201 protein-coding genes, 2 pseudogenes and 1 riboswitch (1 of these 204 cut by a window edge) are annotated in these 230,686 nt (G+C 50.5%); of the genes and pseudogenes, 145 read left to right on the top strand and 58 right to left on the bottom strand.

What is annotated here, in order from left to right:
• The 24 genes from ACXAFR_RS03250 to ACXAFR_RS03365 all read left to right on the top strand — a co-directional run.
• The coding region (locus tag ACXAFR_RS03250) for a DUF2167 domain-containing protein (RefSeq protein WP_475171897.1) at positions 1-844 on the top strand (844 nt) is incomplete at its 5' end.
• The gene (locus ACXAFR_RS03255) at positions 813-1,331 is read left to right on the top strand and encodes a hypothetical protein (RefSeq protein WP_475171899.1); all 519 of its coding nucleotides are present in this window, start codon (positions 813-815) and stop codon (positions 1,329-1,331) included. The genes ACXAFR_RS03250 and ACXAFR_RS03255, both read left to right, overlap by 32 nt.
• Positions 1,332-1,478: 147 nt before the next feature.
• A complete protein-coding gene (locus ACXAFR_RS03260; protein WP_475171900.1) occupies positions 1,479-1,802 on the top strand; it encodes a hypothetical protein in 324 nt (107 codons plus the stop codon).
• Positions 1,803-1,945: 143 nt separating this feature from the next.
• On the top strand, positions 1,946-2,632 hold the full coding sequence (locus ACXAFR_RS03265) for a glycine-rich domain-containing protein (RefSeq protein WP_475171903.1): 687 nt from the start codon (positions 1,946-1,948) through the stop codon (positions 2,630-2,632).
• 55 nt (positions 2,633-2,687) lie between these two features.
• Positions 2,688-3,284, top strand: coding sequence for a DUF1287 domain-containing protein (locus tag ACXAFR_RS03270; protein WP_475171905.1), 597 nt, complete (start codon positions 2,688-2,690; stop codon positions 3,282-3,284).
• A 58-nt stretch (positions 3,285-3,342) separates the two neighbouring features.
• Positions 3,343-3,801, top strand: coding sequence for a hypothetical protein (locus ACXAFR_RS03275; protein WP_475171908.1), 459 nt, complete (start codon positions 3,343-3,345; stop codon positions 3,799-3,801).
• Between the two features lie 47 nt (positions 3,802-3,848).
• On the top strand, positions 3,849-4,298 hold the full coding sequence (locus ACXAFR_RS03280) for a DUF1294 domain-containing protein (RefSeq protein WP_475171909.1): 450 nt from the start codon (positions 3,849-3,851) through the stop codon (positions 4,296-4,298).
• Positions 4,299-4,350: 52 nt separating this feature from the next.
• A complete protein-coding gene (locus ACXAFR_RS03285) occupies positions 4,351-4,683 on the top strand; it encodes a hypothetical protein (RefSeq protein ID WP_475171910.1) in 333 nt (110 codons plus the stop codon).
• A 69-nt stretch (positions 4,684-4,752) separates the two neighbouring features.
• Positions 4,753-5,265 carry an N-acetyltransferase family protein gene (locus ACXAFR_RS03290; protein WP_475171911.1) on the top strand — a complete coding sequence of 171 codons (513 nt, stop codon included), beginning with the start codon at positions 4,753-4,755 and terminating at the stop codon, positions 5,263-5,265.
• A gap of 60 nt (positions 5,266-5,325) precedes the next feature.
• Entirely contained in the window at positions 5,326-5,952 is a 627-nt protein-coding gene (locus ACXAFR_RS03295; RefSeq protein WP_475171913.1) for a LysE family translocator, read from the top strand.
• 53 nt (positions 5,953-6,005) lie between these two features.
• Positions 6,006-7,061 (top strand): NAD(P)H-dependent flavin oxidoreductase, encoded by a 1,056-nt coding sequence (locus ACXAFR_RS03300; RefSeq protein WP_475171915.1) that lies wholly within the window; start codon positions 6,006-6,008, stop codon positions 7,059-7,061.
• Positions 7,062-7,327: 266 nt separating this feature from the next.
• On the top strand, positions 7,328-7,840 hold the full coding sequence (locus ACXAFR_RS03305) for a hypothetical protein (RefSeq protein WP_475171918.1): 513 nt from the start codon (positions 7,328-7,330) through the stop codon (positions 7,838-7,840).
• 93 nt (positions 7,841-7,933) lie between these two features.
• Positions 7,934-8,557: a Type 1 glutamine amidotransferase-like domain-containing protein gene (locus ACXAFR_RS03310; protein ID WP_475171920.1), complete on the top strand. Its 624-nt coding sequence runs from the start codon at positions 7,934-7,936 to the stop codon at positions 8,555-8,557.
• Positions 8,558-8,802: 245 nt separating this feature from the next.
• Positions 8,803-9,075 carry a DUF4242 domain-containing protein gene (locus ACXAFR_RS03315; RefSeq protein ID WP_475171923.1) on the top strand — a complete coding sequence of 91 codons (273 nt, stop codon included), beginning with the start codon at positions 8,803-8,805 and terminating at the stop codon, positions 9,073-9,075.
• 198 nt (positions 9,076-9,273) lie between these two features.
• Positions 9,274-9,645, top strand: coding sequence for a GtrA family protein (locus ACXAFR_RS03320; protein ID WP_475171925.1), 372 nt, complete (start codon positions 9,274-9,276; stop codon positions 9,643-9,645).
• Complete coding sequence (locus tag ACXAFR_RS03325; protein ID WP_475171926.1) at positions 9,642-10,676, top strand: glycosyltransferase family 2 protein; 1,035 nt, start codon at positions 9,642-9,644, stop codon at positions 10,674-10,676. The genes ACXAFR_RS03320 and ACXAFR_RS03325 overlap by 4 nt, the downstream gene beginning before the upstream one ends.
• A complete protein-coding gene (locus tag ACXAFR_RS03330) occupies positions 10,669-12,189 on the top strand; it encodes an ArnT family glycosyltransferase (RefSeq protein ID WP_475171928.1) in 1,521 nt (506 codons plus the stop codon). The genes ACXAFR_RS03325 and ACXAFR_RS03330 overlap by 8 nt, the downstream gene beginning before the upstream one ends.
• Positions 12,182-12,898 (top strand): response regulator transcription factor, encoded by a 717-nt coding sequence (locus ACXAFR_RS03335; RefSeq protein ID WP_475171930.1) that lies wholly within the window; start codon positions 12,182-12,184, stop codon positions 12,896-12,898. The genes ACXAFR_RS03330 and ACXAFR_RS03335 overlap by 8 nt, the downstream gene beginning before the upstream one ends.
• Positions 12,899-13,014: 116 nt before the next feature.
• Positions 13,015-14,154, top strand: coding sequence for a sensor histidine kinase (locus ACXAFR_RS03340; RefSeq protein WP_475173905.1), 1,140 nt, complete (start codon positions 13,015-13,017; stop codon positions 14,152-14,154).
• Positions 14,155-14,357: 203 nt separating this feature from the next.
• Positions 14,358-15,473 carry a pyridoxal-phosphate-dependent aminotransferase family protein gene (locus ACXAFR_RS03345; protein WP_475171932.1) on the top strand — a complete coding sequence of 372 codons (1,116 nt, stop codon included), beginning with the start codon at positions 14,358-14,360 and terminating at the stop codon, positions 15,471-15,473.
• A gap of 39 nt (positions 15,474-15,512) precedes the next feature.
• The gene (gene ppnP, locus ACXAFR_RS03350; RefSeq protein ID WP_475171933.1) at positions 15,513-15,827 is read left to right on the top strand and encodes a pyrimidine/purine nucleoside phosphorylase; all 315 of its coding nucleotides are present in this window, start codon (positions 15,513-15,515) and stop codon (positions 15,825-15,827) included.
• Between the two features lie 45 nt (positions 15,828-15,872).
• Entirely contained in the window at positions 15,873-16,478 is a 606-nt protein-coding gene (locus tag ACXAFR_RS03355; protein ID WP_475171935.1) for a flavin reductase family protein, read from the top strand.
• A 151-nt stretch (positions 16,479-16,629) separates the two neighbouring features.
• A complete protein-coding gene (locus tag ACXAFR_RS03360; protein WP_475171937.1) occupies positions 16,630-17,616 on the top strand; it encodes a permease in 987 nt (328 codons plus the stop codon).
• A gap of 10 nt (positions 17,617-17,626) precedes the next feature.
• Positions 17,627-17,875 carry a thioredoxin family protein gene (locus tag ACXAFR_RS03365; protein ID WP_475171939.1) on the top strand — a complete coding sequence of 83 codons (249 nt, stop codon included), beginning with the start codon at positions 17,627-17,629 and terminating at the stop codon, positions 17,873-17,875.
• Positions 17,876-17,915: 40 nt separating this feature from the next.
• Here ACXAFR_RS03365 and garD read toward each other — a convergent pair whose 3' ends face one another.
• From garD to ACXAFR_RS03390, 5 genes are all read right to left on the bottom strand, one after another.
• Positions 17,916-19,469: a galactarate dehydratase gene (gene garD, locus ACXAFR_RS03370; RefSeq protein ID WP_475171940.1), complete on the bottom strand. Its 1,554-nt coding sequence runs from the start codon at positions 19,467-19,469 to the stop codon at positions 17,916-17,918.
• Positions 19,456-20,832: an MFS transporter gene (locus ACXAFR_RS03375; protein WP_475171942.1), complete on the bottom strand. Its 1,377-nt coding sequence runs from the start codon at positions 20,830-20,832 to the stop codon at positions 19,456-19,458. The genes garD and ACXAFR_RS03375 overlap by 14 nt, the downstream gene beginning before the upstream one ends.
• A gap of 90 nt (positions 20,833-20,922) precedes the next feature.
• The gene (locus ACXAFR_RS03380; RefSeq protein WP_475171944.1) at positions 20,923-22,362 is read right to left on the bottom strand and encodes an aldehyde dehydrogenase family protein; all 1,440 of its coding nucleotides are present in this window, start codon (positions 22,360-22,362) and stop codon (positions 20,923-20,925) included.
• A 20-nt stretch (positions 22,363-22,382) separates the two neighbouring features.
• Positions 22,383-23,291 (bottom strand): 5-dehydro-4-deoxyglucarate dehydratase, encoded by a 909-nt coding sequence (gene kdgD, locus ACXAFR_RS03385; RefSeq protein ID WP_475171946.1) that lies wholly within the window; start codon positions 23,289-23,291, stop codon positions 22,383-22,385.
• A 241-nt stretch (positions 23,292-23,532) separates the two neighbouring features.
• Positions 23,533-24,273 carry a FadR/GntR family transcriptional regulator gene (locus tag ACXAFR_RS03390; protein WP_475171948.1) on the bottom strand — a complete coding sequence of 247 codons (741 nt, stop codon included), beginning with the start codon at positions 24,271-24,273 and terminating at the stop codon, positions 23,533-23,535.
• A gap of 200 nt (positions 24,274-24,473) precedes the next feature.
• On the opposite strand from ACXAFR_RS03390, the gene ACXAFR_RS03395 reads away from it, so the two are divergent.
• The 3 genes from ACXAFR_RS03395 (at position 24,474) to ACXAFR_RS03405 (ending at position 30,005) form a co-directional block, all read left to right on the top strand.
• On the top strand, positions 24,474-25,847 hold the full coding sequence (locus ACXAFR_RS03395; protein ID WP_475171950.1) for a glycoside hydrolase family 28 protein: 1,374 nt from the start codon (positions 24,474-24,476) through the stop codon (positions 25,845-25,847).
• A gap of 112 nt (positions 25,848-25,959) precedes the next feature.
• Positions 25,960-28,656 carry a TonB-dependent receptor gene (locus ACXAFR_RS03400; RefSeq protein ID WP_475171954.1) on the top strand — a complete coding sequence of 899 codons (2,697 nt, stop codon included), beginning with the start codon at positions 25,960-25,962 and terminating at the stop codon, positions 28,654-28,656.
• Between the two features lie 134 nt (positions 28,657-28,790).
• Complete coding sequence (locus tag ACXAFR_RS03405; RefSeq protein WP_475171956.1) at positions 28,791-30,005, top strand: glycoside hydrolase family 88/105 protein; 1,215 nt, start codon at positions 28,791-28,793, stop codon at positions 30,003-30,005.
• 20 nt (positions 30,006-30,025) lie between these two features.
• Here ACXAFR_RS03405 and ACXAFR_RS03410 read toward each other — a convergent pair whose 3' ends face one another.
• Positions 30,026-30,436: a PaaI family thioesterase gene (locus ACXAFR_RS03410; RefSeq protein ID WP_475171958.1), complete on the bottom strand. Its 411-nt coding sequence runs from the start codon at positions 30,434-30,436 to the stop codon at positions 30,026-30,028.
• An 808-nt stretch (positions 30,437-31,244) separates the two neighbouring features.
• On the opposite strand from ACXAFR_RS03410, the gene ACXAFR_RS03415 reads away from it, so the two are divergent.
• From ACXAFR_RS03415 to ACXAFR_RS03430, 4 genes are all read left to right on the top strand, one after another.
• Positions 31,245-32,519 (top strand): putative DNA modification/repair radical SAM protein, encoded by a 1,275-nt coding sequence (locus tag ACXAFR_RS03415; RefSeq protein ID WP_475171960.1) that lies wholly within the window; start codon positions 31,245-31,247, stop codon positions 32,517-32,519.
• A 2-nt stretch (positions 32,520-32,521) separates the two neighbouring features.
• The gene (locus tag ACXAFR_RS03420; protein ID WP_475171961.1) at positions 32,522-33,379 is read left to right on the top strand and encodes a TIGR03915 family putative DNA repair protein; all 858 of its coding nucleotides are present in this window, start codon (positions 32,522-32,524) and stop codon (positions 33,377-33,379) included.
• Between the two features lie 88 nt (positions 33,380-33,467).
• The gene (locus ACXAFR_RS03425) at positions 33,468-34,049 is read left to right on the top strand and encodes a nucleoside deaminase (protein WP_475171963.1); all 582 of its coding nucleotides are present in this window, start codon (positions 33,468-33,470) and stop codon (positions 34,047-34,049) included.
• Between the two features lie 29 nt (positions 34,050-34,078).
• Positions 34,079-34,471 (top strand): GFA family protein, encoded by a 393-nt coding sequence (locus ACXAFR_RS03430; RefSeq protein WP_475171964.1) that lies wholly within the window; start codon positions 34,079-34,081, stop codon positions 34,469-34,471.
• A 21-nt stretch (positions 34,472-34,492) separates the two neighbouring features.
• Here ACXAFR_RS03430 and ACXAFR_RS03435 read toward each other — a convergent pair whose 3' ends face one another.
• From ACXAFR_RS03435 to ACXAFR_RS03445, 3 genes are read right to left on the bottom strand one after another with little or no spacing between them, the layout of a single operon-like run.
• Positions 34,493-35,203, bottom strand: coding sequence for a putative quinol monooxygenase (locus ACXAFR_RS03435; RefSeq protein ID WP_475171965.1), 711 nt, complete (start codon positions 35,201-35,203; stop codon positions 34,493-34,495).
• 25 nt (positions 35,204-35,228) lie between these two features.
• Positions 35,229-36,335, bottom strand: a complete 1,107-nt coding sequence (locus ACXAFR_RS03440; RefSeq protein WP_475171967.1) for an alkene reductase — start codon at positions 36,333-36,335, stop codon at positions 35,229-35,231.
• Positions 36,336-36,381: 46 nt separating this feature from the next.
• Positions 36,382-37,332 carry an aldo/keto reductase gene (locus tag ACXAFR_RS03445; protein WP_475171968.1) on the bottom strand — a complete coding sequence of 317 codons (951 nt, stop codon included), beginning with the start codon at positions 37,330-37,332 and terminating at the stop codon, positions 36,382-36,384.
• A 103-nt stretch (positions 37,333-37,435) separates the two neighbouring features.
• On the opposite strand from ACXAFR_RS03445, the gene ACXAFR_RS03450 reads away from it, so the two are divergent.
• The 7 genes from ACXAFR_RS03450 to ACXAFR_RS03480 all read left to right on the top strand — a co-directional run bounded on the left by ACXAFR_RS03450 (position 37,436) and on the right by ACXAFR_RS03480 (position 41,631).
• Entirely contained in the window at positions 37,436-38,350 is a 915-nt protein-coding gene (locus tag ACXAFR_RS03450; RefSeq protein WP_475171970.1) for a LysR family transcriptional regulator, read from the top strand.
• A 49-nt stretch (positions 38,351-38,399) separates the two neighbouring features.
• Positions 38,400-38,705, top strand: coding sequence for a GNAT family N-acetyltransferase (locus ACXAFR_RS03455; protein WP_475171973.1), 306 nt, complete (start codon positions 38,400-38,402; stop codon positions 38,703-38,705).
• Positions 38,706-38,989: 284 nt separating this feature from the next.
• Positions 38,990-39,595 carry a sulfotransferase family protein gene (locus tag ACXAFR_RS03460; RefSeq protein WP_475171975.1) on the top strand — a complete coding sequence of 202 codons (606 nt, stop codon included), beginning with the start codon at positions 38,990-38,992 and terminating at the stop codon, positions 39,593-39,595.
• Between the two features lie 59 nt (positions 39,596-39,654).
• A complete protein-coding gene (locus tag ACXAFR_RS03465; RefSeq protein ID WP_475171977.1) occupies positions 39,655-40,140 on the top strand; it encodes a hypothetical protein in 486 nt (161 codons plus the stop codon).
• Between the two features lie 132 nt (positions 40,141-40,272).
• A complete protein-coding gene (locus ACXAFR_RS03470) occupies positions 40,273-40,527 on the top strand; it encodes an FmdB family zinc ribbon protein (protein WP_475171978.1) in 255 nt (84 codons plus the stop codon).
• 49 nt (positions 40,528-40,576) lie between these two features.
• Entirely contained in the window at positions 40,577-40,732 is a 156-nt protein-coding gene (locus ACXAFR_RS03475) for a hypothetical protein (protein WP_475171980.1), read from the top strand.
• Between the two features lie 71 nt (positions 40,733-40,803).
• Entirely contained in the window at positions 40,804-41,631 is an 828-nt protein-coding gene (locus ACXAFR_RS03480) for a hypothetical protein (RefSeq protein ID WP_475171982.1), read from the top strand.
• A gap of 23 nt (positions 41,632-41,654) precedes the next feature.
• On the opposite strand, the gene ACXAFR_RS03485 is transcribed toward ACXAFR_RS03480, so the two are convergent.
• Entirely contained in the window at positions 41,655-42,716 is a 1,062-nt protein-coding gene (locus ACXAFR_RS03485; protein ID WP_475171984.1) for an ELM1/GtrOC1 family putative glycosyltransferase, read from the bottom strand.
• A gap of 179 nt (positions 42,717-42,895) precedes the next feature.
• Here ACXAFR_RS03485 and ACXAFR_RS03490 point away from each other — a divergent pair, with 179 nt between their 5' ends.
• Genes ACXAFR_RS03490 through ACXAFR_RS03500 form a run of 3 tightly spaced genes read left to right on the top strand, consistent with a single transcriptional unit; the run spans position 42,896 to position 44,433 of the window.
• Complete coding sequence (locus ACXAFR_RS03490; protein WP_475171985.1) at positions 42,896-43,585, top strand: SAM-dependent methyltransferase; 690 nt, start codon at positions 42,896-42,898, stop codon at positions 43,583-43,585.
• A gap of 59 nt (positions 43,586-43,644) precedes the next feature.
• Entirely contained in the window at positions 43,645-43,962 is a 318-nt protein-coding gene (locus ACXAFR_RS03495; RefSeq protein ID WP_475171988.1) for a hypothetical protein, read from the top strand.
• A gap of 30 nt (positions 43,963-43,992) precedes the next feature.
• Positions 43,993-44,433, top strand: coding sequence for a YqaA family protein (locus tag ACXAFR_RS03500; RefSeq protein WP_475171989.1), 441 nt, complete (start codon positions 43,993-43,995; stop codon positions 44,431-44,433).
• A gap of 24 nt (positions 44,434-44,457) precedes the next feature.
• On the opposite strand, the gene ACXAFR_RS03505 is transcribed toward ACXAFR_RS03500, so the two are convergent.
• The gene (locus tag ACXAFR_RS03505; RefSeq protein WP_475171992.1) at positions 44,458-44,886 is read right to left on the bottom strand and encodes an RrF2 family transcriptional regulator; all 429 of its coding nucleotides are present in this window, start codon (positions 44,884-44,886) and stop codon (positions 44,458-44,460) included.
• A gap of 111 nt (positions 44,887-44,997) precedes the next feature.
• On the opposite strand from ACXAFR_RS03505, the gene ACXAFR_RS03510 reads away from it, so the two are divergent.
• Positions 44,998-45,894 (top strand): NAD(P)/FAD-dependent oxidoreductase, encoded by an 897-nt coding sequence (locus ACXAFR_RS03510; protein WP_475171993.1) that lies wholly within the window; start codon positions 44,998-45,000, stop codon positions 45,892-45,894.
• Between the two features lie 18 nt (positions 45,895-45,912).
• Here the strand turns inward: ACXAFR_RS03510 and ACXAFR_RS03515 are convergent, their stop codons facing one another.
• Positions 45,913-47,220, bottom strand: a complete 1,308-nt coding sequence (locus ACXAFR_RS03515) for an SO_0444 family Cu/Zn efflux transporter (RefSeq protein WP_475171995.1) — start codon at positions 47,218-47,220, stop codon at positions 45,913-45,915.
• Positions 47,217-47,642 carry a Zn(2+)-responsive transcriptional regulator gene (gene zntR / locus ACXAFR_RS03520; protein WP_475171999.1) on the bottom strand — a complete coding sequence of 142 codons (426 nt, stop codon included), beginning with the start codon at positions 47,640-47,642 and terminating at the stop codon, positions 47,217-47,219. The genes ACXAFR_RS03515 and zntR overlap by 4 nt, the downstream gene beginning before the upstream one ends.
• Before the next feature lie 230 nt (positions 47,643-47,872).
• On the opposite strand from zntR, the gene ACXAFR_RS03525 reads away from it, so the two are divergent.
• From ACXAFR_RS03525 to ACXAFR_RS03565, 9 genes are all read left to right on the top strand, one after another.
• Positions 47,873-49,294, top strand: a complete 1,422-nt coding sequence (locus tag ACXAFR_RS03525; RefSeq protein WP_475172001.1) for an MATE family efflux transporter — start codon at positions 47,873-47,875, stop codon at positions 49,292-49,294.
• 199 nt (positions 49,295-49,493) lie between these two features.
• Positions 49,494-49,952, top strand: a complete 459-nt coding sequence (slyA, locus tag ACXAFR_RS03530) for a transcriptional regulator SlyA (RefSeq protein ID WP_475172003.1) — start codon at positions 49,494-49,496, stop codon at positions 49,950-49,952.
• A gap of 33 nt (positions 49,953-49,985) precedes the next feature.
• Positions 49,986-51,044, top strand: a complete 1,059-nt coding sequence (locus tag ACXAFR_RS03535; RefSeq protein ID WP_475172005.1) for an HlyD family secretion protein — start codon at positions 49,986-49,988, stop codon at positions 51,042-51,044.
• 15 nt (positions 51,045-51,059) lie between these two features.
• Positions 51,060-52,085, top strand: coding sequence for a DUF2955 domain-containing protein (locus ACXAFR_RS03540; protein ID WP_475172009.1), 1,026 nt, complete (start codon positions 51,060-51,062; stop codon positions 52,083-52,085).
• 73 nt (positions 52,086-52,158) lie between these two features.
• Complete coding sequence (locus ACXAFR_RS03545) at positions 52,159-53,076, top strand: LysR family transcriptional regulator (protein WP_475172011.1); 918 nt, start codon at positions 52,159-52,161, stop codon at positions 53,074-53,076.
• A 94-nt stretch (positions 53,077-53,170) separates the two neighbouring features.
• Positions 53,171-54,223 carry a putative urea ABC transporter substrate-binding protein gene (locus ACXAFR_RS03550; RefSeq protein ID WP_475172012.1) on the top strand — a complete coding sequence of 351 codons (1,053 nt, stop codon included), beginning with the start codon at positions 53,171-53,173 and terminating at the stop codon, positions 54,221-54,223.
• Complete coding sequence (locus ACXAFR_RS03555) at positions 54,220-54,939, top strand: cysteine hydrolase family protein (protein ID WP_475172014.1); 720 nt, start codon at positions 54,220-54,222, stop codon at positions 54,937-54,939. Before ACXAFR_RS03550 ends, ACXAFR_RS03555 begins: the two co-directional genes overlap by 4 nt.
• A 55-nt stretch (positions 54,940-54,994) precedes the next feature.
• Complete coding sequence (locus ACXAFR_RS03560) at positions 54,995-55,804, top strand: ABC transporter permease (protein WP_475172017.1); 810 nt, start codon at positions 54,995-54,997, stop codon at positions 55,802-55,804.
• A gap of 9 nt (positions 55,805-55,813) precedes the next feature.
• A complete protein-coding gene (locus tag ACXAFR_RS03565) occupies positions 55,814-56,593 on the top strand; it encodes an ABC transporter ATP-binding protein (RefSeq protein ID WP_475172019.1) in 780 nt (259 codons plus the stop codon).
• Here the strand turns inward: ACXAFR_RS03565 and ACXAFR_RS03570 are convergent.
• The 6 genes from ACXAFR_RS03570 to ACXAFR_RS03595 all read right to left on the bottom strand — a co-directional run bounded on the left by ACXAFR_RS03570 (position 56,580) and on the right by ACXAFR_RS03595 (position 69,279).
• The gene (locus tag ACXAFR_RS03570; RefSeq protein WP_475172021.1) at positions 56,580-58,298 is read right to left on the bottom strand and encodes an SEC-C metal-binding domain-containing protein; all 1,719 of its coding nucleotides are present in this window, start codon (positions 58,296-58,298) and stop codon (positions 56,580-56,582) included. The genes ACXAFR_RS03565 and ACXAFR_RS03570 overlap by 14 nt on opposite strands.
• A 244-nt stretch (positions 58,299-58,542) precedes the next feature.
• Positions 58,543-59,775: a TolC family protein gene (locus ACXAFR_RS03575; protein WP_475172023.1), complete on the bottom strand. Its 1,233-nt coding sequence runs from the start codon at positions 59,773-59,775 to the stop codon at positions 58,543-58,545.
• Positions 59,776-59,962: 187 nt separating this feature from the next.
• The gene (locus ACXAFR_RS03580) at positions 59,963-61,177 is read right to left on the bottom strand and encodes a beta-barrel domain-containing protein (RefSeq protein WP_475172028.1); all 1,215 of its coding nucleotides are present in this window, start codon (positions 61,175-61,177) and stop codon (positions 59,963-59,965) included.
• Positions 61,167-63,317, bottom strand: coding sequence for an ATP-binding cassette domain-containing protein (locus ACXAFR_RS03585; RefSeq protein WP_475172033.1), 2,151 nt, complete (start codon positions 63,315-63,317; stop codon positions 61,167-61,169). Before ACXAFR_RS03585 ends, ACXAFR_RS03580 begins: the two co-directional genes overlap by 11 nt.
• A gap of 81 nt (positions 63,318-63,398) precedes the next feature.
• A complete protein-coding gene (locus tag ACXAFR_RS03590) occupies positions 63,399-66,038 on the bottom strand; it encodes a sulfotransferase (RefSeq protein WP_475172036.1) in 2,640 nt (879 codons plus the stop codon).
• 1 nt (position 66,039) lies between these two features.
• Entirely contained in the window at positions 66,040-69,279 is a 3,240-nt protein-coding gene (locus ACXAFR_RS03595; protein ID WP_475172040.1) for a beta strand repeat-containing protein, read from the bottom strand.
• On the opposite strand from ACXAFR_RS03595, the gene ACXAFR_RS03600 reads away from it, so the two are divergent.
• A complete protein-coding gene (locus ACXAFR_RS03600) occupies positions 69,271-69,582 on the top strand; it encodes a hypothetical protein (RefSeq protein WP_475172043.1) in 312 nt (103 codons plus the stop codon). The genes ACXAFR_RS03595 and ACXAFR_RS03600 overlap by 9 nt on opposite strands.
• A gap of 173 nt (positions 69,583-69,755) precedes the next feature.
• Here the strand turns inward: ACXAFR_RS03600 and ACXAFR_RS03605 are convergent, their stop codons facing one another.
• Both ACXAFR_RS03605 and ACXAFR_RS03610 read right to left on the bottom strand, forming a co-directional pair.
• Positions 69,756-70,787 (bottom strand): helix-turn-helix domain-containing protein, encoded by a 1,032-nt coding sequence (locus ACXAFR_RS03605; protein WP_475172047.1) that lies wholly within the window; start codon positions 70,785-70,787, stop codon positions 69,756-69,758.
• A gap of 1 nt (position 70,788) precedes the next feature.
• Positions 70,789-71,829 carry a diguanylate cyclase domain-containing protein gene (locus tag ACXAFR_RS03610; RefSeq protein ID WP_475172051.1) on the bottom strand — a complete coding sequence of 347 codons (1,041 nt, stop codon included), beginning with the start codon at positions 71,827-71,829 and terminating at the stop codon, positions 70,789-70,791.
• A 4-nt stretch (positions 71,830-71,833) separates the two neighbouring features.
• On the opposite strand from ACXAFR_RS03610, the gene ACXAFR_RS03615 reads away from it, so the two are divergent.
• The 5 genes from ACXAFR_RS03615 (at position 71,834) to ACXAFR_RS03635 (ending at position 78,326) form a co-directional block, all read left to right on the top strand.
• Entirely contained in the window at positions 71,834-72,025 is a 192-nt protein-coding gene (locus tag ACXAFR_RS03615) for a hypothetical protein (RefSeq protein ID WP_475172055.1), read from the top strand.
• Between the two features lie 105 nt (positions 72,026-72,130).
• A complete protein-coding gene (locus tag ACXAFR_RS03620) occupies positions 72,131-74,659 on the top strand; it encodes a TonB-dependent receptor (RefSeq protein WP_475172058.1) in 2,529 nt (842 codons plus the stop codon).
• A 60-nt stretch (positions 74,660-74,719) separates the two neighbouring features.
• Positions 74,720-76,717 (top strand): phytase, encoded by a 1,998-nt coding sequence (locus ACXAFR_RS03625; protein WP_475172060.1) that lies wholly within the window; start codon positions 74,720-74,722, stop codon positions 76,715-76,717.
• A gap of 79 nt (positions 76,718-76,796) precedes the next feature.
• Positions 76,797-77,966, top strand: a complete 1,170-nt coding sequence (locus ACXAFR_RS03630; protein WP_475172062.1) for an alkaline phosphatase PhoX — start codon at positions 76,797-76,799, stop codon at positions 77,964-77,966.
• Between the two features lie 33 nt (positions 77,967-77,999).
• On the top strand, positions 78,000-78,326 hold the full coding sequence (locus ACXAFR_RS03635) for a DUF6482 family protein (RefSeq protein ID WP_475172063.1): 327 nt from the start codon (positions 78,000-78,002) through the stop codon (positions 78,324-78,326).
• 23 nt (positions 78,327-78,349) lie between these two features.
• Here the strand turns inward: ACXAFR_RS03635 and ACXAFR_RS03640 are convergent, their stop codons facing one another.
• Positions 78,350-78,916, bottom strand: coding sequence for a hypothetical protein (locus ACXAFR_RS03640; RefSeq protein ID WP_475172065.1), 567 nt, complete (start codon positions 78,914-78,916; stop codon positions 78,350-78,352).
• A 128-nt stretch (positions 78,917-79,044) separates the two neighbouring features.
• Positions 79,045-79,485, bottom strand: coding sequence for an acyl-CoA thioesterase (locus tag ACXAFR_RS03645; protein ID WP_475172068.1), 441 nt, complete (start codon positions 79,483-79,485; stop codon positions 79,045-79,047).
• A 270-nt stretch (positions 79,486-79,755) separates the two neighbouring features.
• Here ACXAFR_RS03645 and ACXAFR_RS03650 point away from each other — a divergent pair, with 270 nt between their 5' ends.
• Positions 79,756-80,886 carry a S41 family peptidase gene (locus ACXAFR_RS03650; protein WP_475172071.1) on the top strand — a complete coding sequence of 377 codons (1,131 nt, stop codon included), beginning with the start codon at positions 79,756-79,758 and terminating at the stop codon, positions 80,884-80,886.
• A gap of 214 nt (positions 80,887-81,100) precedes the next feature.
• On the opposite strand, the gene ACXAFR_RS03655 is transcribed toward ACXAFR_RS03650, so the two are convergent.
• From ACXAFR_RS03655 to ACXAFR_RS03670, 4 genes are all read right to left on the bottom strand, one after another.
• Complete coding sequence (locus ACXAFR_RS03655) at positions 81,101-82,123, bottom strand: LacI family DNA-binding transcriptional regulator (protein WP_475172072.1); 1,023 nt, start codon at positions 82,121-82,123, stop codon at positions 81,101-81,103.
• 63 nt (positions 82,124-82,186) lie between these two features.
• A complete protein-coding gene (locus ACXAFR_RS03660; RefSeq protein WP_475172074.1) occupies positions 82,187-84,142 on the bottom strand; it encodes an alpha-amylase family glycosyl hydrolase in 1,956 nt (651 codons plus the stop codon).
• Positions 84,143-84,213: 71 nt separating this feature from the next.
• Entirely contained in the window at positions 84,214-86,673 is a 2,460-nt protein-coding gene (locus ACXAFR_RS03665; RefSeq protein ID WP_475172076.1) for a TonB-dependent receptor domain-containing protein, read from the bottom strand.
• Between the two features lie 198 nt (positions 86,674-86,871).
• A complete protein-coding gene (locus ACXAFR_RS03670) occupies positions 86,872-87,801 on the bottom strand; it encodes a carbohydrate kinase family protein (protein ID WP_475172078.1) in 930 nt (309 codons plus the stop codon).
• Between the two features lie 199 nt (positions 87,802-88,000).
• Here ACXAFR_RS03670 and ACXAFR_RS03675 point away from each other — a divergent pair, with 199 nt between their 5' ends.
• Together ACXAFR_RS03675 and ACXAFR_RS03680 are read left to right on the top strand one after the other, a co-directional pair.
• Positions 88,001-90,448, top strand: coding sequence for a M1 family metallopeptidase (locus ACXAFR_RS03675; protein WP_475172079.1), 2,448 nt, complete (start codon positions 88,001-88,003; stop codon positions 90,446-90,448).
• Positions 90,445-90,939 (top strand): DUF6702 family protein, encoded by a 495-nt coding sequence (locus ACXAFR_RS03680; RefSeq protein WP_475172080.1) that lies wholly within the window; start codon positions 90,445-90,447, stop codon positions 90,937-90,939. Before ACXAFR_RS03675 ends, ACXAFR_RS03680 begins: the two co-directional genes overlap by 4 nt.
• A gap of 94 nt (positions 90,940-91,033) precedes the next feature.
• On the opposite strand, the gene ACXAFR_RS03685 is transcribed toward ACXAFR_RS03680, so the two are convergent.
• A complete protein-coding gene (locus ACXAFR_RS03685) occupies positions 91,034-91,909 on the bottom strand; it encodes a fibronectin type III domain-containing protein (protein ID WP_475172082.1) in 876 nt (291 codons plus the stop codon).
• 307 nt (positions 91,910-92,216) lie between these two features.
• Positions 92,217-92,660, bottom strand: coding sequence for a MarR family winged helix-turn-helix transcriptional regulator (locus ACXAFR_RS03690; RefSeq protein ID WP_475172083.1), 444 nt, complete (start codon positions 92,658-92,660; stop codon positions 92,217-92,219).
• A gap of 111 nt (positions 92,661-92,771) precedes the next feature.
• Between ACXAFR_RS03690 and ACXAFR_RS03695 the strand changes: the two genes are divergently transcribed.
• The 6 genes from ACXAFR_RS03695 to ACXAFR_RS03720 all read left to right on the top strand — a co-directional run bounded on the left by ACXAFR_RS03695 (position 92,772) and on the right by ACXAFR_RS03720 (position 100,754).
• A complete protein-coding gene (locus ACXAFR_RS03695; protein ID WP_475172085.1) occupies positions 92,772-93,539 on the top strand; it encodes a siderophore-interacting protein in 768 nt (255 codons plus the stop codon).
• Positions 93,532-94,092, top strand: coding sequence for a GlcG/HbpS family heme-binding protein (locus ACXAFR_RS03700; protein ID WP_475172087.1), 561 nt, complete (start codon positions 93,532-93,534; stop codon positions 94,090-94,092). Before ACXAFR_RS03695 ends, ACXAFR_RS03700 begins: the two co-directional genes overlap by 8 nt.
• 215 nt (positions 94,093-94,307) lie before the next feature.
• Positions 94,308-95,846: an alpha/beta hydrolase gene (locus ACXAFR_RS03705; protein ID WP_475172090.1), complete on the top strand. Its 1,539-nt coding sequence runs from the start codon at positions 94,308-94,310 to the stop codon at positions 95,844-95,846.
• A 19-nt stretch (positions 95,847-95,865) separates the two neighbouring features.
• Positions 95,866-96,618: an ABC transporter ATP-binding protein gene (locus ACXAFR_RS03710; protein ID WP_475172093.1), complete on the top strand. Its 753-nt coding sequence runs from the start codon at positions 95,866-95,868 to the stop codon at positions 96,616-96,618.
• Positions 96,618-97,790, top strand: a complete 1,173-nt coding sequence (locus ACXAFR_RS03715) for an ABC transporter permease (RefSeq protein WP_475172095.1) — start codon at positions 96,618-96,620, stop codon at positions 97,788-97,790. Before ACXAFR_RS03710 ends, ACXAFR_RS03715 begins: the two co-directional genes overlap by 1 nt.
• Before the next feature lie 402 nt (positions 97,791-98,192).
• Positions 98,193-100,754, top strand: a complete 2,562-nt coding sequence (locus ACXAFR_RS03720) for a membrane-bound PQQ-dependent dehydrogenase, glucose/quinate/shikimate family (RefSeq protein ID WP_475172097.1) — start codon at positions 98,193-98,195, stop codon at positions 100,752-100,754.
• 6 nt (positions 100,755-100,760) lie between these two features.
• Here the strand turns inward: ACXAFR_RS03720 and ACXAFR_RS03725 are convergent, their stop codons facing one another.
• Entirely contained in the window at positions 100,761-101,312 is a 552-nt protein-coding gene (locus ACXAFR_RS03725; RefSeq protein ID WP_475172098.1) for a YgjV family protein, read from the bottom strand.
• Positions 101,313-101,454: 142 nt separating this feature from the next.
• Here ACXAFR_RS03725 and ACXAFR_RS03730 point away from each other — a divergent pair, with 142 nt between their 5' ends.
• Both ACXAFR_RS03730 and ACXAFR_RS03735 read left to right on the top strand, forming a co-directional pair.
• Positions 101,455-101,937, top strand: coding sequence for a cupin domain-containing protein (locus ACXAFR_RS03730; RefSeq protein WP_475172100.1), 483 nt, complete (start codon positions 101,455-101,457; stop codon positions 101,935-101,937).
• A gap of 216 nt (positions 101,938-102,153) precedes the next feature.
• Positions 102,154-102,903, top strand: a complete 750-nt coding sequence (locus ACXAFR_RS03735; RefSeq protein WP_475172101.1) for an SDR family NAD(P)-dependent oxidoreductase — start codon at positions 102,154-102,156, stop codon at positions 102,901-102,903.
• 74 nt (positions 102,904-102,977) lie between these two features.
• Here ACXAFR_RS03735 and ACXAFR_RS03740 read toward each other — a convergent pair whose 3' ends face one another.
• The gene (locus tag ACXAFR_RS03740) at positions 102,978-105,329 is read right to left on the bottom strand and encodes a TonB-dependent receptor (protein ID WP_475172102.1); all 2,352 of its coding nucleotides are present in this window, start codon (positions 105,327-105,329) and stop codon (positions 102,978-102,980) included.
• Positions 105,330-105,536: 207 nt separating this feature from the next.
• Positions 105,537-106,553, bottom strand: a complete 1,017-nt coding sequence (locus ACXAFR_RS03745; RefSeq protein ID WP_475172105.1) for a DUF1838 family protein — start codon at positions 106,551-106,553, stop codon at positions 105,537-105,539.
• 307 nt (positions 106,554-106,860) lie between these two features.
• Between ACXAFR_RS03745 and ACXAFR_RS03750 the strand changes: the two genes are divergently transcribed.
• Positions 106,861-108,456, top strand: coding sequence for a carboxylesterase/lipase family protein (locus ACXAFR_RS03750; RefSeq protein WP_475172108.1), 1,596 nt, complete (start codon positions 106,861-106,863; stop codon positions 108,454-108,456).
• A gap of 68 nt (positions 108,457-108,524) precedes the next feature.
• On the opposite strand, the gene ACXAFR_RS03755 is transcribed toward ACXAFR_RS03750, so the two are convergent.
• The 3 genes from ACXAFR_RS03755 to ACXAFR_RS03765 all read right to left on the bottom strand — a co-directional run bounded on the left by ACXAFR_RS03755 (position 108,525) and on the right by ACXAFR_RS03765 (position 114,237).
• Positions 108,525-110,876: a glycoside hydrolase family 3 N-terminal domain-containing protein gene (locus ACXAFR_RS03755; RefSeq protein WP_475172111.1), complete on the bottom strand. Its 2,352-nt coding sequence runs from the start codon at positions 110,874-110,876 to the stop codon at positions 108,525-108,527.
• A gap of 236 nt (positions 110,877-111,112) precedes the next feature.
• Positions 111,113-113,206, bottom strand: a complete 2,094-nt coding sequence (locus ACXAFR_RS03760; protein WP_475172113.1) for a TonB-dependent siderophore receptor — start codon at positions 113,204-113,206, stop codon at positions 111,113-111,115.
• Between the two features lie 134 nt (positions 113,207-113,340).
• Entirely contained in the window at positions 113,341-114,237 is an 897-nt protein-coding gene (locus ACXAFR_RS03765; RefSeq protein WP_475172115.1) for a LysR family transcriptional regulator, read from the bottom strand.
• A gap of 98 nt (positions 114,238-114,335) precedes the next feature.
• On the opposite strand from ACXAFR_RS03765, the gene ACXAFR_RS03770 reads away from it, so the two are divergent.
• The 7 genes and pseudogenes from ACXAFR_RS03770 (at position 114,336) to ACXAFR_RS03800 (ending at position 121,085) form a co-directional block, all read left to right on the top strand.
• Complete coding sequence (locus tag ACXAFR_RS03770; RefSeq protein WP_475172116.1) at positions 114,336-115,301, top strand: NmrA family NAD(P)-binding protein; 966 nt, start codon at positions 114,336-114,338, stop codon at positions 115,299-115,301.
• 824 nt (positions 115,302-116,125) lie between these two features.
• Positions 116,126-116,674 (top strand): GIY-YIG nuclease family protein, encoded by a 549-nt coding sequence (locus tag ACXAFR_RS03775; RefSeq protein ID WP_475172117.1) that lies wholly within the window; start codon positions 116,126-116,128, stop codon positions 116,672-116,674.
• A 140-nt stretch (positions 116,675-116,814) separates the two neighbouring features.
• Entirely contained in the window at positions 116,815-118,638 is a 1,824-nt protein-coding gene (locus ACXAFR_RS03780) for an ATP-binding protein (protein WP_475172120.1), read from the top strand.
• 189 nt (positions 118,639-118,827) lie between these two features.
• Positions 118,828-119,445 (top strand): annotated as a pseudogene (locus ACXAFR_RS03785) (transposase); the annotation flags it as partial.
• Between the two features lie 251 nt (positions 119,446-119,696).
• On the top strand, positions 119,697-120,026 hold the full coding sequence (locus tag ACXAFR_RS03790; protein WP_475172122.1) for a hypothetical protein: 330 nt from the start codon (positions 119,697-119,699) through the stop codon (positions 120,024-120,026).
• 108 nt (positions 120,027-120,134) lie between these two features.
• Positions 120,135-120,284, top strand: a pseudogene (locus tag ACXAFR_RS03795) (helix-turn-helix domain-containing protein); the annotation flags it as partial.
• A gap of 438 nt (positions 120,285-120,722) precedes the next feature.
• Positions 120,723-121,085: a hypothetical protein gene (locus ACXAFR_RS03800; protein ID WP_475172124.1), complete on the top strand. Its 363-nt coding sequence runs from the start codon at positions 120,723-120,725 to the stop codon at positions 121,083-121,085.
• 257 nt (positions 121,086-121,342) lie between these two features.
• Here the strand turns inward: ACXAFR_RS03800 and ACXAFR_RS03805 are convergent, their stop codons facing one another.
• Positions 121,343-122,257, bottom strand: a complete 915-nt coding sequence (locus tag ACXAFR_RS03805) for an alpha/beta fold hydrolase (RefSeq protein ID WP_475172126.1) — start codon at positions 122,255-122,257, stop codon at positions 121,343-121,345.
• Between the two features lie 317 nt (positions 122,258-122,574).
• Between ACXAFR_RS03805 and ACXAFR_RS03810 the strand changes: the two genes are divergently transcribed.
• The 25 genes from ACXAFR_RS03810 (at position 122,575) to ACXAFR_RS03930 (ending at position 142,669) form a co-directional block, all read left to right on the top strand.
• Entirely contained in the window at positions 122,575-123,123 is a 549-nt protein-coding gene (locus tag ACXAFR_RS03810; RefSeq protein WP_475172127.1) for a hypothetical protein, read from the top strand.
• Between the two features lie 344 nt (positions 123,124-123,467).
• Positions 123,468-124,259, top strand: coding sequence for an ATP-grasp domain-containing protein (locus ACXAFR_RS03815; RefSeq protein ID WP_475172129.1), 792 nt, complete (start codon positions 123,468-123,470; stop codon positions 124,257-124,259).
• 52 nt (positions 124,260-124,311) lie between these two features.
• The gene (locus ACXAFR_RS03820) at positions 124,312-124,782 is read left to right on the top strand and encodes a thiol-disulfide oxidoreductase DCC family protein (protein ID WP_475172131.1); all 471 of its coding nucleotides are present in this window, start codon (positions 124,312-124,314) and stop codon (positions 124,780-124,782) included.
• Entirely contained in the window at positions 124,769-125,176 is a 408-nt protein-coding gene (locus ACXAFR_RS03825) for a DoxX-like family protein (RefSeq protein WP_475172134.1), read from the top strand. The genes ACXAFR_RS03820 and ACXAFR_RS03825 overlap by 14 nt, the downstream gene beginning before the upstream one ends.
• Positions 125,176-125,655, top strand: a complete 480-nt coding sequence (locus tag ACXAFR_RS03830; RefSeq protein WP_475172136.1) for a GNAT family N-acetyltransferase — start codon at positions 125,176-125,178, stop codon at positions 125,653-125,655. The genes ACXAFR_RS03825 and ACXAFR_RS03830 overlap by 1 nt, the downstream gene beginning before the upstream one ends.
• A 190-nt stretch (positions 125,656-125,845) precedes the next feature.
• Entirely contained in the window at positions 125,846-126,295 is a 450-nt protein-coding gene (locus ACXAFR_RS03835; protein ID WP_475172137.1) for an SRPBCC domain-containing protein, read from the top strand.
• A gap of 19 nt (positions 126,296-126,314) precedes the next feature.
• A complete protein-coding gene (locus tag ACXAFR_RS03840; RefSeq protein WP_475172139.1) occupies positions 126,315-126,776 on the top strand; it encodes a VOC family protein in 462 nt (153 codons plus the stop codon).
• A 74-nt stretch (positions 126,777-126,850) separates the two neighbouring features.
• Complete coding sequence (locus ACXAFR_RS03845; RefSeq protein ID WP_475172141.1) at positions 126,851-127,234, top strand: VOC family protein; 384 nt, start codon at positions 126,851-126,853, stop codon at positions 127,232-127,234.
• A gap of 113 nt (positions 127,235-127,347) precedes the next feature.
• On the top strand, positions 127,348-128,226 hold the full coding sequence (locus ACXAFR_RS03850; RefSeq protein WP_475172143.1) for an AraC family transcriptional regulator: 879 nt from the start codon (positions 127,348-127,350) through the stop codon (positions 128,224-128,226).
• Between the two features lie 91 nt (positions 128,227-128,317).
• On the top strand, positions 128,318-129,562 hold the full coding sequence (locus ACXAFR_RS03855; protein WP_475172146.1) for an RNA polymerase sigma factor: 1,245 nt from the start codon (positions 128,318-128,320) through the stop codon (positions 129,560-129,562).
• 102 nt (positions 129,563-129,664) lie between these two features.
• Entirely contained in the window at positions 129,665-130,084 is a 420-nt protein-coding gene (locus ACXAFR_RS03860; RefSeq protein ID WP_475172148.1) for a VOC family protein, read from the top strand.
• Positions 130,085-130,168: 84 nt separating this feature from the next.
• Positions 130,169-130,537 (top strand): YciI family protein, encoded by a 369-nt coding sequence (locus ACXAFR_RS03865; protein ID WP_475172150.1) that lies wholly within the window; start codon positions 130,169-130,171, stop codon positions 130,535-130,537.
• A gap of 319 nt (positions 130,538-130,856) precedes the next feature.
• Complete coding sequence (locus ACXAFR_RS03870; protein WP_475172152.1) at positions 130,857-131,324, top strand: SPFH domain-containing protein; 468 nt, start codon at positions 130,857-130,859, stop codon at positions 131,322-131,324.
• Between the two features lie 48 nt (positions 131,325-131,372).
• The gene (locus tag ACXAFR_RS03875; RefSeq protein WP_475172154.1) at positions 131,373-132,542 is read left to right on the top strand and encodes an AAA family ATPase; all 1,170 of its coding nucleotides are present in this window, start codon (positions 131,373-131,375) and stop codon (positions 132,540-132,542) included.
• A gap of 78 nt (positions 132,543-132,620) precedes the next feature.
• Positions 132,621-132,944: a low molecular weight protein tyrosine phosphatase family protein gene (locus ACXAFR_RS03880; RefSeq protein ID WP_475172156.1), complete on the top strand. Its 324-nt coding sequence runs from the start codon at positions 132,621-132,623 to the stop codon at positions 132,942-132,944.
• Between the two features lie 174 nt (positions 132,945-133,118).
• Positions 133,119-133,424 (top strand): NIPSNAP family protein, encoded by a 306-nt coding sequence (locus ACXAFR_RS03885; protein ID WP_475172158.1) that lies wholly within the window; start codon positions 133,119-133,121, stop codon positions 133,422-133,424.
• A gap of 79 nt (positions 133,425-133,503) precedes the next feature.
• Entirely contained in the window at positions 133,504-133,977 is a 474-nt protein-coding gene (locus tag ACXAFR_RS03890) for an N-acetyltransferase family protein (RefSeq protein WP_475172160.1), read from the top strand.
• Positions 133,978-134,047: 70 nt separating this feature from the next.
• Positions 134,048-134,542, top strand: coding sequence for a hypothetical protein (locus ACXAFR_RS03895; RefSeq protein WP_475172164.1), 495 nt, complete (start codon positions 134,048-134,050; stop codon positions 134,540-134,542).
• Between the two features lie 207 nt (positions 134,543-134,749).
• Positions 134,750-135,754 (top strand): TRAP transporter substrate-binding protein, encoded by a 1,005-nt coding sequence (locus tag ACXAFR_RS03900; protein ID WP_475172168.1) that lies wholly within the window; start codon positions 134,750-134,752, stop codon positions 135,752-135,754.
• Positions 135,754-136,269 carry a TRAP transporter small permease gene (locus ACXAFR_RS03905; RefSeq protein WP_475172171.1) on the top strand — a complete coding sequence of 172 codons (516 nt, stop codon included), beginning with the start codon at positions 135,754-135,756 and terminating at the stop codon, positions 136,267-136,269. The genes ACXAFR_RS03900 and ACXAFR_RS03905 overlap by 1 nt, the downstream gene beginning before the upstream one ends.
• The gene (locus ACXAFR_RS03910) at positions 136,266-137,561 is read left to right on the top strand and encodes a TRAP transporter large permease (RefSeq protein ID WP_475172173.1); all 1,296 of its coding nucleotides are present in this window, start codon (positions 136,266-136,268) and stop codon (positions 137,559-137,561) included. Before ACXAFR_RS03905 ends, ACXAFR_RS03910 begins: the two co-directional genes overlap by 4 nt.
• 18 nt (positions 137,562-137,579) lie before the next feature.
• Positions 137,580-138,530, top strand: a complete 951-nt coding sequence (locus ACXAFR_RS03915; protein WP_475172174.1) for a sugar kinase — start codon at positions 137,580-137,582, stop codon at positions 138,528-138,530.
• Entirely contained in the window at positions 138,531-139,994 is a 1,464-nt protein-coding gene (locus ACXAFR_RS03920; protein ID WP_475172177.1) for a glycoside hydrolase family 28 protein, read from the top strand. It abuts the gene before it with no gap.
• Positions 139,995-140,065: 71 nt separating this feature from the next.
• On the top strand, positions 140,066-141,088 hold the full coding sequence (locus tag ACXAFR_RS03925; protein ID WP_475172180.1) for a LacI family DNA-binding transcriptional regulator: 1,023 nt from the start codon (positions 140,066-140,068) through the stop codon (positions 141,086-141,088).
• A 48-nt stretch (positions 141,089-141,136) separates the two neighbouring features.
• Positions 141,137-142,669, top strand: a complete 1,533-nt coding sequence (locus ACXAFR_RS03930; RefSeq protein WP_475172182.1) for a UxaA family hydrolase — start codon at positions 141,137-141,139, stop codon at positions 142,667-142,669.
• Between the two features lie 36 nt (positions 142,670-142,705).
• Here the strand turns inward: ACXAFR_RS03930 and tal are convergent, their stop codons facing one another.
• From tal to xylB, 3 genes are read right to left on the bottom strand one after another with little or no spacing between them, the layout of a single operon-like run.
• Positions 142,706-143,656 carry a transaldolase gene (gene tal / locus ACXAFR_RS03935; protein ID WP_475172183.1) on the bottom strand — a complete coding sequence of 317 codons (951 nt, stop codon included), beginning with the start codon at positions 143,654-143,656 and terminating at the stop codon, positions 142,706-142,708.
• 31 nt (positions 143,657-143,687) lie between these two features.
• A complete protein-coding gene (gene xylA / locus ACXAFR_RS03940; RefSeq protein ID WP_475172185.1) occupies positions 143,688-145,028 on the bottom strand; it encodes a xylose isomerase in 1,341 nt (446 codons plus the stop codon).
• 56 nt (positions 145,029-145,084) lie between these two features.
• Positions 145,085-146,578 carry a xylulokinase gene (xylB, locus tag ACXAFR_RS03945; protein WP_475172187.1) on the bottom strand — a complete coding sequence of 498 codons (1,494 nt, stop codon included), beginning with the start codon at positions 146,576-146,578 and terminating at the stop codon, positions 145,085-145,087.
• 203 nt (positions 146,579-146,781) lie between these two features.
• On the opposite strand from xylB, the gene ACXAFR_RS03950 reads away from it, so the two are divergent.
• From ACXAFR_RS03950 to ACXAFR_RS03965, 4 genes are all read left to right on the top strand, one after another.
• Positions 146,782-147,855, top strand: a complete 1,074-nt coding sequence (locus ACXAFR_RS03950) for a LacI family DNA-binding transcriptional regulator (protein ID WP_475172188.1) — start codon at positions 146,782-146,784, stop codon at positions 147,853-147,855.
• Positions 147,856-148,293: 438 nt separating this feature from the next.
• Positions 148,294-151,107 (top strand): TonB-dependent receptor, encoded by a 2,814-nt coding sequence (locus tag ACXAFR_RS03955; RefSeq protein WP_475172190.1) that lies wholly within the window; start codon positions 148,294-148,296, stop codon positions 151,105-151,107.
• Between the two features lie 75 nt (positions 151,108-151,182).
• A complete protein-coding gene (locus ACXAFR_RS03960) occupies positions 151,183-152,262 on the top strand; it encodes a pectinesterase family protein (RefSeq protein WP_475172191.1) in 1,080 nt (359 codons plus the stop codon).
• Positions 152,263-152,511: 249 nt separating this feature from the next.
• On the top strand, positions 152,512-153,384 hold the full coding sequence (locus ACXAFR_RS03965; RefSeq protein WP_475172193.1) for a dienelactone hydrolase family protein: 873 nt from the start codon (positions 152,512-152,514) through the stop codon (positions 153,382-153,384).
• Here the strand turns inward: ACXAFR_RS03965 and ACXAFR_RS03970 are convergent.
• Entirely contained in the window at positions 153,365-154,474 is a 1,110-nt protein-coding gene (locus ACXAFR_RS03970; protein ID WP_475172197.1) for a sialidase family protein, read from the bottom strand. The two genes, ACXAFR_RS03965 and ACXAFR_RS03970, sit on opposite strands and share 20 nt — an antisense overlap.
• 334 nt (positions 154,475-154,808) lie before the next feature.
• Between ACXAFR_RS03970 and ACXAFR_RS03975 the strand changes: the two genes are divergently transcribed.
• From ACXAFR_RS03975 to ACXAFR_RS04000, 6 genes are all read left to right on the top strand, one after another.
• Positions 154,809-157,559, top strand: coding sequence for a TonB-dependent receptor (locus ACXAFR_RS03975; protein WP_475172199.1), 2,751 nt, complete (start codon positions 154,809-154,811; stop codon positions 157,557-157,559).
• A 78-nt stretch (positions 157,560-157,637) separates the two neighbouring features.
• Positions 157,638-160,133 (top strand): glycoside hydrolase family 88 protein, encoded by a 2,496-nt coding sequence (locus ACXAFR_RS03980; RefSeq protein WP_475172201.1) that lies wholly within the window; start codon positions 157,638-157,640, stop codon positions 160,131-160,133.
• A 12-nt stretch (positions 160,134-160,145) separates the two neighbouring features.
• Positions 160,146-160,988 carry a 5-dehydro-4-deoxy-D-glucuronate isomerase gene (gene kduI / locus ACXAFR_RS03985; protein WP_475172204.1) on the top strand — a complete coding sequence of 281 codons (843 nt, stop codon included), beginning with the start codon at positions 160,146-160,148 and terminating at the stop codon, positions 160,986-160,988.
• Complete coding sequence (locus tag ACXAFR_RS03990) at positions 160,988-161,782, top strand: gluconate 5-dehydrogenase (RefSeq protein WP_475172206.1); 795 nt, start codon at positions 160,988-160,990, stop codon at positions 161,780-161,782. The genes kduI and ACXAFR_RS03990 overlap by 1 nt, the downstream gene beginning before the upstream one ends.
• Positions 161,783-161,889: 107 nt before the next feature.
• Positions 161,890-163,347 carry a tagaturonate reductase gene (locus ACXAFR_RS03995; RefSeq protein WP_475172207.1) on the top strand — a complete coding sequence of 486 codons (1,458 nt, stop codon included), beginning with the start codon at positions 161,890-161,892 and terminating at the stop codon, positions 163,345-163,347.
• Positions 163,348-163,617: 270 nt separating this feature from the next.
• Positions 163,618-165,198 carry a glycoside hydrolase family 43 protein gene (locus ACXAFR_RS04000; RefSeq protein WP_475172210.1) on the top strand — a complete coding sequence of 527 codons (1,581 nt, stop codon included), beginning with the start codon at positions 163,618-163,620 and terminating at the stop codon, positions 165,196-165,198.
• A gap of 28 nt (positions 165,199-165,226) precedes the next feature.
• Here the strand turns inward: ACXAFR_RS04000 and ACXAFR_RS04005 are convergent, their stop codons facing one another.
• On the bottom strand, positions 165,227-166,468 hold the full coding sequence (locus ACXAFR_RS04005; RefSeq protein ID WP_475172212.1) for an AAA family ATPase: 1,242 nt from the start codon (positions 166,466-166,468) through the stop codon (positions 165,227-165,229).
• A gap of 140 nt (positions 166,469-166,608) precedes the next feature.
• On the opposite strand from ACXAFR_RS04005, the gene ACXAFR_RS04010 reads away from it, so the two are divergent.
• The 4 genes from ACXAFR_RS04010 (at position 166,609) to ACXAFR_RS04025 (ending at position 175,485) form a co-directional block, all read left to right on the top strand.
• The gene (locus ACXAFR_RS04010) at positions 166,609-168,747 is read left to right on the top strand and encodes an HDOD domain-containing protein (RefSeq protein WP_475172215.1); all 2,139 of its coding nucleotides are present in this window, start codon (positions 166,609-166,611) and stop codon (positions 168,745-168,747) included.
• A gap of 49 nt (positions 168,748-168,796) precedes the next feature.
• A complete protein-coding gene (locus ACXAFR_RS04015) occupies positions 168,797-170,971 on the top strand; it encodes a putative bifunctional diguanylate cyclase/phosphodiesterase (protein WP_475172218.1) in 2,175 nt (724 codons plus the stop codon).
• 221 nt (positions 170,972-171,192) lie between these two features.
• Positions 171,193-172,869, top strand: coding sequence for a methyl-accepting chemotaxis protein (locus tag ACXAFR_RS04020; RefSeq protein WP_475172221.1), 1,677 nt, complete (start codon positions 171,193-171,195; stop codon positions 172,867-172,869).
• Positions 172,870-173,196: 327 nt separating this feature from the next.
• Entirely contained in the window at positions 173,197-175,485 is a 2,289-nt protein-coding gene (locus ACXAFR_RS04025; RefSeq protein WP_475172223.1) for a TonB-dependent receptor, read from the top strand.
• 63 nt (positions 175,486-175,548) lie between these two features.
• Here ACXAFR_RS04025 and ACXAFR_RS04030 read toward each other — a convergent pair whose 3' ends face one another.
• Positions 175,549-176,313, bottom strand: a complete 765-nt coding sequence (locus ACXAFR_RS04030; RefSeq protein WP_475172224.1) for a rhamnogalacturonan acetylesterase — start codon at positions 176,311-176,313, stop codon at positions 175,549-175,551.
• Entirely contained in the window at positions 176,310-177,095 is a 786-nt protein-coding gene (locus ACXAFR_RS04035) for a rhamnogalacturonan acetylesterase (RefSeq protein WP_475172225.1), read from the bottom strand. The genes ACXAFR_RS04030 and ACXAFR_RS04035 overlap by 4 nt, the downstream gene beginning before the upstream one ends.
• Before the next feature lie 223 nt (positions 177,096-177,318).
• On the opposite strand from ACXAFR_RS04035, the gene xylE reads away from it, so the two are divergent.
• The gene (xylE, locus tag ACXAFR_RS04040; RefSeq protein ID WP_475173910.1) at positions 177,319-178,812 is read left to right on the top strand and encodes a D-xylose transporter XylE; all 1,494 of its coding nucleotides are present in this window, start codon (positions 177,319-177,321) and stop codon (positions 178,810-178,812) included.
• 47 nt (positions 178,813-178,859) lie between these two features.
• On the opposite strand, the gene ACXAFR_RS04045 is transcribed toward xylE, so the two are convergent.
• Entirely contained in the window at positions 178,860-180,536 is a 1,677-nt protein-coding gene (locus ACXAFR_RS04045) for a family 43 glycosylhydrolase (RefSeq protein ID WP_475172226.1), read from the bottom strand.
• Positions 180,537-180,652: 116 nt separating this feature from the next.
• Here ACXAFR_RS04045 and ACXAFR_RS04050 point away from each other — a divergent pair, with 116 nt between their 5' ends.
• The 7 genes from ACXAFR_RS04050 to ACXAFR_RS04080 all read left to right on the top strand — a co-directional run bounded on the left by ACXAFR_RS04050 (position 180,653) and on the right by ACXAFR_RS04080 (position 189,432).
• Positions 180,653-181,102, top strand: coding sequence for a cupin domain-containing protein (locus tag ACXAFR_RS04050; protein ID WP_475172227.1), 450 nt, complete (start codon positions 180,653-180,655; stop codon positions 181,100-181,102).
• Positions 181,103-181,149: 47 nt separating this feature from the next.
• Entirely contained in the window at positions 181,150-182,778 is a 1,629-nt protein-coding gene (locus ACXAFR_RS04055; protein WP_475172229.1) for a carboxylesterase/lipase family protein, read from the top strand.
• Positions 182,778-184,502 carry a pectate lyase gene (locus tag ACXAFR_RS04060; RefSeq protein WP_475172231.1) on the top strand — a complete coding sequence of 575 codons (1,725 nt, stop codon included), beginning with the start codon at positions 182,778-182,780 and terminating at the stop codon, positions 184,500-184,502. The genes ACXAFR_RS04055 and ACXAFR_RS04060 overlap by 1 nt, the downstream gene beginning before the upstream one ends.
• On the top strand, positions 184,503-185,975 hold the full coding sequence (locus tag ACXAFR_RS04065; RefSeq protein WP_475172233.1) for a glycoside hydrolase family 140 protein: 1,473 nt from the start codon (positions 184,503-184,505) through the stop codon (positions 185,973-185,975). It begins immediately after the preceding gene.
• 41 nt (positions 185,976-186,016) lie between these two features.
• Positions 186,017-187,000: a family 43 glycosylhydrolase gene (locus ACXAFR_RS04070; protein WP_475172235.1), complete on the top strand. Its 984-nt coding sequence runs from the start codon at positions 186,017-186,019 to the stop codon at positions 186,998-187,000.
• A 248-nt stretch (positions 187,001-187,248) separates the two neighbouring features.
• Positions 187,249-188,469 (top strand): MFS transporter, encoded by a 1,221-nt coding sequence (locus ACXAFR_RS04075; protein ID WP_475172237.1) that lies wholly within the window; start codon positions 187,249-187,251, stop codon positions 188,467-188,469.
• 114 nt (positions 188,470-188,583) lie between these two features.
• A complete protein-coding gene (locus ACXAFR_RS04080) occupies positions 188,584-189,432 on the top strand; it encodes an alpha/beta hydrolase (protein ID WP_475172240.1) in 849 nt (282 codons plus the stop codon).
• Here the strand turns inward: ACXAFR_RS04080 and ACXAFR_RS04085 are convergent.
• Positions 189,429-190,388 (bottom strand): diguanylate cyclase domain-containing protein, encoded by a 960-nt coding sequence (locus ACXAFR_RS04085; protein ID WP_475172247.1) that lies wholly within the window; start codon positions 190,386-190,388, stop codon positions 189,429-189,431. The two genes, ACXAFR_RS04080 and ACXAFR_RS04085, sit on opposite strands and share 4 nt — an antisense overlap.
• A 451-nt stretch (positions 190,389-190,839) precedes the next feature.
• Here ACXAFR_RS04085 and ACXAFR_RS04090 point away from each other — a divergent pair, with 451 nt between their 5' ends.
• Positions 190,840-192,213, top strand: a complete 1,374-nt coding sequence (locus ACXAFR_RS04090) for an MFS transporter (protein ID WP_475172250.1) — start codon at positions 190,840-190,842, stop codon at positions 192,211-192,213.
• Positions 192,214-192,299: 86 nt separating this feature from the next.
• Complete coding sequence (locus tag ACXAFR_RS04095; protein ID WP_475172253.1) at positions 192,300-193,454, top strand: glycoside hydrolase family 68 protein; 1,155 nt, start codon at positions 192,300-192,302, stop codon at positions 193,452-193,454.
• A gap of 47 nt (positions 193,455-193,501) precedes the next feature.
• On the opposite strand, the gene ACXAFR_RS04100 is transcribed toward ACXAFR_RS04095, so the two are convergent.
• From ACXAFR_RS04100 to ilvG, 3 genes are all read right to left on the bottom strand, one after another.
• Positions 193,502-195,901: a TonB-dependent receptor gene (locus ACXAFR_RS04100; RefSeq protein ID WP_475172256.1), complete on the bottom strand. Its 2,400-nt coding sequence runs from the start codon at positions 195,899-195,901 to the stop codon at positions 193,502-193,504.
• A 276-nt stretch (positions 195,902-196,177) separates the two neighbouring features.
• Positions 196,178-196,504, bottom strand: coding sequence for an ACT domain-containing protein (locus ACXAFR_RS04105; protein ID WP_475172259.1), 327 nt, complete (start codon positions 196,502-196,504; stop codon positions 196,178-196,180).
• A complete protein-coding gene (gene ilvG / locus ACXAFR_RS04110; protein ID WP_475172262.1) occupies positions 196,501-198,189 on the bottom strand; it encodes an acetolactate synthase 2 catalytic subunit in 1,689 nt (562 codons plus the stop codon). Before ilvG ends, ACXAFR_RS04105 begins: the two co-directional genes overlap by 4 nt.
• Before the next feature lie 396 nt (positions 198,190-198,585).
• Between ilvG and ACXAFR_RS04115 the strand changes: the two genes are divergently transcribed.
• From ACXAFR_RS04115 to ACXAFR_RS04145, 7 genes are all read left to right on the top strand, one after another.
• Complete coding sequence (locus ACXAFR_RS04115) at positions 198,586-199,173, top strand: TetR/AcrR family transcriptional regulator (RefSeq protein WP_475172269.1); 588 nt, start codon at positions 198,586-198,588, stop codon at positions 199,171-199,173.
• A 31-nt stretch (positions 199,174-199,204) separates the two neighbouring features.
• A complete protein-coding gene (locus ACXAFR_RS04120) occupies positions 199,205-200,377 on the top strand; it encodes an acetyltransferase domain-containing protein (protein ID WP_475172271.1) in 1,173 nt (390 codons plus the stop codon).
• 115 nt (positions 200,378-200,492) lie between these two features.
• Entirely contained in the window at positions 200,493-200,885 is a 393-nt protein-coding gene (locus tag ACXAFR_RS04125; protein WP_475172274.1) for a DUF805 domain-containing protein, read from the top strand.
• A gap of 125 nt (positions 200,886-201,010) precedes the next feature.
• Positions 201,011-201,152: riboswitch (FMN riboswitch) on the top strand.
• A 107-nt stretch (positions 201,153-201,259) separates the two neighbouring features.
• A complete protein-coding gene (gene ribB / locus ACXAFR_RS04130; protein WP_475172278.1) occupies positions 201,260-201,916 on the top strand; it encodes a 3,4-dihydroxy-2-butanone-4-phosphate synthase in 657 nt (218 codons plus the stop codon).
• A 160-nt stretch (positions 201,917-202,076) separates the two neighbouring features.
• Positions 202,077-202,850, top strand: coding sequence for an EAL domain-containing protein (locus tag ACXAFR_RS04135; RefSeq protein WP_475172284.1), 774 nt, complete (start codon positions 202,077-202,079; stop codon positions 202,848-202,850).
• 91 nt (positions 202,851-202,941) lie between these two features.
• Positions 202,942-203,727, top strand: coding sequence for a CPBP family intramembrane glutamic endopeptidase (locus ACXAFR_RS04140; RefSeq protein WP_475172287.1), 786 nt, complete (start codon positions 202,942-202,944; stop codon positions 203,725-203,727).
• Positions 203,728-203,985: 258 nt separating this feature from the next.
• Positions 203,986-204,549, top strand: coding sequence for a hypothetical protein (locus ACXAFR_RS04145; protein WP_475172290.1), 564 nt, complete (start codon positions 203,986-203,988; stop codon positions 204,547-204,549).
• Positions 204,550-204,574: 25 nt separating this feature from the next.
• On the opposite strand, the gene ACXAFR_RS04150 is transcribed toward ACXAFR_RS04145, so the two are convergent.
• The gene (locus ACXAFR_RS04150; RefSeq protein ID WP_475172292.1) at positions 204,575-205,786 is read right to left on the bottom strand and encodes an MFS transporter; all 1,212 of its coding nucleotides are present in this window, start codon (positions 205,784-205,786) and stop codon (positions 204,575-204,577) included.
• Positions 205,787-205,963: 177 nt separating this feature from the next.
• Here ACXAFR_RS04150 and ACXAFR_RS04155 point away from each other — a divergent pair, with 177 nt between their 5' ends.
• Together ACXAFR_RS04155 and ACXAFR_RS04160 are read left to right on the top strand one after the other, a co-directional pair.
• Positions 205,964-206,323 carry a DMT family protein gene (locus ACXAFR_RS04155; RefSeq protein ID WP_475172298.1) on the top strand — a complete coding sequence of 120 codons (360 nt, stop codon included), beginning with the start codon at positions 205,964-205,966 and terminating at the stop codon, positions 206,321-206,323.
• A 10-nt stretch (positions 206,324-206,333) separates the two neighbouring features.
• A complete protein-coding gene (locus ACXAFR_RS04160; protein ID WP_475172304.1) occupies positions 206,334-206,723 on the top strand; it encodes a YkvA family protein in 390 nt (129 codons plus the stop codon).
• A gap of 75 nt (positions 206,724-206,798) precedes the next feature.
• Here the strand turns inward: ACXAFR_RS04160 and ACXAFR_RS04165 are convergent, their stop codons facing one another.
• On the bottom strand, positions 206,799-208,109 hold the full coding sequence (locus ACXAFR_RS04165; protein ID WP_475172307.1) for a DUF4861 domain-containing protein: 1,311 nt from the start codon (positions 208,107-208,109) through the stop codon (positions 206,799-206,801).
• Between the two features lie 496 nt (positions 208,110-208,605).
• Entirely contained in the window at positions 208,606-209,532 is a 927-nt protein-coding gene (locus ACXAFR_RS04170) for a glutaminase (protein ID WP_475172309.1), read from the bottom strand.
• Between the two features lie 312 nt (positions 209,533-209,844).
• On the opposite strand from ACXAFR_RS04170, the gene ACXAFR_RS04175 reads away from it, so the two are divergent.
• From ACXAFR_RS04175 to ACXAFR_RS04215, 9 genes are all read left to right on the top strand, one after another.
• Complete coding sequence (locus ACXAFR_RS04175) at positions 209,845-210,180, top strand: MmcQ/YjbR family DNA-binding protein (RefSeq protein ID WP_475172314.1); 336 nt, start codon at positions 209,845-209,847, stop codon at positions 210,178-210,180.
• Positions 210,181-210,270: 90 nt separating this feature from the next.
• On the top strand, positions 210,271-211,578 hold the full coding sequence (locus ACXAFR_RS04180) for a PqiA/YebS family transporter subunit (RefSeq protein ID WP_475172320.1): 1,308 nt from the start codon (positions 210,271-210,273) through the stop codon (positions 211,576-211,578).
• Entirely contained in the window at positions 211,575-213,233 is a 1,659-nt protein-coding gene (gene pqiB / locus ACXAFR_RS04185; protein ID WP_475172327.1) for an intermembrane transport protein PqiB, read from the top strand. The genes ACXAFR_RS04180 and pqiB overlap by 4 nt, the downstream gene beginning before the upstream one ends.
• Before the next feature lie 2 nt (positions 213,234-213,235).
• Complete coding sequence (locus ACXAFR_RS04190) at positions 213,236-213,838, top strand: PqiC family protein (protein WP_475172332.1); 603 nt, start codon at positions 213,236-213,238, stop codon at positions 213,836-213,838.
• Positions 213,839-214,016: 178 nt separating this feature from the next.
• Complete coding sequence (locus tag ACXAFR_RS04195) at positions 214,017-214,946, top strand: helix-turn-helix domain-containing protein (RefSeq protein ID WP_475172340.1); 930 nt, start codon at positions 214,017-214,019, stop codon at positions 214,944-214,946.
• A 302-nt stretch (positions 214,947-215,248) separates the two neighbouring features.
• Entirely contained in the window at positions 215,249-217,231 is a 1,983-nt protein-coding gene (locus ACXAFR_RS04200) for a M12 family metallopeptidase (RefSeq protein ID WP_475172343.1), read from the top strand.
• A gap of 479 nt (positions 217,232-217,710) precedes the next feature.
• Positions 217,711-218,883 (top strand): iron-containing alcohol dehydrogenase, encoded by a 1,173-nt coding sequence (locus ACXAFR_RS04205; protein ID WP_475172346.1) that lies wholly within the window; start codon positions 217,711-217,713, stop codon positions 218,881-218,883.
• 11 nt (positions 218,884-218,894) lie between these two features.
• The gene (locus ACXAFR_RS04210; RefSeq protein ID WP_475172348.1) at positions 218,895-220,391 is read left to right on the top strand and encodes a CoA-acylating methylmalonate-semialdehyde dehydrogenase; all 1,497 of its coding nucleotides are present in this window, start codon (positions 218,895-218,897) and stop codon (positions 220,389-220,391) included.
• 63 nt (positions 220,392-220,454) lie between these two features.
• Positions 220,455-221,225, top strand: coding sequence for an IclR family transcriptional regulator (locus ACXAFR_RS04215; RefSeq protein WP_475172354.1), 771 nt, complete (start codon positions 220,455-220,457; stop codon positions 221,223-221,225).
• 82 nt (positions 221,226-221,307) lie between these two features.
• Here ACXAFR_RS04215 and ACXAFR_RS04220 read toward each other — a convergent pair whose 3' ends face one another.
• On the bottom strand, positions 221,308-222,804 hold the full coding sequence (locus ACXAFR_RS04220) for an MFS transporter (RefSeq protein ID WP_475172360.1): 1,497 nt from the start codon (positions 222,802-222,804) through the stop codon (positions 221,308-221,310).
• A 282-nt stretch (positions 222,805-223,086) separates the two neighbouring features.
• Positions 223,087-223,899: a quinoprotein dehydrogenase-associated SoxYZ-like carrier gene (locus ACXAFR_RS04225; RefSeq protein WP_475172367.1), complete on the bottom strand. Its 813-nt coding sequence runs from the start codon at positions 223,897-223,899 to the stop codon at positions 223,087-223,089.
• Positions 223,900-224,198: 299 nt separating this feature from the next.
• On the opposite strand from ACXAFR_RS04225, the gene ACXAFR_RS04230 reads away from it, so the two are divergent.
• A complete protein-coding gene (locus ACXAFR_RS04230; RefSeq protein WP_475172372.1) occupies positions 224,199-226,562 on the top strand; it encodes a pectinesterase in 2,364 nt (787 codons plus the stop codon).
• A gap of 15 nt (positions 226,563-226,577) precedes the next feature.
• Here ACXAFR_RS04230 and ACXAFR_RS04235 read toward each other — a convergent pair whose 3' ends face one another.
• The 4 genes from ACXAFR_RS04235 to ACXAFR_RS04250 form a co-directional block, all read right to left on the bottom strand.
• Positions 226,578-227,471, bottom strand: coding sequence for a quinoprotein relay system zinc metallohydrolase 2 (locus tag ACXAFR_RS04235; protein WP_475172376.1), 894 nt, complete (start codon positions 227,469-227,471; stop codon positions 226,578-226,580).
• Positions 227,468-228,049 (bottom strand): rhodanese-like domain-containing protein, encoded by a 582-nt coding sequence (locus ACXAFR_RS04240; RefSeq protein WP_475172382.1) that lies wholly within the window; start codon positions 228,047-228,049, stop codon positions 227,468-227,470. The genes ACXAFR_RS04235 and ACXAFR_RS04240 overlap by 4 nt, the downstream gene beginning before the upstream one ends.
• 347 nt (positions 228,050-228,396) lie before the next feature.
• Positions 228,397-228,579: a hypothetical protein gene (locus tag ACXAFR_RS04245; protein WP_475172390.1), complete on the bottom strand. Its 183-nt coding sequence runs from the start codon at positions 228,577-228,579 to the stop codon at positions 228,397-228,399.
• On the bottom strand, positions 228,579-228,941 hold the full coding sequence (locus tag ACXAFR_RS04250; RefSeq protein WP_475172395.1) for a response regulator: 363 nt from the start codon (positions 228,939-228,941) through the stop codon (positions 228,579-228,581). The genes ACXAFR_RS04245 and ACXAFR_RS04250 overlap by 1 nt, the downstream gene beginning before the upstream one ends.
• A gap of 387 nt (positions 228,942-229,328) precedes the next feature.
• Here ACXAFR_RS04250 and ACXAFR_RS04255 point away from each other — a divergent pair, with 387 nt between their 5' ends.
• Positions 229,329-229,847, top strand: a complete 519-nt coding sequence (locus tag ACXAFR_RS04255) for a response regulator (RefSeq protein WP_475172398.1) — start codon at positions 229,329-229,331, stop codon at positions 229,845-229,847.
• Here ACXAFR_RS04255 and ACXAFR_RS04260 read toward each other — a convergent pair.
• A protein-coding gene (locus ACXAFR_RS04260) for a TonB-dependent receptor (RefSeq protein ID WP_475172401.1) crosses the window boundary here: on the bottom strand, positions 229,844-230,686 show its end. Its footprint extends 2,163 nt past the window's final position; the window shows 843 of its 3,006 coding nt (coding positions 2,164-3,006); its start codon lies beyond the right edge, outside the window; its stop codon occupies positions 229,844-229,846. The two genes, ACXAFR_RS04255 and ACXAFR_RS04260, sit on opposite strands and share 4 nt — an antisense overlap.

Below are 230,686 nucleotides of genomic sequence, written 5' to 3' on the forward strand. Positions count from 1 at the left end.
TGAGGCTCAAGACGAAGCCTCATTGTCACCCGAAGAGGAACAGTATGTTGCGGCTATGCAGCGTCTCTGGGATTCGCTCGATCGTAAAACCGGTGAAATTGATCTGCAAGGCGGCGTAGCAAAGCTGGTTGTTCCCGAAAGCTTTTATTACCTGTCTCCTGCGGATTCAGAAACCGTTCTCGTTGACGTCTGGGGTAACCCTCCCGGCGCGGGCTCAGAGACGCTGGGCATGCTTTTTCCGGCAGAAGTGACGCCCTTTGATGACGAGTCTTGGGGTGTGACCATCGAGTATGAAGAAGATGGTTATGTTTCAGATGAGGATGCCGATCATATTAATTATTCAGACCTACTGGCTCAAATGAAGGAAGATACGGCGTTATCGAGTCAGGAAAGAGTTCAATTGGGCTACGGGCCTATTGAACTGGTTGGGTGGGCAGAAGAGCCTCATTACGATAAGCAAACGCATAAGATGTATTGGGCGAAGGAGCTCAAATTTGGAGAAAGCGATCTGAACACCCTGAATTACAACATCCGTATTTTGGGGCGTAAGGGTGTCTTGGTGTTGAACTTTATCGCGGGAATGGATCAAAAAGCACTGATCGATACTCAACTGGATAATGTGCTCGCCATGGCAGAGTTCCAGCAGGGCTCTCGTTACGAGAACTTCGATCCCAGTGTCGACAAGGTCGCAGCCTATGGTTTAGGCGCGCTGGTGACCGGTAAGATTATTGCCAAAACCGGTATATTAGCCGCTGCTCTGATCTTTCTTAAAAAGTTCGGTGTTATTATTGTTGTTGCCCTGGGCGGTCTTATTGGCAGGATTTTTAAAAGAAACAAAGCGTAACCTTAAAGGCATTATTAGGAAGATATCGCCTTTGGGTTGTGAGGAGCGGAGTTTGATGTATAGCCTCGAAACCATCAAAGAAAAGGATTTGAATAAAATAGAGAGGGATTTCAAGGGACGTTCTTGGCCGGTCATCAAAGGTGTTGTCGCGCACTTTCCTAAAATGAAAAACCGCCACAAATGGGCGGTTGATCACGATGCGGACAGCTATTTGTTCCTCGTACCTGGCATCACATGTTCTTTTACCTCATCGAAAATCAACTATCTTTTTTTCTGGGAGGGTAGTTGTTTCCATCTTGAACTGAAGAATTGGCTTTCCAATGATATCGTCATGCGTGGCGAGGTGGTTGATACACGTATCGAAGACTTGAAGGCTGCCATCTCTATGGCATTTGAAGTCCATCAGAGATTCGGGTTGGGCGATCAGGGGTTTAGTCGTAAGGATACGGAATTAACGCCAGCATTTGTTAAAATTAGCAACTTCTAATTTGTTGTGCGCCTTGTTGTCATCAGAAAGGCGCTGAATAATAACTTGCGTTGAAGTCGCTTTGTTAATATTGGTGTCAAAGTGCGCTTTACTAAGTCTCGTATTGGGTTGTTTTCTCTGTCTACGAATTGATTTCTCTATTTCGTTATGATCATTCGATTACTTAGAGGGCTCTCTGAACTGAAGTTCAGGCTACTTGGGCGTGCCATTATCAAAGATCTCCCCACCGAACAATTCAACAGCCTGATGGAGGTGCTGGTGTTGGATGGTTGGCGGCAAACTTACGTTTACGAGGGGTTTGATGCATGGATAGATTACGGACGAGTCGTATTAAAAAAGGGCTCATCCAAATTGATCTTCGAATGGGATAATTGGACAGAAGGCAGCATTGAAGGATCTCTTGAAGATATTCAATCACTGGCGGATGCTCATCAGCTAAAGGTCAGCCACCGCTGGCGCTGGGCAGACTAAGAAGGGGGCTGATACCTCTCAAATAGTCATCGTAGAGATCGCTGCAATCGCTCTCAATGAACTTTGTCACAGACTTTGTAGAACCAAAAAAGGAAGATTAAGCCGTACGGTATTTGGTGTTTAGTTAGAGAGAAGGGAACCCCGTGGGCTTTATTGGTATTGTATTCTTAGCACTGGCCATTCTGTTGTTCTATGGTATTCGTCGCATTCGACAGGATGCTCAATTGGCGTTTATCGAGGACTTTAAGTTTCATCCCGCAATTGGGAAGAAAGTTGGTGAGAAGTACCCGCATCTCACGGATGTTCAAATTGGGCAGGTGCTTACGGCGTTAAAAGACTATTTCTATATCTGTAACAAAGCTCGGCAAAAGATGGTGTCAATGCCTTCTCAAGCGGTGGACGTTGCATGGCACGAATTTATCCTGTTCACCAAACCCTATCATGCGTTTTGTGGCAAAGGCTTGGGGCGATATCTGCACCACACGCCGACAGAGGCAATGCGCACACCGACGAAAGCACAGGATGGAATCAAACGAGCCTGGAGACTGGCATGTGCGAAGGAGAATATTAACCCCGCAAGGCCTTCCCGCTTGCCGCTGATTTTTGCGATTGATTCAGAACTTGGAATAGAAGATGGTTATAACTATTCCCTGGATTGCAAGGATAAGTCTTCTCCAAACTATGGCACTGGCTACTGTGCTGGGCATATCGCCTGTGCCTCGGGGTGTTCCGGGGATACGGGGGCGCCATCAAATTCCGGTGGGTTTTTCGACGGTGGCAGCGATTCAAGTGGGTGCGGCGGCGGAGGCTGTGGCGGCGGCGGAGATTAACAAACCATCGATCGATTCTATAAAAACCATTGAAATGGAGGGGCTTGTCTAAGCAATGGTTCGTCGGATACTGGGATTACTTATTGTGCTTTCCCCGAGCTGTTGGGCGGGGAGTTTTGAGCAGGCGCTGGTCGATGCGGCCATTGATCGAACGAAACATAACGTCACCTATGACGGTTCTTATTTTAACTTGGGCTATCCTGGTGGTGATGTGCCTGCTCACCTGGGGGTCTGCACCGATGTCGTTGTTCGGTCTTACCGGGCGCTTGGCACCGATTTACAGGTTGAGGTGCACGAAGATATGTCAGCACATTTCGATGATTACCCCTCGAAGCGAATCTGGGGCCTTACCTCAACCGATAAAAGCATTGATCACCGCAGAGTACCCAATCTTCAAACTTTCTTTGCAAGAAACGGTGACTCACTGTCCGTAACTCAGAAGCCGCAGGATTATCGTCCTGGGGATATTGTGACATGGATGCTTCCGGGCAATTTACCGCATATCGGTATTGTTACCGATCACCGCGCCGAGCGGAGTGGAAACTCTTTGATAGTGCATAATATTGGTGCCGGGCCAAGTCTGGATGATATGCTCTTCTCCTACCCCATCACCGGGCACTATCGATACATTCCCAGAAGCTTCACGGATTAATGTTTGGGCAGTTGTGTGAGTGTTAACTCGCGTCGAACGGAATGCCAGAGGAGCGAGAATGATGAATTACTGCTGTTCTATAGAGGATACGCGCTATTTGCAGGCGTTTATCAAGGCTGACATTTGTGCGGAAGAGTTTCATCATCGGGAGCATTTGCGCTTGGCTTACACGCTTCTAGTTGTGCATGATTTCGATACGGCCTACAGACGATTAAAGTCAGGTATTCTGAATTTATTGGTACATATTGGCGCAGATTGCTCGAAATATCATGAAACCCTTACCCGTGCATGGTTGTTAGCGGTTCATCATTTTATGGTCAAGTCAGAGCGTTCAACCGGCTTTGATGCTTTTATTGATGACAATGCGTTGCTGTTAGATACAAAGATAATGCTTACTCATTACAGTGAGTCGCTTCTTTATTCTGATTCGGCGAGAAAGTCGTATCAGCAGCCAGATATAGATCCGATACCAACCCATAACCACCTTTTGGAGGTGCCTTTTGGGGTAATCAGATAATAGGAGTTGTGTCATTCAGCGGGCTGTTTTCGCTGTTTAATTATTGAATGAATATCCATATTTTTATTGCGCTACTTTTTTTCTTTTTGTTAGCGGTTTCTTATTTTCTGGGATTTACCCCTCTGATTGTGGCAATCGCTTTTCTTCTTTTGAGTCTTATTAGCTATGTTTATTACGCGAAAGACAAGCGTGCAGCCATTGCTGGAACTTGGCGAGTTCAGGAATATAAGCTGCACTTATTGGCGTTAATGTGTGGTTGGCCTGGTGCGATGATTGCGCAGCAGCAGTTGCGCCATAAGACAAAAAAGCGATCATTTCGTGCGGTTTTCTGGTTGACGGTAGTGCTTAATGTCAGTGGATTCGTCTGGCTGCATTCCTCTACAGGCAATTCGTTGTTACGTGGCTCTGTTGGAAGCGTGAGTACCTTTGTTTTGTCAAAGATTCCAAAAAATGATTTCAGTTATGCAGTCCGCTTAATTACCGGTTTTCGGCGCTGAGTGGCGAGTCAGATTTATTCTATATCCGTTGTGGGGGGCTTAGCGTTCAGTGATGAGATATATTTCTTTTTTTCTACTGTTGATCTCTGGATACGCATTCTCTGAAGAAATAACCCTCATGCAGGGGAACGTCTATACGGTACCAGACAGCAAGCTCTGGGAGATTGCAAACGCCCCAGCTGCTGGCTGTGACATCTGCACAGCAGATGTGTATATCGACGGCGATGTGAGTAATGTAGAGATGGGTGGCGTCATTTTTCACGGCAGTTTCGATTTTTCTTTTAAACACCGTGATCATAGCGTCATACGCCTTTACCCTGGTACTCAAATTCGCTTGGGCGATAGTCGTGAAACGCTTATTATTCGGCAGCGACAGCGTCCCTAGCAGGCTGCAAGAAGTGCGGGCCGATTCGTGACGGCGCCGATTTCCGATAACAGGGTAAATGGGGGAGATATGGTTCGGCTACGAAAAGCACAGATATCTGATGCTCGGGCGTTATCTGTATTGGCAGAGAAAATATTCCGTGACACTTTTTCTGAGGTAAACACGCCTGAGGATATGCTGGATCATTGCCAATCAACTTATCATGAGTCGATACAGACGAAAGAGATCTCTGATCCCAACTATGTCATTTATGTTGCAGAGGTCGAGGGTCAGCTTGCAGGCTACATTCAGTTGCGATGGACGGCGTGTCCGTGTAAAGCTGCGGCTTCACCCGGGGAACTACAGCGGTTGTATGTCGATCACCGCTACCATGGAAAAGGCATCGCGCAGCAGTTGATGGAAGCCTGCCTGGCTGAGTTTGCGCTGCGGGAAAATGATCTGATTTGGTTAGGTGTTTGGGAAGATAACCCCAGGGCGATTGCTTTTTATCAGAAGTATGGCTTTAAAGAAGCCGGTGATCATGTATTCATGCTCGGCAGTGATGAGCAGAGAGATATCATTATGGTTCGCAACGCCCGATAAGGGTAGAAACCATCCAGCCATTCGTATGTCAGGTTATTCGAGAAACTTAAAGGTGGCCCAATGTTAGGTATTCAGAACTTTGAAGCGTTTATCATTGCGAGCATCATGCTCAACGTGTTGCCTGGCCCGGATACGTTTTACATTCTCGGGCGTAGCCTTGCGGACGGCCGTCGAGTGGGGTTGGCTTCTGCACTGGGGATTTCCGGTGGTGCGCTCTGTCATACAATCGCGGCGGCGGTCGGCTTGTCAGCGTTGATCGTGGCATCACCGACTGCGTTTTTTGTGCTTAAGTTACTCGGTGCGGCTTACCTCATGTTTCTTGGGTTAAAAATGTTGTTTCGCAAGCCGGTCCAGATTGACGGTGAGGCATCCTACAAAAGAAGCGGTTTCTTCGCCGTCTTTCGACAGGGGTTGCTGACCAATGCCCTTAATCCAAAAGTTGCTCTGTTTTTCCTGGCATTCCTACCTCAGTTTATTGCGGAGGGTGCACAGTCTCATTTTCTCGGGTTTTTCGTGTTAGGTTTAACCTTTGTTGCAACCAGTACTGTTTGGGGATTTATCTTGGCGTACTCGTCCTCAGCCATTAGCGATAAGCTCCGTCAAAGACCGCAATATCTCACGTATTTAAATAAATTCACCGGCACCTTGCTGGTTGGGTTGGGCGTACGTTTGGCGCTAGACCGATAGTCTCGATAGCGTGAGGGCTCGTACCTGTATTATTGGGATTAGAAAGAGAGAGAATGGATATGCCAATTGAGTATTGTGACCTTGCGGATTTTCTGGGTATAAAGCGCTCGATAATTCAGGCGCCGATGGCGGGCGTTCAAGATTCGGAGCTTGCCATTGCTGTCTGTGAGGGTGGGGGGCTCGGCTCTTTACCTTGCGGCATGCTGACCGTTGAACAGGTTCAGGTGGCTATTCAGCGGCTTCATTCCTCTGTGAGTGGGCCATACAACCTCAATTTTTTCTGTCATCAGGTGCCCGATTTTGATGAGTCGGCGCAGTTGCAGTGGCGGAGTCAATTGCAGCCTTTTGCGAAGGAACTGGGTGTGGAATTTGGCGAGATGGACGCGCGCCCCAGCCGAGTTCCATTTAATCATGATGTGGCTGATGTCATTGAGCCTTACCGGCCTGCCGTGGTGAGCTTTCACTTTGGGCTGCCTGACCAGGATTTGCTGGATCGCGTTAAGGGGTGGGGTAGTAAGATATTGTCCTCCGCGACAACACTTGCAGAAGCTTTGTGGCTGGAGGCGAGAGGTGTGGATGGCATTATCGCTCAAGGGTTTGAAGCTGGCGGCCACCGAGGCATGTTTTTAGCGCAGCGCCTCTCTCAGCAATTGGGCACCCTGGCGTTGGTGCCCCAGGTCGCGGCTAAGGTCGGCGTACCTGTTATCGCTGCCGGTGGAATAGTAGACAGTCAAAGTGTGAAAGCTGCGTTGATGTTAGGGGCCTCAGCCGTTCAGGTGGGGACAGCGTACCTGCTCTGTCACGAAGCGAGGACGTCTACGTTGCACCGCCAGGCTTTACAGAGTGAGCGAGCGCAGCATACTGCCGTCACGAGACTATTAACGGGTAAGCCTGCCCGAGGTATTGTAAATCGTCTTATGGACGAACTTGTGAGCGAAGCGGGGCAGATACCTCCCTTCCCTTTTGCCTCTAATGAAATTTCGTTGTTGCGAGCGAAGGCCGAGGCGCAGGGGCGCGATGATTTCACGCCCCTCTGGTCTGGTCAGAATGTTTCCGGTTGTCGTGACATTTCAGCCACAGAGCTGACCCGGTCGCTTTGGCCAGATTAGTCCTGCGAGAGTTCAAATCCTCCCTCGGGCCAGCCGGTAACACCGCTGCGATTGACCTAGGCAATGACCCGGGGCGGTGAACGTACGAAGATGCCCTCGCTAAAAATGGATACGGGTTCACAGTTTCGTTCGTGAGACTGAGCCGACTGCGCGTTCTTTTTATATACTCAGTTCTCCTTTCTTTTGTCCGTCTACTTCAACTTCACTCTTAATTCAACGTAGAGGACACCTAGGATGTTCGCTGATGTAACAATAGGGACGTTAAAATGCACATTATTATTGGTTTGATCACGGCACTGGCTGGATTGCTGTTCGCGCTTTACCGCCTGCAAAACTCTGGCGTTGACTTGAATGCATTTAATCCCTTTTATTGGTTAAGGCGACGCGCTTGGGCGAAAAAGCTTGGTGCTAAACCACTGCACCGTTTGGGCAATCCCATGGAAGCTGCGGCCGTCTTGGTTGTCGCGGTGGCGACTGACGAGGTCGATATCACACGAGATCTGCGTCAGAATGTTGTCGATCTTTTTCGGAAAGAGTTTTCAGTTTCTGATCATAAAGCCAATGAGTTGTTTGCTTTCTCCCGCCATCTGTTGAAAGAGGCTGGAAGTGTTGAGGGCGAGGTTCGTTTGATCCTGGCGCCGACCATCAGTGACATGTCCGAATCCCAGAGAGCATCAATACTCGCAATGGCCCGCCAGGCGCTCGCGTTTGAGTCGCCTGTCTCCGACAATCGCACCAGAATTCTCGCGGCGGTAGAAAAAGAGCTGAACACGCGTTGATTGAGAACCGCTGTTAGTCTTAATCCGTAAACCTTGTCGGACGGGTTGCTGTAGGCAATCCTTGTTTGACTTTACTACTCACAAGGTCTTTTCATGTCGGTTGTTGATAGACGCCTCTTTCTAACGTCTGCGTTCGCTCAGGTTGCAGATATCTTTGTCAAAGTGGTCGATTCTTCGGCAGCAGGTAAACGGGTCGCGTTTATTCCCACCGCTAGCCTAACGGAGGAAGTCACCTTTTATGTTGATAAGGCCGAACAATCACTGATTTCACTGGGGTACGACGTCTGTACTATGGAACTCTCCTCCCTGTCTCAGCAGGAAATTGCTGAGGGGTTGGAGGCTTGCGATGTGATTTATGTCTCAGGCGGCAACACGTTTTTTCTTTCGCATGTTTTAAGTACTAGCGGTGCTGGGTCTTTGTTACTTTCTCAGATTCAACAGGGGAAGCTCTATATCGGAGAATCTGCCGGTTCCATTATCTTGGCGCCTTGTCTTGATTACATCCGTACCATGGATGATCCTGACGTAGTTGCAAATTTGGCTTCATACGAAGGCCTAAATGTTGTCGACTTTTTTCCGTTGCCTCACTTTGGTGATTTTCCGTTTGCCGATGTCACCAAGGCGATATATCAGCAGTATCACCAACAACGGCAGCTGCGGACCTTGTCCAACAGTCAAGCATTATGGATTCAGGGCGATGAGGTTTCTCTGCTCTAAAATGGTCGTCTTTTCTCGAAGTGAATGATGCTTAGCGGTCTAAGGGTAACGTAGATTTCTGTGTGCACTTGCCATTTTCTGTATTTGTCTGTGTCAACGGGGTAGATCTTCATCATAAGGTAGCATTGGTCTTCGTCGGTTAAATACGTACGCTAGTTGTTACCAAAGCGTCGTGCTTCTACCTTCGGTGCTTTGGTCCATTAGGCAAATTAAGTGGTTCCTTACGTAACGACGGAGAATAAAAAATGCCAAAATATGTCATCGAACGAGAAATACCTGGGGCTGGTGATTTAACACAAGCCGAATTGCAAGGAATATCGCAAAAATCCTGTGGTGTGCTGAGGGACCTGGGGCCGCAGGTGCAGTGGGTACAAAGTTTTGTCACAGACAACAAAATCTATTGCGTTTACATCGCCCCGGATGAAGAGTCGGTTCGCAAGCACGCCGATATGGGAGGCTTCCCGGCAAATTCGATTGCAGAGGTGAAGAGTGTGATCGATCCAACCACATCTGAATAACTTTTCTTCTTTACCCGTTGTTAATCTGGTGGTGATTGCCGCCAGATTGGCGCGCCCCAGCCGATACGGTTGAGAAACCACGGTGTCACCAGTACAACTTTCTTGCTCATTTGATGTTTCTTTGAGGTTTGTTTGATCTTTATTTGATTGGAGCCTCGCTATTCTGCAGCTATTCAATAGCCCGTTCAGAAAGCCCCTTTGCAAACTCTCCATAGAATTTTCACATTTCTTTTATCCGGTGGTTTGGCGACCCTTCTGCATTTTGCTGTTATGGCGGCATTGGTTGCCGTCGGTGAAGGTCCTCTGTTGGCAACCCTGGCCGGCTCGCTGAGCGGCGCATTGCTGAATTATCTTCTGCAGTACCACTGGGCCTTTCGGTCCCAGCGTCGTCACCATGATGCAATCATCCGATACGTTGGTTGGGTCGCCCTGGGGTGGGCACTAAACGGCGCTTTTTTCTTCGTTCTTCATTCGACGATGGGGCTCTCTGTCGTCGCGGCGCAACTCTCAACAACCGTGTTACTTACTATGATCAATTATTCCGGTTATCGCAGGCTGGTGTTTGCATGAATTATCAGCACATTTCATTTTCCCATTCCCAGCGCTTGCTGTGTGATCCGGTGTTATCCATCGTGGTACCGTTTTATAACGAAGCGCTGGTGTTGCCACAGTTGTTGGAGCGTCTAACTGCGGTGGGTGAAACCTTGAACCTGCCTTATGAGCTGATCTTTATCGACGACGGAAGTGTTGATGGCGGGGCGGAGTTTTTGGCAAAAGTCGCTCGATTTCAGCGGCGAATTCAATTGATCCAGCTCACGCGAAATTTTGGTAAGGAGGCCGCGTTGACGGCCGGCATTGATCACGCCAGAGGTGCGGCGGTGGTGATCATTGATGCCGATTTACAGGATCCTCCAGAGCTGATCCCGGATATGGTGGCAGCCTGGCGAGGTGGGGCTGATGTCGTGTTGATGCAGAGGCGCACTCGAGCGGGGGAGACATTTTTTAAACGTATGAGTGCCCATTGCTACTATCGTCTATTGAATCGAATGAGTGATTGCCAGATCCCTAAAGATGTCGGCGATTTTCGTTTGTTAAACCGCCGCGCGGTGGACGCGCTCAAGTCGCTGCCGGAGCGCAATCGTTACATGAAAGGCCTTTTTGCGTGGATTGGTATGAATACGCGCACTTTGCCGTACGATCGCGATCCTCGTGCGGCCGGTGCCAGCAAGTGGGATTATCTCAGTCTGTTTAGGTTGGCGTTAGAAGGTATTTCGTCGTTTTCCGTTGCGCCTCTGCATTGGTCTGCTTTCGTCGGTGCGCTGTCAGCCTGTTTGGGTGGGCTGTTCGGAGTCTGGATCGTCTTAAAGGCGATGTTGTTAGGGGAGCCGGTGCAGGGTTACCCATCATTGATTGCGGTGATTACCTTTCTGGGTGGTTGTCAGTTGATGACTATTGGCATTCTGGGGCAATACGTCGGTAAAACCTATCTCGAATCCAAGCAACGGCCAACCTATTTGGTGCAGCGACACCTGGGGAGTCGTCGCAGTGAAGAGTCACCCAGCTGGGCAGATGCATCCCGCGAGGTGGCCGCCCATGACTAAATCATCCATAAAGGTGTTTCTAGGCTTGGTTGGGGCTGTGCTCGTCATTCGGCTAATCGCTATGGCAGCGCTGCCCTTAATTGAAACCACTGAGCCCAGATACGCTGAAATCGCTCGTTTGATGGCCACCTCTGGCGACTGGATTACCCCTTGGTTTGCTGAACAGGTGCCCTTTTGGGGAAAGCCGCCTTTGTCTTTCTGGGCTCAGGCGGCTTCCATGCAATGGTTTGGTATCAATGAGCTGGCGGTGCGTTTGCCATCGCTGGTGGTCACTCTGGCGATTCTGGGATTGATCTATGAGGCTGCGCGGCGGGTATACAGCCCCCAAGTTGGCGTCTACGCAGCGTTGATTTACATGACGTCAGCGGTAGGGTTTGTTTTAGCGGGTGCGGTCTTGACCGACCCCTTTCTGACGTTGGCTGTGACTCTGTCACTTGTTTCCGTACTGATTACGGGGATGGAGGGCGAGAGGGCTGGCTGGTGGCGCTATGGTTTGTTTCTCGGTGCCGCAATCGGGCTGTTAGCCAAAGGCCCGATTGCCGTAGTGCTTATCGGTATGCCGGCATTTTTCTGGATTCTATTTGGCGGTCGCGAGAGATTTAAGGTTTTTCCATGGGTAACAGGCTCTCTTTTAACGCTTGTGTTGGCTGTGCCCTGGTATTTGTTGGCAGAACACAAGACGCCTGGATTTCTCGATTATTTCATTGTTGGTGAGCATATTCGTCGCTTTACGGATCCCGGTTGGGCAGGAGATCTATACGGCAATGGCCATCAGGAGCCGTTAGGTAAAATCTGGCTGCTGGCTATCGTTGGCTTCTTCCCGTGGAGTATCTTGGGGTTGGTGTTGCTGGTAAGAGTTTTATGGCGTCGCGATGGGCGCCCTTGGTCACGCTGGTTTTGTGCTGACTCTCTTGTCAGTGTCCCAAGTTTATTGATGATGTGGATGCTCTGGCCGCTGATCTTTTTTTCCGTCGCTAGCAACATTCTCTGGACCTATGTACAGCCAGCCTTACCGGCCTTCGCATTGCTCCTGGCGCCTGCCTGGGTAGCGATGGGAAACCGCTGGTCCTTGAGGGGTGGTGTTCTGGCGATGGTGTTGCCTGTTGCTGTATTGGGCGTTAGCGTTGTCGCGCTAACTACCAATTGGAGCGACAGTCAGAAGACTGAAAAGAATCTGGTAAACTATGTGGAACATCTTAATTCGCCTAACTCGGTAGCGCTTTACTATTTGGATAAAGCGCCGTATTCCGCACGTTTTTATTCGCGGGGAAACATCGTCGTGATCGACCAACAGCAGCTTAGCGCCATGATCAGTGACGAGTCGCCAAGCCCGCGTTACGTGGTGGTTCCCAAGCGCGAGGTTAACGAGGTCTTTATGGGTATGGCCAAACTTTCCGAAGCTCTGTATGAAAATAAGCGGTATCAACTGTTTGATATCTCTAAGCCATCAGCCGAGACAAATCTGGTGAAGTCGTCACTGTTATCTGAGTCAAGCGGCGAACCAAATGGTTGAGCGTCTTGGCGTTGGTAAACAAAAGCTCCGGGTGTTGATCGTTGAGGATCAGATCGCACTGGCGGAAAATCTGTTTGAATTTCTCGGCGAAGAAAAGTATCAGTTGGATTTCGCCGCTGATGGTCTAACCGGTTTACACTTGGCTGTGACCAACACCTATGACGTGGTTGTACTCGATGTCATGCTGCCAGGAATGAACGGCTTTGAAATTTGCCGTCGACTAAGGAAGGATATGTGCAGTAGCTTGCCAATTATTCTGCTGACGGCGAAAGATTCACTGGAAGACAAAGAAATCGGCTTTGGTGAGGGCGCGGATGACTACTTGACCAAGCCGTTTAATATGCGAGAACTTGAATTGCGTATCCAGGCATTGGGCCGTCGCAGGCAGGCGACATCCTCAGAGCTGCGCGTCGCCGATATCTGTTATTCACCAGGAACTCTTAAAGTCAGTTCCGATAATGGCAGTAGTCTGGCGTTGGTTGGAATTGGTGCGAGCCTTTTTGAAATTTTAATTCGGACCTATCCCAACTATGCCAGTCATACGACTCTGATAGAAGCCGTGTGGGGTGACGAGGATGTTGACCCCCATACGTTGCGCAGTCATATTTCCGCGTTACGGCGCAGTCTTAAAGCCCACTTCGGGCGCAGTATGATTCAATCATTGCGTGGTAAAGGGTATGTGTTTGATGCGTGCAGTGAGAGCGTTTAACGATGGTCTCGCTCGGTTTTCGGATATTTCGGACATTCTTCCTTAACAGTATTATCAGTCTGTTTGTTGTTATTGTCTGTATCTGGTTTGTCTTCGAAAGCATGGAAGATGTTGTGATGAAAAGAGCAGCAAAAGATCACCTGCAATTGCTCCGCCAAGATCATAGCCGTCGTGAGACCAACTTATGGCAAACAAGCAGCTTTACGGTGTTTTTTCGTCCAAAAGATTCCCAATCTCAAGAGCTTCCTGACATCTTTCAAGAAAGCATACGGCGAAACACGGATGAATTTGAATGGCAAGGGAAGATGTTTGATCTGGCGACCTTCCATATGGAAGAAGGTACCTACTATATTGCGGAAGATGTGACCGATTTCGAGAGTCGGGAAAACCTTTTTGGCACAGCCCTGGCCGTTCTCTGTATCATCGTCATGGTTTTGAATTTTCTTCTGGCTGTTTTTGCAAATCGACAGCTTATTGGCCCTCTCAGACATCTGACGTTGCAGATTCGAAAATCTTCTCCGGGAACGCAACTGGAGCCAATTCGTATTGCCTATAAGGATGCTGAGCTAAAAGAAATCGCCGATGCTTTCAATGTGTTTATCGATGAGATCTCCGCATTTATCGAGCGTGAACGTGTCATGATCAGTCTCGCCGGGCACGAGCTAAAAACGCCCATCGCTGTAATATCGGGTGCGATTCAGGTTATTGAAAATCGTAACCAGCTGGGGGACGCCGATCGTAAAACCTTGGCCAGGGCAGACCTGGCGGTGCGCGAAATGCATGAAAATGTACAGGCGTTATTAACCTTGTATCGGCACTCTCGCGTTGAATCTTCCCGGGCGTCCGTCGCTTTGGATGAATTGTTGTTCGACTTGATGGATGAAACCGATTTTCTCGACCCGTCGCAAGCACAACGCATCAAAACAGAAATATCCTGCCCCGATATTGTCATCAATACCGATGCGGTAATGGCAAAACTTTTGTTTCGCAATTTGATTCGCAATGCCCTGCGTCATACTCATGGGCCGGTCTTGATTCGCTTGTTGCCTTCCTATCTCGACGTGCTGGACCAGGGCGCGGGATTGCCGAAGAATGTCACCCAATGGATTAGTGAGCGCAAGCCGGAACGGCCTCCAAGCCATGAGGGATTAGGGTTGTATCTTGTCACCTTGGCCAGCGAGCGGCTGGGGTGGTCTCTTTCTCGCGTTGAAGAATCTGACTGGAAAAACGGCTTGCGGGTGATGTTTCACTCGTAAGTTTCCTAAGACTGTGTCGCAGTCCTCGATTGAGGCTCAATGACGTAATCGAGCCTGTTCTCGGCAATCTCCCTCGAAACTTTGCCTGAATTGAAAAGCCCCGTATGATGTGCGCCGGTACTTTTTAAGTCACTCATCGTGACAAAGTGAACCTTTCAGCTGTTGTGTCTGCTCATTTTTTCGACAGTCGTCAAGGACATCCTATGATTACAAGTTTCAAGCCGCCCCTGCGCACATTGATGGGCCCGGGCCCTTCAGACGTTCACCCGAGAATTCTCGACGCACTCGCGCGACCCACCATCGGTCATTTGGATCCGGCTTTTATCGATTTGATGGACGAGATCAAAGCGCTCCTGCAATTTGCTTTCCAGACAGAAAATGCACTAACGCTGCCGATTTCCGCGCCTGGATCAGCGGGAATGGAAGCCTGTTTCGTCAATTTGGTCGAACCAGGAGACAAAGTCATTGTCTGCGTGAACGGGGTTTTCGGTCAGAGAATGATCGAAAATGTTACCCGCGCTGGTGGCGTGGCGGTGCGCGTTGATGATGCTTGGGGCAAAGCGGTAAGCCTAGATGCCGTGGAAGCTGCATTAAAAGCGAACGGTGATGCAAAGATCCTCGCGTTTGTACACGCTGAAACGTCTACAGGCGTTCAGTCCGATGCTCAGGCGCTTTGCGCGCTGGCCAAGGCGCATGACTGTCTGGTGATCATGGATACCGTTACCGGGTTGGGAGGCGTGCCGGTTCGTGTCGACGAGTGGGGTGCCGATGCCGTGTATTCCGGAACACAAAAATGCTTGTCCTGCCCCCCGGGGTTGTCGCCAGTCACGTTCAGCGAACGGGCTGCCGAGGTCATTCGTAATCGCAAATCGCCAGTGCAGAGCTGGTTTCTGGATATGAATCTGGTGATGGGGTATTGGGGGCCGGGCGCCAAGCGAGCTTACCACCATACCGCACCGGTTAACGCCTTATACGGTCTTCATGAATCATTGGTTATGTTGCAGGAAGAGGGGCTGGGTACGAGTTTCGCTCGTCATCGCGCGATGCATGAATCTCTGAAAGCCGGTTTGAGCAGCTTGGGTATAGAATTTGTCGTTGACGAAGCTGAGCGTCTGCCTCAGTTGAACTCTGTCTGGATTCCTGAGGGTATTGACGACGCGAGTGCGCGGGCGACGTTGCTCGACGAGTTTAATCTGGAAATCGGCGCGGGTCTCGGAGACTTTGCCGGTAAAGTCTGGCGCATTGGTTTGATGGGCTATTCCGCCCGGCAGGAAAACGTCGACTTGTGTGTGAAGGCCTTGGCGTCATTAATGAAATAACAGCGTGTAACGCTGAACGATGTAAAAGAGAGAGAATGTATGTCGCAATTTGAAAATGTCACAGTGATTCGTGAAGCCAATGTTTATTTCGATGGCAAGGTCACCAGTCGCGCGGTCGTTTTTGCCGATGGCACCAAGAAAACCCTGGGGATTATGTTGCCCGGTGACTACGAGTTTAATACGGACGCCAAAGAGCTGATGGAAATTTTGGCGGGTGAATTGGAAATTCAATTGGTGGGCGAAGAGTGGCGTAGTGTCGCCGCTGGTGACTCATTTGAAGTTCCTGCAAACTCCAGTTTCAAATTAAAAATCACCAAGGTGACGGACTACTGCTGCAGCTACCTGGCCAGCTAATTTAGTCGAGCCTTCCATCAGTCGTTGAACCATGAGAGAGAGTTTATGATTTTTGAAACCGATACCTTGAGTGGACAAGAGAATTATCGATTGCTGGTGGGAGGCATCACGCCTCGTCCGATTGCCTGGATCAGCACTCTTTCTGCTACGGGCGTGGCAAACCTGGCGCCATACTCGTTCTTTACTGTGGCCAGTTGTAATCCTCCGGTACTCAGTGTGACACAGGGGACACCGCGCACGGGTGGAGACAAAGACACGCTCACCAATTTGCTCGCGACAAAAGAGTGTGTGGTGCATATTGTGAGTGCGCCGCTGCTTGAGCCGATGAATCAGACCTGTGCTGCTTTACCACCGGATCACAGTGAAATTGATTTCGCCCAGCTCTCAACGCAGCCGAGTATGAGTGTGGCTCCTCCCTCTGTTGCCGATAGCGAAGTGCGCTACGAATGTCGTTTACGGGAAGTGGTTCGGATCAGCTCTCTGCCGGCCGGTGGCAGCCTGGTCTTACTGGATGTCGTTGCAGTTTATGTGTCCGATCGCATTTTTGTAGAGGGACAAATCGATCAAACCTTGCTCGATAGCTTGGGAAAAATGGGTGGCGATTATTACACCCGTACCAATGATCTTTTAGAGAAATCCCGTCCTGAATAGCTTTGTTGCTATTCTTTTGATAGCCGTCAATTCCTCAAGCGTTTCTGATGTCGAATCTGTTAGATAACCAGTACTCTTCTTAAGGAGGAGTGAGTGATTTAATTGATTCGCTCCGCCGTTTTCTCCTTGGATTCTCTTAGGGATTGTTCGCATGTTATCCCTGTTCGGTCAGTTCGCCTCTTGGCTAGTGTATTCCCAGCTTGGTCTAGAACCGGATACACGCTTGGGTTCTGCGCTGCATTTCTTTGTTGAAGACACCACCAAAATCTTTTTCCTGTTGGTGTTGATGATTTATATCATCGCGTTGCTACGAGCATCCTTGAATGTCGTTGCCGTTCGGGATTATTTGGCCGGTAAACCCCGTGCTGTTGGTTATGTCATGGGAAGTGTGCTCGGTGCGGTAACACCCTTTTGCTCCTGTTCCAGTATCCCGGTGTTTCTAGGGTTTACCTCTGCTGGAATTCCCGTGGGTATTACCATGGCGTTTTTGCTAACATCTCCGCTCATCAATGAGGTGGCAGTGATTTTGTTGTTAAGTCTTGTCGGCTGGCAAATTACATTGATCTATATCGCTTTGGGGCTCATCGTCGGGATTATCTGTGGTGCGATATTGGATGCTCTACACGCAGAGAAAAATATGGTGGGATTTGCCCAGAAAGCCTATGCAAAGGGTGCGACTCAACCTGTTGGGTCTCAACAACGTGAGTCTGTACTAACGCTAAGGGATCGCCACGAATTTGCCTGGCAGGAGTTAACGGATATCTTCTCTCGAGTCTGGAAGTGGGTCTTTATTGGGGTGGGCCTGGGAGCGGCATTGCACGGCTTTGTACCGGATCATTGGATTGAATCCTACTTGAGCGGAGGTAATTGGTGGTCCGTTCCCGCAGCCGTACTATTGGGAATCCCTCTCTATTCCAACGCCACCGGTGTGATTCCGGTGATGGAAAGTTTGATCGTAAAAGGTCTGCCGTTAGGTACCACTATCGCCTTTTGTATGAGTACTGTCGCGGCAAGCTTTCCGGAATTTATTCTGTTAAAGCAGGTGATGCATTGGAAATTACTCAGCTTGATTTTCATCATGCTGTTGATTTCCTTCACCGTAATCGGTTGGCTGCTAAACCTCAGTCTGATTTTTTAAGGAATGTACAATGAAAGACATTAAAGTTTTAGGGAGCGGTTGTAAAAAATGTGTCAAAACAGCTGAGCTAATTGAATCTCTGGCTCATCAAAAAGGTGTTGATATAACGGTCACAAAAGTGACCGATCCGGAGGTCATCATGCAATATGGGGTAATGAGCACGCCGGCGGTCGTTGTAGGCGAAAGCGTTGTTCACTCTGGGTCGATACCCACATCCAAAGACGTTCTAACCTGGCTATCGTCAGAATACTTAAGGTAATAACTGTGCAGGTTAAGCGACTGGTCTTTGCGCTAAACTGTTAAGTGATTGGGGCCGGATTAAACAGCGTCAAATCATTGTGCAATTGATGGGTTTCCGCCCACGTCTGTTTACGGCCACTGGCCACATCCAAATAGTAGTGGAAGAGTTCCCAGCCAAACTCTTCCAGCGTCGATTCGCCGCTGGCGATACGCCCGGCATCTACGTCCATTAAGTCCGGCCAGCGTTGTGCCAAATCACTGCGTGTCGCCACTTTAACCACCGGCACCATGGCCAATCCATAAGGGGTTCCGCGCCCTGTGGTAAACACATGTAAATTCATTCCTGCGGCCAATTGCAGGGTGCCGCAGACAAAATCGCTGGCCGGAGTTGCGCAGAATACCAGGCCTTTGGTGTCGGCTCGCTCGCCTGGTCCAAGTACGCCGCTGATGGCGCTGCTGCCGGATTTGACGATGGACCCCAGCGACTTTTCGACAATATTGGACAGGCCGCCAGATTTATTACCCGGAGTCGTATTGGCGCTACGGTCGGCTTGACCCTGTTGCAGGTAGCGATCATACCAATCCATTTCGCGCACAATCGCCTGCGCAATTTCTGGCGTCTTTGCACGGGATGTCAGCATATAAACGGCATCTCTGACTTCGGTCACTTCCGAAAAGAGTACCGTTGCGCCCGCCCTGACCAGCAGGTCCGCGGCGAAGCCGAGTCCGGGGTTGGCAGTAATGCCAGAGAAAGCATCACTGCCCCCACATTGCATGCCGAGGATAAGATCCGCAACCGGGCAGCTTTCTCTTCGTCGTTGATTCAGTAACGTCAGTCGGTCTTTTGCCAGTGACATGATCTGCTCGACCATATCGGTAAAGCCGAGATCCGATTCCTGCAGTCGGTAGAGCCAGCGTTCTTCCTCACCCAGGGCATAGTGTTCTGTATTCATGATCTGTTCCGGCTGCAGCTTTTCGCAGCCCAGCCCGATGACTAAGGCCTGCCCGCCAAAATTGGGATTGCGGGCAATATTTTGGACCGTGCGAATCGGAATATAGGCATCTCTGGCGTTGATGGCGACGCCGCAGCCATAACTGTGGGTGAGAGCGACCACATCATCGACATGGGGATAATCCGGCAGCAGCTCCTGCTTGATGCGTTTTACGGCGTGTTGCAAAACGCCGGCGACACATTGAACCGTCGTGGTAATACCGAGAATGTTACGAGTGCCGACACTGCCATCGGGATTGCGATAGCCTTCGAAGGTGTAGCCTTCCAAGGGGGCTGGATCTGCCGGTATTTGGTCGGCCAATGGCAGGCTATCCAATGCGGGGGCTGCGGGCATGTGCAATTGGTTTTCTTTTACCCAGCAGCCTGCTGGCAGATCCTCTTTGGCAAAGCCGATGGTTTGGCCGTAGCGGATCACTGGCGTGTCGGCAGGAATCATCTGTAGGGCGATTTTATGGCACTGAGGAACGGCTTCCTGTGCAATAAGTTCGTCGTCAAATTGCGCTCCGCTGGCGATGCCACCGCTGTTGACGATGACGCCCACATTGTCTTTCTCATTCAGGCGAATGTAGCGGGGCGATTCCGTATGTTTAATCAATTGCATGGGACGCCTTCAATCGGGTGGGCTGCTGAGTGGGTGTTTTATTATCTGAGCCGTCGTCATGTGGGAGTTCTACCCGGCGAATCTGGCCAACGATAAACAGGTAGGAACAAACGGCGATCACCGCATTGCCTGCAACGTACACCAGCGCCCATTCAAAAGAGCCGGTGGCATTTACGATGTAGCCAATGATGATCGGTGTGGTGATTGCCGCGACATTGCCAAACGCGTTGAAGATACCGCCGGAAAGCCCCGCGATTTGTTTGGAGGAGGTATCTGATACCACGGCCCAACCCAATGCACCGAGCCCTTTGCCGAAAAAGGCCAGCGCCATAAATCCGATAATCAGCCACTGGGTATTGACATAATTACAAGCCAGCATGCTGGTGGAAAGCAGCAGACCGGTCACAATCGGCAGTTTGCGGGCGACGCTCAGTGAATGGCCCCTGCGCAATAATGCATCGGAAATTACGCCACCCAGTATGCCGCCAATAAATCCACAGATCGCGGGCAGAGAGGCGAAGAAGCCAGCTTTCAGTATGGTCATATTGTGTTCTTTGACCAGATACACGGGGAACCAAGTCAAAAAGAAATAGGTGATGGCGTTGATGCAGTATTGTCCCAGGTAAACACCCAGTAGCATCCGATTCGACAGCAGAGTGCCAATGTGTTTCCAGGATGGCCCCTGTCCTTTTGCCGATGGGGTATCCATGTCTACGAGTCCGCCATTGCTTTCGATGTGCTGATACTCGGTCGCATGAATTCGGGGGTGCTCTTTAGGGCTGTAGATGGTGACGAGCCAAATGCCTGAGAAAATAATGCCCAGCAGTCCCATCAGAAAGAACACCGATTGCCAGCCCATGGTGTAAGTGACCCAGCCCATAATGGGGGCGAAGAGTACGGTGGCAAAGTATTGTGCGGAATTGAATATCGCTGACGCCGTGCCCCGTTCGGCCGTGGGAAACCACGCGGAAACAATACGCGCATTCCCAGGGAAAGACGGTGCTTCTGCCAGCCCAACCATCGCTCTTAAGAAAAACAGCAGCACGACCGCGTTGGCTGCACTCACATAACCGACGAACGACTGCAGCAAGGTGAAGAGCGACCAGGTAAAGATGCCGACGGCGTACACGCGTTTGGATCCGTAGCGATCCAGCAACCAGCCGCCGGGAATCTGGCCGATGACGTAAGCCCAGCCGAAAGCAGAAAAAATATAGCCCAGGCTGACGGCACTGATGCCCAGGTCGTCCTGAATGCTGGCCCCGGCGATGGACAGGGTTGCCCGGTCGGCGTAGTTGATGGTGGTAACCAGAAACAGCATAAGCAGGATCTGGTAGCGAACCTTCGTGGTTTTTTGCGTATCCATGATGTTGTCTTTATAGGTATCGATGCATGGCGATGTCTGTCGATCGGCGCGGGGTTACCAATCAAATATTCGGTTGCTGGCGTCTCGCCGTCAGCAGGCGCTGTAACTGGTTTTTACGGTGGTATAAAACTCCTTGGCGTAGCTGCCTTGTTCTCGCGATCCGTAAGATGAACCTTTGCAGCCGCCGAAAGGTACGTGGTAGTCCACTCCGGCCGTCGGCAGGTTCACCATGACCATCCCGGCGCGTGCGTGCTTGCGAAAGTGATTGGCGTATTTCAGCGATTGTGTCGCTATCCCGGCAGAAAGTCCAAACTCGGTATCATTGGCTAACGCGAGCGCTTCGTCATAGTCGGCCGCGCGAATCACGCTGGCCACGGGTCCAAAGACCTCCTCGCGATTGATACGCATATCCGGCGTGGTATCGGTAAAAAGTGCCGGTGCCATAAAAAATCCTTGGGTGTCCCGCTCCAGGTGCTCACCGCCAGTCACCAGCATTGCACCTTCATCGCGAGCGATGTTCAGGTAGGAGAGGTTTTGTTCCAGCTGAGCTTCTGAGGCGACGGGGCCGATATCGGTGGTCTCTGCGAGGGCGTGACCAACACGTATTTTTTGCAGGCGTGCCTGAATACCTTCGATAAACGCGGGATAAATTTTATCCGTCACAATCAAGCGGCTGGAGGCCGTGCAGCGTTGGCCAGTGGAATAAAACGCGCTTTGCACAGACAGCTCAATCGCTTTTTCCAGGTCGGCATCATCGAGAATGACTTGCGGATTTTTGCCGCCCATTTCCAGTTGCACCTTCGCTTGTCGTGCTACACATTGACGGGCGATGGCGCGTCCGGTTTTGACGCTGCCGGTAAAGCTGACACCGGCAACGTCCGAGTGGTTTACAAGGGTGTCGCCAACATCCCGACCTTTACCCATCACCAAATTGAAAACCCCTGCGGGCAATCCTGCCTGGCTGATGATCTCTGCCAGTGCCCAGGCGCAACCGGGGACCAGTTCGGCGGGCTTGATCACGACGCAGTTGCCGTAGGCGAGAGCGGGGGCAATCTTCCAGGCGGGGATGGCGATGGGAAAGTTCCACGGGGTGATTAAGCCCACGACGCCGATAGCTTCACGAGTAATATCGACGTCGACACCCGGCCTTACGGAGGGCAGGGTTTCACCGCTCAGTCTTAAGCATTCGCCTGCGAAAAACTTAAAGATGTTGCCCGCCCGTGCAACTTCGCCGATGGCTTCGCCAAGGGTTTTGCCTTCCTCGCGCGCCAGCAGTTTTCCCAATTCTTGTTTGCGGGCAAGAATGTCCGTACCGATTTTGTCGAGTGCGTCAGAGCGCATTTGTATATTGCTTTGCGACCAGGCGGGAAATGCCGCTTTCGCTGCGGCAACGGCGTCGTTAACCTGTGAGGCGTTTCCACTAGCGTAGTGACCGATGACTTCGCTGGTGTCAGAGGGGTTGATGTTTGCTGTGTAGTCACTGCTTTCGACCCAGCATCCGTTGATAAAGTGTTGGTGTGTTTGCGTCATTTGCCTTCTCCGTATTTGGGTTATTCGTCGAGAGTGCTGATTAACGAGGCGAGCATGTCCATCTCGTCGGCGTGCAAGTCGGTCAGTGGTGCGCGTACGGGGCCGGCATCGTGGCCGACCAGTTTGGCTCCGGCTTTAACAATACTGACGGCGTAGCCAGGGCAGCGATTGCGGATGGCGAGATAGGGTAGAAAAAAATCGTCGATCAAGGCATTAACGGTGTGCTCATCACCTTCGCTCAGTGCGCGGTAAAACGCCATCGCCGTTTTGGGAATAAAGTTAAATACCGCAGAGGAATAGACGGGAACGCCGAGTGCTTTGTAGGCTGCGGCATAAACTTCGGCGGTGGGCAATCCGCCGAGGTATGAAAAGCGATCACCCAGTCTGCGGCGAATGCTAACCATGGTTTCGATTTGGCCAACGCCGTCTTTGAAACCGATTAAATTGGGGCAGCGTTCTGCCAGTATTTCGAGGCTTTCCGCCGTTAGCTGACAGACATTGCGGTTGTAAACGATGACGCCGATGTCGACCGCATGACAGACGCCTGTCACATAGTTGATCAGACCTTCCTGACTGGCTTCGGTCAGATAGTGGGGGAGCAGCAACAAACCCTGTGCTCCAGAGTCTTCTGCCGCCCGCGCCTGCTGTTGTGCCAGGGGCAGTGGTCCGCCTGCACCTGCGATAATCGGCACTTGACCACGACAAGCCTGTACAGCGGTTTCGATAATACGGGGGTATTCTTCCTGGCCGAGGGAAAAGAATTCCCCTGTACCACCAGCCGCAAACAGTGCACTGGCGCCAAAGGGGGCTAGCCATTCCAGGCGTGCAGCATAGCCATCAGGATTGAAGGTGCCGCTGGCGTCAAAGTCTGTGACGGGAAATGAGAGCAGGCCCGAGCCTATGGTTTTTTTGAGTTCTGAAGGTGTCATGTGGTGATCTGTCCTGTCCTGAGGCCGAATAAATGTGCCGGAAACCGCCGATTTACCATGACAGCTTCCTGACGCCGGGCTGCTGACAACGGTTCTCTGTTCACAGGAGCGCCGCGCCTTTGGGAGGGGCGCTAAAGCGAGTATTCAGAGTTCCGCAAGGGATGAGTTATCGTTATCAGTCGTAATACATCGTACAACTGAGTCGATAGGTGGTCAAGTCGTCATGACCTCTTCAGGAATCTTAATGTTGGAGATTTTCTTTGGCGGCGGAATGCAGTGCGCGGTGGCGTTCTTTGCTGTTGGTGAGGTGAATGCGCATCGCTGCGCGAGCTGCGGCAGCGTCCTGGCGGGCGATCGCCATATAGATATCTTCGTGTTCCATGTTGAGTCGCACCAGATAGGCTTGTTGGTCGCCCTGGGGGAGGGTTGCACTTTTTAGGCGGGTGCGGGGAATGATAGATGTGCCCAGATGGTCGAGGATGTCTGTGAAATAACGATTGCCCGCGGCACGGGTGATTTGCTGGTGGAATGCGAAGTCCGAAGAGACGTTGTCATCCTGTTGTGAGTTTTCGCTGTAACGCAGCTGATCTAGCGCACTTTTCAAGTCTTTTAGCTGCTTTTCTGTCCTTCTTTCCGCGGCGAGGGCGGCGCACTCAACTTCCAGGCTGATGCGTAATTCCAGTATGGCGATCACATCTTCCAGGGTGGTGATGGTGGCTGGGTCGATGTTGAATTTTGCCTCTTTGTTGCAGGTGAGAACAAAGGTGCCAATACCGTGGCGAGTCTCAACGATGCCTGCAGCCTGCAGTTGTGAGATGGCCTCTCGAACGACTGTCCGGCTGACATTGTAGTCTTTCATGAGTGCCGATTCTGTCGGCAGTTTTTCGCCCGGTTTTACGCTTTCTGACTGAATAAGGGCGGTGAGTTGAGCGACCAGGTTTTGGGTTAGGTTGGGGGCGCGTTTGCGATTTGGTGGGGCCATTGGGAAAGATTCTTATTGATTAATTGGGAAATACCATTACCATAGTTGTACGATGACGTACGACAAATCTCTCAAGTCATTATATATTTCTGATTGTCGTATGTCCTCCGCAGTTTTTGGAATATCGATTTACCAGAGTCGTATTCGCGAAAACCAGCGACACAGTATTACCCGATAACACAATAATAAGAGTTACCTGCATGGACGTTTCGAAAATCAGTAAAGGCAGTGTTTTTGCGATCTGTTTGGTGTTGGGGCTTTTCTCTGTTGCGAGTGCGGCAGAGGAATCCCCGGTGACAGAAGAAGGCATTGTCGCAGCGATCGAGTTGCCGGAAATTCCTGATCGGGACTTCGCGGTTGCATCCTATGCCGATGAAGAAGCTTTGCGCGCGGATATCCGTCCAGCAATTTTGGCCGCCATTGATGCTGCCGTGGCAGCTGGCGGAGGGCGTGTGGTTATTCCCGCTGGCGAGTGGTTCAGCGGCGGTCCGATTCATCTGCAAAGCAAAATTGATCTACACCTCAGCGCCGGAGCGCATCTCACCTTTAGTCCGCATGTGGCCGACTATCTCCCCGTCGTTAAAACTCGTTGGGAGGGTACAGAGGTCTACGGTTATTCGCCGCTCATTTATGCTACCGGTGTCACTGATGTCGCAATCACCGGCGAAGGCATCATCGACGGCAATGAAAACAGTGAGTTTTTTGATTGGTATCCTAAAGAGAAGCCTGATCAGTTGGCGCTGCGCAAAATGGGCATTGAAGGGGTGCCGGTTGAACATCGTCAGTTTGGCGAGGGACACTTTTTGCGCCCCAGTCTTATCCAGTTTTTTGATGCTGAGCGCGTGCTGTTAGACGGTTATGAAGCTCGACATTCTCCGTTCTGGATAAATCACCTGGTTTATACCCGACATGCGACCGTGCGCAATTTGCGGGTCGACAGTCACCATTCAAATAACGACGGCATCGATGTTGATTCCAGCTCTTATGTGCTGATCGAAAACAATTTCTTTCGTACCGGCGACGACTCTGTTGTGGTGAAATCGGGGCGTGATGCGGATGGTCGAAACGTGGGGATCCCATCGGAATACGTTGTGATTCGCAAAAACGACATGGGCGGTGAAGATGGCATCGCATTGGGGAGTGAGATGTCCGGCGACATTCGCCACGTCTTCTTTACCGACAACATACTGCGAACCGGTGTTTCCGCCGTGCGTTTTAAAGCCAATTTGGACCGGGGCGGCGTGGTGGAGCACATTCGTGTGAAAGGCTTACAGGTTGAGTCTTTTCGGGATTTGTTTTGGTTTCAGTTGGATTATCCCGGTGAATTAGATGGACAGCACCCTTCCATTTATCGCGATATCGTCTTTGAAGATGTGAGGGTTGAAAAAGCGGGCACCTTTCTTGAAATACATGCCTCGGATGTCTATCCGGTGAAAGATCTCACCTTTAAGAATGTGACCGTCGACAGTGCTGAACGCACGTTGATTCTCGACAACGTAGAAAACCTGACATTTGATAATGTGATGATCAACGGTCAAAGCGTGAAGGGCTCTCTGGATTGGAAAACGCCATAAAGCCTCTTATTAAAATAGATATCGAGAAAAGAAATCCCCGTTAAACAGTAATAACTCGCAGCCACGACGCCGTCTTGGTTGCGAACGATAACACCTGTAGAGGATGCGCAAGATGAAAATAACTCTAAAAAGAACGCCCCTTTGGATCGCCGTATCGACAGTCGGTGCACTCGGGTCGCAAAGTGCCTTAGTTCAGGCTCAGGGCGGAGATACAATGGAAGAAGTTGTCGTTGAGGCCAGCTATCGTCAGAGTTTGGCCAAGGCGATTGATGCTAAGCGTGATGCGGCCAACTCCCGTGAAAGCATCATGGCAGAAGATATGGGTAAGATGCCTGATCTAAACCTGGCGGAATCACTCCAGCGTGTGCCAGGTGTGGCGATCTCTCGAGAGGGGGGCGAAGGGCGGCAAATTACCATTCGCGGCTTGGGGCCGGAATTTACCCGAACCACCTTGAACGGTATGGAGGTGCCTGCCAGCACTGATGGCTTGGATTCTTCGGGTGGCTTGAATGGCGGTCGGTCTTTCGACTTTAACGTGTTTGCCTCCGAGTTGTTTAACCGCATTGATATCCACAAAACGCCAACCGCGGCTGTTGAAGAGGGTGGGCTGGCGGGTACAGTCGATCTTTATACGGCCAAGCCTTTTGATGATCCGGGCTTCCATTCCGCCATGTCTGTCCAGGGAGGTTATAACGGCTTGACCGATGAATATGACCCGCGAGTCTCTCTTATGGTCAGTAATACCTTTGCAGACGATACCATCGGAGCCTTGTTTTCTATTGCCTCCACAGAGCGAAGTGTGCGACAGGAGGGATTTGGTACGGTACGTTGGGAGCGAGCCGATGGCTGGGCCGACACCAGCGGTACCAACGTGAATGGTGATTTTGCTGACGGATATACCCTGGATGACGCCTGGACACCAAGGCTGCCCCGTACCGATTATTTTGCCAACGAGCAGGATCGTTTGGGTGCGACAGCGTCCTTTCAAATTCGCCCAACCGATAAGTTAGAGTTCGGTTTGGATTTTGCGCACTCAAAATTTGAAAACACCCGTGAATCCTACAATTTTGATGCTCAATTCCGCAGCAATTATGGATCCATTACCCCGACAGACGTCACGCTAAACGACGCCGGCACAGATATCATCGCCGGTAATTTTAACGATGTTTTTCTGCGTACAGAAAGTCGTTTGACCGAATCGGAAACGGATTTCAACCAATATGTGTTTACGGGAACCTACGATATTACCGATGACGTCACCTTAAGTGGATTGCTGGGCTGGGCTGAGTCTGAATTTCGAGTAGAGCAGTACCGCTTTAATATCATTACCTCTGAAGCACAAACGTTCGGTTATGATTTCCAATCCAATGCCAATATCGCTGAGCTGACGTATGGCTACGACATCATGGATCCCAATTTCTATGAGTTTGCCGGGCCTACAATTCGTGCGAACGATGTTGACCGAGAAAACAAAACCGCAAAGGTTGACCTTGAAGTTCGTGGCGATACGTCGACCTTTCGCACTGGGGTCATTTATAACAATCGTGTTGTGGACTCGCTGGAATCCAATATTGTCGATCGCACCACGCCGGATTCGGTACTCGGCTTGACCCAGGGCGTTCCGGTCGATGATTTTGGTACAGGTCTAGGAGCACCGAACGGTTTTCCTAGGGATTTTCTCGTCAATAATTTTGGTGCGACCATTGATGCCTATCAATTGGGCAGCTGGGTTGAAGATGAAACCGCCGGTAATACTTGGCGTGTTGAAGAAGAAACGCTCGGCGCCTATTTTGAATTCGATGTGGAATCGGAATTGTTCGGTCGTGTTTTGCGGACCAATGCCGGTATCCGTGTGGTTGAGACTCGTGCAACGATGGAAGGGGCTGTTGCCGTAACGGATGGCTTTGTTCCGGTCACGGTTGAAAATTCCTACGTCGATGTTTTACCTTCGGTCAACTTTGTTTGGGAAATGACCGACGAACTGCAGTTGCGAATGAACATTGCCCGTAACATGTCGCGGCCCGGTTTGGGGAGCTTGTCTCCCACCTCATCCTATTCCGGCGTCAATGGAACCTTGTCTGGCGGCAATCCTGACTTGGATCCGATGCGTGCCGAGTCTGTGGATATCGGGGCTGAATGGTATTTCGATGAAGAGTCCCTGTTAGCCGGTACGTTTTTCTATAAAGACATCGAGAGTTTTATTGCCTCTGACACGGTGGAGCGAACACTGGATCCGATCTACGCCAATCTGGTTGTCAATGATGTGGATTACGATCCGAGCACCTGGGTGCCGGTTACCGATCCCTGGACGCACACTCAGCCAATCAACAATGATGGTGCCAAAGTCAAAGGGTTTGAATTGGCCTACCAGCAGCCTTTCCATTTTCTGCCCGCGCCTTTTAATAACATGGGCTTTACCGGTAACTATACCTGGGTGCAATCGGAGTCCGAGTATGGCACCGGTTCTGAAATCGTTACTGCGGATTTGATTGGGTTATCGGAAAACTCCTGGAATTTTACGTTGTATTATGAAACCGATGTGTATGGCGCGCGTTTCTCAATGAATGATCGCGATGACTACAACACCGAAGTGCCAGGGCGTAATGGTAATTCGATTGAGGCAACCTCGGGCACGACCCACATAGACTTCAGCGCGTTTTATAACCTGGACGAACACTTCACGCTGACGTTCGAGGCCATTAACATCACCGATGAAGAGGAGCGCCTGTACGTTGGCTCTGAAAACCGGGTGAGAGAATACAATCACACTGGGGCGCAATATTTCCTGGGCTTGCGAGCTGCGTTTTAGTCCTGGTTTCTAACCGAACTTCTCTCTTGGCACTATCAACGTCATTGCGATAGTGCCTTTTTTGGTTTTTAAGAGCGTTTTAATTAGTGGACGTGCAAGTCACTCATTCCAAGAAAATAACAAGGTTATCGATCATGTTCGAAAGGTTAAACCTATCCCGTTGGTTCTTATCCCTAGTGTTGATTTTGACTGTCTCAGGCGCCCGCGCCGACAGCGAGCTGGAGTGGGTCGAGCGAGTCGCCAATACCTCTATGGCGAGGAGCCCCGAGGCCTGGGCGATGCGTCCCCACAAGGGATTGACCGAACCTCAGTGGTCTTACACCTATGGATTGGTGTTGCTGGGTTTTGAACGGCTTTATCAAAAGACCGGGAATTCTGATTATTTGGATTACGTAAAAACCTACGTGGATGATTTGATTGATAAGGATGGAAACATCAAAGACTATATCATCTACGAATTCAATATCGACGATATTAACGCCGGTAAGCTGTTGTTCCTATTGTATGAAAAGTACGAAGATTCGCGTTATTTGACCGCGATGCAAAGCCTGCGTCGGCAGTTGGATTGGCAGCCGCGTACGCGTGAGGGCGGTTTCTGGCATAAGCGCATTTATCCCTGGCAGATGTGGCTGGATGGTTTGTATATGGGCTCCGCGTACTACGCGCAATACGCGGCAGCTTTTGAAGAGGGCGAACAACAGAGTGCGTCCTTTGATGATATCGCTCACCAATTTGAATTGATCGAAAAGAAAACGCTCGATGATAAGACCGGTTTGCTTTACCACGGTTGGGATGAATCCCGCTTGCAGGCTTGGGCCAATCCAGAATCGGGCTTGTCGCCACATTTTTGGTCAAGGGCAATGGGTTGGTATTTGATGGCATTGGTGGATACGTTGGAGGTCATGCCGAAAGAGCATCCTCGTTATGACAGCTTGCTGACTATATTTAAACGATTGGCAGATTCCGTTGAGGCGTTTCAGCAGCCTTCTGGCCTCTGGTTGCAGGTGACAGATCAAGTGGGGCGTAGCGGAAATTACGAAGAAGCCTCGGGCAGCGCCATGTTCGCCTATGCCTTTGCCAAAGGCGCGCGCCTGGAATATCTCGATGATGCCAAAGCCGAGTCTGCGCGTAAGGCGTTTAACGGACTTCAGCGCGATCTTTTGGAAGTCGATCCAAAAACTCAGCGAGTGCATTTAAATAACATCTGTGGCAGTGCGGGCTTGGGGGGTGATCCCTATCGCTCTGGCAGCTTTGAATACTACATTGGTGAGGCGGTTGTGGTGGATGATGCCCACGGAATCGGCCCCTTTATATTGGCGGGATTAGAAATCGATAAGCTTGGAAAATAGGAGGGAAGGGCGATGGTCTCTTAGCTTCTGTTGGGGGGTATGGAATAGGTGCCCACCACGTGAGCGACGGGCCTGTCGTCACCTTCTGAATACAGATTGACGTCGCCGACCACCAGCGATCTGCCGACCTTCAGCAGTGTGCACTCGCCGATAATGGCCGCTTCTGCTGAGGGTTTGCGAAGAAAATTAATGCTCAAATTGGTTGTCACGGTCAGTGGCTCAATACCAATCTCCCCAAGAATAGCCACATAGAGTGCCACATCGGCAATAGCCATCAATACCGGCCCAGAGACTGTGCCACCGGGTCTTAACTCGGCGTGTCCGATCTCGTGTCGAACTGTTGCTTTTTGCTCACCTACGTGGATGATCGTGCACTTGGTTTGAGGGAACTCCTCTCGTAAAAATTCTGAAAGTTGATCTTTGGTAACCATCGTGGGCACTCCTTGTGGAGGAAGGGTAGGGTTAAAGTCTCGAGGTTGCAGTGGCCTAGAATACTGTTGCGAGTAAACACTGACAAACCAAATAGGAACATTGTTTGATTGTGGATAAGCCCCTCATGGGAACGTTTGGAGGCTAAGATGTGACAGAACGCTGGGCTGCAGCAACATTAATTAAACTTTGTTCATGGCTAAATTCCGGATGCAGCAATTATCGAAAAGCCAAAATACAGTGCTGCGATCGCAAGGAGCCGTAACCACCACCCGTAAAATCGTTTACACACGAGGTTGACGAAGAACAACAGAGAGCTACCCATTCCGGCGAGTAGAAGTAAGCTTATGATAATGGCTCCGGGCTCTCCACCGTAAAAATACTGGTGAACGACACCCGGTATATATTTCCAAAAAAATACTTCTATCAACAATGTTGTTACGCTTAGCAGGCCTAGAATTAATCCTGTAATTTCTATTTTTAGCCACATGCTTTTTGCTTTTCAGTGCCGTTAGTACATATTGAGGGTGGGCGGGTGATAAGGTGTATCGCCGTTTATGGCGTCTGCATCTATTTGTCTTCTAAAGTTTTGAAATTTCAATTTCATGGTCGTTTGAAGTAAGTCTTAAAATCAGGTGGGCTGCTTCTACGGGAGCGTGGCATCTGAGGTGATTTCTCGGAGGCCTTATCATACCTTGTTGGCACTTCGATCTCTCGTTGATATACTGTTTATATTTACAGTATAGTGTTTGGCTGTTCTTGTGCGCCGAGCATTAAACCGTCACCAGCTAGAGGTCTGCTTTGTCGCGTATGATGTCTCCTCTCGACACTCTTCATCGCAAACTCGCCATTCTGGCGGATGCCGCCAAGTATGATGCATCCTGTGCCAGCAGTGGTTCCATCAAGCGCCACTCCAAGGGGGGGCGTGGTGTTGGGTCGACTTCTGGCGGTATGGGAATCTGTCACAGCTATGCCCCGGATGGGCGCTGTATCTCTCTGCTGAAAATACTACTGACCAATTTCTGTGTCTACGATTGCCACTATTGTGTCAATCGCTTGTCTAGCCCGGTTAAGCGCGCCAGGTTCAGTGCAGAGGAAGTCGTTAAGATCACGCTGGATTTCTACCGTCGCAATTATATTGAAGGGCTGTTTTTAAGTTCTGGCATCATACAGTCGTCTGATTACACCATGGAGCAGTTGGTTCGGGTGGCCAAGTCTCTACGGCTGGATCACGATTTCCGCGGATACATTCACTTGAAGACCATTCCCGAAGCCAGTCCGGAACTTTTGCAGGAGGCGGGGCTCTACGCCGATCGCCTCAGTATCAATATTGAGTTGCCCTCGGAGGAGTCACTGGTTCGTCTGGCGCCGGAGAAGACGCGAGGGACCATGTTGCATTCGATGGCAACGCTTAAAGAACACATTGATGAGTCGAAGGAGGCGAGGGCGCAACGGCAGATAGTTTCCAATCAGCGATCCAAATCAAAGCCGCGTATTTATTCTCCTGCGGGGCAAAGTACACAGATGATTGTTGGTGCGGATTCGAGTGATGACGCCAACATACTGACGTTGTCGAATCGGCTCTATAGCACCTATCAAATGCGACGAGTGTATTATTCTGCGTTCAGTCCAATTCCTCATTCGGCGGCACAGTTGCCATCTAAGTCACCGCCGTTGATCCGTGAGCATCGCCTCTATCAGGCGGATTGGTTGCTGCGGTTTTACGGCTTTTCTGTAACTGAGGTGACGCAGGGCGCGACTCAGCGAGGTATGCTGGATTTGTCCATTGATCCCAAGTTGGCCTGGGCGTTGGCGCATCGAGACTGTTTTCCGGTGAATGTCAATCGAGCAAGCCGGGAACAGTTACTGCGGGTGCCAGGTATCGGCACCCGAGGCGCGCAGCGTATCGTGGAAACGCGGCGGTTTCGATCTTTACGCTTGCAGGATTTGAAGTCATTGGGGGCATCGCTAAAGAAAGTTGCTCCATTTGTGGAAACGTCTGATTACAACCCGGCGACTCGACAGCTCGATCAACAAAACTTACGTGATCGATTTTTGGAACCCGTACAAATGGGGCTCTTTTAGCCATGCTACACATTGCCGTGGAGAGCTTTTCTGATTGGCGGCGGCAGGCTCGACAGTTTTTGCAACGCAAGGTTGACCCGGCGTCTGTGAGTTGGACGCCTGCAGGCGAATCGGGCCAGCAGCAGGGGTTGATGTTTGCGGGGGATGAGCTGGAGGCTTTTCCCGTTGTCAATGAGCAACCCTGTATCCCTGTCGAATTTTTAGGGTTGGCCGAGCGAGTCGCCTGTTTTCGATCAGACGATCGCTGGGCCTTGTTGTATCGGTTGGCGTGGCGGTTGGTGTATGAAAATCGACGTTTGTTGAGTGATGAGTTGGACAAAGATACCTCCCTTTGCTTGAGTCGATCTAAAACCATTGCCCGTGATGTCCACAAAATGCACGCGTTCGTCCGTTTTAAAGAGGTCTCGGTTGATGATGGTGAGTCTTTGTTTTTGGCGTGGTTTGAGCCAGCCCACGATATTGTTGAAAGAGCCAGTGATTTTTTTGTAAAGCGATTTCACAATATGCATTGGTCGATTTTAACACCCTCGGTCTGTGTTCATTGGCATCGACAAGAATTGTTGTTTACTCCCGGATGCAGCAGCCCTCCCGAGATTGACGATGAGATAGAGGGTTTGTGGTTAAATTACTATCAGAGCATTTTTAATCCAGCTCGTCTTAAGGTCGACGCCATGTGTGCAGAAATGCCTAAGAAGTATTGGCGAAACCTGCCAGAATCCCGCTTGATTCCCGGATTGATTTCGTCTGCGAGCCGACAGACGAAACAGATGATTGACGCAAAGGTCGTCCAGGAAACCCATAAATTAAAGCTGCAAAAACGCTCGCTTCAGGTACACCGTCCTCCCTCAACGTCTCGGTGAGCTGCAGTACAGCGGTGAATGACGTACTATGGATTTTGGCGCGATAACGCCGGTTGATCAGTGGTTTGAAAGAGGGGGGATTTCGCCGATGGCGGATACAAAGGGTATTTCTCGTCGGGCGCTTTGTCAGCAGTCTTCGTTGGCTTTGACGTTTGGGGCTGTTTTAACAGCGGTTGGCGCTGTGGCGGATAACGCGTCGCCATCTCGAGCTCAGATGATTCTAAATCTTCGTAAAGCTAACGATGTGGCGCGAGACGCTATGGCTGAGGGCCATCATCCTTTTGGTGCTATTCTGGTTGCTTCGGATCACAAAACAATACTGATGGAGCAGGGCAATATCGATAGCGTCAATCACGCAGAGTCTACCCTGGCTCGGCGAGCAGCCGAAAAATACAGCCCGGAAGCATTGTGGAGTATGACGCTCTATTCAACGGCGGAGCCTTGCGCAATGTGCGCGGGTACTCAATACTGGGCGAATATTGGCCGTCTGGTGTATGGTATGTCGGAGCGGCAGTTGCTCGACCTCACTGGCAACAGCCAAGAAAATCCAACCATGGATATACCGAGCCGCTACATTTTTGAACACAGCCAGAAGTCGATATCCGTGGCTGGCCCCTTTCCTGAAGTGGCGGAAGAAATTGCTGCTTTGCACCGAGATTTTTGGCGTTAAAGAACAACAATGTCAGGAGGGAGATTGACATGCTGACAGGACACTGTGGATGCGGACGAGTGGAGTGGCACGTCTCTTCGAAACCGAAAACGGCCACGGCATGCAACTGTTCTATCTGTCGTCGCTATGGCGTTTTGTGGGGGTATGGCTACGAAAATGAAGGCATCACGGTAACAGGCCCAACCAGATCCTACATTCGCGATACCTATATTGAGTTTCACTTCTGTGAGACCTGTGGTTGTGTCGCATACTGGCGAAGCCAGGTGGAAGAGCCTGATGGCCGTCTGCGCATCGCTGTCAATTTGCGATTGGTGCAGGATTACAACGATGTTGCCGATATCCCTATCCAGCATTTTGACGGCCTGGATCGCTTCGAATCTTTACCTCTGGATGGGCGCAAAGTTTCCGATTATTGGTTTTAGTCGCTGCGCAGCCATGTTAGCTCAAGAAGCGTCTACTAAGAGTAATCGGGAAGCTTCAATCGGTTCAGCGAGCGCTGTGTTCAGAACATTTACCAAGGGTTTGTTGTAACTTTGCTCGAGATGTTTTTCATGGTATGCGACAGAGACCCAACGCTCAAACACGACGAACGCATTTGGATTATCTTTGTCTTGGTAGACATCGTAGCGCAGGTTACCTTCCGCGCCGCGAGATGGTGCCACGACGTCGAGCAGTGCTTGTTTGAGTGCTTCTCGTTGTTCTGGTTTCGCATATAGTGTCACGATAACGTTGCGCGTACCGTCAGGGACGCTGTTGGGTTCTTCACCTTCTGTCAGCTTTGTCAGTCGGACACTTTTTTCGGCTGAACCTGGTGTCATTGCGTTGCCTGCGGCGTCAATCACACCTTCAAGGTGTGCGGTTTTCATGTGAGCTTCCAGGGCTGCAGCACTTTGCCATTGTTCGAACAAATATATGGTTGGTTCGCCAGTTTCCTTACGAAAGACATCAAATGAAATATTGCCAGCTTCCTGCCGAGATTCTTGGGCGTTGTGTCGCATTATGGGTAAAAAGCTGGCGAGCGAGCTTTCTTGCACTGGCAGGGTGTTAAACATATAAACATTGTCATCGGCATGGGTCTTTTCACCAATTGCAAACAGTAAACCACCGAGCGCTGCCAGGGTGGTGAATAACGAATTTTGACGTATCTGTAACATTCGAAACTCCATGAATAAGGATAGATTATTGGCCTGTGTCAGCCCGAGGATAATCGGTGTAACCTTCATCACCTCCACCGTATAAGAACTCATCTCGAATGGGGGTGAGCGATAGGCTTTCCAGCAAGCGATAGGGAAGATCTGGATTGGCAATAAACGGTCGGCCGAAAGCAACCAAGTCTGCGTAACCTAAATTGAGAACCCAGTCGGCACGTTCGCGAGTGTAGTTGCCAGCAACGATGATCAGATTGGGGTATATTGTTCTAGCTAGGGCGCGAAACTCTTCAGGAACTTCGGGTTCAGCGTCCCAATCAACCTCGGCAAAATGTACATAGCCGATGTCGAGATCGGCCATTTTTTGTATGGCAAGAAGAACGGTTTCCGGCGTATCCGGGTCATCCATTCCTCGTGCCTGATTATGTGGGGCAAAACGCACGCCGATACGGTGCGGAGAAATTTTTTCTGCGAGACGCTCAAGAATCTCGCTCACGAAACGAACTCGGTTCGCGGGGCTGCCGCCGTACTCATCGTCACGCTGGTTAGAGCTCTTACGCAGAAATTGGTCGATCAGATAACCGTTGCCACCATGTAATTCAACGCCATCAAAACCGGCGTCTATGGCATTGATGGCAGCCTGTACAAAATTATCTTGGACTCGGTGTATTTCCTTGAGCGTCATAGCGCGAGGTGGTGTGCAAGCGTGATTGGCGCCGCCATTGCCGTCTTCATTTGCAATCCATACACCGGTTCCTGCAGGAACGGGAATCGCTGAAGGTGCGATTGGCGCTTTTCCATCGTGAAAGTCTGCGTGAGACATTCTTCCTGTGTGCCAGAGCTGCAAAAAAATCTGGCCTCCGTTTGCATGCACTGACTCAGTGACTTTGCGCCATCCGTCGATTTGAGCTTTTGTGTGGATGCCTGGCGTGAAGGAATATCCTTGAGCATCCGCAGAAACCTGAGTGGCTTCTGCGATCATGAGCCCGGCATCGGTTCGCTGGCCGTAGTATTCCGCCATTTGAGCCGTGGGCACATTGCCTGGTTGAGCAGACCGACAGCGGGTCATGGGTGGTAAGACGACCCGATTTTTAAACTGTAATTCGCCGAATTCAAAGGCTTCAAAAAGAGACTTCATTGAGTGGCTCCAAAATTTATTACAAGGTGTTTCGTGTTGCTAACGCTCATTCGTCACTGGCGTTATCCAGTTCCCTGATATCTTCTGGACTTAATGGCAGTTGTATCGCGGCCACCAGTTGTTCGAGTTGGGCTGTCGACGTTGCACTGGCGATGGGCGCGGTGATGAGTGGTCTTTGGATGATCCAAGCAATGGCTATGGTTGCGGCAGAGACGTTATGGCGCTCGGAAACGTTATTAAGTGCGGCAACAATTTTTTTTCCTCTGGGGGACATATAATCCCGTAGAAAATCTTTACGACCGGATTTTTCGATGTCTTCCTCGGAGCGATATTTCCCTGTAAGAAAGCCACTGGCCAACGAAAAGTAGGTGACGACCCCTAGGCCGAATTCCTGACAAACATCTCGCAAACCGTTTTCGAATTCACTCCGGTCATACAGGTTATAACGCGGTTGATGAGCGATAAATTCCGGCAAACCTTTGTCTCGGGCGTATTGAAGAATGGCGGCGAGACGTTCCGGGCTGTAGTTGGATGAGGCTATATATTTGGCTTTGCCGCTTTCTAGTACTTCCTGGAAGGCTTCGAGAGTTTCGCCGAACGGCGTTTCAGGATCATCTTTGTGCGCGTAAAATACGTCGACATAATCGGTTTGTAGGCGCTCTAAGCTTCCGTCAATGCCTTCAAGAATGTGCTTTTTGGATAGCCCTTTTTGACCGCTCGGTAACGCCATACCCACTTTGGAGGCAAGTATGATCTTGTCCCGTTTTCCGGTCTCTGCCAGCCATTTTCCGATCATTCGTTCAGATTCGCCGCCGGAATTTCCCGGGGCCCAGGCAGAGTAGACGTCGGCGGTATCAATCATGGTGATGCCTTTGTTGATACACGCGTCTAACAGCTCAAACGATTTATCGCGATCGGTGGTCCAGCCGAAGATGTTGCCGCCAAATGCCAGTGGAGCCATGGTGATATCGGAATTTCCCAATGAGACAGTTTTCATTGTCAATCTCCTTAGTCAGTATTGCTTTCTCACTAAGATACGTTGTTAATAGAGAATGTATAATGTGTTTATTTACTAACTCAGTATTTGGTTATGTTTGATAATGATGGAGTATCTATCCGACCTGCGGTTGTTTCGGGAAATCTGCAAAACGTTGAATTTTCGACAAGCAGGAGAAAAGCTGGGCTATTCACCTGCTGTTGTTAGCATGAGAGTCAAGCGACTGGAAACCGTCACAGGTAAAACTCTGTTGCTGCGCTCTACCCGTCAGATAACGGTAACGGAAGAAGGTCGGGAGTTGTTGGCGCTGGCGGAAAAGACCTTAGATCTGGCGGAGCTTATGACTTCTCCGCGTGAGCCAATGCTGGCGCCAGAATCTCTTAAGGGACATGTAAGAATCTGTGCTCCCCATTCTTTTGCGCGGGTGTTTTTGGTTAATCCCATTGCTGAAATCCAGCGTTGTTGCCCTCATTTAACTCTTGAGTTGTTGTTAGAGGACAACATCACGCATCTCGTAGAAGCAGGAATTGATATTTCGTTTCGGGTTGGCGGTGAGGGAGAAGCCGGTACGAACTGCCAGGATTTACTCGATGATAAAAGAATACTTTTGGCGAGCCCCAGTTACTTGGAGAACAATGGCTTGCCTATTGTTCCGGCAGATATTGAACGCCATCAGTGTCTTTCCTACACAGGTATGAAGCAGTGGTCGCTTGAGAGCACAGATGATAAGCAGCGGATAGAATTGACCCAGGTGTTATTTTGCAATACCGGTGATTATCTTACTCAATTGGCGGTTGCCGGTGTGGGAATTACAGCAAAATCAGAATGGTCTGTTGCCGATTCAATTGCCGCTGGAAAGCTACAACGAGTTTTGCCTGCTTATTCCCTCGGGCCAGTGCACAAAGTTTGGGTATTGACGCCAAAACGAGATGTGACACCAGTCCGTGTTCGCTGGGTATTGGACAAATTAAAACAGCATATTGCTCATACTCATGACGTTATGGGGCTGGATTATTAATAGAGGATCACTATGCTTGCCAATCTAAATTGCAATCGGGGGGCGGGGCGTGAGATTAGTAATTCGAGCATTTGCATCGCATGATAAGGCCAGCATTTTACAACTTAATCAGGACGCAGAGAGTGAGCTGCCTATTGTTGTTATTGAAGATTATTTTAATGATTTGGATGATGTCGCTTTATTTTACAGGGATGGTGCATTTTTTGTCGCGGAAGTGGACGCGATGGTCGTCGGTTGTATTGGCTTAACGGCGGAAGGGGAGCTGGTGCGATTGCGGGTTTCTGGTCGTCATCGGCGACAGGGGATTGCGACTGAGTTGGTAAATAGAGTGTTATCTTTCGCGACATCTCAGTGAATGAAAAGTGTTTTTTTTGCATACACTAAAAATACAGTACGCGGCACAACTCTTTTATCTAGCGCTTGGATTCAAGGAAAGTTCACAGAACATTTTAAACGGTTATGAGGTTGTGCAGTTTTGTAAGTCATTGCCCGCTTAAAAAAGATTCACATTTGCTCAATCGTTGGCGAGCAGCTAGGCTTTTTGAAGCAGCCTGCTGCCAGTCGATTAGCGGTTTGCTGTTGTTGTCGCACACGCCTTTCTACAAACGCATATAATAACGCTAACGACAGGGCTAAACCATGCAGAAAGTCTTCGGTATCGGTTGGGCTAAAACCGGTACAACCACTCTTGGTCAGTGTTTTCAGATCTTGGGTTATCAACACCAATCGCAAAATCTCTCTCTGGTCAAAGACATAGCTCGTCAAGATCTCGCCGATATCTTTAACCTCGCCCATCGTAAGGAATCCTTCGAAGATTGGCCGTGGCTACTACTTTATAAAGAATTGGATGCCGCATTCCCTGGCAGCAAATTTGTTCTTACGACTCGAAATCCTATTAAGTGGTTTAAAAGCTACCAAAACATGCTTTTCCAGCAGGGTGACGCCACGCCTGAATTGAATGAGATTCGACGAATTCTGTACGGTTTGCCGTTTCCTGATGTTTCCGGTATGCAGCTGATTGCTCGATATCAACGCCATAATCGAGAGGTATTGGATTACTTTAGAGCGCGTCCAAATGATTTGCTGGTTGTCGATTGGGAAAACGACAGTCGATGGAATTCCCTGTGCCAGTTTCTTGGAAGACCCATTCCTGATGAGCCGTTTCCACACGCCAATAAAGGTCGCTATGGGTCTAGGTCGTTGCTTGATCGACTCTCTGGCGCGATTGGCCGCTTCGTCGGTTAAAGCTCCCGTGTTAGCATTTCCTGATGTTCATGGATGATAACGTGCTCAGGATATAAACTATGCGAATCCTATTGAGTTTACTTCTGTTGGGTATGGCGTATAACCTCGCTCGTGCCGACGAGAGTGAAGCCTATGCCAAGCAGCGTTTTCAAGAGCTCAAAGCCTTAGCGGGTGAATGGAAGCCGCAAGGCGCAGATGGTCAGGCGTTCTATATCTCTTTTACAGAAACCGCTGGTGGCAGTGTGCTGGTGGAAAACTGGATCTATAAGGGAGAATCTCATTCGCTAACGCTCTATCATCTTGATGGTGACACCTTGCTGGCAACCCATTACTGTCCTCAGGGAAATCAACCCCGTCTGCGGTTGCAGCAGAGTGAAAATATTGAATTTGTTTTTCAGGATGCCACAAATCTTCCGACGCCCGCGACTAACCATCAGCACAGTCTCGGTTTTCGCATGGTGGATGATTCTACTCTGGTCAGAGAAGAAACCTACCGGGAGGGCGATAAAGTCGAGCCGTCCAGTCTGGAGCTGGTGAGGCGATAGCTACCTAGTGTGAATGAAATACCGCGGATTGCTTCCTCCTCTCTTTCACGCCGTTCTTGAATCCAGCCTATTGCGGCCATGGTGGGTCTCCCGCTAGAATGCCCTATATCCATACAAAATATAGGGAATAAAGTGCCCACGTACGATTATCGCTGTGAAGCTGATCAGCAGGTTTATGAAGTTAATCACGCTATGTCTGTGCGTCTGCATACTTGGCAAGAGGTCTGCGAGCAGCTTGGAATCAGCGCGGGTGAAATCGCACCGAATACGCCGGTGACTCGACTTATCAGTGGTGGTGGCGTCGTGAAAAGCAGCAGTTTGAAAAACCCGGAAGCGCCTCCGTGTATGTCAGGGGCTGGTTGCTCGGGCGAAAGCTGCGGCATGTAAGGTGTCGTTATCGAGAGATAAGGTGACATTAGAGCGAAGGAGTGTAACGATGTCTGCGCAATTTTTTACGCTGCTGGTTGGTTTGTGTCTATGTGGCATAGGTGTCACAGAGCGAGAGTTATCGTTGCTTTTGCTGGGCGTTCTCGTTGCCGTTGCTATGAGTTTTCGGCTGTGGAGAGAGATCGGCTTTCACCGACGTCATTAATGGTTTTGTAAAATCCTTGTCGTAATTCCCTGTCAGGATGCCAAAAGGAAATGATCCTGATGAGGTAAGTAATGACGTCGCAAAACGTCGAGAGTTTATTGTCTCGGGTTACGGCTGCTGATGTCGTGCAGGAGCCCTATCCCCATATCGTTGTTCGAAACGCTTTGAGCCCCCAATATTACCAAACTTTGGCGGCGGGTTACCCATCGGTTGCTCAATTGCGTCACGTGATTAAAGTCGCGCAGTCAAACCCATCTCAAAAAAAGCGCTTGCAGAGAACCCTGCGACATCTAAAGCGCCCAAACAAGCGCGTCAATATTCCATCCGAGTTATCTATAGCGAGTCCCGACATTGAATCTGTCTGGCGGGATTTTATCGCCTTTCATCGCTCCAACGAATTCTTTCAGGAAATGGTTCACATTTTCCACGACGCCATTCATTCAATGTATCCAGCGTTAAATCTGGATGATGTGGTGTCTGTACCACGAGAGGAATTTTCTGCGTTACAAGCAGGTGCTGGTGTTGGCAATCTGAATTTTGCCTCCGAGGCGATGCTCGCGTTGAATACCCCCACCTGGTGGAAAAGTTCGATCACCGGCCCCCACACAGATCATCCCCGTAAATTGTTTATCGGTCTTTTTTATCTTCGTCATCCAGATGATTGCGGTGGTGGTCATTTGCAATTGCATCGTCGTCTTGGAGACGTTACAGAGGCAAATCTTAAGTGGCCAGATAAGCACACCGTCGAGTTGTGCCATGAAGTCGCCTATGAAGAAAATACCTTCGTTTTGCTGCTTAACAGTGCCAGCTCGGTTCACAGTGTGACAGCGCGGCATCGCTCTCGTTATCCTCGGCGTTTTATGAATGTGATTGCGGAAGGATCAAGTCCGTTATTTTAGAACGTATCAAGGGGCGTGTTGTTTTAAGTCGGATTAATAACGAATGGGGTGGTTAGCTCGCTGGGTTGATCAAATGGCAGCGGTTGCCAATCCAATTTTCTGAGAATATGGGATACCGTTGTTTCAATCTGCGCGTTGTACGAAAGGCCTGGGTTAAATACGGGAATTTCACCGTTAGAAGTGCCAATCGTCTGAGTCGATAAACAGTGGATAAGCCCTGCTTGAGTGAGATTGTTCAGAGTCCGTTGATGGACGCAATCTTGCTGTTCAAGCTCGGGACACGCATTGATAACGTATACCGGCTTGGCAAAGGCGATGGCTTCACTGGTCATGCTTAGGCTATCTGCGGTAATGAAAAGACGTTGAGCCTGTGTGAGAAAAGGGCGAATGCTCCGGGCTTTCTGATGGTACAAAATGACATCGGCGGTAATTTCCCGCATGTCTTCTTCTTGCAGGCGTTTCTCCAGAGTGCATGGGGTACGGCGTGATGTACTTAGCAACCAGCGAATCTTGTGTCGTTGAGCAATGCATTTTAATGTTTGCAGCAGGTCTTCCCAATGGGCCGAATGATATCGGTAACCGGATCCGTCTCCCCCAATCAAACACGCCCAAACAGGCGTATCTAGATCACTGGTCGGCCTATTGCATTGAGTGGGTTCTGCGAAGGAGCGACAGAAGGGCAGCGTGGAGGTCACGTGATTCTTTAGAGCTTGTGGGTTGGCGCCGACCAGCACTTGGAAATGTTGAGGATTGAGGTGATAACGGTTGCCAATAAGAATGTTGGCGCTCTGATGTTTACCGGCCAGCGCGATGTTTAATGGCAGTACTTTGCCGCCGAAAGAAATAATCAGGTCCGGTGGTGTTTTCGGTGGCTTAAAAAAGTAGCAAGCCAGGATACTGCTTGAGGGGGGAACCCGTTGTCGGCACAAAAGCATTGCCAGTTTGTGCAGGATACCCGGCGTTTTTGCTTTCACCGTAGAAATGTTACTCTCGACGCGATCAGCAATTCGCTCGGCCAACCCTAGGGCCTGTGATAGATGCCCTGGTTTGCCATCGTAAACCACCCAGATCGATAACGGATTCATAACTCCCTCCACTCGGTAGCCGCAGTGATTCCGCATAACTTGCGGTAACGCTAAGCGACGAGTGTGACTGCCAGGTTGCTATAATTTTGCGATTAAATGAATCTGATGTGTCAGAGATGTCATGAATCTCAATGATTGGCGGTCACTCATGGAGCAATGTTGTAAACAGCTAGGAATCAATGATGGAGCTACAGAAAGCCGTGCCTTGGGGGCGCTCTTTTACAGAGTACTCTGCGATGTTTGCGCTGAGCGAAGAGGATCTCTCAAAGCGCATCCTGGGCTGTGCGGATGGTCCGGCTAGCTTTAATGCGGAGCTAACGGAAAGAGGCGGCGACATAACATCGGTCGATCCTCTTTACCGATTTACCGCAACAGACATTGAGCGGCGGATTGAGGAGGTCGCCGAGGATGTCATGGGACAGATGGCTGAAACTAAGGACAGATACGTCTGGCGGCAGATTCCCGATTTAACCTCTTTGCGAAAGACTCGGATGGATGCGATGGGGCGTTTTCTCGCGGATTATGACCTCGGTCAACGGAATGGCCGCTACCAGACTGCGTCATTACCGGATTTGCCATTTGATGATCAAGCCTTTGATTTGGCTCTGTGTTCTCACTTTCTGTTTTTGTATTCCGCTCAGGTCGATTTTCAAACCCATTTGAATTCTCTTTTTTCCCTGTTGCGGGTTGCAAGGGAAGTGCGCATATATCCACTGATCGCGCTGGATGGTAGACCATCGCCGCATCTCAAGCCTGCGATGGAAGCGCTGATCGCTCAAAAATATATCTGTGAACGAGTCTCTGTCGGCTATGAATTTCAGCGGGGCGCTACGGAGATGTTGCGTATTCGTCATCCTTTAGGCGCGTAAATTGTCTGATATACTGCTTGAATTGATATCGCCGTGTTAAACGAAGGACGTGGGGAACCATGAAAGTACAGGGACGCATTTGTCGGGGGCTGGTCGCTGCCCTTTTGCTCTTAGCATTTCAAGGCTGTGTTGTGGTGCCGACAGAAAAGGACCATAAGGTCGCCCAGCATTGTGAAATTTCATCCGATCGCAAAACCTTGCGTATTGTCGACCTCGCTAAGGAGACAAACTCTTATTACTCCATCGAAAGCTGGTTGCTGTCTCCCATCCTTATTCCGACAACCGCACTGGTGTCTGGCACCTATGTCGTTGCCAACAACGTGTATTGGTTGGGGAAAGAAAAAATTGTCTGTGGATCCAAGAGCACATCCGCTTAGCCCGCCACATATTTTTCTGACCATCACTTCGTGGAAGCACTCGTAGAGCTCGGTTATCCCGGCCTGTTTGTGGCGGCTTTTCTCTCCGCGACATTATTGCCGATTGGTTCCGAGGTGGTGCTCGTCACCTTGCTGCTGTCGGGCTTGTCGCCACCTTGGCTGGTTTTTGTGGCAAGTGTTGGCAATGTACTCGGCTCTTTCGTCAATTATTGTGTCGGATACTGTATGGGTAAACCTGCGTTGCAACGTTGGTTTAAGTGCTCGGAAGAGGACTTCATCGCAGCGGAAACGCGTTTTTCACGTTACGGTAAGGTATCTCTGTTGCTCGCGTGGGTCCCTCTGATCGGTGATCCGTTGACCTTGGTGGCTGGCGTGTTGCGGGTGCATTGGATGTGGTTTTTGGTGTCGGTGAGCTTGGGGAAGTCCGGGCGTTACGTCATGCTTACGCTGATTACTTTGGGTCTAATGTAAATATCCAGAAAGCATCTGTTAGTTTCAATTTTTCGGATAGTTTTCACTGAATTCAGCGCTCAGTTTTGACAGCGTCACCTCGCCAAAACGGCGCAGTAAAATGGCCTCTGCGTCATTCATTGCCGCTGCAAGCGCTTTGTTTACTGACTTTTCTATCAAACAGTCAGAATGTTCGTCGGTGAGGCCGATAGTGAAAACGTTGTTTTCGCCAAGGCATCTATGGATGTCTAACAACGTGATGCTCGCGAGCGATTTCGTCAGCGTCCAGCCCCCATTATGTCCTTTGACCGATGCCACATAACCATAGTCTCTAAGCGCACCCATGGTTCGTCTCACGACAACAGGGTTTGTTCTAATCATCGCCGCGATGACGTCTGAGGTAATCGGATGATCATATTGGTCGAGGTGGATAAGGACGTGCAGCGTTCGGGATAACCGACTGTCTTTTCTCATAGCGCTAATCGTTTGCTGTTTTAATTGAGTTTATCATGAAACTTTTAATGTTACATGTTGTGTGGTAGCTTATTCGACACTTTAAAAGTTACATGAAAGTTGGTGTCAGTAATGAGATATGACGTTATCGTGATTGGCGGTAGTTTTGCTGGTCTCTCTGCAGCATTGCAGCTCGCAAGAGCCAAAAGAAATGTGTTGGTTATTGATGCCAACAGCCCCAGAAATCGTTTTGCCGATGCTTCTCATGGGATATTTGGGTTGGATGGGAAAAGTCCGGAACGGATACGAGAAATGGCTTTGCACCAGCTTGCGGCTTACCCCTCTTTCACGCTTTTGGAAGATTATGTCGAAAAGATTGAGCAAACCGGAGGTGTTTTTCGGGTCTTTGCCAGTAAGATGCAAGCTGAGTCTCATCGACTTATTTTGGCCATGGGTATTCGGGATGAGTTGCCCGCTGTTGACGGACTGGCCCAATACTGGGGGAAAAATGTCGTTCACTGTCCCTATTGTCACGGCTATGAATTGAGGGATAGGGACTTGGGGGTTCTGGCGACCAGCGAGATGTCATTGCATCAAGCGGCAATGCTTCCTGATTGGGGCGTGACCACCTTGTTTACCCAGAACGAATTCATGCCGAATGGAGATCTCGAGGCATTGCTTCAGCGAAGAGGCGTCCAAATAGAAAATTCACCCGTTGTACGCGTCCAAGGAAATGACCGTGAACTGCGGGCTGTTGTTCTTGCCAGCGGAGAGGTCGTGGCTTTAGGTGGTCTCTACATCGGCCCTAAAATTCAGGTGATGAATTCCATTGTTGAGGGGCTGTCGTTGGTGCTGACAGATTCGCCCTTGGGCAGTATTGTCGACGTTGATGCATTCAAAGAAAGTTCAGTGAAAGGTGTGTTCGTTGCCGGCGATATGTCGAATCCAATGCAAAGTGGATCCTTGGCTATCGCGTCTGGCGCACTGGCTGGGATAGGCGCGCATCGCTCTTTGATCTTTGGGACGTAGGCGCTGTGCGCCTACTGGTCAGTGGCAGCTGCTGCTGGGTTTGGAGTTGTCGATCATCCATTTAGGCAAGTGTGGCTTCATGTTTTGCCACAGGTTTCTAAGGATTAACCCTCCTAGAATCAACGCACAAATCACATAAACCGTCTGCGCTTCTGCACCATGCTGATGGGCCGCTTCGCTGCTGCGAATTAATGACTCCCAGCCGAAGCTGGCCACCGCCCAATTCATTAAATAGCCGAGACCTATACTCGCGGTGAAGATACTGATTAAGTAGAGGACCAGCGAACGTTTGCCCAGTTCTCGACCAATCATCCCCATGGTTGAGATGTTGGTTGCAGGGCCTGCCAGCAGAAACACCAGGATGGCGCCGGGAGAAATACCCGCACTTAAAAAGCCGACGGCGAGCGGTGTCGATGCCGTTGCGCAGATATACATGGGAATGCCGATAACCGCCATCACGGCCATGGCGACGAAGCCATCACCCCATTGGGTGAGAAAGTCTGTAGGAACCCAGGTTTGGATAGCCGCGGCGAGCGCCAGACCAATCAGTAGCCAGAGGGTGATATCCGACAGCAGTTTGCCGCTTGCGAAGCTGAAGACATCGCCAACTTTGCCGAGGAAGGCAACTTCCGGCAGTTTTTTCGATTCGGTTGAGCCGCAACAACTGGATTCTACGACGGGGGCTTCGGTTTTGGTGGAGCCACAGCAGCTGGTTACTGCGGGTTGGCTCGTCGCCGATGTTTTTTCGGTGCTGCAACAGCTTGCGGGCACTGATACGGATTCAACGTTTTGCGTCTTAGCCGAGCTACTGCAGCAGCTCTCCGTGGCTTTGGGGGTTTTCTCACTGGAACAACAGCTTTGTGTGCCTTCCGACACGGGAGTCGCTAGCGCAGGCGTGGACTGCGGAGAGTCGGTTTCACCAAACAGTTTCACCAGCGTGCCAGCGTAGATGGCACTAAAAATCGCGGCGATAGGGCGAACGATGGCGTAAAGCGGACCCAGCAATGCGTAGGATACAGAGACCGAATCAACGCCGGTTTCGGGGGTGGCCACCAGAAAAGAAACGGTTGCTGGGCGAGAGGCGCCGCTGCGCCTGAGACCCAGGGCAGCGGGAATCACGCCACAGGAACACAGTGGTAAAGGGGCACCAATGATGGCCGCCTTGCCAATGGCGCCGAAACTGCGGTCGCCCATGTGCTTTTGCAGCAGGGAGACGGGCACCAGTTCATGCATGATACCGGCGACCAGAAGGCCCATGAGCAACCAGGGGGCCGACTCCATAAATAGAGCGAAGAAGTTGGTAATCAGAAGTGTCACATCATTCATAGGGTGTCTTCCGAGTCGAGAAATTGCAAAATCGTGCAGTGTTCTGCACTTTGTGGGCCACCCTCACAGGCGGCTGACATATTCGCCAGGGATTGACGAATTCGATCCAGTTCGCGAATTTTCAGTTCAACCTGGGCGAGCTTTTGTTCCACGTGGTGTTTAACTTCGCCGCAGGAGTGGGCATCCGGATGCAACCGCAACTCCATGAGTTCGCTGATTTCTTCCAGGGTGAAACCCACTTTTTTTGCCCGCTGAATAAACTCTAGTCGTTCCAGCTCCGCTTTACCGAAGAGTCGATAACCGCCTTCGGTTCGCGCGCTAGCGGCGAGCAGCCCGCGATCTTCATAAAAGCGAATGGTATCCGGGCTGGTGCCTGAGCGCCGGGCGAGTTCGCCGATCCTGAAATGGGTGTCTGTTGTCATGATTGCTATCATAAACCTTGGAGTCCACTCCAGAGTCAAGTGTTGCAGAGTGTGAGCGAGTTGCCAAGCTAACGGCGATGAGAAAAATCATCGCGAAAATCTGGTGAGCCACTATCATGGGTCTCCCTGCAGACCTGACGTCAGTCACAGGTCCTTCCCCGCATCACTTATGACCTAAACCTGTTTGGTTTCACTGAACGAGCGGGACGTTTTTTTAACCAAGGAGCATTATGTCAGACCAACGTCAGGAGCTTTTCCTGCAAGGCTCGATTCCGAGAGCCATCTTTAATTTATCGCTACCGATTATCAGCGCCAACGTGTTACAAGCGGGTTACCAACTTACGGATACCTTTTGGGTCGGACGACTTGGCGCTTCTGCGGTGGCGGCAGTTTCGGTAAGTACACCGGTCACCTTTCTGGTGATCGCCGTGGGCGCAGGTCTTTCCATGGCAGGAGCGACCCTTACCGCGCAATATATGGGGGCGGGCCTGCGAGATCGAGTCAATCACGTCGCCGCGCAGACCTTGCTGATGGTGACGTTGCTGTCGCTGGTGCTGAGTGCCTTGGGAATTTGGCTGTCGCCGCACATTCTGTCTCTGCTTGGGGTCACACCCGAAGTCTACGATGGCGCATTGGGATTTATGCGTGTGTCCTTTGTCGGGGTAATCTTCGTCTTTAATTTCGCCATGTTTCAGTCGTTGCTGAGGGGCGTCGGTGAAACCCGCATACCGTTGATCATTGTCGCCGCAACAGTGGTGTTGAATTTTGGTCTGGATCCGCTGTTTATTTTTGGAATAGGTCCGTTTGAAGGGTTGGGGGTAACGGGAGCGGCTCTGGCGACCCTGACCACCCAGGCGTTGGCGACGGTGCTGGGACTGTGGATTCTGGCGCGGGGTGAGCATGGTATAAAGTTGCATGCCCGCTCCTTTAAATTGGATGTGGCGTACATGCGCCGGGCGTTTGCGCTGGGCTTTCCCGGCTCGGTGGAATTGTCCACCCGCAGCCTTGGGTTGATGATGATGTCATTTTTGGTGGCCACGTTTGGCACCTTGCCCCTGGCCGCGTATGGCATCGGCTCGAACATTCTGCAGGTGGTGATGATTCCGGGATTTGGCTTGTCTATGGCGGTATCGACGCTGGTGGGGCAAAACCTCGGCGCTGGCAATATTCAGCGGGCTTCCCACATCGCGGTGCTGGCGTCAATTTATGGCATGGCGGGAATGACCGCTGTGGGCGTGGGAGCTTGGATCTGGGCGGATGAACTGGTGGCCTTCTTTGTACCTGGCGATTTGGATGTCATTACCGAAGGCGCTCACTTTATTCGCATCATGGCGCTGTCTTGGGGCGGAATCGGCGTGCAGCTCTGTATCCTGTCGGTGTTTCGGGCTTCCGGCAATATGATGGTGGCCATGGTGATCGCGATCGTCTCTCAGTGGATGATTCAATTCCCCTTGGCCTATGTTCTGTCGACCCATACGACTCTCGCCAGTGAGGGCATTTGGTGGTCTTATCCCGCAACGAATGCTCTGGTCGCGTTGATTGCGATCGTCTGGTTTGCACAGGGTAAGTGGAAGGAAACGAAACTTACCGAAGATGATCGTCAAACGGTCAAAGTGATTGATGAAACCCTCTCGGAAGAGGGCTATCGCTGAGTTGATGGCTTAAATGCCGACCTCACTAGGACCAATATTCCGTCGGTTCCTGCTGTCTTAACGGGGTTGAGTCCAACCCCGCTTTTATTTCCCGGTTTACGCTTGTTAACGACACCTGCCACTTCTTTGTGTTCGGGCAATTTACTTAGCGTGCTAAGCAATTGTAAAATGCTTAGCACGCTAAGTAATGGAGAGGCTAATGAGCCGGTCGCTGGAACAATTAAAGGAGTTATCGCTGGCTGAGAATCTGGGACGCTGCTTTCGCCTATGGCGCACGGTCGCCGATATGAAGCTAGCACCGCTCGGATTGACCCAGCCCCGTTGGACAGCCCTATGGAAATTGCGGCGCCTGGGTGATCACGTCAGTCAGAAGTCTCTGGCGGAGGCGCTGGAGATTGAGCTGCCGTCACTGACCCGAACCTTGTCCCACCTGGAAGAGGCGGGGCTGATCAGCCGACGTCCATCAACCCGCGATAAACGCGAACGTTTGGTGGCGCTAACGTCCAGTGGTCGAGAACTGATTGCCTCCATTGAAGACCGGATCGTACGCATTCGTAAAGAGCTGCTGGAAGGCATCTCTGAGTCTGAGTTGGAGCAGTTCGAACAGACGTTAGCGCGAATTACTGACAATGCCTGTCGCAAATTGGCAGAGCGATAAACCCTATTGAGAGTAAAGAGTTAGAAGAACGTTATGACACCGGATCAGCATTTTGCCCGGATTATTCGAATCTCCATCGCGGGATTCCTCCTGGTATTCGTCTATTTTATTTTTGCCGATATGGCAATCCCTGTGACCCCTCAGGCGATGGTGACTCACTTGGTCACGAAAGTGGCGCCTCAGGTGGGCGGGGAAGTGAAACATGTGGCCGTTAAGAATGACCAGACGGTTGCAAAGGGCCAGCTGTTATTTGAATTGGATCCGCGTCCCTACCAGTTGGCGGTAAAGGATGCGGAGCTGGCGGTTGAGCAGGTTCGACAGTCTAATGCCGAGTTAGATGCGTCTATCGATTCGGCCGTGGCTGCGGTTGAATCTGCGCAGGCGCAATTGGTTCAGAGTCAGCGTGAAGCGCAACGTCTGCATGAGTTGTACACCAGCCACAGCACCTCAAAACAATTGAGCGAGGAAGCCGATCTCGCGGTGACCAGCGCGCAAACACAACTGCATGCGGCAAACGCTGAGCTGTCTCGTTTAAAAGTGTCTCGCGGTGCAAAAGGCGATGACAATTTGCAGTTGCGTCAGGCGCAAAATCAATTGGCTCAAGCGCGATTGAATCTGCAATACACTCGAGTCGTTGCTGCTGAATCCGGAATTGTCACCAACCTGCAATTGCAGCAGGGCAATGTCATTTCAGCGGCCTCGCCGGTATTGGCACTGGTGTCGAGAAACAACGATATCGTTGCAGATTTCCGCGAAAAGGCCATTCACAATCTCAAGCCGGGTGTCTTGGCGCTGGCCTCTTTTGATGGACAGCCAGGCCACATTTATTCCGCCAAAGTGGTGAGTGTGGATGCGGGGGTGAGCAATGGACAGTTTGCTGCTGATGGCAGTCTGGCAACGCCGGTAGAAACCGACCGTTGGGTTCGCGATGCCCAACGTTTACGCGTACATTTGAAGCTGACTGACCAAGAGTATCCGTTGTTTGCCTCTGGTGCGAGAGCAACAATTCAGCTGCTGCCAGAAAATCCTGTATTACGATTTATTGGCAAGGTGCAACTGAAATGCATCAGTCTACTGCACTACATCTACTGAGTTGTGGGTGTTTCTGTGTCAAATTCCAATCCGCTATCTGACAATGATGTACGCCAGTGTCTGCGCGTCGCCTGCGGCGCCACGCTGGGGTTTCTTATCGCCAAAATATTCAATTGTTCATTCGGTGTTTTCTATCTGATTATGCCGATATTGCTTTTGGGTGTTGTGCCGACGATCAACGCTCACGTGATTCGCCAAGTACTCGCTGCTGCGGTTGTCTGTGGGATCGAGGTCGGCATTTTAGGCGGCATGTTCGGAACCCATCCGGGGCTGATGATTCCGGTTGTGTTCTTACTTTTTGTCTACCGGTTTATTGGGATGGCCAAGGGCAGCTTGTTCTTGTTCGGTATTGTCAGTGTCATCAATCTCAGTGTGATGCTGCACTTTGCCAGTTATCCGACGACAGACTTAAGCGGTTTGATCATGTCTAATTTCTGGGCGTGTGCGTTGTCAATCCTAATCGCGCTGCTTATGGTTTACATTTTTCCGGACACTGAGCCGCGCCCGTCTCGTCCTGTTGTCGAAAAGCCTGGGCACCGAATTCGCCACGAGGTATTGCTCGGCTCCATTATGGCGACCTTGTCATTTGTGGTCTTTCAAATGTTTGATTTGGAGGATTCACTGTCTGCCCAGTCGACGTCAATTTTGCTGTTGTTTCCCATGCACTGGAACGGCGCCCTGGACTATGCCAAAAAACGTGTCAAAGGCACCATCATCGGCGTGCTTTATGGGGTGAGCGTTCAGTTGATTCTCTATGATTGGTCTGCCACCTTAATTCTGGTGACGCCACTGGTATGGATTGGTTTTTTGATTTTCTCTCGTGCCCATGTGAAAGAGGGGGTGGGTTCTGGCGTCGGCTTCGGTTCCATGACGACGATGGCGGTGCTTTTCGGGCAATACTTGGCGCCGGGGCAGGATTTGCTGTTCAGCTCTCTGTATCGTATCAGTTGCGTTTGTATTGCGGTCTTCCTGACTCTGTGTGTGCTCTATCTGGTGCATCGCCTGTTAAATCAATTTGAAGCGACGCATTTTGGCCAGTGATGATGGGATGCTAAGCCGGTAACCTCGTCCTTTCTGTGCCAGAATACAGAGGTTTTAGCCTTCTGGAAGCCCAGTGAATATTAGCGAACTGAATCTAAAACAGCTGCAGATCTTTATTGCGGTTGTCGAAATGAACGGCATCGCCAACGCTCAGGCGGTGCTCAACAAAGATGCCTCTACCATCAGTCGGGCCATTGCCCGTCTCGAAGAGCAGTTGGGCCTGCGCCTCTGTGAGCGGGGACGGCAGGGCTTCAGTCTGACGGCCGAAGGTGAGCGGGTTTACCGGGAGTCTGTCGATCTGTTTGGCGCATTGCGCAGTTTCTCTCAGAATGTTTCGGCGTTGGGTTCGCCTCGTGGTGGCCAGCTCAATCTGAGCATCATCGATAACATTATCTCCGATCCGTCCTGCCCATTGCCCGACGCGCTGGCAAAGCTCAATCATCGTTATGGTCAGGATTTTGATGCCAATATTTTTGTGAGCACACCGGGCGAGTCGGAGCGCCAGTTGCTGGAGCGTCGCGTCGATGTGGCGATCGGCATTTTTGATTCCCGCCAGGAGTTCTTTAATTACCAGCCGCTCTACAACGAGCGAGACATTCTCTACTGTGCCCCACAATCCGAACTTGGCAGCATGATGACTGCCGGTGCAGCGGATGACGAGATCTATCAGGTGCTGTTGCAGCAGGACTTTGTCACCCGAAAATTTCTGAAAAGCAGTGACCTTTCAACGCTGGCGGCGGAGCATCGGGGTGGGCAGATGTTTTGTTCCAACCTCGAAGGCATCGTTATGTTGATTTTATCCGGGCGTTATGTGGGCTTTATACCCGTGCATTACGTCAAGGCGATAACGGCAGCGGGGCTGTTGTTGCCGGTCCTGCCACATCGTATTGAGCACCACTCACAGCTGCAGGCTGCCTGGCCTGTCGGTTCTGAGTTGCGACCGCTGGTGGCAGAATTTCTCCTGCTGTTGAAATCCGGCGGCAATACCTGACGTGCGATGCAGGTTTACATGCATGGGTGTTCATTTTTCCTCCGTCGAGACTGAGGCAAGCTGGGTCAGTGCCTCATTAGCCGGAGATCCCATTATGAAGATATTTAACACCTTACTCAGAAGTCTGGTGCTGAGCACCGCGCTTGCTGCCGTCAGCATTTCCGCCCAAGCGCGGGACAGCTACCGTATTGCCTGGACGATTTACGCAGGCTCTGTACCCCTCGCGTTTGCTCAGGATAAAGGCATCCTGAAAGAGTGGGGCGATAAATATGGCTTTGATCTGGAAGCGGTACAGCTGAACGATTATATGGAAGCACAGACGCAATTTACCGCAGGCCAGTTTGATGCTGTCATCGCCATTTCTTTGGATGCGTTGACCATCCCGGCCGCATCCGGGGTGGATACAACGGCGATTTCCCTGCTGAGCACCTCACTGGGTAGCGATGGAATTGTCATGCGCGGCAAGGGTAAAACGCTGGCCGATCTGAAGGGCGAAGCGATCAATCTGGTTGAGCTTTCCGGTTCGCACTATATGCTCAGTCGTGCGCTGGATAGCGTCGGTATGAGTGAGCGGGATGTCACCGTTGTGAATACCTCTGATGCGGATATCGGTTCTATTTTTGCGTCGCCAGATGCACAGGCGGTGGCTACCTGGAAGCCGCAGCTATCTGTGATTCTCGATCAGAATCCTGACACCAGTCTGGTGTTCGATTCATCCGATATTCCTGGAGAAATCGTCGATGTGATGGCGGTCCATACAGATACCCTTGCGAAAAACCCTGATCTGGCGAAAGCGATTAATGGCGCCTGGTTTGATGTGGTGGCGATGTTTAATCCTGAGCACCCGCGATATCAGGAGCTGATGGAATACGCCGCGGCAACCTTGCAAACGTCTGCGGATTCGGTCAAAGAGCAGCTGAGTACGTTGCAATTTTACAGCCCACAGTCAGCGGCAGATATGGTTAAGTCGGAAGAGTTTCGTACCATTCAGTCTTCGATTGCTGAGTTTGCCTTTGACCACGGCCTGTTTGGTGAAGGGGCAGCCGATCCGGGGTTTGTGGGAATCGAGCTGGGGAATGGAACTGTTGTTGGCAGTCAGGCGAACGTCAAACTGCGCTTTCCTGCACCGCGGATGGAAGACCAATGAGCGCGACGCTTCACAGCGAAACCGGGGCACTGCCTCAGTGTGGCCAGAGCGTTCCTTACGCCTGGCCCTTAAATGGCCGCTGGAGTCGCGAAGATACGGCGTTGATCGTTATCGATATGCAGAGAGACTTTCTGGATGATGGCGGTTATTTTCATTCGATGGGTGAAGATCTTGCCGGTGTGCGTCGGGCGATTGAACCCGGCAAAATGCTCCTGCAACGGATCCGTCAGCAGGGCATGCTGGTGATTCACACCCGCGAAAGTCACCGCGCAGACCTGAGTGATCTGAATGCAAACAAGCGCATCAAAGGCGAATTGATGGGCGCTTCGCCCGGGGCTGAAGGCCCGATGGGGCGGCTTCTGATCCGCGGGGAATACGGGTGCGATTTCATTGATGATTTCAAACCGATGCCCGGCGAAGTGGTTATCGATAAGCCCGGCAACAGTGCCTTTTACGCGACCGATCTTTTGCAGATTTTGATGGCGCAAGGTATTCGTCATCTGCTGCTTGCCGGGGTCACGACCGATGTCTGTGTTTCTTCGACGATGCGAGATGCCAATGATCGTGGCTTCGATTGCCTGTTGATCGAAGATGCCTGTGGGGCAGGAACGGAAGAGTTGCACCGGTCTGTTCTTAAAAGCATGGAGCGTGAAGGCGGTATTTTTGGGGCTTACACCAACAGCCGGGCGCTGTCCGAACTGTTTGATAGCGTGTGATTGATCGCTGTCGTTGTGAGAGAAACACAGAGCGCATATATGTGATGAAAAATCTATGACTCGTTTGATCAATCGACAGCCCTCTGCGCCGGTTCGTCTGTTTTTATCACTGTTGCCTTTTGTGCTCCTGATCCTTGTTTATCTGATCGCGTCTGACATGCGCCTGGCTGAAAATCCCGCTGATAAATTATTGCCGTCATTTTCGCAGATGAGCGATGCCATGCAGCGCATGGCCTTTGAACCCAGTCGGCGCACTGGCGAATACGTTTTGTGGGCGGATACGTCAAGCAGTCTTATTCGTCTGGCCAGTGGCATGCTGATCGCCGCCTGTATCGGGCTGGTGCTCGGTTTGCTGACCGGCGCCCTGCCGATGTTTAATGCTTCTATGTCCTCGTTGATGACAGTCATTTCTCTGATCCCGCCGCTCGCTCTGTTGCCTATATTATTCATCGTCTTCGGTCTTGGTGAAGTTGCAAAAATTGTTCTTATCGCCATCGGGATAACACCGTTTATTGCACGGGATATCCAGCGTCGTACCGAAGAAATTCCTCAGGAACAGATCATAAAAGCGCAGACGCTGGGAGCGAACACGGCGCAGATTATTTTCCGCATTCTGTTGCCTCAGCTCATGCCGCGCCTTATCGATTCTGTGCGCCTTTCGCTGGGTTCTGGATGGCTGTTTTTAATCGCTGCGGAAGCGATAGCGGCAACCGATGGTCTTGGCTATCGAATTTTTCTGGTGCGTCGATACCTGTCTATGGACGTGATTATTCCCTACGTTATATGGATCACCTTGTTGGCCTTTCTGCTGGATTTCGTTCTTAGCAGAACAAGTCGTCGGCTTTATCCCTGGGATTGGAAGTAGGAGTTTCTGATGAGTCAGCCATCTCTATTACAGGCCCGCCACTTGTGGAAAAGCTACGGTGATAAAACCGTGCTGGAGGATATTTCTCTGTCCGTGGAGGAAGGGGAATTCGTCACTCTCGTTGGCGCATCCGGCTGCGGTAAAAGCACGTTTTTAAAGCTGCTGCTTGGCATGGAAAAACCGAGTAAAGGTCAGCTGTTGTTAGACGGTAGCCCCATCGCCTCGGAGCCGGGGCCGGATCGGGGAATCGTCTTTCAGCAGTATTCTGTCTTTCCTCATCTGACGGTTGAAGAAAATGTGGCCGTGGTGCGCGCATTTCAGCGAAAAGGTTTCAGTGGTCATCTTTGGGGTAAGGCGCGGGTTCAAGCCCGTGACGAAGCCCGGGAATTACTGAGTCAGGTTGGGCTTGCTCATGCGCTGCAACAGTATCCTCATCAGCTATCGGGTGGGATGAAACAGCGTCTGGCCATTGCTCAGGCGTTAATGGCAAAGCCCCGGATTCTATTGCTGGATGAGCCCTTTGGGGCGCTTGATCCGGGTATCCGTGCAGACATGCATGAATTGGTGTTAACGCTCTGGCAGAGTTATCGGTTGACGGTGTTTATGGTGACACACGACTTGCGCGAAGGTTTTTATCTTGGCACCCGTTTGTGGGTTTTTGATAAAACCCGCAAAGACACACAGGCACCTGATGCCTTTGGCGCAAAAATTACCTACGATCTGCCGGTCAATGGCCAGCGCCGACTGGAGCGTCAGGAAAATATCCAGCAGTTGATCAGCGGCGTTTGATTTTCAGGCTCTGGCAGGATTGCTCCAACCATTGCAGAGCCCCGTTTTTTTTCCACACAGGAAGGGCCTTTTCACGATATAGCCAGGCTTCCTCCTTGCTGCCTAATCTGATGCCCTGTCCCGAAAATTTCGGTTTTTTGGGGTCTTTTGCCAGCAGCATTTTAATGACGACTTCATAGTCTTCCTTAATTTCGGTCAGCTTCACTAGCGCATTGCCCTTCTTATTCATCTGATACAGAGCCAAAATGGTGTTTAAAGGCAGGGTACAGAGGGCATCGTCAGGGTATTGATCGTACAGGTTTAGTACTTTCTCTGGCTGGTCGGTGAACAGATAGGCCGTAGACAGATTTTCACGGATTCCGTGATTATCATTGGGATTCAGTTTTTGTAGCTTCTCAGCTAAAATGATAAAGGCCTGCATGTCCTCCGGTGTTCTGTAATAATCAAGCAGTGCTCTATGGGCCAGCAATCTCAAGGCAGGACGATTTTCAACAATTATCCAGGCAAGAGATGTCTCCCCGGGCAGGCGGTTTGAGAGGTTGCAGTCGAGGAGCGCTACACCTCTGTCTAACAGTGGCACGAGCAATGTATCGTTTAGCTCCTCAAGCATAAGGGCATCCACCGCCAGCACAAGGTCGTCTAGAACGTCAAAGCTCTGCCACAATTCGGGGTGTTTCGAGAGCAGCGGCAGCCATTGATCAACGGTTTCCCAGAGACGTCCGTCCCCAGTTTGAGTTTCGGTAAGTGTGGGTTTGGGAGCATCGACCCGTTTTTGCCAAGCCCGCTCCGCTTTTTTGAGTTTCACCGAAGGTTGTAGTTGAGCCATATCGTCAAATATATCCAACGTATAGCAGGGTTCGGGCACTGATGCAGAGGAGAAGAGTTCAATCAGTTCGGCGACTCCGATGGGGGGTGTTTCAGGCTGAGAAGTCTCCAGTAGCGACGCGACCGGATCCACGGTGCAGTCCTGTAGAAGCTCGATTAAGTCCGGGTCGATATCTCTGTCTCTGCGGAATCGGGTCAGCCAGAATGTGGCCCTCGCCTTTGCCTGTTCAGATTCACCTCTAAAGCAGAGAAGAGTGAGTTCTAAAAGAGCGACTGACAATGAGTTTGGCGTAGCTTTCTGTGCTGCGAGCATACTCTGCCATGCGGAGTCAAAATCGCCGTTGTCGGCCTGAATCGTTGCCAGCCGCTGGTAGGCTTCGGAACGCAAAAGCCGGGAATCAGACTCACAGGCACGCCGCAGAAGTTTTTTGCGTTTAACGGTATTTCCCTGATATGAATAGACATCCATCATCAGGTCAAACAGTGGTGCCTGTCGTTCTGTCAGGGTGACGTTGGCTTTGAACCATGGCTCCAGCAAGGCCGCAGTACGACGAACATTGTCTTCTTGTAACCACTGCATCGCCGTATCTGCAATATCTATCGTATCGACCTTGGTAGTAGGCAATTGGGCAAGGTCTTTCAGGGTATGCCCATCCAGAACATGCCGTAACATGTTGTAGCCTGTTACGGGCGGTGCGTCGATCATCAGGCAGCAATGCTTATATTTCCGGCCGGAGCCGCAGATACAGGTTCCGTTGCGGCCGGGCATGGGAAAGGCTTTCAGGGTGTAACTGTGGTCGGGTAAGGGCATGGTGCTGTAGATCTGTGTGCCGAAGAGTCTAAAAAACTGTCCGGGACTACCGGCCTCAGGCTGGATCATTGATGCCATCTCTGTTGCTAGCGCCGGGCCGGCCTGTTCAATCCACTCCAGAAATTCATGCGGATCATCAGATCGGAATAGTCTGTTGGCACAGGCGCCAAACAGTATAAAAAGTTCACGTTCCTGATTGTTCTCAAAGTGCACCGTAAAAGCCTTCCCTTATTTCAGGTGAATCCTGTGTCTTGGTTCCGTCGGATTCTATTTTCGTGAAAACTCATCGGGATATCTACGGCCAGGGATAACTTTATTCAGTGAGGCCCGCTTCTTCGTCAAGGGCGCCGATTACGGCGGCGATTCGCAAGGTTAAGATATTCCACTCGCTGCGAGACGCCTCCAGTTGCAACTGTTGTTCGGTCACTTCGCGATAGGTATTGAGGACCTCCAACCACGTTTTGCGGCCTTTTTCATAGAGCCGTTGGTAGGAATCCCGAGTGTTGGTAATGGCTTTAACTGCCAGTTCGTTGGATTCCATCAATTGCTGTTGAATACCCCGGTCGTTGATCAGTTTTTGCAGGCGACTTTCGACTTCAACAGTTGAGGCGTCCAACTGGTAGCGAGCAGCGCTCAGTTGCGCGGTGGCATTTTTGATGGCAGAACGATTGCCGAAACCCATACCATCAAAGCGGCTGCTGATCACAAAGCCGGTACGGGTGTCGTCTTCGTTGATCAGGCTTTCATCGAGAAAGTCGTGTTCGAGCCGAAAAGAAATGTCCGGCAACAGAGAACGCTTTTCCCCTTTCACATCCAATTCTGATACATGCACCATTTCCCGCTGTTCTCGAATGGTCGCATTCTGTTGCATGGCGATTTCCATCAGTCGAGCGTCATCGGGTAGGGCTAATTGTGCATTCGCGATATCGGCAAGGACGGGAACCGGCGAGTGAGTCAATGCATAGAGATCGGTTTCGGCAGTGGCAAGTTCATTGCGGATTGCCATCAGCTGGGAATTTGCCTGGTGCCAGCGGGAAAACGCGAGCTCCACATCCACGTCCGAGGCCAGTTGGCCCTGTTGGCGGCGCTGTACCTGTTCATAGAGAGATTTGTGAATGTCCGCATTTTGCTGGGCAACGGCTAATCGCTTCTTCGCCCCGAGTACGGTAGCGTAGGCGACGGCAGTCTCTTCAATCAACTGCCTCTGAACGTCGAGAAGTGCCCACTGTTCCGCCTGATACCGTTGTTTTTCTCGATCGATGGCTGTCGAAATCTTGCCGAAGGTGTAAATGGGTTGATCAAGACCAACAGTACCCTGGCTACGGTTGTCATTGAGGTTGTTGGCATCGACGTAGAGTGAGGGAAGGCGTTGAGCTTTCGCTCCGCTGATATTGTGATACTGGGCATCGACCTCGGCACGCTTACCTTTAACCGATGGGTTGTTCGCCATGGTTGCTTGCAGAGCGGTGGTGAGGGATTCGCTATGGCTCAATGCAGTAGCTATTAACAGCGGTGACAATAAGAGTGAATCGCGAAGTAGTTTCATAGGGTTATCATCCGGAATTACAGGCGGAGTCGATCACCTTGTGCAGGTTTGCAGGTCAGACCGTGTGCAGCAGGGATGCTGCACCGAGCCGACAGGGATGTCTTTACGGCGAGTCTGACCTGTGACCTGGACAAGGGCTGTCTGTAAGGACTCCATATTTATTCGTAGTCATTATGGTGCGAGTGAATTATCGTTCTCCCAGGGACTCCGAGAGGGTTTTTCTCAGTGGCTTCAACAGATATTCCATCACCGTGCGTTGGCCGGTCCGAATATCCACCTGTGCGGTCATCCCCGGCATGATCTCCAGCTCTCGCCCTGACGTGGTCGTGACGGGGTTTTTACCGAGCTTGATATGGGCCCGGTAGTAAATTTCTTCACCCTGAGCCGTCTCTTCTTTTAGTGTGTCGGCACTGACGTAAATAACCTCGCCATCGGTGCTGCCAAAGATAGTATAGTCGTAGGGATCGAGCCTAACGGTCGCCGGTAGTCCTTTGGCGACCAGGGCGATATCTACAGGGCTGACTTTAGCTTCGAGTATCAGTTCGTCGTCGGTGGGAATGATCTGCATCAGTTCATCGCCCGCGTGGAGAACGCCGCCCACAGTAGTGACGCGAATGTTTTTGACTATGCCGGGCAGTTTGGCAACAAAGACGCTGTCTTCCAGTTGTTGGCGGCGCTGAGTTAACACCTGAATGTTTTGCGCGATTTCGTCTTCCGCCCGTGTTAGTTCAATACGGGATTCTTCCAGAAATTCATTGCGGAAACTGATCAATTTGGCCTGGGCATCGTTAAGTGCCTGAGCGGCACGCAAGACTTCGGATTGATTGGTATCACCGTTACGTGCAAGATTTTCCACCATGGTATTTTCTTGTTTGGCGAGATTGACTGCCGTTTCCAAAGCTTCCTGGCTTTCTTGCAATCCTCGACGACGCTGGATGAACAAGGCTTGTTCGACCTTGACGATTTCCTCATAGGACAATAGGTCTTCTGGCAGAGACAGCTCGCTGGCATCTGTTACTTCTGCACGTAATCTGGCGGCTTTTATTTGCAAGGACGCCAGTCGTGCCTCGATTTCTGCGACCGAAGCGCCAAAGCGGGTTTGATTGAGTCGCGCCAAAACCTGACCGGGTTCAACCCGATCACCTTCGCGCACGAGCAGTTCAGAAAGAACGCCGCCATCGACCGATTGAATGACCTGTACGCGACTGCTGGAAATAACTTCGCCACGGGCTCTGGCCACTTGATCGACCGTGAAAAAACTCGCCCAGACGACTGTAACAATTAACCCGCAGCCAATGATCGCGATCAGAGTGCTATGACTGCGTTCGTAGGCGTTTTCGAGACGTTTGAATCCCGGCTCGCGGATGCGATCGGCGTCGGCAAAAAAATGATCAAACCACATGGGGTGAAGCGCCTCCTACGGTGTTGGCGGCGGGGGTGAGCAATCGTTTCAGAACGTCATCAGTAGGGCCATCGTCGCGAATACTGGCCTGCTCCATCACGATAACCCGATTCGCCAGTTGTCGCGCTAGCACGGGTTTGTGGGTGGCGATCACCAGAATGTCGTTTGCGCCCACATGCTTCTGAATTGTGGTCAATACCTGCCTTTCGGTATTGGGGTCGAGAGACGCCGTGGGTTCATCCAGCAGCCAGATACGAGGCTGATTCAAAAGTATGCGGGCTACGCCGACCAATTGCTTTTGACCACCTGACAGTCCGCTGCCACCTTCGTTGATTGGCAATGCCATGCCCAGGTGGCTGGATGCTGCGATGCGATCAATACCTAACTCTCGGGAAATTCGCGACAGTTCCGAATCACCGGCGTTGCCGGTTAAACAGAGGTTGGAATAGAGGGTGCCTTTGAAAAGGTCAACGCTCTGCGGCAGATAGCTGACCTGCTCTGCAAGCCAGTTTGGGTCCAGTTCCCAAAGATCGGTATCACCGATGCGCACCCGCCCTGAACTGGGCCGGTAGAGTCCCGCCATGACTTTGAGCAGAGTCGATTTGCCAGAACCGACGGGGCCGAGCAAGACCACGCGATCGCCCGCGTTAAAGTGCAGTCGCGCAACATTGAGTTGCTGAATCATCGTGCCAGGATAGGCAAATGTCAGTTCATCAACTGTTAGGGATGGATGTTCCAATTTGGGAGCTAACAGGACTTGGTCGGGGCGTCGAGCGGCTGGCATTTGTAGTAGGTCATCGACCATTTGCAGGGATTGCACAACGTTTTGCCATTGCACCAAATATTGCACCGCCTGTGTCGCCGGGGCAATGACTCGCCCCCCGAGAATACTGCAGGCAATCAGAGCACCCATGGTGAGAAAGCCCAGCTCAATTTGTTTAACTCCAACCACCAGAGCGCTGACATAAGCGATGGTCGCCAGGCTGGTGGCGGTAATGGTGGCGCGGTTGCTGATAGCTTTTTGCAGCAAGTTGTAGCGAGAGATGGATTGCGAAATCGCTCGCCATTTTTCGGAAAAACGCCAGCCGGCATCGTCGCTTTGAATCGACTCAGTACCTTGGAGTGTTTCTACCAACAGGCCCTGACGCTCGTTGATGCGTTGCAACTGTTCTGTCAGCAGACGGCGCAACCTCAACCTAGTCAGCCAGCCAAGCGCCGCCGCCAGCGGAAACAAAATCACATACACCCAAGCGATATGGCCGCCGATAATGCCGATAAAGGCAATGAACATTACGGCAAACGGGAAATCGATCAGGCTGAAGACGATGGCCGATGTGAAAAACTGACGCACCGCGTCTAAGCCGCCCACTTGGGCGGCCAAGGTGCCGAGGCTGCGAGGGCGGGTATCCAGTTGCAACGACAGTATGTGGTCAAACACTTTTTGTGACACGGCTTGATCAACCGCGCTCGCAAGACTGTCGAGGATTCGCGAGCGCAGGGTTTTCAGCAGCCAGTCGAGCGCGACCACGAGCCCCATGATCGCGACCAGTGTCCACAGAGTAGCGTAGGCGAGTGTGGGCACTACTCGGTCATACACCTGCATCGCGAATAGGGATGTGGCGAGTGCCAGCAGGTTGATGATGACTGTCGCGATCAGCACATCTCTCAACCAGCCGCGAGAGCGGAAAACCTCTTTCAAAACCAGACTGGCGGCGCTGGCTTTCTTCCCCTCGGCGGCGTCGGAACGTTGATTACTATGACGTTGGTTGCGGATGCAGAGGACCGGGCAATCAGCAAGGGCATCCTGAGTCAGGTTGGGGACCTCTTTACCATCGACCAGCAGTTGGTCATCAGCGTTCTTTTCGATCAGTTGCCAATCATCCCCCAGATAAATTAACGCGGGCAAACGGCGTTGATCCAGACGACGCCATCTGACTTGTGCAGATTGCACACCGGTAATATCCAGCGCGCGAATGACCCGGGTGAGTTGGTCTATTGGAGCAGTGGTGGTGGTTGATGTGCCGCCGTACAATCCATCGAACGCCTGGTTGACCGCCGTATGACTGATATCGATGGCGTGGGCGCGAAATAACTGATGGAGGGCATCACCGCTAACGGGTCGCAGTTTTGTTGTGGTCATATCTCGTTGGCTAATGCCTTTATGTCTGGAGTGGTCGCGGGGGCGGATTATGCCCTCTGCCAGTAGGCCGGTAAAATCCGGCTAATGGTTGGATTTTAGCTGTTGGTGCGCGTCGCTCAGGCTTTTTTGCCAGTCTTCTTTCCAGGGACAGATAGCGATCGCGGTCTCAACCCATTGAATTCCTTCCTGGAGATGTCCTTTTCGCAGGTAAATCAACCCGATCAGATAGGTTGCCGCCCCGTGTTGCGGAATATGATGCAACAGTTTTTTGAGCCTATGTTCAGCGCGATCAAGATGCCCGTCATTGAAGGCGGTCACGGCCGCGGCCAGCCAACCGGGTTGTGGCAAGGTGACTATGTCGGTGATGGGATCCGGGCGAATCGGTGCATTGGTGCCTTTAATCAGTGGCTGAAGGTGGGACTCGTACTTCTGCCAGCGCGCCAAAGCATGGCGATATAGCGGCTGTCTTACCTGCAGAACGCTGGCCGTTCGCACCGGTCGCTGCAATTGATGTTGCGTCATGACCTGTGGCTCCCAGTCAACACCAAGATAGTCGAGCAGCTTGCGGGTTTCATTCTCCTGATTCGCAATCAGGGATTCGTAGTGAACCTCGTGTATTTGTCCGGGAAATACCTGCTGCCAGTGGCGCATCATTTGATGGTGATCGGCCAGTTGTTCGCCAATATCGGTGAGATCATAGGCGTAACCCAGACCGGCGTGGCGAGCCTGGAAGTCCGTAAAATAATTGGAAATCGCAATGTCGCGAGGATCGCGGCGCACCGAAATAATTTTGGCCTGGGGAAACAGAAATTTGATCAATCCAATCTGCTCAAAATTGTGCGGTAACTTATCGATGATGTGTTTTGCGGAGGGTGAGAAGGCCTGCAATTCCGACAAAATTCCTGTGGCCAGACCGTTGACCACCTCGGGGGAGAGGTCATCGATGCAGTCAGGATACTGTCGTCCAGAGCCAGTGTGTCTTTCCCAGCGATTCAGACCCTGTATTATTCTGGGAATGATACCGAGTTCCCCTGCGCCAAAGAGGTTGCTATGACTGCTTAATATCTGTTCTACGAGTGTGGTGCCTGAGCGGGGCATCCCCACCACAAAGACGGGCAGTGTTGACGGGTGACCCGTGTCAGGTCTGTGCTCGAACAGGTCGCGATTAAAGGCGTAGCGTATGCGAGCGCATTGATTACGGTGTTGTCTGGGATCGTAATTCTGCAAACGTTTGCGAGCTTCGTTTCCCTCTTTCGCTAGCTGAAACGCTTTGCCAAAGTCGCCGAGCCTTTCGAAGGCTGACGCGAGCTTTAATAACGCACCACCTTGCACTTGGCCTTCGGTTGACGTATTCCTGGCGAGAGTTTCGATCTTTTTTAAGGTCTCGGAATCTTCTGGTAACACATTCAGATCGAGCAGGGCGATTGCGGACTGCTCTGGGTTGATCTCTCTGATTTTCTCGAAAGTGGCTTTTGCTTGGTCCAATTCTCCCAACTGGGTTTGCAGCTGTCCCAGTGTCTTCAGTGCTGAGAGGCTGACAGGGAAGTTTCGTAAGCTATTCTCGAGGCGCTGGCGAGCGGACTCTGTCTCTCCGTCCTGAATTTCGACGCGTGCAAGCATGACGTCGCATTGCTGAGTGAGCACCTCGAAGTCATTTAGACTGACCAAGTGCCTCGGCAAAATCTGTAAGTGTTTGGTCGCTTGTTGGGCGGATTCTCGAGCGAGATCTGTCGCTTGAAACAGGCAGTACTCCGCCAGTTGTAAGGCTAAACGAATATGGGTGGTTACATCGGATGGCGTCGATATCGCGCTTCCTGAGACAGAATGATCATTCTCCAGCGTGACCAAGCGAATGGCCGTTTGCAGGTGGTGGATGGCTGGGAGCAGTTGTCCCTGCAGGTACGCCAATTCTGCCAGTTTTCGATGAAAGGACCAGACGTTGGGATATTCCGCCACGAAAGCGTTGAGATAATCTTGCGCTTGAGCATGCCGGTCAGCTCGGGCAAGAAGGTCCGCATAGTCTATGGAAAGAGAGATCGCAGAATTAAGTTGTTCCGGTGACGGCTGTGTGCGTTCTCGTTCCAGCCAGCTTTCTGCCTGTCCAATATGTTGGCTGCCCACCCAGATGGCCAACTGTTGACGATCGCATTCCTGACGTAGGCGAGCATCTGCAGCGGCATTCTGATTGCTCGGAGATTCAAACCGCTTCAGGACTGCTCTCGCCTTGCCGAGCGTTTGCTGTGCTGAGCCCCAATCGCCTTGTTCACCCTGGCACTGGATCAGTTTCAGGTAGGCGGGAAGGTTGGAGGCGATGGAGCCCTCTGCAGACGCTATCGCTCGAGAAAAATAGTCGATGCTAGACGCCGTCTTTCCCAAGCCTTGACTGGCGATTCCCGCGCGGAAAAGTGCCACGCTGTTATCTGGGTGTTGATCCAGTATCGGCGTTAATAATGCTAGGGCAGAGTCATAATGCCGCAGTGCATTGTGTACCGCCGCCACATCAAGGCGACTGTCTTGATCCAGGCTGCTGGCGTCATCCAATAGTGAATGGATGGATGTCGGAGGCAAGGGGTTGGAAGTAACGTGGATTTGTGCCAGCGTTTTCAGAATTAAAAATGCTGGCTCGTTGGCAAGAGCCCACTCTTCATTGGCCAGCTCCAGAAGTTCATGGAACTGGCCATCAGCAGCTAACTGACGATAATGAGTGAGCTGCGACTGCATGTCATGAGAGAACTTGAGTCGACGCAATGGAGGCGGGCAACTCTTCCAAGACTGCGCCACCGACATTCATTGTGCCAGACCAGCTTCCGCTCCAAAGGTCTGCCGAGTCAGAGCCATTGTTGCTCTGAGTAAACAGACTGCCATCATTACTTAGAGAAACCTGGGCGCTGGTGCTGACCCAGTTTACGCTGACGTCGGAAGCCGATTGCTGAGCAGAAGCGGAAACACTGTTGCTGACCAAGGTGATGGTATCGTCGGCGCCCAAGGCACCAGCGTTTTCCCAAGATGACACCATGCTGGCACCAGCGTCGCTGGTGTCTGCGATGATATAGATGTCGTAGCTGGTGTCGGCATCAAAAGAGCGACCGGAATGGTCGGAAGATTCGCCGGTGGTGGTATCGAAAACGACGATGCTATCGTCTTGGCCTGTGGATGCTGTTGCTTTGCCAAAGATTAGTGAGCTTAATGCAGCCAGACTTTCAGTTACTTCTGAGCCTGAGGCTATGGTAGTGAAGTCTAGTGTAGTTGGGTCACTAATCCCTGCATAAGCATTGCCGGCAGTATCAGTGATCGCTGTTCCTGCAATTTGAATGCTGTAGTTGCTGCTGTTATTCTCTAGATCGGCGGTTGGATTAATCGTCAGCGTTGATCCTGAAACGATTAGCTGCCCAGCATCATTCTCAGCATCAAGGGTGATTGAATTTGTGCCATCGGAAATAACGATACTGCCGGTACCTAACTCAATCGCTTCACTAAAGGTCAGCGTAAAGTCGCTGGTTAGGGCGACATCTGTGGCTCCATCGACTGGATTGCTACTTATCAGAGTCGGCGGTGTCGTATCTTCTGCTACATCATTTATCGCTAGGTTCACAACTTGGCTAGATGCATTATTAGACGTATCTGTAGCAATGACTGTAAACGTGTAGCTGTTTTGTGTTTCAAAGTCCGGATCATTGGTTAATGTAACTACTCCGGTGTCGCTATCAATTGCAAACGCTAAATAATCACCAGATTCTTCCAGACTATAGGTTACCGCGCTAGCATCGGTAGCGATGGCTGTGTAGATGTCTTGATCTGCACCACTGTTTTCATCAATAGAGGTAGCGTTCGGGCCGGAGGTAATGGTCGGTGGTGTCGTATCTTCTACTACATCATTTATCGCCAGGCTTACAGTCTGGCTAGTGGCATTACCAGACGCATCTGTAGCAATGACTGTAAACGTGTAGCTGTTTTGGGTTTCAAAGTCCGGATCGTCGGTTAACGTGACTGCACCAGTGTTGCCATTGATAGTAAACGCTTGATAATCATCAGATGCTTCCAGGCTGTAAGTCACCGTGCTGTTATCGGTGGCTGCAGCGTTGTAGATTACCTGACCTTCACCACTGTTTTCATCGATAGAGGTAGCATTCGTGCCTGAGGTAAAGGTCGGCGAATTCGCGTCGATTGCATCCGCAGTTTGTATAATCGCAGTAGAATAGGCATTGCTGGTATTGTTAGCAGAATCTCTTAAACGAACGCTAACAGGAATGTCCGCTGCCGCTGCGACATCGGTACCACCTTCCGTCACGGTAAATTCCGCCGTATAGGTCGTTGCATCTACTCGATTTAAACCGGAAAGAGCAAAACCTGCGATCGTACTGCCAGCTACCAGACTGTATTCGTCTCCACCATCATTTTCGACAGTAATCGTCGCGTTTACTGTATCGCCAACAGCCATTGCCGCATTGGGAATGGCGACATTGGTGATCATGGGATCAATGGCATCACCAACAGTATTAAAATTTAATGTGGTGGCGTTGTTAATTCCCGCATAGTTATTGCCAGCCGCGTCAGTAATTGCAGTCGCTGCGATCTGAATGTTGTAGCTGCTGCTGTTGTTGGCAAGATCGGTCGTCGGGTTAATCGTTAGTGTCGATCCAGAGACAGATAATTGCCCGTCGGAATTCGCTGCATCAATCGTGATGGTTTGGGTGCCATCAGAAATCACAATATTCCCGGTACCAAGCTGAATGGCTTCGCTGAAAGTCAGTGTAAAATTGCTGGTCAGTCCAACCTCGGAGGCACCATCGATAGGGTTGCTTGACACCAACGTTGGCGCAGTTACGTCCGCTTCGGCAACCGTTGTAAAATCAATGGATGCAGCTGTTCCTGTTCCAGCATAATAATTTCCAGAGGTATCTGTGATGGCTGTGTCTGACACCTGAATGCTGTAGCGACTGCCATTGTTGGCGAGATTTGCGGTGGGATTAATCGTCAGTGTTGCACCATCGACAGTCAGCTGACCGTCTGGCGATGCAGTATCGATGGTAATCGTTTGAGTACCATCGGAAATGGTGATGGTGCCGTCGGCCAGCTGAATTTCTTCACTGAAGGTCAGCGTAATTGAGCTGTCTAACGCAATCTCGCTCGCATTGTCCGCAGGGGATGATGTGGTCAGCGTGGGTGCTGTTGTGTCAGTGATTTCACTGGTGGTAAAGCTTATTGTCGTCGCTGGACTGTTGCCGGAGGCATCGGTGATCACACCGCTGGCGATGTTGACGGTGTAATTGACGTTGTTTTCCAGATTTTCTGCTGGGTTGATTGTCAATGTGCTGCCAGAAATTGAAACCTGATTCGAGTCATTAACATCAATACTGATGTCGCCATTTGAGCCACCAGATATGACAATATTTCCCGTTCCGGCTTGAATAATCTCGTTGTAGATCAACTGAATATTGCTGTTTACAGAGACTTCGCTTGCGTCAGTGGATGGTGATGAAGACGCGAGAGTTGGTGCTTCAGAGTCTACGGGCACTGTCGGCGTATCATCACCGCCGCCTCCACCACCGCCGCCGCCTCCGCCACCGAGGGCGAGACCGAGCACAGCTGCGCCGCCAAGGCCCCACCACAAGGCGTTGGAGCCGCCTTCTTCCTGTTCTGCTTGCCAGGCCGGATCGTCAGGATTGTTTGGGTCTGGTTCCGGTGTGGGGTTGTAGCTTTCGGTAAACGGTGCGACGTCAAACGCGGCGGTTTGGCCGGGGGCGTAGAAGTTGTCGACTTCACTGATCGATTGGCCATCCAATTCGATGACGAGGGAGTCTTCGACGCGCTTTAGATTGAGTTCGTCATTGGAATAGGTTCCGGATTCGTCCACCAGAACATAGGTGGCACCAGTATCAACGGGGATGACTTTGTAGCTGTCGAGTAAAAGCTCCCGGACTTTTTGATCGGGAGTAAAAATACGGAGAATGATTTGAGCCATGTAGAATCTCGTCCATGCCTCGACAGCGTTGGGCAGCGGACGGGGCTGTTCTTGGCGCTTATCGAAGTCCTTGTTGTTCGTTCAGGCGCGTATTCTGTCAAAGTTTTGACGCAAAGTCAGGCTGTGCCTGTCGGCCCGACGCTATCTGTTAAGGGGTTGACACAGGTTCCCTGGTCGCAAGTCAATTTTTGTTGGAAGGGGAAATTGGTGATGCATCCCGAGTGGTGCGGCTTTGGCGTGAAAAACCGTTTAAAAATCGGGGGTTTGGCGTCTATTTATTTGCTGAGAAAGGCGGATATTTGATGGCGCGAAAAAAATTGTAAAGCATACTTTCGTACTATGATAAGACCGGTTTTTCGCCATTTATTGAAGTGAAATCAATCTGTTAGCTCAGGTAAAAAATTGAGAAATGGTCTTTCTAGGGAACCTCTGATTAATGTTGGCGATGGCAACGCAGGTAGTTAATCAGAGCTTCCCTAGTGATTTATGGGCAGTGCAAAAGGTGCGTGGCTTGGTGTTCTGCCCGTCCAGCGTTTGAAGGCGCGACGAAAGCTGGCTGCGTCATGAAAACACAGGCGCTGGGCTACGGATTCTGTGGATTCCTGCGGTTGCCCTAACAGAGCCAGGGCTTTTGCGAGGCGCGCCTGATCGAGCATTTCCTGGAAGTGTGTGTGGTGTTTTTTCAGTTTCCGCTTCAGTGTGGCCGGGCTAATGGATAGGTCGGTAGCCAGGGATTCGAGCCTGGGATTTTGTTCAACATGTTGATTGAGCCAGTCGGTGACTGCGGCGAGAAACGTTCGCGTTCCAGGGAGTTGTTGTAACTGGCGGCGTGCTTGCGTGCGCACGATATCGAGACCGGGTCCGGCTGTCTGTCCCGAGCTGGCACAGGTGCTGCCTGCACGCATGATCATGCGGTTACACGGTTGTTCAAAGTGCACAGCCTCGCCTAAATTGACAAGATATTGCTCAAGCTGTTGCGGGCGCTTTTGTCTGAGAAAAATCTCCCATCCATGCTTCCCCTTGTTCTGGCTGCGGGTATATCCCACCACCGCGGTGATGCTGGCGAGGATGATTTTCTCTCGCAGGTAATCAGTGCCGCAGATATCTTCCCAGACCAATTGCAGCGCTCCGTTTACCCGCGTTGGGACAGGCCGAATCAATGGCAGTAACAGGGTTTGAAACTCGTCGAGAAGATCGATGCTCGTGTTGAGGTCCGCACTCAGTGTTAGGGCGTGACTGGCACTGGCCTCATTACCCGGTAGCAGGCGTCTTCCCAGTTGGAAAAAGGAGTCTTTACCGGGTAAAAGCGAGTCTACATTCGCCAGCAATCTCAGTAGCTGTTCTGGCGACACCTTCTTATCGGGTAGATGCCAGTCTGCCAGAAATAAGCGGGTTCCACTCAGGAGTCGATGAGTGTCGATCCCGCGGCTTGCACACAAATCGAGAACCGTTAGCGGTATGCCGTGTATCGAAATATAGGACGTGTCGTTTTCCAGAAAGCGTTCCATGTCACGCGCCCAGCATTGAGTGAGTTGCTGCAGTCGTCGAAGATGACCTCTGACGAGAGGCTTTAGCCCGTTGCAATGTGGTTTCGATATCCTTCAGTAGGTCATCGTCAATGGGCGATTTAGGAATCACTGCTGTACAGGTGGCCGAAAGGAAAACACGCTCGCCGCAGGTTTGAGTTCGGTGAGCAAAGTGCTTTACGACTGTTTCCAGGTCTCTGGCTAGAGTTTCCGCATCTGCCAGGCTGGTTTCAGGCAGAAGGGCAATGTAGCGATCACCGCTAAAACGAAACAGCAGATCCTGATGGCGTAGGTTAAGCAGCAACAACTGTGTTAACGATACCAGTATTCTGTCGCCTTCCGGATAACCGTAAGCTTGATTAATGGCGTCGAAGTCATTCAGATTGACAGCGACTATGGCGTCCGGCGTCTGGCGTGTCAGCGCCTGCCGCAAAGCCAGTTCCTTAGTGAGCGCTTCGGTTCCTGCCAGCGGCATCAAATAATCGAAGTAGCGGTGTTCCCGGACGGCGCCTTCCCGTTTCCGCAATTGTGCGCTGATCGCGAGTTGTTCGTGGTGCCAGTGAAATAAGCCCCAGGTCAGAACGCCCATGCCTAACGCCATGGGCGCGGATTCCAGAATATGATCCCAGTGAAAATGCTCTGGTAATTCAATAAATTCATCGAGGACGTCGCACCACCAGGACACAATAATCAGGCCCAATCCCAGAGACAGTAAACGTGTGACCTGTCCCGCGGGGCGACTGTTTAGCATCAGGAAGAGCCATGCGATAACCAGCAGGCAAGAGCCTCCTTCCCCGAGAATATCCAATGTTGACCAATGGGATATCGGTTTGATCATCCCCGCCTGCAGGTACACCAGTGACACCCCAACCATTGCGGTAATCAACAGTAGAAATCGATGGGCGTGCAAATGCAGGTAGCGGGATGGCAGCCAGCTTTCAAGGCGCAGACGCAAGCGATGGGAGGCGATAGACATAGAGCTAGGAATCGGTAAAACCGCTAGCTCAGCAGAACTTTGTGACAAAGGAATGACAAACCTGGGAGGTAAATTAGCTCACCGCTTATTTTCCGGATTGGGGGCGATGATCTCCAAATGCTGTTTTGGTAAGGCGATTCGTCGCTGTATCGCCTTCGGAGTGCCTGCAAGCAATGGGGAAGGTGGATCGTTTGAGTCTGTTGATGAGACATTTCAGCTCATCGCCATTGAGATGTCTAAGTAAAATCGATGATATCAAGCACAGGTTATTTTTCTGACATAGAACTGTCATTTTTGGTTTCTAGCATTCTCGCCATGTTTACCGGCAGTTACCGATTGGATGGTTTGTATGTCTGAACCCAGTTTTATTCCCTTTGCACGCAGCATATTGTCACGTGCGTTGGCTCTGGCGATCGCGCCTATGGCTATTGCGTCTCACGTTGTCGCCGAAGAGGCTGAAGACGAAGAGACGCTAGAATACGTGTTGGTGGTTGGGCAGACTGCCCAAATTGAACGAGCGCTTGCCGAACAGCGACGTTCCGATGCCATTAAAAGTGTCGTGAGTTCTGATGCTGTCGCGCAGCTACCCGATGAAAATATCGCAGAAGCCGTACAGCGCCTGCCCGGTGTCTCGATCGAGCGGGATCAGGGTGAGGGGCGTTTTGTCAGTGTGCGTGGTCTCGGGCCAGACCTGAACAGTGTTCACATCAACGGCGCGTTGATTCCCGCCCCTAACAGCGACACGCGTGCCGTAGCGCTCGATGTCGTGCCATCAGAGTTGGTTGAAACTCTGTCTGTGGTTAAGGCGGTTACGCCCGATATGGACGCCAACTCCCTCGGAGGCAGTATCGATGTCGAAAGCCTGACCGCTTTTGATCATGATGGTCGCTTTTACACTGTCTCTGGCGAATCCAGCTATGACGATAATACAGAGCAAACCAGTCCAAAATTGTCCGGTGCCTACAGTGATGTGTTCAGCGTCGGTGGCGGTGAAGAAAACCTGGGTATTGCCTTGGCCGTCAGCTGGCAAGAGCGTGATTTTGGTTCTGATAATGTGGAAACCGGAGGCGCTTGGGATTTTGAAGAGGGCGCTCGTCTGGAAGAGCTGGAAATGCGCGATTACGACATCACCCGCGAGCGCAGCGGTCTCGGCTTAAACATTGATTACAAGGTCGGTGAAAACAGCAACCTCTATTTACGAACCCTCTACAGCGAATTTACCGATACGGAAACTCGCAATGCCGCGGGTATCGAATTTGAAGATCCGCTGAGCACGAACGAGTTGGGATCCGGCGAAGGCTGGCGCGAAGTAAAGGATCGTGAAGAAACTCAGGAGATCCAGTCCTATGTGTTTGGCGGCGATCTGGTCCGTGATCAGTGGACCTTTGCCGGGCAGGTTGGTTACAGCAAGTCTTTGGAAGACACTCCTGCGCACATTGCCGGCGCACTCTTTGAGGGGGTTAACTCCTTTAATGATGTGAGTTACAGCAGTACGCGTACACCGGTTCTCAGTGCGTACGGCGATTATTTTACGCCATCTGCGTTCGCATTAAGCGAAGTCGAGTGGACTGAGCAATACACCACGGACGAGCAGGTCAGTGCCAAATTTGATATCTCCCGCGACTATCAATTGCAGGGGTATGAATCGACCGTGAAGTTCGGTGGAAAATACACTCAGCGCGAAAAAGACAATGATGTTGAATCTTGGGCATACGAAGATTTTGAAGATTATGGCGTGAGTTCTGATCAATTGCTGATGAGCAATTACAGTGGTTCGCCGATTGATTATTCGCTCGGTCGTTTTGGCCCTTCCTTGAACAGCGGCGGCATTAAGCAGCTATTGGCGGGTTTGGACGCAGACGAATTCTATGATGATGAGGAGTCGTCCATCGGAGACTTCACGATGGACGAGGATATCGCCGCGCTCTACCTTATGAACACGGTCGATATTGATCGCTGGCGCATTATTGCCGGTTTGCGTTATGAAGATACCGAATTTAGCGCCGAAGGTACTGGCGTGCGCGATGGCGAGTATGAATCGGTTACGGCTGACAACAGCTATGATCATCTGTTGCCGGGATTGCACGTGCGCTATCACTGGGATGACGACACTCAAATGCGCTTTGCCTGGACCAATACGGTGGTACGGCCTTCCTTTGAGCAGTTGGCGCCCGGTTATGTGATCGACGGAGAGGAAGCCTCCTTTGGTAATCCCGAACTGGATCCACTGGAATCTTCGAATATCGATCTCGGCATTGAACACTATTTCGGCCGTGCCGGATTGCTGTCTGCCTATGTGTTCTACAAAGACATCGAAAACTTTGTCTACGAAAGCGATATTGCCGGGCAGGGCATCTGGGCGGATTTTGACGAAGCGGAAAGTTATACCAACGGTGACAGCGCAGATCTGATCGGTGTCGAGTTGGCCTGGTCGCAGCGACTCGATGCACTGGCAGCCCCCTGGAACAATCTGTTGTTGGGCGCAAACCTGACCTGGAGTCAGTCGGATGCAAGTATTGATACAGAAGAGGGCAGTCGCGATATCGATTTGCCGTATCAATCCGAGAAAGTGGGCAATTTCACCTTTGGATGGGAAGACGAAAAGCTCAGTCTGCGTCTGTCGGTTAACTACAAGTCGGAATATCTTCAGGAAGTCGCAGCGCTGGATGGTGCCGATTGGGATCTCTATGCCGATGAGCAGACATTTGTGGATTTTACCGCCCGCTATTATTTGACCGATCAACTGCAGTTGAGTTTTGAAGCGCAGAACCTGACGGATGAGTCCTACTATGTGTATACCGGTTCGGATGTCTACAACGCTCAATACGAAGAATATGGTCCGTCATTTAAATTTTCTGTGACCTTTACCTCTATGTAATTGCGATGGCGACAGGGGCATGGCCTCTGTCGTTGTGATGGCTCGTCAGTAAGTAAATCTATGTTGAAAAAAAAATTCTCCGGTCTTACCGGTAAATCTTTCTTGTGGGTCTTCGGCAGCAGCCTGCTGCTGGGATGTACCGCGTTTGCGGATAACAGTGACCAAAATCCTGCCTGGCAGCCTGCGCCCTGGTTAACGACCGGCGATGCAGAACTGTTTTCACAGCGACACCTTCCGGGAAGTGAGATGTCGGTAAAGGCCTTAGGGCCCGACGGCTTACAGGTGCAGCAGACTGAAGGCGAGATCAGCGCAGCAATAAGCGGTTATTTTGAGGTGCTTGATGTTCGTCCAAACCGACGTCTGGATCCGTCCTCCTGGTTGGTTGCCGCACCAGATACCTACGCCCAAACAATCACCCTGGCGGAAATTTCCCGTGATGGCAGCATTGAGGAGCGTCAGCTGCCCACACGCGATTTCGCTGTGGCAGGCTCCTGTCTTTATTCGTCGGACACGGGTAAACGCTTTCTTTTCGTCGTTGGTGAAGAGGGGCATGGGGAGCAATGGTATGTGGCTGATGAAGCCGGACTGCTGAGTAAACCCTTGCTGGTTCGCTCGCTGCCGTTACCGCCTCAGGCAGAATACTGTCAGGTAGACGATCGACATCAGGCGCTATTGGTGAATGAAGAAGCCGTCGGTGTTTGGTCCTATCCGGCTGATCCAGAGGCTCTGACTGAGCGGACGCCGGTCGCCATGGTAAAGCCTTTTGGTGATATTGCCGAGACCGCGGGTACTCTGCTATTGGCTGACGGCAGTCTGCTGGTTATTGATCCCGATGCCGGGGAGCTGCATCGCTATACCAATGAAAGTGGTGACTGGCAGGCAGCAGCGGTGGAATCTCTGGCGCCGATGACTGAGGCCGAGCAGGCTATCTTTGTCTCCTACGAGGGCAGCGAGCAGATTGCCGTGCGCGATGACGACAGCGGAGCTTGGTATGCCACGCCTCGAAACGCGATACTTCCTGAGCGTGTAGAAGACACGGGTAATATCGATGTTATCGCTGAGGTTGAGCCCCTGGTGGAAACCCATCCTGTCGGTCGTCACGGGGATGCCGCTGACGATCCTGCAATATGGATCATCGATGCTAATGCAAAGGACGAAAAAAAGAGAGCCGTAATTCTGGGGACCAACAAAAAAGCGGGGCTTCAGGTTTACGACTTAAACGGCCAGCTGCTGCAAAACCTGGAAGTTGGTCGTCTCAACAATGTCGATTTACGTACCGGTATATCGGGATTGGGCAAAGTTACCGCTTTGGCGGCCGCCAGCAACCGCGACCACAACAGTATCAGTCTGTTTCAGTTGGACGAATCCACACGCACCGTGGTACCCGCCGGTGAGATTACTACGGATCTCTCCGACATTTACGGACTCTGCATGTCTGCCAGCAAAGAGGGTGGCGTGTACATATTCGCTAACGATAAAGACGGCCGTCTGCAGCAGTATCGCGTCACCTCGACGGATGACCAGAACAACATGCTGCTCGCGGGTGAACGGGTGAGGGAGGTCAAATTTGATTCCCAACCTGAAGGCTGTGTTGCCGATGACAGCCGTGGACAGCTATTTGTTGGCGAGGAGGATGTTGGTATTTGGACGCTTTCCGCGGATCCGGAATCGACAGCCGAACCGACGATGGTTATGAAAGTTGGGGGTGTTCTGCACGATGATGTTGAAGGCCTGGGCATTTACCGGCGCAATGCAGACTCGAAACCTCTGCTGGTTATTTCGAGCCAAGGTAATAGCAGTTATCTGGTTGCAGATGCCTTTCCACCCTATACCTTGAGAACTCGATTCCGCGTCGGTATCAATTCTGATCTGGCCATTGATGGCGCCGCCGAAACGGATGGTTTGGAAGTCACCGGCATTAATTTGGGCGGGCCGTGGTCAAAAGGGATGCTGGTGGTACAGGACGGACGCAATCGCATGCCTGAAGCCACGCAGAATTTTAAGCTAGTCCCCTGGAGCGCGATCGAGGAGCTTATAAGCGCTTCAGAATCTGAGTGACTGAGAATACCTCCTCAGTCAACGCTGTTTGGATCCCGAATTGGGGTCCTTGAATAAGATGCCCTGAAAAGGAAATTACGTGATTAACCGCCGTCTTTTATTGCGCCAAGCCATGGTGGCTGTCGCCAGTACCCCGGTCTTAACATCTGCGGCTCGAGCGGCTTCTCCGCTGGTGTCGAGCACCTTGCAGCAAACCTGGATTGATAGCGATCATAAGGCTCGTCTACCCGTTGGAGCGACCTTAAGAGTTGTTGCCGAATCCAGTAAGCCCGTCACCGGGACGTCGTATTACTGGCACGGGGCGCCGGATGGCGGAGCCTGCTTTGCTTCAGAAGACGGCGGTTGGATCTATGTGTCCAACAGCGAGATGCCGGACGATAAAGGCGGCGCCAGTGCGTTAAAGTTCGATGCCGAAGGCCAGGTTGTCGACGCTTATCGAATCCTTGGCGGCACCACCAGAAACTGTGCGGGAGGCCGCAGTCTTTGGAGCACCTGGTTGTCCTGTGAGGAAAACGACGATGAAGGCCTGGTACATGAGTGTGATCCCACCGGAGGTCGCGCCGCACAAGTATTGCCGGCGCTCGGTGCCTTTAACCATGAAGCCGTAGTATTTGATCCTGAAACCGGTCGCGCCTACTTGACTGAAGATATGCGGGATGGCTGCCTGTATCGCTTTTCTCCGGCGAAACCAGGGAATTTGACGGCGGGTCTGCTGGAAGTTGCCGTGCTCACTACCTCTGGGGTCGATTGGGCAGAAGTGCCGGATCCCTCCGCCCGGCGACGTTCAACCCGCAAACAAGTTAAAGATGCCGCACATTTTAAAGGCGGAGAAGGGCTAGCCTACGCCGATGGTGTGGTGTATTTCACCACCAAATTGGATAACCGAGTTTGGGCGCTGAGTCTCGGGCGGGGCGACACAGAGCAAGATCAATTGCGGGTGGTTTACGACGCAAAAACTGCGGCCACCCCCATCTTGTCGGGCGTCGATAATCTGGAGATCTGCCCCAGTGGTGAGCTGTTGGTTGCGGAGGATGGCGGAGATATGCAAATCGTCGCACTGGATCTCGATGGCAACCCCGCTCCGTTAGTAACGCTTTTTGATCAGAGGGCGTCGGAAATCACCGGACCGGCGTTCAGCCCGGATGGCACCCGCTTGTATTTCAGTTCTCAGCGCGGTTACAGCGGTGAATCTGAAGACGGAATCACTTATGAGTTAAGCCTTCCCGATCATTTTTTCGTAAACTCTTAATTGAACTCATAACAATTAAGGGGCTTGGATTCGATGACAATCACCATCGCTGAGTTACGTAAGTGGTCGAATATTGAAAAAGTGGTCATTCATTCTCTGGATATGTGTCTTTACCAGGCCTCTATTATGCGAGAGGGGCGGGAAGACTATGTCACCGATGCTAAAGGCAAATTCTTACGCAGTTTTAACCTGCTTGAGATGCAGGCCCTATTCGAAAGTTTGCCCGTCGCAGAAATGGTTTTGCGGCAGCAGAGCCCCTACGATGAGATGGTCGGTCAACCGGTGAGGGACGGGGAAAATGCTCTGGAAGTGCCACTCTTTAAAAGCGATGTGGCACGCGCTGCACCAACGGTTCAGTAGTCATTGCGGTGGTTTGGCGGTATCTACTGAAAGACCTCGCCGCTGCCTTGCTGGGCGATAACCTGGCCAAATTCAACGTTGCCGTTCTTTAGGGTGTAAGGCAATAGCACCACGATTGAAGAGCCGGATTCATGATCGAGATTGAATGCGATGGCGTCGGATGGGTCTCCATCGGGCGAGCGTATATGGGCATCGTACACCAGCGCGGTTGCGCGATACTCGTGGTTATCCGCGGCGCTGCGGAACTGCTCATTGATGATTCCGACGAGGTCTGACGGCGATGGCTGACTAAAATCGTCAGTGGCCGCTAGGCTAATGATATCGCCAGCTGGGGTCATGGCGCCGCCATAGGGAAAAAACTCGCCGTGCTGTGAGAGCATTTCCTCCGCGAAGGGAAGGAAAGCGGCGATCAGGCGTTGGGAGTCTTCTTTTTCCTGTTCTTGGGGAGCATCTTCACAGTATCCGACGGCTGCTGTTGCAAACAGCACTACCGCTATCGCAAATTTCAACATGGTCTGGCCCACACTGCAGCTGGTGAATAATTGATCACAGGTTGCCACAGTTGAACTGGGCTGTGAACTGTTTCTCATTGCAGAATCGTCAATGCCGGAATTTTGGCATCGGATATTTGTCCGCGAACGATTCTAGTGACAATGTTGCTCGATTGACGCGCTGTCGTCGAGCAGCAGTCAGCGAATTATACGTATAGTGAGAAGAATCAGCTTGCTTCAGAGTTATTTTCAGTCTGAAGGTTGGCCAACAGGGCTCGACTATCGCTGCTCCAGGGGCGGGAGCGGCGGCTCGCTGTGTCGAGTTGGACAATGACGGTTTCTGCGGTGGCCATCTGTTTGTTGTCCTGAAAGAGCGCCTGCTCAACAACCACCGATGAGTTGCCAATTCTGGCAATGCGTGAGCCAATGTCCACTCGGCCCGGCCAGGTGATTTCGGCTTCGAGATTAAGCGTCAACGCGACCACGACAAATTCGACCTCATCGTCGGCTATGGGGCGCTCTGGATCATAAAAAATCTCTGCGCGACCGGTTTCAAGGAAGGTGGCAAAAACAGCGTTGTTAACGTGGCCCTGGCGGTCTGTATCGCCATACCGTATTTTATCGTAGCTGATCGCTGGGTACTTATTTTTCCAGGCGTTTTCTGTCATCGATCTCTCTTTGAGTCCAGTGAAAATGTCTATGAATTGATAGCTTTGCTTTATGAATAGGAAAGTGTTGAAAAAAATTTCCTGCGGTAATTGGGTTGTAGATCGTTTGTAAAAGCGTAAGGCAGGGTAAATTTTGACTCTTTATCGGGCGATTCGTGCTAAAAATATAGTAAGTTGCAAATTTCCGGCGTTTTAACTCCCCAAGGATTCCCTCAAGTCACACCTGACAAAGTTTCAGGAGGCTGGCTAGTCTAACAGGTGATGAATGGGTTGAGCGCCCTCCAAACAAACTGGGTTGTCGTGAAGTTATTGAACAATATGTCTGTATCGGTGGTGTGGACAGCGCTATTGAGCAAAAGTAATACATTACGCCAGGGATCGACTGGTTTTTTTCTTCTTCTACTTGTGATGGCCGCTCCTGGGTTGAGAGCCCAGGACAGCTTGTTGGAACCCTCCCAGCAGGGTCGCATTCTCGCCGGGGCTGCAGCCCTGATTCGCGAGCGTTATGTCGATGAGTCCAAAGCTGTAATGATTGCGGAAACCCTGGAAACGCGGGGTACCATCTCAAAGGAGGCGCTTGAGCCGGAGGACTTCGCACAGCGTGCGACTGAGCTGATGCGAGTGCTCTCCGGCGATCCTCATCTGGGCTTGAGTTTCAGCGAAAATGCGCTCGATAATGAGCAGGCAGAGCAGCGCTTCTCCAAGGAAGAGCTGGATAAATTCTGCGGCCCTGAACACAACTACGGTATCGAAAAGATTGAGCGCCTGCCGAGCAATATTCTTCTGCTTGAGTTGCGCGCGTTTCCAGAAAAGCAAGATGGTGGTGAGGTTCTCAGTGCGGCGATGAACGTGGTCGCCGGCGGTGAAGCTCTGATCATTGATCTGCGCAACAACAGCGGCGGCGGCGATACCGACGATTTGTTGATGGGGTATCTGTTGCCGCCTAACAGTCCCGTTAGTGGCAGCTACAATCGTCCAAACGATGCTAAGCTATTACGCCGCACCCCAGCAGAGGTCTCCGGTCAACGCTTTGGCGAAGACAAGCCGCTGTATATTCTGACCTCTCCTAAAACGTTTTCTGCCGCAGAGCGTGTCGCCTACGATCTCCAGGCGCTGAAGCGCGCTGTGATTGTTGGTGAAGCCACAGGTGGTGGTGCTCAACCGTTTGAATACCGCCGGGTTAGCGACCACTTTGCTCTGGAGCTGCCTGAGTCGCGTTCGGTCAATCCCATCACCGGTTCCAACTGGGAGCGTGTTGGTGTAATTCCCGACGTTATTATTCCGTCTGACAAGGCTTTGGATGCTGCCATCAGCTTGGCTGAGGGTGAGATCAATGGTCCGATCGATTCGGTCACTCGCCATCGTCCTGATAACATGCCTGACGGACCTGATCCCCTCTAACCTTCAGATCGGTAATCCACCCCAGCTCCGCTTTCGAGGCCTGGTCTACACTGAAAGTAGTCGTAGGGGGTGGATATGAAAATCCGGTCGTTACCACTGTCTTCAGATTGGCTTACCAGGGTTGGTTACCTGGGGTTAGCATTCTTTGCCTTAAAAGGCTGTCTTTGGCTGTTAATACCCTGGTTGCTGGTACGCTATTTCTAAGCGGTCTTGCTCAACCTTGTCTGCCGCTGCTGTTGCGCACCACAAGAGGGGTCGGCAAAATTTCGGAGTGGGGGTGTTCCCCATGAATTTGTTGCAGCACCTTGTCGACAAGTAGGCGCCCACCGAATTCTGGGTCCTGATGGATGGTGGTAAGAGACGGCGTATAATACTTGGCGAGGGGAATATCGTCATAGCCGACCACGGCAATATCTTTTGGCACTTTCCGGCTTTTTTCATCCAGAGCACTGATGGCTTTCATTGCCAAAGCATCGGTGAGGGTAAAGAGACCATCGAATTCAATGTTTGTCTGGAGTAATTTTAAAACGGCCTGATAGCCTTCATCTTTGTCTGAACCTGTGTGAATCGCCAGGTCGGGGTTTTCTTTTAAGCCCGCTTCAGCCAGAGCTCGTTGATACCCGGCATAGCGGAGCCTACCTTCGGGCACTTCCCAGTCACCAATGACCGCTATGCTTGCACAACCCCGCTCGATCAGATGTCGGGTAGCGAGATAACCGCCTTCTTCATTATTGCCGCCCACGGATACGTAATCCTGCTCATCCATTTTTGCGCCCCAGACCACCATAGGAATGGTGGATTTGGCAAGCGCATTGAGCTGTTCGTGAATGTCGTTCTGCCCGATAACGATGAGGCCGTCACAATTGATACGGTGCAGGAATTGTCCGTCGCGATCCAGTTCCCGCAAGTTAACGGAAGACAGTAAAAGCTGGTGCCCCTGTTCCATTAACGTCATGGAAATAATGCCCAGCATTTCCTGAAAGAAGGGGCCCGCCAGTTGCCAGCGAGCCGTATGAGCGGAGGGAATCACGACCGCTATGGTGAGAATTTCTTTGGTGCGGAAATTCCTTGCACGGGTGTTAAGACGGTAGTTATGTTCGCGGGCAAGATCCTGAATTCTCTGTCGCGTTTCGATATTGATCAGTTCGCTGTTATTTAGCGCACGGGAAACCGTGGCTTTGGAGACGCCTGCCAACTTGGCGAGATCGGACATCTTTAACACAGTTTTTCTGGACATGCTCATGGCGTACTTCGTGTAAATCGACGTTGGCGGAATCCCGTATTCTAATGGATAAACGATTTAGGATGTTGGGTCTCTGGGCATTAGCAGCCAGAGAAATTGCAGGGGGAGTAACTGAATACCTTCTGAGCAGTCGGGTGTCACGGAGACCTGAATGGACGATGCCAGCTCCTGAGCGATGCCGGTTTGGTTGAAATGCTTATACAATTGGGCGTCCAATCGCTGTTCGTGATCGCTAAAATTGCAAACGCAGAGCAATTGATCGCCGTTGTTGTCAGAGCGCAGATACGCGAAACAATGGTCATTGCCTGTCTGCAGGATTTTCGTTGTACCCCGCCCCATAACCGGTGTTTGGCAGCGCGTCTGTAACAGACGTTGTAGCCCTTCAAAGACACGATGTTGAATGGTTTCCGGTGATTGCGCTTGAGCAATGTCTGCGTCGGTGATTGCCGGACGATTCACCCAGCGACTGTCATGGAGCTTCTGCGGGTCTTGCCGATACCCATAATCATTGAGTAGAGCCAATTCATCTCCGGCGTAGATCAGAGGAATGCCGCCGATGCTGAGAATGACGCTGTGCAGTAGTAGGATTCGCCGAACCGCCATATCAATCAGCTTTGGATCATCCCGCTCTAGTGCCTGCTCCAGGCCTGCTAGGGAGGCGAGAGCGCCGCAGACACGACAGTCGCCCGTGGCAGGGTTGAACTGAAAACCTTCGCCTTTGGCGAACGAACCCGGATGTTGGCCGGTGTAAAACTGGTTGAGAAAATGCCGGTGGTCGTAGGCATTAATGCCGAGATTGGCAGCGTCCTGATCATCAAAAGTCCAGCCGATATCGTCGTGGCAGCGCACATAATTTACCCAGGTACAGTCCCTGTGTATGTCAAAACGATGTTGTAATGATTCGGTCAATAGACGAGTTTTACGAGTTGCTAAGCTATTCCACAAAAGCGCCATCAGCAGAGGGTTGTAAGAGAGTTGGCACTCTTCGGGCGAAATATATTGATTCACATGGTCGGGATGCACAATGGCTTCTGATTTAAAGACGACTGAGGGGGCGGCGATCCTCAGGCAGGCATTAAATGCGCGTATGAGTTGATGGGCCTTGCGTTGATTTTCGCAATCGGTGCCCATTTCCTTCCAAATAAACGCCAGAGCATCCAATCGCAGGCAGTCAGCACCGACATTTGCCAGGAACAACATATCGGCGACGATCGCCCGAAAAACCTCGGGATTACTGTAATTTAGATCCCACTGAAAATTATTAAATGTGGTCCATACCCATTGGCCCGACGTTGGAATTTGCGTAAAACAGCCTCGGCGAATTTGAGGGAAAATCTCCCGCAGGGTTTTCTCATAAGCATCGGGAATACTGCGGTCATCGAAGATATAGTAGAAACTCTGATAGGTTGGATTACCGGCCCTGGCGGCTTGTGCCCAGGCGTGATCGTCCGCTGTGTGGTTAAACACAAAATCCAGAACCAAGTGGATGCCTGCTGCGTCGAGCGCAACAGCAAGCTCACGCAGGTCATCCATGGTGCCGAGTTTGGGATTCACTGTGCGGTAATCCGATACGGCGTAACCGCCATCACTGTCTCCCTCCGGTACTTTATAGAGGGGCATCAAATGCAGATAGCGGATACCCAGAGATTTCAAATAGGGTATCTTCTGTTGCAGTCTGGATAAATCGCCTGCAATCAGGTCGACATAACAGGCCATACCGATGATGTCGGAACGCTGATGCCACTCAGGGTCGGCAATGTGCTGTTGATCCTTGGCGTGAAGATGCTGAGGGCGTTGCCGCCATGCGTCGTAGAGCGTTTCTGTCAGAGACTCCAACTGTTGGTCGAGGTCATCGCGAAAATCATAGATGTCGGCCAGTAGTGCGTGCAGCTGCGGCAGGTATTGGCCCAGACGCAGTAAGAATTCACGCTCATGTGGCGGTGTGGTTTGTGCTATACCAAGTTGGTTGATGAGGTTGGTAAGCTTGAGTTGGCTGTATTGGGCGATACTCATTGCATCTCTTCACCCGTAAAAAGTCGCGTTACAAAAACGGCTCGACAGAAAACTGTCGAGCCCAAATCGCATCAAAACCGATAGGTGATAGATGCTGTGGTGGATGTTCCATTCAGGGGGCGGGCACGGATAATATCGCCATTGCTGGCAGAGCCTTCTTCCGATTCGGTAATGACAAATTCATCGAAAAGGTTGTTGACATTTAGGGAGGCTGTCAGATCTTCCGCAAGGTTCCAGCTGGCGAACAAATGAACCAGCGTATAGCCGTCTTGCTTGAGGTCGTTGTTATCTTGAACATAGTATTCGGTAGATCCCTGCAGGGTCGCACCGACAGCAAACTGCTCCACACGGTATTGTGGCGTCAGCGTATAGATGAAATCGGCTTGGCGACGGGGTGTATTCCCAACCACCGATGCATTGGTGCGGTCGGAACTGATTTCTGCGTCCGTCCAGGTTAGGTTCCCGCTAACCATAAATCCGGAATCGTGACTCCAAGTGCCCTCAAGCTCGATACCTGTGGCTTCGTATTCACGCATGAACGTATTGCCGCTGGTGACCTCCGCCTGGGTATCCTGTGTTGTGGTATCGAACAGCGTTGCGTAAACGTCGAAGACATCCCCCTGATATTTGTAGCCCAGTTCCAGCTGTTCAACAGTATCGAAACCATCGGTTGTGGATGCGAGGGCTCCCGCTGCCGTCAAGGCGCCACTGATTTGCAGAAGGCGATCAGCGATAGCGCGTTGACCTTCGCTGTAGCGAGCAAACAGGGTTGAGCTGTCTGTTAACAGGTAAGAGCCGCCGAAAGAATAAGCGACATCGTCCGTGTCATAGTCAACACGTTGTACTGAGGCTCCTCCGCGATTCAGGTTAATGACGCCGCCACCGAAGCCAAAGCCGTTGCTGGACGATGCATCTTCAACATTGAGATCAATAACACCATTGCCGTTGATATCGTAGTCGCTATTACCACCACAACATTGAGAAATCAGCTCGCCGTTGGCTTTGACATTGTTGTATCTCACGCTGGCATCGAAAATCCAGCGATCGCCGACATCGAAACCGATATTCATATATGGTGCGGTCGTTTGATACTGCAGATCCCATTCCCAACTCAGAAAGCTTGGCGTCCACAGGCCGTTGTAAACCAGCGGGTTGCCTGCGGCATCATCAATGTTGACGTATTGGGAATTTTCGCCGTCGACGGTTTGAATAAACGTCTGCCAGCTGCTCCAGCTGGTTTCGATATTCTGTTTCGAGTAGTAGTAACCGACGGTGACGCTGACGCCATTATCGAAATCCTTGGTGAGATTGAAATCATTAATCATGTTGCCAAGATCGTTGATACGCGTATCGAACAAGAGGTTTACATAGGTGAGTCCATCATAGGCGTCTCCACTCTCTGCCAGCGTCACAGAAGTGCTTGAACAGTCAAATGCATTGCCATCACCGTCGAGTGCGGAGCCACAGATTGCTGTCGCCATGCTGTCAGCAGACTGGGGGCCATAGACGCCGAACGTATCGGTAAATGGCGATATAAAACCGCCGCTAATTTTCGATGTTCGAAATTTGTTTGTCAGTGTTATGCCGTTGTCGAGATCTTTGTTTAATTCAAATCCAAACGAGTCGACTTTGGATTCAATACCGTCGGTTAAGTCCCGATTCTGTGGATTCCCATAGGCGTCAAAGGTGGAAATATTCGTCGTGTAAGGGGAGTGTAGCGTCTCGTTGCTCGCATCAAAGTTGGTGACCGGTCCATAAGAACCATTATTTTTGACTCGTACGGGAGCGGGTAAATAGGTCGTCACTCGGTCATCCAGATGCTTGAAGTAAAATCTCAAAAAGCCGTCGTCAAATTCCTGGGTGATGTTGGCTTTTATCTGGCCGCCGTTATCGCCGTTATAGCCGGTATCGCGTACGCCTTCACCATCTCTGAAAAAGCCTGCAACGTGAAACCTCAAGGTGTCATTTAGTGGCGCACCATAGGCAAAGTCTGTGCGGAACTCGTCGTAATCGATACCTGTGGTAAGACCGATACTGCCGCCTTCCTCTTCACCGGTGGCACTGATCAGGTTGATGACTCCGCCGGGAGAATTGCTGGCAAAAGTCGATGCCGAGCCGCCGCGAATAGACTCAACCCGTGCTACAGAGCTGTCGTAGCGTAAAAAGTTATCTGCGTTGCCAAAGTTGATATCACCGAATTCAAGCACGGGTAATCCGTCTTCCTGGATTTGCATAAATTTGGAGCCGCCCGTAGCCAGGGGAATTCCCCTTACCGTGATGTTGGCGTTGCCACCGCCGCCGGAGGATTCGGCGCGAATTCCCGGTAGAGAGCGGAAAATCTCTGCGGTTGAGCGCGGTGCGCTATAGGCAATTTCGTCGGCGTTGAGTCCACTGACAGAAACACTGGCCTCGAGCTGACTGCTACCTGCTGGCACAGCCGTAACCACAACTTCTTCAATGGTTTCAGCGTGACTGATTGTGGCACTGGCCAGGCCTATGGCGAGATAGAGAGGGGAGTGACGATAGCTCATGTGTGTGTCCCTTAGTTTTACGTTATTAGCAAGGGTTTAATGGTGTTTGAAAAGCTGGCCTATCCCCTTAGGGAGTTGGCTCAATTACTCTTGCAACCGGTTGAAATATAGATGGCCCTGCAATCGGTTGCAAGAGTTAGCGGAAAAAAGTCTAACGGGGGGCGTATTACAGCGATTTCTAATAAAAACGTCGTAGAACTACGGCAGTTCGTGGCGCCACGGGGGATTCGCGCCGGCTCGGGCAACGGTTACTGCAGCAACTTTGGCACCGAAAGCAAGAGCCGCACTGGCGATGTTGGCATCAATGGTTTGGAGTCGGGTCTTCTGCAGAGCATTCTGGTCGGTGAGGTAGGCGAGGACTCCGGCGTTAAAAGTATCACCGGCACCTACGGTATCGACGACCTCAGCTTTCTCAGCAGGTACCAAGATCTCATCGCCGGAATGGAGGATTGCGAGAGCGCCTTCGCCGCCTTGGGTGACGATCACCATGCTGGCATTTTCTGGCATCAACAGGCGGGCTTTTTCCGCCAGAGAAATGTTCTCTTCCAATAGCCAGTGCAGATCTTCATCGGAAACCTTAACGATATCGGCAATGGCAAGCAGTTTGCCGAGGCGATCTCGGTAGCGGACTACATCAGCGATAAAGCCTGGCCGTATATTTGGATCCACCATTATGGTGCGTTTTGGGGCTTCCCGTTGTGCCAATGCAAGATAGGCATCGGCGGCAGGTTCCTGGCAAAGGCTAATTCCTCCGAAATAGAGGGCATCAATGGTGTCCGGTAGGGTCGGCAGGTGTTGGGGCGTCAGCAGTCGCCCGGCTGAATTTTCGTCGTAAAAGGTGTATTTGGCTTGGCCGTTTTGTAATTCGACAAATGCCAGTGTTGACGCGTGGTCTAAAACCGCGAGCAGCGAGGTATCGACGTGGCTGGCGGCCAGAGCATCGCTCAGCTGGCGACCAAATAAATCGGACGAGATGCCGCTAAACATAGCGGTTTCTATGCCCAGGCGGCCCAGAGCGATTGCGGTGTTGAAAATGGCTCCGCCGCAATGGGGGCGTAACGCCGGATTACCGTCGGAATCCGTGCAGGGAATCATGTCGATCAGGGCTTCACCATTGCAGAGAATCATATCGGAACCTTATTGCTATTATTGATACGGGATTCTCCTGCAAATCTTACCGGAAATCCATACGAATGCCCTGAGAAAACATGAGGGTTTTACTCGGTTATTCGTTATAGTGCTATTCACCTCAGTGACGACTCGCGGCAGGCTGCTTGCGTTATGAGGTACTTTCGTCAAATTCGCTCCCAGATGTTTGGAAAATTCGATGTTTTCATATTCTCAACGCGCGCTTGCTGCTCTGGCCGTGTGCTGTTCTTTCTCTGTTCAAGGTGCTGTATCCCAAACCAAGGGAGATTTCGAAGATAAATTTCGCCAATTGGACGAAGAGTTACCTACCCCTAACAGTTATCGTAATGCGGCGGGTGAGCCGGGGCATGCCTACTGGCAGCAGCAGGTCGACTACCGTATTGCTGCCACCTTGGATGAAACACAACGGCATTTGAGTGCCAGCCAGACAATCACCTATACCAACAATTCCCCAGATACATTGAAGTATCTCTGGTTGCAGCTGGATCAGAATAAGTTCCGTTTGGATTCCATGGCGGAAAAAACTCTCACATTTGGCGGTATTGGTAATCGCGGTCCCGCTACCAGAGAGGCGATGGATGATGTGCCAGCGGGACTCACTTTTGATGAATTACGGCGCCAACAGTGGTTGGACGACCACGAGGTGGGGTACACCATCAGCCACCTTCAAGATGCTGACGGCAAAGAGCTGCGCGCAACCATCGTGGGTACAAACATGCGCGTGGATCTGAATCAGCCTCTGGCGCCCGGTGAGCAGCTGCAATTCAGCATGGATTTCGAATTTAACATTGTCGAGACAGAAGCGGTTCCCGCGCGTTCTGGTTATGAGCATTTTCCCGACGACGAGCGAAAAGGTGGCAACGATATCTTTCTGTTGGCCCAGTGGTTTCCTCGATTACATGCCTACACAGACTACGAGGCATGGACCAACAAAGAATTCTTAGGGCGGGGCGAGTTCACCCTGGAGTTCGGCAACTATGATGTCAGTCTGACGGTCCCGGCCGATCACATCGTCTCTGCAACGGGCAGTTTACAAAATCCGGATGCGGTTTTGACCGCGACGCAGCGCAAGCGATTGGAACAGGCGCGCGATGCCAAACGGCCGGTCTTTGTAGTGACGCAAGAGGAAGCGTTGGCGAACGAGAAGGACGGTACGGACGAAACCAAAACCTGGAAATTTAAAGCGTCTCAGGTGAGAGATTTTGCCTGGGCATCGTCTCGTAAGTTCATGTGGGATGCCCGCGCCCATCATCAGGGTGGCGATATTCAGCCCGAAGTCATGGCGATGTCTTTCTACCCGAAAGAAGGCGGCGATCTGTGGAAAAAATATTCGACCGAAGCCGTCATTCACACCTTGGAAGTCTATTCACGCTTCGCCTTTGATTACCCCTATCCCGTTGCTCAGAGTGTTAACGGCCCTGTGGGCGGGATGGAATATCCAATGATCACGTTTAACGGTCCGCGGACGACGCTCAATAAAGACGGATCCCGTACCTGGAGTCAGGCGGAAAAGCGCTTTTTGATCGGCGTTGTCATTCACGAAGTGGGGCATATTTACTTCCCGATGTTGGTCAACTCGGATGAGCGCCAGTGGACCTGGATGGACGAGGGGCTGAACAGTTTTCTCGATGGCGTTGCCGGTCGGGAGTGGGATCCGAAAATGCCCTGGGGTGTCGAGCCTCGGGATGTCGTGGACTATATGAAGTCCGATATTCAGGTGCCGATTATGACTCAATCGGATTCGGTGTTGCGTCTTGGTCCCAATGCCTATACCAAGCCTGCCGTTGCCTTGAATATTTTGCGGGAAGTCATTTTGGGCAGAGACCTCTTCGATTTCGCCTTTAAAGAATACGCCACTCGCTGGGAGTACAAGCGCCCAACACCATCTGATTTTTTCCGTACCATGGAAGAGGCCAGCGGCGTGGACCTGGATTGGTTCTGGCGCGGTTGGTTTTATTCCACCGATCATGTTGACATCAGCATTGATAAAGTCTGGCAATTGCGACTCGATACCAAAAACCCCGACATAGATTTTGCCCGTCGCCGTCAGGAAGAGGCGGATAAACCTCAACCGTTATTTGAGAAACGCGAACGCGATGCAGGCAACAAAACCTGGGTTGAGAGAAATCCGGATGTGCAGGATTACTACGATAAAAATGATCGCTTTACCGTGACCAATAAAGAGCGCAACGAATACGCACAATTGCTTGAGGATCTGGAACCTTGGGAGCGTGCGACGCTAGAACGCGCTGTCAAAGAAGACAAGAACTACTATGTGCTGGAATTTTCAAACCTGGGTGGTTTGGTGATGCCGATTCTTCTGGAGCTGACCTATGCCGATGGTTCCGTAGAAGAGCGCTATATTCCTGCTGAGATTTGGCGCCGTTCGCCAAAGTCGGTTGCGAAATTGATCGTGACGGAAAAAGAATTGGCGCAGGTTGTTGTTGATCCTCGCTGGGAAACCGCGGATGTCGACAATGAAAACAACCATTACCCTCGGCGTATTATTAAATCACGATTGGAAGTGTACAAAGAAGAGGAAAGCCTGAATCCCGTCGAGCGTGACATCATGTTTGATTCCACCACGAAAGAAGAAAAGCCAGAGCCGGGTTTCCACCAAAAATGATGGTATTACGCAGTGTTTTACTCGTTTCTTCTCTGATGATGAGCGCGTTTGTTAGCGCTCATCAGATGAAAGCCGCGATCACCAAAGTGTTGTTTAATCAGCGTACGGGCAACGTAGAAATCATGCATCGATTCTACGTTCACGATGCAGAGCATGTGTTGAGTGAGCTGGCAGGAAAACAAATTTATTTGGAAGAAGACGCCCTTGCTCAGCATAAATTTGCCGACTATGTACAAGACCATTTTGCCATCGGTGTGAATCAACCAAAGATGATTTCATTGTCCGATGTTGGTCAGGAAGTGGATGGAAAATTTATCTGGGTTTATCAGGAATTTCCCATTCCCTCATCGGTCAGTAAATTGTGGTTTCGCTTTGATGCCATGCAAGATCATTGGTCCGGTCAAATTAATCAGATCAATGTAGAAGGGCTCGGTAAGGTGAAGTCCTTACAGTTTGAATTGGGCGACGATTGGCAGTCACTGGATCTATAACTTTTTTGTGGCTACTGAACCACAAAAAGCCCGGACAACACTGAGTGCAGTCCGGGAAGATAGAGGTTCTTTGTCGTTGTTGTCAGCGGCGGTGTTACAGAGCCGCCAGCTCTTCGATGTCTGAAAATTCACTGGAAAGCCCGTCAGTATCAATCGCCTTGATACGAACATGGTAAGTGCCTTTCGGCAATTCCAGATTCAATTCTGTCTGCAGGCCGTCGCCAATGGTTACTGAGGTGAAGTCCGCATCATCGGTCAGTTTGTACTGCAACTGATAACCGGCCAGCTCGTAAGGGTAAAGCGTTTCGCCGTTGCTTCTTTCCATTGGGATGTCCCAGCTCACGCTCAAGGTACTCTCGGTTGGCGTTGTTACCGGTGGGGTTGTTGGCTCCTCGGTGCCACCGCCCGTACCTGCAGTATCGTCGGTTAACTGACGAATGTAGCAAGACTTAAAGGTGCCAGGGGCAGGATCCCCAAAGTTGGCGTTGCCACACCAGGCGCCATCGGTAAAGGTGGCAATGTTGTAAGAACCGCTGGCGCCGTAACGTACCTCTGCAGTGCCGTCGAACTCACAGGATGATTTTTCTTTCGAGCAGAACACCCAATCGCTGGGCGGTGTTGTTACCACAATGGGTTCTTCAACGACCGGCTCTTCGACCACGGGTTCTTCAATAACCGGCTCAGCCACAACCAATCGGTATTCACAGCGCTTAAAGGTGCCGGGCAGTGGATCGCCAAAATTGGCGTTGCCACAGTAAACACCGTCTTCAAAGGTGGCGGTGTTCCAGGAATCATTTTTTCCGTAGCGGACTTCCGCTTCGCCGTCAAAGGCACAGGTTTGTTTCTCTTTTGAACAGAAGGTCCAGTCAGACGCGAGGGTTGCCGGCGCGTGAGACAGACCGAGCAGTGCGCCACCGCTAACCAGAGCCAGTGACAGAAGAGATTTGCGAGTGTTGTTCAGTGATTTCATGGTGAGCCTCTATCAATATCAAAAATGTTGTTGTGTTCAGATCACCTCCTGTGAAGACACAGTAAAGATACTGAAAAGGCATATGCGGAGTTAGCTGAAATAACCCGGTGTTATCAAAACTGAGAGAGGCGGCACGGGGAAGGTGTGAAATGGCCAATCTAAGAGGGAGGGAAATAGAGCGAATCGCTATATCACAAGCAATGGCGTGCCAAATGTGAGGTAGATCTCAAGAATTGGCAGCTGAAATCTCCTGCCGAGAATGAAGGCTTCCTTAGGCGCAGACGAATAGGGCGCGAACAGATTCTGCTTAGAGGTTTGAGTCTGTTGGAGAATCCAGATTCGTTTGCAGGCGAGTCAAGAGTGCTGTGCTTGCGGCTATCTCCTCCTCAGTAACGCCTCGGTACATGGCAGCATGAACCCGGCTTTCGGCTTCGCTCATCTGAGTCATCATCTCTGTTCCTTTGTGGGAGACACACAACAGATGACTGCGCTTATCCGATGGGTGAGGGGTTTTTTCCAGTAGATTCTGATTGATCAACTCTTGCAACAGCCGTGTCACCTGTGCCTTGTCCCGTTTTAGGATTTGGGCAATGGACTGACTGGTACAAGGGGACTCCCGTCTGACCAACCGCATGACTTTGAGATGAGTGGGAGCCAGGTCAATACCCGCCTTGCGAAATTCCTTGCCAAGCTGCTGTTTGAAGCTGTGTAAGACGTTGGAGGCGCAATGAATGATGTGGTGATCTTGCACGACGGGAACCTATTTTGAAAATATAGTTGATAGTATCAACAAGTTTCGGTAGTGTAGTTGATAAGGTCAATTATATGTTGGCGAGATGTGATCGCCAAGGAGAACTCTTCTGTGAAAACGTCCCAAATGCAATCCTCTGAAGAGCCGGTGTTGGTTCGGTCGCGTCATCCGCTAAAACTTCGCCAGCTGCTTGTTACACAAAGAACCCAATTGACGCCCAATATGGTTCGAATCGAATTTGAGAGTCCGGATCTTGCCGACTTCGCGTCTCTTTCCCCCGATGATCACGTCAAAGTATTTATTCCTTTGGCAGACGGAGAGTCCGCCAAACGCGACTACACGCCGCGTTACTTTAGCGCCGCAGAGCAGCGCCTGACTCTGGATTTTGCGGTGCATGAGGGTGGCCCAGCCGCCCAGTGGGCTCAGCAGGCGCAGGCGGGGCAAACGCTTCAGGTTGGCGGACCAAAAGGTTCGCAGGTCGTGGAAGGTGATATACGACAATGGTTGTTGATTGGTGATGAAACCGCTCTACCGGCCATTGGGCGCCGTTTGGAGGAGCTGCCAGCAGGCGTTCACGTACAAGTGTTAGTGACGGTGCCTTCTGCAGATGATTGTCAGACATTCGAGACTGCGGCCGATACGCAAATTCATTGGCACTGCCGCTCGAAAACGGAGTTAATTACTGCCGAGCCCCTGCTGCAAGAATTGGACAAGAGGGCCAACCTGCAGCAGACATTTTGTTGGCTGGCGGGGGAATCCGGCATGGTGAAAGCCGTACGCCAATATTTGTTGGAGTCCCGACAGCTGCAGAAACCTTGGTTAAAGGCCGCGGGCTATTGGCGTTATGGCTCTGAAGAAGCGGGTGAGCGTTTTGATTAATTTCTGTGCATTTAGGCTGTTGAATACACTGAGTATTGGGAAGACATCTAAGCCCGGTAGTCGCCTGCAAGACGGTATTCGTTTCGCCTGTATGCTGTTCGCAAGCATGTTGTTATTTTCCGAGGTGACTATGGCACAAGATACGATGACAAAATCACAACGTCATCTAACCCTTATCGCTGCGAATAGGTTTGTGGCTGCCGCCGTGCGGGAAGCCGAGCAGCGGCAGGTCAATATTTGTGTCGCTGTCGTCGATGCCTCTGGGCATATGATTGCATTTCAGCGTATGGATGACGCAGCATTAGTGTCTGTTGATGTTGCCATCGAAAAGGCCAGGACCGCTGCTTACATGAAGACAGATGCGGACTTTTTTGAATCAAAAATCAATGGCGGTGAGACGGCTCTATTATCGGTGCGTGAGCTTATGCCTCTGGCAGGTGGTGTCGTAATTGAGCAAAACGGCGAAATCGTCGGTGCTCTTGGCGTGAGTGGTTCTGCGGGAGAGACTGATCTCGCCATTGCGCAAAAAGCCGCGGGGGTATTGAAAGAGTAGCCGTCTTTAAAGAGGACCTCTGACAATCTGCGTCTTAGGTTTTCAACGTAAGGGAACCTCTGATTTTAAACGACCCGGTTAGCATTAACTCCAGATCGCCCTAAACTTCAACTTCCTTATGCGTCATACTATGTGGACACGAGCGTAGCTCTGTTATTGGGAAACGTCAGTGACCTGCTAAGCTTCATAGGGATCGCATAAAAGGTAGGGTATGGATGCAATTGGGTAGTTGTTTGCGGCTAGGTTGGCTCGCCCTGGTATTCAGTGTGGTGGGCGCCGCGAAGGCGTGGGCGGAAGTCCCGAAACCGGAGGATATTCGTGATCCTTCAGCAGAGGTTCTGGAAAACGTCGGTGAATTAGAATTTCGACAATGCCGGATTCGCGCACAGGGCCGCGAGCGCAAGGTTCAATGTGCCTGGTATCCCGTGCCAGAAAATCCTGCGGATGCTGATGGCAAAACGATCGATCTCTTCGTTGTACGTCTGCCTGCCAAACGCTCATCGACGAAAATTCAGGATCCCGTTCTTTTTATCGCCGGTGGGCCAGGTCAGGCAGCCAGTGAATCCTATCTTTATGCCGATTATCAGTGGCCAGCGCTGGCGGTTAATCGGGATTTCTATCTTATCGATCAGCGCGGCACCGGCTATTCCAATCGCTTGGGATGTGACGAAATCCGAGAGCGCTATGCCGGTCTCGAAACCGAAACCGATTTATCTGTCATCAGACAGGCAGCCAGGGATTGCGTAGCCCTGTTAGATGCGGACGTGCGTTTCTACAACACGGATACCACGGTTCAGGATTTCGAAACCCTGCGTCAGGCCATGGGTATTGAAATCTGGAACCTCCTTGGGGTTTCCTATGGAACTCGTGTGGCTACCCACTATATGCGTCGCAATCCGGAAAGCGTACGCAGTGTGGTTCTGGATTCCGTACTGGCGCCCTCAGAGGTGCTCGGTCTCAACATTGCTCATTTAAGTCAGGCGATGCTCGATGTCTTAATCGAGCGCTGCCAGCAAGATGTCATGTGCCATAAGCGCATGCCTAATTTGAAATTCGAAATTGATCAATTGTTTCAACGGCTCAATGAGAGCCCGGTTAACATCCGGGTCGAAAATTTTACCAGCGGTGATATTGAAGACGTCGAATTTACCAGCGAAATGTTGGCGACGCTGGTGCGAATGTATTTGTATTCAAGTAGCACAGCGGCACTGCTGCCACCTATGCTGCATGAAGCCGCTGTAAAGAATAATTTCTCGCCCCTGGCGCGAGCCGCTCAGGCAGTCAACGATTCCCTGGAGGATGCCATCTCCACCGGGTTACATAATTCGGTGGTTTGTACAGAAGACGCGCCTTATCTTAACGAGTATCCGGATACCCTTTCGAAACTCAATCGAGACAGTTATTTCAGATTCGATTTTGTGGAATTTTTGCAGGCAACCTGTAGCGTGTGGCCGGTTGGTGAAAACAAACTTTCTCGAGAGCCGCTGCAGTCGAACATTCCTACGTTACTGGTCTCAGGTGAGTATGACCCCATTACGCCTCCCGCTTACGCAGAAAAAACCGCGCGTGAATTAAGTCATGCAACGCAGCTCGTCTTGAAGGGACAGGGTCATTTTGTCAGCGTGACAGGGTGTATGCCCGACTTGATTGAAATCTTTATCAACGACAAAAGCACAGAGAATATCGATACCCAATGTTTGGATCGAATCAGTGCAGATCCCGTGTTCATCAACTTTAATACAGCGTCACCTTAAAACCTGTTCGTAGGCATTTATGATTCACGCAGAAGGCTTGGCAAAATCCTTTGCCAAAAAGGGCAGCCGCAAAGAAAAAGTTGCCGCGGTCCAGAGCGTTTCCTTTCGGGCCGAAGACGGCAAGATTACGGGTTTGCTGGGGGCCAATGGTGCAGGTAAGTCGACGACGTTACGGATGCTGGCGGGAATGATCTCGCCGGATTCCGGCAGTGCGCAAATCGACGGTTGGGATATTGTTAAAGACAAACTCGAGGTTCGCAGATCCATTGGCTATATGCCGCATAACTCGGGCATTTACCCAAGATTAACGGCGATCGAAAATATCGAATACTTCGCAGCTCTCGCAGGGGTTGAAAAACCGCTGATCAAGTCACGTGTATTGGAGTTGGTCGATATTTTAGGTATGGAAGCCTTTGCGGATCGTCGTACTGCTGGATTCTCTCAGGGACAGAGAACCAAAGTGGCGCTCGCTAGGGCCTTGGTTCACAACCCGAAAAATCTGATTCTCGATGAGCCCACCAATGGGCTTGATGTCATGGCCACACGGAGCCTGCGAAAAATTTTGGAAAGCTTACGCGAACGCGGCCACTGTGTGCTGATCTCAAGCCACATCATGCAGGAGATTACCCATTTGTGTGACCATGTCGCCATCGTTAATGATGGGCGCGTTGTCATTGAAAACAGTGTTGAGCAGATTCTGCAGCAAACCGGGCAAGACGATTTTGAAGATGCGTTTGTCGTTGCCATTGGCGAATCTCTGGGAGACGCCTGATGTCGCAGATTTTTCTTATTATGTGGAAAGAGATTCGCGATAACCTGCGCGATAAACGTTCTTCGTATTTTGCCATTCTTTATGGCGCACTTATTTTGCCGGCGCTAACTATGGTGCCGCTGATCATTCAGGCCAATAAGCACATTAAGAGCTTTGATGCCGGCACCGAATTTTCTTTTTATGAGATGGAAAAAGCACCGAATCTGGTGAGCTATCTGACGTCCAGAAATTTAGATGCTAAACCCATCGGTGATGATTATGAACAGCAGATCCTCGATGGTGACGTCGATTTGGTTCTGACCCTGGATGAAAGTTACAGCGAAAGCTTGCAAGACGGCAAGCCCGCAAAACTGTTTCTGCACTATCGTAAGGAGCGACAGGATTCTGAGGCACTCTACTGGCATGTGAGATCTGAACTGGATAACTACGCGAGAGTAATTGGCAGTAAGCGTATGACCGTACGGGGATTTACGCCTGAGCTGCTAAAACCTCTTGATGTGATTGATAGAGACTTGTCAGAGCAGAGTAAGACGTCCAGCCAGCTGGCGAACATCGTGACGTTTCTGATTTTCTTCTCTTGCTCTATGGGAATTTTTTATTTAGCGGCCGATTTGACAGCCGGTGAGCGCGAGAGATCATCATTGGAGCCTCTGTTAAGTTTGCCGGTCTCCCGCAATAAAATTGTTCTTGGCAAATACCTGTCGGTTTTGGTGTTTTGCATCGGATCTATGACTCTGTCCCTGGTGTGTTGTGCCTTGTTATCGTCGTTTTTGCCGGAGCGATTTTTTGAATTTGCGGACATTCCTTCTGTCATCACCTGGTTAAAGATTTTCGTCAGTGCTGGGCCAGCGTGCATTTTGATTTCCAGCTTTATCCTGGCCATTGCCACCTTCGCCAAAAGCCAGAAAGAAGCGCAGACACTGATCGGGTTGGCGATGTTTGTTCCATTGGCACCGATGTTAATTAATTTGTTTATGGACGTTAGAGAAACGCCCATTCTCTCGGCAATCCCGATACAGGGAAATTATCTCTACACCGACCGAGTCATGATGGACACCAGTTATTCACTGCTGCATGTGCTGCCCGCCAGCTTGGCGTGTATCGCTGCGGCACTGGCCTTTCTGGCTGTGGCCTTCTACCTCTTTCGTCAGGACAGCATTTTAAGCAGTTAAATATTGGGCGTAGTAGGCACTTCGCCCTTAACCCTTCTTTGTCATTCCTGTGATTCTTTTGTAATCCGTCATAGCAATCCAACGCGTACTTTGACCATGCGCACTTTTCCGGTATGCCGTTCTAATCGGTAATCAATACGGCGATTGCGACGCCTATCCGAAAAGTGCGTAAGGATCTTCTTCCTGTAAAAGGACTTCTTTTCTCATTCGCGTGAATCACTTCATAAGTGAACGTTCACCGCTGATTCACAGAACGCAATGAGATTCTAAGGAAGCTCTGATTAACGCAGCGATGTCAACGCAGGTAATTAATCAGAGGTTTCCTAATTTGGGGTTCGATATCACCAGACACTCCGTCTGCGATGATTATTGGCATATCGGTTTTTCTCTTGGGGTTTAATCATGAGTGAAGTACATGGGGGTGGCGGCCGTTCTGGCTGGCTGCCAAAACTCGTCGGTGCGCTGGTCGCGTTATCCGGTATCGGCTTTATCGTGGGAGGCTTCTGGCTCATTGCCGTTGGTGGCTCCTGGTACTACGGCATTGCCGGTGTTGGTATGCTCGCCGCCGGTGTTCTGCTTATGCAGCAAAAGCGTTCGGGGGCACTGTTATTCGGCGTTGTCTTACTCTTTAGTTTTCTGTGGGCCGCCTGGGAATCCGGCTTGGATTATTGGCGCTGGGTCCCTCGTTTCGATGTGGTTTTGATATTGGGAATCCTGGTTGCGTTCACGTTGACCCGGTTGGATTCGCCATTTAGTAAAAAAACAATGCAGCGTTGTATTGGCGCTGGTATTGCTGCCTTTTTAGTTGCATTTGGGTTTGCCTTTGCGCCTCACGGGGTTACTCCTGCCGTGCCAGATTTTCCCGATGCGGCCACCGCTCAGGTGCAGACGCATATCGATTCAGATCAGGTAACGTCACAGAGTGGGGATGAAGCCAAGGCTGGCGATTGGCCAAACTATGGCAGGGCTGGTGATGCACTGCGTTACTCCCCGCTAACGCAAATCAACAAAGAGAACGTCGGCTCGTTGCAGCGAGCTTGGACATTTCGTACCGGTGACTTACCCGATGAACGTTGGGGGGCTGAGACAACGCCACTGAAGGTGGATAATCGTCTGTATCTCTGCTCTTCACGCAATATGATGATGGCTTTGGATGCCGCAACGGGCAAAGAAATCTGGCGGTACGATCCCAAAGTGTCCGAGTCGACCATTCCCTACACGGCAGCCTGTCGTGGTGTTACCTATGTGGATGTCAGCAAACTGAACTCGGCTGGTCCAGCCCAGGCTGCACCTCAAATGCAGGAGGTCTCAGCCGATCAATCGCAAACAGCCAGTTTGCAACCGGCTGTTTATTCCGAAACTGCTACCGAATCAGAACAGCCTGCTGGCGATGGATTCTGTGAGCAGCGTATTGTCGAAGGGACGCTTGACGGTCGCATCATCGCTGTCGATTCGAAAACCGGCAAACTCTGCACGGACTTTGGTGATAACGGCCAGGTTGATATCACTCAAGGTATGGGGGTGCCTGAAGGTCAAAGCTATATGGTGGCAATCAACTCTGCGCCGGTGGTTGTTGATGGCGTGATTGTGACCGGTCACCAGGTGACGGATGGTCAATATCGCTGGGCACCTTCCGGCGTTATTCAGGGCTTTGATGCTGTCACTGGTGAGTTGCGTTGGGCATGGGACGTTGGTGCCCCGGAGCGCACCGGTAAGCCGCAAGACGGAGAGACCTATACCAAAGGCACACCTAACATGTGGACGACTGCCACGGGTGATGAAGAGTTGGGGCTGGTGTATCTGCCCATGGGTAACTCCGCTGCCGATTACTGGAGCAGTTCTCGTCGCGATTTTGAAACACCCTACACAACGGCTCTGGTTGCGCTAAACGTAAAAACCGGCAAAGAGGTCTGGAAGTTTCAGACCGTGCATATGGATGTTTGGGATTATGATCTGGGGTCTCAGGTCAGTTTAATTGACTACCCAGATAAAACCGGTACGCCTGTGCCTGCCGTGGTTCTTCCCAGCAAACAAGGTGATATCTACATTCTTGATCGTCGCACCGGAAAACCCCTGACCGAGGTGGCTGAAAAACCGGCTCCGCAAGGTGGTTTAGAGCCGGAAATGCGTGCGGCAACGCAACCCCATTCTCTCTATCACACACTGCGCAAGCCAGATCTAACGGAAAAAGATATGTGGGGTCTGACACCCTTCGATCAAATGTACTGTCGCATCAATTTCAATCGTGCGTCTTACAAAGGCTTTTACACGCCGCCAACCACAGAGACCCATTGGATCGAATATCCTGGCTACAACGGTGGATCTGACTGGGGAAGTGTTGCCATTGATCCTGAGCGTGGCGTCATGATTGCCAACTACAACGATATGCCTAATTACAATCAGCTGGTGCCGCGTGAAAAAGCCAATGAATTAGGGTGGTTGCCTCGAGACCAGCAAACTGAGAAGAAAGGCAGCACAGCAGAAGGTGCTGGTGATCCGCAAGAAGGTGTTCCTTACGCCATTGATGTGAACGCTGGCTGGCGGGTGAAGTTTACTGGCATGCTGTGTAAAGAGCCTCCCTACGGTGGTATTCGTGCCATCGAGCTGGCAACCGGACGTACCCTGTGGGATCGCCCAATCGGTACCGCACGCAAGAACGGTCCTTTCGGTATTGCCTCGCACCTGCCCGTGACAATTGGCACACCCAATAACGGTGGCTCTGTCGTTTCCCGAGGTGGTTTGATTTTCATCGCCGCGGCAACCGATGACCTGATTCGTGCCATCGATATCGAGACGGGTGAAACGGTATGGCAGGATGCTCTGCCCGCAGGCGGTCAAGCAAACCCAATGATATACGAGCAAAATGGCAAAGAGTATTTGGTGATTGTGGCCGCGGGTCACCATTTTATGGAAACCAAAGAGGGCGATTACGTTATCGCTTACGCCTTGCCTGATAAAGCCTGATAGGTTTTATTCGGCCCCTTTAGCCCCGCCTTGTGCGGGGCTTTTTTGTGCCTGTGTGGTTTTTCTATCCCTTAACAACCGCCACATGGTGGTGCAGTTTACCGCGATTAAGGTGGCCTCCAGCAGCGTTGGCCCGATGGATCCAACGAGAATATTATTGGTCAGCCAGCAGCAGGCGCCCAATAAAAAACCGCACCGCATGGCGATGCCGCGTAAACAGAATACCGAGAAGGTGCCAATGCAATTGCCAACGACTGGAATCATATCCGTCCAGTCTTCCGCCAGATAGGCGCCCCAGCCAAGGGTGACGCCAATAAAAATAAACGCCACCCAGATTGAAGAGGTTTTTAATGCCACGAGTGCGCGAACGCCTGCCATCAAGGCACTAAAACTCGCCGTAACAGCGCCCAGTAGCGCGAAATGGAGGGCAAGGTTCAGGTTCATGACCACCATAATGACCTTTAACTGGCGATCATCTTTCTGGTAAAAGCAGTAGATCCCGAGAAAAAACGCGAGGTAGCCTAGCCCCTGGGCGAGGTTAAATTCTGGCAGTGACATACAGTAGTTTCAGGCGCGGAAACCCAGGCACGCTATCATGGCATGAGATCGGTAGCAAGGTGGGGCCTCTCCCAATCATGTGTTACTGTCGAAGGGGTAGATCGCAGAATAAAACAACGGACTTTTCAGTGTGAGGCAGGTTATGGATAAGTGTGTATTGACGAAAGCTGAGATAGACGCTTTTGAAGGTGTCGACAAGGTGCATTTTCTCAATGCCAAGGCGCAGCGCAACAACAAATCCTTGGGGGATCTTACCGGGATAACCGGCTTTGGTTTTCATATCATTGAAGTGCCCGCAGGTTGCGACTCGACGGAAGAGCATGTCCACTACTTTGAAGACGAATGCGTTTACATGCTGGAAGGGCAGGCGCAAGCGGTCATCGGCGATGACATTTTCACCGTGTCTCCGGGGGATTTTATCGGTTACCCGGCTGGTGGTGAATCACATCTGTTGCGGAATGTTTCCGATCAGCCGTTCAAATGTATTGTCGTTGGGCAGCGCCTGGATCACGACGTTGCCGATTACCCAAGCCAGAAAAAACGCATTTACCGCAACGCTGGCATGGCTTGGAATTTGGTCGATCACGATGCGATCGATACGCCAAATGCCGGTAAAAAAGTGTAGCTGTGCAGCAGCGAAAGAAAAACGTCATAAGTCTTTTTAACCGTGCGCTATAAGAGCCACGAAAACCTTTCCTATTTCGCAATAGTGACAGTTTTTATTTTTGTCCTTCCGTAGAATTTCTCATCATTCAAGCTTTCTCGCATTCAATAGATGAATGCGAGAAAGCTCTGCGCGTAACACCTCACAATAAAATACCGATAAGAAAAGAGGAAAATCATGCTACTACGTCAAAAGAATGCGTTGGTGACAGGGGCAGGTTTGGGAATAGGTCGTGCCATCGCACTGAATTATGCTCAAGAGGGCGCTGCCGTTATTGTCGCTGATATTGATGCCGCCAGTGGGGAAGAAACGGTGGCCTTTATTCGGGAGCAGGGGGGTAAGGCAGACTTCATTCCGTGCGATGTCAGTACCTCTCAGGGTAATAAGGACTTGATTGATAGTGTCGTACAGACGCTCGGCTCACTCGATGTTGCCTGTAATAATGCCGGTATCAGTGGTGACTTTGTGAAAGCGGGTGAATTGACGGACGAGCAGTGGTTGAAGGTGATTAACCTGAATCTTTCCGGCGTATTTTACGGCTGTCGTGCCCAGATAAATGCCATGTTAAAAACCGGCGGAGGCGCGATTGTTAATGTCGCATCGATTTTGGGCGCGGTTGGTTTCCCAGAAGTTGCTCCTTACACCGCGGCCAAGCATGGTGTTGTTGGGCTGACAAAAACTCTGGCATTGGAATACAGCGCATCCGGTATACGTACCAATGCGGTTGGGCCTGCGTTTATCAACACGCGATTAACCACAGAAAATTTACCCGATGACGCACGTAAATTGCTTGAAGACAAGCATGCGGTTAAACGCATCGGTGAACCGAAAGAGGTGGCCAATTTAGTCAGCTGGCTGTCGAGTGATAAAGCGAGTTTTATTACCGGTGCTTATTATCCCGCCGATGGTGGGTATTTGGCGCAGTAGAAAAGCGCCCCGAAGGGCGCTCTTTTTCCGCGAATAAAAAGAGGCGCCCGTCGCAAACGCCTCATTAATCTTACTTAGAACGAATACTTAACCTTCACACCATAGGTTCTCGGCTCAGAGAGCCCTAAAACCATGCCTGAGTTATCAGCGAAGTAAATGCCGGATGCATCGAAAGCGTAGTAATCGTAGGAGGAGGTGTAGGTGTCGTCGTCTAACAGATTGTCGACATAGGCCTGAACCTCTATGGCGTTATAGGTTATCCCAGCACGTAGATTGACCCGATGGATATCGTCGGTTTTCACATGATTCGCCTGGTTGGACCACTGGCCGTCTTTGTAAATGTAGTCGAGGCGGGCAAACCAAGGAAGATCCGGACCAGAGAGTACATTGTCGTACTGAAGTCCGAGATTTCCCGAATATTTGGAAACACCGGGCTGCTCTTTGCCTGAGAAGTCTGAAATACCGGTTAACGACGTCGCTGCCGCATTGGTATAGGACTTAATATCCGAGCCGGTATACGCCGCAGCAACGTTCATAATAAGGTTTTCGCTGATGGCCCAATTGGCTTCGAGCTCCAATCCGTACAGGTCGACTTCACCGGTATTGGCTACACCGGAAAAGCTGGTTGCCATGTCGGTTCCTGGTTCACGAACAACAATATTGATCCGGTTGATCTGCTTTTTCCATTGCGCGTAGTAAAAGGCTGTTGAGAAATTTACGGAACCATCGAGTAGCGAGCCTTTTAATCCCAGCTCGTAGTTGGTGACTTCTTCGGGTTCAACGGTCAGAGTGATGCCTTCCTCTACCGCGACGTTATAAACATAGTCGCTTAGGGTTTGAAGTCCCAGGTTAAACGCAGAAGGGTTTACACCTTGCGCGATTGAGGCATACGCCATTAAGTCATCGTTGACTTTGTAGTCGACAATAACGCGCGGCAGAAAGTTATTGAAGGTGTCTGAGGCTTGTTCGTTACCATCAACGTCGTAGGCGATGATCTCGTCTGTCTGATATCGGCCCTCTAAGCTTACGGTTAATTTTTCAGTTAAGTTGTAGCTCATACCGAAGAAGACACCGAAGGTTTCGGCTTCGTTTTCTCCGGTGGGTGTCACCGAGGAGGGGACGGGCAGTAACGACAGCAGGGTTGTCATCGTTGAGTCAGTGGTTGCATCCAAATAGCTGATGCCAACACTGCCGCGGAATTTGCCCATATTGTCATAGCTCAAGCGAAATTCCTGCGACCAATCCTCCTGTTCCCGCTCAACCAGGTACCCGTAGTTGTATTCATCAGAACCATAGTGATCAATGTCGTTGAGCAGTATCCATTGCTCCTGGTTGTAGCCAGAAAGAGATGACAAGGTGAACCCTGAATCGCCAAGATCCCAATCGGCGATTAAATGCCAGTGTTGATAATCGCGAGCCATTCCATAGTCATCGAGCATATCGGTATCGGTAATGCGGTTTTCTGAGTTATTTAGCAACGCTTTGATTTCTGGTGTTGCCTGGGTGTTGTAGGAATAACCGTCAACTTTTGTGGGGACAGTGCCGCAAAAATAAGGGGCTGAGACGATCGTACAGTTGGATTGCCCCTGAACCAGGACATTGCCCGCAGAATCTGTGATATCAACAGCGGATACAAACGCCGATGCGGCGGGACCGTCTTCATCGTGAGAATAGAAGCCGAAGCCTTTAATGGTAAGGTCGTCGGTCGGTGTCGCAATTATCAGAGCGTTGAACATCTGGGTTTTCTGATCGCCCAGAGTACTGCCGTCGTACTCGTTATCCCAGTAGCCTTGCTTGTCATACATTTCTGCGGACGTCCGAAACGCCAGCTTTTCGGGAATCAACTGACCTTCCACCTCGCCTCTCAGCCGGTAGTAGTCCTCGTTGCCAAGGGTGCCTTCGACAGATCCCGCCCAGTCTTCGCCCGGCTCACGGTTTACAACGTTGAGCGCTCCGGCAAAAGTGTTACGACCAAAATAGGCGCTTTGCGGCCCACGCAGAATCTCTACTCGCTCGGGGGATCCGACAGATGAGATGGCGGTTGTTGACGAAACTGGTACCCCGTCGATAAACATGGAGGCTGTGGTTTCTACGCCACTGCTGGGGGAAAACCCGCGTAGAGTGAAGGTTTGCACAGTGCGATCGGTTTTGCCGGAAAAGTTATCAGATATGGTGAAACCGGGCGATTGATCGCCGAGATCTTTGATTTCAACAATGCCACGTTTATCGATATCAGCCGCTGTAATCGCAGATACGGCGACGGGAACATCTTGCAGACTCTCGTCTCGTTTTCGAGCCGTGACCACAATTTCCTCTAATATGCCTTCAGCTAAAACGATTGGGGACTCCATCGATAGTGCTGATGCGATAACACCGATAGATGCGATGGTTTTGATTCCGATAGTTTTGTCTTTCTCAATAATCATGTGCTCAACTCTTCACTGCGAATTCATTGTTTTAGGTTTGGGCAAGGGGCCTTGAGCGGTTTGGACTCACGCCCTCTTATTTTGCCCGGTTGATCTCTCAGAGCAGTGGTTAAACGTCTTTACGCTTTGTCAGCGCTGTCAAAAAACGTCCTATTATTGATTAATTTTGCCTGGCGATATTACCGACCAGGGTTGTAAGTCGTTAAATTAAAGCGGTGTTGCTGTTTTCTCATAATCTGGCGTTTCTGGTGGCACCTGATCCGCGTAGTATTCGAGCGTACCGAGCACGCCAAGGTCGGGTCCGTCGGTAGGTTCTTCAAACAGATCTGGCCGGTCGCGTTCGACCCTTTCGCGAACGGCGACGGGAACATCGTCCATTCCGCCAGTGATTTGATAGCTGTGCATCCGGCCCATGAGAACACCGTGAACGCCACTTTGCCCCATCAGCATCCATGGCCACCAGGGGGCTTGTCGCATAAAACCCGCGTGAAAGCTGGCTGTTTCCAGGGAGCGATCATCGATTTCGGCGCGAGGGGTAAAAATTGTGAAGTGCTCAGACGGATTAACACGATGGCCGGTTGACGCCTTTGGCCAGCCTTCTGGCGTTACCGGATTGGTATATTCGTGGGCGTAATCCCAGCCCAGCAGATATTGATCGCCAATAGGCTGCCAGGGTAACAGAAATGGCTCACCACCTGTTTTTGCTGAGCCTATGTCATTGTTGGTGGTTTCGCTGTCACCGACGCGAAAGACCTTGCGGGTTAGGCCCAATGTGCCCCGAAAGCGGTCGTTGAGAAACGGAAAAACCTCCACCCGCTCCCCGGTCCAGGGGTTGTCCCAATGGTCAAGAATTTTGCCGGTGGCTAGGTCTGTGAAGTAGCCGCATTCTTTGCCCAGCACCTTTACGCTGCCGTCTTCAAGAATAACATTGCGAATGTTACCGAAACCGCAATAGCCGAAGAGTGGCTTGGCGCGCTGGTTTCCAACAATCGCGTATTGCACACCCTGATAGCCGGATAATACGGCTTTGTCCCCAATGGTGCCCCATAATTTGGCAAACCCGTAGAGGTTTTCTCTGGGGTCGGTGACATCCAACGGGCGCGAGTGATCGCTCGTAGCGCTTACTGTCGATCCGATGGACGCTCCAGCAGTCGATGCTGTAACCGCTGCCGTTAGACCTGCGGCGAGAAATGATCGCCGTGATTGGGTGTTCGCATCTTCCATTGAGGCTTTTCCTGAGAGTCGGTGGTCAATCAATCGGCCTTTGCAGCAATTAATAATGTGCATTGAGCAAATGGTGTAAATTCATGTTGATTTTGCGCTCGTTAGCTTTGGCCACCATGACAATTATCAAAAATCTAAAAGGTTTGTTTACTGACCGTATAACTGGGATCGAAAAATAGAACTGGAAATCGTCGAGGTTAAAATAAGGTTCGTTAGTGTATTTTTGATATTTGTTAAAGTGAACGACAGCTATAGGTCTATGATCGAACGCAGTTTCTTTCACTGACTGCTAACATTGGATGTCACAATGCGCCTATCTCGTATAAAGCCCCTTGCTCTTGCCATAACCTTGCCTCTGTTATTACAGAATTGTTCCTCCCATCATTCCTCAAGCAATATTCAGCAGGGCACTGTCGAAACTCAGCAGGGCCTGGTGCAAGGTGTGATCGAGGGTGAGCTTCTTGAATTCAAAGGTATTCCCTACGCTGCGCCCCCTATTGGAGATTTGCGCTGGCGAGCGCCACAGCCTGCTGTTGTTCGAGAAAATACCTTGCTCGCGGATCAGTTTGGAAATCGTTGTTGGCAGCGCCCCACGCCACCGGAAATGCCATCTAGCGAGTCGTATACTCAGGCAGAAAGCGAAGATTGCCTGTATCTGAATGTCTATCGGCCTGCGGGCGAAAGTGATCAACCGCTCCCTGTCATGGTATGGATTCCCGGCGGCGGCTTGGTTTCTGGTTCTGGCTCGCGTCCGGTCAACTACGGTGGAAACCTGGCACGTCATGATGTTGTGGTTGTGACGGTTAACTACCGACTGGGATGGTTTGGCTTTTTTGCACATCCGGAACTCAGCGCAGAGAATCCTGATAACGGTCAGCTGTATAACTATGGGTTGCTGGATCAAATTGCGGCATTGCAATGGGTTCAGAGCAACATCTCTAATTTTGGTGGTGACCCTGATCAAGTGACCATTTTTGGGGAGTCAGCCGGTGGGGCCTCTGTTGATGCTTTGATGGCATCCCCGCTCGCCAAAGGCTTGTTTAGCCAGGTCATTTCTCAATCCGGCTACGGTCGTGGAGACTTACCCAGAATGGAGAAGCTGGCAAAAGAAGGCGAGGAAGGCGTAGAAGCCATGGCGGCGGAACTGGCCGATAAATTATCGTTGGACGCGGCAGATCTCGCCACTCTACGCAGTTTACCACCGGAAAAGATCGTCGAGGGAACCAATTATCAGCGTTACATTCAGTTTGCGGTGGATGGCGTTACCTTGAAAAACAATGTTGCGGATGTGTTTGCCGCAGGCGACCAAGCACAGGTCCCTCTCATGATTGGCGCCAACGATTTCGAGTTTGGAATGGTGCCGCCAGAGGCGCAAAAGGCGTCGGTTCTTAAAGATATCCTTCCCGAGGCAACCTACGATCAACTGACGCCCTCGTACGAAACAGAGTTGTTACGGGATACCTTGTTTATCAGTGACTACAACTTTCATTCCCAAATTCGGGCACTATCGCAATTACAGCACGACAGCGGGAATCCGGTATACGCATACCGATTCAGTGTGCCGACTGCGGGTATTCAGCCTCCGGAATTACCAGAGAAAATTTACGGCGCAGCGCATGCGACCGAGCTGCCGTATATGTTCGGCAATTTTACCGGTGATCACATGGAGTCAAAGGAGCCATCCGCAGAGCAGCGACAGCTGTCGGAAAACATGATGAGCTATTGGACAAACTTTGCAAAAACGGGAAACCCAAATGGAGAAGGTTTGCCCGAATGGCCAAGCTTACAAACGAATGAAATGATGCAATTAAAGCTGGGCGGTTCAGAAGGAAAAGACGATCCTTGGGCTCAACGCCTGGATACCGTTAATGGCATTCTGAAAGGCTTGCCAGCCTACGAATAGGTTGCTGGCTTTAATCGGGCAGAGCTCTAGGGTGAACTTAAGATTCACCCTAGAGAATTCTTCACCGTTTAAGGATGAATGATCTGAAACTCAGTGGTTGGTGGGAGCGGTGTTAAAGAGGGAGATAGAGCCGTATGCTGTTTGATGGTCATATCAGTCTTCCAAATACGGTCGCGAGAAGACGTCGACAGATTGATCGTGTACTTTCCGGCCTCCAGTAGCCATTGATGGCGTTCGGTATAAAACGACGCTAGCTCCTCGTTTGAAAATTCTAGAGATACCGTTTCGCTCTCGCCTGGTTTTAATTTCCCGGTTTTTCCATAGGCAATTAACGAATGCTCAGGTTTGGCAATTTTTCCCGCAGGTGGTGCGGCATAGACTTGTAAAACTTGCTTACCAGCCGAGTCGCCCGTATTTGTTACGGTGACGGAAACTTGGTAGCCATCAGCGCTCTGTTTCAGTGTGGGCGTTTTATAACTGAAATCAGTATAGGAAAGTCCAAAGCCGAAAGGGAAGGAGACTGGCTGTTTAAACGTATCGAAATAGCGGTAGCCAACGTAGATGCCTTCGATATATTGAAGCTGTGATTTTTGTCCGTTCGGAAGCCCGCCCAAGTAAGGGTTTTGAATAATCGCCGGATCTAAAACCTCACCGGGAAAAGTCTTCGCCGATGGCAGTTGTTCATAGCGATTTGGAAAGGTCACCGCCAGCTTGCCTGAAGGATTAACCTTTCCGGTCAGAACATCGACCACCGCGTTACCCGCTTCTTGCCCGCCTTGCCACGGAAGAACGATGGCATCAACCTTGTTTTTCCTCGAGGCTGTATCGATAACGTTGCCAATGTTCAATATTACAACGACTTTTTTTCCCTGTTGATGGAAGGCTTCACTAACCGTATCGATAAGCTGATGTTCGGTTGGGTTTAAGTAAAATCCGCCCTCCAGTTGTCTGTCTTGAAACTCTCCAGATTTACGACCAAGGGTAATGATCGCGAGGTCTTCGCTCTTAGCCAGTGACGCTGCATGTTCGGTTGTGATGGGCATTTCTGCGATGGGTGCGACATACTGAAAGAAGTGTGTTTTCTTGGGGAGCTTTTTGGTCTCTTCTTCGATATAAGCGCTATATTGTTGCTGTAGCGCTTGGTCTACCCCCAAGTCATTGTTTTTGAGTGCTTCTACCAGAGACACCGTATAGGCTTCATTCACGTCTCCGCTGCCGGTGCCGCCGGAAATAAAGTTGTAGGATGTATTGCCAAATACCGCGACGCGGCTTTTCGCATTTAGAGGTAAAGTCGCTTTCGTATTTTTGAGAAGAATCACACCTTCTGCGGCCACACGTCGAGCCACTTGGGCATTGTCTGTCAGGTTTGGCGTATTGGAATAGGCGTAGCCGTTATTAGAGGGGGACTTCAAAATGGTTTCTAAAATGGGCAATAGGTTTTTGTCCAGGTCGGCCTCTGTGAGACGACCTTCTGCCAATCCCTCAGCGATTTCCTCATGATTTTTCGGTTGCCCCGGCATAATCAGGTCGTTACCTGCTTGCAGTTGCGCAACGGAATCGTCGCCAGACAACCAGTCTGACATGACCAATCCATCAAACCCCCATTCATTGCGCAGAATTTCGTTGAGCAATACGGGATCTTGCGACGTGTAGGTTCCATTGAGCTTGTTATAGGAGGTCATAACCGCCCAAGGCTGGCTTTTTTGCAGGGCAATCCGAAAGCCTTTTAAATAGATTTCCCGTAAGGCTTGCTCGTCCACTTCTGCAGTCAGAACCATACGGCTGGTTTCCACATTGTTGGCCGCAAAGTGTTTTAAGGTTGCGCCCACGCCTTCACGTTGAATACCGTTGACGATGGCGGCTGCCATATCACCGCTGAGTAGTGGGTCTTCTGAAAAGTACTCATAGTTACGACCTGCAAGGGGGTTTAACTGAATATTCAGTGCAGGGCCGAGCAAGATATCGGCGCCGTATTCTTTTACTTCATTCCCCATAGCCTGACCCACCTCGCTGACCAGTGCAGGGTTCCACGTAGATGCCAGCGCGGTGGCGATAGGGAAGGCAGTCGCATAGTAGGTTGCATCATCGCCCTCACGAGTGGGGTTGATGCGCACACCGGCCGGGCCGTCGGTCAGCTCAACAGGGGCTATTCCCAGCTCTGGAATGGCATAGGTCGCACCGGCCGCACCGGGAATTTTTTGAGAGCCGCCCATGGCATTGGAAAAACCCGTTCCCAATACGAGCTTTGATTTTTGCTCAATGGAAAGCTGTTCAAGCAAGTTTTGTGCGCGGGTGGCTAAGGGGAGGTCGGTATCTTTATAAATGGGGGCGGTGTCGGAAAGCTTGTCTGCCAGGAGGTGTGGCGGTGACAGATAGCTGAGGACGACACAGGACGCCGATACGGCTAGGTGCAACTTCATGGGGCATACTCTTGTAAAAATGGGCTTATTCCAAGAGTGTACGGGCTAGGATTAGGTCGCTCATTGATAATTGCTAAGGAAACCCTGAAAAATGACTAGCGCTGTCATCGCCGGGTTAACGTGCTTTCAAAATACGTGTTGACGTGAGTTATCCTGACGTGATCCCACGGTTTTCATAACGGTCTGTAAATTGCCCCAGTGTATTTGCTGGGGCTAAGATCAAGCAATTACAGTGGCTATAGTTTCCACTTAACGCTGGCGGTGAAGTTTCTGGGGGCGCCATAGTAGGATTGTTCGTACATGATACTGCTCAGGTATTTTTCGTCGAAAATATTGTTCGCATTGGCGGAGAGCGAAAGGTTTTCCGTCAATTGGTAATTGGCATAAGCGCCGACGATTGCATAGGCGTCCTGACGAAGAACTCCCGCCCCTGTGTCGTTATAGATATCATCCTGCCAGCGTGTTGACACACCCAGTTCCAGCTTCGGTTCGAATTCTGGGGTCCACTCTGCAAGCAGTTTTAACGAGTTGCGTGGAATGTGTGTGCGGGTATCGTCGCCATTGGGATCTTCCAGCTCCATCCAGGTATAGCCGGCAGAAACTTTCAGTGAGTCAGTCACCTGTCCGCCAACTTCCAGCTCGATACCGGTGGATTCGACGGAAATGCCCTGATAAATCGACCAAGTGAAGTTTTCCGTATAGTACATAAACTCACCCAGGTTATCCTGTTCCGATTTAAACAGGGCTACGCTGGTTATCAGTCTGCTGTCATACCAGGAATTTTTCATCCCCATTTCATAGCTGCTGCCTTCTGCGGAACCTAACGGCTGCAAATTTTCGTTGAGATAGTATTGCGGGTTGTCGAGTTCACTGTAACTGGCATAGAGGTTCGTGTTGGGGAAAAGTGCCCAAGTAAAACCGATGTAAGGGTTGGTAGAGTCTTCATCGGAATCCGTACTAACCCCCCAGCTCACCCCGCGATTTTCATAGTCCAAGGCGTTAAAGCCCAGAATTAAGCGCAAACTGTCAGAGAGGGATAACCTGAGTGCGCCATACAGCCGGTTGAGTTGCATATCGCCTTCACCCGCCAAGCTGGGGGCATCCCAAGTCGGCCTTGCGACTTCATTAGCGCTCCAGCCGGGGAAAGCCGGCATATTTTGGAAGCCTGCTTGTGCGATCCATTCATAATCCTCGCTGTCCTTGTCGGCCAGGCTCACTCCGAGAGACGCTTCGTGAGTCAGCCCAAACAGCTCGAAAGATCCGGCGAGGCGCGCTTCCCACTGGTGAATGTCATAGTCGGTGCTGAATTTTCCAGGATTACTCAGAATGCCAAGCCCGGTATTCGGATCAATCCCCGTTTCTGTGTAGACATAGAAGGCTTCTTCGTGATCTTCCGAATGGGTGTAGTTGTAGCTTGCTGTCAGGCGCCAATCGTTAGTGAGATCAACATTGACCTCGACAAAGGCGTTGTCTGTCAGAACATCCCAGTAGGTCCAATCCATACTGACCGTCGTTGATTCATCAACGTCCATTTGGTCGCCGTTGGCGTCCAGCAGTGGCAGGGCGCCCCAAAGGACGCCGTTGGAGCGGTTATCCAGGCGTGATGCGCCCGCTGTAAGGGTGATGCGATCTGTCAGCTGACCATCGATCACGCCATAGTAGAGTTGGCGTTCGTTTTCGTAGAGGTCCAACCAGGAGTCTTTTTTCTCTGCCGCGATGACGGCTCTCGCCGCCCAGCTTCCGGATTCGGTGAGAGGCGTGCTGGCATCCAGCTCCAGGCGTTGTTTATCCCAGGATCCCCCGGTGACCTGAACACTTGCCTGAAGGTTGTTGGTTGGGCGTTTGCGCACATAATTGATGGTGCCGGAGGGATTGCCGAACCCTGTAATCAAACCGTTGGCCCCACGGATGACTTCGGTTTTTTCATACATGGCGGTATCGATTGCGCCCTCGACCAGCTCGCCAAAGGGCACACCAACACCGTCAACGTTCATGGTGGTGATATCAAAGCCACGAGCGTTGTAATAGGTGCGATCCGTTTCTGTTTCTTCCACATTCACGCCGGTGACAAATTCCAGCATGGTGTTAACGTCGTCCAGGCCAAAGTTTTCAATAGTGCTGGCCTCCAGCACCGATACCGATTGCGGCGTATCAAACAGTGACAGGTTCATTCCGGTAGCACCGCGACTGGTGCGGTTTTCGCGGATACCGACGATCACCATTTCTTCGATCAGCTCTTTTTCGCTTTGTTCTGGCGTTTGCGCGCTCAGCTGTTGGCAAGAAAACAGGGTGACGGCTGCGATAGCCGAGCTTAATAGCGACTTATTCATTGTGATGATCCACAAGCAGGGACGTGAGCGGGTGTGCCGGTAGACTGGGAATCCCGGCGGATTAACATTTTGTTATGGTATTGATAGTTATTATCAATCGCAACCGGTCTTTGGTACAGATTGACACTCTGCTGTTACGTCTGATGCTCCAGTGCGCTGGCGAGTTCGGAAGCCAGGTAATCCATACAGCGTCGAATGCGCAGACTGCTGCGCAACTCCTGGTGGCTAACCAGCCAAATCGGTAGGGAAGGCACAGAAAATTCCGTTTCCAGCCGGTGAAGCTCAGGCCGCTTTGAGGCCACCGCATCCATACAAAAACCAATGCCAGCGCCCGCTTTGATCAACTCCAGATAAACCAGCTGATTGTCGGTTCGAAAGCCAAAGTTCTTGCGCTCGCAGGGAATGCCCAGGGCGCTCATCCCCCGTAGGATGCTGTCATCTCGGTCGAAACCAATCAGTGTGTGGTCTAGCAAATCTGTCGCTTCGTGGGGAATTGAAGGGTGTTTCTTTAGGTAAGCATCACTGGCGTAGACCCCAAAACTCAGGTCCCCCAAGCGGCGTGCAATAAGCGACGATTGCTGTGGACGGTAAAGGCGGATGGCGATGTCGGCATCTCTTGCCAGCAGATTGTCGCTGGCATTATTGGCGACGAGCTCGATATCGATCGCCGGTTCCAAGTGGCGCAGACGGGTAAGAATGGGGGGTAGTAACCAGGTGGCGACCACTTCACTGGCGCTGATGCGCACGGTGCCTGATGGGTTGTCGTCATAACCGGCCGCTCTGAGCGTAAATTCTTCAGCGCCTTTGGCAACGCGTCGAGCGTCTTGGAGCAGTTCTTGCCCGGCATCGCTGAGTATCATGCCTACGCGGCCACGGGTAAAGAGTGTGAGTCCTAACTGGGCTTCCAATTCATTAATATGCCGACCAATTGTGGGCTGGCTCAGCGCCAGCTGGTTCGAAGCCATGGTGAGAGAGCCTGTCTCTGCCACGGCGAGAAAGGTGCGGATGAGGTTCCAATCGATGCTATTCATATATGAATAGATTAAGGTTAATTTTTGGTCTATTCAATACACCCATGAATTCGATAAAGTTCCATCGTTATTCACTTTTTTTAATCAAAGGCATTAACGTGAAAACAATAGCAGTGCTCGGTGCTAACGGCCGCCTCGCCAATCAAGTGGTTCATGTGTTTCACCAACGTGGTTATAAGGTGGTCGCGGTAACGCGGGATGCCATTTTGCGCAACGCGCCCGATGGCGTAAAAGTGCGAGCCGTTGACGCCAAAAGGCGGGAATGTCTTATCACCGCATGTGCCGGAGCGGATGTCATCTTTAACGGCTTAAACCCCCGTTATGATCGCTGGGCAAACGAAGCCTTACCTCTGGCAGAAAACGTGATTGCTGCGGCCAAGGCCCATGGTGCGCTGCATCTTTTTCCGGGCAACGTTTACAACTACGGCAGCAACATTCCAACCGTTTGTACCGAATCAACGCCTTTCGAGCCCGATCACGGTAAAGCGCGGGTTCGCGTCGCCGTAGAGCAATTGTTCGAACGGGAAGCCGAAGCGTCTGGTGTGAAAACCTTAATACTGCGTGCTGGCGATTTTTATGGCGGCACGGGCGTGGGTGCCTGGTTTGATCTCTTCCTGGCGAGGGATGTGCGGCGCGATCGGTTTCAATACCCCGGCAATCCCAACATTGATCACCCTTGGGCTTATGTTCCTGACCTCGCCTGTGCGTTTGCCGATTTGGCCGAGGTTGCCAATGACTGCGGCCTATTTGAACAGTTTCTGTTTGAAGGCCATTGCCTGGCGGGTAAGGATTTTCGCGCATTGATGGAAGACGCTTGCGGGTACCCACTGAAGATAAGAAAAACCAATTGGAACATGTTGCGCCTAATGGGCGTTGCCGTGCCGGTTCTGCGTGAAGTGTGCGAGATGCGCTATCTATGGGATAGGCCCCACCGGCTCGATGGGCGTCGACTCAAAGAGTATTTGCCCAACCTACAAAATACATCCCCAGCGGAAGCCGTTCGTGAGGCGTGGAGAGACTACGAAGCGACCCTGCAGGAAAGCGAAAAGCCGCGCTGTGCTTGAACGTGAACGATAATTGTCGTCAGTTCAATTACATTTTTGTTTATCGATGATTAGTAGTCGTGCGTTCTGCGCGGCTGCTGTTTTTATGCGATCTCTTCAGAGAGATACAATACGCCCAATTCAATAGACTTAAGTCTGTATTGCACGACTTGCTTGAAGATGTGTAAATAGATTTTCGATTTCTAAGTAGGTTTTTCTGCAAGGCAAAAAATGAAACGCGCGACGTTTACGCATAATAATTAAAGCGAACTACGCGACCTTTCATCGCGCAAAAGAAACATAATAGATAGAACTTAGACAGCCTGATGGTGATTTTGCACAGAAATCATTATTTTGGCGTTTATAGTTGTACGTCGCTGTCATCCATATTATCTTTTCTATCTGGTCCAACCTCATCGCATTTGATCTTTTTTCAATATTGCTGTCGCCTTCTATTGCCTCGCTAATTGCAATTAGAAAATCGGATTGCTCTAATTATGCGACGTTATGACAGATATTGAGCGGTTAATCTTGTAGGATTTAGAGTTGATGCACCCTACGTTTACAAAATCGTGTTTGTAATTCCTTAAAAATGTAATGCTGATTGATTTTTTGGTAATTTTTTAAAGATACTGAAAATCAGATATTTATTGCGCTAAGCGAAATTAGTGCGCATGACAATTATGGTAACTGGGCATGCATGATATATCAGATAAGCCGGCGTGCTTGGCTGAAGGCCTCTAGGAATTGTTTGATATTCAAAGGGTTAAACCGTTAGGGAAAGAAAAAAAATGCGAGCTTGCCTCGTATTGTAATGTTAACCAAGTTTGAGGAACCCATCTCTGATGTTATTTGATGTGCTCGCTGATAAAGCAAAAAAATCTTTAGAGAAGCTTGCCTCGGATGTGGCCTGTATTTCACCAGATGATGTAAAAACATGGGATAATTGTACATCTTGCCTTGATGAGAGCGGTGAGACACCGAAGTTAATTAGAGAAATAAAGGATTGGGCAGTAGGAAGTGTCGCATTTATTTATGTCGTTTCTGCTAAAGAAATAGATGATGAAACTACTATTGAGCTTGCGAGATCGTTTGCCGATGCTAAGGCAGCAGAAAAAGGAAAGCGAGCGTATGCGAGGTTAAACGAACCATCACATCATATTTACGTGGGCAGCTCCGCTAAACTACACCAGAGAATCAAAGAACACTTAGGTTACGGTGCCAAAGCAACATATTCATTGCAGCTCGCCGCTTGGGCTCAGCCGCACAAAGTTGACCTAACGATATGTTGCGCAAAATATCCTGATAATACAGATCAGAATGTGCTTCAAGCATTGGAAGACGCGCTATGGTCTGATTTGCAGCCAATGTTTGGCAGACAGGGTGCAAGATAATAATTAACAATGGCATGCATGGGAAGTCAACTACGTTCCGCCAATTGTGGTGCGCTACGTGCACTTTACCACAATTGGCTCTACTCAGTTGGCTCACATGATGCCGGCGTTAGAAGGCCAAACCCTTAAAAGGAACTTTCATGAAGCTTGTATCTATAGAAATCGAAAATATACGCTGCTACAAAGAGCGCGTTCAGGTTCAGATTGATGATCTTACTACTTTTATTGGCAAAAACGACATAGGTAAGTCTACGGTCTTAGAAGCATTAGAGATCTTCTTCAATAATGATGCTGTAAAGATTAGCCAAGATGATGCAAACATATCCAATGAGAACAAAGTGGTATGTATCACCTGTGAGTTCACTAATCTTCCAGACAGAATAATCCTTGATAGTGGGTATGAAACTACGCTAGGAAATGAATTTTTATTGACGCCTGAGTCAACTTTGAAAATCAAAAAGGTCTTTGATTGTGGAAAGAAAACACCAAGTTGTGATGTTTTAATTATTGCTCACCATCCTACAGCCGCTGGTGTGAACAATTTACTAGATCTTAAAGAAAAAGATCTTCAAAAAATAATAAAAAATCAGGGTATTGATAGTGCGCTTAAAGGCAATCCTCTAATGCGAAAGGCTATATGGGATAATGCTGAAAACTTGGAGCTTAAAGAAATAGAAATACCAGTAACAAAGCCCAAGGAGGATAGTAAAAGGATATGGGAACAACTTGATAGGTATTTGCCTCTGTTTGCTCTGTTTCAAAGTGACAGAAGCAGTAAAGATTCAGATGGAGAGGTCCAAGATCCTATGAGGGCTGCTGTTGCGACAGCAATAGCGGAAGTAAAGGATGATATCGATCGGATTCAGAAAAGAGTAAAAGCAAGGACGGAAGAGATTGCCAATAACACTCATAAAGCACTTGAAACCATAGATGAAACTCTTGCATCAGAACTTGTGCCTGACTTTATTCCTCCGACTCCTGCGAAATGGACTGGCCTATTTTCCGTAAGCCTTAGTACAGATGGAATACCATTAAATAAACGTGGAAGCGGTGTGCGCCGATTGGTTTTAGTTAGTTTCTTTAAAGCTGAAGCAGAACGGCTTCTCACTCAAGGCAGCAAAAAAGGAATTATATTCGCTGTGGAGGAACCTGAAACCGCGCAACACCCCAACAATCAAAAGATACTTCAACAAGCATTTTCGGATCTTGCGAGTGAAGATAATTGTCAGGTAATACTCACAACTCATAGCCCTGGTTTTGCGAGCGATCTTCCAATAGAAGGTATTCGTTTCGTTACACGAGATGGTGATGAAAAACCTTGTATTGAAAGTGGTAAAGATGTACTCGAAAAAGTTGCAGCAGCTTTGGGTGTAACGCCAGATAGCCGAGTTAAATTAATTTGCTGTGTTGAAGGCCCAACAGACGTCAAAGCGTTAAAAGCGCTAAGCCGTGCATTACACTTGGAAGATAATTCGATTCCTGATTTAACTAATGATGATAGAGTCGCTTTCGTTGTTCTTGGTGGTGGTAATTTAAAACACTGGGTGAACGATCATTATTTGAAAGGTTTTGGACGACCTGAATTTCACATCTACGATGCTGATGTGTCTAGCTATGTTGGTGTAATTGAACAGGTTAATGCACGTGGTGATGGTTCAATTGGTTTTATTACACAAAAACACGAAATCGAGAGTTACCTACACTCGGATGTAATAAAAGCGGCTTTTGATGTGGATGTTGTTGTAACAGATCACCCTAATGAAGATGGAAAAGCAACGCCTAAGGTTTTCGCAGAGGTATATTCAGTTGCACAGGGATATGATGGAGTCATGAAAGACAATAATGCCAAAATACGTCTTGCTGAAAGAGCTTTTCCACTTATGACTGCGGATATGATTCATGAAAGGGACCCTAGCGGAGAAGTGAAAGCGTGGTTCGCAACCATGGCTGGTTTTCTAAACTAGTGCTGCGGATTATAACAAGCAAAGGCAGCATCGCCCTTCGGGCTGGATGCGCTAACGTGGGGAGCTGCTTTGGGCGTCGAAACTGTATAAAAACTCCAAAAAACAAGCGGCTTTTCGCTAAAATTGAAAGTTGCTACAGGGAGTTTCAGGACGTCAAACTTCAATAAACACAGTTACAACCAAGACACGATGATTGTCATTGACTTTGAAGAGCAGATTTGCCAAAGAACCTCTGGATTTGTTCTCTATCATCTCATTAAAGAGGAGCTCGACCTCTCTGCCTTTTACGACAAATATAAAAACAATAGGGGCGGGCGGTCGGCCTATGACCCCGCGATTCTTCTAAAGATCATTCTCTTTGCCTACTACAACGGTGTTCGATCCAGTCGAGACATCGAATGGATATGCCAAAACAACATCCTATTTAAGGCGTTGTCGTGTGATACGGCACAGCACTTTACCAGCATCGCTAATTTTATCAGCGGGCATCCTGAAGCCATCGAAGACATTTTTACGCAGATATTGATGGTCTGCGATGAGCAAGGGTTGCTAGGCCATGAGCTCATTGCTATCGATATATGTAAGATACGTTCCAATGCCGCGAAGGAACATTCCGGCACCTTGGAAGAATTGACGCACAAGCGGGACAAGATTCAACGTCAAATCAAAGCGTGTATGAAGGAACATCAGAAGCTGGATCGTCGTCGCAAGGGCGAGCGGGAGCGCAAAGATCAACTCGAACAATCCCTAGCGACACTCGACAAACATTTTCATAAGATCGATCAATTCCTAAAGACAGCCGCCCCTGACAGGTTTTTGCTCCTGCAAAACCTGCATTTCGGTATTGAGAGGTTTCGCAGCCATGGCATGTCTAGTGGAGGCATTAGCCCTGAGTTTTGGGTAAACAATGGCATTCCACTTTTAGTAGATCGTCATGCAAAGTCATAATAAGCCCAAGCAACATCAGTCGCTGCGCTCCTTGGGCAGCCTTGTTGACGGCGTTAGGTGTTCCCCCTCATACTTATCAGCCACTTTCTCAAAGAGGGATGGAGAATTTGATGAAGAAAAAACTACTTATAGCAACGTTCTCAGTTCTTGCGGCGGGGCCTTTCACTGCAGCTATTGCTGATGATTATGTAAAAGGTTACACGCGGTCTGATGGAACGTATGTTCAAGGATACTACCGGAGTAAGCCGGATTCAGTTAGATACAATAACAAGAATTCACAAAGCAATGGGGGTAGCCAAAGAGACGAAAACAGTTCCGGATTGGGAGCCACAAACAAGAAGAACTCAAGCTACAACTATCGCGACAATGATAACGACGGCGTGAGGAACCGTTATGACAAAACCCCAGAACAAAAATGCTCAGGGTACTATTGCAAGTAAATAAATGTAGAAGTTCAGACCAGATCTGACACATCATCTTGAAAAAGAGAGAGTTACCCGTTTTGATAAAGGTGTCGAATCTTTAACTCAAAATAAAAGGTAACTCTCATGATTCATACTAACAATCCCATCATCAAACACAAAGCCGGTTTGTTGAATTTAGCTGAAGAGCTGGGCAATGTGTCCAAAGCCTGTAAGGTTATGGGCGTATCGCGCGACACTTTCTATCGGTATCAAGAGCTGGTTGAAGATGGCGGTCACTTTTGGCTCATATTTATACCTCTTGGTTCAATTTTAGGCGTTGTTCAACTCAAAAGACTTAGCCGCTAGTTGTTTAAGACGTGAATAAAAGCACCATTTGTTCCGTTGTGTCAGACAGAGAAATGGAGATGGAAGCGAAAAATATCATATTCTTAGTGATTATCGTATGCGTCACGGCCTTTGCGCTAGCACGTGCCTATAGGCTAAGGAATATCTTCTGCCCTGAATGTGGCGACCGCATGGTATTGCATAGCTTAGAGGATCCAATGGGAATGAACGCAACTAAGAAAATCACTTTTTCATTGTATCTAGGTCCGAGAAAATATAAAGAGGAATGGCGCTGTGAATCCTGCAATCATCGAATACAGCAGCAGTATTGGGGCAGTTAATTAAGTGCACTGTTAGAAAAACGCTTACTCCAATGACGTTATAAATATGAAATACGCGATTGATTATTTTGAAATTGAGTTGATAAGCCCCGAAGAGCTTCTGGTATACCGGTATGGCAAATCGAAAGGGTCGAAATACAAATACACAATTAAGGAAAAAAATTGGTTTGATTCGATTATTTCATCTGATTCTGGTGCAATATATCCTAGTTTGGCTCTTACCAAGTATGGAGGTCTAGTTCGCCAAAAGATCATATTTCGTAGCGTCGAAAAAGGATGCATAAAATTTGGCTATTTGGGGGGTATTTTGCCGTTCGCCTTTGGCTATAAATCGCCTTACTATGCAACAAAGACAACGGTAGATGCATTGCTTGATGCTGTACGAAAAATGCACAGTAAAGTGTCGTAGCCGCTAACCTAAGACTATATCCTCGGGCAATTTTTTAGTAAGGAATTCAGCCTACTCTCCTGAGATACTTAAAAGTTTTACTCTCATTCTTGAAGATTTAGAGGTTTGGGGCGGCCAATCCATTAAATGAATATGCCAAAAGAATTTCGCTCGGGAGAAATATGATATTTTGTAGATTAAAAGTCACCGGAACTTCTGCTTTGGTCGTTCTCAAAATAAAGCCAGCGGCCTCGCTGGCATTATTTTGAGTGATTCGATTAATTCTCTTTCAGAAACTTTAATAAATCTTGATTTAATCTTTGCTTATGGGTGTCAGTCAAGCCGTGTGGTGCGCCTTCATAGATAATAAAGGTCGAGTTTTTCACAATTCTCGCCGCCTCAGCGCCAGCCGTTCCGATCGGTACGATTTGGTCGTCATCGCCATGAATGATCAGCGTCGGCACGTCAAATTTTTCCAAGTCCGGGCGTAGATCTGTTGCAGAAAATGCTTCGATTGAATCGTAAGTATTTTTTGCGCCACCCATCATTCCTTGGCTCCAAAATGATTGAATCATACCTTCAGATGGTTGCGCTCCTTCACGATTGAAGCCGAAAAAAGGCCCGGATGCGATGTCGAGATAAAGCTGTGACCGATCCCTATTTGATTCCGCACGCAATTTTTCAAAGACCTCTAATGGGACGCCGTTAGGGTTGTTTTCACTTTTCAGCATTAATGGTGTCACTGAGCTAATAAGAGCTACGCGTTTAACATTTTTCGTCCCGTGTCTGCCAATAAAGCGTGCCACTTCGCCTCCGCCGGTTGAAAAGCCTACTAGCGTAACGTCTTTCAGTTTTAAAGCTTTTATAACTGCATAAAGATCATCGGCATAGTGGTCCATATCGTTTCCTTCCCAGGGCTGGCTAGAGCGGCCATGACCGCGACGGTCGTGAGCGACCACTCGGTAGCCTTGTCCCGCCAAAAACTGCATCTGAGATTCCCAGCTATCTGAATTGAGTGGCCAACCATGGCTGAACGTAACAACCTCACCATCTTTTGGCCCCCAATCTTTATAATAAATCTCAACGTTATCTTTTGTCGTGATGGTGCTCGCGGTACGTTCGTAACCGCCAGCATGTACAGCTGCCGCCGCTAAGCTCATGATCCCTATCGTTAAACGAATTAAGTTTTTCATATTGAATACCTCAAAAAGTAGTTTCGTGAATTTATTCACATGTCTCTGTTTGACAGGAGCATTCTATTCAACAGGTAAAACTTAATTGCTACAGTTGATCTGTAAAACATTGCAGATCGTATTTTTGACCAGTAGATATAGCGCGTTTCATTTCGTTTGGCTTTTTTACTTTCTCAGAGGCTCACCGAGTCGTTTCTGCAAACGTAGAGGGCGCTTGATGGTATTCACCTCGTTGCACCTGGCTGCAGTAACGTGAGTGTTCTAGGATTACAATTGAGATGATGTATAACTTACTAAGTTGCATATTGTAGAAATCAATGAAAGTGAGCCCAGAAGTCAGCTATCACTATAAGCGATCTCGAAAACAGCAAGCCTATTTGTTTGTCGGTATGGGGATATTTTGTTGGGTGTATGTGGTCGCTATGATCATTTATGAAATTCACGCAGGGCAAAGCTTACCAACGAGTTTTCGCCTCAGCGCGTTAATTGGCTTTCCTATTACTAGTGCTGTTCTTTGGCTGGTGGCTCTATGGCATTTCAAGAATCCTGCTGTCTATGAGCTGACGATTACAATAGAAAAAATCACTGTGGTATATCCTGATTCAGAGCAGTGGTCATTTAGTGTTAAATTGCAGGATATAAAGCGATTTGAAAGTCGGCAATCAATCGGGCCTGGTGGTAAGGGAATTTGTAAGACTGGTATTTTGTTGAAGAGCGGTGACTTCTTTGAAATATGCATGAATTATCGAGTAAATATTCGAAAGGTATATCACGTAATACGTGCAATGTATCCGGAGATAACGTTTCCCAGCAAAGTTAACATTAAGGCATCGGGTTTAGGTATTTCAAAAGAATATACTGAATAGTTTTCTTAAAGAGCACCGGCCTAGAATATGAGTAGCGATAAATGGCGTGCAACAGGGGATAGTATGTGTGCGACGGTTCTTCCTCAAAAAAGCAATCCTCCAAAAGAGTTTTGCCTGAATATAAAAGGGCATGTTTATGGAGAGCCTTGGGGTGATCCAAACACAAAAAATGGTGAACTAACAAGGGTCTTACTAAAGGGACACCCTAAATTATAAATTTCAGGAGCGTGATTGACATTTAGAATGATTATAGAGACCTGCTCAAGACGATAAATGAAGCAAAAGCGCAATCATTATATTCTAGGATTCCTCCCATTTATTTGAGCAATAAAAGACGCGATGTTATGAGAATTCTTTTTCCATTTAATCCTCTGGATAAGTCTCTAGCAGACGGCCCCTTTGAAAAAGAGTGTGAAGTCTTTGATTCGATGGGCGTAGCCTGCTCGTTGTTTGATTACGACTCGTTGGCATTTGATGACTTTACGCCGATGCCTCCTATTCAACGGGGTGAAAAGGTGCTTTATCGTGGATGGATGCTGACACCCGTTTTATACGAAACCTTAGTGTCATATGTTGAGCGGTGCGGTGGGGATATGGTTACCTCGCCGTCTCAATTTGTTTCATCGCATCATCTGCCGGGTTGGTATCAAAGCTGTAAAGACTATACACCTGAGACAATCTTTGTCCACGCAGGCGAGGATGTAATAGCTCGTGCCAGAGAGATTGGTTGGAATAGGTATTTTGTTAAGGATTACGTGAAATCAAACTATAGTGATAGAGGTTCGATCGCTGAGTCGCCGGATGAGGTGGCAGAGATTGTTGAGCTGATCAAGGAACATCGCGGCGACATTGAAGGTGGAATAGCGCTTCGTCGTTGTGAACAATATGTTGCTGATACAGAAAAACGGTATTTCGTGTTTAGTGGCAAGGTGTATTCGCCGGATAAGGTCACTCCGGATTTAGTTCGTAGGATCTCCGAGATTCACAGCGCACCGTTTTATTCCGTTGATGTCATTGAGCGAACTGATGGAGTCGTCAGGTTGGTGGAAATTGGCGATGGGCAAGTGTCCGATTTAAAATCATGGGCAGTAGAACCGTTCTGCGAAATGATTTCTGAGAATGCCCAAGTTCCCTAGGGGATGGCGGTGACATGATTCTATCCTGTGTTTAGCAATTGAATGTCCGTTTATGAGTACTCTACAGAAATCAAAAAATTCGCCAAGTACTGATACGCGACCGCCCGGTATAGAAGCGTCTGACAAGGTCATTCTCTTTGATGGCGTTTGCAAGCTCTGCAATGCGTGGAGTCAGTTTATTATCCAACATGACCGGCGTCATATTTTTAAATTGTGTAGTGTGCAATCCGAAGAAGGTCAGAGGATTTTGCATTTCTTTGGGTTCTCGACAGACTTCTTTGACACGATGCTTTATGTCGAAGGTGCTAAGTGCTTTCAAAGAAGTGATGCCTTTTTTGAAGTGATGTCTCAATTAGGTTTTCCCTGGATAGTCATTGGGGTATTTCGTTTTCTTCCGAAAGCGCTACGCGATTGGCTGTATGACCGTATCGCGCTTAATCGATACCGGCTGTTTGGAAAATACGACTATTGCATGCTGCCATCTCCTGACCATGAGGCACGGTTTTTAGATGCGGGAAAATAAGCTCATTCATATTTCATTGGTTTCTAGGCTATTGTTGGGGTTTTTATTTATCTATCACGGTCTTGTACCCAAAATATTGTGGCTAAGCCCGGTCGAGATTCATCTGGTTTCCGCAAGTGGGCTTGGTATTCCTGCGGCCGTTGCCTCGCCATTGGCAGGTGTTGGTGAGATTATTTTAGGGATCGTTATTATCGTGTTTAGAAGGAGAATGTTACCTGTATTTTTGGCCGCTGGAGCGTTGGTCGTGTTGCTTATTTATGTGGCAGTGGTCACTCCGGAATATTTAGTGGGCGCATTTAACCCGGTTTCGACCAACGCACTTGGATTGGGGCTTTGTTATATAATTTGGTCTGCGCATTCAGGTGAGATCATTCATAAAGGCTCCGAGAAATAATGCTCAGCTTTCGCCCACTTTTGTCTAGCGATCAGTCCAATCTTTGGCGCTGGCTTCATATTGCCCTTTGGGATCCTCCTCCGGCGGGGTTGCGCCCATTAGAAATATTGCAGGACCCTGGCGTTCGGGTGTATGCCGAAAATTGGGGGCGAGAGTCCGATGTTGGCATTGTTGCCCAAGTGTCAGGATGCGATGCCGGCGCCTGCTGGATGCGAATGCTGCCAGACAACATCGGTCTAGCCTATGTGGATGAAGAGACGCCGCAACTGGGTATCGCATTGGAACCTGAGTACCAGCGCAAGGGCTTTGGTAAGCCTTTAATGCTCGAAGCGCTTTCTGCCGCGGCAAAGGCTGGCTACAAGCAGGTCTCTCTGACGGTTCATCCAGAAAATGGCGCCAGATATATGTATGAACAGTGCGGGTTCAAGTACGCTGGTCTACGGGGCACTTACCACCTTATGGTTGCGAGTGTGGCGTAAATATCAACAAGTACTCGAGGCCGTCTGAAAGAGTCCTTTGGGGAGCCAGCTGGAGTTAACGTTATTTAATCTGCAATAGGTGTCGAATACGGCTTTTCTTAATCGACTATTGCACAGGACCGATTCTAACATTTGAAGATCTCGGTGCCTTTACTTGAGTTTTCTCCATACATTTATTAGGTCACGCTAAATGGAATCAGCAGAGCTTAAAGACGGCGTTTTTCGCGCAGAACGCGACATTCCCGATACCCCGGACAATATTTTCCGCGCATTTTCTGATGCAAATCGAATCGTTAAGTGGTGGGGGCCAAAAGACGTTACGAACACCTTTCACGAATTCGACTTTTCTACTGGCGGCCGGTGGACATTCACAATGCATGGCCCGGATGGGAGAGATTACCCCAATCGAGCGGTTTTTATTGAGTTGGTCGAATCCCAGAAATTGGTGATTTCGCATACCTCAGCGCCTCGTTTCACGCTTACCGTATCGTTAAAGCCAACGGAAGTCGGTACTACTCAGCTTACCTGGCTGCAAAGATTTGAAAACGAAAAAGTTGCAGAATCCATTCGTCATATTGCTGCGCCGGGTAACGAGCAAAATCTAGATCGGCTTGAGATGCTCTTACGGGGTGAGCTATAACCGGAAAAGGGCTGTTTTGATGAATAAAGTGACACCTTTCCTCATGTTTAATGATCAGTTAGAAGCCGCAATCGCCTTCTATACGAGCACATTCCCCGATTCCGACATCAAGAATATTGCCCGAAAAGGAGAGCATGGACCGGTCACCTCGGCAGAATTTGTCGTTGGAGGTCAATCTTTTATGGGGTTTAACGGCGGCCCCTACTTCACATTCTCCGAAGGGATTTCACTCTTTGTCGCGTGTGATGATCAGAAAGAGGTGGATGACTACTGGAATAAGCTGGTCAACGCTGGGGCCACTCCGTCACAATGCGGGTGGATTACGGATCCGTTTGGCATATCGTGGCAAATTGTTCCTAAACGATTTATGGAACTCATCGCCAACGAGGATTCTAAAAAAGTGCAGTCCGTGATGGCAGCAATGATGAAGATGGTCAAGTTCGACGTTGCGGCTTTGGAGAGGGCTTACGAAGACGCCTAGTATACGATGGCTTGGGGAAAAAACGTTTCACCGTACGGTATAAAAGAATATCAACGTTAAAGAGGAGCGGAATAATGACTCATTACTCTCGGCTATGCGCCATTTTGATTGACTGTAAAACCGATGATGTTAACCAAGCAGCGGAATTTTGGTCTGCTGCGTTGGGACGCCCCATTGATCAAGAACATCCGAGCACTCGTGACCAATATTGTATGCTAGAGACGCCATCTGACGAGCCGATTGTCGAAGTTCAAGCGGTGCAGCACGAAAGTCGCGTTCATCTCGATATAGAGACGGACAATATTCCTGCAGAAGTTGCTCGCCTTGAGGCGTTGGGGGCAACCTGCGTTCAACGTCTTGAACGGTGGGTTGTGATGCAAGCGCCGACAGGACAACGCTTTTGCGTGGTTCGAGTTCAGCGACCAGGGTACCCAAAGAATGCCAATCGCTGGGGTTAGGACTGGTATGGGCTTGATGTCCAATAACAATGGACGGGTACAAAGAGCAATTTCGGTCAAGATTATCTTTGTGAGCAATATTACGATGGCCTTGCTGAGGGGGCCATTTTTCTATGTCGAAGTATGAGCATCGTTTTGTTCAGGTGGTTCGTTTTATCGAGTCTAATTTGGAAGTAAATTTTGATATTGATGAACTTTGCCAACTTGCCCATCTATCTAAGTATCATTTTCATAGACAATGTTCAGCATTTTTTGGGATGTCCGTTCTGTCACTTGTACGATTGTTAAGACTCAAGCGCGCGGCATATCAGCTGGCTTACAGGCAGGACGAGAAAATTATTGATATTGCTTTGGCAAATGGCTACGAAAGTCATGAAGCCTTTTCTCGAGCATTTAAACGGTATTTTTCAAAAAGTCCATCGGAATTTCGGAAAACGGTTGATTGGACTCCTTGGTATAGAAACTATGAATCGATAGTAACGCTAAGGACTAAAATCATGAATGAAAAAAACCGCTATGATGTGAAAATTGTCGATTTTTCCGAGACACTTATTGCTGTCATGGAACACCGAGGGTCACCAAAAGCTCTCGGTAAAACGATACAGAGGTTCATTGAATGGAGAAAGCGAAGCCATCTTCCCCCAAGTATTTCTAGGACTTTTAATTTGGTATACGATGATATTAATTCCACCCCTGAAGAAGACTACAGATTTGATTTAGGCTGTTCCATCGAACATGCTATTGAGAAGAATGATTTCGGTATTGTTAATAAAGTGATACCAGAGGGATTATGTGCTGTCGTTAGGCATGTCGGTAGTAATGACTCCATCGGTAGTGTGGTGAATTATCTTTACACGCATTGGCTATTGAACAACGATTACGAGCTTCGTGACTTTCCCATATTTTTTGAGAAGGTTAGTTTTTTTCCTGAGGTGCCTGAATGCGAAATGATAACAGATGTCTATTTACCGCTTAGAAGGAATACAGAGTAAACTCGGCAGACCCTGTGCGTTTGTCGGCAAGCATTGCAGACGTTTGGCATTGGTATCGTATGTTTGAGTTTATCAAATAGTCGATTGAATTATGGACTCAACCCTTCTTGAGGCACGAATCGCCGCGATTTATCAGAATGAATCGCGACGGGTGCTCGCCACCTTAATTCGGCTTTTACACGGGAACTTCGATCTTGCTGAAGATGCGCTTCAGGATGCATTTACCGCGGCGCTCGCACAATGGCAGCATGATGGAGTCCCTGGGAATCCGCGTGCATGGCTAGTTACAACCGGTCGCTTTAAGGCGATTGATCGGCTGCGCAAACGCGCGCGCCAAGATCACCATCTAGAGATGCTGGCCGCCACTCTGGAAAGCGAATCATACACAGTGCCTTTCGATGCAGACGCAACGATAGAGGATGATCAACTAAGGTTGATCTTTACTTGCTGCCATCCATGTTTAGCCGCAGAAGCCAGAGTGGCGTTAACGCTGAGGGAGGTCTGTGGTCTGACCACCGAAGCGATTGCCGCGGCTTTTCTGATTCCCGTACCGACTTTGGCTCAGAGGATTGTCCGGGCTAAGAATAAAATTCGTGATGCGGGTATTCCCTATGAAGTTCCAGAGGCGGATTCACAGACTGAACGTTTGGGCGCTGTGCTGTCGGTCGTGTATCTGGTGTTCAATGAGGGCTATTCCGCATCCAGCGGGTTGCAACTGACGCAAGGGGATCTGTCGTCGGAGGCGATTCGTTTACAGCGATTGCTTGTGGGCTTACTGCCAAGACCTGAGGTCTTAGGATTGCTCGCTCTTATGTTGCTACACGACGCTCGGAGAGGTGGGCGTGCTTGTGCGAATGGGGACTTGATCCCTCTTGAAGAGCAAGATCGATCCCTCTGGGATCAATCTCAAATTCGTGAGGGGTGTGACTTGGTGGTGAAAGCCCTAAGCGCAGGATTTCCTGGTGTATATACCCTGCAAGCGGCCATTGCAGCGATTCATGCTGAAGCACCATCGGCAAAAGACACGGACTGGTCTGAAATCACGGGCCTTTATGATGTGCTACTGCGGTTGAATCCCTCCCCGGTGGTCGCGCTTAACCGTGCAGTCGCTCTTGCTATGCGCGACGGACCCGAAGCGGGTTTGCGCGCGATTGATACGCTCATGACTCATAAAGAGATGCAGAGATACCACTTACTACACGCCGCACGGGCGGATCTTTACCGCCGCCTTAATCGACGTGACGAGGCAATTCAATGCTACCAACAAGCGTTGGACTTGGTTCAGCAGGAACCTGAGCGGCGCTTTTTACAGCAGCGCATGCTGTCGCTTCAATAAAAGTAAAAAAACCATAAACGCCTGTCGAAATCTTCCATTGGGCCACGACTGTCATATGAAACTGCCTTTTTTCGTCAATGATATTCAAGGAAATACAGACCTATGACCAAGTCGATCTTTGTTAATTTACCCGTTTCTAATCTCGACGCTGCAATGACCTTCTATGAGGCATTAGGTTTTGAAAATAACCCACAATTTACCGATGAGACAGTCGCTTGTATGGTCTGGAGTGATGCGATCAGCGTTATGCTGCTCACTCATGAAAAATGGCGACAATTTACTGACCGCCGACTCCCTGAGTCTGACGTGAGTGAGGTAATGCTCGCTCTGTCGCTAGACAGCCGCGATGCCGTTGATGCTATGAACGCAGCTGCAGCAAGCCACGGCGGTCGTACAGATATTAGCCTGGTGCAAGATTACGGGTGGATGTACAGTAAATCTTTGTCCGACCCTGATGGCCACATTTGGGAGCCGTGCTGGATGGATCTGGAGGCTTTCCTTGCGGCAAAAGAGGCGTCTTAAGTCGTTTGTTCAAGGTTTGATTTCAACGTCTCTAGCGGAACAGCAACTTCGTTTACCGAAGCATTCTCATCCAGGAGGATCAATATGAAATATCTTTGTCTTGTCTACTACGATGAAAAGAAAATGCAGCAGCTTTCGCAACAGGAGTGGGATAGCTTAAATCAGGAGTGTATCGGTTGCGTTGAAGACCTGAAGGCGAGCGGCCATTATCTCGATGGTGCGCCGTTATTATCCACTGAAACGGCAACCACACTGCGTATGCGTGACAATACGCCGCTGGTGACTGACGGCCCTTTTGCCGAGACAAAAGAGCAGCTAGCGGGCTTTTATCGGCTGGAAGCGCGGGATATGAACGAGGCAATTCGATTGGCAGAAAAGATTCCGCCCGCCCGCTTTGGCTGTATCGAAATTCGGCCTGTGCGTGAATTGATGGAGAGACAGAATAGCCGTTAATCCCTCTGCTTGATTTTTTTACCCCAATACATTTGTGGGGGCTGGCGTAGAGCTAAGTTTGCTGAGAGCTACCTGATATCCAATTCCCGTCGCGAACGCCAAGTCCCTCTTTTTTAATGCCAACCGATAGCCTCTTTTGTTCTTCCTTTATCTATAAACTCGGTTTCTACTTAAATTCGATATGGCTTTACGTTTAAGCATTTTGTAACTAAGTCTATTGTGAAAGATGTACGGTGTATAGGTGACTCGTTGGGGTGATAATATAACCGGCTTTGTCGGTCGTGATGTGGCGGGCAGGTGTTACAGGTAAGAGGGATTTATGTATCAAAATAGGCAGGCAATAGCGTTAGGGTCGATGGGGTTACTCGCTCTCGTTGTTATTTTTCTCATCTTTATGGCTTTTTGGGCTTGGCCTAAATACAACGTTTATAAGCAGGAGTTAAATGGCAGGGCTTCCCTCAAGGAAGCCGAATGGTCAAAGCAAATTTTGATCGAAGAGGCTAAAGCAAAAGAGCAAGCGGCGTTAATGCAGGCAAAAGCTAAAGTTACCCTGGCTGAAGCCGAGGGAAAGGCAAAAATTGCTAGGGCTAAAGCGGAGGGGCAGGCTGATATCGAGCGAGCAAAAGCCGCCGCAGAAGCAAATCGAATTATAGGTGAATCGCTAAAGGATAATGAGGCGTACCTCAGGTACATTTGGATTAAAGGGTTGCAGGACGGTAACGGGGAGCGCATTTACATTCCAACCGAAGCGGGTTTGCCGATTTTGGAGGCCGGGAAGGCAAAGTAGCTCCGTCACTAACCTCTCTCAAAATTCTTAATTCAAAGCTGTGCTTTTATGATTAACACGATTGCCGTCGCAAATTATCGTTCGCTGTTGCATTTAATTATCCCGCTGGGGCAATTGAATGTTGTTACCGGAGCAAATGCCAGCGGCAAATCCAATTTATACAAGGCGCTACGTCTCTTGGCCGAAACCGCTCAAGGTGGCGTGGTTAACGCGTTGGCTAGAGAAGGGGGGCTTGATACGTCCTTTTGGGCTGGGCCAGAAAAACTCACAAGACGGATGAAGCGAGGCGACGTGCGTGTTGAGGGTGGCCCTCGTCATACGAGATCCCGATTGAGGCTTGGGTTTTCAGGTGATGACTTCGGCTATGCGATTTCACTCGGGCTTCCAGAACCGTCGACGTCTGCGTTTTCTCTCGATCCGCTGATTAAGCGCGAAACGATATGGGTCGGAGAGAGCTATCGTCCTGCCAGTGTGCTGGTTGATCGAGATGGAGCGCTTATAAAGGTTCGCTCCGGGCGTAAGTGGGAGGTGGTTTCGCAGCAGGCGGGTCAATTTGAGAGTCTCTTTGGTCAGTTTGCCGATCCTGTCTCTGCACCTGAGGTTGTGAACATTCGAGATGATATTCGCAATTGGCGTTTCTACGATCATTTCAGAACCGATAGTGAGGCTCCGGCCAGGCAACCTCAGTTAGGGACGAGAACTCCGGTACTTCATCACGATGGTCGTGATCTTGCTGCGGCATTGCAAACGATTATAGAAATCGGTGATGAAAACGCACTTGCGGTTGCCGTGAAGGATGCGTTTCCTGGTTCAGAATTAACGATCGCGATCAGTCATGACGGGCGATTTTCCGTGGAACTTGAGCAGCAGGGATTGCTGAGGCCACTGACAGGACAAGAGTTGTCTGACGGAACTCTCCGGTATTTGCTCTGGATTGCCGCGTTACTGACGCCAAGGCCGCCGCCATTAATGGTTTTAAATGAGCCTGAAACCAGTTTGCACCCTGATTTGCTGCCCGCTTTGGCTCGATTGATCGTTAGGGCGTCAGAATCGACACAGATTTGGGTGGTATCCCATGCGCCAGCGTTAATTGCAGAGCTATCCAACGCTGATCATGTGAATCTCATCGCGTTAGAGAAGGAGCTTGGCCAAACCAAGATTGTTGATCAGAGAATGTTTGATGAGCCGGCTTGGCATTGGCCCGATGGTGGGAAATAACGTTGCTTTCAAGGATGTCGTAAGGTGATGGCGTTATCCGGAAATCCGATTGTCTCGTTCCATGGCAAGTGTTGATTTATGAATTTATTATTCGTGTGTTCTGAGAATCGTCTGCGCAGCCCAACGGCGGAGCAGGTGTTTTCTGAGTACGATGGAATACAGGCGTTAAGTTGCGGGACAAATTCAGATTCTGAAACGCCTTTGTCAGGTGATCTCGTTGAGTGGGCGGATATTATTCTGGTTATGGAGAGGTCTCACAAGACGAAGGTCTCCAAAAAATTTAAAGCGCTACTAAAAAATAAGAAGCTGGCTTGTCTCGATATTCCCGATAATTATCAATTTATGCAGCCAGAGCTTGTACGCTTGCTAAAAGATAAAGTGCCTCGGTATGTCCGCTTGTAGTACCTGTTGATCGATGGGGCGACAGTAGCTGTGTTCATAGGATTTTGTCGTGCTATTGGGATTTGATAGAGTACGCCTCAATAGACGTTGAGTTTTTGATAACAGCGTCAGTTATACCTGCGCTCTGTAGGATCGTTAAATTCGTATTGTAAATTTTGATGGAATGCGTCGGTCATGATCACGTGTTATGTAAGATATATTATAGACCCCAAGAAAACCGAAGGCTTTGAAGAATATGCTCGGATGTGGATCCCGTTAGTCGCGAAATATGGAGGACAACATCATGGCTATTTTCTGCCGTCCGAAGGCGCTAATAATGTTGCTTTAGCCTTGTTTAGTTTCGATAGTCTAGCCGCTTATGAAAACTATCGGTCAAAGTCGCTTGAAGATCCCGAATGTCTAAAAGCCTTTGAATATGCCGACCAGGTCGATTGTATATTGAGTTACGAGCGATCTTTTTTCCGTCCGCTTTTAAAATAGCACACTGGTGTTTGTGACGAGATTGCTTTCCTTACATGTATCAAAACCGTTTATATTGGAGTCGCTCGTGCTGCAAGAAATGACAAAATCACACTTTGAGTCTTTTTGGTCGACGTTTTCCTCTGTTATTCAAGCGCAGGAAACTTATGCATTCGAACCGGATATGACGATAGAGCAAGCCTACAGCTTGTGGTGTGAAGTACCGTTGCAAACCTACGCATATCTTGAGGATGATGCCGTATTGGGTTCTTATTATTTGAAGCCCAACGCGATGGGCCCAAGTCGCCATATTTGCAATTGTGGGTATATGGTGTCGACGCAGGCGAGAGGTAAGGGGCTTGCTCGCAAGATGTGTGAGCATTCCCAGAAGGTTGCTCTTGAGTTGGGCTTTAAGGCCATGCAGTTTAACAGTGTTGTCTCGACGAATTCTGTGGCGGTTCAATTGTGGCAGAAGCTTGGCTTTGAGATTGTGGGCACGCTGCCAAAAGCCTATCAACACAAGCAGTTAGGATACGTAGACAGTTATGTCATGTATAAATGGCTGGCAGAGTAAAGTAACGTGTTAACAGACCCTAGTTGATTCAAATGCCAGGCTGGTGTCATCTCACGCGTAAGGGTATCTGATGAGTCATAATCTAACGGGTATGGTGTTGCAGGGGGAGTTGCAGAAAAGCGCAGTTTCGGCGTGGGATCTGCTCGTGGTGGATTTACCTTGGCATTTAAAACTTTGTTATATGGATCACTACTATTCTGCATATTGGCAAAAACGAACCGATACGGTGGGTCGGCTTCCTCAGAGTACAGGTCTGCCAGCTGTTTTTCCGGGAGAGCGCGTTTTGAATGCGATTGCCAAAGAGATTTCACGGCAGTCACATCCGACCTATGCGATTATTTATACCGATTACTTTGGCGGTGTGGGTGATCAATATGCCCAGATGTATCGGGGGGAAGCTCTGGTTGATTCCAGCATCCTATCGATCAACGACGCTCTCAGAGAGTTTGGTGTAACGCCAAATGAGCAGAGGGATGAATTCGACGCAGTTGAGCTCTATAAATACCGTTCCAACCCTGAGTATTTGTCAAAATATATAGCCTTGTGTGACGAGATTGGCGCCTAGGGTCTATTTTTCATAAGAATAGGGCAGTCGCATCGTCTGCTAAGGCCGTGCTTGTTGGCGTGAAACAGCGCGCTTGCATGTCGTCGTTAATCCATTTATGCTACCGGTGGCACAGTGACGCAGGAATGGCGTCACCTGTAATTTACGTGCTCAGCATAATTACAAATGCCGTGATAACTAAAGACATAACGAATCATCGGACACGACATGTTCTTGCAGCTTTCAACTTCTGTTTTCCGGAAAACCCTACAGCGCCTGCTGTTGCCAGTGTTGGCATTGTCGCTTTTTGGCTGCGGTGTCGATGACAGTGTAACCCGGCTCAAACTCGCTCATACTTTAGACCCAACCCATACCGTACACAAGGCGATGGTGTTTATGAAAGAGCGGCTTGAGACTCTTTCTGACGGCGCCATGACGATCGATATCTATCCCAGCGGCCAGCTGGGATCGGAGCGCGAACTGATCGAACTCCTGCAAATCGGCAGCCTTTCCATGACGAAAGTCTCTGCCAGCCCGCTTGAAGGCTTTGTGCCGGAGATGAAGATCTTCAACATCCCCTACTTGTTCCGCGATAAGGACCATTACCAGGCAGTATTGGATTCGGAGATCGGCCACGAGCTTCTGCAATCCTTGTCCTCGGCTCGGTTGTTGGGATTGGGGTATTACGATGCCGGAAGCCGCAGTTTTTATTCCACTCAGCGGCCCATCAATACTCCGGATGATTTAAAAGGACTCAAGATCCGGGTGCAGGAGAGTCAGACTGCCATGCGAATGATTTCGACGCTTGGCGGCAGTCCTACACCGGTTTCCTGGGGAGAGCTCTACACGGCCTTGCAGCAGGGGGTTGTGGATGGCGCGGAAAATAATCCGCCCAGTTTTTATTTGTCGCGCCACTTTGAGGTCGCACCCTATTTCACTTTAGACGAGCACAGTGCAGTCCCCGATTTATTGATCATCAGTGAGTATGTTTGGGATCACCTGGACGATCAGCAGCGCCAGTGGTTGCAGCAAGCTGTCGACGAATCTGTCGCTTTTCAGCGTGAGCAGTGGACCATAGATACGCAAGCAGCTCTTGACGCTGTTGAAGAGGCCGGTGTGGAGATTATTCGTCCCGATAAATCTCTGTTCGCCGATAAAGTTACCGGTATGTTGGCTGCCTATGATGGCACGCCCCTGGGTGACATGATTCATCGGATACAGGAGTACCGTTAATGTTGAGTCGCTGTGTTGCTGTTGTCGATAAAGCGTTCCGTTGGTTTCTGGCGTTACTGATGGGACTGATGGTGCTGTGTGTTACCTGGCAGATTGTTTCCCGGTATGCGCTGGGTGACCCCAGCCAGTGGACGGAAGAGCTGGCACGCTTTCTCTTGATTTGGATTGGCTTGTTGGGCGGCAGTTATGCCTATCACGTCAAAATGCATTTGGGGCTTGATCTCTTAGCTGAGCGCCTGCAGGGCGCTACCCGTCACTGGCATACCATTTTGATTCATCTTTTGGTCATTTTATTTTCGGTGACGGTTTTAATCGGCGGTGGGTTGGTCATTGTTGGGCTGACGGCCGAGCTTAAGCAGTATTCTGCAGCTCTTAATTTGCCCATGTCGTTTGTGTATTCCAGTTTGCCGCTCAGCGGCATCATGCTGACGATCTACGCTGTGCTTGCACTGCTGGAATCGGTAAAGGCGCTACGCGCCGAACAGTCAGGACAGGTCAGTGAGGTGAGACCATGATTGAACTTACGCTTATTGGTGTCTTTGTCCTGCTGTTGGTGCTGGGCGTTCCGGTTGCCTTCGCGATTGGCTTGGCGACGTTGGCTTCGCTGATGCTAACGCTGGACCCCGGTGTTGCTATGGCGACCATTGCGCAACGCATGGTCGGCGGGCTAAACAGCTTTGCTTTGTTGGCCATTCCTCTGTTTATTCTCAGTGGTGTGATTATGGGGCAGGGCGGCATTGCGCGCCGCTTGATTGAGTTTGCCAAATGCCTGGTGGGGATGGTGCCCGGTGGTCTGGCGTTTGTGAATGTCATGTCCTGTACGCTGTTTGGCGCAATTTCTGGCTCTGCTGTGGCTGCCAGTTCTGCGGTGGGCGGCTTTATGCTGCCAGAGATGGAAAAAGACGGTTTCGACCGGAATTTTAGCGCCGCGATTACTGCGACCAGCGCGACCACAGGACTGTTGATTCCTCCCAGCAATATTTTGATCGTCTATGCGATTGCCAGTGGTGGTGTCTCCATTGCCGCCTTGTTTGTGGCGGGCTACTTGCCAGGCATTCTGGTTGCTGGAATGTTGATGTTGGTGTGCGCGGTTCAGGCGCGTCGACACGGCTATCCATCGGCGGGCCGTAAAACACTGCGAGAGACGGCTCGTGCTGGTATCCAGGCGGCGCCGAGTTTGTTTCTGATCGTTGTCGTCATTGGCGGTATTCTCGGCGGTATTTTCACCGCGACCGAAGCCGGTGTCATCGCGGTGCTCTACGCGTTGGCGCTCGCCTGGGGAGCCTACGGAGAAATTTCCCGCAGTGACATTTACCCCATTTTGTTGAAGTCTGCCGAGACAACCGCAATCGTTATGTTGTTGGTCGGGACTTCGGTGGCTATGTCCTGGCTGTTGGCTTACCACAATATTCCAACCCGGGTTGCTGAATTTCTGTTGCAGCTGAGCGACAACCCTCTGTTGATTTTACTGATCATCAACATTGTGCTGTTGTTGGTGGGTTCCTTTATGGACATGACCCCCGCCGTGTTGATCTTTACGCCGATTTTTCTCCCGGTTGCGACACAGTTGGGGATGTCACCCCTGCATTTCGGCATCATGATCGTGTTGAACCTGTCGATTGGGCTTTGTACGCCTCCGGTGGGGAGTGTGCTCTTTGTGAGTTGCGCTATCGCCAAGACGACCATCGTCAATATTATTCGGCCGCTCTTGCCGATGTACGCTGCGATGATTATTGCCTTGCTGTTGGTGACTTATGTGCCCGCAATCAGTGAAGCTTTGCCTGCGTACTTCGGGTTGATCAAATAAGGAAAGGAAGACAGATTCATGTGGAAGATTGCCGCTATCGGTGAATGCATGCTGGAGTTATCCAACCCCGGCGGCCAGCCCTTGCAACGTAATATGCCGCTGCAGTTTTCTTACGGTGGCGACACGCTGAATACTGCTGTGTACTTGACTCGGCAGGGCGTCGCTTGTGCCTATGTGACTGGACTGGGGGATGATCCCTACAGTGACTGGTTGTTAAAGGAATGGGCAGCAGAAAATATCGATACGTCTTTGGTGGAGCGCTTTGCCGGTCGTAACCCTGGTCTCTATATGATTCAGACCGATGATCAGGGGGAGCGCAGTTTCCACTATTGGCGCCAGCAGGCTCCCGCCAGAGATCTGTTCTCCGACGAGACACGTGCAGAGCGTGTGTTTGCCGGGTTGCAGAAGGTTGATTTGGTGTATTTATCCGGCATTACACTGTCGCTGTACAACGAATCAGACTTCGCACGGCTATTGGCTGGTCTACAAGCCTATAAAGCTGCTGGGGGGCGTATTGCCTTCGATGGTAATTACCGCCCCCGTGGCTGGCGTGATGCCTCTGCCGCCCAGCAGGCGTTTTCAACGCTTTGCGGCCTGGCGACCATTGTGCTGCCCACATTCGATGATGAGGCAATGTTGTTTGGCGACACCACGCCCGAGGCAACGGCAGCACGGTTGCACAGTTACGGCGTGGAAGAGGTTGCCGTTAAGGAGGGCGCGAAAGGGGTTTATGTCAGCAGTCCTTCCCAGACAGAATGGGTGTCGACAACACCGGTAGACAAAGTGATCGATTCAACGGCGGCTGGTGATTCTTTTAACGCGGGTTATTTGGGCGCGCGGGCATCAGGGGCATCTCCGGTTATTGCCGCCGCTGCGGGTAATCGTCTCGCCGGGCAGGTGATTCAGCACGCCGGAGCCATCATTCCCGAGTCTGCCATGCCAAATTTGAAGTTCGAGGAGTCTTTGTAAGTGTCTAAGGTTGTTTTTTCCCGGCGTAAACTGGTAGAGGCCATGGGTCTGGTCGCAGTGGGCTCAGTCATCAGTGGCTGTTCAACGAGTGATTCAGAGGGGCCAACAGACGCCGCGATCACGCCCGAGTCTTCTGTGAATTGGTTGAGTGCCGACGATATTCTCGCGCAGACTCAGTTGCCCATTATTGCAGAGCGTGACTTCGCTGTAGAAGAGTTTGGTGCGCAGGCGGATGGATCTACGGATTGTTCAGAGGCGATTGCCGCTGCGATAGCCGCGTGTCATCAAGCCGGTGGTGGGCGTGTGGTGTTGGCCGAAGGCGTTTACCGCAGCGGGCCTATCCACCTGCTCAGCGGTGTGGAACTGCACGTCGGCAGTGGTGCCGAGGTGAGCTTTTACACAGATCCTGAGCGATATCTGCCCGCGGTGTATACTCGCTGGGAAGGTATGGAAATGATGGGCTATTCGCCGCTGATCTATGCCTATCGTCAGTCAGATGTTGCTGTGACAGGGGCTGGTACGCTCAATGGTAATGCCGATGCTGATACCTGGTGGCCCTGGAAAGGCCAGCACAGTGAGCAGGAGTGGAATTACTATCCAGATCAAGATCAAAAAGTCGCGCGGGCCGAGCTTTTCCGGATGGCAGAAGAGGGGGTTCCCGTTGCCGAGCGAGTCTTCGCCGATGGCAGTTTTTTGCGCCCTTCATTTGTCCAATTTTACGAGTGCAAGCGCGTTTTAATTGAAGATATTACGGTAACCGCAGCCCCGTTCTGGCTGTTGCATCCGGTGTTATGCGACGATGTGACCGTTCGTGGTGTTACCTGTTTGAGTCACGGTCCCAATTCTGATGGATGCGATCCGGAATCCTGTAATCGGGTGGTGATTGACAACTGTACGTTTGATACCGGTGATGACTGTATTGCGGTCAAGTCTGGGCGCAATAATGATGGTCGCCGTATCGGTAAGCCCTGTGAAAATATCCTTATCCAGAACTGCACCATGCGCGATGGCCATGGCGGTATTGTCATGGGTAGCGAAATTTCGGGTGGGGTTCGCAATCTCCACGCTCGCAATTGCCAGATGAGCAGTCCAGAGCTTGAAAGAGCCATTCGGATCAAGACCAACGCCGCCCGAGGCGGTCTGATTGAGCATATTCGCTACGACAATATCGAAGTTGGGCATGTGCAGGATGCTATTGTCGTTAATTTTTACTACGAAGAGGGGATAGACGGTGACTTTCCTCCAACCGTTAAGGATGTTGAAATAGACAACCTGAAAGTAGGGCAGGCCGAGCGGGCGTTTGTATTGCGGGGCTTTCCGAATAATCCCGTGCGCGGCTTGACCCTCAATAACTGTATAATTGCCCAGGCGGATGCCATGGGTATCGTAGAAAACGTCAGTGAAGTGCATTTGCACAATGTCAGCATCAATGGTGCAGAGGTGACAACGCTGGCGATGGAGTAACAGCTGAGGCGGTTCCTGACGGCATGAGGCCAGTTGAGTGTAGGAACCGTCTCTAGGATGAGAATTGAAGAATGGCGAATGAACACAAAGGTCCGGCTACTATCAACGATGTTGCCAGGTTGTCGGGAGTATCCAAACGAACCGTCTCGCGGGTGCTCAATAATTCGCCGAAGGTCAACCCGGAAACCCGGGAAAAAATACTTCAGGTCATTGATGAGCTGAATTATTCACCCAGCAAACAGGCGCGCGGGTTGGCATCCAGTCGCTCCTATATGTTGGGTTTGCTCTACGACGAACCCAACGCCGTTGTGATTCACTCGGTACAAAAAGGTATTTTGAGCGTCTGCTCTAAATACGGCTACGAAATGGTTGTACACCCGATCGATTATCAGAGTGAGGTGTTGGTTTCCGAAGTTCTGGGCTTTGTATCTCGTTCCAAGCTCGATGGCCTGATCATTATGCCGCCGATTTCCGGCAGCAATCTGCTGGCAGATGCCTTGGTGGAAAACGAAATTCCCTATGTGCGTTTGGCGGCCAAACAAATTGATGTGCCTGAACGTATCGTCATTTCCGATGATCGTACAGCGATGAAGCAGGTGGCAGATCTGTTTCACGAAAAGAAGCGTCAGCGGGTCGCCATTATTCTGGGGCCCTCTCATCGACTGGCTTCTGCGGAACGATATGAGGGTTTGGCCGATGCTCTGGCGGAGTATGATATTGAGATTCGCAAAGATCTGATCGCAGAGGGCGACTTCAGCTACGAAACCGCCCGCGAGTGCGCACAAAAGCTGCTCGGTGGAGAGAACCCGCCGGACGCTATCTTTGCCAGTAACGATCAGATGGCGATTGCCGCGATGCACACGGCAGAAGATTTGGGTTTGCGAGTCCCGGAAGATTTGATTGTGGTTGGCTACGATGACGAGCCGATGGCCGCTCGATTGCGACCATCGTTGACGACCTTGTCGCGCCCAAATGCGGATATGGCGTGTACTGCTGCAATGAAATTGATCGCGACCATTACCGGTCGTGATGACATGTTGGATGAATTGCCAACACGCTTTGTTCCCCAGTTAATCTGTCGGGAATCCGCTTGATTTCCACCCCTCGCAAGAGGGGATTATGAACCCTCGTTGAGTTGAGTTATGTCCCTTACGCTGAAATTACATGAACAGGATAACGTCTGTATCGCTCGCAGTGATCTGCGGGCTGGCGTGTTGTTGCCGGAGCTGGATGGTGCGGAGGTGGTGACACCTGTGCCGCGCTTTCACAAGGTGGCGACAAGGGATATTGTCGAAGGTGAGGCTGTTCGCAAATACAATCAGGTGATTGGAATTGCTACTCAGGCCATTCGTCAGGGGGAGCACGTTCATACGCAGAACTGTGGAATGCCTGAGACGGGTTTTTCTCGCACGGTGGAGCCACCGGTGGCAGACGAGGTGGTCGCGAAAAATCCTACCGTGTTAGATGCAGGTGATTTTTTCCAAGGCTATCGTCGTCCCTCCGGCAAAGCAGGTACGCGCAACTATATCGGTATTATCACCAGTGTGAATTGTTCGGCGACCGTCGCCAAAATGATCGAACATCACTTTATGCACAGTGGTGAATTGGATCAATTCCCAAACGTTGATGGTGTTATTGCGTTTACCCATGCAACGGGTTGTGGGATGGGTAAAGGCACGGGCTTTGATATTCTAAATCGTGTCTATCGAGGCTATGCCCAGCATCCGAATTTCGCGGGTGTTTTGATGATCGGGCTGGGTTGCGAGGTAATGCAGCTCGGTGATTTCAAGCAGCGAGAAGGCATGACTGAGGACGATGGCTTCCGTACCCTGATCATTCAAAACGAAGGGGGCACTCGCAATACCATTGCTGCCGGTATTGATATTGTGCGGGAGATGATTAAAGCCGCGAACCAGTTACAACGCGAAGCCATACCTGCCAGTGAGCTGGTGGTTGGTTTACAGTGTGGTGGTTCAGACGCACTTTCCGGTATTACGGCGAACCCGTCCTTGGGGGCCGCGGTAGATCTGTTGGTACAGCAGGGTGGTACAGGTATTTTGTCAGAGACGCCGGAAATTTACGGCGCCGAGCATTTGCTTTTACAGCGAGCGAGAACCCCAGAAGTTGCTCAGGGGCTCAATGATCGAATTGCCTGGTGGTTGGATTACACCAGTAAAAACGGTGCTGAACTCAACAACAATCCATCCCCTGGTAATAAAGCGGGCGGATTGACGACGATTCTGGAAAAGTCCTTGGGGGCACAGGCGAAAGGCGGAACGACCACGCTCAATGGTGTGTTTGAATATGCAGCCGAACTCAAAGAGCGCGGTCTGGTGATTATGGACAGTCCGGGCTACGATCCGGTATCTGTGACGGGGCAAATGGCTTCTGGTGCCAATTTGATCTGTTTTACCACGGGGCGCGGTTCGGCCTTTGGGTCCAAACCGGCACCGTGTTTGAAGTTAGCCACCAATACACCTCTGTACGACAGCATGCGTGAAGATATGGACCTGAATTGCGGCCAGGTGTTTGATGGCGATCTTTCTGTCGCCGAGTGTGGCCGTTTAATTTATCAGGAGTTTCTGGATATCGCCTCCGGCAAGCGCTCCAAAAGTGAAATGCTGGACTACGGCAATCACGAATTTTTACCCTGGCAAATTGGTGCTGTGGTCTGATCGAAAGAGTGTGTGCAGGGTAGCCCCCTGCACAGGTTAAACGTCGGCTAAAAACGCTTTTAATGTCTGCTCGTCTTTGTAAAATCCACGAATGCCTTCCGTTAGCTTCTCTGTCGCCATGGCATCCTGATTCATTTGCCATAAAAATTCAGATTCATCGATGTCGTATTTTTCACCGCAGATGAGTGGCGCTTTTGCGTCCAGCTTTATTTCTACCTTGGTTTCGCTTGACGACAATTCTTCCAGTAGCGCCGGGCTAATGGTGAGTTGATCGCAGCCTGCAAGAGCAATCAGCTGTTCGGTATTGCGAAAGCTGGCCCCCATGACGATGGTTTTATATTGGTGTTCCTTGTAGTAGTTGAAGATTCGGGCAACCGACTGAACACCGGGATCTTCTTCAGGGGGGTAGTAGCTGCGCCCGGTTTCCTTCTTGTACCAATCCAGAATACGACCGACAAACGGTGAAATGAGATACACGCCGGCCTCAGCGCAGGCCAGCGCCTGAGCAAAGCCGAATAACAGCGTCATGTTGCATTGGATGTTCTCTGCTTCGAGCACGCGCGCCGCTTCTATGCCTTGCCAGGTTGCCGCGGTTTTGATCAGAACACGATTCCCAGGAATCCCCGCTGCGTCATAGTGGCCAATAATTCTGTGAGCACTGGCGATGATCGCGTCTTTATCATAGGAGTGCCTGGCGCTCACCTCCGTAGATACCCGGCCGGGAATGTGCTGCAAAATTTCACAGCCAATCGCGACAGACAATTTCTCCACACAGGCATCGAGTTGACTTTGCGAATCGCCGGCTTGCTGTCGACTCCAGTTGACGGTTTCTTCGATCAGGGGTCGATAGGTGGGTAACTGTGCTGCTTTGAGCAGCAGCGACGGATTGGTGGTGGCATCCACCGGTTGATAAGCTTTGATTGCCTCGAAGTCGCCGGTATCGGCGACCACTTTCGAGAGCTGCTTTAGTTGACTTAGCGCATCCATATTCATTCGTTTGTCGATGACCTCGTTAGGGTTATCGGTAGATGTGGTTGTTGATCAGATTCTCGATCAACTCTTGTCTGCCGCTGGTGACTTTAGGGGTGCCGGTATTGCTGGCGTGATCGCGTAAATCCGCCAGCGTCAGGGCTTTTTCTTCGAAGGCTTTGCCTGGGCCAGTATCGAAGCTGGCATAACGATCGCGGACTCGTTGCGTTAAATCGGAATTATTGAGAATGTCTGATGCGACCAGGAGACCTTTTGCGAAGGCGTCCATGCCACCGATATGAGCAATAAACATATCTTCCAGATCGGTGGATTCGCGGCGAACCTTGGCGTCAAAATTTAATCCGCCACCCTTTAATCCACCGTTGGCGAGAATCACCATCATGCCTTGTACGGTATCGTAGAGGTCGGTAGGAAATTGGTCCGTGTCCCAGCCATTTTGCGGGTTGCCGCGATTGGCATCGACAGAGCCTAGCATGTCGGCGTCGGCGCACATTTGCAGTTCGTGCGCAAAGGTATGCCCCGCCAGTGTTGCGTGGTTGGCCTCGATATTTAATTTAAAATCTTTATCGAGTCCGTAATGACGGAGAAAACCGATAACGGTTTGGGCATCGGCATCATACTGGTGGTACATGGGCTCCATAGGCTTGGGCTCGATGAGGAAGTTGCCGGTAAACCCGATGGAGCGCCCATAATCGCGAGCCATGGTCAGAAACTGAGCCATATGATCCAGCTCTCTGGCGGTATTGGTATTAAACAGATAGGCATAACCCTCGCGACCGCCCCAGAAAACATAGTTTTCGCCGCCAAGTGCCACGGTGGCATCCAGCGCCGCTTTCACTTGTGCTCCGGCGTGAGCGACGATATTAAAGTCAGGGTTGGTCGATGCGCCGTTCATATAGCGAGGATGTGAGAAGACGTTAGCCGTACCCCACAACAGGCCGATGTTGGTGGCATCCTGTCGCACTTTCGCGAGTTCGGTCATGTGCTGTAGATAGGTTTCACTTTCGCTGACGCTGTTGCCCTCTGGGGCCAGGTCACGATCGTGAAAGCAGTAGTAGGGCACGCCCAATTTTGAGAAAAACTCAAAGGCGGCATCCAGTTTGTGCTCTGCTGCAGTCAGCGGGTTGCTGCTTTCTTTCCAAGGCTGTAAACGGGTGCCTGGGCCAAAGGGGTCGGCGCCGTCCGCGCAGAAACTGTGCCAGTAGCAAACGGCAAACCGCAGATGGTCGCGCATGGTTTTGCCGTCGACCAGGCGTGATTCGTCATACACCTTGAACGACAGTGGGTTGTCGGACTCAGGGCCTTCAAAGGGAATGCTGGATATGCTAGGAAAATATTCGTGGTCGCCAATAAACAGTTTCGTTTTCATAGGAATTTTTATCTCAATACGTCGTGGACTTTAAGCGATATCGATCAACGGATCGATCAATGATAAAAGGCTCGCACATGGGGCAGGGCGTTCAGAAAATTGGCGTAGCCTTGTTGGTAAATTTCTTTATGTTGCGGGTTAGGTTCAATTCGTAAAAACTGACTGGAATCGATATGGGCATTGGTGATATCGACCAATTCCAGTTCTGGATGCTTCTGTTTTTGAAGTACCCAGAGGGCTTGTAGAGCGGCGCCAAAACAGGCGCCTTCGGAATCCAAGGGAACGTCGACGGGCAACTGGCAGATGTCGGCGACCATCTGCCGCCAGACTTGGCTACGGGCACCACCTCCGGTTAATGTGATGGCCTCTGTGGCAACGCCCAGCTCACGTAATTTTTCTACGCCTCGATAAATGGAGTAGGTGGATCCTTCCATGGTGGCTCTCAATAGATGAGCTGGCTGTGTGTTTAAGCGACTCATTCCGAACATGGTGCCGCGGGCTTGCGGTAAGTTGGGGGTGCGCTCGCCCGCAAAAAAAGGTATGACCAGCAGACCATCAGATGTCGGGGGAACCTCCGCGAGTTGATGGTCAATTTCAGCAAGCGGCATGCCCAGGGCATTGCGAATAAGTTCTGTGCCCAAGGTGCAGTTCATGGTACACAGCAGTGGTAGCCAGCCACCTGTTGAGCTGCAAAATGCAGCGATCTCGCCCTCGGGATCGACAATGGGTGAATCACTGTAGCTAAATAGAGTGCCGGAACTGCCAAGGCTCATGGTTACCCGACCTGGAATAACCGCTCCTGTGCCAATGGCGCCCATCATGTTGTCACCACCGCCTACAGCGACAGGAATACCTGCGGGCAAACCAAAATTTTCAGCAAATTCTTTACTGGTTTCACCGATAAATTCGTGTGGTTCAATCAGGGGCGGCAGGCAACTGCTCATATCACGATCAGAATCCAGGGCATCGAGTACCTGTTTGCTCCATGTGCGAGAGCGGACATCGAGGAGACCTGTGCCGGAGGCATCTCCATATTCCATGGCGTACTCGCCGGTAAGCACAAAATTTAAATAATCGTGAGGCAGTAAAATGTGGGCCAGGCGTTGATAGTTTTCGGGCTCGTGTTCTTTTAGCCAAAGAACTTTCGGAAGCGTATAGCCGGTGAGAACCGGATTACCGGTAGCGGCGATCGCGGCCTCTTTGCCGCCCAGTCGTTGCTCCAGCTCACTGGCTTCTGCTTGGGTGGAGGTGTCACACCAGAGTTTAACGGGACGAATAACCTTGTGCTCGGCATCCAGGGCGACCAGACCGTGCTGCTGACCGGAGACGCCGATTGCGGCGATTGTAGATTTGATCGAGTCAGGCAATTCTGCGCAACAGGTTTTTAGCGCCAGCAACCAGTCACCAGCCTCTTGCTCGGCAGTGCCGTCGTCGCGCTGATGCACATCCAGAGGGGCGGTAGCGCTCGCTACACAATGCTTGGATTCAAAGTCATAGCACAGCAGTTTGAGACTTTGGGTGCCGAGGTCGATGCCGAGTACGGTTTTCATGATATGCGGGTGCCTGGATGTTGCGTTATCTTTATCTGTAATTTGGTAGCGCTACCATTTAAACGTCTTTGCACGTCTTCTGCAAGTGCATTTTTCATCGGTAAGTGGTACTTTTCTGCCGCCATGACGCGAGTGATTGTATTCGATTACAATGCCGCCCAGTTTTTGATATTGACAGTCTTAACGCGAGGTCTTCTTTACCGGTGAAACGCAGTTCTGACAAAGAGTCCGGTGGGAAAGGTGGCAGACGTCGGCATTCTGGCCCCACCATCACGGACGTTGCTAAAAAAGCCGGTGTATCCCCCATGACGGTGTCCCGGGTCATCAATGGTGAGCGGGTGAGGGACGATAAAAAACGACTCGTCAATGCCGCCATTGCAACCTTGGGGTATGCGCCCAATCAGGCGGCTAGAAATCTCGCCGGTGCCGCAGTGCAACGAATTGCACTTCTGTACAACAATCCCAGTTCTGCGTATTTAAGCGAGCTTCTGCTGGGCAGCCTGGAGCAGGCGCAACGTAAGCAGGTGCAGCTTATTGTCGAAAAGTGCGAGGATGGCGAGGCTGCCGAAGGCAGTGTGAGGCGTTTGATTGATGCCGGAATCGATGGTGTTATCTTGCCGCCTCCGTTGTCGGACTCGAGCATTATCTACGATCTCTTATCCCAGAGTGGAACACCGGTCGTGGCAGTTGCCGGTGGCGGTACGGCAGACGTTTGTTCCGTTGTTGGCATCAACGATTATGTTGCGGCTCAGGATATGACCCGTCATCTTCTGTCATTGGGGCATCGAAAAATCGGTTTTATCCAGGGGAATCTCAATCAGGTTGCAAGCGCACAACGTCTTCAGGGGTTTGTCGATGCCCTGGGGGAAGCTGGAGTAAGACTCTCCAAACACTTGGTGGCACAGGGTGATTTTACCTATCGATCTGGACTTTTGGCGGCCGAAAAACTGCTCGGCCGGGCGAGGATGCCGACGGCCATTTTCGCGAGCAATGATGATATGGCCGCTGCAACTGTCGCCGCTGCGCATCGTTTGCACCTGGATGTCCCTACAGATCTTACGGTTTGCGGGTTTGATGATACCGCTGTGGCCACCATTGTTTGGCCGGAATTAACCACCATTCGCCAGCCCATCTCAGAAATTTCTCAAGTTGCGGTCGATCTCTTGCTAGATAAAATCCGCCAGGTTGCGGCTGGAGGAAAGGCAAAAAACCGCTTGGTGACCTTAGAGCATCGATTGGTGCAGCGCTCTAGCGATGGTATTCCTCCGCAACGTTAGTATCCCCACTTGTGACAAATACGCTTTATAGGCACGCATGGTGACTCAATGCTGCATACCCGCTGCATTGAGGCTACTGCTCGGTGTATTCATTTATTTTAACGGGGAAATTTATTGGGGTGCTCACGTTTTATTCCGTGTGGGTTGATAAATTTTTTCGTTCGCTGACGAATAAATGTTGACGTTAGTGATCGTCAGGCGTTAATGTTTTTAATATTATATTGGTAGCGCTACCATTTTAGGTTGGATCGTGAGTTGGTGTGTTAAGTAAACTCATGGAGTGGTCAGCGTGCTGTTGCCTATAAAACAAATAAAGAGGCGGTTCTACGATTTTTGCTGGTCTAATCAGCGTTTCTGCCAGATGTTCATTCAATAACAATAACCCCCTGATTCTGTGGTATCGAATCAATGTAGAGTCACCAATGGAAGGAGAGTCTCATGTTTTTCCACAATCCCTGTCGACCATTTCAGCGTCTTCGTTATCCTAAAAAAATATTATCTGTCGTTATTGCTGCGACACTGGCACCCACTTTTGTCTGGGCTGCTGATGAAAATTCCGATATGCCCTCGGATGACGTCGACGCTCCTGAGCTAATGGAAGAAGTTAGTGTTACTGGTTTTCGGCGCAGTTTGGATAAAGCAATATCCATAAAAAAGGAAAGTACAGGCGTTGTCGATGTGATTGTCGCAGAAGATATCGCAAAATTTCCTGATACCAACCTGGCAGAATCGTTACAGCGTGTTCCCGGTGTGTCCATCACTCGTGAAAGGGGCGAGGGACGCCAGATTTCGGTGCGGGGTCTGGGGGCAGATTTTACTCGCGTCAGAATTAACGGAATGGAGGCGCAGGCTGCAACCGAGGGTAATTCTACCCGCGGTTTTGATTTTAACGTCTTTGCATCCGAACTTTTTAATAGCATCACTGTGCGTAAAACATCCTCCGCCAATGTTGATGAGGGTTCTCTTGGTGCTACGGTCGATCTTCAAACTGGGCGCCCATTTGATTATGACGATTTTACCGTTGGTACGTCTGTTCAGGGTGGCTTTAATGGCCAATCTGAAGAATTTACGCCACGGGCAGCGTTCCTAATCAGTAATACCTTTGCGGATGGAAAGCTTGGTGCGCTGTTTTCGGCAGCTTACTCTGAGCGTACGGTCGATCAAGTCGGTGACAGTTCCGGGGTCTATTATGGCGGCGATTTTGCCGGTGGATTTTGCGATCCGGCTGATATTGCCGGGCGTTGCTATGGCGAAGCTCAGCCGGCAGGTTACACAGTTGCAGAGATCAATAATCCCGATGTTTATGTGCCAAGATTTCCACGATCTGTATATCAATCGACGGAACAAGAGCGGCTGGGTTTAACCGCGGCCTTCCAATTTTCACCGTCGGATCAAACGCTTCTGAACCTCGATGTTCTCTATTCAGATCTGGATGTATCGCGTCGGGAAAAATATGTTCAAGGTGTCTTTTACAGTGATCAACCGGGTATTGTTGTTCGGGATGTCGCTTTTCAGGGAAGCAACATGGTGGCGGGCACCATGGATAATGTCGATCTTCGTACTGAAAACATGCTGGATGAATCCAATACAAAGTATACCCAGGTTACTTTTTCTGGCGACCACCAATTCTCGGATCGCTTCTCTCTTTCTGGGCTGGCAGGGTATGCAAAATCTGATTTCAGTAACCCCATAGAAACCACCGTGCAAATGGATTCTTACGACTCACAGGGATTTACCTTTGATGCAACTGGCGGGGCGGGGGAGCTCGACGTTGCTTATGGTACGGACGTCAATGATCCCGATACCTGGTACGTTGGCCCTCCCATCACCCTGGAGGATGGTTCTACCGTGGCGCCCGAGATTCGCCTGAATCCAAGTTGGACAGAATATACAGAAGAGACACTGCAATTTGACACGGAGTTTATTGCCACCGATAGCATCAGTGTGCTGGTGGGAGTTCAATACAAGCGTTTCAATTTCAATAGCTTTGCACGCCGGACGTTGAGCACGCAAATTCAACCGGAATTACCCGAAGGTGTCTCTATTGCTGATATCAGCGAATCCTACACTGGGCCGGATGGTGTGACCTGGCTGCTGCCAAGTATCAGCGGTTTTGATGAGGTGTTCGGAATTTACAGCAATACCGGTGATTTCACGATGTACGCGGAGGAGAGCGGCAGTGCGCGAGGATTAATACGCGAGGTCGAAGAGGAAGACACCGGTGCCTATCTGCAGGTGAATTTCTTTAAAGAAATTGCCGGTATGGAGCTGCGCGGTGACGTCGGCATTCGCTATGTGAAAACGGATCAGTGGTCAGATGGATTTGTACAGAGCGGCGACAACTATCAGCGTGTTGCCGAAAGTCGTACTTACGATAATTGGCTACCAGCATTGAACCTTGTTCTGGCGCCCAGTGATGAGCTGTTGTTTCGTTTCAGTACGGCCAAAGTAATGACTCGCCCGACGCTGGGATCCGTCTCCCCGAATACCTCGATTTCCACGGGGGATGGAGTGGCCTATGTCTCTAGCGGTAATCCGGATTTGGATCCGATACAGGCAACAACCTATGACCTGTCCGTTGAGTGGTATCCCGTTGCTGAAACAATGGTTGCGCTAGGGCTCTTCTATAAAGACATAGATACCTACACGCAAACATTGACTCAGACAGGGTTGTCGTTTGCCGATACCGGACTGGATCCTAGTGCACTGGAGGGAACCGGCGCGTCAACGGACGATGTCTTTCAGGTATCTCAGCCGGTCAATACAGAGGGTGGGCCTCTCAAAGGCGTTGAAGTCGGTTTGCAACAACCTCTGGGAGTAATGGCAGATTGGCTGGATGGTTTTGGCATCTTATTGAACTACACCTATGTGGATTCTGAGATCGATTATTTGGTGGGTGGGGACCCGGATAACACGGTAACAGGCCCGCTGCTGGGGTTGTCGAAAAATGCCTACAACGCAACCCTCTACTATGAAAAATACAATTGGTCTGTGCGGGTATCTGGCGCTTATCGCAGTCGCTATACGCGAGGCATTCCGGGTCCATCCAATCAGGATATCTGGGGAACAGACGAAACCTTTAACGTCGATGCGTCTATTGCTTACGATTTTGATGATCACCTTTCTGTCTCGTTGGAGGGCATTAATTTGACCGATGAGGCGACAAGCTGGTATTCCGATTCCTCTCAGCGTTGGCAAGATTACTATCAGACGGGGCCGGAAATTCTATTGGGATTGCGTTATCGCTATTGAGGCGGATTTTGCTGCGTGGCTAACGCCAGCAGAGTGCCGTTGTGTTGAAGGATATATTTGAAGAGGGAAAAGTTGGTGTCTAAATGTTGTGATCGGCGCGCATTTGTTGGGTTGGTTGGTGGTGTCTCTGGCAGTTTGCTGTCAGGTTCAGTGTTTGCAAACGACAATCCCCTTGCTGGCTGTGATGCGGTGGTTTCGAAAAGTGATGGGCGTGCCTTCAGGCAGCCTGTTTACCGATCGTTGGCTGCAGCTCTTGATGCTGCTCCACCCGAGCAGGAAAAACCCTATCGAATATTCCTGGCGCCGGGTCGATATCGAGAGAAGGTGAATGTCTCCCGCCCGAATGTACAGATTGTTGGAGCTGGGCCAGAACGCTCAGTGGTTTATTTTGACGCGGCGGCAGGTAAGCTCGACGACGAAGGCGTTGCATGGGGCACATTTCGCAGTGGCACGATCATTGTTGACGCTCCTGGGTTTCGCGCTAGCAACCTGACCATCGCCAATACCTACGGCGATGAAGATGGGTTTGATGCTGAAACCTCTGGAGGGCGCCAAGCCGTTGCTTTGGCGTTGAACCGTGGTGCAACAGACGCTCAATTGCATAACTTGCGGGTGACTGGCCGACAAGACACCTTGTTCGTCGATGGTCAGAGAGCACAATTCGACCGTTGTTTTATTTCGGGTGATGTGGATTTTATTTTCGGTGCGGCACTGGCGCTATTTCGCGATTGCGAGTTGCAGGTTCGCTATCGGCAGGATGCTGAAGTTCAGGGGTATATCGCAGCGCCCAGTACTCTCGAACAAGACCCTATCGGTTTTGTCTTTCATGCCTGCCGTCTGACTCGGGAGCAGGGTGTTCCTGCTCGGTCAGCGTTTCTGGGGAGACCTTGGCGAGCCGGCAATAATATGTCGGTGGTGCCAATGTCGACCTATCTAAAATGTTGGATGGACGACCATATTGCCGCTGACGGCTGGGCATCGATGAACTATACCAATCCCGAAGGCGAGCGCCTGCCGTTAATGCCTGAAGAGGTTAGATTTTCTGAATACGGAAGCGAGGGGCCGGGTTTTGCTAACAGTGTGCGCCGACGTCAGTTGTCATCGACGCAGGCACATGAGCTTCTTGAGCGGGCTCTCGCTCAGTTTTCCATCTAGAGGCAGGTGCGTTATGCGGAAAGATCATCGCTAGAGCCCACGATAGAGCCCCATAAATCCACCATCTGCTGAAGGGCGTCGAATCATTTTGCCGGAGGTCGATTCGTGGTCGTTTCTTCTGGTGATTCCATTGCCGACGTGGCATGGTGCTGACGTCTTGTGTGTGAACCTCCACCGGCTGTGGAGGTCCATGCTTCTGTGTGTGGATAATACTCTATGCGATAACTCATGCCCTGAGGACTTAAGCGTATGTGCGACGAATCAACTCTGCGGGATCAGCAGGCGTTTCTGGAAAAATCGGGATTCAATCGGCGGGATTTTGGGCGGCTTGGACTTGGTATGACCTTGGCGGCATTAATGCCCGCGCCCGCCAATGCGCTGTCGGTATCCGGTCGTGATGTCAGTATAGAAACGCCCGACGGTAAAGCCGATGCTTACTACGTTCACCCATCCGCGGGTAAGCACCCTGGTGTCTTAATTTGGCCGGATATTCTCGGTTTGCGCCCAGCCTTTAAGCTTATGGCTCAGCGTTTGGCGGAGTCTGGTTATGCCGTTTTAGTGATTAATCCCTACTATCGCTCAGCGGTGGCTCCGGTTATTCCGGAAGGGGCCGTCTTTGATCAAGAAACCCGCAAAATTGTCGTGCCGTTACGCCAGCAGCTGTCGACCGCGACAGTCAACACCGATGCGGTTGCTTTTCTTGGCTGGCTCGATGCTCAGGCTGGCGTTGATTCTAGCCGGGGCATGGCGACGACAGGGTACTGCATGGGTGGGCCAATGGTCATGCAGACTGCGGCTATCGGCGCTGATCGTATTCGAGCCGCTGGTATCTTTCATGGAGGCGGACTGGCCACGGATTCTGCCGACAGTCCTCATTTATTAATTCCCAAAATGAATGCCAGTTTTTTAATTGCGATTGCAACAAACGATGACGCCAAAGAGCCGCAAACCAAAACCATTCTAAAAGATGCATTTGCCGCAAACGATCTTGCGGCAGAAATCGAGGTTTATCCGGATACTCTGCACGGGTGGTGTCCTCCGGATTCCAAAGCCTATAACCAAAAGCAGGCGGAGCGTGCTTGGTCCGCCATGCTGGATTTGTTTAAAGGCTCTCTTGCCTAGATACCAACATTTCCGGGTCGATGACAAGATGCCGGATACGTTTTCGGCCTACGGTATAGGTAATGTGCACTTTGCCATCGTCCGATTGAATGACCGCAGGGTAGGCGTAGCCCTCTGGAATGGGGTTGCTTTCCAATGTATAGACGTTTTCCCAGTGAATTCCGTCATCGGATAGAGCGATGTTAAGAGGGTAGCGGGGGCCTTTGCCGGGAGTCTCGGGGTTGTGTGCACTGTGGTTGTAAACCAGCAGTTGACGGCCATCGGCGAGTGTGACGGCATCCGTACCGGAATTCGGGTTGGGAAGAGGTAGCGCTGCCAGTGGCGACCAGTGTTTGCCTCTGTCCCATGACCAGGTGCTGGCGAGCACACCTTGTTTGGTTCTCGCAATGGCCTGCAAACTGCCATTCGCATAGGTTAGAAGGCTGGCTTGTATCGCGTCGATGTGTAGCGGATTTTCCGGGCTGGCAGTAGGTTGCCAGGTCAGGCCTTCATCAATGCTGGATTCAAAATGCAGGCTCCAACCGTTATCCGTTTCTTCGCTTGCCGGTATCAACCAACTTCCCATTGCTGTGGCAATCGGCTTATTTTTGCTTGGCCCCAGAATGCCTGAGGGTAGGCGTTTGGGTTCTGACCATGTCTTACCGCCGTCCGGTGATTCCGTAACCAGTCCCCACCATTCGCGAGGATTTGGTCCGGCTTTATAGAAGAGTCGCAGGTTTCCTTCGGGGGGTTGCATCAAAACCGGGTTCCAAAGGGGAACTTGTCTGCCCTGTTTATCAAGAGATTGGTCGATGGCGGCGACCTGCGTCCATTGGCGATCAATATACCTCGCCACATAAATTTTAACGTTTGCATGGCGCTCGTGAAGCCCTCCGAACCAGGCGGCAACCATACTGCCATCGGCAGCTTGGGCAATTGTCGACGCGTGACTTTGGGGGTAGGGCGCATCAAGGTTGATCCACGTTCGGGATACAACCGGGTCGGCGGGCTGGCTTTTGGAAGGCTGCAGCGCGCATCCATTGATAGTGAGGCTGATGAGCAAAACGGTTCCAGTAATCCATCGGCATTTGTTGTTGAGTTTGGATGGCATTGTTACTCCATTATTGTGGTTATTCTCCGTGTTGGTGTCGTAGTAAGAGGTGACAGATCTCAGGCTTTGGAATGGTTATTTTTAATTTGCGACGCCAATCATAAATTCTTTTGTCACCCTCTTGCCACCGGTGGCAAAGTTAAGTACTATTAATGCTACCGGAGGCACCTGTCTTATGGTGTAGGTCTTGATGCGGACATCAGAGACCGAGGACCTTTGTTGTACAAAGTCCACAAACAAAAAAATACATCGATCTTAAATCGATACAGAATGATAAAGAAACAGCGAGGTCGACTTTGTTCAGGATGGGCAGAGAACGCCAGCGGGAGAAGAAATGATGATAAAAACACCAGGTAAAAGTCTACTGGCGTCCAGCATTATTGCTGCCAACGCTATGTTCGTTTCAGGGTATGCTCCTCTTTCCTTTGCTCAGGAAGAAGTTGAAGATGTTACCGAAGCTCCTTCCAGCGGACTGCCAATCGAGGAGGTCGTTGTTACCGCTTCCGGCTTCCGTGGTAGTCTCGAAGCTGCATTGGACGTCAAACGTGAATCCGTTGGTGCTGTTGACTCCATTATGGCCGAAGACATCGCTGATTTTCCTGATAACAATTTGGCAGAATCTCTACAGCGCATTCCGGGTATTGCGATTTCCCGCGAAGGCGGTGAAGGGCGTGAGATTACTGTACGTGGTCTCGATGCCAGCTACACCAGCGTTATGATTAATGACGCTATGGGGCAATCACTAGCCGCCGGTTCCGGTGGTGTTCGTACAAGCCGCGCATTCGACTTTAACGTTTTTGCGTCCGAGTTATTCAATCGTATTGATGTTTATAAAACGCAATCAGCGGAGCTTGAAGAAGGCTCTTTAGGTGCGACCGTTAACCTGCATACAGGACGCCCTTTTGATTATGAGCCTCTTACCGTTGCTCTCAATATTCAAGAAACCTATAACGACCAGTCAACAGAGTTAAAGCCTCGCGGTAGTGGTCTGTTTAGTTGGACCAACGAAGATGAAACCTTCGGTGCTTTGTTTTCAGCATCTGCTGATCAAAAGGTAACGACGACAACAGGTGTAGATACTGGACGTTGGACAGCCGATGAGTTTGGTTCTTGTAGTGCCTGTGAAACGCCCGCTGATGTGGCCGCCGTTACGTCGGCGCAACATCCCCGTTTCCCCAGGATGATGGATAAAGTCGATGAGCAGGATCGTTATGGTCTGACAGCGGCTTTCCAATTTCGTCCTACTGAATCGACTACGGTAACTATAGACGCGCTGCGTGCAAATGTTCAGTCTTCCCGCAGCGAGCCATTTATGGAGGCGATCTCCCTGGCGCGTACTGGTGATACCGGTGTCGATGAAACGGATGTGGCGGCTTATACCCTTGATCCTAACAACACCATGACCTCGGCGACGATGGATGGTGTTGATGTTCGGTCAGAATCTTTTGATGCTGATTGGGAATCTGAATTTACTCAATATGGTATTAATTTAGAGCAATACATTGGCGATAATCTCAAAGTCAATGTGATGTATTCAACCTCCGAATCTGTTCTGGATAATCGTGAAACCACTCTGATTTATGAGCACTTTAGCGATGGTGATACTCGTAAAGCATTGAACTATGCAGATAACTCTTCTGCGTTAACCTACGATATGTCCAACCAGCACAGCCCGAGCCTCGACTACAGCTTCGATACGACTGATCCTGCAAACTGGGAAGTCTCCGAGTTTCGTGATCGTATTTATGACGCCAGTACTGAATCTGATTCTTTAAAGTTAGATGCAGAATACATACTGACCGACATCTTTACCTTGAAAGCCGGCCTTTCCAGCCGTGAGTATGATTACAAAATTCTCGGCACTCGTGCTGACTTGGCCTTCAGTGATGCAGACGCATCGGACGGCGTGGTCGACAATTCAGCGTGTGGAATATCGAATACGGTTACTGCTGCTGATGGCTCAGTAAAAACCTATGGTGGCCAAACATTCTTTATTCCTGGAGCAGCGCAATACGCTCAGTTTCAAAGCTCTGCATGTTGGCCGGCAACTATTAGCGCGAACGATGATCGAGCGGTTACAGAAGAGGCGACCGGATATTATCTGCAATTGGATTATGACACTGAGATTTCCGGACATCGCTTCCGTGGTAACGTCGGTGTGCGTCAGGTGGAAACCGAGCTGAAGGCTCGTGGGGTCAATGGTGGACAGACGATTACCGCGACTCATGATTACGACGATACTTTGCCGTCGATCAATATGGCTTACAACTTAACAGATGATTTAGTGTTGCGGGCGAGCTGGGCAGAAGTCATGTCCCGTCCTAACCTCACAACTTTAAACCCCGGTGGCAGTGTCACCACCTTCGGCGATCCGGCTGTCAGCTACGGCAACCCGTTTATCGAACCATTCCGTGCCAAGAATACAGACCTGTCTGTAGAATGGTACTTCGATGAAGGGGCGCTGCTGTCGGTCGCCTATTTTTATAAAGCCATTGAGTCGTTTCCTACCAGTGAAAAGACCAGAATGTCCTGGCAGGAAACAGGGCAGCCTGATTCAGTGCTGGGTGCCCAACGAGATGATTTAATTGACGAAGAGTTTGAGGTGACCAGTGCCATCAATGGTGGCGGTGGTATGTTGGATGGCTGGGAATTTCAATACCAGCAAAACATGAGCTTCTTGCCTCAGCCTTGGATGCAAAATATTGGTTTTATCGGCAACGTTACCATTGTTGATTCCGAAGTCGATGCAACCGGAGAGCAGCTGGAAGGTCAGTCAGATCTGTCTTATAACCTGACGGTTTACTACGAGGACGATAAGTTCAGCACACGGTTAGCCTACACCTATCGTGACGAGTACATTACTAATAACGACGACGACAATGATGACGTTCGTTATCGTGATGAGACAGGTAACTTGGATTTCTCTGCCGCTTATCAAATCAATGATAACTTCCGTGTTTCTCTGGAAGGTATCAACTTGACGGACGAGCCAGTGACCGATTACATGGCACCAGGTATTGGTCGTATTATCACTGAACAACAGACAGGTACTCAGTGGGCTTTGGGCCTCTCCTACAAGTATTAATGTAACGATTGACTACGCTAGTTTGGCCTCTTCCTGCGAAGAGGCCCTTTTTTTCTCTCCAACAAGAACCCCGTAGCTATGTCACAATTTTTTCGCAAACCGCTTTTTCTTTGGGTGACCAGTGCCGCGTTGGTTACCGGACTTTCAGCCTGTGGTCAGCCAGATGAGGAAGCGGTTAGCACCGTCGAGCCAGAAGCGGCGAAGCCCGCACCCGCATTGCAAGCCATTGCCGACGTAAAAATCAGTAACCCATCCGGCTTTGAGCGATCCGATGCACCAGTGTATTTATCGATGCCGGAGTTAGGTATTGATGCCAATGACGATTTAACGTCGCTTGCGTTTTTTACGGGCGATGCGCAAGTACCTTCACAATTTATCGATTCCGATGGCGACGGTGATAAAGATCAGGCGCTGGTGTTACTGGATCTGGCCGGCGAACAAACCGCCGACCTGCAATTGATGCAAGGTGACATCCCTGAGGTCGCTTCGACCAAACGGACCCACGCCGAGATTAGCATCAAAGCGGGTGGCAAGTGGAATGACCGCGTTTATGAAGGCGGTGTCTTTAAAGATGTTGAGGCGGTTGATCCTCCGCCGCAAAGTACGGATCACTCTGAATATATTCGCTATGAAGGACCGGGTATCGAATCCGATAAAATCGGTTATCGAATCTATCTGGATTGGCGCAACGGCTTTGATATCTTCGCAAAACAGCGTCATGAGCTCGCCCTGGATCAGGTCGGGTTAGATGGATATCAGAGTTATCACGAGTTAGCCGATTGGGGAATGGATGTCCTCAAAGTCGGCAAAGCTGTCGGCGTCGGGGGTTTTGGTTACTGGAAAGACGGGGCCATAACCAGAGCTTCCGATGTCGCCAATCTAAAGGCAGAGGTGTTGGAAGACGGAGATCTGTATTCCGCCTTTGCCATACATTACGACGACTGGAATGTCGGTGGCATGACAACGGATGTCGATGCCCGTTTTTCCATGACGGCGGGCAGCCACATGGTCAATCTGGATCTTAAAACCGATCCAAAACTGGAAGAGTTGGCGGTTGGTATTGTTAAGCTGCCGGATACGACTGTGATAACCGGTGACCTCGATATTACCGGTGCTGCCTGGAGTTATATGGCGACCTTAGGTCCGCAGGCACTCGACGGCAGTCAGCTGGCGATGTTTGTTCTGTTTCAGCGCGAAGACTACCAACAAGTTATTGAAGATGAATTCAATCATGGTGTTTTGCTGAAGGTCAGAGGCGGAGGCTTGAACTATTACTTTGGCTCGGTCTGGGAAAAAGAGCCCGGTGCGGACCTCTCTAAAGATTCTGTCGAAGCAATGCTTTCCGAGGAAGTCAGTAAGCTGACCTACTCGCCACGTATTGCCATGAGCAATGCCGGATCCGACGCAATTAAATCTGAGCTGGGCGGCGCTGACAGCGCAACGGCGTGGGCGGTTCGTGCTGCTGAGGCCGAGATTGCCCGCCATGGTGATGAGTTAGCTTTCGGCAACTTTGACACTATGCGTCAGCGGGATTCCAACTGGGAATACACCATGGGATTGTTAACACAATCTGTATACCAGCTCGGAAAATCCACCGGCAATGAAGAATTTACCCAGTGGGCGAAACAGATTGTCGACAGCTACGTTACTGACGATGGCAATTTGGAAACTTTCAAAAAGTCCGATTTTAATATCGACCGCATCAATTCCGGTAAGATGCTCCTGCAACTCTATCGAGACACCGGGGAAGACAAGTATCGTCTAGCGGCTGAAAAACTTCGTGACCAGCTGGAAGATCATCCTCGCCTTGATGCGGGCGCCTATTGGCACAAGCAGCGCTATCCCTACCAGTTGTGGTTGGATGGCGTTTATATGGCGATGCCTTTCCTGGCCGAGTACACCATGATGTTCGAAGATGGCGCCGCCATTGATGAGATTATGGAAGAGTTTCATGTGGCCAGAGACAACCTGCGTGATCCGGAAACCGGATTGTATTACCACGCTTGGGATGAAAAGCGCGCGCAGGATTGGGCGGATCCCGAGACCGGTTTATCCCATTACTTCTGGGGGCGCGGCATGGGTTGGTTAGCCATGGCAATGGTTGATGTCTATGAGTTTCTGCCTGCGGATGCCGAAGTACAGCGGGAAGATCTCGCTGGCATGATTCAACAATTGGCTGACGCGCTATTGAAATACCAAGATGCGAATGGCGTATGGCATCAGATCGTTGATCTGCCTGAAAAGCCTGGAAATTATCAGGAAGCCTCTGCCAGCACCATGTTCACCTACATGCTGATGAAAGGTGTCAACATCGGTGCGTTACCCGATTCTTACAAAGAAGCTGCGGAGCGATCCTACCAGGCGCTGATTGATCAGTTTGTTTTGGTTGATGCGGATGATCAGCTGCAATTGACTCAGGTTTGTCAGGTGGGTGGTCTTGGATTTGGCCGAGATGGCAGCTACGAATATTATATGAGTGAGCCGGTGGTTGATAACGACCCCAAAGGCTTGGGACCGTTCATAATGATCGGTGCCTTCTCAGACAGCAAATCAGAACTGTCCTCTACTTTCTGACCGGAGCCTGCTATGAGCACTCACTATTCGACCCGTTTCGCGGTCCATGAAGATCATTACAAAACCATGGATACCGCCGAATTACGTAAACATTTTTTGGTGGAAAACCTTTTTCAGGATGATCAGGTAAGTCTGACCTACACCCATTATGAACGCTTAATTGTCGGGGGAGCGAAACCCGTTTCCGGCCCCTTAGTGCTCGAGACGATTGATGCGGTGAAATCCGACTACCTGCTGAGTCGCCGGGAACTTGGTGTGATTAACGTGGGTGGACCGGGCAAGGTCAGCGTTGATAATGAGGTTTTCGATCTGGATTTTAAAGAAGCGCTATACGTTGGTGCCGGTGCGAAAGAGGTGGTTTTCACCAGTAACGATACCGCGCAACCTGCGCGCTTCTATCTGAATTCTGCGCCAGCGCACAAGAGCTTTCCGCACCGGAAAATCAGCCAAAGTGATGCCGAGGTGTTGGAAATCGGTTCCACCGAGACCAGTAACAAGCGCATCATCCGCAAACTGCTGGTTCATTCGGTCGTCGATAGCTGTCAACTGCAGATGGGCATGACAACTCTGCTGGAAGGGAGTGTCTGGAATACCATGCCGCCCCACGTTCACGACCGTCGCATGGAGGCTTACTTCTATTTTGATTTGCCAGCCGATCAAGCGGTTTGTCATTTTATGGGGCCAATGCAGGAGACCCGTCATCTTTGGGTAAAAAATGAAGAGGCCGTGGTGTCTCCTCCCTGGTCCATGCACTGTGGTGCGGGAACCGCCAGTTACACGTTTATCTGGGGTATGGCCGGGGAAAACCTTGAATACGATGACATGGACAAAATGACTCCCGAGGATATGAAGTAATGACGCATCCACTGTTTGATTTAACCGGAAAAGTGGCCCTGGTCACCGGCGCCACGCACGGACTCGGACTGGCAATGGCGGAAGGCCTCGCCAGTGCCGGTGCAACACTGATCATCAATGGCCATTCATCAAAAGAAAAAATCGATAACGCAGTTGCCACTCTGTCAGAGAAGGGTTACACCGCGTACGGTTATCAGTTTAACGTCTGTGATGAAGAGGAAGCGGCATCAGCCGTTGCCGCGATAGAGTCCGAGGTTGGTCCGATTGATATCCTGATTAACAACGCGGGTATCATCAAACGAATCCCTATGTTGGAAATGCCTTTGGAAGAATGGCAGCAGGTTATTAATACCGATTTAACCGGTGTATTTGTTATGTCTAAGGCTGTGGTCAAAGGCATGATCGATCGCGGTGCAGGTAAGGTGATTAATATCTGTTCCATGATGAGTGAATTGGGACGTGATAGTGTCGGAGCTTATGCTGCGGCGAAAGGCGGCTTGAAAATGCTCACTCGCAACATGGCTACGGAATGGGCGCGTCACAACATTCAAGTCAATGGAATCGGACCGGGTTATTTTGCCACTGAGCAAACTAAGCCCATCCGCGTTGATGGCAATCCCATGAATGAGTTTATTATCGGTCGAACGCCGGCGGGTAAATGGGGTGATCCCAGTGAACTACAGGGCGCTGCCATCTATCTTTCTGCGGCTGCCAGCAATTTTGTCAACGGACAAATTCTCTATGTGGATGGGGGAATTCTCGCCACGATTGGCAAGCCTGCCAACGAAAGCTAAGTAAGGTTTCTGCCGTGTCAGAGGGACGCACTCAAGGTGTCCCTCGACCTTCTTCTCTTGCTTAATCTCATCACCTGCCTTAATTCGTCGATAAACTGGAGAGAGTCTTGCCACTTCTGACTCGTGAGCTAAAGGGGCTATCTGCCCGACCTGAAAAAATTCTTCAATTTGGTACCGGTAATTTTCTGAAGGGATTTATCAATTGGATTGTGCACCGGTTGAATGAAACCACCGATTTGAACGCCGGTATTGTCGCGATTAAGCTTCGGCGTGGAAATGCTCAGCAAATCGACGCGATTAATGCTCAGGATGGTTTATTCACGTTAAATATCCGAGGTGTCGAGAATGGAGAGGACGTCGATCGCCTCGAGCTGATTGAAAGTCAGGTGCGTGCACTTACGCCCTATGATGATTACGATGGGTATATGGCGCTGGCCGAGCAGCCTGAGCTCTCCTGGGTTATCTCTAACACGACCGAGGCGGGGATTTATTTTGAGCCAGAGGATCGCGCCGATGCAACCCCTCCAGAAAGCTTTCCCGCGAAGCTGACGCAACTGCTTTATCGGCGCTACTCGCATTTTAATGGCGATACAGATGCTGGCTTGAGAATCTTCTGTTGTGAGCTCATTGAAAATAATGCCCAAGTGCTCAAAGACATCATTCTACGCCACGCTGAGCTCTGGCAGCTTGATGAAGGCTTTAGCGCTTGGGTCCAAAAGACATGTCTTTTCTGCGACACTCTGGTTGATCGAATCGTTACCGGTAAACCGTCGCAAGAAAGGCGGGAGCAGTTGCAATCGGTCCTTGGGTATGCGGATGACGAACTGATTGAAACGGAATGCTATTACCAATGGGTTATCGAAACATCAGCAGATGATATGCCTGCCTTGAGTGCACTGTTTCCTGAAAGTACCGGATTAAATGTCGTACTGACAGAAGACCTGGATCTCTATCGTCAGCGTAAAGTGAGAATTTTAAATGGTGCGCACACGGGCTCGGTTTCCATTGCGCGTTTAGCCGGTATCGAAACCGTCTATCAAGGCACCTGCGATCCCTTGTTAACAGGTTTTATGCGGCACTTGGTCTACCGGGAAATTTGCCCGACCATTGCGATGGATGCCGAGGCGCTGAATTCCTACGCCGACGACATTATGCAGCGTTTTGCAAACCCTTCACTGCACCATGAATGGCAGGCTATTGCATTGAACAGCGTCAGTAAGTGGCGGGCGAGATTGTTGCCGGTGGTCAAAGACAGTTTGCAGAACCGGACCTCGGACTTTAAGGCGCTGGCGGCGTCTCTCGCTGCAATGCTGGTGTTGTATCGCGGTCACTATCAGGGCAACGCATTCGACGTTTTTGACGACGCTGACGTGATTGAATCCATTCAAAACCATTGGAAGGCAGGCGACTTGCCGACGGCTGTTCGCGGTATCCTTGCAAGTGAATCCTTGTGGGGAGAAGACTTGACTCACTTGGACGCCTTCTACCAGGAAGTTGTCGACCTGGTCCAGGCTCTGGATCGCGATGGGCTGGCTCCGGTTATTGAAGGTATCACCGAGGCATAGGCTGCGGTTTGCCGCTGGTGGTCCCTGCTGTTTTGAGCCTGTTGGGAAGCGTAGCTTACTGAGGTGGTTTTACCTACTATCGAATAGATCGAAAGGAATACACGGCGTAATAAACATACCATCAATACGACCATCTAGGCTCGATGCAGCATCTCAGTTGCATAAGGTTTGCCACATCGTCTATTCCTTCATTGCAACAGGTCAGTAGGTATGTCTTGCCACCTTTGAGGTGTAGAGAGATTTTTGTTGAATCACGGAATGAGAAGAATAATGAGCTGGTATAAAAGTGCGCTTAAACAGATGCCATTGTTGAGCGTCTTCATGTGTGGTCCCCTCGTGGCAGATGTCGATAATCCGATTATTTTCGCAGATTTTTCTGACCCGGATGTTGTTCAGGTTGATGGTGTTTACACCATGCTGGCGTCCAGTTTTAATCATCAGCCAGGGGTTCCCGTCCTGACCTCTACGGATATGGTGAACTGGGAGCGGGTGGGGTATGTCATGCAGAACCATCCTGAGCAGGAGTATTTTCAAGTTCCCCGTCATGGCGAAGGCATGTGGGCTCCCTGTTTGCGATATCACGATGGGCTTTATTGGGCGTTTATGCCTGATCCAGATTTCGGCATTTATGTCAGTACGGCTGAATCACCAGCTGGCCCCTGGAGCGAACCCCACTTATTACTGTCGGGCAAGGGCATCATTGATCCGACGCCGCTGTGGGATGACGATGGTAATGCCTACTTGTTGCATGGCTGGGCTAAAAGTCGCGCAGGCATTAACAATCTCTTGACGCTTCACAAAATGTCAGCGGATGGGCGAGAGGTTCTCGACGAAGGCGAAATCATCATCGATGCCAATCAGATTCCCGGGTTTCGAACTTTGGAGGGGCCGAAGTTTTACAAGAAAGACGGCTACTACTATGTTTTTGCGCCAGCGGGTGGTGTGGCAGAAGGCTGGCAAACGGTGTTTCGCTCGAAGGACATTCGTGGTCCTTATGAGTACCAGATTACTCTGGAGCAGGGCATGACCGACGTCAATGGTCCTCACCAGGGCGCATGGGTTGTCGATCCAACCGGAAAAGATTGGTTCTTCCATTTTCAGGAGCTGGAACCTTTCGGTCGCATTGTGCACTTGCAGACCATGTCATGGGAGAATGGCTGGCCAGTTATGGGGCAGGATCTCGATGGCAATGGCACGGGTGAGCCATTGGCAACGCTGCCAATCGATGCTGATCAAAAACCCATTGGCGGCTTGTCTGCCAGCGATGATTTCTCTGGCTCTAAACTGGGCTTACAGTGGCAGTGGTCTGCGAATTGGCAAAATGACTGGTACAGCCTAACGGATCAACAAGGGTATTTGCGATTGTTTGCGCAACCCAAGCCGACGCTCAATCTTTGGCAGCAACCCGCGCTGCTAACTCAAATGCTTTACGGTCCAACCATGGACGTCAGAACGCAGATTACTCTGGACGACAGTGGGGCCGATATCGAGTCAGGTCTTTTGCTGTACGGCTATGATTATGCCTGGATTGGTTTGCGCCGAGAGGATGGGAAGACGCAATTGGTCTTTGAAACCTGCATGGATACACTGCAGGACTGTACACCTGAATCTGAGGTTATAGCAGAAATATCTTCGGCTGAAGTGCAGGTGTCTTTGGCAACCGATGATAAAGGTGCCGCCACGTTTCAATGGCGTGAATCCGATGAGGCAGACTGGCAAGGGGTTGATCATGCATTCGATGCTCAGCCTGGACGCTGGGTAGGGAGTCGTGTTGGGCTATTTGCTCAAGCTGATTCGGCGGAAAACTCCGGATTCGTTGACGTGGATTATTTTACCGTCGACGTGAAATAGATTCGTCAGGCATTATTCTATTGCCTTTTTACGGCTTGGCTTGGCCGGTTATGCCTGCGAGCATGTCGGTTAGGCTGGCGCTCTCCCGTAACTGTTTAATGCTGTTGATCAGCTGGTACTGGCTTCCGAACCGGGCACTGTCATAGTGGCCAGGTTTCGGCGGGTGCAGTGCTCTCAGTTGTGAAATGACCTTTTTTATTGCGGGTGATGTCCCGTCTTTCCGATTTTCCGCTTTCTCCAACAGATTTTTCAGCTGTTGTTCCAGCTTGGTCAGTTGCTCAATCGACAGCTCTTGAGCGCTTGGTTGTTTCAACAAGGTTGCCAGGAGCTCGTAGATTTCAGGCGCGGTGACATTTTCTTTACTCGCGTTCAACCAGAGATCATTTGGTCGGCGCGTGTTTGAGGTCTTCTGAGAGGCCAGGGGGCGAATGGGAAGAGGTAAGATTTCAGCACTTGGCCGGGGCTCGGCCGGGTGCGCCTGCCCCCGCCAATGGTCACCCAACGAACCCGTTGGCGACACATCCGATTCAAAACTGCTCAGTAAACTATCCGCAAGACGCATGAACAGGCGGCACGATGGGTCATCGGCAGGCAGCGTCGCCACGGGTGTCTGTCTCGTGGCGGCCAGCCGCAGGCTCTCATCCATCCATATCGCACCCAGATAATGGGTTTCCAAACCGATGTATTTGCGTACGGCGGCCTGAAAACGTCGGTAGATCGATTTGGGTCTATCACCGCGGAAGATCAGGTTGACGATAACCAAGACTTGGCGTCGATAGTTATTGCGACGCAGAGATTTGAGCAGCGCGAAGGCGTCTGTCAGGGAGGTAGGCTCCGGCGTGATAACCACTGCAAACCGTTGTGAGGCGTGAATCATCCGGGTGGTGATAATGCCGGTTCCTGCTGCGGTGTCGATGATCAACCAGTCATGCCGCTTTTCAATGATCTTTAGGCCTTCCAGGAGTCGGGTTTGCTCAAGCTCATTCATGTCCGGGTAGTGACTGATCGCGGCTGCCCCAGGCAGCGCAGAGATGTCGGACGGGCCTTTCAGGAGAACATCCTGCAGGCCAGATTCCCCGCGAAGATAATGACTGAGTGTTTGCCGAGCGGTCAGACCTAGAAGATGGCATGCCTGGCCGGGTTCTTGGGCATCGTCGAGCAGGCATACCCGGTGGTTTAAGCGCGCGAGAGCAATCGCTAAATTGACCGCGATGCTGGTCTTGCCGACACCGCCTTTTCCGCCTGCAATAGCGACCGTATGTGCTCTCATCGTAACTTTTTAGGGTATATTCAGATTCTGGAGGCCAATATCGAGGATTATACGTCGCGCTAGTTTCTTGACGGAATACTGCTATAGTTCCAATTAAGGGCAAAAATGGCGTTTTAATTGGCATAGTTCGGGGTGTGTGCATGGTAGATTCGGCGCAAGCAGCCGTGAGGGAAGTTGCCGGCGCCCGATTGCCGCCGCTGCCCCACGTGCTGGTGCAATTGCTCGACGTCTGTCAGCGCCCCAACGCCAGTTTTCAAGATATGGCGCAGTTGATCGCCAGTGATGCGGTGATTTCCGCACGACTCCTCACGGTCGCCAATTCGGCCTACTACCGTCGCGTTCAACCTGCACAAACCATAGAGAAAGCCCTCTCTTTGCTCGGAGTCGAGCAGCTCAAGACCATCGCTATTACCGCTTCTGTACAGCAGATGTGTCTCGGCTTGGGTGCCGATCATGCAGACTATTTGAAAAGGTTCTGGGCGCAATCTCTGCGCTGTGCACTCAATGCGCGTGCGCTGGCTCATCTGACCGGTTACAAGGCAACCGAGGAGGTGTATCTGCTTGGGCTGCTCCATCGTATGGGAGAATTGGCGCTCGCGATGAATCACCCAGGAGACTACCCAAAGCTACTTCTGGATCCGCCTGACTTGTTTGAATCTTCAGGGCTGGGTGACACTGGCCATCAATTGCAACGGGAACAACATCGCTACGGCACCAACTACTGTGAGGTTGGGCGTCGTCTGGCCGAAACCTGGGGCTTACCAAATTTATCAGTTGATGCGCTCGGTTTTCAGCAGTCTCCTTTGCTCGAAGTGATGGATGCCCATCCACTAACCAAAATTCTCTATCTGGCGTCACGACTGTCAGATTCCTCGTTGAACACGACGAAGGGTTTGGAGGTTTCGATTGGCGTATCCGAAGCCGCTGAGCGTTTATTCAGTATCAGTGGCGCCTTGGCTCAGGAAATTTCTTACCGAATTTCTGGAGAAGTGACTCGCTTGGCATCGAGTCTTGGCATTCAGTTGGGCGATTGTGAACATAAAGATTTCCTAGCACAACAGCAAGCGTTGCAGTTTCAGATGCAACGCCGCCTGGTCGGGCAAGAAGCGCAATCCATGCTGCAAAAAATTCAGGAGAGTAGTAAAGAAGGTGTTAATGCAACGCTAGAGGAAAGCGAGATTTCCAATGTGGTAACTGTAATGTTTGGTTATCGGTCAACGTTACTGCTGAAATATAATCAGGATGACAGTACACTGGTATATAGCGTGGGATGCGATGATAACGGTAGCAGTATTATCATTCCCATGGCAACGAGCCCGAGTTTGGTTGCTCTTGCCGCGTCGAAACAACAAATTCAATACAGCGCTATGAATTCTGGTCACGTAATGAGTGTTGTTGATCGGCAATTGCTGGGTATCTGCGGCTCATCGTCGCTTATTTGTGCTCCAGTCATAAACGGCAGCATGCTTGTGGGTGTGTTGGTGTCAGGCTCTTTACAAGTAGGCAAACCCGACAAGATCACTCTTGCTCTTTATAGTGATTTTTGTCGTTATATCGCACATATTTTGTGTCTTGGTGCTAATCGTGAGACGATACGTGCTAAAGGTGACACTGAATGGCAAAAAAGAGTTCAGGTAGCCGTTCATGAGATTGGCAACCCGCTGTCGATTATACGCAATTACCTGGAGTCGCTAGCGGCTTCGGCGTCCTCCGAACATGAGTCGCAGTACAAGGTTTTGCGAGAAGAGATCGAACGAGTTAGTGATATTCTCATGAGACTGCAGGATATCGAAAACGATATCCACGACCAGGAGAACGCCCATTCAGTGAATCGTGAGGTTGGCGATTTGGTGAGTGTACTGCAACAGTCATTGTGTAAACCTTATGGCATAGACTGTTCTACTGAGCTCAGCGCTAAGCTTGACGATACGGCATTACCTCGCAATTCGCTGCGGCAAATTCTTACGAATTTAATCAGAAATTCGGTGGAAGCCATGCCCGGCGGCGGTGAAATTCGAATCTCAACCGAGCGAGTTGTGCATTCACAAAAAGGCGAAACGGTAGAAATAACCGTTGCCGATTCAGGACCTGGTTTACCGGTACAACGGGGGACCAATGTCTTTGAAGCAGGAGTATCCACCAAGGATGGCAATCACTCGGGGCTGGGGTTAAGTATTACCCGCAGTCTTGTTGAGGAACTTGGGGGGGGTATCACTTGTCATTCGAGCGAACGTGGAACACGCTTTACCATAGCAATTCCGATTCTGGTATCGGATTGAATCTTATCGAATTACTTATTAGCCGGGTCAACTGAGGTAGAGATGTATCATGGTTGACATGGCTCAGTTTGAAACGCTCAAAGCAGCTGGGGCCTCGATTCTCGCCATCGATGATGAGCAGCGAGTGCTGGATAGTTTAGTCGCCTGCTTGAAGCCTTATCCATTGCAGTTGGACACAGCTCTGGGCGGTAAAGAGGCGTGTTTAAAATTAAAACAGCAGAAATTTGATCTGGTATTGCTCGATCTTAAGCTGCCCGATATCAGCGGCCACGAAGTCCTGGATTTTGCTGCGGAAAATAACTTAAACGTTCCTTTTATCGTCATCAGCGCCGTTTCATCATTTAACGCTGTCACGAAATCACTGCGTCGCGGTGTTGCGGACTATCTGAAGAAGCCTTATAGCCTTGATGAATTGCTTGGCACTTTGGCAAATGCGCTTCACAAACGTTTTCTAGAGAAAGAAACACTGCGCCTGCAGCATCAATTGCGAGAGTCTGAGCAACTTCATCGATATATTGTGAACAGTTCGCCAGATATTATTTTTATGCTGGATAAACGTGGTTGTATCACGTTTATTAATGATCAGGTTGAAAATATTTTGGGCTACCAGAAAGCCAAACTTATTGGTAGACCAATAGCCCAGTTGATTGACCAGCAAGAGCGTCAGAAGGCGATCTCCTATTTTCATAAAGGCAGTGCGCAAGCGAGTGTGGGTACAAGCTTCGAGTTATGTCTGCACCGACGTGGCCACGCGTATTTACCTCGCTATTTTGAGATTACGCTGTCGCCTGTAGAGAGTGGCAATGTGCTGTCAAACTATCGAAATGGTGCGGAAAGGAGCGTTGTCTACGGTACCGCAAGGGATATTACCGAGCAGAAAGAAGCGGAAGAATTTATTAGTTTTCAGGCATATCACGACACATTAACTCGATTGCCTAACCGGGTCCTCTTTAAAGACCGGCTCAATTTGGCAATCAGCCAGGCGAAACGTAGCCAACAGTGCTTTGCGGTTATGTTCATGGATCTGGATCGTTTTAAGAACGTTAACGATACTCTGGGGCACTCTATTGGAGACCTGTTGCTTGAACAGGTTGCGCGACGCTTGGAAGGTTTGTTACGCGCCGGCGATACCTTGTCGCGATTTGGTGGTGATGAGTTTACGTTGCTCTTGCCAGATTTGTCATCGTCTCTGGACGCTAAACGAGTTGCTGAGAAAATAATCGCGACCCTAAAAGAGCCATTTCAGATTGAAGGATCAGATCTTTACATCGGTGTCAGTATCGGTATCGCTTTGTTCCCCGATTCAGGAAAGTCGATCGAGCAGCTGATTAAAAATGCGGATCAAGCCATGTACCGAGTGAAAGATCGGGGCAAAGATGGCTATTGCTTTTATACGCCATGCATGACCGAAGATCTTTCGCGGCAGGTAACGTTGGAAAGAGATCTGCGCGTTGCGATCGATGAAGGACAGTTTGCGGTTTATTACCAGCCTCAGGTGGACATTGCGACCGGTAAAGTCGTTGGGGTCGAGGCATTGATTCGCTGGTTGCACCCAACGAGAGGTTTGATTTGTCCTGATGAATTTATTGGGTTGGCAGAGGAGACCCGATTTATAGCGACATTGGGGCGATACGTCATGCTAACCGCTTGTGCTGAAGTTAAACAATGGATGGACGTCACCGGGTGTCGCGTTCAGCTTGCTGTAAATTTCTCTGCAGTAGAAATGGAGGCGCCCAATTTTGCTGACGATATTTCACAGATTTTACGCAACACCGAATTTCCGCTGGAGTTGTTTGAAATGGAATTAACCGAACATTCCTTTATGAATGGTGCAGATGATGTCGCTGTAAAAATTGGCGCTTTAGTCGATATGGGGGTAACGGTTGCAATTGACGATTTTGGGACTGGTTACTCGTCATTGAATTATCTGGATAGGTTGCCAGTCCATACTCTAAAAATTGATCGAACGTTTGTTCATACACTTAACGATACAGAGACAGCCTCCTACGTCGTTCAAGCGATTGCCGCAATGGCGAAAGGCTTGCGTCTGAATTTAATTGCTGAGGGGGTGGAAACGCAGCAACAGCTAAATTATGTTCGGGATTTAGGGTGCCATCATGCCCAGGGATATCACTGTGGTCGACCGACATCGGGAGATGCCATTCTGAAAATGCTGAAGCAACAGCAAGATAATGAGGGTTCTGGAGTTACCTTACTGGCGTGATCGTTAATGGGTCAACTCATTAACGGAGTGGGGTAACTTATCGCAATTAATAGAATTAAGCGGTTTTGTTATTTCGAATTCTCATAATTGACCGGCTTGCGTGTCTTGGCACGCTGCTATTATTAGTGAGTTGGCTTACAAAACTCGGGCTTCGATAGAGAAGAGATAGGGTGTAAGCCCTGTACTCTGTAAGCCCTTGTTGGGTGAAGTCGGTTGGCCAAATGATAACGCAACGCTTTCTAAAAAAAACAACGTTAGCGCAAATCAACACCTGCTTTTTACTGTTGATCTTTGTGCCGTTGGGTTTTTCCTATTTTATCGCTCCAACGCTGCAGCAGGGCAGTGGCATGCTATCGCTTGGCATGCACATCGCGTTGGGGATTGGCTTGATTGTCGTCTTTCGAGTGTTATCAGGCATATATCTGGAGCCTGTGAAGCGAATCGCCGACTGTATGACTTACATTGAGCGCGGCGATCTTGGGCATAAAATCGATTTGGGACCACGCTTTGAGGCAGCCATGCAAAATGAGCTGGAAAAGTGTGAAATTCGAGATCGAGAAAAAATAGCCGGATTACAGAGAGAGTTTCTCGGACTTTTCAATGGCAGCTTCGAAGTGTCCGATGAAATCGTTTCCTGTGGAAACTCTCAGACGTATGCGGTCTATTACAACCAGCGAAATATTACAGGCGATGTCAATTTTCTCGACCCTTTCACCAGTAAGACCGGCGCTCCCTCAACGCTGTTTGTTCGTCATGGCAATAGTCTGGTTCGTGTGTCAACGACGTTATCTAATGGTCAAGGTCGCCGTGCGGTGGGAACCAGTATCGGGAGTTGGCATCCAGCCTACAACATGGTGCTCAGCGGTCAGCAGTTTATTGGCTATGCGCGATTGTTTGGGCAGCAGTACTTTACTTGTTATTCCCCTCTTAAAGATAAAAACAATAAAGTTATCGGGTGTTGGTTCGTTGGCGCAGTGCGTGAAACGCTTGCGATCGATAATGAATTTTTGAATCTCACCGCACGCCTGGGGCGAATTCTGACAGCTTATGATCAACTATTGGTACGCCTCAAAGCCTCTGGACAGGTATTGGTAGAGCGGTCGGCGGCGTTGAATGCAAGTGTCACCGACGTGAATAATGCGTCTGACTTTCAAAAAGACAAAACCAATACGGTCGTTAATATCATGGATGAGTTGAATGGAGAGGTGAAGCTGCTCTACGAAAACACCAGTAAAGCCTTTGAGTTGGCGACGGCGGCAGAAAACGAATCTACCAGCAGTCAGCAGGTGATTGCCGGTGTACTAGCCGCGTTTAATACCTTTTCGGAGAATCTGGGACGAGTCAACGAGATTGTCGATGAACTGGTGTGTGAAAGCGATAACATGAGCCGGGTAGTGGAGGTGATTCATAGTCTCACCGAGCAGACCAATCTGCTGGCGCTAAATGCGGCTATTGAAGCTGCGCGAGCAGGAGAATCCGGTAGGGGGTTTGCCGTCGTGGCTGACGAAGTACGCTCTCTGGCTACTCGCACTCGAGAGTCAGCGAGTGAAATCAACGCTTCAATATCGAATGTACAGCAGCGGGCTCAACAGACGTCTGAGGTGGTGACTCAAGAAAATAAGAGTATCAACAGCAGCCTGGAAACTGTTCAGGGCGCCAGAGAGGCATTGAATGCCATTGGCGAGGCAATCAGCTCCATAACGGAGGTCAATACTCTCAATCGTTCGTTAAGCGAAAAACAAACCCGGCAGGTTAAATCGACGACGGAGAGCGTTCATGAAATATCCGACATCGCCGATCGGCTACAGTCCAGTTCCAGCGAGATTCAGTCGTCATCTGAGGCGCTGACGGAGCTTTCTGACGAGTTCAATGCCATCATCAATCAATATGCTCGTTGACCGTTAGGTCCTCCCTCGATATTTGGCGCTTATTTTTGCCTGTTAGGCGCCGTTTACAGATTTTTTCGCACTCTTTCAGTGCCTCATCCTAAATTTTTCACCATGGTGTAACACTTGTCCACCTGATCAGGAATTGTGTTTGGCGCAAAATTCATCTCGTTATGAAGGCCATTTGCCCCGCTGCTATCAAAACTCTCAATAAATTCATGTATTTGTAAAAAACTGACCATTTAGACAGGAAGTTGGTATGGAGCTTGCCCTGTAGGTTCCGGGTCAGCCCCGAGAACACACATACCTATCCCCCACACGAAGTAATGGAATATTGTGATGAAATCCACTAGACGACTGAATGCCGTACTTTCAACTGCCATTGGCATGGCTGCACCTTTTGCCACGGCAGCACCCACATTTGAAGAAGTTGTAGTTGTCGCCGAAAAGCGCGACGAGAGTTTGCAGGATCTTTCCCAAGCCGTGACGGCGTTGACGGAAAACGATCTTGAAAAGAAAAACGTAGCCTCATTTATCGACTTAAGCGCGGTTGCCCCTGGCGTTACTGTGGCTAACAATGAAGGTTTTAAGACTGTTATCTCCATTCGCGGGGTAGGTAACGAGGCGAATCAAAATGCGACCGCCAACCCGTCAGTGTCCTACCATATGGATGGAATATATGTCGCGTCCCCTTTTGCCTTGCAGACAGATTTTATCGACGTCGATCACATCGAAGTGTTGAGGGGGCCTCAGGGAACCTTGTTTGGACAAAATTCCACCGGTGGTGCGATCAATGTCATCAGTAAAAAGCCGGATTTCGACGGCTTTGGTGGCAAGGCGGATGCAACCGTCGGTACGGATAACCTCCGCAAAATTCGCGGTAGTGTCAATGTTCCTTTTTCGGACACCCTTGCGATGCGCACCTCGGCGTCGCTGATTGAACAGGATGGTTATTCCAAAAACGTTTACAGTGGGCCCAGCCTTGACGACCCAACTCAGACATACAATGGCGGGGAATTGGACGATACCAATAATCTGTCGTTCCGAACCGATTGGCTTTGGGAGGCAACCGATACCTTTAGTCTTCGCTTTATGGGGCAGTATTTCACCGAGGATTCCAACGGTGCAGCGATTAAAGGTATCGATGATCCAACGTCTGGCGCTCGCCGTTTGTCCCAGGATACGGATTCGGGTTATGACTTAGAGTCACAGGTCTACGGATTGATTGCTGAATACGACGCCGATTTTGCGACGATAAAGTCCTTGACCAGTTATCAAAAGGACGAAATTACCATTAAGCGTGATAATGATCGCCATTCATTTATTACGAATCCTGAAATTCAAATCAGTGAGTTTGATCCCGAAATCGATATTCAGGAAACCTTTACCCAAGAGATCAATTTGATCTCCGCTGAGCCTGCGTTCGACAAGCTCGACTGGATTGTCGGCGCGTTTTATCTGGATACCGAAGTCGACATCACCATTCGCGAAGAGGTGGATACTGATCGGAATGGCGTCTTGGATGGTTATATTCCTTCGAATCCAGCAGTCTTCGGTGGTGATGTGGGTTTTATTTCTGATTCTAACCCTAAGCGCGAATCCATGTCTGTTTACGGTCAGACCACCTATCATATGACGGATCAGGTCCGGTTGATTACAGGGTTGCGCTACACCTACGACGAAGTCAACAGTACCGTGGCGAATTTCTTTACCACGGAACCCTCTTACATTAATCCGAAGACCGAGGACATTACCGGCCGCGTGGCTGTGGAGTGGGATCTCAACGATACCACTATGACCTATGCGTCCTACACTCGTGGTCTTAAGCCTGGCGGCACCAACCTGACCTTTTCAGAAGGTCCGGATGCGTTGGTTAGGGAATCGTTTGAAGACGAAACCATCGATGCGTATGAGGTGGGCATTAAAACGGATTTGATGGACAGTCGCCTGCGTCTGAATACCGCTGCGTTTTATTACGATTATAAAAATCTTCAGTTTCAGGCCTCCGATTACAATGAGTTTGGCAGCGGGGTGTCGAATATTCCTGAGTCAGAAATATACGGTATTGAGCTGGAATTGACCGCATTGTTAACCGACGAGCTGACCTTGGATGTCAAGCTGGCGGCGCTGGAATCAGAAGTGGCTGGTGAATACTATGCGCTGGATAATCGGCTCTTGATTGAAGATGTGACATTGGCGGATGGCTCGCCAGCTAAGGAAGAAATTCATGGCGCCGACAGGGATGTTGCTCAATACCTGCAGGACCTCAACGGCAACGAGCTGGCAAAAACGCCGGATCTAACCGCCGACGTGACGCTTTCTTACGAGACGAGCTTGAGTAACGGTGGATTGTTGGGCGGAAGCTTGCAATACACCTACCGTGGAGAAATGCAGCAGCGGGTTTTCAATAACCCCGAGGTGGATACCGTTGATGCTTACGATGTTATCAATGTAGTGGCATCATACGATACGCCGGATATGGTTTGGGGTTTCGATCTTATGGCGACCAACTTGCTGGATGAAGACGGCGTTAACTCCATGATGACCGATGTCTTTGGTGTGAATGAAACCGGGATTCAGTACATCCCACCTCGCCAGGTCATGGCGAGAGTGCGCTATAGCTTTTAAGAGTCGCTAATAGACCATGGGGCAATCGCGATTTGTGGATGCCCCATGGTATTGCGTTATCGTTTATTTTTTACACGTCTTTAAAAGGTTTTTATAAGGCGCCCCCAATTGGCACAATGCACTTGCCGCCAAGCCTGCGACAGCTTCAGCTCCGGCAGGTGACAAATGGGTATCGTCAGCAACCCCTTCTGGATAGTTGTCACTTTCTCCAGGCTCCAAATGATTGTATAGCGTCAGAGATTCATCGACACCTTTCGCAATCACCAACTGCTCTGTTAACAGATTCAGATCGACAAAATCGACCTCGAGCTCTCCGGCCAGCTCACGCATGACAGCTGGATAGGGTGCATGGGTATCGATCAGTGTTCCTGATTCGTTGAAGTTGCGTCGGATAATTGAGGATAGGAGCAATGGCGTAGCACCCTTGGCCCGTGTCTCTTCGACATAGCGTTTCAGGTTAAAACGGTAACCTGTATAGGGGTTGGTAAACCTCGCTGGATCGGCGGATTTCTGATCATTGTGTCCGAATTGAATGAAGACCAAATCGCCTTTCTGTAAGTTATCAACAATGGACTGCCAGCGCCCTTCATCTCGAAAACTTTTTGTGCTGCGTCCGTTAACCGCGCGGTTAGACACGTTTTCTGGTTTTTTCAGGTAGGCTAGAAACGCTTCTCCCCAGCCCGTTTCCGGGCGAGCATCCTCCCGCTTGATAGCCATGGTCGAGTCGCCGACGAGATAGACGGTAGGTTCCGCCTGACTATAAGCGGGTGTCAGTACGCCAAACAACGTTAACGCGCAGAGAGATTTGCGAAGTAAGCGATTAATCACAGAACAGGTTCCTTAAAGCAGGCGGCCAATTCTTTTGGGCCGCTTTTTTGTAAATCGTTGACGACTAGACTTGCCACGGTCAGAGCCCCTTTACGGGTGAAATGGGTGTTGTCGATACGTCCTTCGGGGCAGCAATCGTGAACACCCGGACCAATATGAACGAACAGATCAATCGAATCGATAACGCCGAGCTGCAAAATATAATCGCTGCTGATGTCAAACAGGTCGACCAAATGCACGTCCATATCCGCAGCGACTTTTCTCACCAAGCTGGGGTAGATGCCATGCATGTCTCGCAACTTTCCTTCATCATCAAAGTGGCGGCGGACAACAGGCGTAATTAAAATTGGCGTTGCGTCTTTCGCTCGAACATCATCGACAAAGCGTCGTAGATTCGCTTCATAATCGACCGGTGCGGTATAGCGTTCTGGTTTGTCGTAGGCGGCGTCGTTGTGTCCGAATTGAATCAGAACCCAATCGCCGGCTTGCGTTTCTTCCAGGAGTGTTTTCCAGCGATCTTCGAGAATAAACGTCTTGGTGCTGCGCCCGCCTTTTGCGTAGTTGAAAACATGGGTGTTTTCAGCGGCGAGTTCCGGGAGCAGTTGGCCCCAACCGAAATCCGGGTTTTTTTCGGGGTCGACATCCTGCATGGTGGAGTCTCCAGCCATGCGCAACTGGCACTGTTCAGCGCTTAACGTGGTGTGGGAAACTGTCAACGACAGAGCCAATAGGCAGCTGGCAGACAGCAGGCGAAAGGAAGAGGCAGTCGTTTTTCGTAGCATAGCGTTTCCATGTCTTAAATTTATAACAATGGACTTTACACGGCTGTGCTACCGGTAGCAATATAGGCGGGGAGAGTAGTTCACTTGGCAATACGGACAGTTAAGTGAATGACAAGGCAGCGTCATGGAATGTTTGATAAGAAATTAGCTGTTCCTTATTTTTGCTCATCGCCTCGATTTTCGCGGCGTGTGGCAGAGTTTCTTGTTGAGTTGTCTCTGACGACTGTCTGATGCGTTTCGTAAATTCAACAGGCTAAAAAATAATATGCATAACAATTCTTATCTGACCAGAATTACTCTGGTCGCAGCGCTCGGCGGGTTACTATTCGGTTACGATACTGCGGTTATTTCAGGCACAGTCAATGCGTTGAATGGCTTCTTTATTGTTCCAGGTCAATACTCAGAATTGACCGCCAATACATTGCTCGGGTTTACGGTATCCAGTGCTCTGATCGGCTGTATTCTTGGCGGTTTCATGGGCGGTTGGTTTGCGGTGAAGTTTGGACGTCGTACGACGTTAAAAATTGCCGCTTTACTGTTTCTTGTTTCTGCACTGGGTTCTGCCTTACCGGAGCTGGGGTTGGCGACCTTAGGTGATGCCAGTCATGAACACCTTCCGGCGTTTATTGTTTATCGCATTATTGGCGGTATTGGTGTCGGTCTGGCATCGATGCTATCGCCGATGTATATCTCTGAAGTGGCTCCGGCGGCGTCGCGGGGAAGTCTGATTTCCTGGAATCAATTCGCCATCATCTTTGGCATGTTGTTGGTCTATTTCGTCAATTATTTTATTGCCGGTCTGGGTGATGAGGCATGGCTGGTTAACGAAGGCTGGCGCTGGATGTTTGCCTCGGAGTGTATTCCTGCGTTGATCTTTTTTGCGTTGTTGTTTTCTGTTCCCCGCAGTCCTCGTTGGTTGTTGATGCATGGTCGTACGGAAGAGGCGGAGCAAGTCCTGTTACGTCTGAACAGTCCGGAAGAAAGCCGTAATATCATTCGCCAAATTTCAGAATCCCTTCAAGAACATGCATCACCCTCACTGTTATTTTTCGGCTGGGGCGTGATCATTATTGGGGTGCTACTGTCTGTCTTTCAGCAGTTTGTCGGGATTAATGTGGTTCTTTATTACGCGCCGGAAATCTTCCGCAATGCCGGAGCGGATACCAACGTGTCTTTGTTGCAAACGATTTTGGTGGGCATCATTAATCTGTCCTTCACCGTTATTGCGATTAAAACCGTGGATCGCTGGGGACGTCGTCCCCTGCAGATTTGGGGCGCCATTGGCATGGGGATCAGTATGCTGGCACTAGGGCTGACCTTTGCCACCCATAATATGGGCGTTTTATCGCTGGTCTTTATGCTGACTTATGTCGCAGCTTTTGCCATTTCCTGGGGACCCGTTGTCTGGGTGTTACTGGCTGAAATTTTCCCCAATCAGATTCGTGGTAAGGCAATGGCGGTGGCGGTCTGCGCGCAATGGCTGGCGAACTTTGCGGTTTCCCAGACCTTCCCGATGATGAATAATAATTCCTGGCTAAACGACCATTTTAATCACGGATTTGCCTATTTTCTCTATGGCGTTGTTGCGCTCGGTGCCGCTTGGTTTATGTGGCGATTTGTACCGGAAACCCGGGGTAAAACCCTGGAGCAGATGGAACAGTTGTGGCAAAAGCGTGATGTGCAGGAGGAAAGGGCGCTCAGCGGTACGGCGCTATAGCGCATTGTGCCAACAGACGGCATCTCTCGATGCCGTCTCCAGTGACATTATTCGGTCAGTGCGCGATAGGTGAAGTTGCGGAATCTGACCTTACCTTCACCCGCGGCGTAAATCGCCGGTCGTAAGCTCATAAAACCATAAGCAACATTGTGGTGGTAACCCGAGACCTCCATCTGCGTGTTAAATTTGTCCCAGGTTTTACCGCCATCCTGACTGGTGTGAATGGTGAGAATGTGGCGGTCGTTGGTCACACGAATACGTAGGGACATTCCCATTCCCTCTGGTTTTGCGGTGGTTCGCTGGTCCATGCCATATCTGTGCAGGACCATCCCATCACTGTTGATACCGACACCTGCATAGAGTTTGTCATTGTAAAACAGCAGTGCGCCGCCCTGTGCGTTCGGATCGATGTCCATATCGACTTCAAACTGATAGGCCTGATCACCGGCGATAAACGTCATGGGCGAGGTGTTGGCGGGGGAGTCGCCTTTGGCTTTTAGGTCCAAAAAGCCATCGCCGTAGGACAAGCGATTGGCTTCGTCGCTGGCGCCGCGGAAAAAACTCCATTGAACACCAAATTTGTTGCGACTGAAGTCGTCGGAAAGCGCCATTCCGTGTGGCTGGCTAGTGCCATCTTTCGGCTTGGGAATCGGCTGGCCGGGATCCATACCCTTGGCATTAAACCAACCGTCTTCTGTCCATTCGATTGGCTCCATCAACGTCTGGCGACCCAAGGTGTAAAAACCGTTCTCGTAGCCGTGGTACATCATGTACCAGTCGGAATTATTCGGGCCTTCAACCAAGGTGGCGTGACCTTTAGACCACCATTTTTCTACAGACGATTCCGTGCGAATGATGGGGTTGTAGGGCGAATTTTCCCAGGGGCCATCAATGGACTTTGATCTTGCCGCGACCACCATGTGGCCAGTTGGAGGTCCGGCGGTGCCGCCAAGCGCGGTAATCATGTAGTAGTAATCGCCATGCTTGAGCATCTTTGGGCCTTCTTGAGCATAGCTCTCTACATCCCATTCCTCCGGATATTGCCAGCCATCGTAGACATGCTCCATAGGCCCTGCAATGCTCAAGCCGTCGTCGGATAGAGGTACGCGATCACCGTGGGATAAAAACAGCCAGCGACGACCATCATCGCCGACCACATGACCGGGATCGATGCGTTCGTTGCCCAGGGCAATCGGCGCTGACCAGGGGCCGCGAATATCATCCGCCCAGACCACATAGATATTGTTATTGCCCGGCAGTTTTGCAGGAATGTACAAATAGAATCGACCGTCGTGTTTGGTGAGCTCAGGGGCCCATATGCTGCCAATGTACTCTGTGACAGCTGCGCCTACCGGCTGCCAGTTGACCAAATCCTGTGAGTGCCAGATGGTCAGGGCGGGGTAGGCTTCGAAGGTTGAAAAGGTCATGTAGTAGTCATCACCATCCTTCAAAATACTGGGGTCTGGATGGTCACCGGCCATGATCGGATTGAGGTATGTCCCGTCGCCCAGATCCGCCTGGCGCTGTTGTTCAATGCCGCGCGACCATTGCAGGCAGGGCTGTAAGTAGGGGCTTTGTACTTGAGTGCAGTCGCTGTCTTCCGCCGTGGCAAACGCGGGTGAAAGCAGGGTAGCGATGGCTAGAGTGTGTAAGCTGACAGCACGACAGAGGCGTGTTGTTGGGCGTGGATGTCGATGTTTTTTATGGGGGAAATATTCAGACATAGGCGTTGCGTATTTATCGTTGGCTATTGTTTGTTGTGGATGGTTTAGGCTAACATGCCACCGGTAGCAAATAAAATGATAACGCTACCAAAAATCGCAAGAGCGAGGCTGCTCCTATGATATCCAGCATAAAATGCATACCTGCCACAGGCATGACAGTTCGCTGCCTGCTGGTCTTTGGTCTCTTCTGTGTGGGGGCTATCCAGGCCCACAGCGCTGAAGAATGGACAATCGACACCGCTGTCAATTCCTACTCTGACCATGCCGCAGAAAAAACGGATGCCGGTAAACAATATTGGTTTGTTCCCAAAGACGCCTTGGATGGCCGCACCCTGAAAATGAGCATTGTTGAACCCGGTAAGGCGACCCACGCTCCTCATCGGCACCCAGAAGATGAATTTTTCTTCGTTTTGGAAGGCACGGCAGAATTTTTTCTGAATGGTGAACGTCGTGAAGTCGGAGCTTACACCAGCCTCTACTGCCCGCCAGACAGTCTCCACGGAATCCGTAACGCCGGTGACACCGTTCTGAAATATCTGGTTATAAAAAAATATCAAAACGATTAATTCAGACTTGAGAGCCGGTGCCCATTCAAACGACGCCGGATGGATATATGAAAAATAATTCGAGATATAACAACACGATTCAGAGTAGGCGGCAGTGGTTAAAGCGATTTGCGGGTGGAAGCGCTGCTCTGCTCAACCCTCCTTTACTGGCAATGCCCGCATCGAATCGGTCGCCGCCCGTTGTGCAAACTCAGTATGGGCGTATTGAGGGGCGCAGTAGCAATGATATCGCCGTTTTTCTCGGTGTGCCTTACGGTGCGAGCACCGCAAAGTTGCGTTTTCAGCCCGCTCAAGTACCGGATTCCTGGAATGGAATCCGGCCCGCGGTGGAATATGCGCCCGCGTGCCCTCAAACACGCGCACAAGAGGCGGTGAGCGAAGATTGTCTCTATCTGAATCTATGGACTTCCAGCGCTGCGGTTCGACAGCAAAAGCCTCGTAAGCGTCCAGTCTTGTTTTGGTTACACGGAGGTGAATACAGTCACGGATCCGGTTCGTCTCCACTGTTTGATGGAACCCACTTGTGTGAACGTGACGAGGTGGTCGTGGTGACCATTAACCACCGCTTGAATGCCTTTGGGCATCTGTACTTGGGGCGTAAAGGTGATCGGAGGTTTGTGACCTCGGGCAATGTCGGTATTACCGACATTATCCTGGCATTACAGTGGGTCAGAGACAACATTCATCAATTTGGTGGTGATCCTGACAATGTCACTGTTTTTGGACAATCCGGTGGCGGCGCAAAAATCGCGACGATGATGGCAATGCCTGCTGCTGCCGGATTGTTTCACAAAGCGTTCACGATGAGTGGACAGCAGGTAACTGCCGCGGGGGAGAGAGCGGCGGCCGAACGTGCGGACGCGTTTGTGCGTGCTGCCGGTTTGAAGGCGTCTGACTGGAAGGACTTGTTGCGGATGCCGGTCGAGGATCTGGTCGCTGCTGTAGCCGCACCAGATCCTAGCCTGGCAGGCAGGTCGATCTATTTCGGGCCGGTTTTGGATAATCAGGTCTTGCCTCGGCATCCCTTTTATCCCGATGCGCCGCCACTGTCTCAGTCAATACCGATGGTGATTGGCAATACCGTTGAAGAGACGCGAGCGTTTCTTGGCAAGGCCCCTAAGGTACACCAGTTAACGTGGAAAACCTTACCGGCCGCGTTGGATTCGCAGATGTATGTCGACATCAACACGGCAAAAGTGATTGCGACTTATCGCGAGCTGTATCCAACCTATTCGCCCAGCGAGGTCTTTTTTGCCGCCTCTACCGCTGGTCGATCTTGGCGTGGTGCCGTTATTGAGGCAGAGGCCAGAGCCAAGCAAGGGGCTCCGGCCTATGTCTACCAGTTAAACTGGGGCAGTCCTTTGCAATCCGGGCGGCTCGGTGCCTTGCACGGACTCGATGTGGGATTGGTGTTCGATAATGTGCAGATGCCTCAGAGTCGCACCGGTGGTGGCGCAGAAGCTCAGCGCATGGCTGATTTGATGAGCGAAAGCCTGCTGGCGTTTGCGCGGACGGGTAATCCGTCTCATCGCGGATTACCGGCCTGGAAGCCCTACCGTTTAACGAGTCGGGAAACCTTGATCTTCGATGTTAAACCCCGTCTGGAAGAGGATCCCAGAGGCGCAGAGCGTAAATTGTTTGCCAGTGTGCCTTTTGTACAAAGAGGCACATTCTGATGAACGCTTTATGTAAAACGATGATATCACTGCTGCTAATTTCAGCACCTGTTCTGGTGACGGCAGCTACGGACTACCGTGAACCGATAGACGTTAATCAGGTGATTAACACGATGAAAACGGCCTCTCGGTTTATGGTTGACGAGGTTTCTGATAATGGCGGTTACGTCTGGGTTTATGATGTGGACGGTAAGCGACGTTGGGGTGAACTGGAGGCAGAGCCGGGAATGGTTTGGGTGCAGGCGCCGTCAACGCCTGGGATGGGGCATGTTTTTTTAGATGCCTGGTCATTAACGGAAGATCCATTTTATTTAAATGCCGCAAAATCCGTAGCGGATGCGCTGGTCGAAGGTCAGCAGGATGCCGGTGGTTGGAATTATTTTTTCCATCGCCAAGGAGATGCGGCGAAAAAACAATGGTACGAAACGGTGGGCGCTAACGCCTGGCGGTTTGAAGAATTCCATCACGACTACGGTAATGGCACGTTTGACGATGGCGGCACCATTGATGCGGCGAGTTTGCTGCTGCGTATCAGCCTGATCACTTCCGAAAATCGCTATAAAACCGCATTAAATCGAGCCATTGATTATGTGCTGTCCAGTCAACAGCCTGTTGGCGGCTGGCCACAGCGTTTTCCTCCCGCGCCGAAACACAGCTTTCACGGATTGGCGGATTACAGTGGGCTAATTACACTGAATGACAATGTCGCCGGGCGCAATATTTCCTTTTTGTTGAGCTGTTATTTCGCTTTAGAGCGTGAAGATTTGCTGGAGCCCATTTACCGTGCGATGCACGCCACACGAATTCTACAAATGGGTGAACCGCAGCCGGGCTGGGCCCTGCAGTACGATCAGCTTTTACATCCTCGCGGTGCCCGCAGTTATGAGCCCGAATCCTTGTCGCCACCCACGACCGCCCACGCCATTTCGGAAATGCTGGAATACTATCGGTTGACCGGAGATTCGCGTTTTCTTATGGGCGTTCCTGCCGCAATAAACTGGCTAGAGCAGTTAAAGCTTCCAGAGGAACTGGTTGACGACGGAAGAGATTTTCCGCGTATTGTGGAGTTGGGGACTAACCGTCCCATGTATTTACATCGTCAGGGAACCAATATTCATAACGGTCACTATTTTATCGATTACAACCCTGAGTCTACGGTTATTCACTACCGGTCGCGGGGACACTTGGATCTCGCTCGTCTTAGAAAGGCGTACGATCACGAAATAAGGCGATCTGTGGATCCAACGCCTTTTATGAGCCGCCAACGTGATCGCACTGCATTTGTCGACGAGTTTGTTCGTACGGGGCGATCCGCGGAGTCGTTTATCGATGTGTCCGATGGGCGTGGTTGGTTGCCGTGCGCACGGGACAGCCACATGGCCGCAACGGCTCAGGAATCGATTCGTACCTTGAACAAACAAGGCTATTGGCCGTTGCTCAGTGGCTTTACATCAAATCCCTATCGCCACCTGGAAGAGGGCACGTCAAGGTCGCCGGTGGCGCCTTCGACAGAAACCCGCTTTGCTTCGACCTGGGTTGGAGATGATAGCGATACATCCACCAATTGCGAGGGGCCAGTCAGACCCGTGATCTCTACGGCGATGTATATGCACAATATGGATATTCTTATGGACTGGTTGCGCACGGAAACGGCGATGGTAAAACGGGTTACTCCTAAGCACGCAGATACCTTGTCAGCGCTTGATGTCGACGGCAGGTCTTAAATGCGAGCGTCTGTTTTTTCTGTGGGATTGAGCTTTTTTCTGCTGGTAGGGTGTTCTGATCATCAGCAACCACAACCGAAAAATAGCGTCACCTCTGTAGAAGGTAGATCAGGTGCCGAGTCGGCACTCGACAGCCTGTTGCCCTTGCAGGTGTCCAGCGATGGTCACTACTTTCAGACATCGGATCAACAACCGTTTTTCTGGTTGGGAGACACCGCCTGGTTATTGTTTCAGAAACTTGATCGACAGCAAGCCGAGCGTTATTTGGACGATCGAAAGGAAAAAGGGTTTACCGTTATTCAGGCGATGGTTGTTCACGAGTTACCAGAGGTCAACGTTTACGGTCAGCGAGCATTTATCGATGGCGACCCCAGACATCCTATGGTGTTGGATGACAGCACTGATACAGATCGCTATGACTATTGGGATCATGTTGACTACATCATCGACCTTGCAGCGAAAAAAGGCCTGTATATGGCGCTGGTGCCGATATGGGGGAGTGCGGCCAAATCTCTAGCGCCGGATGAGTCTTGGGCGCAGGAATACGGTTATTGGCTCGCGCAGCGCTATCGGGATCGACCCCATGTGATTTGGTTAAACGGGGGTGATGTTCGTGGAGATCAGATTCCGGATGTTTGGCAAAGCCTCGGCAATGGATTGGAGCAAGGCGCGCCCGATCAACTGAAAACCTTCCACCCCTTTGGCGGAACTCAGTCATCGACCTGGTTTCACACTGCCCCTTGGCTGGATTTTAATATGTTTCAATCCGGGCACCGGCGCTACGATCAAAAGCGCGATGTGACACCTGAGTCGAATTGGAAGGGCGAAGATAACTGGCGCTACGTGACGGAAGATAGGGCACTCGTGCCAGTAAAGCCAACGCTGGATGGTGAGCCTCCCTATGAGGATATTCCTCAAGGTTTACACGACAGTTCACAGCCTTATTGGAGCGCTGCGGAAGTTAGACGATACGCCTATTGGTCCGTTTTTGCCGGTGCCAGCGGCCACACCTATGGCCACAATTCTGTTATGCAAATGTATCAGCCGGGAGATGACGAGGGTGCCTACGGCGTGAAGGACTTTTGGTTCACTGCCTTGAATGCAGAAGCGGCTGGACAAATGCAGTTTTTACGGCAACTGCTGCTGCAATTTCCCTATTTTGAACGTGTACCCGCGCCGGAATTATTGGCGACAGGTGCTGGGCAGAAGCACGATTATATCGCTGCAACTCGGGGGCGGGATTACGCACTGTTTTACAGCTGGCGAGGATTGAATATCAGTGTCGATACCCGTCAGCTACCGAAGGCATTGATGACGACTCACTGGTTTAACCCTCGCACCGGAGAAACAGACCAAATACGTGAATTTGATAATACCGAATGGGTCGATGCTCCTCGAGTATTTGATCCTCCAGGAGAGGTTGCCGATGGCAATGATTGGGTATTGGTTATGAAAACAAAAACAGAAGAATAGAACGATATTTAACAATCATAAAGTGACGTAGGAAGTGTGTTATGAAGTCTAGAGTTTTTCCGGCAATTCTGAGTTTGGGATTGCTGGCTAGTCATGTGGTTTTTGCAGAAAACCCGTTGGATTTTGGCAGCGATATTCGCACCGCTGATCCCTCTGCGCATGTTTGGAAAGATGGTAAGTTATATCTCTACACGTCTCACGATGAGGAGTGTCAGCCGGATTTTTTCATGAAGAACTGGCATGTGTTTTCTTCCGAAAACCTGGTGGATTGGACGGATCATGGTGCGGTTTTATCGGTAGATGATCTAACCTGGGCGGATAATTACGCATGGGCTCCCGACGCCGCTTACAAAAATGGAAAACACTATTTGGTTTTTCCAGCAGGCAATGGCCACAAAGATCGCGTCAATCCTGAAAAGAGCACGAAATGGATGGGCATTGGCATTGCGGTGAGTGATTCGCCAACCGGGCCATTTAAAGATGCGATTGGGGCTCCACTTTGGAAAGAGCCTTACGCCAACGACCCCGCATTATTTGTCGACGATGATGGCAAAGCATATCTGTATTTTCACGGCACCGATTATGATTACCGAGTGGTGGAAATGGCCGACGACATGCTCAGCATAAAAGGCGACTTCCAGAAGATGGATATGGGAGGATACGAGCCAAAAATGGAAGGGCCTTGGGTCTTTAAGCGGGAGGGTAAATACTATTTCACCATGCCTGAAAACAATCGCGAACTGGCCTACTATATGTCGGATTCTCCGGTTGGACCCTGGGAGTACAAAGGTGTGTTTATGGAACAGGAGCACAACAGTAACAACCACCATTCCATTGTTGAATATCAAGGGCAATGGCTGCTGTTCTACCATCGCTGGCTGGAAACCCCTGAGTCAACCTGCGATAAACGCCAGCGACACAGTGCGGCTGAATATCTGTATTTCAATGAAGATGGCACCATCAAGCCGGTTAATCGTACGGAAAAAGGCGTTGATGATTTTGCTGGGCGTGCTGCCAGTAAATAGAGTTTGTTTTTCGGCGCCGATTTTTGATCGGTGCCTTTCCGTGTGCGTTTCAATTCGTAATCAGAGTATACTGGCCGCCGCTCGTCGCGTAATGGTCCGCATGGCTGTTGCAAACCGGCGGGCGATGTACAGCAGGTAGTATCCCCCCGGCTCCCTGTGAAGGTTATTCCGGAGCCCGGCCAAGAGTCTTTCCATCTCTTTTCCCTTGGTGCCCGGCAATAACGTCTGCACGTGTTCTGGGAGAATGTATGACCATCGATGTATCCACCCCGCCGCATAAAGGCCGCCGTTACCTGTTGATGGCTGCAATATTTGCCATCACCATGGCAGGAACGACCCTGCCGGCACCTCTGTATCCGATTTATCAGCAGCTGTACGGTTACAGTAATTTTATGGTTACGGTGATCTTTGCGATCTATGCGGCGGGTGTTCTCGCCGCGTTGATTATCACCGGCCCCTGGTCTGATCAATTGGGGCGTCGTCCGCTGTTGGGGGCTGGTCTGATATTCGCCGTACTCAGTAATATTTTATTTCTCAGCGGTGGCTCGTTGGCGCACCTGTTGATCGGGCGCTTTGTTTCGGGTTTGTCCGCGGGGTTGTTTACGGCGACAGCAACCGTGGCCATCATCGAGTTGGCGCCAGATCATCACAAAGCTCGGGCAGCCCTGGCGGCCACGATTGCCAATATGGGTGGGCTGGGCTTAGGGCCGGTCAGCGCAGGTTTTCTATCTCAATATCTGCCTGCGCCTTTACATCTGTGTTATGCCTTGCATTTGCTGTTGATGATTGGCTGCAGCCTGGTGTTATGGCGCATGCCCGAGACAGTGGTTCGCCCTGGCAACATTCGCTTGCAACGCCAGTCCTTAGCGTTACCGGCTGTGGTGCGGCCAGTGTTTATTCCCGCGGCCATTGCGAGTCTCGCCGCGTTTGGTGTGATGGGGCTGTTTACCTCACTTTCGCCCGCCATGATGGGCAACATTCTCAATCTTCATCATCACGCGGTTGTTGGTACCGTCGTTTGCCTCGTGTTTATGTCTTCATTGATTGGTCAGTTTTTACAGCGGCGCCTAACCGCTGGTCGGCGGTTGCCCTTGGCTTGTCTGGCGTTGGTTGCTGGTTTGGGATTGCTTGCCGGGGCTATTCATCTGGGATCTTTGGGGTTGCTCATTGCGGCGGCGCTGACGGGAGGAATCGGACAGGGCGGCGTTTTTGCCGCAAGCGTCGGTGCAATTTCCAGTGTGTGCCCGGCGGACAAGCGGGGGGAGGTGATCAGTTTGCTCTTTGTGGTCGCCTATATTGCGGTTTCTATTCCGGTTGTTGCGTTAGGCTTTGCCGTGCAGTCACTGGGATTGCGGCTGGCCGGGATCAGCTTCGCACTGACGTTGATGGCGTTGACACTGGTTGCTTTGCTGATTTTGTTGTTTGAGCGAACAAAGCGGCCGGTTTCAATGTCAGACAGGGAGTCATGATAGAAACAGGGTATTCACTTGTTGTTGAAACGTTTGTCTGGGCAATGCGCCCGAGTTAACCGCTTAATTCCAGGAATAGGGCGGGCTACAAAGGCCAGAAGTTGCGCCTACAAAATGGTTACTCTCTGCTCAGCGCTGGTTCTGGTTGGCTTGTTCAGTGCCTGCTCAATGAAAGACAGTCCGCAGTTTCATACAAACAACACTTCCCCCAGTACAATCACACTGACGGACTCGGAAACCGGTCGTCGCTACCCCATTTTCGTCAAATTGCCGCCCTCCTATTCGCCCACTGGGTTCCAGTCGTATCCCGTGGTCTATGTGACAGATGCTGTCCCTAACTTTGATATGGTTTCCGCCATGCTGCATACCCCTATGCGCAGTGGTGCGATGGAGAATGTGATTATCGTCGGTATTGGTGAAGCGCCTGGCGAAGGCAAAGGGGGCGGGCGAGTCAGAGACTTTACGCCGGTCAAGTCGCCTAATTGGAAAGCAGAAACGGGACAAGCACCCGCCTTTGTGCGTTTCTTAACGTCAGAGGTTTTTCCCTATGTGGAGTCACACTATCGCACAGCTGACGAGGAGCGTACCTATGTTGGTCATTCCCTTGGAGGCTTACTCGGCGCCTATATTTTGATGTCGCAACCAGACTTGTTTAATGGATATGTGCTCAGTAGCCCATCGGTCTGGTATGTGAACAACGCGATTTTGTCGCAGACAGTCGTTAAACCCTCCCGACCAACTCGTGTTTGGATCAGCTCTGGTGAGCGGGAAACGCCAGAAAAAAGTCCGATGAAAAATAATATGATTGACGGCGCAGAGGCGCTGCAAGCCTATTTGGAAAGCTCCAGCGCGGCTGCCGAGCTTGAACTTCGCAATACCGTGATCCCTGGCGCTACCCATGTCACCGCGTTTCCGACTGCGGCTGTGCAGGGTGTCAGTTGGATCTATCAGCGCGAACGCTAGTCTGCTGGTGAATTTCTGATAAAGGTATAGTAGGGCAGGCCTTGCTGTTTGGCGGCGTACATGGCCATATCCGCCTTCTGCAGCAAGTCGTCGGCGTTATCTGCATGTTCAGGAAACAGTGCGATACCAATACTCGCAGATATCGTCAGTTGACTGTCTTGCCATGTGATGGGCTCTTCGATCGCGTCGGTCAATTTGATTGCTATCGCTTCAAGGCGCAAATTGTCGATGTTTTCTAATACGATCACAAATTCATCCCCTCCCAACCTCGCAACCGTATCGACTTCACGAATGTTTCTTGCCAGGCGCTGTGCTGTCTCTTTTAACACCTGGTCTCCGGCGTGATGTCCGTAGGTGTCGTTGACGGCCTTGAATTTATTCAGATCTAAAAACAATACGGCAATGTTCCTCGAATCCCGCTTAGCCATAGCGAGCGCATGGAAAAGTCGATCTTGCAGTTGATAGCGGTTCGCTAAGTGGGTAAGGGAATCGTAATTGGCCTGTTCATAAACGGCACGTTCGGCGGCTTTTTTCTCTGTAATATCATTGACGAAAGCGATGATAAAAACATCGTTTTTAGCCTCGTAAATGTGTGCGTGGATTTCCACCGGAAACGAGGATCCGTTTTTCTTTCTGTGTCGAGTTTCGAAGTAAATGCGGCGACTGCTGACCATTTCTTTCCAGAAGCCTGGCCATATGTCGGGTGAAAACGAAGGGTCCCATTCCCAAACACATTTACCTACCAAGTCGCCATATTCATATCCCAGTTGCTCACAGGCGGAGCGATTGGCGTAGATGATGCGAGAATCTTTATCCATTAAGAACACTTCATCGGCGGCAATTTCTACCGCATAGCGATAGAAGCTTTCGTCATGCATCGCCGAAATGGGTGTCTCCCGGCGAAATCCTCGCAGAGATCCAGGATTAAAGTGAGCAAGTTTCTTGTGTGCTTTCATAGCGGTCGTAGTGCTCGAGTTGCCCTGGCCGATCAAGCAGAGACCGTCATCGCGCCGTTGGTGAGTTTTGAATACTTATGACTAATGTTAATGAAATTTTTCCGTATTTGGTTTTTTTACGCGCCTAAGGGAAGAATATTTTTGCATATCACGCGAATTGGACATTGAGAAAATCTTTATCAGTTCGCTTTGCAATCGGTTGCATCGTGGTATAACCTTAAATCATCCTTGGTCTGCTATGGCCCTTGACGATGTTGGCAGGGTGTTCAGGCTCAAAGTTGTGTCTGTGGTGTAACTTGGTCCCACGGAGGCGGCTCTTATTAGGATAAAGTTGCCAGGCAGTGCGGCGCTAGGGCCGATCAAGAGTGCAGCGATAACAATAACGATACGATGAGCGACGTTTTCTCTGATTATGCGTCGCGACCGTCTGAGAAGATGAGGCACCGCGGCAGTGCAACCAAACAACGCCACTTTGAGTTTTAAAGAAAAGCTGGGCTACGGTCTGGGCGATATGGCCTCTAACTTCTACATGGGGTTTTTTGGTCTCTTCTTGCTGTATTACTACACCGATGTCTTCGGCATTTCTCCGGGTGCTGCGGCAACTATGTTGCTGGTAACCAAGATTATCGATGCGATCAGTGATCCTGCGATGGGGTTGATTGCCGATCGAACCCGGTCTCGCTGGGGAAAATACCGACCTTATTTATTGTTTGCTGCGGTTCCTTATGCCGTTTGTGGTTATTTGCTGTTCATGGGGCCTGATCTTTCTGCAACGGGAAAACTGCTATATGCCTATCTGACTTATACCCTGGTGATGCTCGCTTACACGGCAATAAACGTCCCTTACTCTGCGCTGTTGGCGGTTATCTCTCCGGTGACGGAAGAGCGAACGAAAGCCACACAATTTCGCTTTATTTGTGCGTCGCTGGGTACATTAAGCGTTGGTGCTTTGGCAACGCCTCTGGTTAATTTTTTGGGGGGCGATGATCAGCTGCTCGGCTTTCGTCTGACGATTCTACTTTTTGCTGTTATTTCAGTCGTATTGTTTTGGGCGACCTTTGCATTAACTCAAGAGCGGGTTCAGTCTGTTCAAAAACCGGCGAATGTCCGCGGAGACCTGACGGCACTGATCAGTAATCGCTCTTGGGTGATACTCGGTGTGACAGGCATATTGGTCGTGGTTGGATTGAACATCCGATTCGCGTCCATTATGTACTATCTGAAATATTACGTAGGTGCAGATTCATCACCGGTATTTCTTATCTTCGATAAAACCGCACTGCTCACGTCGCTGGGACTCATCGGCCAGTTAATCGGCGCGCTGATCACGCCCTACCTGGCATTGCGCTTTGAAAAGCATCGTTTGGTGTTTTTCATGAACGCACTGCACGGTGTTCTACTGTTTGCTGGCTATCTGATACCGCCGGATCAATTTTTTATGATCGCGCTATGCCACAGTTTGGGAATATTGACGTTCGGAACCATTATCACATTGATGTTTTCGATGTATACCGACTGTGCGGAATACAGTGAATGGAAAACCGGACGCAGTATGGCAGGGCTAACGGTTTCCGCATCAATGTTCTCCCTCAAGTTTGGCTCTGCCATCGGCGCTGCGTTACCCGGATTTACGCTTGCCTGGTTTGGGTTTGTCGCAAATCAGGCTCAGACAGACTTATCACTGCAAGGTATTCGTCTGATGTTTAACATCATGCCGGGCATATTTTTTGTCGCCGGTGGGGTCCTCATGCTGTTTTACACCATTGATCGAAAGACATTGCATAGAGCTGAACAAGAGCTGCAGTCTCGCCGCCTGACAGTCTGAAGATCGGCCTTTCTGACGAATGTCGGCGAGGCGGTAAAACAAAAGTAACGCAATTTACGACCATACAAACACACGGAAATATAAACATGAGTCCTCCGAAATTAGGTGTACCGTTGAATTACTGGTTGGCGTCTCACGTATTCAATACCCGAGTCGATGCATCCTGCATCATTCCAAAGCAGGTCGCCGAAGACGAGAGTGTTTCGATTCGTGGATTGCTCTGTTGGGATCCCTGTCCTGTGTTGACCTCGATAGGGCAGCGGGCCTTCTGGCAGGGTAAGGAGATGTGGCTGGTTCTGGCCGTGCCAGAGACGATGACAGGTATGGAACGCCATGAAAATACGCGCCTGCGCCTTTTGTTAAAGGATGACTCCACGTGGTTGGACGCTGGCAATATACTGCCAGATGGGTATTGTCCTGGCAGTCGAGAGTGGGCGGCGGTCGCTTACTTGCAAGAAGACAGTAGCCTGTCATTGTATTTTACGGCGGCCGGATTGCGCGGTGAATCTCGTGCATCCGCCGTGCAGCGACTTTTCTTCACTCAGGCAAAAATGGGTCTTTCTGAGCGATCGCTGATCCCGATAATTGGCGCATGGGAAGAACCACAAGAGATTTTGATGGCCGACGGTGCCAGCTATTTACCGGCGGATGAAATCGACTTTACTCCAGGCAATATTCGCGCGTTTCGTGACCCCTGCCTGTTTAGTGACCCCCAAACGGGCGAAACCTATCTTTTGTTCGCCGGTTCAGATGCCCGAACGCACTCTGCTGAAGATGCTCTTATCGGTATTGCCAAGTGGCAGGGTACTTCCAAACAGTGGCAGCTTGAAAGTCCGTTGCTGTCAGGAGCGGGGGTGACAAAAGAAATGGAACGTCCACACATGATTGCCTATGGGGGTCGCTATTATCTTTTTTGGTCGACGAATAGCTGGACCTTCGCGGAAAACATTTCAGCGCCGTCAGGTCTTTACGGTATGGTGGCCGAGACTTTAGGCGGGCCTTACCAACCGATCAACGGAACCGGATTGGTCGCCAGCAATCCGCTGGACCAACCGTTTTTAACCTATTCATGGTGGGTGTCCAATGATCTGAAGGTCACCAGTTTTGTCGACCTTCCCGATGGCTCACGGGATCCTGCCGCAGGGAAGAAAGCAGGCCCCAGAGGCCGTTTTGCCGGGCGAATTGCCGGAGATTTCCAGCTTCACCTGGTGGCAGCGAGAAGCTGGATATCCAGCGTTTAGATCATGCTGGTACGCTGGGATTTAACAGGAGAGCACCCCTTTAGGATTTAGAAATCGTAGGAGAGCGATGCCCCCAGGGTGCGACGATCACCCAGCAATGGGCTGTATGTCACGCCACTACCTTGACCCAGCGCGGCGAAGGTTACAAACGCAAAGGATGCATATTCTTTATCGAGAATATTTTTACCCCACAGTTTGAGTTTCCAACCATCTTTTCCGATACCAATACTGGCATCTAGAAGATCGCGTTCTTCAAGCCATGCGGTATTGGTTTCATCGGTGTACATTTTGTCCTGGTAAGAAAAGTCTGCTCGCGCGAAAAACTCAATACCCTGAGCGAATTGGCGATCGTAAGCGATGCCTGCGTTAAATTGAATTTCCGGTGCTCTGGCGACTTGATTACCGCCAACGTCATAGTCATCGTAGGGGCAAGCCTCTGAAGCAACGGGCAGGTTAGCGGATGTTTGGCACAAGCCCCGTGACGCGACTGCGCTGAGGGTTCCGTCTTTATATTCAGCCTTGCTGTACGCAAATCCGAGATTGAGTTTTAGATCATCGGTCATCAAATAGGTCGCGCTTAATTCAAGACCGGTTACCGTAGCCCCATCGAGGTTGCCGATGATGAGTGGTGTTCCAAGAACCGAATCTGTTTGTGCTCGACTGCCTTGCAGGTCATCCCAGTCCGTGTAATAGACGGCGCCGTCGTATGAGACCCGTTGATCGAACAAGGTGCCTTTTAAGCCCAGCTCATACGTCCAATTGGTTTCTGGATCAAAAACCTGTTCGCTGGCCAGCAGTGCGCCGGTATTAAAACCACCGGATTTCACCCCTCGAGCGACAGACGCATACACCATGGTGTCATCTGACAGCTTATAGTCGACGGATATTCGAGGTGTAAAATACTCAAAATCGTTGTTGAAGCGGGTTCCGGTAGCCTTTCCTGTGTAAAAATCCTGGGCTTGTTGCGTAATATCTTCGACGGTGTAACGAGCTTCTAACGTAAGGTTCAGATCTTTGTTGATGTCATAGGAGGCGAGTCCATACAGGGCGGTGACCTCTTCGTCGCGACCTTCGGCTGAGAAACCGGGATAGACCAAGTTACCCTCTGGCGACAGTGCATAGTCGAGCGGCGTTGAACTGTTTGGTGGGGTGACGAAACTGGCACCCCACTGGTAGTCGGTGACTTCCGAATAAAAGGCACCCAACATTAACCGCAGCCCTGCACTGGACCACTCTAGTCGGAGGTCATAACTGTCGGATTCGATATCGCCATTGCCCCGGCTGTCAAATAATGTGCCTCCGAGATAGGTGCCATTGACTGGGTCACCGGACAGGGTTCCCATGTTGGTTGAATCCGATTCTGTGTGTCCGTAGTCGAGAGCAATGGTCACGTCATCGAGTAAATCGTATTGCACGCTCAGGCCGAGAATTTCAGAGCTGCCATCGTGACCATAACCACGACGGTCGGCAAGAATACCTTCGGGGCGTGGTTCGCCGTCAGCAATCTCAGGGGTGGTTGGAATTTGTCCGCAGTAGAGGCCGAAGTCACCGTTGATAAACGCATTGGTATTCCCTGATTCAAAGGCGCCACAATTCATTGTGTTGCCTACACGAATGGCCGACATGGTAGACATGGCATAACTGGCCGCGTTCTCAATGTGGGCGTTGCGTTTGCTCCAGACGGCGTCGACGGTGAGTTGCTCGGTTGGCATGGCGTAAAACTGAGCCATAAAACTTTCGTTATCATACCCGCCAAGGTTTCCCTCTGTACCCAAGTCGCCGCTCAGTGCCGCAGAGGCTGTGTTGTCGTTTTCCCAGGTTCCATCAAACTCAGACGTTGAGGCAGCGAGGCTTAGCCCTGCGATACCATTAATAGGAATGGATACATACGCTTTGATGTCCTCTCGCTCATCACTGCCATAAGTGACTTCGGCATTGCCATGAAATTCGTTGACATCAGGCTTTTTCGTGACGTAATTGATGGCGCCGGAAAATGCGTTGCGCCCGAAGAGTGCTGCCTGGGGACCTTTGATTACCTCAACCCGGTCCAGCCCTAGCAAGCCGCCGTCAATCTGGTAAGAGCGTTGCAGATAAATGCCGTTAAAAAACGTCGCTGTATTTTGCACCGCACCGGTCACTCTCGATTGGGACTGTCCGCGTATCGCTGGTTGCGCGAGCGCGCCAACCGTTTTTTCGAAGGAAAACCCTGGAGTTAGTCGAGCAACATCCTCTAGCCCTTGTGCGTTTGTCTGCTGTAACAGATCTGCTGATATCGCAGTGATCGCAACAGGGACCTCCAAGAGGCTTTCTTCTGTTTTTCGGGCAGTAACAATAATTTCTTCGAGTCCTTTTGCGCCGGAGTCAGCGGTTGCCATAGGGATGCTGGAAAAAATGCTGAGGGCTGAGACGGACAGGCTTTGCAGTAGCGGTTTGCGCACGGTTGGCATAACTTTTTTCACTCCCTTGGAAAATCAATAGCCGGGTATTCGCTGCGTGCTTTTGAGCACGACCTAGTCTTCATGCCGAATAAAGCGATCCTGATCTTTTCGGCATGTTAAGCAAAATGTGATTTTAAGGGAGGTGTTAAAACGACCACCACATCACAGTATCTTTGTCATATTTCGAATGCGGCATAGGGGTATAGTGCCGACACCTCTCAAGGATGTGACACTAACGTTACGCATCGCCAAAGAGACGAGCTATGATAAAAGTCAAAAATGCGGTTACCCAGCGGCAGCTTTTGGCACAGAAAATTCCCTCTGAGTGTTTGCCAGAAGTGTCGTCAGTTGTTCTGTTTGCTGAGTCGCCATTTCCAGGCGAGTAACATCTTGAAGTTTCCGCAACTGGGCTATCAGGTTATGAATGCAGCGTTCACCTGAACGCGTTGCTTGCACGCCGATTTCGACAATATACTGTCTGTCTTGCAGTGACAGCTGTGAGTGGACGGGTAAAAATCCGCGTACCCGAATGACTCTCAGTACTCTTTCGAGTGCCGCAGGGCAGGGTTGAATGATTCCTGTGAGGGTATATATTTCTGGCGCAATTTTCATTGAGTGAGTTCCTCCTCTAACATCTGTTGGTTGTCGGCACCGGGTGGAACCATCGGCCAAACGTTGGTTTCTGGGGCAATGTGAACGTGAAGCAGGGCGCTGCCTTCCACGTTTAAAAATTGCTTTAAGGTAGTATCGATTTCCTTTGGTTCCTTGAGCGTGAACGCTTTCAAGCCAAAGACTTCTGCCAGCTGAGCAAAATCAGGATTGTCATCGAGCGCAATTTGGCTGTATCTCTCCCCGTAGAAGAGTTCTTGCTGTTGGCGAACCATCCCGAGCACCTGATTATCCAAGACGATTACTTTGATCGGAATGGCATACCGATTTAGCGTTGCCAGCTCCTGGATATTCATCATCACAGAGCCATCTCCGCTGATATTGATGACCTGTTGATTGGGGTTGGCAATCTGCGCACCCATGGCAGCAGGTAGTCCGTAGCCCATGGTGCCGAGGCCTCCACTGCTGAGGTGATGTCGAGGGTGTGAAAATGACATGTACTGGGCAACCCACATCTGGTGCTGGCCGACGTCGCAGCAGACAATACTCTTGCGATAAGTCATGCGATCTAGCTGGGAGAGAAACGTAGGCCCGAGAATCTGGGAGGCAGAATTTAAGTCAGGTGAGGCAGGTTGAGAGAAACTTTTTTCGCGCTTGAGTGTTTTACAGATTTGCCGCCAGGGGTCGATAGCCAATGGCCTGCCGATAGTCCCTGTCAACGCTGGCAAAATATGCTTTAAATCGCCGATGACATGGCAGTCACTACGGCAGTTCTTATTCAGCTCGCTGGCGTCAACATCAAAATGAATGACACGCGCCTGGGCAGCAAAGGTGTCGGCTTTGCCGGTGGCGCGATCGTCAAAGCGAGCACCGATGGCGAGCAACAGATCACAATCGGCGACGGCTTCATTGGCGGCTCTGGAGCCGTGCATACCGAGCATTCCAAGTTGTAACTCCGGGGCACTCGGATCGCCGTTGCCGATACCTTTCAGGGTGACAACTTGGGGGATATCCATTGTCGTAGCGAACTGTCGAAATTCGGTAACCGCGTCTGCCGCAATGATCCCGCCGCCACTGTAGATCAATGGTCGCTGTGCAGCGCGCAATAGTGCCAATACCTGACCGAAATCTGTGGCGGGCGCGTCTGATTCTGAGATGGCGGTTGTCGGTGCTGGCACCAATGATTCATCGACGGTTTGCAGTAAAACGTCTTTGGGAATATCAATCCAAACCGGTCCGGGGCGGCCACTGGTCGCCAGCGTGATGGCATCATTCACGATTCCCGCCAGCTCGTTGGCACTCTCGACCAACCAGGAGTGCTTTACGATGCCGAGGGTCATACCGAGTATATCGGCTTCTTGAAAGGCATCGGTGCCGATCATACTGGACGCCACTTGTCCGGTAATAACCAGCATGGGCACCGAATCGAGATAGGCATTGGCGACGCCGGTGATTAGGTTGGTTGCTCCTGGGCCTGAAGTGGCGACGCAAACCCCGATTTTCCCCGAGGCTCTGGCGTAACCATCGGCAGCCAAGGCGGCAGCTTGCTCATGTCGACAGAGGTAGTGCGAGAGGGGAGAATTAAGCAGAGCGTCATAGAGTGGCATGATGCAGCCACCGGGGTAGCCGAAAATGGTATCTATACCATGCTCTTCTAACTGACTCAGTACGGATTCAGCGCCGTTCATTAGGGTCTCCGGAGTGGTTTTCCGGGAGCCATAAAAAAACCCCCGGTTCTTGCGAAGCGGGGGTTTTTTGAATCCTGACTTATCGTTTAGCCATAGGACGCCCCCGCAGCGGTACTAGCACCACCACGACCATTAGGACGACCATTTTGACCAGAGCGTTGTTCATTGGGATTCGATAAAAACCGGTTACGTTTCAATTAACGAAATTCTAGACGTTAACATAGGTATCTGGCAAGGCATTCGTCAGCTTGATTTCAACATTGGTGTGACAACGCTGGCGCCAGTATGTGCGTAGGATTTAATCGTGCGCGCCAGCAATCGTCCTGAAATTACAGTTTTAGCGCGGTAGATATCATTTGCGTTGACCAATAATATTGTATGTGTAACAGTTGTTACATGAATAGACCGAAAAATGTTGCGGTGCGCGAAGCCCTCTTACAAAAAGCGACTCACTATGTCATGACCTATGGGGTAGCCAATCTTTCTCTGCGCCCTATGGCCGAGGAAATCGGCACAACTGCTCGTATGCTGGTTCATCATTTTGGTTCCAAAGAGGCTTTGGTCAGTGATGTTCTCAAAGCCATTGAAGCTGATTTTGTGACACGAGCGGAGGCCTGTTTCAAAGAAGATCGAACGGTTGCAGAAACGGTGATGTTGCTCTGGCAAGAGACCCGTGCAGACGCGATGGAACCCGCGCTGCGAGCAATGTTTGAAATCTGGGGCGAGGCCCTGATTCATCCAGAGTCCTATAAATCCTATCTGGATACCATGGTGGCACCCTGGATTCTATTATTGCAGCAGCAAATAATGAGCGCCGGTGTTGCGCCTTCGCGAGCAAAAGTTTTAGCAACGCTGATTATGGGGAGCTTCAGTGGTTTGCAACTTGTCAGGCTAACCAATTCCGATGATCAATCGACACAATTGGCGCTGACCGTTTTGTTGGAAACGATTGAAAGTCTTATGTCGTCCGCAAACAACCAATAAGGTTTTTCAACAAGGATGGAGTGACGCGGAAATGTCAAAGGGAACAGCAAGGCGACTTGAGTCTGTCGATTGTGTTCGTGGGCTGATTATTATTTTCATGGCGTTCGATCATGTTGGGGCGCTCATGATTCGACGTCATTCCTCAGAGTTTTGGGGCGGCAGTTGGACCTATTATGAGGATCCATTCTCTCTCCAATTTCTATTGCGTTTTCTCAGTCATCTATGTGCGCCCGGTTTTTTTCTTTGGATGGGATTTGGGATAGCAAAACTGCTGCAGGCCCGGCAACTGGAAGGCTGGTCTTCTAACCAGATTTGTGGTTTTCTTGTGAAGCGGGGATTGCTACTGGTCGCGATCAGTCAGTTTGTGGAAACCCCGGCTTGGGCGATAGGTTTTCTGTCAGCAGCGCAAGAGGGTGTTGGTATTTCTGCTCCAGGCAGCGGCGGCGATATTTATATCAATATCTCGGTTATCTTTGCCCTAGGCGCCTGCATGACGATAATCGGTGGTTTAGTGCCGTTATTGCAGCGTTGGCCGCTGATTTGTATTGCCTTGGCGATTTTGATTGCTATCCTCTGCCATCTTTATACGCCAGATGAAAGCCAAGTTGATGCGAGTTTTGCTCTGTGGCAGCGATTGCTTCTGGTCGCCGGACAGACAGGCCCGGTCGTTGTTGTTTATCCCACCCTACCTTGGTTAGCCATTGCGTTCTTTGGTGTTGCCTTAGGTCTGTCACACTCAAAATTACCCACAGGTTTTTTTTCCCGGATAACATGGTTGGGAATCTCTATGATAGGGATTGGCGTAATATTGCGCCTGAGTGGTGATGTTGGCAATTTACGTTTGCCACGAGATGGCAGCGTAATCGAATTTTTAAATGTTATTAAATATCCTCCTTCACTGGTATTTTGTCTGTGGATGGTCGGCGCGAATCTTTTGCTGTTGGGGGTGTTTCATTATTTTTATGAAAAGACGTCGCAGTTATTTCAAGTCTTGATCACCTTTGGTCGAGCGCCCTTATTTTTCTATATTGCTCACCTTTATCTCTACGCCATACTGGGCGCTGCGTTTTTTCGGTCGGGAACGTCTTACCTTGTGGGTCTCTCTGTAGGTGCTCTCGGTATTGTCGTCTTATATTTTGCCTGTCTAAAATATGATCATTTTAAGTCGTCGCATCCGTCTACTTCATTCTGGAGAATGCTTTAACGTATTTATCAGTTGGAGATAGCCCTTTTAGGCATGACTGATCTTGCTATCTGTCGGTATCCGTATTTATGGCACCAGTTGTTCCAAGTTTTTAGATGTGTGAGAGTAGGAATCTATGGAAAATTCCAACGGCAGTCCGCCGTCCCAAAGTTTAAGTGCACTGCTGTTCTCGTTTGAGGGGAGAATCAGTCGCTTGCCGTTTTGGGCTGTTCACATTTGTTTTATGGCGTTGGGCAGTTATTTGGGAACTCAGTTGGGCATTAATGTTGATCGCGAAGCTTTGCTTGAGTCGGGGCTTGCAGGGACGTTTATCGCGTTAGTCGCACTGTGGATCGAATTATCGCTACAAACCAAGCGCTGGCATGATCGCGACAAGTCCGCTTGGTGGTTATTGCTTAATTTATTGCCGGTGATTGGTTCGATATGGATTCTGATTGAATGTGGCTTTTTGCGCGGAACGGAAGGCCCCAATCGCTTTGGTCCCGATCCTCTCGAGGAAGAGGATTAATTGAGGTTGGCCAGAGGCCCATCGCTTGGCCGCCGCCCAGGCACATTTGATTTTAAATGTGTCTCTCTCTATCATCTTCCGGCCGTAGAACACCTCTGCGGTCGTTGTTTCGATACGAATTAACGGAATATTCTCAGGGCGGGGCGAAATTCCCCACCGGTGGTATGCCTGTTTTAGGTGAGCCCACGAGCGCTCGATACGTCGAGGTCAGCAGATCTGGTGAGAAGCCAGAGCCGACGGTTACAGTCCGGATGAGAGAGAATCATAAATGTACACCTGTTTCCGGCGATCGCGGTGGCGATCTGCTGGCGCTGTATGCTGTTTGGTTGTTTCCTCACTAACGCCCTGATTCTGGTCATTGCTGGAGATAAACCATGAATCAGACGTCTCTACTCGCCGAATTCGGCGATCCTCTTACCCGTGTTGCCAATGCTCTGAAGGCCTTACAGGCTGGTCAGGGAGTCCTCCTGCTCGACGACGAGAGCCGGGAGAATGAGGGCGACATTATCTACTCGGCGGAATCGCTGACAGCCCAGCAGATGGCGCTGCTGATCCGTGAATGCAGTGGTATTGTCTGCCTCTGTCTGCCGCGGGAGACCGCGTTGCGCCTTCGTCTGCCGCCGATGGTGAGCAACAATACCAGTGCGAATCAAACCGCCTTTACTGTCTCTATCGAAGCTCGCCAGGGCGTCACGACCGGGGTTTCGGCTGCTGACCGGGTCACGACGATCAAAACTGCGATTGACCCAGGGGCAGGTCCGGATGATCTTGCCCGCCCTGGGCATGTATTCCCTCTCATCGCGCAACCCGGTGGGGTGCTCTCCCGTCGTGGTCATACCGAAGGCACCATTGATCTGATGGCCTTGGCGGGACTCGCGCCTGCTGGAGTGCTCTGCGAGCTGACGAACCCGGACGGGACTATGGCCAAAACTCCAGAGATTGTCGCCTTTGCGAAACAACATGATATGCCTGTGTTGACCATCGAAGACATTGTCGCCTGGCGTTCCCAGGCGTCGGAAATGACAGCTTGATGTATGTCTGGAGGCTCCTTTGGAGCCTCCGAGGTTTTCCCTCCGCATAAGCTTCGGCTGTCTATACTACAGAGACGACCTCTCCACCGGGTTAAGCCTGTCGCAGGGCTTAATCGCTTTCGGGGTGATTTGAAACTGTATTGCGACGCCGGTGATTGCTATGGATAAACCCTCCGACTTTCAAGAGTTAAACTGCCGCCAGTGTGTGGATCAGCCGCCCCTTGATTTTGATTTTACAATGGCATTTCAGCCGATTGTTAGCTGTCAGGAAAAGCGAGTGATTGGCTATGAAGCATTGGCGAGGGGATTAAACAATGAGTCGGCCTGGTCGGTTATTTCCAAAGTAAACGACAGCAATCGCTATCGTTTTGATCAATTATGTCGGGTTAAGGCCATTGCTCTTGCATCTAAGCTGGGCATTCAGGAAACCCTCAGTATCAATTTTCTCCCCAATGCTGTTTATCGTCCGGAGCTTTGCATCAGAACAACCCTGGAAGCTGCTCGTACGTTTCAGTTTCCTGCCGAGCAGATTATGTTCGAATTAACCGAAGTCGAACCTGTCAAAGACCATCGTCATATTGCTGATATTCTCGCGTGTTACCAGGATATGGGCTTTGCGACAGCGATAGATGACTTCGGATCTGGCTATTCTGGTCTTGGTCGACTGGCGGACTTTCAGCCAGACATCATTAAGCTGGATATGAGTTTGGTGCGTGGATGTCACGAAGATCGGGTACGCCAGCGTATTTTGGTGCACAGTTTTGCGATGGCGACCGATTTGGGCATTCGTGTGCTTGCTGAAGGTGTAGAAACGCGAGAAGAAATGGCATTTTTAGTCTCCATAGGCATCGACCTTATGCAAGGCTATTACTTTGCCAAGCCGGGGTTTGAGCAGACGCCTGCTGTCGAACCTGCTTGTTTTCCTGAAGAATAACCGGTTTACGTTTTCTTAAAAGACCCCTTTACACGCAATTCGCTGACGTCGATGCTACTATAGTTTCAGTCGTCGCTGTTTTGTGTACTACATGCTTATTTTTTTACCCTACATCTTACTGTTAGTCATTGGTCTAAACACACACCGCATTCCTTATGGCCGCTGGATCCTGGATCTTGGTTTAGGAGGACTGGCTTGGTATCTCTCCCAGTTGGGAATTCTCAGTGAGCTTCATTTCGTCATCATACTGACGAGCTTAGTGCTTTTGCGCTTGCCGGCGTTATTGCAGGTAGATGATCGGCAATTTCTAGCACTCTATGTTTTGGCGATCCCATTATTGATGGTTTTTTCTCCTTACGAGCGCCCGCAATTACATCTGCCGGCAGATCTTCAGATCTCTTTTAACAGTGGTAAAGCGATGGCGGGGCTTTTGTGCTTAGCGATTGTTGATCAATTGCGACTGCGTACTGCCGTTCCCGTGTCTTCGCGGTGGATGATGACCGCTGTCGCAGTCGGTGCTCTGGTTTTACTTATTGTCATGCAGTGGCACTGGCAATTAAGTTGGATGACCTATACTCCGTCGACGTTGCTGGCCAATTTCACTGTCACCTGTACTGCGGAGGAATTCTGGTTTCGCGGTGTGATGCTCGCATTACTGGGCAGTGTGTTTAGATTGCGACCCATGCTTGCGCTTGCATTATCTGCGATGATTTTTGGCGGTTTTCATTATCCTATGGGAGGCTGGTCATTTGTCTTTATGGCCGGTATCGCTGGAGTGTTGTACGGGGCCGTATTTTTACTCACTCGCAGTTTGCTGGCGGCGGTCGCCGCTCACTGTGGCGTTAATCTTTTGCCTTGGCTGTTGTCTTTGATCTAACCTTCATCAATGATCATTCAATTCGTGTTATTACGAGTTGTTACTGGGTAAGTTGCTATGACGACACGTATTGCAAACACGTTTTAAAATGCATCCGGGTATGTTCGATGCAGCCCTGTGTTTTGTTGATATCAACGGGTTAGTAAATTTGGCTAGTCCCCATGGCTGTCACAGATTAGAATCGGCTCACCTTGTTGGCCCACAACCAAAATTAGGGACGATATGATTAAAAAACATTCGACCAACCGGTGTGCTTTTTTGTCCGCAGCTTTTTTGGGTGGATTTTTTGCTGCCCCCGTATGGGCAGATGACATTGCAGATGCGATTCAAGAGGGCTTGAATTACTATGAAAGTGGTGATTTGACGCGAGCCGTGAATCAATTAGATTACGCCTCGACGCTCATTCGACAGCAAAAGGGCGAAAAAGTCGTTGAGGTGCTTCCAGAGCCTCTGGACGGTTGGCAAGCAGATCCCGCGCAAAGCGAGGCAACTGCAGCATCCATGATGGGCGGCGGCGCCTCGGCAAGTCGCTTATATTACAAAGGTAGTGATGCCTACTTAGAAATCTCTTTGGTCATGGATTCACCAACGCTGCAAAGTACGGTGGCCATGATGAGCAATCCATCCATGATCTCCATGAGTGGCGGCAAAGTGGTAAAAGTGCAGGGAAACACAGGTAAGCTGGATATTCAGGACGACAGTGTTGAACTTATATTTGTCGTCAATGGCGCCGTATTATTCACGCTGACAGGAAGCGGAGTTTCCGCGGCAGAAGTTCAGCAATACGCCAGCGCAATCCAGTTGGACAAACTGCAAAAGTGACAAAAGTACCTTCTCGTCATGACTTTTAAGCTGGCTGTAAGCTGGCACTGGCGTCTTCCTCGCGAATGGGCCAGTGTAGGGCGGCGGCGACCAAGCTTAAAATAATTCCCAGTATCCAGATACCCATGTAGCTTTCGTAGTGGCTATAAAGCCAGCCGCCTAGCCATACGCCAATAAAGCTACCTAATTGGTGACTCAGAAAAACAATACTGTAGAGAAAGGTCATATAACGGGTGCCGAAAAATACCGCTACTAAACCTGATGTGGGCGGAACTGTTGCCAGCCATAGGAAACCCATACAGGCGCTAAACATCAGTATGCTGCCTAGGCTAATGGGGAGCCAGAGGAACAGGGCGATAGCGACGCCTCGGCCCAGATAGATAAACGCTAGAATTTTTCGCATGGGTTGTCTGCCGCATTGTATGCCAGCAACATAGGCGCCAATGACGTTACAGAGTCCAATCAGACTGATACTCCAGGCTCCTACCTTTGGGTCAAATCCCAGGTCGACCAGATAACCCGGCATATGCACGGTGATAAACGCAACGTGAAATCCACAGACGAAAAACCCTAAGGTTAGCAATTGGTAAGATCTAAGTTTCAGTGCTCGCGTGAGTACGTCTTTCAGGGGAATATCAATAACCTGGCCTTGAGATTGACTCGCGCCTCCGTAGGGGGCCAGAGGAATAGCCAGTGCGGCCATCAGGCACGCTGCCAGACTCAACCATTGTAACGCCATAAACCAGCCGGAAAAATCAACCAGTTGTTGCATCAGAGGGACCACAAGAAACTGGCCGAAGCTTCCGGCAGCCGTTCCCAAGCCCATGGCCCAGCCGCGTCTTTCTGGGGGCACTGCTCTCGCTAGCGCTGGCAGCACAATGCCGAATGATGTGCCGGCGACGCCGATTCCAACCAGAACGCCGGCGGTGAGAATCATGGCAAGAGGCGAGTGGGCAAATGCCATGGTTGACATGCCAATGGCGTAGAAGGCAACTCCAGCGAGCAAAACTTTGAGGTTGCCAAAGCGATCGGCAAGCCCGCCAGCTACAACAGCCGCGAATCCCCAGACCAGGTTTTGAAGGGCTAGAGCCAGGGAGAGAACATCTCTATCCCATCCATTGGCTACGGAGATCGGCTGCATAAACAAGCCAAAACCGGCGCGGAAGCCGAATGACAGCATTAAGAGCGCGCAGGCACAGATGATAACACTGCGCAGACTGGCAGATTGAGATGTCACGAAAATACCTCTTAACGCTAGGTTGGCGAGGTCAGAATACCGTTAACCCTTGGGCGTGTGCAAATCACCTTGCGCTGACGCGGTGATTTTGCTGCGATAGCGCTTTTTCGATCTCATTGCTTACAGAGTCAGTGGTTTGCCATGGCGGAGTGGGCGAACAAAATAATAGGAGTCCGTGTGGGGCAGATTCACCCTGTTGTTATTTCGATAGCGCTACTGTTTTGCAGCAATGTCTTTATGACGTTTGCCTGGTACGCGCACCTCAAATCGTTAAACGCGAAGCCCTGGTTTGTGGCCGCGCTGATCAGTTGGGGAATTGCGCTTTTTGAGTATCTTTTGCAAGTACCGGCAAACCGCATTGGCTATACGGTGTTGAGTGTAGGGCAGCTGAAAATTATCCAAGAAGTGATTACGCTAACGGTCTTTGTTCCCTTCGCCTTGTTTTATCTCCGTGAGCCATTAAAGTTCGACTACCTCTGGGCGGGTTTATGTTTACTGGGGGCTGTGTTTTTTATGTTTCGTGATCGGCTGGGTTAATACCTCTGTCATGTTTAAGGCATTGAAGCAATGGGCTCAAGAACTGTATCGGCAATTGCGAGTCTTGCAAGCACTTGCGCTCAATGGGCAGCTGGATCGAATGACACATTGCCTGATTTTATTGACTATCGCCTATGTTCTGAGTCCGATCGATCTTATTCCCGATATGATTCCTGTCCTCGGGATGCTTGACGAATTAATACTCATCCCGCTACTCATTTGGTTGATAAAAAACAGAATTCCTCCAGAGGTATGGTTGGCGGCAGAGCGGCAAGTTGATGGTGATTTGCAGGTGGGAGCAGGGTGGATTCGCGGGACGGTGGTCGCGATTTTGGTAAGCTGGACGTTGTTGGTCGTTGGGGCTCTATGTCTTGTCTTTCGACACTCCGACATCGGATAGTGTTGGATTGAACTGAAATGAGCTGAGCTAAAGAGTTGCCCCTGAAGTCCACTGCGACCTCAGAGGCTTTTGATGTTAGCGTAGACTGACGCTCACTTGTGCACTCAACTGTTTAACCAGGTTTTCCACCATTGCGTTGAAAAACGCCTCATCTTTAAATTGTGGATCACTCAACTCCCAACCCGCTGCGGCATAGTAGGTAACGGAGTCACCATCGTTGATTTTTAGTTTCGCCAGATAGGAGTGGGTGACGGGGCCTTCTTCCGGTGCCTTCATGGTTCCCTCGTAGCGCTCTTTGGGAACAATGATCGCCATGCCGAGCCACCATTCGCGATCATAGGTTTGCTGATCATGGGTTGATAGCACGACCCATTGATCGTTGGCGAAGACTTCTTTGTACGGTTTTTCACTCGCGACTTTCGGTAAACCAACCATCAGGGTCTCATCGCCTTCGAGCCCTTCAACGGAGACAGTGTTTTGATAGGCGTAATGACCTGGCCAAATCTGAATCTGCTCTTTCGCGTTATAGCTATGGTCTTTCGTTGGATGCCAATCGTTATATGAGAGCTCCAGAGACGAGAGCACCGGGCCTTCCTGCAGAATGGAAAAGTGGCTCTCGCTGACGTTGTTCAATGTTGCGTCGGGAAGAATGCCCACTTTTAACAGAGCATCATCTTTTAGCAGTGCGAAGCCACCAAGACCCACTGAGGTGCCGACCGGCAAAATATCCCGGCCCCAGGGTGCCATGGTGTGGTAGTTGTCGACCACGGCACCATCGGCACTGACACCAACGTTTTCCGGTGATATAGCCGGAATGCGCTTACCGAAAAGATCTTTGATGTTGCGACCATCAAAATAATGACGGAACCCAATTTTGTCGTTTTCCCAGGTTGGGCCATCGGTCTGATAGGGTTGATAGACGAGCGCTTTGTGGACTTTGTCTGCAGCCAGTGTTTCTTCGTTTCGAGGCGTGACTGGGCTGGAGGCGGAATCGCGCTTGCCAAAACGAACGCTGGTGCGTTTGGGGTAGGCCGGTTCCTGAGACAGCCATTCCAGATGGTAGCTGGCTTTTTCCTTGGCTTTGAGGTCAACCAGGAGCATCACTTCATCCCAGATTCCGTCGCTGTTCTGATCCAGCAATTGAGCGGGCAATGGTTGCTCGTCAGCATCTAAGAATACGGGATAATTGCCATCATCTGCGGCTTTACCAAAATCGGCTCTGGCAATAGCGACGGGTTTGTCGGTTAGATTGACGTCGCTTTGGTTAGTTAGCAGTATGCTGTCAGGTGCTGCCTGGGCTGCGCAGCTGGCGCTAACGCCAATCAGAAGACTGCCCAGAATGCGTTTAAGTCGTGGCTGCGGTGTGGTGAATCTTATTGCTGTCATACCTAAAAAATCCCATAGGCTTGGTGAATGTATGGCGTGCGGGGTGTTGATTGATTATCCGAAAAATCTGCTTTTTGAAGACGGATAAAAACGGGAGTAGGCTGGAATTCTGGTCGTGAGACCGTCTCCGTCTCGAGGTTTTCTAATCGAATTTTTGAGAGAAAGGCGTGGTGAATTTACGAAGGAAGTTGTCAATTTGAAAAACATGGGCGCAGCATCTCTCTACCAGAGTCGAACTGGTTTCGTTATGGTCGATGTACGCTAGTGTGTGCGATCTATTGAGATCGCTGAGGTTTATGTTGGTCCAGTTCTATGATTGGATCCTTATGGCAGTGCAGTCGCTTGATCAACACCATTTGGTGACAGAAAGCTCACTCGACGGCGTGGGAAAACCAACCGTGATGCCTGTTGTGTACCTCTTTGTCTCACTACTCTACCATTCGCCTGTTAGCGGGCCAAGGTTTAAGCGGCAATTTGCCAAGACGACCCCTTGTGCTCAACCACCGAAAACAGACCAGCCGGTCTGGGAGACCAGCCGTTCCAGGGCGTCGGTGCCAAGTTTGCTGTTGCCGAATCTGTCCAGACCGGGTGACCATACGGCAATAGACGCTTTGCCCGGGGCGATGGCCAATATACCGCCGCCGACACCGCTCTTGCCCGGCAAACCGACCCGAAAGGCAAACTCGCCAGAGCCATCGTAGTGTCCGCACATCATCATCATCGAGTTTATGCGTCTAGCTCTCTGTGCGGTCACGACCCGCTCACCGGTAATGGGGTTTTTTCCGTCGCCGACCAAAAAGAGTCCGGATCTGGCCAGTTGTTCGCAATTCATAGAAATCGCACACTGGTGATAATAGGTACCTAATACCCACTCGATGGGGTTTTTCATGCGGCCGAAGGCGGCCATAAAGTAGGCGAGAGAGGCGTTGCGGTTACCGGTTTTTAGCTCGGATCTGGCGACCATTTCATCGATACCAATACTGTCATCATTGGCGATGTAGCGGACAAACTGGATGAGTTCTGCCAGGGTTTCTTTCGGCTTGTGCCCCATCATGATAGCGTCCACGACGGCGATAGCCCCGGCATTGATAAACGGATTGCGAGGCTTGCCGCTCTCATGCTCCAGTTGCACGATGGAATTAAAGGGGTCGCCAGAAGGCTCTCGACCTACCCGTGACCAGAGTTCGTCGCCTATTTTCCCGAGCGCAATCGTTAGCGTAAATACTTTGGAAATGCTCTGAATGGAGAACAGCTGTTGGCTGTCGCCTATCTGGAAGTGGCTGCCGTCAGCGAGGACGACCGCCATGGCAAACTGATCGATATCGATTCGAGAAAGCTCAGGGATATAGTCTGCGACAGCCCCCCGATCCGTTTGTGTTGCGACCTCGGCGTAAATTCTGTCGAGTATTGCCTGAATGTTCATGGGATGGCGCCAGTCTGCTCTGATTTCTCTTGTCCCTGATTATAGCGATGTCGGCAAGGGGATGCGTGTGTGGGTTTTGGCACAATCGATGGGCGTGTTCGGCGGATTTGCGGGGTTTTCAACGTCCTCGTTCGCTCACGCGGCTTCCCCAAAGGTATCGGAAGCCCACTGTTGTAGAGAGGTCTGCGGTTAGTGGCGGCTCCGGCTTAGGTGTGTATGATTTTTGCTCCAGTGTCTGACCACCAGGGCTTGCGCATGTGACTGCAGGCTGCGCGAGCGAGGAACACCACTCACCGGGATGGGGGAAGCAGCGTGAAATGTGCAGAGGTTATCCGCTACTGTCGGAATCGACCCGACAGCCAGCAAATCTCTTTAAATAAGTCGGGAACCCAGGTCGCCTTTCAGGTTCAAGGCCAAATTTTTGCCTATTTTGAAACCGGTGCACCCATCCAGTGGCAGTTTACCCTGCGTGTGCCGGAAAGCCTGTACGAAGAACTCCACAATCCACCCAGGACGCGTCAAGCGCACAAGCCCGGCGGGCTCTGGATTACCATCGTACGAGTCGAGAACTACCCGGAAGAGGAGTTGGTGGATTTGATCGACGACTCCTATCGTCGGGCGTTGGAACTGGCGTCTGCGGCGGCGTGATCATCGCCTGCCGACAGTGGGCATTGCTGGACTAAAAAACTATACTGCCATTTCTATAGGAACGTGAGTTTCTGCAATGGCAGAGGAACTATGCCGCTAGATCGACAGGCTAAAAAACCGCACGCAGCAAAGAGCAAGGCACCTCGGGATGGTCAGGAACCCCACCCACTGAGCGGCACAGCGACAGTGTGCGAACACTGCGACTGGGTAAACGTGCTGCCGTCGATGCACACAGGGCAGCGTCTGCGTTGTCAGCGTTGCCATCATATTCTGGTCAGTCTGCACCCTAAACTGGTGTCCCAGCTTTACGTGAACAGTTTGGTGGGGCTGTTGATGTACTTGCTCTCTGTGAGTTTCGCGTTTGTCGGTTTTTCCACCAAAGGTTTGTCCCAGACCATGGGGCTGCTGGACAGTGTGACGATCTTGATTGCCGAGCAGTTTTCCGGGCTGGCGCTGCTGGTCGCGGGTTTTCTGTTTGTTCTCCCTCTCTGTTTCCTGTTGGCTGCCTTATCGCTAGCGATTGTGCTGCGCCGACAGTTTCCCCCTCGACGCTATCATTTCTGGCTACTGCATCTGCTCAGGCAAATTCGGCCCTGGCTGATGATCGATGTCTTTTTGCTGGGCTGTCTGGTAGCGCTGGTCAAATTACACGGCATGGCAAAGGTGACCCTGGGGCCATCGTTTTTTGCCTTTTGTGCGTTGGTGGTGTTGTTGGCAAGATTGGCGACGCTGCTTGATAAACGTTTGTTGTGGGCGCAATTGGTGGCACCGATGACCGATTCTGAGGCTAAAGCTGGACCCGCTCACGCCCAGCAGTTGAGGGGCTGCGATGCCTGTGGTTCGGTGGTCTCGGTGCAGGCGACAAACTGTCCCCGCTGTCTTCATTCCCTGACCAGGCGCCGCAGTGGTTTGGCAACGCCCTGCGCCCTGTTGATCGCCGCCTGCATTCTCTATATCCCCGCCAATCTCTATCCGATTATGACGACAACCTTTATCGGTATGGCGGAGCCGTCGACCATTATCGGTGGCGTGGTGCTTCTTTGGGGGATGCACTCTTACCCTGTTGCCCTGGTTATTTTGATTGCCAGTGTGTTGGTACCCATCGCCAAAATACTGGCGTTATTCTGGTTGATTTGGCAGGTCAGAAATCGCCCGGGGGTGACACCGGGGCAGCGTCAACATATTTACAAGCTGACGGAATTTATCGGGCGCTGGTCAATGGTTGATGTGTTTGTCGTGGCTATTTTAAGTGCATTGGTACAGCTGGGGGCGTTGATGAATGTGATTCCCGGTGTCGCCGCTGTGTCATTTGCCGGTGTTGTTATACTGACGATGCTGGCAGCGATGAGCTTTGATTCGCGTTTAATCTGGGATGGTGCGGGAGAAACACCACATTGAGTTCGACATCTGAAAACCTGGAATCCATCCGCAAACCCCATGTGAATTCCATCTGGCTGGTGCCCCTCATTGCGTTGCTGGTCGCGATGTGGATGCTCTACGATCACTATTCAAAACTCGGCCCGGTGATCACCTTAACCGTTGATGATGCCGATGGTCTGGAAGCGGGTAAAACCAAGATAAAAGCGCGCAGCGTCGATATCGGAGAAGTGACCGCCATTCGCTTAACGGACGATTTGCATTCCGCCATTATCACCGTGCAGATGGATGATGGTACGCAAGATATGCTGACCGATAAAACCGAATTCTGGGTGGTAAAACCTCGCATAGGAAAGGCGGGGATCAGCGGTCTGGGAACCCTGTTGTCGGGCGTTTTTATCAATATGGCGCCGTCATCGGAAGGCGCGTCAAAACGAAATTTTGAAATTCTAAAGCAGCCGCCGTTGTCTACAGCCGAAAGTGAAGGCATCCGTATTCGTCTGTACTCCAGAGAGCACTCGAAAATGGAAGTCGCAACGCCAGTACACTTTCGTGGTTATGAAGTGGGCTTTATCGAAAGTGTCGATTTTGATATCGAACGCAGTGCCATTACTTACCAGTTGTTTATTCGTGCCCCGTTTGATGCCTTGGTCGATAGCAATGTGCAGTTTTGGATGACGCCGGGACTCTCCGTTAGAGGCTCTGCCGATGGCGTTGAGATATCGCTCGACTCTCTGGAGAGTTTGGTTTCTGGTGGTATCAGCTTTGGACCGGTACTCGACAATGCGGTCACACATCCGGTTGAAGATCTGTCAGAATTTCGACTGTTCAGCTCAGAAGAGGAGGCGCGGGATAATCATCACACCAAATATTTATCCTACGTCATGCTGTTTAATGGCAGCGTCCGGGGGTTAAACCCGGGCGCGCCTTTGGAGCTTAACGGCATTCGCCTCGGCACAGTAGAAGAAGTACCCTTCAGTGGCGCCACCTTGGATACCATTCGTAATTTTGATCGGCCGGTGGTACCGGTTTTAGTACGCATAGAGCCTCAGCGTCTTGAGAACAGCTTAAGTGGCGATCCGCTCAGTCTGGGGGAATGGCAGGACTTGCTTAAAGGCGCTTTTGCCCACGGTATGAGAGCAACTTTGAGTTCTAGCAATTTGCTGTCGGGTGCGAAACTGGTGAAACTCCATATTGTAGAAAATGCCCAGCCAGTCAATGACGACGAGTATCTTGGCTATCCAATCTTCCCAACCACTGGCGATAGTCTTGCGTCTATGCAGCAAAAAGTGGAGACCCTACTGACGACTTTGGCGGAGTTGCCCTTGCAGCAGACAGTGACGGACCTAAATGCGACCCTGGAAGCTTCAGAGCAGGCGCTGAATGAATTGCATAAGGTTGGAGGAGAGCTTCGAAACCTGATGTCTCTCGAATCAACTCAGCAATTGCCCGAGAGCCTCAACCAGAGCCTCAATGAATTGAGGACAACATTATCGGGGTATCAGTCAAACGGTGTGGTGGGCACGCAATTGCAACGCAACTTATCGTCGCTGCAGAGAACTCTGTCTGAGATGGAAGGTTTGCTGAGAGAGTTGCGGCATCAGCCGAATTCGTTGCTCTTTGGTCGAGAGCCGAGTGACGATATCCAACCCGAAGCGGCGAATAAGGGCGAATAACCATGATCATCAAACGCTGCATCTCGCTCTTCGTTTTGTGTTTTTGGTTGTCTGCGTGCTCAACGCAAGCGCCATTGGTCCCGCAAAAATATCTCTTGCCCAAAAGTCCCCTCGTGGCAGCGATGCCCGGCGGTGCCGATCTAGGTCGCGCCATTCTTCTGGAAGACATCGAGCTGTCGGAACATTTGCGCCAGGCGCCCATCTTATTGATTGAAAACAGTGGCGAAGTGTATGAAGCCTCCAGCCATTTTTGGGCTGAACCTCTGTCAGAACAGATGCTCTCTTTGACGCTCGACCGCTTACAGCAACGATTTCCTGAGACGACACTGCTGTTATCTGGTGAGCGAGTGGAGCCCATGTGGCGCCTGTCCATACGCGTCGATCGATTCCAATCCAGCCGCGCGGGCGAAATCACCTTATCGGGTCGCTGGTTGTTATGGGATGATCGGGGGCAATTGCTGACCGTCAAAGCCTTCACGAATCAGCGCGATCAAGTCGAGGATGGCTATACCGCAATGGTACAAGCCTTGTCGGCGAGCTGGTTAGAGCTCGTTGATGATATCGCCCGTCAGCTACCTGTCGTGGTGTCCAGCCAAGAGCGCTGAGAGGTTTACCCGTCTGCCTGCTGTCGGTCGCTATTCTCTTCGCCCTCTAGGGGGCTTGAGCGCGTCGCAAGCTGACGAAAATCCCCCCGTATGGGGGAAGAGCATCTTTGTCCCGGGGGCTATGCTTGCCACTCTATAAGAGTGAATACGTCAATATCGGCGTAGAAAGGTTTTCCCCATGTCACCGTCAGAATCCCCTTCAGCGATTGCTGGCAAGGATTATGAGAAATATCATCCAGGCCAGGTAGAGCTCACCAGTCGGGATAAGCCGTGGAGTGGTTTGTTATTCACCCGATACAGTCATCCACGCCATTGCCAGGGCGCACCAAGACCTGCTACCAGTGAACATCTATTAGCGTTTTCCGATCATGGTGCTGTGAAAGGGCAGTATTCATTCAACCAAGGGGCGTGGAAGCCCTACACCTGGCGCCAAGGGGAGTGGCTGATCGGCCAAGCGTTTGCCAATGGCCGAGATTCCCGCTGGAACACCTTGTGCGATGATCGGGAAGAGTTGTCTGTGTGCTATATCCATCTTTCTCCAGCTCTATTGGAAAGAGCCGCAGCAGAGTCTGCAACAAAGGTCCCTGCGGCGATTGAATTGCCGCACCGAATGAGTGTGCGCGATCCGTTGATGTACCAGTTGGGTCTGGCGTTGAAATCCGAAGCCATCAGTAACCGGGCCTTTGGAACCTTGTACGTGGAGTCGATGGCACAGTTGTTGGCCGTTCATCTGTTGCGACATTACTGCGCGTTTCCTGCCATCGTTGATGACTGTCGAGGGTTAGGTAAGCACCCTGGTATTTTACGAGCTATCGACTACATCCACAGTGCGCTTGATGAGGATTTGTCGCTAGAGGTATTGGCGGGAATAGCAAACATGAGCGCGTATCATTTTGTCCGAGTGTTTAAACAAAAGGTCGGTATGCCGCCTCATCAGTATTTAGTTCGCGAGCGCATGAAAGAGGCGCGACGATTGTTGTCTACCACTGATCTCCCGGTTGGCCTGATAGCCATGAATGTGGGTTATAACACCAACAACTTTAGTCAGGTGTTTAAACAGATGACGGGCTTCACCCCGAGTGCTTATCGAAGAGCAACGTGCTTTTAAGGCGCGTAATAATCGCTTGCTGTCGGTTGGCGAATTGAGCAAGATTTCTATAAAACTCCGCAATAATCCGAGTATCTCCCGCAAGAAAACCTGCAACTATGTTCATCAAGAAACACACCGATTCTCGCTGTTGGCGATATAAGTTTGGTCAACGCCTGGTGGTTTCACATCGAAAAGGTAATCACGCACGCCGAACATTTTTCCGGTTGTGGATGACGACCTGTACAGATCGGTCTGGGTAGCGAGGCCCAAGCTTTTGATCGATTTTGAACCTGCGAAATGATGATCATAGGAGAGATAATATGAGTGACTCGAAAGCAAAAGACGGTGGCTCGGAGTTGAATACGGGTTCCGAGTCTTTAGACGGAAAACTTGGCAAGGCGTATTTTTCAGGGCCAGGTTTTCGCAATGAGATTGTCGAATACACCGTTGATAAAGAGGGCCGGTGCGTTATGGGTGATGGTTGTATCATCATCGGCCGTGTCGGGGAGGTTCGAACAGTTGAAGAGGGGGCGCCACCGATTGCACCAGTCAGATCTTCCGCCGCTACCATGGAGCATGGTGGCCTCGGTGACACTGCTCGGCAATCCGGTGGAGGCTTTGCGGAAGATTCGGATTACCTGTGGCCAAATGGCATCGTGTATTACACCATAGACACGGACGTTCCCGATCAACAACGTCTTCGCGATGCGTTTGCGCACATGGAGTCCAATACCCCCATTCGCTTTAAGTCGCGCACCACTCAGGCGAACTATGTGCGGATCCGAAGTAATGGCAATGCCAACACGAGTCATTCGGCGCTGGGCATGCGCGGCGGCGAGCAAGAAATGCTGGTGTCCGATAAACACAGTTGGCAAATCGTGGTGCACGAATGCTGTCATGCTACTGGAATCACCCATGAGCAATGCCGACCAGATCGTAACGACTTTGTGGATGTTAATTGGGACAACATTACCGATAAGGGCAAACCCAACTTCCGGATAGGCTCATCAACTAAATCCTATTTTGATTATGACTATGGGTCGATTATGCATTACGGACGTCGGCAGTTTGCGATCGATGGCTCCATCGATACCTTGACGCCCAAGCAGTCAGGCGTCGAGATCGGTCAGCGAGAACGGCTCTCTTACACTGATCGCCAAACCCTTGCCAAAATGTACGAGCGGTATTTCGAGAAGGGGTATACGGGCGTGTGGCGCGCCGCTGAGGGTAAACACGCTCTGTGGATCAATGCCAGTTGGTCGAGCTTTACCGACAAATGGACTGAGTGGAGTGGTCAGGGACTGCGCCTGCAAGACATTCATGTCCGGCGGGTCAATGGTCGAACTCTCTATAGCGGCATTTTCCTACCTGGGTCCGGCGCTTACGCCTTGTGGGCTAACGTCACCTGGGAGAGTTTTAAAGAAAAATGGTCGGAATTTAGTGCCCAGGGACTGCGTTTGATCGATGTGCATGTGCATCGGGTTGGCGACGAGAATCGCTATTCAGGCGTTTTTGTTGCCGGCACTGGGGCGCATGGTTTGTGGGTGAACAGCTCCTGGACGAGCTTTAAAGCGAAATGGTCGGAATGGAGCGGTCAGGGCATGCGTCTAAAAGATCTGTTTGTGCAGCGAGTCAATGGCGAAAACCGTTATACGGGTGTCTTTCTCGCAGGCAGTGGAGCGCACGGTCTTTGGGTTAATGCCACCTGGTCCTCGTTCCTGGCGAAGTGGCAAGAGTTCAGTGCGAACGGCTTGCGACTGACAGACATCAATATCCATCAGTCTGGGTCTAGCCAACGGTACTCAGGAGTTTTTGGACCAGGTACGGATAAGTACGCACTGTGGGCTAATGTCACCTACTCCAGTTTGGTGGCTAAACACGAAGAGTTGGCGGAACAAGGCTTGCGCATGGTCGATTTTGAGATGCCCATACCGGGTGATAGCGCTGCCAGTGCTGACATGTCGGCCGATGCGGTCAGCTACGCCGAGCAGGAATTGGAAACCTTTGGTGGGCTATACGACGGACAATCGTCGGTCATTGCCCCTTCTCAGGAAATCACTGACGGGTTTGGTGGTTTGGTGTTGCCTGAGAGTGCGTCCGCCATTCCGATCAGTACCCCTGAGTTGGTGGCATCGGATAACGGCGAGCATGGTGGAGCGATCTTTGAGGCCCCCAATCAATCTGCCTCGTTGGCGTCGATGTCGGCGAATGGGGGCGCCTTCGGTTTGGGCGGTGCTGGAATGACCGCGTCCGGGAATGGCTCGGATTACGGCCAAGGTCTTGGCGACATCAGTCGGCACTAGGTTTCACGAAGAGATCGGCACCGGGAGGTGCCGTGATCTTCCTGTTCAGGTGAGTCAGAAGGCCCCACATTGAAGCTCATTCAGCAAGTCACTTCGTCGAACCATAGGTTTGCGCAGCGTGTAACCGCGTTGCTGCTCCGGCTCATCTCTTTCTTACCGAAATGCTCTTTGCATATCCATTGCAAAAGGCCCTCTCATTTTCGTGCTCGTAGCGGCATTCAGTGCAGATGAGCTGATCCTCTATCAGGCATAAAGAAAGTGAATGACTTGGGTGTCGTTTGGTTATTCGCGCCTTGAGGTCGATTCGACGCAATCGAGCATCCTCCCATTTGTTCCTTCTAAAATGAGACAAATAGTCTCGTTTTAATTGTTTCTTGACTAAATGCCTTGCTCCCGGTAAAACAGGTAATGAGATATAAAGTCTCATTATAAGAATTTGATAACCGCAGTTTTACGATAACAACGATAGAGAACCGCATATGACTCACAGACTCGTTCTCCCCAGAGTATTGGAAACCGGCGCCGGTGCGTCTAAGGCACTGCCCGCCATTTTACGCTCACTGGGCTGTGCAAGACCTCTGATCATTACCGATCGCGTTATGGTGTCGCTGGGCTACGTTGCCACGCTTGAGCAATTGTTGCAGGCGGAAGGTTTTGTCTACGCCGTCTTTGATGCCACCGTGCCGGAGCCTACGGAAGCCTCGATCTACGCCGGTGTCGAATTGGCGCGGGCGGGTGTCGACTCTGAACCCTTTGACTGCCTGGTGGCGCTGGGCGGTGGCAGTCCTATCGATTCCGCTAAAGCGATTGGCATTCTGGCGGTGTTCGGCGGCTGCATGCGCGACTACAAGTTCCCCCGCGATGTCACTGAGCCAGGGTTGCCGGTGATCGCCATTCCAACAACGGCAGGGACAGGTTCTGAAGCGACGCGTTTTACGATTATCACCGACGCGGACAACGACGAAAAAATGTTGTGTGCGGGCATTGGCTTTATGCCGGTTGCGGCGTTGATCGATTTTGAACTAACCATGAGCGCGCCGCCGCGGGTCACCGCTGATACCGGGATCGACGCCTTGACGCACGCCATCGAAGCCTATGTCAGCGCCAAAGCCAACAGTTTCAGCAATCAACAAGCGTTAGCGGCCATGAGATTGATCGGGCCGAACTTGAGAACCGTGTATTTTGAGCCGGAAAATCGACCGGCGCGTGAAGCCATGATGATGGGGGCAACTCTGGCAGGAATTGCCTTCTCTAATGCATCAGTTGCTTTGGTTCACGGTATGAGTCGTCCCATCGGCGCCTTCTTTCATGTTCCCCACGGTATGTCAAACGCCATGTTGCTGCCGGCCATCACCGAGTTTTCGATTTCCGCCGCGACGGATCGCTATGCCGATTGTGCGCGAGCGATTGGCGTAGCGAGTGAATCTGACACGGACGCTGTTGCCAATGAGAAATTGCTGAGCGAACTCACATCGATCAATAAAGAACTGGCCGTGCCGAGCTTGGCGGAGTTTGGTGTCGAGGAACAGCGCTATTTTGAGCTGACAGAAACCATGGCGGAACAAGCGTTGGCGTCTGGCTCACCGAATAACAACCCCAGAGTGCCGACCATTGCAGAAATGGTTCAACTCTACCGAAAGGTTTGGAATTAGGAGTGATCATCATGAATGTTTTAGGAAACTTCATCAACAATCAGCCCGTTGTCAGTGAATCCATGCGCAAGGCGCCGGTGTTTAATCCCGCAACAGGGGAGCAGCGCGCTGAGGTTGCTTTATCCAGTGTTGACGAAACCAAATCTGCGATTGCCGCAGCAGCGGCCGCTTTTCCCGAATGGTCGAAAACGCCCGCCGTGATTCGTGCACGGGTACTCTTTAAGTTTAGAGCGCTGGTTGAAGACAATCGTGAGAAGCTCGCGGAGCTTATTTCGTTGGAGCATGGCAAGGTGCTTTCCGATGCTCAAGGCGAAATTACCCGCGGTTTGGAAGTTGTCGAATTTGCCTGTGGTATTCCTCAGGCGGGTAAGGGCGAGCATTCCCTAAACGTCGGTCGTCAAATTGACTCGCACAGTTTGATGCAACCGCTGGGCGTATGTGCAGGCATTTCTCCCTTTAATTTTCCGGTGATGGTGCCCTTGTGGATGTTTCCCGTCGCCATCGCCTGTGGCAATACATTTGTTATGAAGCCGTCGGAGAAAGATCCCAGTGCGCCGCTTTATCTGGCCGAGTTGCTCGCCGAAGCAGGGTTGCCGGAGGGGGTGTTTAACCTTGTCAACGGCGATAAAGAAGCGGTGGATACCCTGTTGAATGATGATCGAATTCAGGCGGTGAGTTTCGTCGGTTCGACGCCCATAGCTGAATATATCTATGCCACGGCATCGGCGAATGGCAAGCGTTGCCAGGCGTTGGGTGGGGCAAAGAATCACATGGTAATTATGCCCGACGCCGATCCGGAGCAAGTGGTCAACTCGTTGATGGGAGCGGCTTATGGCTCGGCCGGTGAGCGGTGTATGGCCATTTCTGTCGCCGTCTGTGTGGGGGATGAGGTCGCCGATCATTTGGTGTCATCCCTAAAAACACAGATTGATGGTATGACCGTCGGTGCAGGAACCGGTGTTTCTCCGGAACCGGATATGGGGCCGCTGATAACACAGCAGCATAAAGACAAGGTGCTGTCGTATATTGGTCTCGGTGTCGAAGAGGGCGCTGAATTGGTGGTCGATGGAAGAGAATACCCAGTAGCTGGCGACGGCTATTTTGTCGGTCCGACCTTGTTTGACAAGGTTTCCCCATCCATGCGGATTTATCAGGAAGAAATCTTCGGGCCTGTGTTATGCGTGGTTCGTGTCAGCAGTTTTGATGAGGCGTTGGCGTTGATTAATGACCATGAATACGGCAATGGCACCTCCCTTTTTACCCGGGATGGGGACACAGCACGGCAATTTGAAGAAAACGTTCAGGTCGGTATGGTGGGTATTAACGTGCCGATTCCTGTGCCCATGGCATTTCATTGTTTTGGTGGGTGGAAGCGTTCGATCTTCGGTCCTTTGAATATGCACGGGCCTGACGGCGTGCGTTTTTTTACCCGTATGAAAACCATTACCAAACGCTGGCCGACGGGCATTCGAGCCGGCGCTGACTTTACGATGCCAACTATGAAATAATCCGGCGTCCGCGGGGCGGTGTTGCATCGCCCCATCGTATCGCTACAGAATGTTCTTCGCTTTATGTCAGAAAAAACACGCGAAAAAGGCTCATCCATAACTCGAGTTTTAGAAATACTCGACTTGGTTGCTCGATCTGAGCGGCCCCTGTCCGCCACCGATATCGCCTATGAATTATCAATCCCCAAGGCATCCGCGCACCGCTTGGTGCAAACCCTGGAAGCCGAGGGATTTCTGCAAACGACACTGCGTGGCAATTTGGTGGCGGCGAAGCGATTATGTGATATCGCGCTTGGGGTCTTGGCCTCCGCACATTTGAAGGCACCGCGCCGCGCTATTCTGGAAAGTCTGGCTCAGGAAATTGGCGAAACGTGTGGCATTTCCATCCCCGATGGTATTGAGATGATTTACTTTGATCGGGTTCAGGCAAACTGGCCGCTGCAGGTTTACTTGCCTGTGGGCAGCCATGTGCCCGTTGGCTGTACGTCAGGTGGAAAGCTTTATCTTAGTCAAATGCCTTTGCCAAAACTTAAGCGACTGATTGATAGCATGCCGCTGCAACAGCGTGCGCGTAATACCATTACCGATAAAGAACAACTGCTTGAAGAAATATTGCGGATTCGCGAATCACGCATTGGTGTCGACAATGAAGAATTTATTGACGGCATGGTGGCGTGTTCTGTCCCTATTACCGTCAACGGTCAATTTCATGGTGCCCTGTTTTGTCATGCACCGGTGATCCGAAAATCCATCGATGATTTACTGGAATCTACCCCGGAACTTTTTTCTGCAGCGCAAAAGTTAAGCGAATTTCTGGAAGAAAAAAGTTTCTAATCAATATCGATAATCGAATACTCGGTAGGTTAAAACAGGTGTCGTGCGGATGCTGTTGCAAACCTGAAAAAAGTGCTGGAGATTATTTTTCCTCCAGCATGGCATAGGTTTGTGGCTCTATTAAATTCGCCAAACGAAACGCTGACCAGAATCCGATAATTGCAAAGGGCACTAAGGATCCAAAAATAACAATGCTGACAGCGTCCTGTGGTAATCCAGAAATGTTAGAGTAATTCCCGCTGGTTTGCAGGCCATTCCAGCCAGCGATATTGGCGGCGATACCGGCAATGGCAGCGGCAAAGGCCGAGCCGAACTGGCGAACCGCAACCACCGCAGAGCTGCCAATGGCGAGGTCGTCCTTTGCTAGCGAGGCGAAGACCTGCCGATTGATGTGGGCGGATAAAAGCCCGAAGCCGGTGCCGAGCACAGAGCCGGCGACAACGATCGGATAAAGTGCTGTGCCGTGCATGGTCACCGTCAGCAATACTGATCCGAGTAAAACACAGCAGGCACCACCGCGTATTAAGTTGCCAATATGGTTTGGTGCATCAAACCGCGCCGCGTAAAAAGCAGCGAGAGTCCAGGCGATGGATTCTGAGCCGATCACATAGCCTGCCTGTAAAATACTCAAGCCAAAGTTCTGTTGCAGCAAGGCGGGACCATGGGTTGTAAATGCCATGGATGCCGCAATCAAACAAAACATGGTGAGGTATGACAAGCCCGGAATACTGCGTGAGTCGCAGGTGTTGGCGGGCAACAGTCGAACGGGCAAGTTGCGATCTTTGATCAGCAGGTATCCGACCAGGGAAGCGCACACGATCAAACATGTTATCGACAGGCTTATGCGCCAGTTTATCGCCATGTCTAGCTCGCTGAAGACATTGGCGATTGCCAAGCTCGCGATGGCAGCTACAAGCCAGAGCAGTTGCCGCCAGGGAATACCGGTTCCTTTCTCGGTTTTTGTCGTTCTCAATAGGTAGTAGCTCGCCCCGCAAAAGATAACGCCTTGTACAGCAAAGAGCCAAAATACCGCCCGCCAATCACTGAGTTCTGTTACATAGGCTCCCAAAAGTGGGCCGATCAAAGTGGCTATGCCCCAAACGCTGGTCGTTGCGGTGAAAACCCTTGCCAAATGTCGCTTGGGAAAAATAAACGCGATGGCAACCATGATAAAACCGGAAATCCAGCCAGCACCAACGCCTTGGAATAATCTACCCAGCAAAAACCATTGAATGTCGGGGGCGAGTGCGTCGATGAGTGTGCCAAGGGTGAATATCACTCCCGCCATAACGGTAGCATGCTGTAATCCTATCCACTCGGCTATTTTTCCGGCGCTGCTACCGGCGAGAATACCGCCAAACATAAAGACGCCTACCGCCCAAGATAACCAGGTGTGGCCGTTAAGATCTGAGCTGACGGTGGGCATAATGGTGGCGACGACCAGAGCGTCGGCGGCGCACAGCCATATGCCGAAGAGAATCATCGAAAATTGACCTAATCGATTATCGGCGATGACGTCTCTCCAGGATTTCAAAAATCGGTTTGTGGATTGAGAGGATGAATCGTGAGGTGGTGTCATAACGCTCCGGGTAAAAAAGTTGTCATTCCTTGGCTCAAGACTAAAACCTCAACCATGGTTTAGGTCAAGCAACTCAGAGCAATGTGTTTATTTGCTACTTGCAACGGGTTGGTAAGTACTAAGCGCGGCTATGCAACAGTGAGGGGTTGCTGATCAGTAAGCTCCCGCTTGGGGAGCTGGTCGAGAACAGAATCTTTCACGATCGAGTTAGGCTTTTTTACTTCTGCAGTGTGTCTTGCAAAGAGTGGATTCACCTTATTGTACGATATTCCAATCCAGGCTTTATTCAATCGTCCAGCTGCTGGAAAAAGCTCGCCCTTCTGAATCCGTCACATCCGCCAAGAGAACATCGTCTTTTTCTGCGTCAACATAAAATTGAATCGATGGGTTTTCACTCATTGATATCCCGCCTTTAAAGCTCATTACCGGTTCACCATTTAACGTCACTTGGATAGAGTTGACAAAGTCCGCCGGAATCCAGAGATGGCTGAGCTGATCTTTTTGCAGTCCGCTATGGTTGGGATGACTGATCAGAAGTTGTGTGCGAGTAAGGCGGAGTTCGGGTTTTTGTCTCAGTTTCATTTTACCGCGGCGTTGATCGGCATCGCTGTCATTGCTAACGGCTGGGGCGGAACAGCCACCAGAGGCTTTTACAAAGTTTGCCGCCATATGAAAAACGCCATCCTTGGTGAGCGCGATGGCTCTAACGGGGCTGTAGGCGTTGACTCGAATACGGGTCGAGATGCTGGCCAAGCCGTTATTTCGAGTCATATCAAAAACGCCGACGATGGGGGAGGGATTGTTGTCCACCACCAACCAGATGCGCTCAATATAGTTGCTTGAAGATTGCAACAGATTGGTGGAAATGGATACAGGAACAATAGCGGCGTCTTCGGCTCGCGTTGGTGTGGTCAACTGCAGCAGATCGTCCTGGTGGATCATTGGGTTATCTGGAAAAAGCTGTTGTTTGATATATGGCCAGTTTTCCGATTGATTCGGATCCAAGTTGCTGTCACTGAAAGCGATTGGCGCATAAGTCATTAAGCAGAGCAGTGCTCCGCCAATAATGCTTTGGATGTGAGTTGTTACGAGCATGGTTAGGGTCCCTTTTGTTGGCGAGCACTTTAGAGGCGCTCGCACTTAAATTTGTTGAGGGAATTTGCTGTTCTCTTGAACTACGCTGTTCTGTCTGAGCATGGTCATAGTAACGACTTGAACTGGGTGAATCCATGGCCTTTTATATGGCTGACTCGACACGGTTGTTTTATAGGTGTTCTGTGCGTATGGTTACCGTGTGTCGTGATATAGCACCTTGTTGACGTTTGATCGATTGAAAGCCACTTGGTGTCTTCACACAAATAATAAGAGTGAACGTTGTCCTAAGGTTGCTGGTTGTGAAAAAGTGGATTTTTCTGGTTTGCGTCGGTTTTTTCTCCGTTTCTATATCCGCGGATGATCTCCCGGTTCCTGATCTGGATCCTACGCATTGGTATGTTAATCCGTCGATGTCGCAAGCTGAGTCACAGCAGCCGTATCGTTTCAGATCTCTGCATGACGCGGTTGCACATGCGCCGTCAGGTACATCAGATAATCCCACTGTTATTTACCTCGCGCCGGATGTCTATCAACTCAATGGCTCTCTCGAGCAGCATGGACTCATCATTCACCAGGATTGGTTACGCTTGGAAGGCTTGTCCAGTGATGCTCGAGACACGGTGCTCGCCGATAATCGCGGGCACATGATCGGTGCTCGAGGAAAGGGGGGATCATCGCCTGCGGAGTCCGTTATGGTTACGGGGACCGGGTTTTCAGCGAAAAATGTCACCTTTGGAAATTACTGCAATGTCGATTTAATTTATTCCCGTGACCCGTCGAAAAATCAAGAAAAACGTTCGGCTACGATAACTCAAGCCTATGTCATCGGTGCTCGCAACGAGTCAAAAGTGCTCGATCACTTCCGTTTTGAAAACGTCCGCTTTATCAGCAAGCTCGATACCATCGCGTTGGGGGATGTAAAGCGGGCGTATTTTTATCGAAGCTATGTTCAAGGCACGGATGATTTTATCGGTGGTGGCGACGTTCATGTTTTTGAAGACAGTCAGATTCGCAGTTTTTCGTCGAAACCTATTTTTGCCGGAGGCAACAAAGGAACGGCCTTTATTAACGTGGATTGGGTTATTGATTTTGCGGAACCCTCACCACTTTATCTGGCAAAAAATGCATCCAATCTTTTTATAAAATCTGTTCGCTTTCACGACGAAAAACATCACTTGCAGGGCATTTATACAACACCCTATCCGAAGGCGAATAAGCTCACTTATAGCGCCGATGTTACTCTCAATGGCGTAAAAACCGATGTGCAACCTGTAAGCAATCGTGTAGCACTTTCTGCTAGCTTAAGTTCTCGATTATATGCGAATAATTTGCTTGCCGGAGACGACGGATGGCAGCCCGCAGCATCTACAGGCGATCGCGGCACAGTCGCCATCCTAATGCCCGGGAAAGCGGTTTTAGAGCCTGGGCAAACCATAGCGATTGACGCGATGGCTTTTCCTGCCTCCATCAGCGATGAGGAAACTTGGCGGTGGCGCAGTGATGTTCCTGCTCTTGAAATCAATTCGGAGTCTGGGAGGCTCGACGTTGAAGCGGTTTCTCACCAGGCTGAAAACACAGCGACTGACGCCCACCTTTTGGTGACCAGTCCGATGGGTGTTAAGGGTGTTATGGCGGTGCAGCTGGCGCCTCGTCTGGCACCAGCGCCGCAGTTTAAACGTCCGCCGCATATTGAGCGGCGTGGCGACGAGCTGATTCTCGCCTACGAATTAGAAATGACGGATTTGGACCGGGATGAATCTTTGGTGACCTGGAATCGTGTAACCGACGTAGGCCCCATTCCTCTGGCAACCCGTCATGATGAGCGCCCATTAAAGCGATATTCGCTCACTGAAGCGGATCGCAATGCGATGATCTCCGTTGAGGTAATCCCCAAACTCAAGGGGCATAAAATAGGAAAGGCTTCTGTTGGCCATTTTGATATGTCGGCGCAAACGCTTGCCCTTGCAGACAACAATGTCGTTGCGCTTGAGCCTTTAACCTTTCCAACTCAACGCCAGCGACAATTGCTCGAAAACACCTGGATGCACGACACATTTTATCCTGCAGACCAGACCATCGAATGGCAGGTTTCACGTCGAGATAACCCATGGGAATTCGGCTCTGGTATTAACGGTGCAGAACAAAAAGGATTGTTGACGTCGAAGCAGGGCGCGCGTCTGTTGTATACCCGAGAGAAATCGGAAAGCTACCAAAAAGTCACGACAATTCTCGATACAGAAAAAACCGGTGGCCAGGGGTTTGGTAGCCCTACCGGCCAGTATCTAGAAGTGTATGTCGGTTATGACACCCACAGTCTTTCGGGGTACGCCTTAAGAATTGAGCGGGTTGCGGGCGCCAGTGACGCAACGGAGGTAACGCTGATGGCGTATCGGCAAGGTGCTGGTAAAAAGCTCACGGCGCCTAAGTTAACCCCTTTATTTAAGCCGGGTGCAACCATCACACTGACGCTTGACGGTACTCAACTGAGGGCGACGTTACACAATGATCGAGTTCAGAAATCTGCGAAGATGCCTTCGGAAATCGCTCTTCAAGCGACGATTCCAGCGGCTGAGGTATCGGGCTTCGGCTTGCAACATACCGGAACAGTCAGCCCAGGCAACCGTATTGTGTTGAAATCTGTGTCATCGACTTTTTCCCGTTGAATCCTTCGCTGTTTGTCACTCCCATTCCAATTGTGTATAGGCATTGATGACATTGCGCTTGTGAAATTCGTCGAACAGCTGCCAGTTGATGGATTCGTCCTGCATTAGCGTGTCGCTGGCAGTTTGGATGTCGATCTGGTTATAAATGGCTTGGCGAACGTTGTAGCGCAAGTTCGTTAAATAATATTCCATCTTATCGAGAGCGTGACGATTCGTCTGCGGTGGGCCATGGCCTGGTATCATCAGATTAAAATCGGTTGCCTGTAAGCTGGCGATCACTGTAATCCAGCCGTTTAGGTCTCCGTCTAGAGAGGGGCAGTGATCGACAAACACCAGATCGCCGGTGATCATGGTTGCCGTTGTCATGTCGTAAACAAGTAGGTCGTTATTGGTGTGAGCCGGAGACATTGCGCTCAGCCGCAGCAGACGATTGCCCAGGTCAATAACGGTAGTCCCGCTTATGGTACGGGTAGGACTGATAATGTCGTCGGCGCCCAGGCCCACCTCTTCAAGACGTTCTTTGTAGTAGCTACCACGGCTCGCCAGCTGGCGCGCAAAGTTTTCATGGGCGATAAATTCAGGTGCCTCAGAGACGAAAGCCTGATTGCCAAAGATATGATCCAGATGGACATGGGTATTGATCACATAGCGAATGGGCAATTGAGTCTTTTTGCGAATGGCCTTTAGTATGGCTTTACCCTGGCCTAAACTGGCGCCGGTATCGATGACCGCGACAGCATCTTCGCCAATGATAAAAACCGTGTTTGCCACATTGCCATCGTCACTGCTGAAAACGTCAGCGATTTCTCCCTCTGATAGAAAAACGCCGGTGGCAACTTCGGTAAATGAAGTGTCTGACCAGGCGGCGTTGGCAAACAGAAACAGACAGCAGAGTGTCATCCACCTCATAGCGCCTCCGGTGTCACTGTTTGCAATGGGTATCCTGCTTCTTGCCAGTTTCGAGTTCCCCCCATATACCAGTAGACCTGTTGATAGCCGTAGCTGGCGGTGCGCTTGGCCGCGTTCCAGGAGTGCCAGCAATTGGGCTCACAGAAGAAGACCAGGGGCGTCTCTTTATTATGACGACTGAGTTTCTGCAGCTTTGTTTTTAGGTTCTGTTGGTCGGTGTGGTCGAGTACGCCATAACCGATATTCGCCAGCCATACGGCGCCGGGAAGTGATTGGCGGCGGGGTTCAATCCACAGATGGTCTGCAGGCAGATTGGGTGGCCGTTGATCTGCTGGATAGACGTCAATCAGTACTGAATCCGGGTGCTTGTCCAAGAACTGAGTCAGTACCAAAGGTGTTTCTATGACGCTGGCTCCAGGTACGCTCGCGGGAACGGGTGCCCGATAGTCGCTGGTTCTAAAGCGTTCTGGTATCTCAACGGTCGACGGGTCGTTCACCGGCGTGGTCTGGTGGCCGGGGGCTGTCGTCACTGTTGCCTGAGGCATGTTTAGGGGCGCGGCGACACACAGTGAGGCCACAGTCACGCCACCGCAAACGACTGCCGTTCTACCAACGTTTTTACAGGAATGTGTCAGCAAATGACGCACCTCTCTCAACTTCAAGGAAGTCGATACGTAACAGCTCACGAAAAGTCCCGCTTTTTTATTGTTAGTTTTTGTAGGTCACCGCTGTAAAGCCCGTTGCTAAACCAACGGAATTTCGATAGTAGAGCAGCTTTGTGTGCTTCTCAACACCTTGGCTGCCTGGGCGCTAAGGTCAGAGAATAATCGGCGCGGAATCCCTTATAGTGTGGCCTGTAAATCCTTATCGGCAATGGCAGCAAGCTTTTGCTAGGGGAGCGGGAGCGAAGTAAGCCTATGCAATATCAGTGTGGCGGGGATTTCTTATGTTGATCGTGTGCTGTCGCGCCCTGTTCTTTAATTTTTCGAATTAAGGCAATGACGCGGCTAGCCAGCTCTTTGGGCTGAAAGGGTTTAGATAGGTAATCGTCGACGCCTGCTTGAACGGCGGTAACAACCCGATCTTTCTCACTGGTCGCGGTCAGCATTAAAAAAAAATGTGTTTGAGCTCTTCTGTCTCTCTAACCCGTTTTAGTAATTCCAACCCTGACAGCTCGGGCATATCCCAATCGCAGACAATCAGATCGACGGGCTCGTATTTCAGGCGGCGCCATGCTCGCTCTCCATTTGACGCTGAATGAATATGCTCCAGCCCCAGCTTTTTCAGATAACTTTTGATCATACTGCGAACCGATTCCATGTCATCGACGACAAGAACATGGAGCGATTTCAGCAGTTTTTCCGGTTGCGTCATGGCAGCCTCTGGGTTGGTATGTCCCGGTTTGGGGCCCTTGTTCCAGCTCCGTCCTGAAGAGCGGGAGGCAGTTGAGCTACTGGCAGGTGTCGGCATTGTCTTCATCTTAGGCTTGTTTGACACTACTATAGCAATGAAAAAGAAGTAATGCGCGCCAATATGTGAGGTGGTTCACGGTGATAACGTTGGGATAGCGGTTGCGAATTGGTCTATCCGGTGGGTTTTAGTCGCTCCGGTTAGAGTTACGATACTTTTTATCGCGTATTCGTCGTAGGTCGTTATTTTTGGTGATGAATCGCGGAAGATCAGTAATAAAAATGTCTAAGCATATGTCGTATGAATTGTTCAATGAGCCAGTTATAGCCAAATAAACTAACTGTTCTCAAGGGGTGGCGCGAACATCATTTTCGCGATGCTATAGTGATTATAGAGGGCGGCTGTGCCATATTGCGGTTGCCCGTTCCTGTCCTGAAGAGGCGGCATATGGCTCAGCCCGATGAAACGATAAAGAAAATAAAAATCCTGATCGTTGATGATATGGAAGCCATGCGAACGATGGTGAAAGGTGTTCTCAGAGATCTTGGTGCTGAGCATATTTCCATGGCGGCTAACGGGGATTTTGCTTGGCGAAAGCTCAATGATCGTAAAATTGATTTTATCATCTGCGATTGGGATATGCCGGAGGTCACAGGGCTAGAAGTCTTGCAACGAGTAAGATCCTCTGAGTCACACTGCCACATACCTTTTCTGATGCTGACAGCCGCCAACGAAAAGGAGCGAGTTGTTAAAGCCGTGGAAGCCGGTGTCAATGACTATTTGGCAAAGCCGTTTCAGCCGAAAGAGCTGGCCTATCGGGTTGTAAAGCTTTTGAGAAAAGTCGATCTTAATGGTGGTGTTAAGTCGTCCAATGCAAACGCTGACACATCTGCAACCGTGAACGCAAACGAAAAAGGGGCGGCCGAAGCCACCCCCGAATCAACAACTTCAGAAAAGACAGCTTAGAACTGATACTGCAGTCCGAAGCGGATTTCGTAGCGGGATGCATCACCAATACGGGATTCATCTTGGTTCGCATCAACATTGACGGTGTTGGGGAAATCCGCCTGGCGTAAAATACCCCATTCATCGTTCAACAGGTTGGTCAGGTTGTCGACCACCATATAGGCAGAAACCTTATCTGTATCACCAAAGCCTGCGAATTCTTGCTGAATTTTTAGATCCACTTTCGTCCACCAAGAACCCTCTTCAGAGTTCCGGGAAGTGCCGGGTTCCAAAACGTTGTTGCGGTAATCCAAGTAGGGGGTAAAACTGTAAGGATCCTCAGTTCCATCATAAGCATAAGAGTAAGGCACGCCCTCATTGGTCGACGCATACAGAGAGATGGTGGTGCGATTGTCGCCCAACAGATACAGATTCCAGTTCGCGGTTGCGGTAAAGCGATGGCGAATGTTGTAGTTGGAGGTCGACAGCTCGTCGGCTTCTGGATCAAAGAAGGCCCGCTGAACATAGTTCGAGAAGGCGACTGAGGAGTTCATCGGTTGTACGTCTTCGGCGTCACTAAAGGCATATCCAACCGTCCAGTCGAAGCCGTTGTCGTAAGCTTTTGCAACAGATAGGGAGACGTTAGTGGAGCGGTTGCCTTTATCACTGTTGGTGAGAACCAGCGAGCCAGTGCGAACGCTCTCGTAAATGGGGTAGCCTTCGGCCGTCGTACCGGTCTGCTCCAAATCACCGTGCTTGATCACCGCCGAATCTTTGCCGCGACTGACGATCAGATCTGCGTTAAAAATGTATTCGCTGTCGGTGATGTAAGTGGCGCCCAGATTAAACTTCCATTCGGA

The organism is Pseudomaricurvus sp. ABR4_320, assembly GCF_056159445.1.

What these genes read in the sequence shown, in the direction of transcription:
- ACXAFR_RS03575 (WP_475172023.1), bottom strand. Translation starts at nt 59,775, where the DNA reads ATGAAACTACTTCGCGATTCACTCTTATTGTCACCGCTGTTAATAGCT.
- ACXAFR_RS03680 (WP_475172080.1), top strand. Translation starts at nt 90,445, where the DNA reads ATGATGGTATTACGCAGTGTTTTACTCGTTTCTTCTCTGATGATGAGC.
- ACXAFR_RS04020 (WP_475172221.1), top strand. Translation starts at nt 171,193, where the DNA reads ATGATAACGCAACGCTTTCTAAAAAAAACAACGTTAGCGCAAATCAAC.
- ACXAFR_RS03805 (WP_475172126.1), bottom strand. Translation starts at nt 122,257, where the DNA reads ATGAAAAACTTAATTCGTTTAACGATAGGGATCATGAGCTTAGCGGCG.
- ACXAFR_RS03850 (WP_475172143.1), top strand. Translation starts at nt 127,348, where the DNA reads ATGTCGAAGTATGAGCATCGTTTTGTTCAGGTGGTTCGTTTTATCGAG.
- ACXAFR_RS04200 (WP_475172343.1), top strand. Translation starts at nt 215,249, where the DNA reads ATGAGTGACTCGAAAGCAAAAGACGGTGGCTCGGAGTTGAATACGGGT.
- ACXAFR_RS03310 (WP_475171920.1), top strand. Translation starts at nt 7,934, where the DNA reads ATGTCGGTTGTTGATAGACGCCTCTTTCTAACGTCTGCGTTCGCTCAG.
- ACXAFR_RS03750 (WP_475172108.1), top strand. Translation starts at nt 106,861, where the DNA reads ATGCGCCTATCTCGTATAAAGCCCCTTGCTCTTGCCATAACCTTGCCT.
- ACXAFR_RS04060 (WP_475172231.1), top strand. Translation starts at nt 182,778, where the DNA reads ATGAACGCTTTATGTAAAACGATGATATCACTGCTGCTAATTTCAGCA.
- ACXAFR_RS03975 (WP_475172199.1), top strand. Translation starts at nt 154,809, where the DNA reads ATGATGATAAAAACACCAGGTAAAAGTCTACTGGCGTCCAGCATTATT.
- ACXAFR_RS03415 (WP_475171960.1), top strand. Translation starts at nt 31,245, where the DNA reads ATGATGTCTCCTCTCGACACTCTTCATCGCAAACTCGCCATTCTGGCG.
- ACXAFR_RS03855 (WP_475172146.1), top strand. Translation starts at nt 128,318, where the DNA reads ATGGACTCAACCCTTCTTGAGGCACGAATCGCCGCGATTTATCAGAAT.
- ACXAFR_RS03910 (WP_475172173.1), top strand. Translation starts at nt 136,266, where the DNA reads ATGATTGAACTTACGCTTATTGGTGTCTTTGTCCTGCTGTTGGTGCTG.
- ACXAFR_RS04000 (WP_475172210.1), top strand. Translation starts at nt 163,618, where the DNA reads ATGAGCTGGTATAAAAGTGCGCTTAAACAGATGCCATTGTTGAGCGTC.
- ACXAFR_RS03295 (WP_475171913.1), top strand. Translation starts at nt 5,326, where the DNA reads ATGTTAGGTATTCAGAACTTTGAAGCGTTTATCATTGCGAGCATCATG.
- ACXAFR_RS04235 (WP_475172376.1), bottom strand. Translation starts at nt 227,471, where the DNA reads ATGAGGTGGATGACACTCTGCTGTCTGTTTCTGTTTGCCAACGCCGCC.
- ACXAFR_RS03625 (WP_475172060.1), top strand. Translation starts at nt 74,720, where the DNA reads ATGTTGAAAAAAAAATTCTCCGGTCTTACCGGTAAATCTTTCTTGTGG.
- ACXAFR_RS04195 (WP_475172340.1), top strand. Translation starts at nt 214,017, where the DNA reads ATGTCACCGTCAGAATCCCCTTCAGCGATTGCTGGCAAGGATTATGAG.
- ACXAFR_RS04075 (WP_475172237.1), top strand. Translation starts at nt 187,249, where the DNA reads ATGACCATCGATGTATCCACCCCGCCGCATAAAGGCCGCCGTTACCTG.
- ACXAFR_RS03775 (WP_475172117.1), top strand. Translation starts at nt 116,126, where the DNA reads ATGTTATTTGATGTGCTCGCTGATAAAGCAAAAAAATCTTTAGAGAAG.
- garD (WP_475171940.1), bottom strand. Translation starts at nt 19,469, where the DNA reads ATGCAATTGATTAAACATACGGAATCGCCCCGCTACATTCGCCTGAAT.
- ACXAFR_RS03905 (WP_475172171.1), top strand. Translation starts at nt 135,754, where the DNA reads ATGTTGAGTCGCTGTGTTGCTGTTGTCGATAAAGCGTTCCGTTGGTTT.
- ACXAFR_RS03345 (WP_475171932.1), top strand. Translation starts at nt 14,358, where the DNA reads ATGATTACAAGTTTCAAGCCGCCCCTGCGCACATTGATGGGCCCGGGC.
- ACXAFR_RS04100 (WP_475172256.1), bottom strand. Translation starts at nt 195,901, where the DNA reads ATGCCAACCGTGCGCAAACCGCTACTGCAAAGCCTGTCCGTCTCAGCC.
- ACXAFR_RS03315 (WP_475171923.1), top strand. Translation starts at nt 8,803, where the DNA reads ATGCCAAAATATGTCATCGAACGAGAAATACCTGGGGCTGGTGATTTA.
- ACXAFR_RS04065 (WP_475172233.1), top strand. Translation starts at nt 184,503, where the DNA reads ATGCGAGCGTCTGTTTTTTCTGTGGGATTGAGCTTTTTTCTGCTGGTA.
- ACXAFR_RS03740 (WP_475172102.1), bottom strand. Translation starts at nt 105,329, where the DNA reads ATGATTATTGAGAAAGACAAAACTATCGGAATCAAAACCATCGCATCT.
- ACXAFR_RS03495 (WP_475171988.1), top strand. Translation starts at nt 43,645, where the DNA reads ATGAAAGTACAGGGACGCATTTGTCGGGGGCTGGTCGCTGCCCTTTTG.
- ACXAFR_RS03765 (WP_475172115.1), bottom strand. Translation starts at nt 114,237, where the DNA reads ATGAATAGCATCGATTGGAACCTCATCCGCACCTTTCTCGCCGTGGCA.
- ACXAFR_RS03560 (WP_475172017.1), top strand. Translation starts at nt 54,995, where the DNA reads ATGACTCGTTTGATCAATCGACAGCCCTCTGCGCCGGTTCGTCTGTTT.
- ACXAFR_RS03565 (WP_475172019.1), top strand. Translation starts at nt 55,814, where the DNA reads ATGAGTCAGCCATCTCTATTACAGGCCCGCCACTTGTGGAAAAGCTAC.
- ACXAFR_RS04035 (WP_475172225.1), bottom strand. Translation starts at nt 177,095, where the DNA reads ATGCTACGAAAAACGACTGCCTCTTCCTTTCGCCTGCTGTCTGCCAGC.
- ACXAFR_RS03395 (WP_475171950.1), top strand. Translation starts at nt 24,474, where the DNA reads ATGGACGTTTCGAAAATCAGTAAAGGCAGTGTTTTTGCGATCTGTTTG.
- ACXAFR_RS03820 (WP_475172131.1), top strand. Translation starts at nt 124,312, where the DNA reads ATGAGTACTCTACAGAAATCAAAAAATTCGCCAAGTACTGATACGCGA.
- ACXAFR_RS03525 (WP_475172001.1), top strand. Translation starts at nt 47,873, where the DNA reads ATGTCAGACCAACGTCAGGAGCTTTTCCTGCAAGGCTCGATTCCGAGA.
- ACXAFR_RS03440 (WP_475171967.1), bottom strand. Translation starts at nt 36,335, where the DNA reads ATGAAGTCTCTTTTTGAAGCCTTTGAATTCGGCGAATTACAGTTTAAA.
- ACXAFR_RS03330 (WP_475171928.1), top strand. Translation starts at nt 10,669, where the DNA reads ATGACTAAATCATCCATAAAGGTGTTTCTAGGCTTGGTTGGGGCTGTG.
- ACXAFR_RS03865 (WP_475172150.1), top strand. Translation starts at nt 130,169, where the DNA reads ATGAAATATCTTTGTCTTGTCTACTACGATGAAAAGAAAATGCAGCAG.
- ACXAFR_RS03800 (WP_475172124.1), top strand. Translation starts at nt 120,723, where the DNA reads ATGAAATACGCGATTGATTATTTTGAAATTGAGTTGATAAGCCCCGAA.
- ACXAFR_RS03890 (WP_475172160.1), top strand. Translation starts at nt 133,504, where the DNA reads ATGACAAAATCACACTTTGAGTCTTTTTGGTCGACGTTTTCCTCTGTT.
- ACXAFR_RS03405 (WP_475171956.1), top strand. Translation starts at nt 28,791, where the DNA reads ATGTTCGAAAGGTTAAACCTATCCCGTTGGTTCTTATCCCTAGTGTTG.
- ACXAFR_RS03655 (WP_475172072.1), bottom strand. Translation starts at nt 82,123, where the DNA reads ATGTCCAGAAAAACTGTGTTAAAGATGTCCGATCTCGCCAAGTTGGCA.
- ACXAFR_RS04080 (WP_475172240.1), top strand. Translation starts at nt 188,584, where the DNA reads ATGGTTACTCTCTGCTCAGCGCTGGTTCTGGTTGGCTTGTTCAGTGCC.
- ACXAFR_RS04025 (WP_475172223.1), top strand. Translation starts at nt 173,197, where the DNA reads ATGAAATCCACTAGACGACTGAATGCCGTACTTTCAACTGCCATTGGC.
- ACXAFR_RS03980 (WP_475172201.1), top strand. Translation starts at nt 157,638, where the DNA reads ATGTCACAATTTTTTCGCAAACCGCTTTTTCTTTGGGTGACCAGTGCC.
- ACXAFR_RS03815 (WP_475172129.1), top strand. Translation starts at nt 123,468, where the DNA reads ATGAGAATTCTTTTTCCATTTAATCCTCTGGATAAGTCTCTAGCAGAC.
- ACXAFR_RS03420 (WP_475171961.1), top strand. Translation starts at nt 32,522, where the DNA reads ATGCTACACATTGCCGTGGAGAGCTTTTCTGATTGGCGGCGGCAGGCT.
- ACXAFR_RS03475 (WP_475171980.1), top strand. Translation starts at nt 40,577, where the DNA reads ATGTCTGCGCAATTTTTTACGCTGCTGGTTGGTTTGTGTCTATGTGGC.
- ACXAFR_RS04210 (WP_475172348.1), top strand. Translation starts at nt 218,895, where the DNA reads ATGAATGTTTTAGGAAACTTCATCAACAATCAGCCCGTTGTCAGTGAA.
- ACXAFR_RS03730 (WP_475172100.1), top strand. Translation starts at nt 101,455, where the DNA reads ATGGATAAGTGTGTATTGACGAAAGCTGAGATAGACGCTTTTGAAGGT.
- ACXAFR_RS03965 (WP_475172193.1), top strand. Translation starts at nt 152,512, where the DNA reads ATGTGCGACGAATCAACTCTGCGGGATCAGCAGGCGTTTCTGGAAAAA.
- ACXAFR_RS03375 (WP_475171942.1), bottom strand. Translation starts at nt 20,832, where the DNA reads ATGGATACGCAAAAAACCACGAAGGTTCGCTACCAGATCCTGCTTATG.
- ACXAFR_RS04165 (WP_475172307.1), bottom strand. Translation starts at nt 208,109, where the DNA reads ATGACAGCAATAAGATTCACCACACCGCAGCCACGACTTAAACGCATT.
- ACXAFR_RS03580 (WP_475172028.1), bottom strand. Translation starts at nt 61,177, where the DNA reads ATGTGGTTTGATCATTTTTTTGCCGACGCCGATCGCATCCGCGAGCCG.
- ACXAFR_RS03505 (WP_475171992.1), bottom strand. Translation starts at nt 44,886, where the DNA reads ATGAGAAAAGACAGTCGGTTATCCCGAACGCTGCACGTCCTTATCCAC.
- ACXAFR_RS03410 (WP_475171958.1), bottom strand. Translation starts at nt 30,436, where the DNA reads ATGGTTACCAAAGATCAACTTTCAGAATTTTTACGAGAGGAGTTCCCT.
- ACXAFR_RS04190 (WP_475172332.1), top strand. Translation starts at nt 213,236, where the DNA reads ATGATCATCAAACGCTGCATCTCGCTCTTCGTTTTGTGTTTTTGGTTG.
- ACXAFR_RS03955 (WP_475172190.1), top strand. Translation starts at nt 148,294, where the DNA reads ATGTTTTTCCACAATCCCTGTCGACCATTTCAGCGTCTTCGTTATCCT.
- ACXAFR_RS04255 (WP_475172398.1), top strand. Translation starts at nt 229,329, where the DNA reads ATGGCTCAGCCCGATGAAACGATAAAGAAAATAAAAATCCTGATCGTT.
- ACXAFR_RS04170 (WP_475172309.1), bottom strand. Translation starts at nt 209,532, where the DNA reads ATGAACATTCAGGCAATACTCGACAGAATTTACGCCGAGGTCGCAACA.
- ACXAFR_RS03835 (WP_475172137.1), top strand. Translation starts at nt 125,846, where the DNA reads ATGGAATCAGCAGAGCTTAAAGACGGCGTTTTTCGCGCAGAACGCGAC.
- ACXAFR_RS03485 (WP_475171984.1), bottom strand. Translation starts at nt 42,716, where the DNA reads ATGAATCCGTTATCGATCTGGGTGGTTTACGATGGCAAACCAGGGCAT.
- ACXAFR_RS04215 (WP_475172354.1), top strand. Translation starts at nt 220,455, where the DNA reads ATGTCAGAAAAAACACGCGAAAAAGGCTCATCCATAACTCGAGTTTTA.
- ACXAFR_RS03535 (WP_475172005.1), top strand. Translation starts at nt 49,986, where the DNA reads ATGACACCGGATCAGCATTTTGCCCGGATTATTCGAATCTCCATCGCG.
- ACXAFR_RS03915 (WP_475172174.1), top strand. Translation starts at nt 137,580, where the DNA reads ATGTGGAAGATTGCCGCTATCGGTGAATGCATGCTGGAGTTATCCAAC.
- ACXAFR_RS03875 (WP_475172154.1), top strand. Translation starts at nt 131,373, where the DNA reads ATGATTAACACGATTGCCGTCGCAAATTATCGTTCGCTGTTGCATTTA.
- ACXAFR_RS03290 (WP_475171911.1), top strand. Translation starts at nt 4,753, where the DNA reads ATGGTTCGGCTACGAAAAGCACAGATATCTGATGCTCGGGCGTTATCT.
- ACXAFR_RS04005 (WP_475172212.1), bottom strand. Translation starts at nt 166,468, where the DNA reads ATGAGAGCACATACGGTCGCTATTGCAGGCGGAAAAGGCGGTGTCGGC.
- ACXAFR_RS04205 (WP_475172346.1), top strand. Translation starts at nt 217,711, where the DNA reads ATGACTCACAGACTCGTTCTCCCCAGAGTATTGGAAACCGGCGCCGGT.
- ACXAFR_RS03675 (WP_475172079.1), top strand. Translation starts at nt 88,001, where the DNA reads ATGTTTTCATATTCTCAACGCGCGCTTGCTGCTCTGGCCGTGTGCTGT.
- ACXAFR_RS03640 (WP_475172065.1), bottom strand. Translation starts at nt 78,916, where the DNA reads ATGAGAAACAGTTCACAGCCCAGTTCAACTGTGGCAACCTGTGATCAA.
- ACXAFR_RS03720 (WP_475172097.1), top strand. Translation starts at nt 98,193, where the DNA reads ATGAGTGAAGTACATGGGGGTGGCGGCCGTTCTGGCTGGCTGCCAAAA.
- ACXAFR_RS03645 (WP_475172068.1), bottom strand. Translation starts at nt 79,485, where the DNA reads ATGACAGAAAACGCCTGGAAAAATAAGTACCCAGCGATCAGCTACGAT.
- ACXAFR_RS03285 (WP_475171910.1), top strand. Translation starts at nt 4,351, where the DNA reads ATGAGATATATTTCTTTTTTTCTACTGTTGATCTCTGGATACGCATTC.
- ACXAFR_RS03870 (WP_475172152.1), top strand. Translation starts at nt 130,857, where the DNA reads ATGTATCAAAATAGGCAGGCAATAGCGTTAGGGTCGATGGGGTTACTC.
- ACXAFR_RS04125 (WP_475172274.1), top strand. Translation starts at nt 200,493, where the DNA reads ATGGAAAATTCCAACGGCAGTCCGCCGTCCCAAAGTTTAAGTGCACTG.
- ACXAFR_RS03825 (WP_475172134.1), top strand. Translation starts at nt 124,769, where the DNA reads ATGCGGGAAAATAAGCTCATTCATATTTCATTGGTTTCTAGGCTATTG.
- kdgD (WP_475171946.1), bottom strand. Translation starts at nt 23,291, where the DNA reads ATGACACCTTCAGAACTCAAAAAAACCATAGGCTCGGGCCTGCTCTCA.
- ACXAFR_RS04045 (WP_475172226.1), bottom strand. Translation starts at nt 180,536, where the DNA reads ATGTCTGAATATTTCCCCCATAAAAAACATCGACATCCACGCCCAACA.
- ACXAFR_RS03885 (WP_475172158.1), top strand. Translation starts at nt 133,119, where the DNA reads ATGATCACGTGTTATGTAAGATATATTATAGACCCCAAGAAAACCGAA.
- zntR (WP_475171999.1), bottom strand. Translation starts at nt 47,642, where the DNA reads ATGACAACAGACACCCATTTCAGGATCGGCGAACTCGCCCGGCGCTCA.
- ACXAFR_RS03340 (WP_475173905.1), top strand. Translation starts at nt 13,015, where the DNA reads ATGAAAAGAGCAGCAAAAGATCACCTGCAATTGCTCCGCCAAGATCAT.
- ACXAFR_RS04070 (WP_475172235.1), top strand. Translation starts at nt 186,017, where the DNA reads ATGAAGTCTAGAGTTTTTCCGGCAATTCTGAGTTTGGGATTGCTGGCT.
- ACXAFR_RS03550 (WP_475172012.1), top strand. Translation starts at nt 53,171, where the DNA reads ATGAAGATATTTAACACCTTACTCAGAAGTCTGGTGCTGAGCACCGCG.
- ACXAFR_RS03790 (WP_475172122.1), top strand. Translation starts at nt 119,697, where the DNA reads ATGAAGAAAAAACTACTTATAGCAACGTTCTCAGTTCTTGCGGCGGGG.
- ACXAFR_RS04120 (WP_475172271.1), top strand. Translation starts at nt 199,205, where the DNA reads ATGTCAAAGGGAACAGCAAGGCGACTTGAGTCTGTCGATTGTGTTCGT.
- ACXAFR_RS03585 (WP_475172033.1), bottom strand. Translation starts at nt 63,317, where the DNA reads ATGACCACAACAAAACTGCGACCCGTTAGCGGTGATGCCCTCCATCAG.
- ACXAFR_RS03660 (WP_475172074.1), bottom strand. Translation starts at nt 84,142, where the DNA reads ATGAGTATCGCCCAATACAGCCAACTCAAGCTTACCAACCTCATCAAC.
- ACXAFR_RS03880 (WP_475172156.1), top strand. Translation starts at nt 132,621, where the DNA reads ATGAATTTATTATTCGTGTGTTCTGAGAATCGTCTGCGCAGCCCAACG.
- ACXAFR_RS03380 (WP_475171944.1), bottom strand. Translation starts at nt 22,362, where the DNA reads ATGACGCAAACACACCAACACTTTATCAACGGATGCTGGGTCGAAAGC.
- ACXAFR_RS03335 (WP_475171930.1), top strand. Translation starts at nt 12,182, where the DNA reads ATGGTTGAGCGTCTTGGCGTTGGTAAACAAAAGCTCCGGGTGTTGATC.
- ACXAFR_RS03460 (WP_475171975.1), top strand. Translation starts at nt 38,990, where the DNA reads ATGCAGAAAGTCTTCGGTATCGGTTGGGCTAAAACCGGTACAACCACT.
- ACXAFR_RS03445 (WP_475171968.1), bottom strand. Translation starts at nt 37,332, where the DNA reads ATGAAAACTGTCTCATTGGGAAATTCCGATATCACCATGGCTCCACTG.
- ACXAFR_RS03490 (WP_475171985.1), top strand. Translation starts at nt 42,896, where the DNA reads ATGATGGAGCTACAGAAAGCCGTGCCTTGGGGGCGCTCTTTTACAGAG.
- ACXAFR_RS03465 (WP_475171977.1), top strand. Translation starts at nt 39,655, where the DNA reads ATGCGAATCCTATTGAGTTTACTTCTGTTGGGTATGGCGTATAACCTC.
- ACXAFR_RS03620 (WP_475172058.1), top strand. Translation starts at nt 72,131, where the DNA reads ATGTCTGAACCCAGTTTTATTCCCTTTGCACGCAGCATATTGTCACGT.
- ACXAFR_RS04220 (WP_475172360.1), bottom strand. Translation starts at nt 222,804, where the DNA reads ATGACACCACCTCACGATTCATCCTCTCAATCCACAAACCGATTTTTG.
- ACXAFR_RS03325 (WP_475171926.1), top strand. Translation starts at nt 9,642, where the DNA reads ATGAATTATCAGCACATTTCATTTTCCCATTCCCAGCGCTTGCTGTGT.
- ACXAFR_RS03735 (WP_475172101.1), top strand. Translation starts at nt 102,154, where the DNA reads ATGCTACTACGTCAAAAGAATGCGTTGGTGACAGGGGCAGGTTTGGGA.
- xylA (WP_475172185.1), bottom strand. Translation starts at nt 145,028, where the DNA reads ATGAAAACGAAACTGTTTATTGGCGACCACGAATATTTTCCTAGCATA.
- ACXAFR_RS03400 (WP_475171954.1), top strand. Translation starts at nt 25,960, where the DNA reads ATGAAAATAACTCTAAAAAGAACGCCCCTTTGGATCGCCGTATCGACA.
- ACXAFR_RS03515 (WP_475171995.1), bottom strand. Translation starts at nt 47,220, where the DNA reads ATGAATGATGTGACACTTCTGATTACCAACTTCTTCGCTCTATTTATG.
- ACXAFR_RS04085 (WP_475172247.1), bottom strand. Translation starts at nt 190,388, where the DNA reads ATGAAAGCACACAAGAAACTTGCTCACTTTAATCCTGGATCTCTGCGA.
- ACXAFR_RS03780 (WP_475172120.1), top strand. Translation starts at nt 116,815, where the DNA reads ATGAAGCTTGTATCTATAGAAATCGAAAATATACGCTGCTACAAAGAG.
- ACXAFR_RS03570 (WP_475172021.1), bottom strand. Translation starts at nt 58,298, where the DNA reads ATGATCCAGCCTGAGGCCGGTAGTCCCGGACAGTTTTTTAGACTCTTC.
- tal (WP_475172183.1), bottom strand. Translation starts at nt 143,656, where the DNA reads ATGGATGCGCTAAGTCAACTAAAGCAGCTCTCGAAAGTGGTCGCCGAT.
- ACXAFR_RS03450 (WP_475171970.1), top strand. Translation starts at nt 37,436, where the DNA reads ATGATGGAGTATCTATCCGACCTGCGGTTGTTTCGGGAAATCTGCAAA.
- ACXAFR_RS03840 (WP_475172139.1), top strand. Translation starts at nt 126,315, where the DNA reads ATGAATAAAGTGACACCTTTCCTCATGTTTAATGATCAGTTAGAAGCC.
- ACXAFR_RS04105 (WP_475172259.1), bottom strand. Translation starts at nt 196,504, where the DNA reads ATGAAAATTGCGCCAGAAATATATACCCTCACAGGAATCATTCAACCC.
- ppnP (WP_475171933.1), top strand. Translation starts at nt 15,513, where the DNA reads ATGTCGCAATTTGAAAATGTCACAGTGATTCGTGAAGCCAATGTTTAT.
- ACXAFR_RS03845 (WP_475172141.1), top strand. Translation starts at nt 126,851, where the DNA reads ATGACTCATTACTCTCGGCTATGCGCCATTTTGATTGACTGTAAAACC.
- ACXAFR_RS04140 (WP_475172287.1), top strand. Translation starts at nt 202,942, where the DNA reads ATGCTTATTTTTTTACCCTACATCTTACTGTTAGTCATTGGTCTAAAC.
- ACXAFR_RS04015 (WP_475172218.1), top strand. Translation starts at nt 168,797, where the DNA reads ATGGTTGACATGGCTCAGTTTGAAACGCTCAAAGCAGCTGGGGCCTCG.
- ACXAFR_RS03555 (WP_475172014.1), top strand. Translation starts at nt 54,220, where the DNA reads ATGAGCGCGACGCTTCACAGCGAAACCGGGGCACTGCCTCAGTGTGGC.
- ACXAFR_RS03270 (WP_475171905.1), top strand. Translation starts at nt 2,688, where the DNA reads ATGGTTCGTCGGATACTGGGATTACTTATTGTGCTTTCCCCGAGCTGT.
- ACXAFR_RS03605 (WP_475172047.1), bottom strand. Translation starts at nt 70,787, where the DNA reads ATGGAACGCTTTCTGGAAAACGACACGTCCTATATTTCGATACACGGC.
- ACXAFR_RS04245 (WP_475172390.1), bottom strand. Translation starts at nt 228,579, where the DNA reads ATGCTGACCGCGACCAGTGAGAAAGATCGGGTTGTTACCGCCGTTCAA.
- ACXAFR_RS03275 (WP_475171908.1), top strand. Translation starts at nt 3,343, where the DNA reads ATGATGAATTACTGCTGTTCTATAGAGGATACGCGCTATTTGCAGGCG.
- ACXAFR_RS03635 (WP_475172063.1), top strand. Translation starts at nt 78,000, where the DNA reads ATGACAATCACCATCGCTGAGTTACGTAAGTGGTCGAATATTGAAAAA.
- ACXAFR_RS03715 (WP_475172095.1), top strand. Translation starts at nt 96,618, where the DNA reads ATGTCGCAGATTTTTCTTATTATGTGGAAAGAGATTCGCGATAACCTG.
- ACXAFR_RS03760 (WP_475172113.1), bottom strand. Translation starts at nt 113,206, where the DNA reads ATGAATAAGTCGCTATTAAGCTCGGCTATCGCAGCCGTCACCCTGTTT.
- ACXAFR_RS03860 (WP_475172148.1), top strand. Translation starts at nt 129,665, where the DNA reads ATGACCAAGTCGATCTTTGTTAATTTACCCGTTTCTAATCTCGACGCT.
- ACXAFR_RS03745 (WP_475172105.1), bottom strand. Translation starts at nt 106,553, where the DNA reads ATGGAAGATGCGAACACCCAATCACGGCGATCATTTCTCGCCGCAGGT.
- ACXAFR_RS03365 (WP_475171939.1), top strand. Translation starts at nt 17,627, where the DNA reads ATGAAAGACATTAAAGTTTTAGGGAGCGGTTGTAAAAAATGTGTCAAA.
- ACXAFR_RS03705 (WP_475172090.1), top strand. Translation starts at nt 94,308, where the DNA reads ATGCAATTGGGTAGTTGTTTGCGGCTAGGTTGGCTCGCCCTGGTATTC.
- ACXAFR_RS04010 (WP_475172215.1), top strand. Translation starts at nt 166,609, where the DNA reads ATGGTAGATTCGGCGCAAGCAGCCGTGAGGGAAGTTGCCGGCGCCCGA.
- ACXAFR_RS03670 (WP_475172078.1), bottom strand. Translation starts at nt 87,801, where the DNA reads ATGATTCTCTGCAATGGTGAAGCCCTGATCGACATGATTCCCTGCACG.
- ACXAFR_RS03685 (WP_475172082.1), bottom strand. Translation starts at nt 91,909, where the DNA reads ATGAAATCACTGAACAACACTCGCAAATCTCTTCTGTCACTGGCTCTG.
- ACXAFR_RS03755 (WP_475172111.1), bottom strand. Translation starts at nt 110,876, where the DNA reads ATGAAGTTGCACCTAGCCGTATCGGCGTCCTGTGTCGTCCTCAGCTAT.
- ACXAFR_RS03305 (WP_475171918.1), top strand. Translation starts at nt 7,328, where the DNA reads ATGCACATTATTATTGGTTTGATCACGGCACTGGCTGGATTGCTGTTC.
- ACXAFR_RS03895 (WP_475172164.1), top strand. Translation starts at nt 134,048, where the DNA reads ATGAGTCATAATCTAACGGGTATGGTGTTGCAGGGGGAGTTGCAGAAA.
- ACXAFR_RS03990 (WP_475172206.1), top strand. Translation starts at nt 160,988, where the DNA reads ATGACGCATCCACTGTTTGATTTAACCGGAAAAGTGGCCCTGGTCACC.
- ACXAFR_RS03430 (WP_475171964.1), top strand. Translation starts at nt 34,079, where the DNA reads ATGCTGACAGGACACTGTGGATGCGGACGAGTGGAGTGGCACGTCTCT.
- xylB (WP_475172187.1), bottom strand. Translation starts at nt 146,578, where the DNA reads ATGAAAACCGTACTCGGCATCGACCTCGGCACCCAAAGTCTCAAACTG.
- ACXAFR_RS03355 (WP_475171935.1), top strand. Translation starts at nt 15,873, where the DNA reads ATGATTTTTGAAACCGATACCTTGAGTGGACAAGAGAATTATCGATTG.
- ACXAFR_RS03480 (WP_475171982.1), top strand. Translation starts at nt 40,804, where the DNA reads ATGACGTCGCAAAACGTCGAGAGTTTATTGTCTCGGGTTACGGCTGCT.
- ACXAFR_RS04250 (WP_475172395.1), bottom strand. Translation starts at nt 228,941, where the DNA reads ATGCCGACACCTGCCAGTAGCTCAACTGCCTCCCGCTCTTCAGGACGG.
- ACXAFR_RS03925 (WP_475172180.1), top strand. Translation starts at nt 140,066, where the DNA reads ATGGCGAATGAACACAAAGGTCCGGCTACTATCAACGATGTTGCCAGG.
- ACXAFR_RS03710 (WP_475172093.1), top strand. Translation starts at nt 95,866, where the DNA reads ATGATTCACGCAGAAGGCTTGGCAAAATCCTTTGCCAAAAAGGGCAGC.
- ACXAFR_RS03590 (WP_475172036.1), bottom strand. Translation starts at nt 66,038, where the DNA reads ATGCAGTCGCAGCTCACTCATTATCGTCAGTTAGCTGCTGATGGCCAG.
- ACXAFR_RS04160 (WP_475172304.1), top strand. Translation starts at nt 206,334, where the DNA reads ATGTTTAAGGCATTGAAGCAATGGGCTCAAGAACTGTATCGGCAATTG.
- ACXAFR_RS03830 (WP_475172136.1), top strand. Translation starts at nt 125,176, where the DNA reads ATGCTCAGCTTTCGCCCACTTTTGTCTAGCGATCAGTCCAATCTTTGG.
- ACXAFR_RS03390 (WP_475171948.1), bottom strand. Translation starts at nt 24,273, where the DNA reads ATGGCCCCACCAAATCGCAAACGCGCCCCCAACCTAACCCAAAACCTG.
- ACXAFR_RS03665 (WP_475172076.1), bottom strand. Translation starts at nt 86,673, where the DNA reads ATGAGCTATCGTCACTCCCCTCTCTATCTCGCCATAGGCCTGGCCAGT.
- ACXAFR_RS03970 (WP_475172197.1), bottom strand. Translation starts at nt 154,474, where the DNA reads ATGCCATCCAAACTCAACAACAAATGCCGATGGATTACTGGAACCGTT.
- ACXAFR_RS03435 (WP_475171965.1), bottom strand. Translation starts at nt 35,203, where the DNA reads ATGTTACAGATACGTCAAAATTCGTTATTCACCACCCTGGCAGCGCTC.
- ACXAFR_RS03900 (WP_475172168.1), top strand. Translation starts at nt 134,750, where the DNA reads ATGTTCTTGCAGCTTTCAACTTCTGTTTTCCGGAAAACCCTACAGCGC.
- ACXAFR_RS04115 (WP_475172269.1), top strand. Translation starts at nt 198,586, where the DNA reads ATGAATAGACCGAAAAATGTTGCGGTGCGCGAAGCCCTCTTACAAAAA.
- ACXAFR_RS03360 (WP_475171937.1), top strand. Translation starts at nt 16,630, where the DNA reads ATGTTATCCCTGTTCGGTCAGTTCGCCTCTTGGCTAGTGTATTCCCAG.
- ACXAFR_RS03280 (WP_475171909.1), top strand. Translation starts at nt 3,849, where the DNA reads ATGAATATCCATATTTTTATTGCGCTACTTTTTTTCTTTTTGTTAGCG.
- ACXAFR_RS03425 (WP_475171963.1), top strand. Translation starts at nt 33,468, where the DNA reads ATGGCGGATACAAAGGGTATTTCTCGTCGGGCGCTTTGTCAGCAGTCT.
- ACXAFR_RS03615 (WP_475172055.1), top strand. Translation starts at nt 71,834, where the DNA reads ATGACAAACCTGGGAGGTAAATTAGCTCACCGCTTATTTTCCGGATTG.
- ACXAFR_RS03510 (WP_475171993.1), top strand. Translation starts at nt 44,998, where the DNA reads ATGAGATATGACGTTATCGTGATTGGCGGTAGTTTTGCTGGTCTCTCT.
- ribB (WP_475172278.1), top strand. Translation starts at nt 201,260, where the DNA reads ATGAATCAGACGTCTCTACTCGCCGAATTCGGCGATCCTCTTACCCGT.
- ACXAFR_RS03595 (WP_475172040.1), bottom strand. Translation starts at nt 69,279, where the DNA reads ATGGCTCAAATCATTCTCCGTATTTTTACTCCCGATCAAAAAGTCCGG.
- ACXAFR_RS04135 (WP_475172284.1), top strand. Translation starts at nt 202,077, where the DNA reads ATGGATAAACCCTCCGACTTTCAAGAGTTAAACTGCCGCCAGTGTGTG.
- ACXAFR_RS03260 (WP_475171900.1), top strand. Translation starts at nt 1,479, where the DNA reads ATGATCATTCGATTACTTAGAGGGCTCTCTGAACTGAAGTTCAGGCTA.
- ACXAFR_RS04050 (WP_475172227.1), top strand. Translation starts at nt 180,653, where the DNA reads ATGATATCCAGCATAAAATGCATACCTGCCACAGGCATGACAGTTCGC.
- ACXAFR_RS03930 (WP_475172182.1), top strand. Translation starts at nt 141,137, where the DNA reads ATGTCCCTTACGCTGAAATTACATGAACAGGATAACGTCTGTATCGCT.
- ACXAFR_RS03300 (WP_475171915.1), top strand. Translation starts at nt 6,006, where the DNA reads ATGGATATGCCAATTGAGTATTGTGACCTTGCGGATTTTCTGGGTATA.
- ilvG (WP_475172262.1), bottom strand. Translation starts at nt 198,189, where the DNA reads ATGAACGGCGCTGAATCCGTACTGAGTCAGTTAGAAGAGCATGGTATA.
- ACXAFR_RS04180 (WP_475172320.1), top strand. Translation starts at nt 210,271, where the DNA reads ATGCCGCTAGATCGACAGGCTAAAAAACCGCACGCAGCAAAGAGCAAG.
- ACXAFR_RS03810 (WP_475172127.1), top strand. Translation starts at nt 122,575, where the DNA reads ATGAAAGTGAGCCCAGAAGTCAGCTATCACTATAAGCGATCTCGAAAA.
- ACXAFR_RS04225 (WP_475172367.1), bottom strand. Translation starts at nt 223,899, where the DNA reads ATGCTCGTAACAACTCACATCCAAAGCATTATTGGCGGAGCACTGCTC.
- ACXAFR_RS03725 (WP_475172098.1), bottom strand. Translation starts at nt 101,312, where the DNA reads ATGTCACTGCCAGAATTTAACCTCGCCCAGGGGCTAGGCTACCTCGCG.
- ACXAFR_RS04095 (WP_475172253.1), top strand. Translation starts at nt 192,300, where the DNA reads ATGAGTCCTCCGAAATTAGGTGTACCGTTGAATTACTGGTTGGCGTCT.
- kduI (WP_475172204.1), top strand. Translation starts at nt 160,146, where the DNA reads ATGAGCACTCACTATTCGACCCGTTTCGCGGTCCATGAAGATCATTAC.
- ACXAFR_RS04055 (WP_475172229.1), top strand. Translation starts at nt 181,150, where the DNA reads ATGAAAAATAATTCGAGATATAACAACACGATTCAGAGTAGGCGGCAG.
- slyA (WP_475172003.1), top strand. Translation starts at nt 49,494, where the DNA reads ATGAGCCGGTCGCTGGAACAATTAAAGGAGTTATCGCTGGCTGAGAAT.